The sequence below is a fragment of the Desulfosarcina variabilis str. Montpellier genome (assembly GCF_048565275.1).
Taxonomy (GTDB): domain Bacteria; phylum Desulfobacterota; class Desulfobacteria; order Desulfobacterales; family Desulfosarcinaceae; genus Desulfosarcina; species Desulfosarcina variabilis.
Map to the genome: position 1 here is coordinate 5,132,047 of NZ_CP159846.1, position 230,686 is coordinate 5,362,732.

The 230,686-nt window shown below is 50.9% G+C and carries 222 protein-coding genes, 3 tRNA genes, 2 pseudogenes and 3 riboswitches (2 of these 230 running past the window's edge); of the genes and pseudogenes, 102 read left to right on the plus strand and 125 right to left on the minus strand.

The genetic code is table 11. The features are described 5' to 3' along the window. The 4 genes from Dvar_RS23120 to Dvar_RS23135 form a co-directional block, all read left to right on the plus strand. Nucleotides 1-70 carry the 3' portion of a DUF2442 domain-containing protein gene (locus Dvar_RS23120; RefSeq protein ID WP_419655484.1) on the plus strand. It extends 164 nt beyond the left edge of the window, so the window shows 70 of its 234 coding nt (coding positions 165-234); its start codon lies off the left edge, out of view; the stop codon is at nt 68-70. Between the two features lie 127 nt (nt 71-197). Beyond that, nucleotides 198-602, plus strand: coding sequence for a DUF6011 domain-containing protein (locus Dvar_RS23125; RefSeq protein ID WP_419655485.1), 405 nt, complete (start codon nt 198-200; stop codon nt 600-602). Nucleotides 603-874: 272 nt separating this feature from the next. Next, nucleotides 875-1,366, plus strand: a complete 492-nt coding sequence (locus Dvar_RS23130) for a hypothetical protein (protein WP_419655486.1) — start codon at nt 875-877, stop codon at nt 1,364-1,366. Further along, complete coding sequence (locus tag Dvar_RS23135) at nt 1,363-1,545, plus strand: hypothetical protein (protein ID WP_419655487.1); 183 nt, start codon at nt 1,363-1,365, stop codon at nt 1,543-1,545. Before Dvar_RS23130 ends, Dvar_RS23135 begins: the two co-directional genes overlap by 4 nt. Before the next feature lie 293 nt (nt 1,546-1,838). Here the strand turns inward: Dvar_RS23135 and Dvar_RS23140 are convergent, their stop codons facing one another. From Dvar_RS23140 to Dvar_RS23165, 6 genes are all read right to left on the minus strand, one after another. Then, a complete protein-coding gene (locus Dvar_RS23140; RefSeq protein WP_419655488.1) occupies nt 1,839-2,309 on the minus strand; it encodes a hypothetical protein in 471 nt (156 codons plus the stop codon). 434 nt (nt 2,310-2,743) lie between these two features. Continuing rightward, nucleotides 2,744-3,175, minus strand: a complete 432-nt coding sequence (locus tag Dvar_RS23145) for a universal stress protein (protein WP_419655489.1) — start codon at nt 3,173-3,175, stop codon at nt 2,744-2,746. A 676-nt stretch (nt 3,176-3,851) separates the two neighbouring features. Further along, entirely contained in the window at nt 3,852-4,193 is a 342-nt protein-coding gene (locus Dvar_RS23150) for a hypothetical protein (RefSeq protein WP_419655490.1), read from the minus strand. A 290-nt stretch (nt 4,194-4,483) separates the two neighbouring features. Then, the gene (locus tag Dvar_RS23155) at nt 4,484-4,723 is read right to left on the minus strand and encodes a hypothetical protein (RefSeq protein ID WP_419655491.1); all 240 of its coding nucleotides are present in this window, start codon (nt 4,721-4,723) and stop codon (nt 4,484-4,486) included. A 156-nt stretch (nt 4,724-4,879) separates the two neighbouring features. Next, the gene (locus Dvar_RS23160) at nt 4,880-5,224 is read right to left on the minus strand and encodes a hypothetical protein (RefSeq protein ID WP_419655492.1); all 345 of its coding nucleotides are present in this window, start codon (nt 5,222-5,224) and stop codon (nt 4,880-4,882) included. 62 nt (nt 5,225-5,286) lie between these two features. Next, on the minus strand, nt 5,287-5,847 hold the full coding sequence (locus Dvar_RS23165; RefSeq protein ID WP_419655493.1) for a hypothetical protein: 561 nt from the start codon (nt 5,845-5,847) through the stop codon (nt 5,287-5,289). An 858-nt stretch (nt 5,848-6,705) separates the two neighbouring features. Between Dvar_RS23165 and Dvar_RS23170 the strand changes: the two genes are divergently transcribed. Continuing rightward, a complete protein-coding gene (locus tag Dvar_RS23170) occupies nt 6,706-7,020 on the plus strand; it encodes a tyrosine-type recombinase/integrase (RefSeq protein ID WP_419664149.1) in 315 nt (104 codons plus the stop codon). Nucleotides 7,021-7,256: 236 nt separating this feature from the next. On the opposite strand, the gene Dvar_RS23175 is transcribed toward Dvar_RS23170, so the two are convergent. The 6 genes from Dvar_RS23175 to Dvar_RS23200 form a co-directional block, all read right to left on the minus strand. Next, nucleotides 7,257-7,625 (minus strand): nuclear transport factor 2 family protein, encoded by a 369-nt coding sequence (locus Dvar_RS23175; RefSeq protein WP_419655494.1) that lies wholly within the window; start codon nt 7,623-7,625, stop codon nt 7,257-7,259. 1,349 nt (nt 7,626-8,974) lie between these two features. Further along, the gene (locus Dvar_RS23180; RefSeq protein WP_419655495.1) at nt 8,975-9,874 is read right to left on the minus strand and encodes an NAD(P)/FAD-dependent oxidoreductase; all 900 of its coding nucleotides are present in this window, start codon (nt 9,872-9,874) and stop codon (nt 8,975-8,977) included. Between the two features lie 347 nt (nt 9,875-10,221). Further along, entirely contained in the window at nt 10,222-10,608 is a 387-nt protein-coding gene (locus Dvar_RS23185; protein WP_419655496.1) for a VOC family protein, read from the minus strand. A gap of 3 nt (nt 10,609-10,611) precedes the next feature. Beyond that, nucleotides 10,612-10,947: a cupin domain-containing protein gene (locus Dvar_RS23190; protein WP_419655497.1), complete on the minus strand. Its 336-nt coding sequence runs from the start codon at nt 10,945-10,947 to the stop codon at nt 10,612-10,614. A gap of 129 nt (nt 10,948-11,076) precedes the next feature. After that, nucleotides 11,077-11,721, minus strand: coding sequence for a hemerythrin domain-containing protein (locus Dvar_RS23195; RefSeq protein ID WP_419655498.1), 645 nt, complete (start codon nt 11,719-11,721; stop codon nt 11,077-11,079). Continuing rightward, nucleotides 11,690-13,987, minus strand: a complete 2,298-nt coding sequence (locus Dvar_RS23200; protein ID WP_419655499.1) for a nitric-oxide reductase large subunit — start codon at nt 13,985-13,987, stop codon at nt 11,690-11,692. The genes Dvar_RS23195 and Dvar_RS23200 overlap by 32 nt, the downstream gene beginning before the upstream one ends. A 177-nt stretch (nt 13,988-14,164) precedes the next feature. Between Dvar_RS23200 and norR the strand changes: the two genes are divergently transcribed. Both norR and Dvar_RS23210 read left to right on the plus strand, forming a co-directional pair. Further along, nucleotides 14,165-15,718: a nitric oxide reductase transcriptional regulator NorR gene (norR, locus tag Dvar_RS23205; RefSeq protein ID WP_419655500.1), complete on the plus strand. Its 1,554-nt coding sequence runs from the start codon at nt 14,165-14,167 to the stop codon at nt 15,716-15,718. Between the two features lie 12 nt (nt 15,719-15,730). Continuing rightward, nucleotides 15,731-15,862 (plus strand): annotated as a pseudogene (locus Dvar_RS23210) (sulfur reduction protein DsrE); the annotation flags it as partial. 131 nt (nt 15,863-15,993) lie between these two features. Here the strand turns inward: Dvar_RS23210 and Dvar_RS23215 are convergent. The 4 genes from Dvar_RS23215 to Dvar_RS23230 form a co-directional block, all read right to left on the minus strand. Beyond that, nucleotides 15,994-16,791: a 4Fe-4S binding protein gene (locus tag Dvar_RS23215; RefSeq protein ID WP_419655501.1), complete on the minus strand. Its 798-nt coding sequence runs from the start codon at nt 16,789-16,791 to the stop codon at nt 15,994-15,996. Between the two features lie 77 nt (nt 16,792-16,868). Continuing rightward, nucleotides 16,869-18,266 (minus strand): multiheme c-type cytochrome, encoded by a 1,398-nt coding sequence (locus tag Dvar_RS23220; protein WP_419655502.1) that lies wholly within the window; start codon nt 18,264-18,266, stop codon nt 16,869-16,871. Nucleotides 18,267-18,320: 54 nt separating this feature from the next. After that, on the minus strand, nt 18,321-18,884 hold the full coding sequence (locus Dvar_RS23225; protein ID WP_419655503.1) for a NapC/NirT family cytochrome c: 564 nt from the start codon (nt 18,882-18,884) through the stop codon (nt 18,321-18,323). A 39-nt stretch (nt 18,885-18,923) separates the two neighbouring features. Continuing rightward, nucleotides 18,924-19,520 carry a TetR/AcrR family transcriptional regulator gene (locus Dvar_RS23230; RefSeq protein ID WP_419655504.1) on the minus strand — a complete coding sequence of 199 codons (597 nt, stop codon included), beginning with the start codon at nt 19,518-19,520 and terminating at the stop codon, nt 18,924-18,926. A 280-nt stretch (nt 19,521-19,800) separates the two neighbouring features. Between Dvar_RS23230 and Dvar_RS23235 the strand changes: the two genes are divergently transcribed. From Dvar_RS23235 to Dvar_RS23265, 7 genes are all read left to right on the plus strand, one after another. Continuing rightward, nucleotides 19,801-20,454: a Crp/Fnr family transcriptional regulator gene (locus Dvar_RS23235; RefSeq protein ID WP_419655505.1), complete on the plus strand. Its 654-nt coding sequence runs from the start codon at nt 19,801-19,803 to the stop codon at nt 20,452-20,454. Nucleotides 20,455-20,634: 180 nt separating this feature from the next. After that, the gene (locus Dvar_RS23240; RefSeq protein ID WP_419655506.1) at nt 20,635-20,862 is read left to right on the plus strand and encodes a DUF1858 domain-containing protein; all 228 of its coding nucleotides are present in this window, start codon (nt 20,635-20,637) and stop codon (nt 20,860-20,862) included. A 31-nt stretch (nt 20,863-20,893) separates the two neighbouring features. Continuing rightward, entirely contained in the window at nt 20,894-21,922 is a 1,029-nt protein-coding gene (locus Dvar_RS23245; RefSeq protein WP_419655507.1) for a hypothetical protein, read from the plus strand. Nucleotides 21,923-22,057: 135 nt separating this feature from the next. Next, nucleotides 22,058-23,236, plus strand: coding sequence for an FprA family A-type flavoprotein (locus tag Dvar_RS23250; protein ID WP_419655508.1), 1,179 nt, complete (start codon nt 22,058-22,060; stop codon nt 23,234-23,236). A 43-nt stretch (nt 23,237-23,279) separates the two neighbouring features. Next, nucleotides 23,280-24,926: a hydroxylamine reductase gene (gene hcp, locus Dvar_RS23255; protein WP_419655509.1), complete on the plus strand. Its 1,647-nt coding sequence runs from the start codon at nt 23,280-23,282 to the stop codon at nt 24,924-24,926. A gap of 122 nt (nt 24,927-25,048) precedes the next feature. Further along, complete coding sequence (locus tag Dvar_RS23260; RefSeq protein ID WP_419664150.1) at nt 25,049-25,276, plus strand: methylenetetrahydrofolate reductase C-terminal domain-containing protein; 228 nt, start codon at nt 25,049-25,051, stop codon at nt 25,274-25,276. An 852-nt stretch (nt 25,277-26,128) separates the two neighbouring features. Continuing rightward, nucleotides 26,129-26,320 (plus strand): ferredoxin, encoded by a 192-nt coding sequence (locus tag Dvar_RS23265; RefSeq protein ID WP_419655510.1) that lies wholly within the window; start codon nt 26,129-26,131, stop codon nt 26,318-26,320. Nucleotides 26,321-26,993: 673 nt separating this feature from the next. Here Dvar_RS23265 and Dvar_RS23270 read toward each other — a convergent pair. The 4 genes from Dvar_RS23270 to Dvar_RS23285 all read right to left on the minus strand — a co-directional run bounded on the left by Dvar_RS23270 (nt 26,994) and on the right by Dvar_RS23285 (nt 31,368). Beyond that, nucleotides 26,994-28,649 carry an HAL/PAL/TAL family ammonia-lyase gene (locus tag Dvar_RS23270; RefSeq protein ID WP_419655511.1) on the minus strand — a complete coding sequence of 552 codons (1,656 nt, stop codon included), beginning with the start codon at nt 28,647-28,649 and terminating at the stop codon, nt 26,994-26,996. Between the two features lie 57 nt (nt 28,650-28,706). After that, on the minus strand, nt 28,707-29,606 hold the full coding sequence (locus Dvar_RS23275; RefSeq protein WP_419655513.1) for an NAD(P)/FAD-dependent oxidoreductase: 900 nt from the start codon (nt 29,604-29,606) through the stop codon (nt 28,707-28,709). A gap of 171 nt (nt 29,607-29,777) precedes the next feature. Next, nucleotides 29,778-30,728: an L-lactate dehydrogenase gene (locus Dvar_RS23280; protein ID WP_419655514.1), complete on the minus strand. Its 951-nt coding sequence runs from the start codon at nt 30,726-30,728 to the stop codon at nt 29,778-29,780. A gap of 37 nt (nt 30,729-30,765) precedes the next feature. Further along, nucleotides 30,766-31,368: a superoxide dismutase gene (locus Dvar_RS23285; RefSeq protein WP_419655515.1), complete on the minus strand. Its 603-nt coding sequence runs from the start codon at nt 31,366-31,368 to the stop codon at nt 30,766-30,768. A 487-nt stretch (nt 31,369-31,855) separates the two neighbouring features. On the opposite strand from Dvar_RS23285, the gene Dvar_RS23290 reads away from it, so the two are divergent. Both Dvar_RS23290 and Dvar_RS23295 read left to right on the plus strand, forming a co-directional pair. Next, entirely contained in the window at nt 31,856-32,410 is a 555-nt protein-coding gene (locus Dvar_RS23290) for a PAS domain S-box protein (protein WP_419655516.1), read from the plus strand. Then, nucleotides 32,295-33,512, plus strand: a complete 1,218-nt coding sequence (locus tag Dvar_RS23295; RefSeq protein ID WP_419655517.1) for a sigma-54 interaction domain-containing protein — start codon at nt 32,295-32,297, stop codon at nt 33,510-33,512. The genes Dvar_RS23290 and Dvar_RS23295 overlap by 116 nt, the downstream gene beginning before the upstream one ends. Nucleotides 33,513-33,637: 125 nt before the next feature. Here Dvar_RS23295 and Dvar_RS23300 read toward each other — a convergent pair whose 3' ends face one another. The 4 genes from Dvar_RS23300 to Dvar_RS23315 all read right to left on the minus strand — a co-directional run bounded on the left by Dvar_RS23300 (nt 33,638) and on the right by Dvar_RS23315 (nt 37,425). Further along, nucleotides 33,638-33,925, minus strand: a complete 288-nt coding sequence (locus tag Dvar_RS23300; RefSeq protein ID WP_419655518.1) for a hypothetical protein — start codon at nt 33,923-33,925, stop codon at nt 33,638-33,640. Nucleotides 33,926-34,471: 546 nt separating this feature from the next. Then, nucleotides 34,472-36,406, minus strand: a complete 1,935-nt coding sequence (locus Dvar_RS23305) for an aconitate hydratase (RefSeq protein WP_419655519.1) — start codon at nt 36,404-36,406, stop codon at nt 34,472-34,474. Between the two features lie 143 nt (nt 36,407-36,549). After that, the gene (locus Dvar_RS23310; RefSeq protein ID WP_419655520.1) at nt 36,550-37,020 is read right to left on the minus strand and encodes a universal stress protein; all 471 of its coding nucleotides are present in this window, start codon (nt 37,018-37,020) and stop codon (nt 36,550-36,552) included. A 36-nt stretch (nt 37,021-37,056) separates the two neighbouring features. Next, entirely contained in the window at nt 37,057-37,425 is a 369-nt protein-coding gene (locus Dvar_RS23315) for a hypothetical protein (RefSeq protein WP_419655521.1), read from the minus strand. A 560-nt stretch (nt 37,426-37,985) separates the two neighbouring features. On the opposite strand from Dvar_RS23315, the gene Dvar_RS23320 reads away from it, so the two are divergent. The 9 genes from Dvar_RS23320 to Dvar_RS23360 all read left to right on the plus strand — a co-directional run bounded on the left by Dvar_RS23320 (nt 37,986) and on the right by Dvar_RS23360 (nt 43,585). Next, on the plus strand, nt 37,986-38,216 hold the full coding sequence (locus Dvar_RS23320) for a hypothetical protein (protein WP_419655522.1): 231 nt from the start codon (nt 37,986-37,988) through the stop codon (nt 38,214-38,216). 130 nt (nt 38,217-38,346) lie between these two features. Then, nucleotides 38,347-39,189, plus strand: a complete 843-nt coding sequence (locus Dvar_RS23325; protein WP_419655523.1) for an MBL fold metallo-hydrolase — start codon at nt 38,347-38,349, stop codon at nt 39,187-39,189. Nucleotides 39,190-39,436: 247 nt separating this feature from the next. After that, nucleotides 39,437-39,622: a hypothetical protein gene (locus Dvar_RS23330; protein ID WP_419655524.1), complete on the plus strand. Its 186-nt coding sequence runs from the start codon at nt 39,437-39,439 to the stop codon at nt 39,620-39,622. A 2-nt stretch (nt 39,623-39,624) separates the two neighbouring features. Continuing rightward, nucleotides 39,625-40,080 carry a VOC family protein gene (locus Dvar_RS23335; protein ID WP_419655525.1) on the plus strand — a complete coding sequence of 152 codons (456 nt, stop codon included), beginning with the start codon at nt 39,625-39,627 and terminating at the stop codon, nt 40,078-40,080. Then, entirely contained in the window at nt 40,067-40,246 is a 180-nt protein-coding gene (locus Dvar_RS23340; protein ID WP_419655526.1) for a hypothetical protein, read from the plus strand. The genes Dvar_RS23335 and Dvar_RS23340 overlap by 14 nt, the downstream gene beginning before the upstream one ends. A gap of 74 nt (nt 40,247-40,320) precedes the next feature. Further along, on the plus strand, nt 40,321-40,818 hold the full coding sequence (locus Dvar_RS23345) for a cupin domain-containing protein (RefSeq protein ID WP_419655527.1): 498 nt from the start codon (nt 40,321-40,323) through the stop codon (nt 40,816-40,818). A gap of 13 nt (nt 40,819-40,831) precedes the next feature. Beyond that, nucleotides 40,832-42,235 carry an FAD-binding oxidoreductase gene (locus Dvar_RS23350; RefSeq protein ID WP_419655528.1) on the plus strand — a complete coding sequence of 468 codons (1,404 nt, stop codon included), beginning with the start codon at nt 40,832-40,834 and terminating at the stop codon, nt 42,233-42,235. A gap of 44 nt (nt 42,236-42,279) precedes the next feature. Beyond that, nucleotides 42,280-42,648 carry a response regulator gene (locus Dvar_RS23355; RefSeq protein ID WP_419655529.1) on the plus strand — a complete coding sequence of 123 codons (369 nt, stop codon included), beginning with the start codon at nt 42,280-42,282 and terminating at the stop codon, nt 42,646-42,648. An 82-nt stretch (nt 42,649-42,730) separates the two neighbouring features. Next, nucleotides 42,731-43,585, plus strand: coding sequence for an SDR family oxidoreductase (locus Dvar_RS23360; protein WP_419655530.1), 855 nt, complete (start codon nt 42,731-42,733; stop codon nt 43,583-43,585). 105 nt (nt 43,586-43,690) lie between these two features. Here the strand turns inward: Dvar_RS23360 and Dvar_RS23365 are convergent, their stop codons facing one another. Continuing rightward, nucleotides 43,691-43,978, minus strand: a complete 288-nt coding sequence (locus tag Dvar_RS23365; protein WP_419655531.1) for a hypothetical protein — start codon at nt 43,976-43,978, stop codon at nt 43,691-43,693. A gap of 291 nt (nt 43,979-44,269) precedes the next feature. Here Dvar_RS23365 and Dvar_RS23370 point away from each other — a divergent pair, with 291 nt between their 5' ends. After that, on the plus strand, nt 44,270-45,133 hold the full coding sequence (locus Dvar_RS23370; RefSeq protein WP_419655532.1) for a GGDEF domain-containing protein: 864 nt from the start codon (nt 44,270-44,272) through the stop codon (nt 45,131-45,133). A 48-nt stretch (nt 45,134-45,181) separates the two neighbouring features. Further along, nucleotides 45,182-46,921 (plus strand): P-loop domain-containing protein, encoded by a 1,740-nt coding sequence (locus tag Dvar_RS23375; protein ID WP_419655533.1) that lies wholly within the window; start codon nt 45,182-45,184, stop codon nt 46,919-46,921. A gap of 87 nt (nt 46,922-47,008) precedes the next feature. On the opposite strand, the gene Dvar_RS23380 is transcribed toward Dvar_RS23375, so the two are convergent. Further along, nucleotides 47,009-47,614 carry a cation transporting ATPase C-terminal domain-containing protein gene (locus Dvar_RS23380; RefSeq protein WP_419655534.1) on the minus strand — a complete coding sequence of 202 codons (606 nt, stop codon included), beginning with the start codon at nt 47,612-47,614 and terminating at the stop codon, nt 47,009-47,011. Here Dvar_RS23380 and Dvar_RS23385 point away from each other — a divergent pair. The 4 genes from Dvar_RS23385 (at nt 47,595) to Dvar_RS23400 (ending at nt 50,567) form a co-directional block, all read left to right on the plus strand. After that, nucleotides 47,595-48,992: an NADH-quinone oxidoreductase subunit N gene (locus Dvar_RS23385; RefSeq protein ID WP_419655535.1), complete on the plus strand. Its 1,398-nt coding sequence runs from the start codon at nt 47,595-47,597 to the stop codon at nt 48,990-48,992. The two genes, Dvar_RS23380 and Dvar_RS23385, sit on opposite strands and share 20 nt — an antisense overlap. Nucleotides 48,993-49,252: 260 nt before the next feature. After that, nucleotides 49,253-49,423, plus strand: coding sequence for a hypothetical protein (locus Dvar_RS23390; RefSeq protein WP_419655536.1), 171 nt, complete (start codon nt 49,253-49,255; stop codon nt 49,421-49,423). 160 nt (nt 49,424-49,583) lie between these two features. After that, a complete protein-coding gene (locus Dvar_RS23395; RefSeq protein WP_419655537.1) occupies nt 49,584-49,778 on the plus strand; it encodes a hypothetical protein in 195 nt (64 codons plus the stop codon). 489 nt (nt 49,779-50,267) lie between these two features. After that, nucleotides 50,268-50,567: a hypothetical protein gene (locus tag Dvar_RS23400; RefSeq protein ID WP_419655538.1), complete on the plus strand. Its 300-nt coding sequence runs from the start codon at nt 50,268-50,270 to the stop codon at nt 50,565-50,567. A gap of 807 nt (nt 50,568-51,374) precedes the next feature. On the opposite strand, the gene Dvar_RS23405 is transcribed toward Dvar_RS23400, so the two are convergent. Beyond that, nucleotides 51,375-52,145, minus strand: a complete 771-nt coding sequence (locus Dvar_RS23405; protein ID WP_419655539.1) for a tyrosine-type recombinase/integrase — start codon at nt 52,143-52,145, stop codon at nt 51,375-51,377. A 428-nt stretch (nt 52,146-52,573) separates the two neighbouring features. Between Dvar_RS23405 and Dvar_RS23410 the strand changes: the two genes are divergently transcribed. The 9 genes from Dvar_RS23410 to Dvar_RS23450 all read left to right on the plus strand — a co-directional run bounded on the left by Dvar_RS23410 (nt 52,574) and on the right by Dvar_RS23450 (nt 59,136). Then, nucleotides 52,574-52,933, plus strand: a complete 360-nt coding sequence (locus tag Dvar_RS23410) for an ArsR/SmtB family transcription factor (RefSeq protein ID WP_419655540.1) — start codon at nt 52,574-52,576, stop codon at nt 52,931-52,933. A 44-nt stretch (nt 52,934-52,977) separates the two neighbouring features. Further along, nucleotides 52,978-53,433 carry an arsenate reductase ArsC gene (locus tag Dvar_RS23415; protein ID WP_419655541.1) on the plus strand — a complete coding sequence of 152 codons (456 nt, stop codon included), beginning with the start codon at nt 52,978-52,980 and terminating at the stop codon, nt 53,431-53,433. Between the two features lie 74 nt (nt 53,434-53,507). Then, nucleotides 53,508-54,620: an ACR3 family arsenite efflux transporter gene (gene arsB / locus Dvar_RS23420; protein WP_419655542.1), complete on the plus strand. Its 1,113-nt coding sequence runs from the start codon at nt 53,508-53,510 to the stop codon at nt 54,618-54,620. 44 nt (nt 54,621-54,664) lie between these two features. Next, nucleotides 54,665-55,261, plus strand: a complete 597-nt coding sequence (locus tag Dvar_RS23425; RefSeq protein ID WP_419655543.1) for a hypothetical protein — start codon at nt 54,665-54,667, stop codon at nt 55,259-55,261. A gap of 11 nt (nt 55,262-55,272) precedes the next feature. Then, complete coding sequence (locus tag Dvar_RS23430) at nt 55,273-56,076, plus strand: arsenite methyltransferase (RefSeq protein WP_419655544.1); 804 nt, start codon at nt 55,273-55,275, stop codon at nt 56,074-56,076. Between the two features lie 495 nt (nt 56,077-56,571). Continuing rightward, nucleotides 56,572-56,958 (plus strand): hypothetical protein, encoded by a 387-nt coding sequence (locus tag Dvar_RS23435; protein ID WP_419655545.1) that lies wholly within the window; start codon nt 56,572-56,574, stop codon nt 56,956-56,958. A gap of 70 nt (nt 56,959-57,028) precedes the next feature. After that, nucleotides 57,029-57,613 (plus strand): TetR family transcriptional regulator C-terminal domain-containing protein, encoded by a 585-nt coding sequence (locus Dvar_RS23440; RefSeq protein ID WP_419655546.1) that lies wholly within the window; start codon nt 57,029-57,031, stop codon nt 57,611-57,613. A 91-nt stretch (nt 57,614-57,704) separates the two neighbouring features. Further along, entirely contained in the window at nt 57,705-58,208 is a 504-nt protein-coding gene (locus Dvar_RS23445; RefSeq protein ID WP_419655547.1) for an SRPBCC family protein, read from the plus strand. Between the two features lie 232 nt (nt 58,209-58,440). Beyond that, nucleotides 58,441-59,136, plus strand: a complete 696-nt coding sequence (locus Dvar_RS23450; RefSeq protein WP_419655548.1) for a molybdopterin-dependent oxidoreductase — start codon at nt 58,441-58,443, stop codon at nt 59,134-59,136. Between the two features lie 375 nt (nt 59,137-59,511). On the opposite strand, the pseudogene Dvar_RS23455 reads toward Dvar_RS23450, so the two are convergent. From Dvar_RS23455 to Dvar_RS23465, 3 genes and pseudogenes are all read right to left on the minus strand, one after another. After that, nucleotides 59,512-60,276: pseudogene (locus Dvar_RS23455) on the minus strand (catalase); the annotation flags it as partial. Between the two features lie 581 nt (nt 60,277-60,857). After that, nucleotides 60,858-61,196, minus strand: coding sequence for a hypothetical protein (locus Dvar_RS23460; protein WP_419655549.1), 339 nt, complete (start codon nt 61,194-61,196; stop codon nt 60,858-60,860). 635 nt (nt 61,197-61,831) lie between these two features. Then, a complete protein-coding gene (locus tag Dvar_RS23465) occupies nt 61,832-62,203 on the minus strand; it encodes a response regulator (protein ID WP_419655550.1) in 372 nt (123 codons plus the stop codon). Between the two features lie 449 nt (nt 62,204-62,652). Between Dvar_RS23465 and Dvar_RS23470 the strand changes: the two genes are divergently transcribed. Next, nucleotides 62,653-63,432, plus strand: coding sequence for a substrate-binding periplasmic protein (locus Dvar_RS23470; protein ID WP_419655551.1), 780 nt, complete (start codon nt 62,653-62,655; stop codon nt 63,430-63,432). A 46-nt stretch (nt 63,433-63,478) separates the two neighbouring features. Here Dvar_RS23470 and Dvar_RS23475 read toward each other — a convergent pair whose 3' ends face one another. From Dvar_RS23475 to Dvar_RS23485, 3 genes are all read right to left on the minus strand, one after another. Beyond that, the gene (locus tag Dvar_RS23475; protein ID WP_419655552.1) at nt 63,479-64,573 is read right to left on the minus strand and encodes an EAL domain-containing protein; all 1,095 of its coding nucleotides are present in this window, start codon (nt 64,571-64,573) and stop codon (nt 63,479-63,481) included. Nucleotides 64,574-64,715: 142 nt separating this feature from the next. After that, nucleotides 64,716-65,282 carry a PAS domain-containing protein gene (locus Dvar_RS23480; RefSeq protein WP_419664151.1) on the minus strand — a complete coding sequence of 189 codons (567 nt, stop codon included), beginning with the start codon at nt 65,280-65,282 and terminating at the stop codon, nt 64,716-64,718. A gap of 38 nt (nt 65,283-65,320) precedes the next feature. Further along, nucleotides 65,321-65,626, minus strand: a complete 306-nt coding sequence (locus Dvar_RS23485; protein ID WP_419655553.1) for a ferritin family protein — start codon at nt 65,624-65,626, stop codon at nt 65,321-65,323. Between the two features lie 694 nt (nt 65,627-66,320). Between Dvar_RS23485 and Dvar_RS23490 the strand changes: the two genes are divergently transcribed. The 3 genes from Dvar_RS23490 to Dvar_RS23500 all read left to right on the plus strand — a co-directional run bounded on the left by Dvar_RS23490 (nt 66,321) and on the right by Dvar_RS23500 (nt 71,965). Next, the gene (locus Dvar_RS23490; RefSeq protein ID WP_419655554.1) at nt 66,321-67,319 is read left to right on the plus strand and encodes a sensor histidine kinase; all 999 of its coding nucleotides are present in this window, start codon (nt 66,321-66,323) and stop codon (nt 67,317-67,319) included. Between the two features lie 727 nt (nt 67,320-68,046). Next, the gene (locus Dvar_RS23495; RefSeq protein ID WP_419655555.1) at nt 68,047-70,530 is read left to right on the plus strand and encodes an ATP-binding protein; all 2,484 of its coding nucleotides are present in this window, start codon (nt 68,047-68,049) and stop codon (nt 70,528-70,530) included. Nucleotides 70,531-71,062: 532 nt separating this feature from the next. After that, complete coding sequence (locus Dvar_RS23500) at nt 71,063-71,965, plus strand: DNA/RNA non-specific endonuclease (protein ID WP_419655556.1); 903 nt, start codon at nt 71,063-71,065, stop codon at nt 71,963-71,965. A gap of 194 nt (nt 71,966-72,159) precedes the next feature. Here the strand turns inward: Dvar_RS23500 and Dvar_RS23505 are convergent, their stop codons facing one another. Continuing rightward, nucleotides 72,160-72,381 (minus strand): hypothetical protein, encoded by a 222-nt coding sequence (locus Dvar_RS23505; RefSeq protein ID WP_419655557.1) that lies wholly within the window; start codon nt 72,379-72,381, stop codon nt 72,160-72,162. A 487-nt stretch (nt 72,382-72,868) separates the two neighbouring features. Between Dvar_RS23505 and Dvar_RS23510 the strand changes: the two genes are divergently transcribed. Both Dvar_RS23510 and Dvar_RS23515 read left to right on the plus strand, forming a co-directional pair. Then, nucleotides 72,869-73,321 (plus strand): hypothetical protein, encoded by a 453-nt coding sequence (locus Dvar_RS23510; RefSeq protein ID WP_419655558.1) that lies wholly within the window; start codon nt 72,869-72,871, stop codon nt 73,319-73,321. A gap of 10 nt (nt 73,322-73,331) precedes the next feature. After that, nucleotides 73,332-73,529, plus strand: coding sequence for a hypothetical protein (locus tag Dvar_RS23515; protein ID WP_419655559.1), 198 nt, complete (start codon nt 73,332-73,334; stop codon nt 73,527-73,529). A gap of 201 nt (nt 73,530-73,730) precedes the next feature. Here the strand turns inward: Dvar_RS23515 and Dvar_RS23520 are convergent, their stop codons facing one another. The 3 genes from Dvar_RS23520 to Dvar_RS23530 are packed head-to-tail and all read right to left on the minus strand — an operon-like array spanning nt 73,731 to nt 76,057. Beyond that, nucleotides 73,731-74,315, minus strand: coding sequence for a CHC2 zinc finger domain-containing protein (locus Dvar_RS23520; RefSeq protein ID WP_419655560.1), 585 nt, complete (start codon nt 74,313-74,315; stop codon nt 73,731-73,733). 1 nt (nt 74,316) lies between these two features. Next, nucleotides 74,317-75,057, minus strand: a complete 741-nt coding sequence (gene istB / locus Dvar_RS23525) for an IS21-like element helper ATPase IstB (protein WP_419655561.1) — start codon at nt 75,055-75,057, stop codon at nt 74,317-74,319. After that, nucleotides 75,050-76,057, minus strand: a complete 1,008-nt coding sequence (locus tag Dvar_RS23530) for a hypothetical protein (RefSeq protein WP_419655562.1) — start codon at nt 76,055-76,057, stop codon at nt 75,050-75,052. Before Dvar_RS23530 ends, istB begins: the two co-directional genes overlap by 8 nt. Between Dvar_RS23530 and Dvar_RS23535 the strand changes: the two genes are divergently transcribed. Both Dvar_RS23535 and Dvar_RS23540 read left to right on the plus strand, forming a co-directional pair. Next, a complete protein-coding gene (locus tag Dvar_RS23535; protein WP_419655563.1) occupies nt 76,040-76,486 on the plus strand; it encodes a hypothetical protein in 447 nt (148 codons plus the stop codon). The genes Dvar_RS23530 and Dvar_RS23535 overlap by 18 nt on opposite strands. Nucleotides 76,487-76,588: 102 nt before the next feature. Next, on the plus strand, nt 76,589-77,845 hold the full coding sequence (locus Dvar_RS23540) for a hypothetical protein (protein ID WP_419655564.1): 1,257 nt from the start codon (nt 76,589-76,591) through the stop codon (nt 77,843-77,845). Between the two features lie 241 nt (nt 77,846-78,086). Here the strand turns inward: Dvar_RS23540 and Dvar_RS23545 are convergent. The 23 genes from Dvar_RS23545 to murJ all read right to left on the minus strand — a co-directional run bounded on the left by Dvar_RS23545 (nt 78,087) and on the right by murJ (nt 97,206). After that, nucleotides 78,087-78,161, minus strand: a tRNA-Cys gene (locus Dvar_RS23545). Nucleotides 78,162-78,175: 14 nt separating this feature from the next. Next, nucleotides 78,176-78,250, minus strand: a tRNA-Gly gene (locus Dvar_RS23550). Nucleotides 78,251-78,302: 52 nt separating this feature from the next. Beyond that, nucleotides 78,303-78,866: a CDP-diacylglycerol--glycerol-3-phosphate 3-phosphatidyltransferase gene (gene pgsA, locus Dvar_RS23555; protein WP_419655565.1), complete on the minus strand. Its 564-nt coding sequence runs from the start codon at nt 78,864-78,866 to the stop codon at nt 78,303-78,305. Between the two features lie 57 nt (nt 78,867-78,923). Beyond that, nucleotides 78,924-79,568 (minus strand): fructose-6-phosphate aldolase, encoded by a 645-nt coding sequence (gene fsa / locus Dvar_RS23560; RefSeq protein WP_419655566.1) that lies wholly within the window; start codon nt 79,566-79,568, stop codon nt 78,924-78,926. A 72-nt stretch (nt 79,569-79,640) separates the two neighbouring features. Continuing rightward, entirely contained in the window at nt 79,641-79,895 is a 255-nt protein-coding gene (locus Dvar_RS23565) for a YHS domain-containing protein (RefSeq protein WP_419655567.1), read from the minus strand. Further along, nucleotides 79,892-80,434 (minus strand): 2-amino-4-hydroxy-6-hydroxymethyldihydropteridine diphosphokinase, encoded by a 543-nt coding sequence (folK, locus tag Dvar_RS23570; protein WP_419655568.1) that lies wholly within the window; start codon nt 80,432-80,434, stop codon nt 79,892-79,894. Before folK ends, Dvar_RS23565 begins: the two co-directional genes overlap by 4 nt. Beyond that, nucleotides 80,422-81,249, minus strand: a complete 828-nt coding sequence (dapF, locus tag Dvar_RS23575; protein WP_419655569.1) for a diaminopimelate epimerase — start codon at nt 81,247-81,249, stop codon at nt 80,422-80,424. The genes folK and dapF overlap by 13 nt, the downstream gene beginning before the upstream one ends. Continuing rightward, a complete protein-coding gene (locus tag Dvar_RS23580; RefSeq protein ID WP_419655570.1) occupies nt 81,246-81,752 on the minus strand; it encodes a hypothetical protein in 507 nt (168 codons plus the stop codon). Before Dvar_RS23580 ends, dapF begins: the two co-directional genes overlap by 4 nt. 97 nt (nt 81,753-81,849) lie before the next feature. Continuing rightward, entirely contained in the window at nt 81,850-83,232 is a 1,383-nt protein-coding gene (argH, locus tag Dvar_RS23585; protein ID WP_419655571.1) for an argininosuccinate lyase, read from the minus strand. 8 nt (nt 83,233-83,240) lie between these two features. Then, complete coding sequence (locus tag Dvar_RS23590; protein WP_419655572.1) at nt 83,241-84,449, minus strand: argininosuccinate synthase; 1,209 nt, start codon at nt 84,447-84,449, stop codon at nt 83,241-83,243. A 75-nt stretch (nt 84,450-84,524) separates the two neighbouring features. After that, nucleotides 84,525-85,706 carry an acetylornithine transaminase gene (locus Dvar_RS23595; RefSeq protein WP_419655573.1) on the minus strand — a complete coding sequence of 394 codons (1,182 nt, stop codon included), beginning with the start codon at nt 85,704-85,706 and terminating at the stop codon, nt 84,525-84,527. After that, complete coding sequence (gene argB, locus Dvar_RS23600; protein WP_419655574.1) at nt 85,707-86,603, minus strand: acetylglutamate kinase; 897 nt, start codon at nt 86,601-86,603, stop codon at nt 85,707-85,709. It abuts the gene before it with no gap. Nucleotides 86,604-86,863: 260 nt separating this feature from the next. Next, entirely contained in the window at nt 86,864-88,228 is a 1,365-nt protein-coding gene (gene hslU / locus Dvar_RS23605; RefSeq protein WP_419655575.1) for an ATP-dependent protease ATPase subunit HslU, read from the minus strand. Nucleotides 88,229-88,231: 3 nt separating this feature from the next. Then, a complete protein-coding gene (gene hslV, locus Dvar_RS23610; RefSeq protein WP_419664152.1) occupies nt 88,232-88,789 on the minus strand; it encodes an ATP-dependent protease subunit HslV in 558 nt (185 codons plus the stop codon). 58 nt (nt 88,790-88,847) lie between these two features. Then, entirely contained in the window at nt 88,848-89,783 is a 936-nt protein-coding gene (locus tag Dvar_RS23615) for a tyrosine recombinase XerC (RefSeq protein WP_419655576.1), read from the minus strand. Then, a complete protein-coding gene (locus Dvar_RS23620; protein WP_419655577.1) occupies nt 89,780-90,352 on the minus strand; it encodes a 5' nucleotidase, NT5C type in 573 nt (190 codons plus the stop codon). Before Dvar_RS23620 ends, Dvar_RS23615 begins: the two co-directional genes overlap by 4 nt. Before the next feature lie 178 nt (nt 90,353-90,530). Next, on the minus strand, nt 90,531-91,292 hold the full coding sequence (locus Dvar_RS23625) for a slipin family protein (protein ID WP_419655578.1): 762 nt from the start codon (nt 91,290-91,292) through the stop codon (nt 90,531-90,533). Nucleotides 91,293-91,363: 71 nt separating this feature from the next. Beyond that, nucleotides 91,364-92,647, minus strand: coding sequence for an NfeD family protein (locus Dvar_RS23630; protein ID WP_419655579.1), 1,284 nt, complete (start codon nt 92,645-92,647; stop codon nt 91,364-91,366). Nucleotides 92,648-92,832: 185 nt separating this feature from the next. Continuing rightward, nucleotides 92,833-93,684 (minus strand): uracil-DNA glycosylase, encoded by an 852-nt coding sequence (locus tag Dvar_RS23635; RefSeq protein WP_419655580.1) that lies wholly within the window; start codon nt 93,682-93,684, stop codon nt 92,833-92,835. Continuing rightward, nucleotides 93,681-94,931, minus strand: coding sequence for a bifunctional phosphopantothenoylcysteine decarboxylase/phosphopantothenate--cysteine ligase CoaBC (coaBC, locus tag Dvar_RS23640; RefSeq protein WP_419655581.1), 1,251 nt, complete (start codon nt 94,929-94,931; stop codon nt 93,681-93,683). Before coaBC ends, Dvar_RS23635 begins: the two co-directional genes overlap by 4 nt. 10 nt (nt 94,932-94,941) lie before the next feature. Beyond that, entirely contained in the window at nt 94,942-95,244 is a 303-nt protein-coding gene (locus tag Dvar_RS23645; protein WP_419655582.1) for a hypothetical protein, read from the minus strand. Between the two features lie 55 nt (nt 95,245-95,299). Beyond that, the gene (locus Dvar_RS23650; protein WP_419655583.1) at nt 95,300-95,602 is read right to left on the minus strand and encodes an FtsB family cell division protein; all 303 of its coding nucleotides are present in this window, start codon (nt 95,600-95,602) and stop codon (nt 95,300-95,302) included. After that, nucleotides 95,599-97,206, minus strand: coding sequence for a murein biosynthesis integral membrane protein MurJ (gene murJ / locus Dvar_RS23655; RefSeq protein WP_419655584.1), 1,608 nt, complete (start codon nt 97,204-97,206; stop codon nt 95,599-95,601). The genes Dvar_RS23650 and murJ overlap by 4 nt, the downstream gene beginning before the upstream one ends. A 103-nt stretch (nt 97,207-97,309) precedes the next feature. On the opposite strand from murJ, the gene rpsT reads away from it, so the two are divergent. Further along, a complete protein-coding gene (gene rpsT, locus Dvar_RS23660; RefSeq protein ID WP_419655585.1) occupies nt 97,310-97,567 on the plus strand; it encodes a 30S ribosomal protein S20 in 258 nt (85 codons plus the stop codon). Nucleotides 97,568-97,657: 90 nt separating this feature from the next. Here rpsT and lptE read toward each other — a convergent pair whose 3' ends face one another. Both lptE and leuS read right to left on the minus strand, forming a co-directional pair. Beyond that, nucleotides 97,658-98,179 carry an LPS assembly lipoprotein LptE gene (gene lptE, locus Dvar_RS23665; RefSeq protein ID WP_419655586.1) on the minus strand — a complete coding sequence of 174 codons (522 nt, stop codon included), beginning with the start codon at nt 98,177-98,179 and terminating at the stop codon, nt 97,658-97,660. Between the two features lie 14 nt (nt 98,180-98,193). Beyond that, complete coding sequence (gene leuS / locus Dvar_RS23670; RefSeq protein ID WP_419655587.1) at nt 98,194-100,788, minus strand: leucine--tRNA ligase; 2,595 nt, start codon at nt 100,786-100,788, stop codon at nt 98,194-98,196. Nucleotides 100,789-101,117: 329 nt separating this feature from the next. Here leuS and Dvar_RS23675 point away from each other — a divergent pair, with 329 nt between their 5' ends. The 13 genes from Dvar_RS23675 (at nt 101,118) to Dvar_RS23735 (ending at nt 122,688) form a co-directional block, all read left to right on the plus strand. Then, a complete protein-coding gene (locus tag Dvar_RS23675; protein ID WP_419655588.1) occupies nt 101,118-102,611 on the plus strand; it encodes an Rne/Rng family ribonuclease in 1,494 nt (497 codons plus the stop codon). Nucleotides 102,612-102,790: 179 nt separating this feature from the next. After that, nucleotides 102,791-103,141, plus strand: coding sequence for a preprotein translocase subunit YajC (gene yajC, locus Dvar_RS23680; protein ID WP_419655589.1), 351 nt, complete (start codon nt 102,791-102,793; stop codon nt 103,139-103,141). Between the two features lie 160 nt (nt 103,142-103,301). Next, nucleotides 103,302-104,876, plus strand: a complete 1,575-nt coding sequence (gene secD, locus Dvar_RS23685; RefSeq protein WP_419655590.1) for a protein translocase subunit SecD — start codon at nt 103,302-103,304, stop codon at nt 104,874-104,876. A gap of 75 nt (nt 104,877-104,951) precedes the next feature. Then, on the plus strand, nt 104,952-105,986 hold the full coding sequence (gene secF, locus Dvar_RS23690; protein WP_419655591.1) for a protein translocase subunit SecF: 1,035 nt from the start codon (nt 104,952-104,954) through the stop codon (nt 105,984-105,986). Beyond that, nucleotides 105,987-107,093: a DNA-processing protein DprA gene (gene dprA, locus Dvar_RS23695; RefSeq protein ID WP_419655592.1), complete on the plus strand. Its 1,107-nt coding sequence runs from the start codon at nt 105,987-105,989 to the stop codon at nt 107,091-107,093. Between the two features lie 64 nt (nt 107,094-107,157). Beyond that, nucleotides 107,158-109,440, plus strand: coding sequence for a type I DNA topoisomerase (topA, locus tag Dvar_RS23700; protein WP_419655593.1), 2,283 nt, complete (start codon nt 107,158-107,160; stop codon nt 109,438-109,440). A 109-nt stretch (nt 109,441-109,549) separates the two neighbouring features. Next, complete coding sequence (locus tag Dvar_RS23705; RefSeq protein ID WP_419655594.1) at nt 109,550-111,856, plus strand: Tex family protein; 2,307 nt, start codon at nt 109,550-109,552, stop codon at nt 111,854-111,856. Continuing rightward, entirely contained in the window at nt 111,853-112,293 is a 441-nt protein-coding gene (dtd, locus tag Dvar_RS23710) for a D-aminoacyl-tRNA deacylase (protein WP_419655595.1), read from the plus strand. Before Dvar_RS23705 ends, dtd begins: the two co-directional genes overlap by 4 nt. 149 nt (nt 112,294-112,442) lie before the next feature. Further along, entirely contained in the window at nt 112,443-113,402 is a 960-nt protein-coding gene (locus Dvar_RS23715) for an AAA family ATPase (RefSeq protein WP_419655596.1), read from the plus strand. Between the two features lie 590 nt (nt 113,403-113,992). Further along, complete coding sequence (locus Dvar_RS23720; RefSeq protein ID WP_419655597.1) at nt 113,993-115,402, plus strand: DUF2914 domain-containing protein; 1,410 nt, start codon at nt 113,993-113,995, stop codon at nt 115,400-115,402. Nucleotides 115,403-115,764: 362 nt separating this feature from the next. Beyond that, nucleotides 115,765-117,675, plus strand: a complete 1,911-nt coding sequence (gene parE / locus Dvar_RS23725) for a DNA topoisomerase IV subunit B (protein WP_419655598.1) — start codon at nt 115,765-115,767, stop codon at nt 117,673-117,675. Nucleotides 117,676-117,706: 31 nt separating this feature from the next. Then, nucleotides 117,707-120,007 (plus strand): DNA topoisomerase IV subunit A, encoded by a 2,301-nt coding sequence (gene parC, locus Dvar_RS23730; protein WP_419655599.1) that lies wholly within the window; start codon nt 117,707-117,709, stop codon nt 120,005-120,007. A 65-nt stretch (nt 120,008-120,072) separates the two neighbouring features. Continuing rightward, entirely contained in the window at nt 120,073-122,688 is a 2,616-nt protein-coding gene (locus Dvar_RS23735) for a 1-acyl-sn-glycerol-3-phosphate acyltransferase (RefSeq protein ID WP_419655600.1), read from the plus strand. A 438-nt stretch (nt 122,689-123,126) separates the two neighbouring features. On the opposite strand, the gene Dvar_RS23740 is transcribed toward Dvar_RS23735, so the two are convergent. Continuing rightward, complete coding sequence (locus tag Dvar_RS23740) at nt 123,127-123,417, minus strand: hypothetical protein (protein WP_419655601.1); 291 nt, start codon at nt 123,415-123,417, stop codon at nt 123,127-123,129. Nucleotides 123,418-123,441: 24 nt separating this feature from the next. Here Dvar_RS23740 and Dvar_RS23745 point away from each other — a divergent pair, with 24 nt between their 5' ends. Then, on the plus strand, nt 123,442-124,464 hold the full coding sequence (locus Dvar_RS23745; RefSeq protein ID WP_419655602.1) for a DUF4388 domain-containing protein: 1,023 nt from the start codon (nt 123,442-123,444) through the stop codon (nt 124,462-124,464). Nucleotides 124,465-124,784: 320 nt separating this feature from the next. Here Dvar_RS23745 and Dvar_RS23750 read toward each other — a convergent pair whose 3' ends face one another. After that, nucleotides 124,785-125,477, minus strand: coding sequence for an HNH endonuclease (locus tag Dvar_RS23750; RefSeq protein WP_419655603.1), 693 nt, complete (start codon nt 125,475-125,477; stop codon nt 124,785-124,787). A 440-nt stretch (nt 125,478-125,917) separates the two neighbouring features. Here Dvar_RS23750 and Dvar_RS23755 point away from each other — a divergent pair, with 440 nt between their 5' ends. Both Dvar_RS23755 and Dvar_RS23760 read left to right on the plus strand, forming a co-directional pair. Then, complete coding sequence (locus Dvar_RS23755) at nt 125,918-127,411, plus strand: hypothetical protein (RefSeq protein WP_419655604.1); 1,494 nt, start codon at nt 125,918-125,920, stop codon at nt 127,409-127,411. After that, on the plus strand, nt 127,390-128,058 hold the full coding sequence (locus Dvar_RS23760; protein ID WP_419655605.1) for a hypothetical protein: 669 nt from the start codon (nt 127,390-127,392) through the stop codon (nt 128,056-128,058). Before Dvar_RS23755 ends, Dvar_RS23760 begins: the two co-directional genes overlap by 22 nt. On the opposite strand, the gene Dvar_RS23765 is transcribed toward Dvar_RS23760, so the two are convergent. Genes Dvar_RS23765 through Dvar_RS23780 form a run of 4 tightly spaced genes read right to left on the minus strand, consistent with a single transcriptional unit; the run spans nt 128,055 to nt 131,966 of the window. Further along, nucleotides 128,055-129,101 (minus strand): polyamine ABC transporter substrate-binding protein, encoded by a 1,047-nt coding sequence (locus tag Dvar_RS23765; protein ID WP_419655606.1) that lies wholly within the window; start codon nt 129,099-129,101, stop codon nt 128,055-128,057. The genes Dvar_RS23760 and Dvar_RS23765 overlap by 4 nt on opposite strands. 15 nt (nt 129,102-129,116) lie before the next feature. Further along, nucleotides 129,117-130,007 carry an ABC transporter permease gene (locus Dvar_RS23770; RefSeq protein WP_419655607.1) on the minus strand — a complete coding sequence of 297 codons (891 nt, stop codon included), beginning with the start codon at nt 130,005-130,007 and terminating at the stop codon, nt 129,117-129,119. After that, nucleotides 130,004-130,924 (minus strand): ABC transporter permease, encoded by a 921-nt coding sequence (locus Dvar_RS23775; RefSeq protein ID WP_419655608.1) that lies wholly within the window; start codon nt 130,922-130,924, stop codon nt 130,004-130,006. Before Dvar_RS23775 ends, Dvar_RS23770 begins: the two co-directional genes overlap by 4 nt. Next, nucleotides 130,905-131,966 (minus strand): ABC transporter ATP-binding protein, encoded by a 1,062-nt coding sequence (locus Dvar_RS23780; RefSeq protein ID WP_419655609.1) that lies wholly within the window; start codon nt 131,964-131,966, stop codon nt 130,905-130,907. Before Dvar_RS23780 ends, Dvar_RS23775 begins: the two co-directional genes overlap by 20 nt. Nucleotides 131,967-133,187: 1,221 nt before the next feature. On the opposite strand from Dvar_RS23780, the gene Dvar_RS23785 reads away from it, so the two are divergent. The 6 genes from Dvar_RS23785 to Dvar_RS23810 all read left to right on the plus strand — a co-directional run bounded on the left by Dvar_RS23785 (nt 133,188) and on the right by Dvar_RS23810 (nt 143,135). Next, a complete protein-coding gene (locus Dvar_RS23785; RefSeq protein ID WP_419655610.1) occupies nt 133,188-134,618 on the plus strand; it encodes a circularly permuted type 2 ATP-grasp protein in 1,431 nt (476 codons plus the stop codon). Nucleotides 134,619-134,845: 227 nt separating this feature from the next. Further along, a complete protein-coding gene (locus tag Dvar_RS23790) occupies nt 134,846-135,835 on the plus strand; it encodes an alpha-E domain-containing protein (protein WP_419655611.1) in 990 nt (329 codons plus the stop codon). A gap of 93 nt (nt 135,836-135,928) precedes the next feature. Next, nucleotides 135,929-139,240: a DUF2126 domain-containing protein gene (locus Dvar_RS23795; protein WP_419655612.1), complete on the plus strand. Its 3,312-nt coding sequence runs from the start codon at nt 135,929-135,931 to the stop codon at nt 139,238-139,240. Between the two features lie 19 nt (nt 139,241-139,259). Then, complete coding sequence (locus Dvar_RS23800) at nt 139,260-141,776, plus strand: circularly permuted type 2 ATP-grasp protein (RefSeq protein WP_419655613.1); 2,517 nt, start codon at nt 139,260-139,262, stop codon at nt 141,774-141,776. Beyond that, a complete protein-coding gene (locus Dvar_RS23805; RefSeq protein ID WP_419655614.1) occupies nt 141,773-142,648 on the plus strand; it encodes a transglutaminase family protein in 876 nt (291 codons plus the stop codon). The genes Dvar_RS23800 and Dvar_RS23805 overlap by 4 nt, the downstream gene beginning before the upstream one ends. Before the next feature lie 16 nt (nt 142,649-142,664). Beyond that, on the plus strand, nt 142,665-143,135 hold the full coding sequence (locus tag Dvar_RS23810; protein ID WP_419655615.1) for an EVE domain-containing protein: 471 nt from the start codon (nt 142,665-142,667) through the stop codon (nt 143,133-143,135). A 153-nt stretch (nt 143,136-143,288) separates the two neighbouring features. Here the strand turns inward: Dvar_RS23810 and Dvar_RS23815 are convergent, their stop codons facing one another. After that, nucleotides 143,289-144,275: a 2-dehydropantoate 2-reductase gene (locus Dvar_RS23815; RefSeq protein ID WP_419655616.1), complete on the minus strand. Its 987-nt coding sequence runs from the start codon at nt 144,273-144,275 to the stop codon at nt 143,289-143,291. A 464-nt stretch (nt 144,276-144,739) separates the two neighbouring features. On the opposite strand from Dvar_RS23815, the gene Dvar_RS23820 reads away from it, so the two are divergent. Together Dvar_RS23820 and Dvar_RS23825 are read left to right on the plus strand one after the other, a co-directional pair. Then, on the plus strand, nt 144,740-144,928 hold the full coding sequence (locus Dvar_RS23820; RefSeq protein ID WP_419655617.1) for a hypothetical protein: 189 nt from the start codon (nt 144,740-144,742) through the stop codon (nt 144,926-144,928). 358 nt (nt 144,929-145,286) lie between these two features. Further along, a complete protein-coding gene (locus tag Dvar_RS23825; protein WP_419655618.1) occupies nt 145,287-146,813 on the plus strand; it encodes an ankyrin repeat domain-containing protein in 1,527 nt (508 codons plus the stop codon). A gap of 259 nt (nt 146,814-147,072) precedes the next feature. Here Dvar_RS23825 and Dvar_RS23830 read toward each other — a convergent pair whose 3' ends face one another. Beyond that, nucleotides 147,073-147,294 carry a Nif11-like leader peptide family natural product precursor gene (locus Dvar_RS23830; RefSeq protein WP_419655619.1) on the minus strand — a complete coding sequence of 74 codons (222 nt, stop codon included), beginning with the start codon at nt 147,292-147,294 and terminating at the stop codon, nt 147,073-147,075. Between the two features lie 403 nt (nt 147,295-147,697). Between Dvar_RS23830 and Dvar_RS23835 the strand changes: the two genes are divergently transcribed. Beyond that, entirely contained in the window at nt 147,698-150,481 is a 2,784-nt protein-coding gene (locus tag Dvar_RS23835) for a hypothetical protein (protein ID WP_419655620.1), read from the plus strand. Nucleotides 150,482-150,763: 282 nt separating this feature from the next. On the opposite strand, the gene Dvar_RS23840 is transcribed toward Dvar_RS23835, so the two are convergent. From Dvar_RS23840 to Dvar_RS23850, 3 genes are read right to left on the minus strand one after another with little or no spacing between them, the layout of a single operon-like run. Then, the gene (locus Dvar_RS23840; protein ID WP_419655621.1) at nt 150,764-151,573 is read right to left on the minus strand and encodes a substrate-binding periplasmic protein; all 810 of its coding nucleotides are present in this window, start codon (nt 151,571-151,573) and stop codon (nt 150,764-150,766) included. A 22-nt stretch (nt 151,574-151,595) separates the two neighbouring features. Then, nucleotides 151,596-152,399, minus strand: coding sequence for a hypothetical protein (locus tag Dvar_RS23845; protein ID WP_419655622.1), 804 nt, complete (start codon nt 152,397-152,399; stop codon nt 151,596-151,598). 29 nt (nt 152,400-152,428) lie between these two features. Continuing rightward, a complete protein-coding gene (locus tag Dvar_RS23850) occupies nt 152,429-153,796 on the minus strand; it encodes a serine hydrolase domain-containing protein (RefSeq protein ID WP_419655623.1) in 1,368 nt (455 codons plus the stop codon). Between the two features lie 132 nt (nt 153,797-153,928). On the opposite strand from Dvar_RS23850, the gene Dvar_RS23855 reads away from it, so the two are divergent. Then, on the plus strand, nt 153,929-154,246 hold the full coding sequence (locus Dvar_RS23855; protein ID WP_419655624.1) for a nitroreductase family protein: 318 nt from the start codon (nt 153,929-153,931) through the stop codon (nt 154,244-154,246). Nucleotides 154,247-154,277: 31 nt separating this feature from the next. On the opposite strand, the gene Dvar_RS23860 is transcribed toward Dvar_RS23855, so the two are convergent. Continuing rightward, nucleotides 154,278-154,619, minus strand: coding sequence for an AzlD domain-containing protein (locus Dvar_RS23860; RefSeq protein ID WP_419655625.1), 342 nt, complete (start codon nt 154,617-154,619; stop codon nt 154,278-154,280). Continuing rightward, entirely contained in the window at nt 154,612-155,331 is a 720-nt protein-coding gene (locus Dvar_RS23865; protein ID WP_419655626.1) for an AzlC family ABC transporter permease, read from the minus strand. The genes Dvar_RS23860 and Dvar_RS23865 overlap by 8 nt, the downstream gene beginning before the upstream one ends. Before the next feature lie 161 nt (nt 155,332-155,492). Between Dvar_RS23865 and Dvar_RS23870 the strand changes: the two genes are divergently transcribed. The 4 genes from Dvar_RS23870 (at nt 155,493) to Dvar_RS23885 (ending at nt 157,086) form a co-directional block, all read left to right on the plus strand. Beyond that, nucleotides 155,493-155,936 carry an Lrp/AsnC family transcriptional regulator gene (locus Dvar_RS23870; RefSeq protein WP_419655627.1) on the plus strand — a complete coding sequence of 148 codons (444 nt, stop codon included), beginning with the start codon at nt 155,493-155,495 and terminating at the stop codon, nt 155,934-155,936. 141 nt (nt 155,937-156,077) lie between these two features. Then, nucleotides 156,078-156,515, plus strand: a complete 438-nt coding sequence (locus Dvar_RS23875) for a TIGR03915 family putative DNA repair protein (RefSeq protein WP_419655628.1) — start codon at nt 156,078-156,080, stop codon at nt 156,513-156,515. A gap of 59 nt (nt 156,516-156,574) precedes the next feature. Continuing rightward, the gene (locus tag Dvar_RS23880; RefSeq protein ID WP_419655629.1) at nt 156,575-156,814 is read left to right on the plus strand and encodes a hypothetical protein; all 240 of its coding nucleotides are present in this window, start codon (nt 156,575-156,577) and stop codon (nt 156,812-156,814) included. Nucleotides 156,815-156,825: 11 nt separating this feature from the next. Then, nucleotides 156,826-157,086 carry a hypothetical protein gene (locus Dvar_RS23885; protein WP_419655630.1) on the plus strand — a complete coding sequence of 87 codons (261 nt, stop codon included), beginning with the start codon at nt 156,826-156,828 and terminating at the stop codon, nt 157,084-157,086. Between the two features lie 88 nt (nt 157,087-157,174). On the opposite strand, the gene Dvar_RS23890 is transcribed toward Dvar_RS23885, so the two are convergent. The 18 genes from Dvar_RS23890 to Dvar_RS23975 all read right to left on the minus strand — a co-directional run bounded on the left by Dvar_RS23890 (nt 157,175) and on the right by Dvar_RS23975 (nt 174,099). Continuing rightward, nucleotides 157,175-157,984: a Rossmann-like domain-containing protein gene (locus Dvar_RS23890; protein WP_419655631.1), complete on the minus strand. Its 810-nt coding sequence runs from the start codon at nt 157,982-157,984 to the stop codon at nt 157,175-157,177. 86 nt (nt 157,985-158,070) lie between these two features. Beyond that, nucleotides 158,071-158,898, minus strand: a complete 828-nt coding sequence (locus Dvar_RS23895; RefSeq protein ID WP_419655632.1) for an ABC transporter ATP-binding protein — start codon at nt 158,896-158,898, stop codon at nt 158,071-158,073. Beyond that, entirely contained in the window at nt 158,895-159,947 is a 1,053-nt protein-coding gene (locus Dvar_RS23900; RefSeq protein ID WP_419655633.1) for a FecCD family ABC transporter permease, read from the minus strand. The genes Dvar_RS23895 and Dvar_RS23900 overlap by 4 nt, the downstream gene beginning before the upstream one ends. Nucleotides 159,948-160,120: 173 nt before the next feature. Beyond that, nucleotides 160,121-161,158 (minus strand): ABC transporter substrate-binding protein, encoded by a 1,038-nt coding sequence (locus Dvar_RS23905; RefSeq protein ID WP_419655634.1) that lies wholly within the window; start codon nt 161,156-161,158, stop codon nt 160,121-160,123. Then, nucleotides 161,155-161,814, minus strand: coding sequence for a nucleoside deaminase (locus tag Dvar_RS23910; protein WP_419655635.1), 660 nt, complete (start codon nt 161,812-161,814; stop codon nt 161,155-161,157). The genes Dvar_RS23905 and Dvar_RS23910 overlap by 4 nt, the downstream gene beginning before the upstream one ends. Before the next feature lie 77 nt (nt 161,815-161,891). Next, nucleotides 161,892-162,737, minus strand: a complete 846-nt coding sequence (locus Dvar_RS23915; protein ID WP_419655636.1) for a hypothetical protein — start codon at nt 162,735-162,737, stop codon at nt 161,892-161,894. A 3-nt stretch (nt 162,738-162,740) separates the two neighbouring features. Next, nucleotides 162,741-163,487 (minus strand): hypothetical protein, encoded by a 747-nt coding sequence (locus Dvar_RS23920; RefSeq protein WP_419655637.1) that lies wholly within the window; start codon nt 163,485-163,487, stop codon nt 162,741-162,743. Between the two features lie 38 nt (nt 163,488-163,525). Then, a complete protein-coding gene (locus Dvar_RS23925; RefSeq protein ID WP_419655638.1) occupies nt 163,526-164,605 on the minus strand; it encodes a hypothetical protein in 1,080 nt (359 codons plus the stop codon). Between the two features lie 30 nt (nt 164,606-164,635). After that, complete coding sequence (locus tag Dvar_RS23930) at nt 164,636-165,976, minus strand: fibronectin type III domain-containing protein (RefSeq protein ID WP_419655639.1); 1,341 nt, start codon at nt 165,974-165,976, stop codon at nt 164,636-164,638. A 166-nt stretch (nt 165,977-166,142) separates the two neighbouring features. Further along, entirely contained in the window at nt 166,143-168,230 is a 2,088-nt protein-coding gene (locus Dvar_RS23935) for a TonB-dependent receptor plug domain-containing protein (protein WP_419655640.1), read from the minus strand. A 100-nt stretch (nt 168,231-168,330) separates the two neighbouring features. Beyond that, nucleotides 168,331-169,023, minus strand: a complete 693-nt coding sequence (locus Dvar_RS23940; RefSeq protein WP_419655641.1) for an energy transducer TonB — start codon at nt 169,021-169,023, stop codon at nt 168,331-168,333. Nucleotides 169,024-169,028: 5 nt separating this feature from the next. Beyond that, the gene (locus Dvar_RS23945; protein WP_419655642.1) at nt 169,029-169,436 is read right to left on the minus strand and encodes an ExbD/TolR family protein; all 408 of its coding nucleotides are present in this window, start codon (nt 169,434-169,436) and stop codon (nt 169,029-169,031) included. A 3-nt stretch (nt 169,437-169,439) separates the two neighbouring features. Next, entirely contained in the window at nt 169,440-170,063 is a 624-nt protein-coding gene (locus Dvar_RS23950; RefSeq protein WP_419655643.1) for a MotA/TolQ/ExbB proton channel family protein, read from the minus strand. Then, nucleotides 170,056-170,538, minus strand: a complete 483-nt coding sequence (locus Dvar_RS23955; protein WP_419655644.1) for a hypothetical protein — start codon at nt 170,536-170,538, stop codon at nt 170,056-170,058. The genes Dvar_RS23950 and Dvar_RS23955 overlap by 8 nt, the downstream gene beginning before the upstream one ends. Nucleotides 170,539-170,876: 338 nt before the next feature. After that, complete coding sequence (locus Dvar_RS23960) at nt 170,877-171,734, minus strand: class I SAM-dependent methyltransferase (RefSeq protein WP_419655645.1); 858 nt, start codon at nt 171,732-171,734, stop codon at nt 170,877-170,879. 231 nt (nt 171,735-171,965) lie between these two features. Next, the gene (locus Dvar_RS23965) at nt 171,966-172,418 is read right to left on the minus strand and encodes a response regulator (protein WP_419655646.1); all 453 of its coding nucleotides are present in this window, start codon (nt 172,416-172,418) and stop codon (nt 171,966-171,968) included. Between the two features lie 363 nt (nt 172,419-172,781). Continuing rightward, nucleotides 172,782-173,948, minus strand: coding sequence for a M20 metallopeptidase family protein (locus tag Dvar_RS23970; RefSeq protein WP_419655647.1), 1,167 nt, complete (start codon nt 173,946-173,948; stop codon nt 172,782-172,784). A gap of 74 nt (nt 173,949-174,022) precedes the next feature. After that, nucleotides 174,023-174,099: transfer RNA gene (locus Dvar_RS23975), tRNA-Trp, on the minus strand. A gap of 282 nt (nt 174,100-174,381) precedes the next feature. Between Dvar_RS23975 and Dvar_RS23980 the strand changes: the two genes are divergently transcribed. Both Dvar_RS23980 and Dvar_RS23985 read left to right on the plus strand, forming a co-directional pair. Next, the gene (locus tag Dvar_RS23980) at nt 174,382-176,103 is read left to right on the plus strand and encodes a methyl-accepting chemotaxis protein (protein ID WP_419655648.1); all 1,722 of its coding nucleotides are present in this window, start codon (nt 174,382-174,384) and stop codon (nt 176,101-176,103) included. A gap of 254 nt (nt 176,104-176,357) precedes the next feature. After that, nucleotides 176,358-177,932, plus strand: coding sequence for an arylsulfatase (locus Dvar_RS23985; protein WP_419655649.1), 1,575 nt, complete (start codon nt 176,358-176,360; stop codon nt 177,930-177,932). A 93-nt stretch (nt 177,933-178,025) separates the two neighbouring features. Here the strand turns inward: Dvar_RS23985 and Dvar_RS23990 are convergent, their stop codons facing one another. Further along, nucleotides 178,026-178,280, minus strand: coding sequence for a hypothetical protein (locus tag Dvar_RS23990; protein WP_419664245.1), 255 nt, complete (start codon nt 178,278-178,280; stop codon nt 178,026-178,028). Between Dvar_RS23990 and Dvar_RS23995 the strand changes: the two genes are divergently transcribed. From Dvar_RS23995 to Dvar_RS24015, 5 genes are read left to right on the plus strand one after another with little or no spacing between them, the layout of a single operon-like run. After that, complete coding sequence (locus Dvar_RS23995) at nt 178,176-178,418, plus strand: hypothetical protein (protein ID WP_419664153.1); 243 nt, start codon at nt 178,176-178,178, stop codon at nt 178,416-178,418. The two genes, Dvar_RS23990 and Dvar_RS23995, sit on opposite strands and share 105 nt — an antisense overlap. Further along, a complete protein-coding gene (locus tag Dvar_RS24000; RefSeq protein WP_419655650.1) occupies nt 178,315-178,722 on the plus strand; it encodes a vWA domain-containing protein in 408 nt (135 codons plus the stop codon). The genes Dvar_RS23995 and Dvar_RS24000 overlap by 104 nt, the downstream gene beginning before the upstream one ends. Beyond that, the gene (locus Dvar_RS24005) at nt 178,712-179,626 is read left to right on the plus strand and encodes a VWA domain-containing protein (protein WP_419655651.1); all 915 of its coding nucleotides are present in this window, start codon (nt 178,712-178,714) and stop codon (nt 179,624-179,626) included. The genes Dvar_RS24000 and Dvar_RS24005 overlap by 11 nt, the downstream gene beginning before the upstream one ends. Beyond that, complete coding sequence (locus Dvar_RS24010) at nt 179,623-180,282, plus strand: hypothetical protein (RefSeq protein WP_419655652.1); 660 nt, start codon at nt 179,623-179,625, stop codon at nt 180,280-180,282. The genes Dvar_RS24005 and Dvar_RS24010 overlap by 4 nt, the downstream gene beginning before the upstream one ends. Further along, nucleotides 180,279-181,607: a hypothetical protein gene (locus Dvar_RS24015; protein WP_419655653.1), complete on the plus strand. Its 1,329-nt coding sequence runs from the start codon at nt 180,279-180,281 to the stop codon at nt 181,605-181,607. Before Dvar_RS24010 ends, Dvar_RS24015 begins: the two co-directional genes overlap by 4 nt. Before the next feature lie 299 nt (nt 181,608-181,906). Here Dvar_RS24015 and Dvar_RS24020 read toward each other — a convergent pair whose 3' ends face one another. Beyond that, the gene (locus tag Dvar_RS24020; RefSeq protein WP_419655654.1) at nt 181,907-182,188 is read right to left on the minus strand and encodes a hypothetical protein; all 282 of its coding nucleotides are present in this window, start codon (nt 182,186-182,188) and stop codon (nt 181,907-181,909) included. Between the two features lie 87 nt (nt 182,189-182,275). After that, nucleotides 182,276-182,476 carry a hypothetical protein gene (locus Dvar_RS24025; RefSeq protein WP_419655655.1) on the minus strand — a complete coding sequence of 67 codons (201 nt, stop codon included), beginning with the start codon at nt 182,474-182,476 and terminating at the stop codon, nt 182,276-182,278. Nucleotides 182,477-182,605: 129 nt separating this feature from the next. Here Dvar_RS24025 and Dvar_RS24030 point away from each other — a divergent pair, with 129 nt between their 5' ends. Beyond that, nucleotides 182,606-183,136 carry a class I SAM-dependent methyltransferase gene (locus Dvar_RS24030; protein ID WP_419655656.1) on the plus strand — a complete coding sequence of 177 codons (531 nt, stop codon included), beginning with the start codon at nt 182,606-182,608 and terminating at the stop codon, nt 183,134-183,136. Between the two features lie 25 nt (nt 183,137-183,161). On the opposite strand, the gene Dvar_RS24035 is transcribed toward Dvar_RS24030, so the two are convergent. After that, nucleotides 183,162-183,728: a cysteine hydrolase family protein gene (locus Dvar_RS24035; protein ID WP_419655657.1), complete on the minus strand. Its 567-nt coding sequence runs from the start codon at nt 183,726-183,728 to the stop codon at nt 183,162-183,164. A gap of 144 nt (nt 183,729-183,872) precedes the next feature. Here Dvar_RS24035 and Dvar_RS24040 point away from each other — a divergent pair, with 144 nt between their 5' ends. Then, on the plus strand, nt 183,873-186,695 hold the full coding sequence (locus Dvar_RS24040) for a DUF748 domain-containing protein (RefSeq protein ID WP_419655658.1): 2,823 nt from the start codon (nt 183,873-183,875) through the stop codon (nt 186,693-186,695). A gap of 3 nt (nt 186,696-186,698) precedes the next feature. Here the strand turns inward: Dvar_RS24040 and Dvar_RS24045 are convergent, their stop codons facing one another. Beyond that, complete coding sequence (locus Dvar_RS24045; RefSeq protein ID WP_419655659.1) at nt 186,699-186,956, minus strand: hypothetical protein; 258 nt, start codon at nt 186,954-186,956, stop codon at nt 186,699-186,701. 15 nt (nt 186,957-186,971) lie between these two features. Continuing rightward, nucleotides 186,972-187,652 (minus strand): DUF1847 domain-containing protein, encoded by a 681-nt coding sequence (locus Dvar_RS24050; RefSeq protein ID WP_419655660.1) that lies wholly within the window; start codon nt 187,650-187,652, stop codon nt 186,972-186,974. Between the two features lie 295 nt (nt 187,653-187,947). On the opposite strand from Dvar_RS24050, the gene Dvar_RS24055 reads away from it, so the two are divergent. From Dvar_RS24055 to Dvar_RS24065, 3 genes are all read left to right on the plus strand, one after another. Beyond that, nucleotides 187,948-188,514, plus strand: coding sequence for a YajG family lipoprotein (locus tag Dvar_RS24055; RefSeq protein WP_419655661.1), 567 nt, complete (start codon nt 187,948-187,950; stop codon nt 188,512-188,514). Next, entirely contained in the window at nt 188,514-188,654 is a 141-nt protein-coding gene (locus Dvar_RS24060) for a hypothetical protein (protein WP_419655662.1), read from the plus strand. The genes Dvar_RS24055 and Dvar_RS24060 overlap by 1 nt, the downstream gene beginning before the upstream one ends. 504 nt (nt 188,655-189,158) lie before the next feature. Further along, entirely contained in the window at nt 189,159-189,368 is a 210-nt protein-coding gene (locus Dvar_RS24065; protein ID WP_419655663.1) for a hypothetical protein, read from the plus strand. A gap of 507 nt (nt 189,369-189,875) precedes the next feature. Here the strand turns inward: Dvar_RS24065 and Dvar_RS24070 are convergent. Then, the gene (locus Dvar_RS24070) at nt 189,876-190,223 is read right to left on the minus strand and encodes a hypothetical protein (protein WP_419655664.1); all 348 of its coding nucleotides are present in this window, start codon (nt 190,221-190,223) and stop codon (nt 189,876-189,878) included. 208 nt (nt 190,224-190,431) lie between these two features. On the opposite strand from Dvar_RS24070, the gene Dvar_RS24075 reads away from it, so the two are divergent. Continuing rightward, nucleotides 190,432-192,390 (plus strand): penicillin-binding protein 1A, encoded by a 1,959-nt coding sequence (locus tag Dvar_RS24075; protein ID WP_419655665.1) that lies wholly within the window; start codon nt 190,432-190,434, stop codon nt 192,388-192,390. Nucleotides 192,391-192,396: 6 nt separating this feature from the next. Here Dvar_RS24075 and Dvar_RS24080 read toward each other — a convergent pair whose 3' ends face one another. The 11 genes from Dvar_RS24080 to Dvar_RS24130 form a co-directional block, all read right to left on the minus strand. Beyond that, nucleotides 192,397-192,717, minus strand: a complete 321-nt coding sequence (locus Dvar_RS24080; RefSeq protein WP_419655666.1) for a YhbY family RNA-binding protein — start codon at nt 192,715-192,717, stop codon at nt 192,397-192,399. Nucleotides 192,718-192,726: 9 nt separating this feature from the next. After that, nucleotides 192,727-192,993, minus strand: a complete 267-nt coding sequence (locus Dvar_RS24085; protein WP_419655667.1) for a hypothetical protein — start codon at nt 192,991-192,993, stop codon at nt 192,727-192,729. A gap of 46 nt (nt 192,994-193,039) precedes the next feature. After that, on the minus strand, nt 193,040-194,101 hold the full coding sequence (locus tag Dvar_RS24090) for a hypothetical protein (protein ID WP_419655668.1): 1,062 nt from the start codon (nt 194,099-194,101) through the stop codon (nt 193,040-193,042). 204 nt (nt 194,102-194,305) lie between these two features. Beyond that, a complete protein-coding gene (locus tag Dvar_RS24095) occupies nt 194,306-195,022 on the minus strand; it encodes a TVP38/TMEM64 family protein (protein WP_419655669.1) in 717 nt (238 codons plus the stop codon). 36 nt (nt 195,023-195,058) lie between these two features. Beyond that, nucleotides 195,059-196,255 (minus strand): phosphoglycerate kinase, encoded by a 1,197-nt coding sequence (locus tag Dvar_RS24100; protein ID WP_419655670.1) that lies wholly within the window; start codon nt 196,253-196,255, stop codon nt 195,059-195,061. 80 nt (nt 196,256-196,335) lie between these two features. Further along, entirely contained in the window at nt 196,336-196,605 is a 270-nt protein-coding gene (locus Dvar_RS24105; RefSeq protein WP_419655671.1) for a hypothetical protein, read from the minus strand. Nucleotides 196,606-196,632: 27 nt separating this feature from the next. Then, the gene (gene radC / locus Dvar_RS24110) at nt 196,633-197,355 is read right to left on the minus strand and encodes a RadC family protein (RefSeq protein ID WP_419655672.1); all 723 of its coding nucleotides are present in this window, start codon (nt 197,353-197,355) and stop codon (nt 196,633-196,635) included. Nucleotides 197,356-197,422: 67 nt separating this feature from the next. Continuing rightward, a complete protein-coding gene (locus tag Dvar_RS24115; protein WP_419655673.1) occupies nt 197,423-198,460 on the minus strand; it encodes an NAD(P)H-dependent glycerol-3-phosphate dehydrogenase in 1,038 nt (345 codons plus the stop codon). A 2-nt stretch (nt 198,461-198,462) separates the two neighbouring features. Continuing rightward, nucleotides 198,463-200,961: a DNA gyrase subunit A gene (gene gyrA, locus Dvar_RS24120; protein WP_419655674.1), complete on the minus strand. Its 2,499-nt coding sequence runs from the start codon at nt 200,959-200,961 to the stop codon at nt 198,463-198,465. A gap of 70 nt (nt 200,962-201,031) precedes the next feature. After that, on the minus strand, nt 201,032-202,114 hold the full coding sequence (locus Dvar_RS24125) for an AI-2E family transporter (protein ID WP_419655675.1): 1,083 nt from the start codon (nt 202,112-202,114) through the stop codon (nt 201,032-201,034). Nucleotides 202,115-202,563: 449 nt separating this feature from the next. Next, nucleotides 202,564-202,719: a hypothetical protein gene (locus Dvar_RS24130; RefSeq protein WP_419655676.1), complete on the minus strand. Its 156-nt coding sequence runs from the start codon at nt 202,717-202,719 to the stop codon at nt 202,564-202,566. Nucleotides 202,720-202,943: 224 nt separating this feature from the next. Between Dvar_RS24130 and Dvar_RS24135 the strand changes: the two genes are divergently transcribed. The 6 genes from Dvar_RS24135 (at nt 202,944) to Dvar_RS24160 (ending at nt 208,781) form a co-directional block, all read left to right on the plus strand. Next, on the plus strand, nt 202,944-204,446 hold the full coding sequence (locus Dvar_RS24135) for a HEAT repeat domain-containing protein (protein WP_419655677.1): 1,503 nt from the start codon (nt 202,944-202,946) through the stop codon (nt 204,444-204,446). After that, nucleotides 204,413-205,066, plus strand: a complete 654-nt coding sequence (locus tag Dvar_RS24140) for a CPBP family intramembrane glutamic endopeptidase (RefSeq protein ID WP_419655678.1) — start codon at nt 204,413-204,415, stop codon at nt 205,064-205,066. The genes Dvar_RS24135 and Dvar_RS24140 overlap by 34 nt, the downstream gene beginning before the upstream one ends. A 179-nt stretch (nt 205,067-205,245) precedes the next feature. Further along, nucleotides 205,246-205,995: a hypothetical protein gene (locus Dvar_RS24145; RefSeq protein WP_419655679.1), complete on the plus strand. Its 750-nt coding sequence runs from the start codon at nt 205,246-205,248 to the stop codon at nt 205,993-205,995. A gap of 30 nt (nt 205,996-206,025) precedes the next feature. After that, nucleotides 206,026-207,006 carry a hypothetical protein gene (locus Dvar_RS24150; RefSeq protein WP_419655680.1) on the plus strand — a complete coding sequence of 327 codons (981 nt, stop codon included), beginning with the start codon at nt 206,026-206,028 and terminating at the stop codon, nt 207,004-207,006. Between the two features lie 30 nt (nt 207,007-207,036). Next, nucleotides 207,037-207,903, plus strand: a complete 867-nt coding sequence (locus Dvar_RS24155; RefSeq protein WP_419655681.1) for an alpha/beta fold hydrolase — start codon at nt 207,037-207,039, stop codon at nt 207,901-207,903. Then, nucleotides 207,900-208,781 carry an SDR family oxidoreductase gene (locus tag Dvar_RS24160; protein WP_419655682.1) on the plus strand — a complete coding sequence of 294 codons (882 nt, stop codon included), beginning with the start codon at nt 207,900-207,902 and terminating at the stop codon, nt 208,779-208,781. The genes Dvar_RS24155 and Dvar_RS24160 overlap by 4 nt, the downstream gene beginning before the upstream one ends. Nucleotides 208,782-209,157: 376 nt before the next feature. On the opposite strand, the gene Dvar_RS24165 is transcribed toward Dvar_RS24160, so the two are convergent. Beyond that, nucleotides 209,158-209,541 carry an AbrB/MazE/SpoVT family DNA-binding domain-containing protein gene (locus tag Dvar_RS24165; RefSeq protein ID WP_419655683.1) on the minus strand — a complete coding sequence of 128 codons (384 nt, stop codon included), beginning with the start codon at nt 209,539-209,541 and terminating at the stop codon, nt 209,158-209,160. Between the two features lie 296 nt (nt 209,542-209,837). Continuing rightward, nucleotides 209,838-210,028: riboswitch (cobalamin riboswitch) on the plus strand. 123 nt (nt 210,029-210,151) lie between these two features. Here Dvar_RS24165 and Dvar_RS24170 point away from each other — a divergent pair. Further along, nucleotides 210,152-211,036, plus strand: coding sequence for a sirohydrochlorin cobaltochelatase (locus Dvar_RS24170; protein ID WP_419655684.1), 885 nt, complete (start codon nt 210,152-210,154; stop codon nt 211,034-211,036). A gap of 627 nt (nt 211,037-211,663) precedes the next feature. Here Dvar_RS24170 and Dvar_RS24175 read toward each other — a convergent pair. The 3 genes from Dvar_RS24175 to Dvar_RS24185 all read right to left on the minus strand — a co-directional run bounded on the left by Dvar_RS24175 (nt 211,664) and on the right by Dvar_RS24185 (nt 213,788). Next, complete coding sequence (locus Dvar_RS24175; RefSeq protein ID WP_419655685.1) at nt 211,664-212,191, minus strand: hypothetical protein; 528 nt, start codon at nt 212,189-212,191, stop codon at nt 211,664-211,666. Nucleotides 212,192-212,308: 117 nt separating this feature from the next. After that, nucleotides 212,309-212,611, minus strand: coding sequence for a hypothetical protein (locus Dvar_RS24180; RefSeq protein WP_419655686.1), 303 nt, complete (start codon nt 212,609-212,611; stop codon nt 212,309-212,311). Nucleotides 212,612-212,833: 222 nt separating this feature from the next. Then, nucleotides 212,834-213,020: riboswitch (cobalamin riboswitch) on the minus strand. 120 nt (nt 213,021-213,140) lie between these two features. After that, entirely contained in the window at nt 213,141-213,788 is a 648-nt protein-coding gene (locus Dvar_RS24185; RefSeq protein WP_419655687.1) for a DUF1007 family protein, read from the minus strand. A 58-nt stretch (nt 213,789-213,846) separates the two neighbouring features. On the opposite strand from Dvar_RS24185, the gene Dvar_RS24190 reads away from it, so the two are divergent. The 3 genes from Dvar_RS24190 (at nt 213,847) to Dvar_RS24200 (ending at nt 215,978) form a co-directional block, all read left to right on the plus strand. Continuing rightward, entirely contained in the window at nt 213,847-214,317 is a 471-nt protein-coding gene (locus Dvar_RS24190) for a metal-dependent transcriptional regulator (RefSeq protein WP_419655688.1), read from the plus strand. A 165-nt stretch (nt 214,318-214,482) separates the two neighbouring features. Next, nucleotides 214,483-214,665: riboswitch (cobalamin riboswitch) on the plus strand. Between the two features lie 728 nt (nt 214,666-215,393). Continuing rightward, complete coding sequence (locus tag Dvar_RS24195; protein ID WP_419655689.1) at nt 215,394-215,681, plus strand: Nif11-like leader peptide family natural product precursor; 288 nt, start codon at nt 215,394-215,396, stop codon at nt 215,679-215,681. Nucleotides 215,682-215,729: 48 nt separating this feature from the next. Next, complete coding sequence (locus tag Dvar_RS24200) at nt 215,730-215,978, plus strand: hypothetical protein (protein WP_419655690.1); 249 nt, start codon at nt 215,730-215,732, stop codon at nt 215,976-215,978. On the opposite strand, the gene Dvar_RS24205 is transcribed toward Dvar_RS24200, so the two are convergent. The 10 genes from Dvar_RS24205 to Dvar_RS24250 all read right to left on the minus strand — a co-directional run. Beyond that, on the minus strand, nt 215,975-219,142 hold the full coding sequence (locus Dvar_RS24205; protein ID WP_419655691.1) for a fused MFS/spermidine synthase: 3,168 nt from the start codon (nt 219,140-219,142) through the stop codon (nt 215,975-215,977). The genes Dvar_RS24200 and Dvar_RS24205 overlap by 4 nt on opposite strands. A gap of 180 nt (nt 219,143-219,322) precedes the next feature. Beyond that, nucleotides 219,323-220,456, minus strand: a complete 1,134-nt coding sequence (locus Dvar_RS24210) for an FmdE family protein (protein WP_419655692.1) — start codon at nt 220,454-220,456, stop codon at nt 219,323-219,325. Between the two features lie 264 nt (nt 220,457-220,720). After that, nucleotides 220,721-221,860, minus strand: coding sequence for an FmdE family protein (locus Dvar_RS24215; protein WP_419655693.1), 1,140 nt, complete (start codon nt 221,858-221,860; stop codon nt 220,721-220,723). A gap of 217 nt (nt 221,861-222,077) precedes the next feature. Further along, entirely contained in the window at nt 222,078-223,079 is a 1,002-nt protein-coding gene (locus Dvar_RS24220) for an FmdE family protein (RefSeq protein WP_419655694.1), read from the minus strand. A gap of 51 nt (nt 223,080-223,130) precedes the next feature. Beyond that, nucleotides 223,131-223,604 (minus strand): hypothetical protein, encoded by a 474-nt coding sequence (locus Dvar_RS24225; RefSeq protein ID WP_419655695.1) that lies wholly within the window; start codon nt 223,602-223,604, stop codon nt 223,131-223,133. An 80-nt stretch (nt 223,605-223,684) separates the two neighbouring features. Continuing rightward, entirely contained in the window at nt 223,685-225,109 is a 1,425-nt protein-coding gene (locus tag Dvar_RS24230; RefSeq protein ID WP_419655696.1) for an APC family permease, read from the minus strand. A 47-nt stretch (nt 225,110-225,156) separates the two neighbouring features. Next, nucleotides 225,157-225,993, minus strand: coding sequence for an SAM-dependent methyltransferase (locus Dvar_RS24235; RefSeq protein WP_419655697.1), 837 nt, complete (start codon nt 225,991-225,993; stop codon nt 225,157-225,159). A 65-nt stretch (nt 225,994-226,058) separates the two neighbouring features. After that, entirely contained in the window at nt 226,059-226,904 is an 846-nt protein-coding gene (locus Dvar_RS24240; protein WP_419655698.1) for a DUF4198 domain-containing protein, read from the minus strand. A 29-nt stretch (nt 226,905-226,933) separates the two neighbouring features. Then, the gene (locus Dvar_RS24245) at nt 226,934-228,610 is read right to left on the minus strand and encodes an SAM-dependent methyltransferase (RefSeq protein ID WP_419655699.1); all 1,677 of its coding nucleotides are present in this window, start codon (nt 228,608-228,610) and stop codon (nt 226,934-226,936) included. Nucleotides 228,611-228,671: 61 nt separating this feature from the next. Further along, on the minus strand, nt 228,672-230,686 hold the 3' portion of the coding sequence (locus tag Dvar_RS24250; RefSeq protein WP_419655700.1) for a TonB-dependent receptor. It continues 91 nt past the right edge of the window; only the last 2,015 of its 2,106 coding nucleotides appear in the window; its start codon lies beyond the right edge, outside the window — the gene reads right to left on this strand; its stop codon occupies nt 228,672-228,674.

A 230,686-nucleotide genomic window follows, 5' to 3' on the forward strand; every position in this document is an offset into this window, starting at 1 on the left:
TTTGGACGTTGATTTAGATGTCAAATCGATAATAGACCCAAATCAGTATCCGCTGAAATACAAACCTTAAAAAATAGCATGCCTCAAATGACCCCGGCTCCGGCCGGGGTTCTTTTTTGCGTTTCGTACTTTTTACAGAAAATTGAGTTTTATGTATCTGTAACAACACATAAAACCGTTTTCGCAAGGAGGACGAAATGCTTCAAAATCCCGCACAGTTTATCAAAGCCGGCAAAGCCATCTTCACCATCCAGAACGTCGAAACTGGCAATCGCTTCACCTATAAAGCCAAGAAAGCAGACAAGGACGACGTCTGGTTTATCTCAGTCCTCAACGGTCCCGACAATTACTCGAATTACCAGTACATTGGCTGCTTGTTCGGTGACGATTTCCGCCTCACCAAAAAGAGCAAGATAACCCGGGACGCCCCCTCATACAAAGCCTTCGCCTGGACCTGGACGCGGCTCCAGCAGAACAACCTGCCGTTTAACGTCGAAATTCATCATGAAGGCCGATGCGGTCGTTGCGGTCGACGGCTGACAGTGCCTTCCTCCATTGAAACTGGGTATGGAGAAGAATGTGCAAAAATAATTGGAGGTTAAACAATGTCGTCGAAAGGCATTGAAAATACCTATTTAATTGATAAATAATTTACAAAAAATCCCATTTCCAACAAAATACAGAAAACTGAGCGCTATAGAAAAACAGGTACGGAATTTTTTTACCAAACTCATGAAGCCCAGAAACTATCCGACCCCAAAACCTATGTAGCCCCTGGTATCGATGGCAACGATTGGGGGTGCAACAACGTCAGCGCCAATAGCGCCGACGCGGTTGGATATCATGTGGCAGACTCACCGAGTTGGAGAAACTAATGCCCTCAAATTACAAACGCATAATGGCCCGCGTGGACTGGATAAAAGACCAGCTCCGCACGGGCCGTCATTGGAACGTATCGACGCTGGCGACCAAGTTCGGCATTTCCGGAAAAACCGCCCAGCGGACCATCGATGATTTCAAAAGGACGTATCTGGATTGGGATATCAGATATGATCCCCACGAAAAAACGCTCTATCTTGATAACTCGCTTCCGATCCGGCCGGCAGACCGCAGGCCGGGCCGCTTGCAAATGTCCGGGAAAGAGTTTGCGGAAATCCGGAAAAGATTGACCCTCACCCACGATCAACTGGCCGATTGCACCTATCATTGCGCATCGCTTATTGCCAAATGGGAATCCGAGGAAAAACAGATCCCAACGGACATGGTCTTGCTGATGCGGGCATGGGAGCGAGCGCGGTGGTTTGGCCTTTGGCGCGGCCGGCAACGCAGAATTTATCGACGCCAGGGAAAGGAACGATCCGAATGAAATGGGTTGATCAATTCCGCCGCGACCGGGGGAAGGACCTGCCGAACTGGCCCGGGTGTTATACAATCTTCTGTGATGATGCCGGTGGCACGCAAACGGTTCCGCCGGACCGCGTTCCCGATATCGGCTGGCTTGGGGGATTTTTCAAAGAAACTTTGATGGTGGGTTGCCTTATCTAAATTGGGTCAGCCTGGAAATAATTTAACAAATAACCAGGTCAGGGTTCACTCCGCATGCAGCTTAATCCCAGTAACTAAGAGCGTTGAGATAGCCAAAAGAAATATGGTTGTATAACAAGCTTTGGACTAGGTTTTATAATCTACAACTTTTAGCATACACCAAAAAGCTACAGATATGTTATTCGCCAAATGAAGCGATAATCATACAGTCGCCGTTAAGCCTAAGCTGGATGCTATGGGTGTTATGGCTCCAACCCTCACTTTTTCAAATGAAGTGTCAGATCAAATCGAAACTAATCCAATCCAAAGGTTTTCAAGACATCCTTTCTCAGCATCCTCATGGTCACGCGGATTTCCCCTTTGGAAGTTTCAATGACCTTTGAACTTTCCGCTTGTTCAATCAATGCGTCAAACTTTTTGCCACGGTCCGGGTCAGTCTGGATTCTGTCATGGAGACAGGTACCGTTGCTTGTCTCCATTGCTTCAATACACCACAACATCTGCCTTTGGCACGAGACTGTGGCAAGACTCATTGCTTTGTAGCGGTTTTCTTGGTCCAAGGAACGTCGCCTCTCCACCACAATCCATTGGGAATCTCCTTCATCCTCACAGTCCCGGCACTTAAAGCAACCGCATTCTCCAAATGTCGCTTCCTTTTTTAGTTCCGCTTCAATTAGAGTCCAAGTGATTAGGCCAAAAACTATTATAACAATTCCGCCTATAAGAAGAGAGCCCCACATGAGCAATTTTTTCATGTTCATCATAGCATTTCGCATTAAGCTCTATTTTTGTTCCGGCGTCTTGAAGTTTGTTATGTAATTCTCACTAAATTTGCAAGAAAATAAGCCTTTTTGATAGACGAAAACACAATATCAGGCTGAGTTGCGATACGTACAGGGTATTTGCCGTCTCATCTTAGCAATAAAAATTGTATTTTCAGCTATCTACAAATATGTCAGTTTGTGGCGATAGATAGATCGTATCCAAAAGGAGGTGTTTGGGCGCAGGGATATTGAAATCTGCAGCGCCATTAGGTCTTCAACCGCTTGTGATATGCTCGATTATTCTTTAGCTTTCATAAAAATGGCCGACCACCATATAGTGTATTTGACCGTAACCTGACCCAGGTATCTCCTGACCTCAATATGCTGGTGGTCGGTGATTGGGATCTTAATAGTGAGAAACAATTTGATATCAGCTATTTAACCACGATTACCGGGCAAGCCGCCAAATGTAGCACGCGGTGGGCCACAGATCCCATAATCAATCCGTGGAGTTCTGAGCAGCCCCGGGATCCCATGACAATCATTTCGCACTTTTCGAGTTGGGCGACTTCACAGATTTTATCCCCTGCCGGACCTTCCATGATCCTTTCCTCAAAATTGATTCCCGCCTGGTCAATCAACTGCCGAAAGGGAGCTAACAATTCCTTGGATTGGGACAAAATTTGGTTCAGGGCCTGTTGATAATATGGTTCCCCTTTTAAGAAAGACGGGCCATAAAGCTGTTTATGCAAATGTATCAGCAGAATTTCTTTTTCCATGCAACGGGCCAATTTTATGGCGTATTCAACCGCGCGGCACGAATGAGACGAACCGTCAACCGGAACCAATATACGCTGGCCAATCATGGCTTTCTCCTCAAACTTTTTTTTAACTGTGTCGGGCTTGATCCTAAATTCGTCCATCTACTACACGGTGATATAATAAGTTGAGATAGTGCGGAATATTTTAAATTCGCCCCGATACAAGAAAACAAGGAATCTACAACTTGCTTATTATTTAACCCTGTTATCTATAAAGCTCAAGTGATATTGGCTGTGACCGTATCTTGTTTTGTGTTCTGAGTACAGATACATAAAACACCTTTCTTTCTCTATTTCGTTCCGCTCTGAATATTAAAGAATCGTATCTGTAATTGGCTCGGACGCCAGATACATGGCTGATAATCACACGTTTACCAGAAGTTGTTATACGTACAGGAAACATTCCGTCTCAGATTCGGTCAAAAACATGTATTTCCAACTATCTACAGAAATGTCGCATTGTGTGGATTGTTTGAGCTTATCATTATCAGCGGGTATCGGTTGATTTGGTATTGATATCAAACGTTTCGGCAAGACTGAAAAACCGGTGATACATCGACCTTATCTGTATTCTCACCGAACTTGTGAATAGTTGGAATAATCTGTAACGATGCGTTTCACATACCGGGAAGCAACAAGCCTTCAAAAGCGATATAATTTCGATGTAGAAAACATAATGAAAAAAGAGCTGGCTTTACCCGGTTCATTGTGCAAATGATGGTTATAATTTTTCAAATTCAATGGGTTCAGTTCCGGAATCAAACAAATAGTCACCAATCATAACTTCGAACCATTCAAGAAACAATTCATAGTCCATTTTTTGTGGCCATTCATTTTTTATATAATTCCAGCTTAGAAGCTCAGATTCAAATATTTTGTAAAAATATGGACCTAATGCCTCCTCCTGATTTTTGCCATATGACCAGTCAATAAGATACACATGAATTTCTTTTAACCTTTGTTCAAGATCTTCAATAGAAAGCTCATTATACTTCCTTGCCCATTCTCTAAATGGCTCTTTGGGCGCGATAATTAGCGGAGACCGATTAGATATTTCTTTCATTCATCCTCAAATTATACCTGATAGATGAGGGACACTTCGAATGGCACAAAAAAATGACAAGCCCCACAGAGTCCTTTAATTTTCCGGTTGGACAGTACATTCAAATTGGACAATCTGTCCGATATGAACAAAGCTGATTTGAAAAAGACAATCCGTCATTTAATCTTAAGTTTATTTGTGTATTTATATACTTTTTTCCAAGTTGCTTTATACGATTGAAGCGCGTATTTAGAATCACTCATTTTTCTTTTAAACTCATATTCATAATTAGCATGAGGGCTATAAAAAATCTATTTAGGAATAAATTTTTTTCTATAGCCATAGCCACATTCAAGTATTCCAATGTGCCAGCAATTATCAAGATGCTTATTTATTGTTTTTTCAGACAGTCCTTGCTTTTCTAACTCATCAATAAATCCAAATAAAAATTCACATAGTTCATATGCAAATTTGTGAGATATATTATCCCAATGCCAATCAATAATGAAATTTTCTATTTCCTGTTTAATTGTATCTATTTTTGGTTTCATAGCCTAAAAAACAAGTTAATGGATATATTTCATCGCCCAACAATTAGCTAAGCTTGCCGAGAGCAATTTGATGAACAAATGCCATAAGCATCGTAATATGAATGGATTAATAAGTTAATAAATCCACCGCTTCTACCGGTCCGCTTTAGTGATGGGTTATGCGGTTTTTTCTTTAATTGATATTTTTGGATGATATCTATCATCTTTTTGCAAACGTATATTACAAGTGAACTTGTAATGTGTCTTTTTCTGATACGGGTGAAATTCTTTTTTTAAAATTGCTACGATTTCTATAGATACCTTATCATCCGATGAAATAGGATGTTTTTCGTTTAATAAATACCATCTGAACATCCAAGCATCTCTTCCTTCTATAAAAAGCTTCGTTTCAACTGAGTCTGGTAGTAAGGGTAACTCCCTTGATATCAAATTTTTTACATTAAATTTGACAGTCTTAATTTCGTTTTTTGATAACCCGCATGTTGGATCGAATTTTTGCATTAATTTTACCCAAAGTTTTTATGAGCATAACGAAAAACTGGCTTGCGCCGCGCCTTTGGGCGTCAAGTTAAGTGACAGGTTCGACAATTTTTTCGATTATCCAAATAGTGCAATGCTCTTTGGAATATTCCATGAATCGAACGAATGCTCCTTGAAGTCCACTCACCATCAAGCTTTTCGTTTAAAATCCGGTTTAACTGTCCCCAACTGAATGGTAATCTTCTGTTTTGCTCGAACGTCTGCTGTTCGGATACGTGCTCCATTTGGATTGTAGCTATCCCTCTTTTAAAACAACTGACGATAACCAAATCAACTTGAAAATCATCGAAGTATTTTTGTACACCTTTAACCTGAAAAGATGCGCCTAAATTTAGGTTTAAGACTGGCACATATTGTCTGATTGGAACTAAAGAAATTTCATGAATCAAAAAGTAAAGTCCTGACAGTGAAAGGACTGCGCATTTTATTTTATTGGAATTTTCGAACGTAGTTTTAACTTCACTTAAATTTGATCCCCATGTACGCAATACAAAATTATCTGCATTTCCAAACCATTCAACAATGTGGTCACGAAATCCTTGCCGTGAAAGGTTTTGATTGAGTACGCCTACCCATTCATCCATCAAAGATGACATCCTCATGTCACTTCTAATACGATTGCATGGTTCAGTAAATAAAACTACCAGCTTTTCATTCATACGATTCTTAATGGATTCCGTTGCTTTTAGCAAGTTACCATATAACAGATACTTGAAATTATCACATGATATTTTTGCCAGTTAAATCTTATGATTACATACCAGTATCTTCAACCAAGACCTTTTCCAGATATATATCGCTGTTGATCTGGATCATAATAAATAAGTGTTATTGATGCTGTGACCTGCATCACGTTATCATGGTCTTACCTTGGGCATAGCCCGCTCCTTTAACCCCAACATTTTACAGGAGGTACGCCATGCAACTGTCAAAAGCAGCAGACATCTGGATCGATTACCACAAGAACCATTCGAAAAAAAAACACGCTACGATCCTATCAAGCCGTTATTGAGCCGTTTTGCCGGGAATTCGGTGAAAGGACGATCAGTCAGGTCACCCCGGATGAAATCCTATCATTTCTAAACCACCTCACCGATGGCAACAATCCATGTACCAAGCGGGTCCGTTATTCCCAGTTGTCCTGCTTCTTCAATTTTGTCCGAAATAACATTGAGCCAGAATCGGCAAATCCATGCGATACGACAATGATCCGGAAACTATACCGCAGAAAAGTAATAACGAGATGGGAAATCATCGAAAAAGAAAAAGTTGATGAAATCATATTTCGAACGGTCAAAAACCGCAACCGTTTATTGCTCGAATTGATGGCTCGTGGCGGGATGCGTGTCGGAGAGGTACTGAAGCTCAGGCGGAAAGACCTTCAGGATCAGAAGCTGATCCTCCAATCGCCAAAAAGTGGAAAGGACTAGGAAATCGTTTACATCCCCCAGAAAGTAGCCGAACGACTCCGTGATTATGCCCAACAGGTATGCAAAAATCCAGATGACCGGATATTTCCCATTTCCTATGAGGCCGCCCGAATGGTTGTATTGAAAGCGGGGAAGCTGGTAGGTATCCACCTTCGTCCCCATGACTTGCGCAGGCATTCCGCAACCTTTGCATCCCGATCTGGCGTGCCCATCGAAATTGTTAGCAAGGTGATTCTCCGCCATTCGAACCTGTCGACCACCCAAATGTATTTGGGAACAATAAATGATGTGGAGGCAATCAGGTGGATTGATAACATTTACGGTTAATAAACAACGGGGTGTATCTCTTCGATGGAGATTCACCCCCCCAATATACAGATATATGAAAATTTCTAACTTATCAGCATGTTAGACTTTTTTGCCAACTTATACCCTGTACAAACCTGGATTTTTACTTTTTCGGTCAGAAAGACAGATATTAAGAATAATCTGTATGAGGGGAACGCCTGCCTCAGGGGCCGACTGTAAGGAGGCCCCTTGCAGGCAAATGTTCGGTGTTCATTTTATAAAACGGCACTTGAGTGAGCAGCGATAACCTGCCAACTATCATTCTTACTTTTTTGCCAAATACGGGTAAAACGCAGATCTGTTTCAGATTGCTCACCACCGAATTCTCCTTGAATGCGCGATAGAACTGATACGATAGCCATATCATCATGTAGCTGAATATGTTGCTCCGCCTGTTCAATTGAATTGATTTTTACAAATCCTGATCTGTGTGCTTCAAGATCGTCTTGCTTCGACATGATTTGACCAAGATGGCTTGTAAATATAAGATCATCTGATAGAAGCTGATCGAGAACAAGTACATCAGAATCTATCATCGCTGTTTTGAGTTGATCTTCTATAACTATTATGCTGTTAATATCCATTTAATTTTCCCTATTTGCTTTATGCACCAAACGCCAAGCTTACCGGCTGGTGCGTAGCGGCAGCGGAGCACCAGTCGGAGTAAAGCGACAGGTTAGCGCCTCCATAAATCTTTTTCTTTTTCGTAGTCTTGATATTTTACAAGGGATAGCAACCCCATAAGGCCTATCACTATATATATCAGCAGCAACATCAGGAAACTACCTTTGCTCCAGTTTATGCTTTTATATGTAAAAAGGAAAAATACTATTTCGATAATTAAGCCTGATGTAAATCCTATAATTGTAGCTGAAAGGACATGACCTTCTTCATATTTATCAATGATTCGCACCCATCTATGATTGATGAGAGTCAGGAGCTTAAAACACCACAAAAATGTAAAGGCCAGCATATAAACCGATACTCTGAATGCTGGATTATAGAAAAAATCTTTTCTTTCGTTACTCATCATCATTCCAGAGCGCTAACATTGTTATTCTATAGACGTCTATTTTACGTCTCGATTTTTGCCGTTTAGTCGAGCCGTAAAAAACTCCACAACATTCAAATTTCACTCAATTCATGCAAAATACCACATAATTACTACACATTAAAGCGTATTCAGCCTTTTTGACAGGTTCTCATATTTCACGGAAAGTGTCTACTTTACATCCCATATTGGGTGGATATATTGACGTCTATTTTACGTCCTGGGTAAAGAGGGTCACACATTAATATGGACAACCAACTGATATTATTTTGAAATGAATGAACGATATTGGGCAGGAGCTGTTATCAACGGGTGGAATGAATCATGGGAAAATGAGGCGAATCTGTACTATTAATTTTAATTTCAGTCACATATCATAATAAAGGCCCCCCGATCATGGTAACGCCCTTTTTTCCACTGGAAGTACAAATAATTTGAGTAATCACAAAAGCCCTCAACTCCTATGCCGTTGAAGATATCAATACCAAATCCACCGTCAGCCGTTGATAATGATACGGTTTAATAATCCCCAAAATCTAACAATTTCGTAGATAGCTGAAAATACAGGTTTTTGAACTATACCGATGCGACAAATACCCTGTACGTATCTTGCGAATCCGATTATTGAAACGCAGGACAGCTTTCTTTTCATAATCTGAACTTCAAGGCAAATTAGCTGACCACAAGATATGGGGGTGAGCTATGTTCGCCTTGAAATCTTGAAATCAAGATACTGGCAAGATATCCAAACAATTTTGCCCCTTGAAAAATTGCAGATTACATCAAATCTGGCCATCTATTTCCAAAATGTTGAATGGTGACTCAGGCTTCATGGAATCGTTACTCATTTTGATTAAGTTTCAGGGGCAATTGCAGAGTCGGCTACAACTTTTTGGCATAGTCAGCCGCATTGATACCAGCGACACATCCTTCGCCAACAGCTTTGGCCACCTGCCAGGGTGGGCCACAAATGTCACCTGCGGCGAAAATGCCGGAAACATTTGTGCTCTGGGCCTTGTCGGCTTGGATGAATCGCATCGTATCGTCCAGTACCACACCCAGTGATGTGGCCAGTTCCATAAGCCCTTTTGCGCCCAATTCGATAAAAACACCTGATGTGGAAAGGATGGTGCCGTCATCGAGAACAATCGTATTAACCTCTTCTTTCCCGGAAATTTCCTTAACCTTGGCACCTTGGTGCACCACCACCTGGCTATTATCGAGTTTTGCCAGCAACGCCTCTGAGACCTTTAAATCATCGCAAATCAGATGCACTTTCCCAGCAATCTCGGCCAAGGTCAGTGCGCCGTCTGCAGCGGCACTTTCACTGCCCACCACTGTCACCTCCTCACCGCGGTAAAAATTACCGTCACAGTCGACACAGTAGCTGACGCCTTTGCCGACAAGCTCTTTTTCGCCTTTGACCCGCAGCTTGTTGCGTGCCGTTCCAGTGGCTAAAATCAGTGTCTTGCATGCGAGACGATTACCGCCTTCGGTTTCGAGCTCGAACCGACCGTCATCTGCAGTGATCTTAAGGATATCTTCATCCATGAACTCGCTGCCGAAGTTTTTCGCCTGGCGTCGGCCAGTTTCTAGCATCGCCTTGCCAGTGGTATTGAACAAACTCACCATGTTCTCCACGTGTGCTCGAAATAGGCTGCTCTTGTGCGCCTTTCCCAGCACCAGCACCGAAACCTTTTTTCGGGATGCATGGATGGCAGCCTGAAGGCCTGCCGGTCCGGCACCCACTACCACAACATCGTAAAAATCAGTTTTCTTCATTATTTTCTCCTCTAAACCACCAACCGGCCCTACGGAACATCAATGTTCATCCGGTTGCCGAGATGGCATCATCTTTTACCAATGCACGCATCGTCGGTGCAAACTCTCCTGCCTCTCACCGACATGCTTGTACTCTGCCGTTTTATTTCCGCAGATAGTTCACTATGCGGTCCTGCGACTTTCCCGATGCAGGCATCATCTTCGCAGACAATTTTGTCGGACACGGTAATGGAGGAATGTGGCGTTTGATTGTTTGGTTCTTTGTTTAGGCTTGTCTTGTTCATCAAAGGCCTCCTTATAGGTTTTTTGTGCCTTCAAAACAGGATGACAACCGACCGAGATTTCATTTAAAAAGGTTTTTCATAACCAACCGGACTCCAAAACTCGGTACGGTTGCCCTCCGGGTCGAACAGGTAGAACACATCGGCTCCCATCACCTGAGAACGAATCGCCGTCGGTTCTAATCCATCCTCGAGAAAGGCGCGATGCGCCATCTGCAGATCGTCGATTTGAAAGGACAAGGTAACGCCTTTTCCGTCACCGCTCACTATTGTTGTCCTGGATGAATCCGCGACGCTTAAAAAGGCGGTTGGGGTCAACCGAAACTCGACGAACCAATCTTTTTGAAATACAACCTCAAACCCGAGATGATCACGATAAAAGGCCACCGTCTCCTCCCATCGCCTGGCGTAAAGAATCGTGTTCGCTCTTTTTATATCTGTCGGCAATGTCATCGATTAGTCCCCTCGAATCATAACCAGCAGCATCTTGAATGGCTCCACGGCATGAAGCGCATGGGAAATATTTGCCGGCATGATCAGCATTTCGCCGGCGCTAACGTTTTGTGGTTCGCCGCCAATGGTAATTTCTGCTTTGCCGTCCAGGATATGAACCACGGCATCGAAGGGGGCGGTGTGTTCGCTGAGCCCCTGTCCCTGGTCAAAGGCAAACAGCGTGATATTGCCGATTTCCTTTTTGATCAGGGTTTTGCTCACAACAGAGCCTGCGGCGTATTCAATGTGGTTTTCCAGGTTGAACGCTGTACCTTTGGGTGCATTGGATTTTTCGCTCATAGTATCCTCCCTGTTTTTACCCGGTCGGGGCAACGAAACCGCAGCGTACCGGCCGCATCGTTGGCCATGGTTGGCGATCCTGAACCGGGATTGGTTCGCTATGTTTTGTCACTAATTTTAAAAAAATAATCACTGCAAATAGATATTGCCAAGCTCGGACAGCATTTGGTGAAAACGCTCATGCGTTCCAACGCCAATTTTTTCCGATTCGATTTGATCGAATCCGTGCTTCATTTCAGACAGGTCGCTTTCTGGTAGATGGTTTATTGCCAAGGGAAAGAGCACCTTGTTTTCTTTATCGATATAAAAATCCAGCAATGCAATGTAATCATCCGCATGACGTTTGAATTTTTCTGTGGCACCGCCATCCCCGTTTCGATATCGAGCAAATTCATTTTTCATTTTGGATACCAGATTGCGTCCACGTTGATGCTCTTCAAGCATGACACCCACCGGACCTCCTTCACGGCTGATGCCGACTTTTTCCAAGGCGGGAAAAAGCAGTTCTTCCTCCTTGCCATGGTGACACCTGTCGACAAAGGTAGTAAAAAACTCAAGCAGTTGTTCCACATGATCAGGATTGGAAATTTTCCCTGTTCTTTCGATATCCTGCCCAATCGTTTCTATAATTCTCAGCGTCGTCCTGACCGCTTCATGCTCTGTTAAGAGTTCGTTTATGGCGTTCATCGCATTCCTCCTTTTCGAATCGTTGCTATACATGCCAAATTTCAATCGTTCTTGACTATACAGGTTGCTTTTTAGGGATTGAATCAACCGGGACCTCACGGTCGATTTCGGTTTTTTGATACGACCATCCCGTGAGCAGTCCGATGACAAAATACGCCAATGCACCGACGCCGATCAGGAAAACCGTGTCACCGATCGTTCTAAGCCACCGTAACACCTCCATGACAGGCTGCTGCAGAAACTCGGCGCTGCGGGCAAACCACAATCCGTGTTCGATACTGGCCCATGTCTGCGCCAAACCGATCGGCAGCAAGCTTATCGCTATCATCAATACCAAGCCGCCATTCATGGACCAAAACGCCAGACGCAACGGGCCTTCTCGCCATACGCCGAGGGGATAGAGCCTTCTCAGGACAACCAGCGTCAAGCCCAACGCCAGCAAACCATATACGCCGAACAAAGCAGCATGGGCATGCACCGGAGTCGTGTTGAGCCCTTGCATGTAGTACAGGGCGATCGGTGGATTGATCAGGAATCCGAAAACACCGGCGCCGACAAGATTCCAGAAGGCCACCCCCATGAAGAACCAGATGGGCCATTTGTAATTTTTCATCCAAGAAACGACGTGGGCCTTCTGGTAGGTCTCCCATGCTTCGTATCCGATCAATGCCAGCGGCACGACTTCCAACGCACTGAAGGTCGCCCCCACCGCCATGATGGAAATCGGTGTTCCGCTGAAATAGAGATGATGAAAGGTACCCGGTATGCCTCCAAACAGGTAGATCGCGGAAGAAAAAAGCACTGCACGCGTGGCGCTCAAGGATTTAACCAACCCCAGTCGGGTGAAGATAAAAGCGATGGCTGCGGTGGCAAACACCTCGAAAAACCCTTCAACCCACAGGTGCACCACCCACCAACGCCAGTATTCCATAATGGTCAGGTGCGTCTTGGCACCGTAAAAAAAGCCGGCGCCATAGAACAAGCCGATGGCCGCCGACGATCCGGCGAACAGTAAAACCAATTGACGGCGATGCCCGTCTTGTTTCAGCGCCGGCCACAGTCCACGGAGCATGAGCACCAGCCAGAGCACCAATCCAACGAAGAGCAGGATTTGCCAAAATCGCCCTAAATCGAGATATTCATACCCCTGATGGCCGAACCAAAATCCGGCATCCAGGCTGAACGCCTGTTGAATCGACAACCATTCACCAGCCAATGAGCCTGCCACGACGAGAAGCAGGGCACCGAAAAGCACGTTGACCCCCAAGCGTTGAAATCTTGGTTCGCGCCCACCGACAGCAGGGGCAAGGTACAGGCCCGCTGCCAGAAATGCCGTCGCGATCCAGAAAACGGCCAGCTGGATGTGCCATGTTCGTGAGACTGCATAAGGAAGGATTTTGGCAAGGGGGACACCAAAGAAATGATCCCCTTCCACCGTATAGTGCGCCGTCAACCCACCCAAAAGTGTCTGAACCACGAAAAGTGCGATGACCGTCAAAGCGTACTTGCCTGCTGCCCGCATCGATGGGGTGGTTTCGATGCGATCCAAGGGATCGTTTCGATCCGGGGTTGGCGCCTCTTCCTCCCGGTCACGAAACAGCTTGTACCAAACCAGAGCACCCACACCGGCCAGCAGCAACGCAATACTGATCAGGGACCAGACCAGGCTCGCTGTGGTGGCATGGTTGCCAACCAAGGGCTCGTGCGGCCAGTTGTTGGTGTAAGTGACGGACATTCCCGGTCGTTCAGTTGTCGCTGCCCAGGCGGTCCAGAAGAAAAAAGCGGTGATCGCTTTTCTTCTGCTCACGTCAGGCAGTGCCGCTTCATGCAGCGCATAGGATTCGCGCAGTCCCGCCAGGGAAGGATCGCTGCCGAACAGCCCCATGTAATGGTCGGCCGTTGTGGCAATCGCTTCGGCACGCTCTTTGGACAGGATGACAACCCCGGTTTCCGGGTCGTAGGAATTGTGACGCATTTCCGACTGCACCCGCCGATCGATTTCCGCCTGTCGATATTCAGGCAAATCGCCATATTTGTTTGCGTAGTATTTGATGCTCAACAGGTCTCGAAGGGCCACCGCTTCCCGATGCAGCCAGTCGGCGGACCAATCCGGCGCCTGGTAAGCGCCATGGCCCCATACCGAGCCCACCTGCTGTCCGCCGATGCTTTGCCAGGATTGTTGACCTTTCAGGATATCCTCTTTTGTCATCACTCGCTCGCCTGTTTCCGTTCGGACTTCCTGTGGGATAGGCGGCACGTTGCGGTACAACTCGCGTCCGAACCAACCCAGGACGAACAAGGTGGAAAAAATCACTGCACCCAAGATAATCCATAGTCGTTTGGTCTCGTTCATGGCTCCTCCTTCCATTCTTGGTATATTCAGGAAGTTTAGTTCGTTTGCACCTTTACTCAGCAACGGGCGTGCCATGAATTTATCAATTGATATATCAACAAGTTGATATTGGATGTTGTAATAATGAAAACAACTTATCTGTTGTGTTTATGATAACATCGTTGTATAAATTATAACATGGATATGATCGAACCATTGGTTTCCATTGCTGTCGATCTCACGGCAGCGATGAGCGCAAAGGACCGGTACGAGAGGTTGCTCAGTGCTATGGAAAAGTTCCTTCCCTATGACGCTGCGGCACTGATGCGGGTGGATGGGGACTTGTTGATTCCGGTCGCCGCCCGTGGACTTATGCCGGACGCCATGGGCAGGCAATTTGCACGGAGCACACACCCAAGACTGGACATCATCTGCAATTCTGATGAACCGGTGCGATTTCCGGCAGACAACGCGCTTCCCGACCCATTCGATGGTCTGCTGTCTGCGGATGCCGGTGCATTGAGCCATATCCACGCGTGCCTGGGCTGCCCGCTACGTGTGGACAATGCACTCATTGGTGTGCTCACAGCTGATGCATTAGATCCCAAGGCATTCGACGACATGGACCCCCGCTTTTTGAAAGCCATGGGCGCGTTGGCCGGGGCACAAATGCAAACGGCCAAGCTAATTGATGCTTTGGAGAAAAGTGCCGAACGACAGGGTCAGATTACCAGTGATTTGATGCAGGACATTCATTTGCGCCAGGGGACGCAAATTCTCGGCGGCAGCTCCGTAATGGAACATTTGCGTCGGGAAATCGATCTGGTGGCCCGTTCCGATTTTACCGTTTTGGTCTTGGGTGAAACGGGTGTAGGCAAAGAATTGGTCGTCAGGGCCATTCATGCGGCCTCGAATCGGAAAGAGGCCCCGCTGCTTTATCTGAATTGTGCCGCCTTGCCGGAGACGCTTGCCGAGAGCGAAATGTTCGGCCATACCAGAGGTTCTTTTACCGGTGCGAGTAGAGATCGTGCAGGAAAATTCGAACTGGCCAACGAGGGCACGCTTTTTCTCGATGAGATTGGAGAGTTGCCGCTATCGGTTCAACCCAAACTGTTGCGGGCCATCCAGGAAGGTGAAATTCAGCGCGTTGGATCGGATACGACATCGAGGGTCGATGTGCGACTGCTTGCCGCCACGAATCGAAATCTTGAACAGGAGGTCGAAAGCAAACGCTTCAGGGCGGATCTTTTTCACCGATTGAACGTTTACCCCCTAAACGTCCCGGCACTAAGGATGCGTAAAGAGGATATCCCCCTGCTGGCCGGGCATTTCTGCGAACGCATCCAGCGTCGTTTGGGATTGGGGCCTGTCAGGATAAGTCCTGATTCATATGAAACGATGACGCAATATGATTGGCCGGGAAACGTAAGAGAACTTGAAAATGTTATTTCTCGGGCCGTGTTGAAAGCTTCCTTCGATGTTACCAGAGGGGATCCGGTGGTCATCTATCCATCCCATTTGGGCGGCGATTTTGTCCCGGCGCATCTTTCGGAAAGACCGCAACCACCTGAAGAGAAAACCGTTTTTACGAAGGATTTTGCATTCAACAATGCGGTTAGGGCGTTTAAAATAAGGATGATTCAAAAAGCCATCGATAAAAACAATGGCAACTGGGCCGCAGCGGCAAGAGATTTGAACATGCATCGCAGTAATCTTCACAATCTTGCCAAAAGGCTTGGATTGAAAAGGTAGAGACAAAATCCATTCGAAGGCGATTTTTATGTCTGAGGTGTCTGAATGAAATCCCACGGTCTGGTGGGATCCAGAACATGCCCGATCGGCTGGATGGACGACTTATATGAATTGGCAAAGGAAGTTGACAAGGTATTACTTTTTGATTCGGCGCATGCCATATCAAACAGAACGCCTTTGTTTGTTTGCCAATATATCGAAAAGCGCGCTCCACTTTTAAACATCGAACAACGATGAAATATCGCCGCATTACAGCGGTCTAATGAAAAACCAGATCAGCTTTGTTGACAAAATTGCTCGGCCAGTTGGTCGAAATCGGCGTCGGTCAGAACTGCCGCAAAGCGTTTGCCGCCACGACTCTTCTTTTTGTAGAGCACCAGACAGGCATCAACGATGTCAAGCACCTCCTGCTCATTGAAAATACCGGGCAGTTCCCGGGCCAACCGCGGGTGCCTTCCCAGCTTGCCGCCCAGAAGCACCCGATACCCTTTTTCCTTCTCCCCAATCGTTCCGGTAGGACAATCAAGGATACATTTTCCACAGGCCATGCAGCGATCACGGTCGATGGCAACCGTCTCATTGATGGTGATCGCATCGTCCGGACAAACCTCGACACATGCAGCACACTGGCTGCAGGTTTCCTCAGTAATGGCCGGCATCACTGCTCCGATGATGCCGATATCCTTGATCTGAGGCTGAGAGCAGGCATTGGGGCAGTCGGCCACGGTCACCCGAAATTCGTGGTGGAACTTGAGATTGTCGCCCACCTGATCTTTCAAAAAGGAGAGCAGGTCCGCCGCCTGCAGAACCCCCTCCAGGCGTTTGAGCAAATCATCGGAAATCCCAATGCGGTTCGGACATCCATTGGAACCGAAGCAAGTGTCAAGCTGATAACCCTTGACCTCGGCGGTCATACCGCTCAGGTATCGTTTCTGGGTGGTCTTGACGGCCTTGATGTCAACCATCGTCTTGCCTTCCGCGGTGGTTTCTTTTTCCACCCGGGATTTCACTTTTTTACGGACAAAAAACGGAACTTTCTTCAATGCCGCTTCAGCTTCAGTCGTCCATCGCATCGCGGACCCCCTCGTTTCAAAAAAAACTCCGTCCCCAGCAGCAGGAACGGAGTCTTTCGGTTTGTCCGGCGGTTGGACTATTTGCCGAATATCTTCGGCGGTCGGGTCGTGTCTCCGGTGGCATTGGGGTACTTCGGATATACATAAGCTTTCTTGTCGGTGGCGACCAGATGATCGGCCTCTTCCATGAATTCGTTGAAGCGGGCCTTGCATTCATAAAAGCCGTGCCACCAAGCGTAGTCCGGGGCCATCATCATGACGCCCATACGCGCCCGGCGTCCCTCGTGGTGCCACAGCTCGTAGAACTGAAGCTCCAGGTGCTCATCGAAGAACTTGGTCTTGTCCAGCAGATTCTTGGTATACAGGTCGTCCAGCATGGCCTTGGCCGGCTTGAAGTAGACATTGTTGTATTCTTCCACGGCCTTGTCGAATCCATGGTAGAAGTCGTCGATCCACGAATCACCATGGCAGGCGCGGCAGACGTCCTTCATCTTCTCCCGCTCCACCTGCCAGTCGTTGCCCGCGGGAAAGGGTTTGAAGTCGGCCGGACGCACGGTCAGCGGGGCCTGGGTCTCCCAGGAAATCCGCTCGGTGACGTCGTGGGTGCCCATGACCTTGCCCGATCCGCTCATGTGGCAAGCGGCGCAGGTGGGCGCCCGGTAGTCCGTGCCCGGCGACCAGGTCCCGGCGGCGGCCTTGAAATTAAACTCGTCGCCGAAGGCATGATAGATGGTACCGTGCTTGGACTCCTCGTAAATCTCGATCTGGGGATGGTCCGGGCCCAAGTGGCAGGAATCGCAGGCTTCGGGCCGCCGGGCCTCGGATACGGCGAAGCGGTGCCGGCTGTGGCAGGAGGTACACGAGCCCTTGCTGCCGTCCATATTCAGCCGCCCCACGCCTACGTTGGGCCAGGTGGTCGGGTCCAGTTTGCCCTTGTCGTCGATGGCCAGCACCGTACCGTGACAGTGGTAGCAGCCGGTTTTGCGTTCGTTGTCCGAGTTCATGCCCTTGTTCAGCCAGGGGTCCAGCTTCCACATGATCTCAATGGTATTGGCGTGCTTGCTTTTGCTGTACTGGGTCACCTCGTCCGGATGACAGCGGGAGCAGTCCTTGGGGGTGACCACGGTGGCGATGGGCATCTTGTATTTCTGTTCGCCGTAGGGAAGATCGCTGCGGCCGTAGTATTTTTCATGATCCTTGGCTACGTCCTGATCGCCGGGCTGGGCCAGGTGGCAGTCCAGGCAGGTGATGTTGGCGTTGGCGTGCCGGCTGTTGGCCCAGTCGCCGAACAAGCCGGGGTTGGTCTGTTTGTGACACTCGATGCAGGCCACCGCTTCGGGCGGAACGCTGCGTTCGATGCGGTACTCCTTGACCTTGGCATAGTTGGGCTGGGCCAAAGCGGGCAATTGCACCGTAACCAGCACCAGCAGAACAATTACGGCGCCTGGCAGGGCAGCTCGTTTTCCTCGCCTCATGGTAACCCTCCTCTCGGTTTAAAGATCGGACATACGGTTATTGACAGCAAGTGATTACAGGTTTCTCAGCCCTTTGGCCTGATAGGGCACCTCCCGGTACTGCTTGTACATGACGGTCACCTGGTCGTTGTGGACCAGGTCATAGTGGCAATCGACACATTTTTTCTCATACCCAGGCCGCGGATATAGGACGGTGCGGTGGGCCAGCATGGCCCCGCGTTTATGGGGCATGCCCAGCAGATTGCGGTGGCATTTCTGGCACTGGGCATTGTCGAAGGAGGCGTAGGCCGCCTCCCGGTTCTTCTGGCGGTCATATTCATCGATGGTGAAGTGCTTGATCACGTCCTTGGCACCGTGCAGGGTTTTGGCGAAGAAAAAATCAAAGGTTTTATGAGGGGCGGGCAGGTGGCAGTCCATGCAGTCGGCAACGAACCCCTGAGGGTTGTTGACGTGGGTGGACGAACGCCAGGCTACCACCGCCGGCTTGATCTCATGGCAAGTGGCGCAAAAGTCCGGGGTCGATGTTCTCACCATGGTATAGTAGGTCATGCTGAACAAAGGGAAGGCAATGACGATACCGACACCGATCAGGACCGCTGCGATTATATATTTGTTCATGATGCCCTCATTTATTGCATTTGACGAAATTGTCCGGACCTATTCTCGGATGGCATCCAGAAACAACATCCAGGCGTTTTTGCTGTGCCGAACCAGATCGAATTCGCCATCGCTCAGATTCCAGATAATCGCTGCAGGCTGAATCATCCCCAAAAAAGAAACAGCAATATTTTCAGCAGGCACATCCTTTCGGATGGATCCTTTTTCTTGGCCTTCCGCTACGATTAAAGTAACATTGCTGATCACATCACGAATAATGCCATACAACTGCTGCTGCTTTTCCGGCATCCCACCGACAACTTCCTCTGAGAAAATAATTCGAGGAATCGCATTGTTGCCGGCGATCAACTCAACATGCTTGCTTAAAACGATGTTCAGCTTTTCGACCGGTTCCAGATTCTGTTGAATCACATCACGGTAATTCTGATTGAGGCGTGTCTGGATGAGCTTCAATACCGCGGTGACAATTTCACTTTTATTTTTGAAATGCCGGTAGACCGCTGAAGGGACAATACCCACCTTTTTTGCTACAGCGGCAACATTCAGCCCTTTGATGCCGTCCGACCGGACAATATCCAGCGCCGCTTCAGCAATTTGTTCATGGCGAATAGCAGTATCGAAACGTTTTTTTACCATTACGAGAAAATAAGTGAATATAGATTCACTTAATAAAAAATTGGTGTGCTTGTCAAATTAATTTATTCGAGATCTTGCTTCAATGCCCACTATTTTTGTAAGATTCCTTGAATCCAGCCCCATGAATGAAGTCCGTTTTGAACACTGTACCACAACATTGAAAAAATTATTTCGTTTCTACGTGGCCAGAATCTGATTTCACCCCGATTTTGCAAAAACACAACGATTGAACGCTATGGAAAAAGTCTTATCAAGCGTTGATAGTTTAAAAAAAGCGGATATGTTCGATGGATTAACCGAAGATCAGCACAATCGGGCAATCCATAGCGGCATCAAAAAACAATTACGCCCCAACGAATTTCTTTTTCATCAGGGATCTCCGGCCTCCAGCTGTTTCCTGGTCATGCAGGGCCAGCTAAAGCTGACAAAGCTCAACGAGCACGGCAAGGAGGTAATCATTCGTTATGTAGGCCCTGGAGAATTGACTGCGGCTGTAGTGGCTCTTAGAAACGGGGTCTATCCGGTTACCGCAGAATCCGTTGGTGCAACTGAAGTCATTGGCTGGGATCACTCCAAGATGATGAAGCTGATGCGCCAATTCCCGGACATTGCGATCAATTTTCTGGGTATCGTATTGGCGCGCATCGAAGATGTCCAGCAGCGCTACCTGGAAATTTGCACGGAACAGGTTGATCGAAGGATAGCACGCTCCCTGCTTCGGTTGATGCGTTGGAAGGGTGTTAAAAAAGAAGGTGGCATTCTGATCGAGATTCCATTGAGCCGACAGAATATTGCCGACTATTCCGGCACCACCCTTTATACGGTCAGCCGCACGCTTAGTGGCTGGGAAAAAAAGAATTGGATCAAATCGGGACGGGAAAAGATTATCGTCACAGACCCTCATGCACTGGTTGCCTTTGCTGAAGCAGGCTAAGATTTACCGCTTACCATCCCCCTTTGCACATACTTTCCGTCATCAAAAGATATTGTCGAAAAAAACTTGTTGTTTGCGCCAGCGCAAAGACGCGGCCTCCCCTTCCTGATAAATTCGCTCCAGAATAGGCCACGAGCCGAATATCGGAAACCGTTTTGACACGCAAAGGAAATATCGATCATGGGAAGCAATATATCGGAATCCAATACCATCAAGGAACTGCTGGATCAACACCCATATCTGCTGCATACATTCGTTGATTTGGGTCTGATGTGTGTGGGTTGCCCTGCAGACGCGTTTCACAACCTTTCCGACGTTGCCAGAGAGTATAACCTCGATAAAAGTAAATTAATGGCCCACTTGGAAAAGGTGATCGACGACGTAACGGTCGGAAAGACTATCCGTTGACCCGAACATCTGACGAACGAAAGGAAATCCAATGGCACCCAACATACCCGGAGGCCTGCTGACCACTGCCATGGCCGTGATGCCTCACACGGACGTTGAACGGGCACTTGAAATAGCCCTGTCCCTGGACGTCCCTTTCTGGCCCCAGCTACCCAACTACAGTTATTACGAAGACATGTATGTGCAGGCTGCCGAGCATTTTCCGGGAATTGTCCTGGACATCGAAAAACGGACTTTGCGTTTTTCGATAGACAAGTTCGCCGAGGAACTGGAAGAGACCTTGCTTCGATTCGACGACCCGACCCTTTTCGATGTCAGCAAGACTTATTCGGCGGTCTATCATCGTTTTCTGGCGTTGGATCATTCGGATCGACCCGCCATTCGGGGACAGTTGGAAGGCCCCATCAGTTTTGGGTTCAATGTTATCGATCAAGATGAGCGACCCATTATTTTTGATGATACCGTCAGGCCGTTCATGCTCGAATTCATGGCCAAGCGGATAAACGTTCAATTGGCCCGGCTCAAACAGCTGAATGCCAATGCCTTTATGTTCGTTGATGAACCGGGATTGCAATTTCTGTTTTCTGCAATGGCCGGGTACGGGGATCTTAAGGCCAAGGGTGATCTGGATCAATTTTTCTCCCAGGTTGATCGACCCCGGGGCATCCACCTTTGTGGCAACCCCGATTGGGATTTTCTTCTGAACCTGGATTTGGATGTGCTTTCTTTAGATGTCTATACCAACGCAGAAGTCTTCGCGTCCTATGCCACGGCTATCAAAAAGTTCCTGGAAAAGGATGGTGTCATTGTTTGGGGAATCGTACCTACAGGATTCGAGACCTTCCAAAAAGAGGACATGCATTCCATGATAGAGCGCCTGGAAAATGTCTGGCGCGTGTTGTGGAGCAAAGGAATAGATAAAGAACAAATGATTGCCAAAAGTTTGATTTCTCCAGCAACGTGCTGTCTGGTCAATCCGGATAAGGAACGCACCGTGGAACGCGCTTTTGGCGCCGTCAATGAAATGGCCGCGAGGCTGAGAGATCGATATATCGCTTAATAAACATAGACTATCCAGCGCACCCACCCCGACTTAGTAACGAGTGATGAAGGCTTTTAAGGCCTCAGATGTCATGAATGCCCCGGTGCACGTGGTGAGCACCGATACAGAAACTAAACAGGAAGGAAATCGGCCATGCAAAAAAGAAAGATCGCTGAAAAAATTCATTGGCTTGGCGCCGTGGATTGGGATCGTCGACTTTTCGACTCCCTCATCCCGCTTCCGGATGGGACGACCTACAATGCCTATTTGATAGAAGGCAGTGAGAAAACCGTGCTCCTGGACACGGTCGACCCACCCATGGCCGAGGTCTTGACGGCACAGCTCGACAATGTACCCAAGATCGACTTTGTCGTCTCCCACCATGCCGAGCAGGACCATTCCGGCACGATACCGCAGGTGCTGGAGCGTTTTCCGCAAGCCAAGGTGGTGGCAACGCCCAAGGCCAAGGGCATGCTCATGGATATTTTGAAAATTCCCGAGAACGCCTTCGTTACCGTGCAAGACGGTGAAACGCTGTCACTCGGAGATAAGACATTGGAATTCATCCACACCCCATGGGTCCACTGGCCCGAAACCATGGTGACCTACCTGCGGGAAGACAAGATTCTCTTCAGCTGCGATTTTTTCGGCTCCCACATCGCCACCAGCGATCTTTTCGTTATCGACCAGGGGCGGGTGCATGAGGCGGCCAAACGCTATTTTGCCGAAATCATGATGCCTTTCCGCAGCATCATCGCTAAAAACATGAAAAAACTCAACGGGTATGACATTCAGATGATCGCTCCGAGCCACGGCCAGATCTACGACCGGCCGACCTGGATCATGGAAGCCTATCAAGATTGGGTGGCCGGCGATCCGCACAATCTGGTCGTCCTACCCTTTGTCTCCATGCACGGCAGCACGCGAAAAATGGTGGACCATCTCACCGCCGCCCTCGTCGGGCGGGAAATTCGCGTGGAACTGTTCAACCTCGCGGTAACCGACATCGGCAAGCTCGCCATGGCGCTTGTCGACGCGGCTACGATGGTCGTGGGGGTGCCGACGGTGCTGGCCGGGCCTCATCCCCTGGCTGCGTATGCGACCTTGCTGGCCAATGCGCTGAAACCAAAAGTCAGGTTTCTCTCCATTATCGGCTCCTATGGATGGGGAGGAAAGACCGTGGAAACACTTGCCGGAATGATTCCCAATCTGAAAGTCGAGGTGATCGACCCGGTACTTTGCAAAGGGCTTCCGGCCGAAGCGGATTTCGCTTCATTGGACCGGTTGGCAGACAGCATTGCGCAAAAGCATAAAGAAAACGGGTTTCGATAATATCAACCATTTCCACCCACCATTCAAATCAAGGAGGAAGTCTATGTTTTGTTTTCAATGTCAAGAAACGGCAAAAAATCAAGGTTGTACGGTGAAAGGCGTGTGCGGCAAGCCCGAAGAAACTGCGGATCTACAGGATCTGCTCATTTACGTTTGCAAGGGCATTGCGGTTTACGGGGAAAAGCTGAAGGAGAAGGGCACGGTGGAAAAAGAGGCCGGCCACTTCATCTGTGAAGCGCTTTTCACCACCATTACCAACGTGGCCTGGGATGATGACGTAATCGTCGACCGAATCCGGCAGGCCCTCGATGTCAGAGACGCGGTCAAAGAAAAACTTGGCGGCGACCTTCCGGACGCGCTTCCGGATTGCGCGGTCTGGGCGGCGACCGACAAACAGGCCATTATGGACAAGGCATTATCCGACGAAGTTCGCATTACAGCCATGCAAAACGAGGATGTGCGGTCCCTCAGAGAGCTGTTGATCATCGGCAGCAAGGGAATCGCCGCTTATGCAGATCATGTCGCGATTCTTGGCCATGAAAAGGACGACATCTATGGATTCCTCATGGAGGCCCTGGCTTCCACCACCAAGGAACTGTCAACGGACGAGATGGTCGGTTTGGTCATGAAGGCTGGAGAGTGCGCCGTCAACACCATGGCCCTGCTGGACGAGGCCAATACCAAGGCCTACGGCAATCCTGAAATCACCGAGGTGAGCATCGGCGTGGGCAAAAACCCCGGCATCCTGATTTCCGGCCATGACCTGAAAGACATGGAAGAGTTGCTCAAACAGACCGAGGGGACCGGCGTAGACGTATACACCCACGGCGAGATGCTGCCGGCCAACTGCTACCCGGCCTTCAAAAAGTACGACCATTTTATCGGCAACTACGGCGGATCGTGGTGGCACCAAAACAAGGACTTCGAATCTTTCAATGGGGCCATTGTATTGACCACCAATTGTTTGATCCCGATCAAAAAGACTAACACCTATCTGGATAGGCTGTTTACCACCGGCGTGGTGGGCTATCCGGGAGCCAAACACATTGCCAAAAGGCCGCAAGGCGGTGCCAAGGATTTTTCCGCTGTCGTGGAACGAGCCAAGCAATGCGCACCGCCAGAGGAGATCGAGTCCGGCAAGATCGTGGGCGGTTTCGCGCACAACCAGGTGCTGGCCCTGGCCGACAAGGTTATCGATGCGGTGAAATCCGGTGCCATCAAACGGTTTGTCGTCATGGCCGGATGCGACGGACGCCAGAAATCCCGCAGCTACTTTACCGAGGTGGCCGAAAACCTGCCCAAGGACACCGTGATTCTCACAGCAGGTTGTGCCAAGTACCGCTACAACAAGTTGAACCTGGGCGACATCGGCGGCATTCCACGCGTGCTGGATGCCGGTCAATGCAACGACTCCTATTCGCTGGCCGTGATCGCCCTCAAGCTCAAGGAAGCGTTCGGGCTGGACGACATCAACGACCTTCCCGTTTCCTATGACATCGCCTGGTACGAGCAAAAAGCCGTTGCCGTGTTGCTGGCCCTGCTGTCTCTCGGTGTCAAAGGAATCAGATTGGGTCCGACCTTGCCTGGCTTCCTGTCGCCCAACGTAGCCAATGTTCTGGTGGAGAAATTCGATATCAAACCCATCGGGACCGTCGAGGAGGATATCGCTGCCATGATGGCCGGCAAATAGCAATAAGAGACCTGCGTGTTCGCTTCCCGGGGAACAGACACGCAGGTCTAATTTCACCAGGCAATCTTCCACTAATCAATCCTACACTTGGCATTGGTACCATCCGCCCAGAGAGAATCCCGATTCCGGCGCAGGCATGTAGCGGCAATGGTCCCTGTGGTGGTAGTACTGAGGGGCGCTGTGCAGTATACCCGGATCAATTGTGTATCTGGGTCCGAGCCTACCAGCGTCTTGCACGCGTCAACAGGCTTGCAACCTTTTTGCAAGCCAGGGTCCCCCCGCGTAGATGGGAGTTGAATAAAACCTCATCGTGGGTCAATTTCCATCTCGATAAAAACAAACAATCATGAATGGCCGGCACTCGAGATCAGGCGGCCAGTGAGATAGGTTCCCAGGGTGAATAGTTCGCGAATGCCGGACAGGTTTTGAGCAGAGCGATGGAATAAGAGACCCGCCTGGGCAGGAAAGAGGCCGTCCGCTCTCCCTTATGGCATACCAACGACATTGATGAAATTCTTCATTATTAGAAGCGAAACAATAACAGCTTCTTATTTCTTCCATGAGACGTTTTCTTTCCAATGAACAGCACTGGTTTGATTGGTTGTCAATCGTGTTCATTTCCATTTCGTTTTACCTACGTTCCGGTGTGAACCGATCGATACGTTCAATGACGAGGGCCTTTTTCACACCGTGGTAAGCCACACCGTCTGCAAAGTATTGATGCCTCAGGTAGGCTATGAATAGAGGATGCAAGCGACATGCCGCTTTAAAGAAAAGGTAATAACTCTTTGAGTGTCTACGTTCTTTTATCAGTAAAAATTTGAACACAGCTTCAACATTTTGATTAAATCAATATCCTGAGGTGTGAGATCAAAAAACTGATAGATCTGAATGGTCATTTTGGGACTATACGCCAACACTACTTTATTGAAATGAAAGCCACATCATTTAAATCATTTTGCTATGAGCTGTCCACTGTGTATAGTATTTTTACTCAGCAAGTCTATTTGCATATCGATCTGATAGGGCTTATATTATTCTTGGTACCCAGCTGGACAATCGGGTTCAGCATGGTGCCATAGGGAACAATGAAAACCTTTCATTCTCCCTCCTCCTTGGGCAGGTCTATAAATGGACCTGCCCTTCAGAATTACATCAAGCAACTCGTCCCATCGCAGGGTACAATGAACGGGGGTGTTATTATGGCAAAACATGTTGTGATCGATACCGACGAATGTATAGGGTGTGAAACATGTGTTGAATTATGTTCGGAGGTATTCGCTTTTAACGAAGATGAAGAGAAGGCTGAGGTCATCAAGCCAGAGGGAGGCCCCGAGGATTGTATCGAAGAAGCAATAGAATCCTGTCCGGCTGAATGCATTCGATGGGAATGAGGACTAACTAATCTCACTCTAACAGCCTACCCTACATCCCACATATCTATAGATTGATTTTTAATATTTTTCGGCCAGCTCCATTACATGGATTCAGTGTCACCTGCAAATACAGGCAACACCTCATTTGCCAGTTCGAAAACAATGCTTATTATATATACAAGAAAAAATGAACGTTCTTCGCGCACCGACCAAGACAGACGCATTTCAGGTGAACAGCCTCTGCGGATATACCGGCCAATACCCCGGAAAGGATATGCCGGCAATCTTTGAAATAGCCCCCGGAAAGGACTGTTTCAGAGCGTCTACAGAGTGAGAAAGTTGGAAGCTTTACACCGGAGTTTCCCCTTTCGATGACAGGGGGTGGTGGCCCCATTGCAGCGATGCCTGAATAAATGCGATCGAGAATGATCCAGTATGTGATAGAACCGGTCAGGGTCACCTGACCGGTTACTTTTTTTCGACCTCCGTGCAACCCCCACCGATCCGCTTTTTTCATGTTATGCTCTTTGAAATACCCTTTAGCAGGCTCATAGATTGCCGAGTCTTTTTTTTATTCCCGAGAATCGATAGTGACATTGCAGCAAAAGGACCAGCTATATCCGATTGAAGGAGATCAAAAGGAAATGCGATCTGGCCAATATTCCACTATTAATTCACATCAAATAGAATATCAAAGCCTTAAACGGATTTCCCGCACTGCTTCCGGGATTCTGCCGCTGTGGGCGATGTCATTGGCAATGCTTTGAATATGATCGCTCAATGCCTGTTCATTATCGTTCCAGATGTAAGGCCGATCCTCGGAAGGCGGGCGTCCAACCGTTTCTCGAACCGCTGAATACAACTTTTCAGTCGCTGGCGATAAGCAGCGTCGGGCGTCAAAGTTGCCGGCAACGAGTTTGCTGCGTAAGTCTGCGGCCTGAACACCGAACATCAGTGCTACCGCCATGTACTGCTGAAAAGCCTCCACGGACTGCCGAGCCAGATTGGCAGACCCCATCCCCTGGCTGTTGATGTTTTGATTGAACTGTTCGGCATGCGTAGGAAAGCGGTCGACCAACGAATTCCCCAAAAAGGTGAGGATCGGCATGATCGAGTTGCCGTTGATTTGCAGTCCTTTCAAACCCATGTTGACCTTGCGCTGGGGGTTACCGATCAGGGAGGCTGGCAGCCCATTGCTGAATTCAGCGGTAGTCAACTGAGATATCTGGGCATCCAGATGCTTGGCCAACAGGCCGATGTAGTAGCGCAGTTGATCCATGGCTACCCCGATGTACTGACCGAGGAAATTACCTCCATGAAAATCCTGTGCATTATCGGCGTCGATCAAGGGATTGTCGGTGGCCGAATTCATCTCGATGGCGACCTGCCGCGATATCTGGGCCAGCCCCTCCACTATCGGTCCCATATACTGCGGAAGACAGCGCAGGGAGTAGCGATCCTGGACCAATTGTCCCTGGCGGGGATGCTGCCGGCCTTCCAATTCGTCTCGGATCAGAGTGGAACCGCTAAGCATTTCAAGCATTTGAGCGGCAATCCATTGTTGACCCGGGTGGGGCTTGTGAGCGTGAATAAATGGATGAAAGGACTGGTTGGTCCCTCCCAACGCCTGAATGGCAAGGGCATGCGCGGCAACCGCCAGGGCCAGCAGAATCTGTGCATCATAAATGCAGTTGGCGGCAATACCACTCATCACCGACGTGCCGTTGATCATGGCCAGCCCTTCCTTTGGCCGCAGCCGCAGTTGCGGCAGCCCAAGTTTCTTGAGAGCGGTCAGCGAATCCATGGAAACGCCGTCAAAATCAACCGTAAAACATTTATCCAGGCCGATAAGGGCACCGGTGATGCAAGCCAAGGGCGTCAAATCGCCGCTTGCCCCGATGGAACCGAATTCGCAAACGTGGGGCGTCACCTTTTCGTTTAAGAAGATCTGCATGCGACGGATCAGCTCCATCCGCAACCCCGAGAAACCAAGCATGTGTGTGTTGGCTCGGATAACCATGGCAGCGCGCATATCCTTAGTGGGAAGCTTTTTGCCAGAGTCGGTCTTCATGAACCAGATCAGATTTTCCTGAAGTTCGGCGGCATCCTCCGGAGAAATCAGCGTGTGCGCCATTCCACCGAAACCGGTGGTCACGCCATAAATCGTCTTGCCCAGCTTGGCCGCCTCGACAATGTAACGATGGGCGGCTTCGATTTTCATTAGGATCCGATCCTCAGTGGTAAGCTCGACCCTGGCTCCACAACGAGCAACATTGATGACCTGGTCAATGGTAAGATCTCGACCATTGATTACTATGCTTTTGTTGTCACTTTTCAACGTATTCATTAAACCGCTTTCTTCATTGTGTTTCTTTCATTTCTGTTTCTCAATTGAAAATTTCAATTACAACTTTTTGGCATAATCGGCAGCATTCAAACCGGCGACACACCCTTCACCAACAGCTTTGGCGACTTGCCATGGAGGACCGCAAATGTCTCCGGCAGCAAAGATTCCCGGAACATTTGTTCGCTGCCCTTTGTCGGTATTGATGAAACGCATTTGATCATCCAATGCTACCCCTAAATTGGTGGCCATTTCAATCAGACCTTTGGCTCCAAGTTCAATAAAGACACCCGTTGCCGATATTGTGGTGCCGTCATCGAGGATTAGCGAATTGACCTGGTTATCGCCAATGATTTGTTTAACCGTTGCCCCCTTGTGCACGAGCACGTTGCTGTTTTCAAGCTTATCGAGTAGTGTGTCAGTGATTCTTAAATCGTTGCAGATCAGATGCACTGTCCCGGCGATTTCAACCAACGTTAAGGCACCATCAGCCGCGGCACTTTCATCACCAACAACGGCGACATCTTCGCCACGATAAAAGTTCCCATCACAGTCCACGCAATAACTGACTCCCCGTCCCTCTAGTTCCTTCTCCCCTTTTACCTTCAATTTGTTTCGGGCAGTACCGGTAGCAAGGATTAGCGCTTTGCATAATAACTGACTACCATTTTCAGTGTTAATGACAAAACGATCCCTATTCTTACTGATTTTTAAAATATCCTCATTCATAAACCGGGCACCAAAATTTTCGGCTTGACGGCGACCTGTTTCTATCATCGACTTGCCTGATGTATTAAACAAACTACACAGATTTTCTACGTGTGCTTTGAACAAGCTACTTTTATGCGCTTTGCCCAATACCAGGACAGAAATTTTCTTACGCGATGCATGGATGGCGGCCTGGAGACCGGCGGGTCCGGCACCAACAACAATAACCTCATAAGAATTGTTATCACTCATTGTTACCTCTTTTCTGCCTACTGACATATGAAACGAAGGTTTGGCGCTGGAGCATACCCAATGCAGGCATAATCAAAAAGTTACCTTTTCATGCCATCCCAATTCACTGCTGCCTATTAATCTTTATTTGGATCAGGCGCCTACTGTATTTGACGGACGGTTGATGAACCCTTATTCAAAAAAACTCGCCAAACGATCGGTGTTGTGACGAAGAAAATCGGCAGATTCTTTCAACCCCTTCATCTCAACGGCATTGAGTTTAGGCAATATTTTTGCTTCAACACCATTCAGACCAACAACACAGGGAAGGCTCAAACACACATCCCCTTGCCCATATTCTCCATTAAGCCTTGAACTGACGGTGAGTACGCGTTTCTGGTCTTCAATAATCGCACCAACGAGATCAGATATTACAATTCCAATAGCCGTATTGGTATATCCCTTACGGTCAATAATATCGTATGCTGCATCGCGAACTCTTTCAAACAGTCGATCCATTTTTACATTGTCAAATGCCTTGCCTAACACAATATTGTCATAAATCGGAAGGCTGCCGATTAGAGCGCTGCTCCATAGTGGCACCTCGGTGTCTCCATGCTCACCGATAATATAGGCATGCACAGAGCGGGGATCGACACCATAGTGTTTTCCCAGGAGAGATCGAAAACGAGCGGTGTCAAGCATCGTTCCGGTTCCTATGACTTTCTGGATTGGCCTATCAGTCAACTCTTGAACCGCATAACTGAGAATATCGACTGGATTGCTGGCCACAATGATGATCGCATTGGGCGCATATTTGTCCAGCTGATTGGCAATTTCCCGAAAAATTTTAACATTGCGGATGATCAAATCCGTACGTTTTTCACCTGATCGCTGAGCAATCCCCGCTGCTATTACAATAACCTGAGCCTTCTCAAGGTCCGGGTAATCGCCTGCTCGAACGGAAATATTGCCAATATAGGGCTGGCCATGCATTAGATCCATGGCCTCACCCTCTGCACGGTAGCTATCCTTGTCAACCAGGATTAGTTCTCCAGCAGTCTGCCTTATAAATGTGGCATAGGCTGCAGCCATTCCGACATTGCCGGTACCGATGATTCCAACTGTACGCTTTTGAATCACGTGGTTTCCTTAAACATTGGCTCGGGGTTAATTGGCTTTAGTACTTCCCTAAAAAAACCTCGTTGACTTTCTCCCAATCTATGACATGGAAAAAAGCATCGATATATTCGGGACGACGATTTTGGTATTTCAGGTAATATGCATGTTCCCAAACATCCAATCCGAGAATGGGCTCTATATTCATTGTCAGCGGGCTGTCTTGGTTCGGAGTCGTCATGATCTCTAATTTTCCATCAACCAGAACGAGCCATGTCCAACCGCTGCCGAACAGCAATGCCGCCTTAGTTGAAAATTCATTTTTGAAGTTGTCATAACTGCCGTATTTGTTGGTAATCGAGCTGGCCACCTCGCCACTGATAGGGACATCTTTTTTTAACATTGACCAGAAAAAAGAATGATTGGCATGGCCTCCACCATGATTCCTGACGGCTGTCCGTATGTCTTCAGGAATGGTGCTCAACTTTTTCAATAGATCTTCGGCAGTATCGTTTTGAAGTTCTGGATAATCACTGATTGCCGCGTTTAATTTATCGATGTATGTCTGATGATGTCTGGTATGATGAATCCTCATGGTGGTTTCATCGATATAGGGTTCCAGCGCATTATATTCATAAGGAAGTGGTTGAAGTTTATGAATCATGTTTTGTCTCCTTGTATAGAAAGAACATTGCCATCATTGGTCTGGACCAGCAGCGATCGCTGAACGATTCCGAATATTGGCTCCGTTCCGATCCCGATCAAATTCGGTTCGATTTCCCGTATAATATTCCGATAGTCAGCCTTCCACATCTCTTCTAAAGTGGTCCATTGCTGCCCATTCCAGTTGACGTACTGTCTTTCGTCCTCGCATATTATGCATCGATCAGGCGGAAGATCCGCCTCTGAGTATTGCGTGCCACATGTCAGACAGATGTAATTCTTCATGATTGAACCCTTCTGAATCGATACCCAGGTTAATTTCTCGAGTAAAGATCTTCACATTCCATGCCAGCGCTGACCGACGTTCAAGCGGTTGAAATCTGGAAAATTACGCACGCTTTAGAAATAATTGGACCTCAATTTGTTGAGTTATACGAAAAGCTGATTATTTTTTCCTCAATGAATTGAGTTTTTCTGAAGAGGTAAAAATGGCTGTAAACCAATCCGATCCGACCCTGAAAGCGTTGGAAGAAAAATGCCAACTATTAGAAAACCAATGCTCGGATTACGTCCGTGCTCTCGAGCGAACCAATCAGCGACTCGAAAAAGAGATCCGCAAGCAGAAGCGGACCGAGTCGAGGTTGAAGATCAGCGAAATGCGATTTCGCAAGATCTTCGAACACGCGCCTTTCGGTGCAGCCATCGCCGACCGGGAAGGAAGCATTGTGTTGGCCAATCATGCGCTTTGCCGTATGCTCGGCTATTCGCAGCATGAACTGCAGCGCATGCATTTTGCCGATATCACGCATAAGGAAGATGTCGATTCCGATATGGAACGGTTTCGTCAATTGATCGATGGTGCGATCGACCACTACAACCTGGAAAAAAGATATCATACCAAACAAAACAAGGTAATCTGGGGGAAGCATGGCGGCCACGCTGATACATGGCAGAAATTCCCAGGAGCGGTCTATCCTCGGCATGGTGGAGGATATTTCAGAACGCAAACGTGCAGAGCAGAAAATTATCCAGTCCAAGAATGATCTGGAGGCTGTGGTTGCCGAGCGCACCCGGGAAATTCAATCCCTTAAGGACCGATTGCAGGCGGAGAATCTGATCCTAAAGCAGGAACTCGCCGAATCTCAGTCATACGGTACGATAATCGGCGAGAGCCACCCCATCAAGACCGTTATTTCACAGATCGAACTCGTTGCGCCCACCGATGCCAATGTTCTTATTCATGGAGAGTCCGGCACCGGTAAGGAACTGGTGGCGCGCGAAATCCATCGCCATAGTCAGCGCCAAGACAACCCCTTGATCAAGGTCAACTGTGCCACCATCCCCAAAGATCTATATGAAAGTGAGTTCTTCGGCCATGTCAAGGGCGCCTTTACCGGTGCGGTCAAGGATCGTATCGGCCGGTTCGAAACCGCCAACGGCGGTACCATCTTTCTGGACGAGGTCGGTGAAATCCCACTGGATCTGCAGAGCAAACTGTTGCGCATCCTTCAGGAAGGCGAATATGAACGGCTGGGGGAAGATAAGACTCGGAAGGTGAATGTCCGCATCATTGCCGCCACCAACAAGCCCCTGCTCAGCGAGGTCCGGGCCAAACGGTTCCGTGACGACCTGTTTTACCGGCTGAACGTGTTTCCCATTCAGATTGCCCCTTTAAGGGACCGCAAGGAGGATATCCAGCTGCTGGCCACCCATTTCGTCGAAAAGCTCTCCCGCAAGCTCAATGTGCCGCCTCCCCAGTTGACCCAGGCAAATATTTTGGATCTGCAGTCCTATGATTGGCCGGGAAATGTGCGCGAACTGGAGAATACGGTAGAGCGGGCAATAATCCTCTCCCGGTCAACATCACTGAACTTTTCTGCCATGCAGGACTTTGCCCTCACCGACACGGAGCCGCAAGTGGATATAGCAGCCAATCCTCAGATTCGGGATTCGGTTCTTTCCGCCGAAGCCATGCAGCAATTTGAGCGCCAAAACACCGTCAATGCCTTGAGGCAGTGTAAATGGAAAATATATGGGAATGATGGTGCAGCCCACCTGCTGGGCATCAAGCCAACGACCTTGATTGAACGGATGAAGCGCATGCGCATTCGCAAGCCCCCGAAGCAGGCGTCACAGGTGCAATAGATATTCCCTCCGGTTGGTTCGAGGTAGTGAGCATAAAAATCCATCCTGGTGCCAACATGCTGGATCGTCCCACGGCCTTGGAACCAGATGACGGGAGTAATTCTTGCATTAGCAAGCGGAAATAATTATGGAGCATCGGTGCCCTGGTAAAAGTGGCACTGGTTTTCAGGACAAAACAAACTCAGCCAAAGCCCCTTGGTTTCGTTTTCGATAACGCCGCCCGCCGGTAAGGTTATCTTGTTTTTTTCAACGGCACAGGCTCCTTTGGGACAGGCCACCTCAATCCAGACACCGGCTTTGTCATTTACAAGCTCACGCTTTTTTTGCGGTATGGCAGACAGTTCAGCCTCCGGTACAACTTTAGCGTCTTCCAGAAATACCGTTAGCCGATCGTTTTGTATCTCTTTTTTCATGGTGTTTTCTCCTATTTGTTATTGACATCATGTGGCTCTTGCAGATCTTGTTCGTTGGTATATATGAATTCAGGACATGCAGGCACGAATCCGCCGACGGCTTTCCCTGGCGGCATACCAGAAGCATTGATATCGTTCTTCATCGCTGGAAGCGCAGCAGTAACATTTTCTGAGTTCTGCCATGAGACGTTTTTCTTCCACGAAAGAGCACTGGCCTGATTACTCGGTATTAATAACGCCCACCCCCTTATCTGACGGCGCAACAGGGCTGTTAGTCATGGGCAGCATGTATCCGCAGGGTGATAACAAGGATCCTGAAACTTGCCGTCAGCGTCCATAATATAGCAGCAGCAAAGGTTGATATGCCCCTCTTGGTGGTCTGTTTCACGCATCTTGCAAGTTGGTTCCGGTGCGGCCATTGTGTTCGTTTTTGAATCTTCTATCGGTGGCATGGATTGCATATATCCCATCCTCCTATTCGTTCGATTCGGCGGCAGCGCTCACCTTGGATCGAAAGCGACGCAAATTATCCCACGCTGCAACCCATCAATGGTTATTCCGGATCACATTGATCAGTCCCCCGGATACAACCATTTGCAGTTGCCTGCGGCTGAGATGATGTACCAACCGATAGGTCCGGTCGCGATTAAGGTTGTGCACTTCCAAATGCCGGATTGACGACAAAACCGATCGCAGGCGGTCAAATCGCAGCACGTCATCCTGGTGGATGTCCGACCAATCTTCCGGATCTTCAAAAACCAACGGCAAGATCCCGTAATTCACCAAGTTTTGAGCATGAATGCGGGCAAAACTCTTGGCGATGACTGCGCGCAAGCCCAAATAGCGGGGAGCCAGAGCAGCATGTTCGCGGCTGGATCCTTGGCCATAGTTGCTGCCGCCCACCACAAAGGATCCCTTGTCCCGGTAAGCCATGGCTCGCTCATAGTAAGAATCGTCGATTCGACTGAACACATAGCGGCTGATTTCGGGGATGTTGCTGCGCAAAGGCAGTACTGCCGCACCGGCTGGCATGATTTCGTCGGTAGAGACGTTATCTTCCACCTTGAGCAATACGGGACCCTCGATTCGGTCTGGAAGGTCGCCAAATACTGGCATGGGTTTGATATTGGGCCCTTTTTCAAGTTCAATGCTTTTTTCCTTTGCCTCTGGAGGGATTAGCAGCGCCGTGTTGATTTTCAAACTGGCGGGATGCGCGAACCGTGGATAGGGAATGTCCAGCGTGCGCGGATCGGTAATGATACCGGTGAGCGCCGAGGCCGTTGCCGTTTCAGGACTGCACAGGTACACCTGATCCTCCACGGTTCCCGACCGGCCCGGGAAATTGCGCGGAACCGTGCGCAGGCTGATCTTTCCGGTGGCCGGGGCCTGCCCCATGCCGATACACCCGTTGCAGCCGGCCTGGTGGAACCGTGCTCCAGTCTTGATCAGGAACTCCATCAGCCCCATCTCGATCATGTTCTCGATGAGTTGCCGTGAGGTTGGGTTAACGTCGAAAGAAATATGATCCGGCACCTGGCGGCCATCCACCATCAGGGCCGGAACGGCAAAGTCGCGCAGCCCCGGATTGGCCGGGGAACCGATATAGGCCTGATAAATCGGCCGGCCGGCCACATCCCGCACCGGCACCACATTGCCCGGGCTGCTGGGCAGCGCGATCAACGGCTCCAGCGCCGATAGGTCGATTTCATCGGTTTCGTCATAATCCGCGCCCGGGTCGGCCAGGATCTCCTGCCAGGCATCGCCTCTTCCCTGGGACCTGAGAAATTCCCGCACGGCACCATCCGATGGGAAGACTGTGCTGGTAGCTCCCAGTTCCGTGCCCATGTTGGCGATCACATGACGATCCATGGCCGTCAAATTAGCCAATCCGGGACCGAAATATTCGATAATTTTTCCTCTGCCGCCATCGACCCCATGACGGCGCAGCATTTCCAGAATTACGTCCTTGGCACTGACCCAATCGGGAAGTTGACCGACCAGACGCACCCCCATCACCTTGGGCACATTGATGTAAAGTGGGTTGCCTGCCATGGCCGTTGCCACTTCCAGCCCTCCGGCTCCGAACGATAGCATACCCAATCCGCCTGCAGCAGGCGTATGGCTGTCTGAGCCGACAAGCGTCTTACCGGGCACGCCGAATCGCTGCATGTGCACCGGATGGCTCACCCCGTTGCCCGGCCTGCTGTACCAAACACCGAACTTCCTGCAGGCGCTGCGCAAAAACAGATGGTCGTCGGCATTGCGATAATCAGTCTGCAGGAGGTTGTGACCAACGTACTGGGCGGAAAGCTCTGTACGTACCCGCCCGATGCCCATAGCCTCGAACGCCAGCATGACCATGGTGCCGGTGGCATCCTGAGCCAGCGTCTGATCCATGCGTAAACCGATCTCTTCACCGGCGATCTTTTTTCCCTCAATCAAATGGGCGTCGATTAATTTTTGCGTGAGGTTCCTAGCCATTTTGCCTGCCTTTCATTTACAACCATGAGCAATCCCAACACTATGTCTTCGTTGATCACAGGATTGGTCCAATAACGACTGGATACCAAATAGGCGGGATCAGTTTCCTCGGCCGGGTTTATCGCTGCGGTCTATATAATTGCTCAAGATGCCATCTTCATCTCCACGGCTTCTCCGCTGTTTGGCACCATCACCACCGGCACGGGTGAATGTTTGATGACTTTATCGGCCACAGCGCCGACCTGAAAATATCCGCCTGCACCTCGGGTAGCCAGAACCACCATGTCGATCTTTTCATTCTGAGTAGTTTTGATGATCTCTTGGGCTGGATCCCCAACGGCAATATGCTTGACATACAGCGGGCAACCGTCCAGTTCCTGTGAACAAATCTTGTCCAATCGTTCAGTGGCCTTTTCCTTTTCCCAGGCATAAATTCGATCGATATGCGACTGTTCGAAATTGCCGTAAAGGCCGCGATGATGAGCGATGTCGTGGATGACATAAAGCACATGGATTTCGGCGCCGTACTTTTCAGTTAACGAACGGACATGGGCCAATGCATGTTTGGCTCTCCCAGAGAGGTCTGTCGGCCATAAAATTCGTTTTACTTCCATGATAAGACTCCTTCCCCCGCGGTTGTGGGATCCCTGTCAGTCAGTCAACATCTGGATTTCAGCGGCAACGCCATAGCTCGGAGAATCGCCATGATCAGCAAGGCGCTCACATCGCCGTACCTGGGCTACCGTGTGCGACCGGAATAAAGAACAGGCGTCGGGATCATTGGCGTCCAGTGTATACGGTGGTGCATTGGCGCCCATGGTGGCACCCCCGGTGTCATTTGCATTTGTGGTCCTGAGCACGATATAAAATCCAGGTAAGATTTGCACTGCTGTTTCGAAAAAGAGCCCACTACCGCTAAAATTTCGCAGTGTAACCGGTCGGTATACGTTGCCGTTAAGCAAGGCGCAATGCATGCCGACGGTCTTAACGCAGCGTTGTTGAACTCGTCTGTTTTTCATCCTATTAAATTTCTCTATTTTTTCGGGTCCCAGATTGACGTCTTCGAAATCGAAGACTCGATGTAAAAGATTGATGGCAATTGCCATGCCTACTCAGGAATTGGTTATAACCCATTGAAGCTTTATGTTATTTAATCTTTGCTGGATGAGGCCTATCCCTCAAACGGTTGAGACAGTCAATTATTTGAGCCCCACCCTCAACCCTCTGATAAACTCTGCTGGCTATTTTATGCATTCAGCATTGCTATGGGACATCATGAAAACACCACCAAGCTTAGTGCTAACTGCCTTGAAGATTGGAAATCCCACCGAAATAATTACTTTTTATACTGCTTTTCACAAAGCGGTGTTTCTGTAAATAAATGGCCACGAAAGGAACGGATCATTCAAAAACGGATTGGATTTAATGGAATGTAGATTGCACTTTGTGACATATGCAGATGTCGCAGCACCATGAAACGCTGCTAACCGACGGCACATAAACGATGGTTTTTTGTTGTGTCGAGAGCATTCACCTAAGATATTTTGATAACCGTTTTATGACTAAAGGAGGTAATCCGATGATAGCAGATAAAGACGTATGCAACCAAATCCGCTCCTTATATCCTGATTTCGGGCAATGCGGTGAAAATTTGGATGTGAGATGGGATGAGAACAATCACGCTTGGGCGGTCGATTTCGAGTATAGAGGCAATAAAATCCGTCACTACCTTGATAACGAAGATGCTGCTTCCTGTGTGAACGGCAATCAATGCCTGGGCTTAGGCATTGAATTTGGGCAGTTTCGATGATCCCATTAAATTTGAAAGTGGCTGTCCGCTCCTGCGATACAGCCTCCATCGTTACCCGGACGTTCCACAGGCCTGCGTTTAGGGCCACCACAGAACCTGTGCGAACGTCGAAGGGCGACGCTGTGCGATCATGACCGCTCAAGTCAAATTTTACGGCACAAGAGGTTCCATTCCCGTATGTGGCCCGGGATTCCTGAAATTTGGGGGCAATACCACCTGCCTCCAGGTAACGGTCCCCAACACCGATAGGATAATCATCATCGATGCTGGAACCGGTATTCGGGAATTGGGTAAAGATCTCATGTCAATGGATCTGAGCCGCAAAACCATCGATATCTTTTTTACCCACTTTCATTGGGATCATATTCAGGGCCTTCCATTTTTCACGCCTGCCTATCTATCTGGCCAGCCGATCAACATCACTGTTTTAGGCAAAGGTCGGGAGATTACCAACCTGAAAGATATCTTCGACACTCAAATGCAGCAAGTGTACTTTCCGGTCCCATTGGACAAGATGGGGGCCAGGTTTGGATTCCAGAATTATGACGAGGAAAACAAGCGTCTTAGAAATGAGAAAGGCGTCAACATCATCGTCAAGGCGATCCGTCACCATCATCCCGGTGGTGCCTACTCTTATCGGTTCGAGGTGGACGGCAAGAGCCTTGTGTTCAGCACTGACATTGAGCATGTTGATGGCATTGATCAGAATATCGTGGCATTCTGCGACAGCGCCGATGTGTTGATCCACGATGCTCAGTACACGGATGATGAGCTCAAAGACAAACAAGGCTGGGGACATAGCAGCTTCAGCCAAGCTATACAGGTCGCCCGATCGGCTCACATCGACCGCTTAGTCGTCACCCACCATGACCCGGATCACGACGACTCTTTTTTGTCCGAAATGGAAGGCATCTGGCGGAAGCGGTTCGACGGCATGGTGTTCGCGCGGGAGGGAATGGTAATCGACTGGTAGAGAATCAATTTTTTGATTTACCCACTCAATTTCTTGATGATGACAACGGTTTGGACTAGTGGCAATTGTGCCGAATACCGATTTTTCACTTAAATTCAGTTAATTATGTTTTTCCATGCAATTGGTATGATCCTTGTTGTGTTTGATTTGATAAACAAGCGGCGGGTCGTATCGATTGTGATCAAATCGTCGTCCCTTTACCCAGAAACAACAACAATCAAGGTTTTTCAAAATAAGGAGGCTAACCATGATGAACGCATTTACTACCAAGGCCAAACGATGTTGCTCCCAGGCGCATGAACAGCTGGTCCGCCAACTCGGCTCATGCGAGATGGAATCCAATACCGCCGGAGAGCGGCATGATTGCTATCGACAGGCAGCCAAGATGAGCGGCGCCAGAGCCAAGAAATGCATTGCTAAAGGCAACCATTGATTGTGCTCCATCCAATCACGGTCAATACGATTCTGTACTGCCGGCAATGGGACGACATGGTTCGCTTTTACAGGGACCGACTCCAATTGCCAGTCAACTTTTTCAACGATTGGTTCATGGAATTCCACCTGACGGAAAAGACCCGTTTGAGCATTGCCGATGAAAGGCGATCGTCCGTTAAGAGCGCTGCTGGAAATGGCATTACCATCACGTTGGAAGTTGAAGAAATAGCGACGGTTCACAAAAGGCTAATGGCGATGGGATTGAAGGTCAATGGCATCACAAAGCATCCGTGGGATGCCCTCGTGTTCCATCTGTTCGACCCTGATAGCAATCGCATAGAAATCTGGCAGTCCATGGAAAGGGGTGAGGATCATGATCCAAATGGCAAAAATGGACTTTTGTCTCCTACACGACAGCGCAAAATAACAAATGAGGGACAAAATGAAGGAAAATAAAAAGCGTTTTTTTACCAGAGAAAATGATCGCCGTATCCAGGTATGTCTTCACGCACCTGATTGGGCGGAACATGCCAGATTCGAAGAGGACGACGAGCCCTGCGACGATGGCCGGGCCGCCATCAGCTGCGGAAACAGACGGGGCGAAAAACCCTGTACGGTATGATCCATCGATCAAACAAAAGGGTCGTTTCCCATACACTCGATGGGTTTTCCTGTTCTTCCTAACAAGGGGGTATCATGCAAACTAACATGGCTACAGCCTATTCAACCAACACTATCTCGGAAGAAAGCTTCGATTTCGGCGGCCTGGGAGTCGACTGGAAGATTGACGGTCCAATCACGCAGTCCCGTTTTGCCGTCGTCCATCATCCCATGGCTTCCCGTGCACTGGCGGCGCCATTGCACCGACATACACACGAAGATGAATACTCATTTGTTCTCCGCGGAACGCTCGGCGCGCTGCTGGGAGATGAAGTGGTCACCGCAAATCCCGGTAAATGGGTTATCAAACCGCGCGGGCAGTGGCATACGTTCTGGAACGCCGGAGATATTCCCTGTGAAATCATCGAGATCATTTCACCGGCTGGGTTCGAAAACTATTTCCGCGAAGTCGCCGCTGCCTGGGGGGATATGGAACAATTCGCCCGGATCAACGACAAATATGCCCTGGATATGGATTTTGACAGCGTCCAGGGGCTTTGTGACCGGTTTGGGCTGACATTCCCCTCTCTGTAAAAAGGAGCATATCATGGACCCAAGGATAATAAATACAGATAAGTTAACAACATTTCAGCAAACCTTCAAAGGCACGGTGATCAGCCCTTCGGATCCGAAATACGACCAGGCCCGTAAAGTCTGGAACCATATGATCGACAGACGACCGGCGATCATCGCCCAATGTTCAGGCACACAGGATGTAGTGCGAGCAGTACAGTTTGCCAGAGAAAATGATCTGCCTGTTGCCGTGCGGGGCGGCGGCCATAATGTTGCCGGCTACGCCGTCTGCGATGAGGGCATGGTCATTGACATGTCATACCTGCGTGACATAGCGGTCAATCCTGAAAAGCAAACCGTACGAGCCGGAGCCGGTGCCCGCTGGGCGGACGTGGATCGGGCCACCCAGCCCCACGGCCTGGCCACACCCGGTGGGGAGGTGTCCGAAACCGGTATCGCCGGCCTTACTCTCGGTGGAGGCGTCGGCTACCTGCGGCGTAAATATGGACTGAGTTGCGACAATCTGTTGTCCGTCGATATGGTCACCGAAGACGGCCTGGAAATTAAAGCAAATGAGAACGAGAATGCCGACCTGTTCTGGGCCTTGCGAGGGGGTGGAGGCAATTTCGGTGTGGTGACGGCGTTTGAATATCGCCTGCACCCGGTTGGACCGGACGTGATGACGCTGAACACCTTTTACCCCATCGAAGAGGCCGGACGAGTACTTTCCGCATGGCGGACATTCACCCGTTCGGCACCCGACGAGGCAACGAGCGCTTTTGCCATCTGGCAGATTCCCGAAGATCCGGAACTGCCTGCAGCGCTTCATGGAAAGTCGGTTTGCCTTTTTGACGGTATGTATGCGGGGCCAACCAAGGCGGGAGAAGAGGTTTTCAGACCACTGAGAGAACTCGGCGGCGCCATTCTGGATTTAAGTGGACAGGTCCCTTACCTGGATGCGCAACGGGCCTTTGATGGCTTTTTCCCCGACGGTGGTTTGTACTATTGGAAATCCCTGTTTATGGATACGATCAGTGACTCCGCCATTGAGACGTTGGTAGACGGTGCATCCGGGCGTCCCAATCCCGCCATTCTGGTCATTATCCGGCACCTGGGCGGGGCGATCAGTCGAACCAGCAGTGAGGCAACCGCCTTTAGCAACCGCCAGGCAGAGTTCATGCTCAGCATCGATGGGGGGTGGACCGACCCCAATGAATCCGAGCGTAACATTGAATGGATTCGACAATTCTGGAGAACCATGCGCCCCTTTTCCAACGGGGGCGTGTATCTCAATTTCCCGGGATTCGACGACCTGCAGGATAATCGTTGGCAAACCAGCCATGGTACAAATTACGACCGTTTGGCGAGAATCAAATTTAAATACGATCCCTCGAACCGTTTTCGATTCAATCAAAATATTATGCCGGCTTCGCTTTAGAACCTTCCCGCTAAACGCTTCAAACAGCATGGAACATATCTAAAATGAAATCGATACTTATCGTCGATGACGAAGACATCATCCGAAAATATCTACGTCGACTTCTTGAACCGCTGGGCTATCGGGTGATAGAGGCTTCAGATGGAAACGCGGCGATCAAACAGTACAATGAGTATAAACCCGATCTGGTTATCATGGACATTATAATGCCCGGCAAAGAAGGGATCGAGACCATGTTCGAGCTCAAACAATTAAACAAAAATATCAAATTAATCGTGATGTCTGGGGGCGGACGAGTAAAGCCGGACAACTATCTTCGCATTGCTGAAGCGTTAGGCGTCTGCGCCGTAATGAAAAAACCCTTTGAAAAAAAGGTATTGCTATCCACCGTTTGCAAAGCACTGTCGAATTAAACCAAGCCATTTGCGGCTCAAAGCGACCTCTCACGAACCCGGTTCGTCCGGACGAATCGTAAAGCAAGAGGAAAAAAAAACGATGCCCGCGACATCCAATCGTCAAAAACGATTCCTGGTGACTGGTTCCACCGACGGTATCGGCCGGTTGACAGCCCGGCGCCTGGCGAAAATGGGCCATGCCGTGCTGGTGCACGGCCGCCGTCCGGACACCGTTCAGGCTGTCGCGGACGACATTCGCCGGGAAAGCGGCAATCCGGAGGTGTCCGGTATCGTCGCCGATTTTTCGTCCCTGTTCCAGGTCCGGCATATGGGCAACGAACTTGGCGGCCGGATCGACCGTCTGGACGTCCTGATCAACAACGCCGGGGTCCTGCCCGCCGAAGCGGAGAACGGCAGTCGCCCCTTTAGCGAGGACGGTCACGAACTGTGCATGGCGGTCAACTATCTGGCCCCGTTTCTGCTCACAGGCCTGCTGATGCCGATCTTGCGCGCATCACCGGGCGCAAGGGTTCTCAATGTCAGCTCGACGGCCCAGGCGACAGTCGACCTGGATGATCTGATGCTGGAAAAAGGTGCCTATGCGCCCATGGAGGCCTATGCCCGCAGCAAACTGGCCCTGGCAATGTTCACCATGGAGCTGAGTGTGCAGCTGGAAAAGGATGATGTGACCGTCAACTGCCTTCATCCGGGCAGTCTGCTGGACACCAAAATGGTTCGCCGGGCGTTCGGCCGCCCCCAGGGTAGCGCGGCCTCGGGCGCCGATGTACAGGTGTACCTGGCCACGGCCCCGGAACTGGCCGGGGTTTCCGGTGTCTACTTTGACCGCAAAACCCGGTCACGGGCCCATGAACAGGCCTACGATCGTGGCTCCCGCGAACGCCTCTGGCGGCAAAGCCTGTCGCTGACCGGTCTGGTGACTGATCTAACATCCTGACTTGCAGATCCCACCGGCTGTTGTCTGCCATGATCGTTTATCTTCATGGGTGTGGTAGGATTAACTGCCATTCACCGTAAAAGAGGGCCTCAACCAAAGACGATGTTACGCAGGTCCACCGCCATCTTTCAGCGCCAGTTCCCAGCCGTTGAGCGTATGGGTGCAGGCCGTCGGCTGCTGCCCCACGGATGCGGCGAAAGCCTGAATCTGCTGGAGCGCCTGCCGGCGCCACCTCTCCCGGCCGGTTAACCGTCCGAGGTGCAAAAGAAAGACTCCCTTTCCATTCCACGGGGTTGTGGGCATGTTGCAGCAGATAAGGACTTTTTTCGTGAATGAAACGGTTTGGCATGAGATGGCATCCTCCTTGGACGTACGCACTGAGCGGCACTGCATACAATCTGCCAGTGAACCGCCTGACCTGAAATGGGGTGCAGCCCGTATTTTCCATGTTCGTCCGCTGTATGTTGCGGAATCTTGACAATTGGGTGTATTGTATCCTAATCATATGTAAAGCTGTTCTTCCATACCGTTACTGACGCATCCCCGTTGCACCCGTCTGATTCCGTAATTTGTACTGGCAGATTATCTGCTCATCCGTCATCTCGAAAAGTATCTCACGTTGGTGGTGGCCGTTATGCATGGGGGGGGTCGTGAACGGATCGAACTGTTCAACAATCATTGGAAATGAAAAAAAAACAGCAACGAATTGTAAGAAAACAGCTCTATGAGACCTTACATCCTGACAGGCTGCCCCTTGACTTCATCGCCGCGATCGCTGGCGATCGGGAGTTGACCGCCGAAGAGCGGAAATCTTTCGAGCACTTGCTAACCCGGCATGGAGATAAGATCTATGTGGATATGCTGTTTGTCTTGACGCACCAGTATTTCCCTGAGGAAACGGCCCGACAGCTTTGGGATAATATTATTTGCCACAAAAATACCATGGAAACGCGGCTGGGAAGAGCGTTGGGCATCTCCGTGGCCGCCATGGATTACTTGACCAATGTGGATAAGGTCTTAGAAGCGCCCTGCGTGATCAGTAAGAGAAAAATTGTTGAAATCGCCGAAATCGCTTTAAAAGACGGGCTCACCCAACTTTTTGATGTGTCCACCTTTCGCACTAAATTGGGAACCGAAATCAAACGTTATAAAAGATACGGATCCGAAGTTTCCTTGATCATGATGGACATCGACGATTTCAAACAAGTCAATGATTCTTATGGTCATCCGGAAGGTGACCGGGTGTTGTCGGAGATTTCGACGCTTATTTTGAAAACCGCACGGGATCTTGATATCTGTTCGCGCTACGGCGGCGAGGAGTTCGCCGTCATTCTTCCCCAGACAGGCCAGCAGGAGGCATTACGGCTGGCGGAAAGGATCCGGAAGCGCGTTGAAAATCGATTTAAAAAGGATTTAAACGTGACTATCAGTCTGGGTGTGGCCACATGCCCGCGGGTTGCCAAGTCGGCCGAGGCGCTTGTATCCAAGGCGGATAAAGCGCTGTTCCAATCCAAAAAAAGGGGTAAAAATCGAGTTACATTATCCTGAATGAGAATTACGTCAGTCGCGCCAAGGACATCACCAAAGGAAAAAACGATGCCGTCGGAACCGCACCCCATGCGTGAGTTGCTTGCTTTGTTCAAAACGCTCGATGGGCAATCCTTCAACAGCTATCAGCGACTACTGAACAAGGCCTTTGACCATCCCCTTTACCACCTGCGTTTCATCCACATTCAAGGCAGTCCCGGCGCTTTCCCCGCATCGGTGTGCCACCTCGGATTGACAATCGCCGGGCTTGGCTTGCCTGACCGCTGTCTATCCACCAAGCCGCGAAAAATGGCGACGGCCGACTACCTCTTGCGCGCCTTGCGGGCGGGGGTGGCCACCCATGCCCGCCAGAACCGCGGGCACCAGGGAAGCGGCTCTTTTCAGCCCCTGTCTCTTCCCCCCCAGGTGCTGGAACGTAACATTGTGAGTTTTGAAAAAGAGACGGTTCAAATCGCTTTTCACATCAGCCTGCCGGGATCAGCCGATAACCGAGTTCTCGGCCGGCAGGCGACGCAAATGTTCGCCCAGGAGCTGACCGGGATCGTTGATACCCTCAACGCATGGATCGCGAACACCGCTCAACTTAAAAGACACTGTGATGTCATTGAAGATATGGTGGTCCTTCAAAACGAATTGGCCCAATACGGCCTGATGGCCTTTGTCGGCGACGGTGCCATTTTGCCAAGGCAGTCCGGTGTTTCCCAAGTCCCGTTGAAAGAAAACGCCGTGGCTTTTTATGCACCGGATCAAATGGCCGTGGAAGTTGAGTTCAAAAATACCGGCCGTAAAAGGGGGCTGGGCATCCGTCCGGGTGTCAACGTGCTTATCGGAGGCGGTTTTCATGGTAAATCCACCCTACTCGATGCATTGGTCAAAGGGATCTACCCTCATATTCCAGGAGATGGCCGCGAGCAAGTGGTCACCCATCCCGATGCGGCATTTATTTGTGCCGAAGACGGGCGGGCGATCACGGGACTGGATATCTCCGGTTTTATCGACAACCTACCTGGTAAGGTGGACGCTAAACGGTTTTGGACGACAAATGCCAGCGGCAGCACTTCCGAGGCCGCCGCCATCATCGAGGCCGTGCTTGCCAACGCCAAATTGCTTTTGATCGACGAGGATTCGTCCGCCACCAATTTTCTGATCAAAGACCGTCATATGCGCAGGCTGATACCGATAGATACCATCACCCCCCTTTTTGACCGTGTCCAGGAGCTTTATCAACGCTTTGAGGTCAGCACGCTGATTGTGGTCGGTGGCAGCTCGGAATATCTCGGTGTCGCTGAACATGTGATTGCCATGAAAGATTATCTGCCCGTATACATGACAGAAAAGGTTCGCCATTTGTCGCTGCCCGAACCGAAGCGGCCAGCCAATCCATTGAGACTGTCAGACAATCGCCGGTTGGGGGCTGACAATTTTAATCCCTCATACCGCGCCCGGCGCTTGGGCAAAACCCTACCAGTACGAATTAAACCACTGCGGCTTCAAGAAATGGTTTTAGAGTACGGCAATGAACAATTGGACCTGACCAAACTGACGGCGCTGGTCGACCCGCATCAGGTGATTGCCGTTGGATACGCGTTGTTGCTGGCCAGGAAGACAATTAAGGATCAGCTGGTGTCGCCATCCGATCTGGCTGGTGTGTTGGACAACCTGATTGAAAATGAGGGGTTGTCAATTCTTTCCTGGCGTAAAGGTGCTCCTGTCTTTTTTGCCCGCCCGCGAAAATTGGAGTTAGCCGGAGCGATCAATCGTCTCAGGAACCTGAAGGTTGAAAATTAATGGCACCATCGCTTTCTCTTTGATGTTGCAGATGGTGGCCCTGGAAAACAGCGCCGCCGGTCTGAAGACCGGCCACCGTTTTCCAGTCTAATATTTAGCGGTTTCGGTGTGCACCGGCCGTGCCGCCGCATCCTTTCGCCCGGCTCCCATGCGCCGCCATATCTGCCCGCAGACAAAGGGAACCAGGCTCATGGCCATGATCAGCAGCCACCCCCCGGGTCCGGGCGGCACCGTCCGCAGCAAATCCGACAAACCGGGCAGATAGACCGCGGCGACCAGCAGGCCGGCGCATAGTCCGATCGACCCGGCGATGTACGGATTGCGGACAATCTCGTTGTCCAGCAGCCTGCTTTGCGGGTGGCGCAGGTTGAAAACGAACCAGAGCTTGCCGAAAGCCAGAGTCAAAAAGGAAATCGTCACCGCGCGGTGACTCTCGGCACCCATCGGATAGAATGCGATCGAAAGGGCCGTCAGGACACAGATCGCGATCAGCACAGCCCACCCGGCCACCGCCTTCCAGTGGTCGCGGGTCAGGACCGATTCGGCACGGGGCCGGGGCGGCTGTTTCATGATTCCCTGGCTGCCCGGCCCGATGGCCAGGGCCAGGGCGGGAAAGACATCGGTAATCACGTTCAGGTAGAGGATCTGCAACGGATACAGCGGAAGCGGCAGATTGGAGAGGCTTCCGGCCACCGAGGCGGCGGCCGTATTTTTAACGTTGGCCTGCCTGAAACCCGATCCGGCGCGTGGCTACGTGCTGGCCATGACTCTGGCGGCCGTCACCCTGGTGACCGCCATCACCTGTGCGACCATGCATGGCGACCTGTTCGGCGGTGTGTATCGCGTGGATCTGTTCTCCCAAACTTTCAAAGCCCTGTTGGCCATGGGATTTTTTCTGGTGGTGGTCCTGTGCGACGATTTTGGCGGTATTGCTCCCACACACCATGCCGAAGCCACCTTCCTGCTCAGTGTGTGTACCCTGTCGATGATGGTGCTGGCCTCGGCCGTGCATCTTCTGGCCATCATCCTGGCCCTTGAATTGTCCAGCTATTCGCTTTATCTGCTGGTTTTCATGCGCAGTGACCGACGATTGGAAATGACTGCCGGACTACGTTATTTTCTGGTGGGCGCCAGTGCCTCGGCCATTATGCTTTTTGGCCTGGCGTTGATATATGGAGCCACGGGCGCCATGCATGTCGACCAGCTGATCGTGATGCTGGCCGGCCGCTTGGACCAGCCCATGGTGGCCGGCGGACTGCTGCTCACCCTGGCGGGTTTCTTTTTCAAACTGGCGGTGTTTCCCTTCCATTTCTGGGCCCCCGACGCCTATGAAGGTGCGCCCAACCCCGTGGCGGCGTTCATTGCCGCCGTATCCAAGGTGGCTGCCATCGCCATTTTGCTGCGTCTCGTCTCCCTTGCCGGCGGGGGCGGCGATATGCTGGCCAGGGGCATGATGGCCATGGCCGTGGTGTCCATGACCGTGGGTAATCTTGCAGCCATCGCCCAGAAGGACTTCAAACGCCTGATAGCTTTTTCCAGCGTGGCGCATGCCGGCTACCTGCTATTGGCCATGCTGTGCATGACCCCGGCGGGATATGCGGCGGCCATGTTTTATGGTGCGGCGGTACTGGTCATGAAATTCACCTGTTTCATGGTCATGATCCGGGTGGCCGCCGATGGCCGCAACCTTCAGATCAGTGAACTGGCCGGCCTGCATCGTCGCGAGCCGCTGCTGGCCCTGGCGTTGATGCTGGCCCTGTTCGTCCTGGGGGGCATTCCACCCACGATCGGTTTTTCCGGCAAACTCTTCATTTTTGTCGCCGCCATGCAAAAAGGCTATCTGCTGCTGGTGATCATCGCCATGGCCAATGTGGTCATCTCCCTCTACTACTACCTGATGGTGCTGAAGGCTGCCTACCTCGACGAGCCAGTTGATCCGGTGCCGGCCATCGACCTGAGTCTCACCCACCGCTTGCTGGCCACGTCCATGATTGTCCTGATTATCGGCATAGGATTCTACCCGGCCCCTTTGCTGGACTGGGTGCAGGCCGCCGTGCAGGGACTCCCCTGATCGTTCCAATGAATGGGATCGGATAAACTCAAAAATTTGATTATTTTGATTAATATATTGATATCATCAAAATATTGGGATTTATAAATACGGTGGGTTCACGTCGATTCAATTTATTTTCAGGCAGATAACCATCTACATACCATCGGCACACTCTTTGATTCTCCATATTAAAATGAAAGATGACCCGAAAACACGCGACTGTTTTTAAGGGTAATTACATCAACGATCACAAAAACGCATATCAATAGGGGTGTACCATGATCGAGAATAGCAATACCAAAGAAATCCAGAAAGACGAACATGCATCGGCAATGGAGGAAAACGACGACCAATCCTGCTGTGTCTACATTGACGCCTGTGGTTGTTATGTCGACCCGTGCTGCTGCTCATCCGCATATGTCGCCCCAGCCAGCGCATGCTGCTGTTAAGGAGTACGAATAGAGTAAAACATGCGATATAGAAACAGCGTTGGCTTCAGGGTGCAATTAAAAAGCAAAAAGGATCATAAGAAGTTACCATCTATGTCTCAACCAAGCGACGTAACCGTTAGGCAGATTATGGTCCGAAACCAAACGAAAGGATAATCCAATGACAAATATACCAACCAGAGACATAACCGGTAAATGCGAAGGTGAATGCCGGGATCGCGTTTTCGAAGGTGAACAGGAACGCCAGGATTTCATCAATGCGTCCTCAAAAGGGTATGACACGCCGGCTGAGCATTCACCGTCCTGGACTGCAAACCGAAACGATCCACCGGGTACGATGGGTGGCCGTATTTAGCGAAGCTGTAAATTAAAGTTTCTCAATCCATCCATTATTTATTGGGTTGATGCTCAGGTCAGGCTTACCAGTCGGGAAAAAATAATAGTATGTAGAATCACCACACCGGCAGCGTTCGTTGATCAAATCGGAATGGCTGTTCAATTAAGCGAAAGCGTCGTTTATTTGAGCGGCCTTTTTGATTCACTCCGTTTTGCCTTTGATCTGCTTCATTCGCCATTGTTTTGATGCGGTATTGATGCTAAGTTCACAAAGAGTGCTTATACAGTTGGTATTTAACAATTGGGAGCGGATCCAAACCGTTTTTTGATAATAGAATGGAAAACAAATTAAATTAACTAAATTTTTTCAATAAATTAGCGGCGGTTACATGCGTTACCACGGTGTCATCGAATTTCACTGACATAACATTCGACGCAAGCTCAGCCGAAGCGCTGACTTGGAATCCCACTTTGATTTTAGGGTTAGCATCCAAGGATCATGATAGGAATGGAGACTGTATTCTTAAAAGTTACATCAAACGTTCTTTCCTATGTTGGTGAAGCCGACACACAAAAGCAAATATCAATCAAAGCATCTTCATCATTATTAACAGAAAAAATAATATTAGCGAATAAAACCAATAAATTGTTGATTAGAATTGCGAACTCAATTGACCTCGTACTTGGGGATACTGGTGCAATATGGCGTTCACACAATCAAAAATATGAAAAAGAATTTGATACTCTGTTTCATTTTTTACGTAATTATCCTGATCAAGAATTTGAGTTTATATGTTCAATAAAATAATGCGAGTTGCAGTATTCATAAATTACTAACTGCACAGGGCTAAGTTGCCTAAGAGCTATAATCGACAGGCCTGATTATACAGGTATCTTTCCAACTAACCTTGAAATCACAAAGACTTGTGTTTTTTTCTATTAACAACCGCGCCGGGTTCTAAATAAATCACTAACATTACAATAAGATACCACAGGTCTCGCCCGCCCTTCCTGCGTTGTTGTTTCTCACCCTGCAGCCAACCGGTCCGTGCCTCATCTTCAAATATCGCACGGCAGCTCGACGGTACCAGGTGATGGCCGAAATCGAAAAATAGAGAACGAACCATAGCACTACCGAGCATCTTTTTTCAATCTTCATATCCGGAGCTATCTTCGTATTTAAGTACGGACCTATAAATTGTCGAGAATTGGTTTTTTAGGTCTATGCATGAAAATTACCGTCTGTATGGCCGATTTGTCAATTTCCCTTGTTGTCGCCGCCTTCAAGATCTCCTAAATCGTCATGCGATGGGAAAGTTAAAGGGCCGGACGGTGCAACCAAGTTGCTTATACTCTCCCCGGCACCTTTAGAAACCCAATACGCAACTTGCGGATAGAAATTTCTTTATGTTTGATAGAAAGAACATACCACATAATGTTCTTAGCTTTTGTTTACTGCTATGTAGGAAATAAAATTAAATTTCAGTATGATAGGCCACTTCATACAAGATCTTGTGGCCTGCTTTTCCCGGAAAAATAAACGCTTTGGTCTGCATATCTTTACTGATCAAGTTGGAAGGGGTGAAACCGGAAACCGGCATCACCCCTTTTTACATCAGCCATAAATATTCTCAATCCATCGGATCGCTTCCACATCGCTGATCGTTCCCAGATACCTTTGTGTGGTCGAAAGATTCGCGTGCCGGAGGATGACTTTTGAAATAATTTCAATAGGTACGCCAGATCGACTTGCATAGGTGGCAGAATGCCGACGCAGGTCATGAGGTCTGAGTTTAACACCGACCAGTTTGCCGGATTTGATCACCATCATTCTGGCAGCCTCATAAGTAATCGGGAATATCCGATCACTGGATGCATTGCACACCTGCAGCGCGTATTCACGCAGCCGATCCCCCACTTTCTGTGGGATGAATACAAATTCGTATTCCTTGCCGCTTTTGGGCTCACGCAGAACCAGTTTGCGGCCCTGCAGATCTCCCAATCGTAGTTTCAGTACTTCACCAATGCGCATGCCGCCTCGGGCCATTAATTCTAGGATCAATCGATTTCGAACCTTGGTGGTGCGGAAGATGATTTCGTCAATGGTTTCCTTTTCGATGATTTTCCACCTCAAAGGCACCCTCTCCCGATACAATTTTCGGATCATGGGTCTATCGCATGGATTAAGAAGTTCGGGATCGATATTATTGCGGACGAAGTTGAAGAAAGAAGAGAGCTGGGAATAACGGATTCGCTTGGTGTAGGGTTTGTTTCCTTCGGTAAGACGGTTCAGGTAGGTCAGAATTTGTTCCGGAGTGACTTGGTCAACGGGCCCGTCACCGAATTCCTGGATAAACCGTTCGATGATGGCCCGGTAGGCTCGCACCGTATTTTTTTTTCGAATGGGTCTTGTGGTAATCGATCCAGATTTTGGCTGCTTTGGAAAGTTTCATAGCCTTCCTCCTTGGGTTAAAGGGTTCACGATACGGGTAGTACCCAAGATAATCGTATGATATCCAGTTGCTAAATGCAAATTCTGCGTGATCCCTGATATTTAAATGCGATGGCAAGTAAACCCAAGTTCGAGCTGGGTCCGTTTTTGTGGGATAGCCAGAGCGTACGTATGTGGCCCGACGAATGACGTGGTGATGGTGACGTTTTTAGAATTTCCAAACCAGGATCCCAATATGAAGCCATTGATTCAGGGGGCGATCGACTGCATTGAATCAGATCTTTTGAAATTATTCTTGACAAAGATTCATGGAGAATTAATTTTTACTACGTTTCGTTAATTGGCGAATTAAAGGATATAATATGCTTTCCTTCATGAATATCACCAAAGCCCTGTCTGACGAAAACAGAATCAGAATCCTGATGGCACTGCATGCCAATGACGAGTTGTGCGTTTGCAACATCAACGAACTGCTTGAACTGGCCCCTTCGACGGTATCCAAGCACTTGTTTCTGCTGAAAAATGCACGATTACTAAAGGCACGCAAAGATGGGCGTTGGATGTATTACCGATTGAACCGCGATCAGGATGCGTCAGAAATAGTAACTCAAGCACTGAACTGGATTGTTAACTCGGTTTCGAATGAACCGGTGATCAAGGCGGATCGTGAAAAGCTTGAGCGTATGCTGTCTGTAGCTTTGGAAACAGCTTGCGCACGTTAATTGATGCAAGCCAACATTCCCTCAAAAATTACGCGGAGGGTACTATGAGCGGACAACACAAAATTTTGTTCATCTGCCAGCACAACAGCGGGCGAAGTCAGATCGCCGAGGCCTACCTAAAGAAATTTGCCGGTGAAGCCATTGCAGTTGAAAGTGCGGGTCTTGTGCCCGCTGAAAAGGTTAATCCACTGGTGGTCGAGGTGATGCAAGAGGAAGGCATCGACCTTTCAGGGAAACAACCGCAGAGTGTTTTTGACCTTTTCAAAGCAGGAAATCTCTATGATCACGTGATCACGGTTTGCCATGATTCCGAATCCCAATGCCCCATATTTCCCGGCATCACCAAGCGCTGGCATCTGCCATTTCCTGATCCCGCCAAGGTGGAGGGTACCATAGAGGAAAAACTCGTCAAAGTTAGAGAAATCAGAGATGCGATTAAAAATTGGCTGTCAGATCCCCAGGAGGGGACATTTTCGTACAAAACCCTCAAACGACGCTGATACGATAGTTGTATTGGTGGGAACCTCATGAAAACTGCTAACAATGTTATTCAGGGCAGATAGAGGATTTAGCGATGGATGAATCACAAACCCCAAAACTCTCATTTTTGGACCGGTTTCTAACCCTGTGGATTTTTCTGGCGATGTTTGTCGGCGTGATCGGCGGGTATCTCTTCCCTGACGTTCGCAACGTGATTGACTATTTCCAGGTGGGAACCACCAACATTCCCATCGCCGTTGGTTTGATTCTGATGATGTACCCACCTCTGGCCAAGGTAAGGTACGAACAACTGCCGCAGGTATTCCGTAACGTCAAGGTGTTGGTCCTTTCCCTGATCCAAAACTGGGTCATCGGTCCGATATTGATGTTCCTGCTGGCCATCGCCTTTCTCTCCGGTCACCATGAGTACATGGTCGGTCTGATCCTCATTGGTCTGGCCCGCTGCATCGCCATGGTGATCGTATGGAATGACCTGGCGGCCGGAGACCGTGAATACTGCGCCGGCCTGGTGGCATTCAATTCCATTTTTCAGGTGCTGTTTTTTTCGGTCTACGCCTATGTGTTCATCACGGTGCTTCCGCAATGGTTTGGCATGGAGGGCATGGTGGTGAAAATTTCCATCGGCCAGATTGCCGAGAGTGTCTTCATTTATTTGGGCATCCCGTTCCTCGGTGGGATGGCTTCCCGCTTCATCGGTTTGAAGCTCAAAGGTGCCCAATGGTATGAACAAACCTTCATTCCCAAAATCAGTCCGATAACCTTGATTGCGCTGCTGTTCACCATCCTGGTCATGTTTTCCCTCAAAGGGGAGCATATCGTGCAGCTTCCCCTGGACGTGTTTCGTATCGCCATCCCGCTTTGCATTTATTTCGTGGCGATGTTTTTTGTGTCATTCTACCTGTCCATGAAGGTTGGGGCCACTTACGAACAGTCCACCACGCTGAGTTTTACCGCTGCCTCAAATAACTTCGAACTCGCCATCGCCGTGGCCGTGGCCGTGTTCGGCATCGATTCCGGACAGGCGTTTGCCGCCGTGATCGGTCCGCTGGTCGAAGTGCCAGTATTGATCGCCCTGGTGAATGTCGCGTTCTGGTTCAAGCGTAGGTATTTTCCCCATGCCGTCAATACGGTCACCGGCGTCTGCCATGTCCGCCACCGGCCTACTGGATTGGAGGAATGCAACTGATTCAGTTTGAAGATGGAGCAACCGAAACGAACGGACAAATCAATATGCAACCCTATACAGTATTTCCCAACCCACCTATCGAGGACAACGGCCCTGTTTGCAGGTCCTTTTTGAGCATGGGTATCCACGATTTCCATCAGGCCTGCGGATACGTGCATGAACTGCCCTACGGCTATAATTCCGACCGTGACGATCTGATGATTCTGTTTAAGGAAAAGATGGGCAGCTGTACTACCAAGCATGCGGTCATTGCCGCGCTGGCGGCCGAAATGGAAATCGCTGTCGAAAAACACATCGGCGTCTATCCAATGACTGAAGCGCTCGTGACCGGAGCGAATGCAATCCTGGATCGATTTAAGCTGCCCTATCTGCCCATGGTGCACTGTTTCCTTGTTTTCGAAGAGCACTGGATTGATCTTTCCGAAGGCAACCAAAATGGAAAGAACGGTCCGATTGATGATTTTCTTTACACGGAAAAGGTCATAGCAAACATACCCGGCAAGGATGAATATCTGCTTTATCGAAGGGCGCTCAACGAGCATGTCCTTACACGTCCGGAATTTTATGACATAAACATAAAAACCATTCTCAAGGCTCGGGAGGAAGGACTCTCCCTTTTGAGAGCAAATATCCAGCAATGAGGAGATCCACCATGAAAAATGAAAATGCCGACATTCTTCGCCAATTGGTAAGAAGTCGATATGCCCAGACAGTAACCGGAAAGGGCTGCGGATGCACACCCAATGCTGTTGGCGGGTGTTGCGGTTCCAGTTCAGACAGCATTGAACAAGTCAACCGGTTAATGGGTTACTCCGCTGATGAATTAAAGAGCGTCATAAAAGGTGCCAACCTTGGCTTGGGCTGCGGCAACCCGACGGCCATCGGTGAACTCAAGCCCGGTGATGTTGTGCTGGATTTGGGCAGCGGGGCGGGATTCGACTGCTTTCTTGCAGCTCAACAGGTCGGGAAAAACGGCCGCGTCATTGGTGTAGACATGACGCCTGAGATGGTCTCCAAGGCCAGGGAGAACGCGGTGAAAATGGGCGTGAACAATGTGGCGTTTCGATTGGGGGAGATCGAACACCTTCCTGTGGCCGACAACAGCGTGGATATCATCATTTCCAACTGTGTGATCAACCTTTCGCCCGAAAAGCGACAGGTTTTCCGGGATGCTTACCGCGTGTTGAAACCGGGAGGACGCCTGTTCGTTTCCGATGTCGTCGCGACAGCCGAAATGCCTGATTCCCTGCGCGAACAGGCGGCGATGATGACCGGATGCATCGCTGGCGCTGAACATATTGATCAGATCCAATATTATTTGGAGGAAGTGGGATTCAAGAATGTTAAAATCGAACTCAAAGGCCGCAGCAAGGAGTTGGTCAGCGGATGGTTTCCTGGAAGCGGGGCCGAAAATTTTGTGGCGTCGGCCGATATTCGTGCCGTAAAGCCAAAGTAGATTGATGGCAAGAACCTACTCTGAATTCTTATACTATTTTTTGAATTGCCTACGATTGGTATTAATCGAAAATCATGCGATCATTTTCAGATTGCGACAGTATTAACAAGGGTGAACCACTAACCGGATCCACTCTTCTTGGATTAGACCTATATCAGACCAGGATATCCAGATGCTAAATGCAAATTCAGCTGATCCCTGATACTTAAACTCGATGGCAGAAAGCACAAGGAAAGCTATGGTACGTTTTTTGTGGGATAGCCAGAACGTACTGGTGGCCATGAAGATTCTTGCCACTGATCCGAGGCACATCTATCCTAACATTTGGCAATGATGCGATTCGAAAGCTTATCTCAAAATTTGGAATCAAGCCAAACCTAATAGCAGATACCAGATCGCCCGATTCCCGGACTTGACATATCCAGGCTTATTACTATTGTGATGAATAGACCGACCGGTCTATTCATAGTCACCAACTCAAACAGGAGACGAAAAATGAAGATATCCAAAGACGCAGTGACAGTTCAGTTGGAGATTCCGGGCGCCGTAATCCGTCAGCAAAAGGGCTTCGGCGAGGCCGGCGAATTCGGTACCATCAGCAGCGAGTACTTCACACTCGCGGCAGGGGTCGATACCACTCCTCTGTTCCAGGGGTTGGACGGTGATAGCTGCCAGTGCCCCCACTGGGGCTTCGTGCTGAGTGGCCGCCTTACCACCACCGACACGGACGGCCAGCAGGAGTCGGTCGCCGCGAACGATTTGTTCTACTGGCCACCCGGGCACAATGTGAGGGTCGACGCCGACGCGGAAATCATCATGTTCAGCCCCCAGCGAGAGCACAGCCACGTCATTGAGCACATGGCCGAAAAGCTGAACGGATAGCCGGGGCCCAGGGGGTGGCGTGGACGGCCGACGCCACTCCCTTCTCCCTTTCACGGCCGAAGGAGGCGTAATGAGTATAGAGTCGTCAACGCGCGAGCGCCTGATCGCCACAGGCCTGCCCATGATCTTGGAACGAGGATACAACGGCCTCGGCCTGCAGTCCCTGCTGTCGGCGGCGGGCGTCCCGAAAGGGTCCTTCTACCACCATTTCCGTGACAAGGAGGACTTCGCGCTCCAGGTCGTCGATGCCTATATGCGGGAGGTGCACGCAGGCCTCGACGCCTGCCTCGGAGACCCTTCAGTCAATCCGCTCGACCGGGTACGCCGTTTTTTCGCATCGACACAGCAAATCTACCGCCATCAGGGGTACATGGGCTGCCTGCTTGGAGGGCTCGGCCAGGAGCTTTCGGGGGTAAGCGATGCCTTCCGGCTGAAGATCGAAGAGTGCTTCACAGAGATCGCCACCCGCCTGGCCGTCTGCCTTAACGAGGCACGGGAGTGTGGCGACCTCCCGGCCACCTCCGATCCGCAGCAGCTGGCCACCCTACTGGTCGACTGCTGGGAGGGCGCGGCGCTACGAAGCCGGCTGCAGCGTGATCATGCCCCCCTGGAGGCGATGCTCGAATTCTATTTCCGGTCAGCGGGCAAATCCTGACACAGGAAGGAGAGTCCGAGTTCTCGCACAGGACCGAAGTTGGCGAAGTGGGCAATCCGCCGTGCCTAGTAGACATCTATGGGATATCAATGTGAGCTTAAAGAAATATGGAAATATCATGGTGAAATTGGTTAAGTATACACCAACGTTCGCCTTGCTCGTATTCGTTACTTTTACAACAGCCTGTTCCAGCATTGCGATAAGAACGGCAATTGAAATCAATGCGCCAACTGAAGAGGTGTATGCTGTTCTTTCAGACTTGGACTCGTATCCAAAATGGAATCCGTATCATCGGAAAGTGGAAGGAAAGTTTGAGGAAGGCGCTCAGCTAAAAATATATGTCTTGCGTCCTGACGGAAAGAAAGCTGAAGTGCCTCCCCACATGTTGCGTATCGTTGAAAACGAAGAAATTACCTGGGGAGGTGGCATCCGTGGAATATTCCATGCCTATCCGGATGTTGCCCATACAAGGTTAAAAATGCTGTTATCATACATGAATTTTATAGTATACCATTTGGACATCAATCCTATTAATGCCTGTATTTACAGTAAATTATTACCTATTCAAGAATCGCTTTGTGCGTTAAGCGGATAGGCATGGAATATTCTATGGTGTACATAGCTTTTTATTGAAGTCGGAAGCCCCAGGTAAAACACTGTTAAAACACAATGAAGATTTCTCCGGCATAGCCATTGGATTCGCGGATTTGCCTCCAGATGTAATCGCCGAAGGTTACCACCAAATGAATAAAGCGTTGAAAGTGCTGTTAGAGGCTAAAAAGTAATGTAGGTGGGTTTGACAATCCAGCGCTGACAAAGGAGGAATTATGCCAAAAGACCACAAGATTTCCAGGCGCACCTTCCTCGCCGCAGCAGGCGGTACAATAGTAAGCATAGGTTTGCCGGGAGCTTTCATTAAACTCCCTGATGTGGAGCAGCGTGCTCTGGCAGCCAGCATCAGACCGGACGGCAGGCCGCGACTTCCTCCTGGGCAGGAGGCAGTCGCAAAGCTTCCAGATATGGGCGGCACACCTGGAAGTGCTACTGTTTCGAAATGGAGCCTGCGTGTCCATGGTGAGGTGGAAAGACCGGTCGTCCTTTCCTACGAAGAGCTGCTCAACCTGGACCAGGAGGATGTTATCTGTGATATTCATTGTGTCACTGGTTGGACGCTTCTGGATTCTAAATGGAGTGGTGTTCGCCTGGCAACCATCATAGACAAAGTTAGGCCTCGCAAAAGCGGAGGCTTTATCATTTTTGAGGCTGCCGGTGGATACACTAGCAACGTTCCCATAAGTGAAGCCCGAAAGGAGAACGTGATCCTTGCGCACAGTTTCTTTGGTGAGAAACTGCCGCAGGCACACGGCGCCCCTGTACGTGTTGTGATCCCTGATCGCTACTTCTACAAAAGTGCCAAGTGGATAGAGGCTGTCAAGGTCACCGTTCGCGATGAGCCCGGATTTTGGGAAAGCCAAAGTTACAGCAACTCAGCTGATCCATGGAAGGAAGAACGTTTCCAATAGAGGTATCGAAGCGAGTGTCCATATAGGATTGAGTTCCTTCTTGGGGTCAAGGGTTTATGATTGGGGCAGCACCCAAGGAAAGCCTATGATATCCAGATGCTAAATACAAATTCAGCTGATCCCTGATACTTAAACTCGATGGCAGAAAGCACAAGGAAAGCTATGGTACGTTTTTTGTGGGATAGCCAGAACATAATTGGTTGGCAGTGAAAATTTTTGCCATTGATCTGAGAAAGATCTCTACCAACATCTGACAATGGTGCGATTTGTAAGCGATCGTGTTTGAAACTCAGGAATAGGATAATTATTTTTAAACTTTCCGGTCCAGCGGCAGCACTTTTCGCCGTCCGCTGGAACCGGTTAGCTAAAAATTCTTTACTTTGGAACTTTGTCCAGCGGAATACCCAGTGCGTCGGCCCCACCTTCGCCGTAGGCCGGGTCCGCCTTCAGGCAGTTGCTGATGTGGCGAATCTTGATCATCTCAGGCACATCGTCCATAGCCCGGGCGGTACTTCCGAACAGTGCCTCTTGTTGCTCTTTGTTCATCAGGCTAAATAGCTTGCCCGGCTGGGTATAGTAATCGCTGTCGTCTTCACGGGCGTTCCAGTGGGCCGCGGCTCCGCTCAGTTCCAGAGGCGGTTCAGAGAAATCAGGCTGTTCCTGCCACTCACCATAACTGTTGGGCTCATAGCCAAGCATTGATCCGTAGTTGCCGTCCACCCGCATCTGGCCATCACGGTGATAACTATGGAAAGGACAACGAGCCTTATTCACCGGGATAAGGTGATGGTTGACGCCTAACCGGTAGCGCTGAGTGTCGCCGTAGGAAAAAAGCCTTCCTTGGAGCATCTTGTCGGGGGAGAAGCCGATGCCCGGCACCACATTGGCCGGATTAAACGCCGACTGCTCCACCTCGGCAAAATAGTTTTCCGGGTTCTTGTTAAGCTCCATAACCCCCACCTCGATAAGGGGAAAATCCTTTTTATACCAGACTTTGGTCAGGTCAAAAGGATTGTATGGGTGTTTGGCGGCCTGTTGCTCGGTCATAATCTGGACGGACAGGGTCCAGCGCGGAAACTCGCCTTTCTCGATGGAGTAGTATAGGTCGCGTTGATTGCTCTCACGGCATTTGCCGATCACCGCCTCGCGGCAATGAGGCTCATTCATAAGAGGGGGATAAAGGCGGGAAAGGTATTGCGGGGTTGCAATATTTTGGTTTAGGATTTTCAGGTGCTCGGAATTTGTCGCCAGGTCTTTCAGGCAGTCAGGACAATAAAACTCATTCCAGACGTAGCCGGAATTCTGATAGTCTTTCAGGATGACGTGATACAGGTCGGCCAATGAGGATCCCCTCCTTTCTGTGAGTTGTTGATTGGTTGTTTTATAAGAAGAAAACTGAGGGCACTTGTGTCGGATACGTTAAACATGAGCTATTTTGTCATGGTCAATACGCAAGACAGGTGCTCAAACGCCTATTTTATGATCCCAGTAACGAGCTGGTCGAGAGCTTAAGCTGTATGTGTCGTAGTGTGCAAAATGACTTGAGGAATTTTTCTGAGAATTATACCATAGGAAGGAATTTTGGACGTAAAAAAGGCGACCTGTCAGTGTGACGGGGTCGCCTTGGTAGATATCTTATTGTAAAAGAATTGATTTCGCACTTAAACGATTATAATGAAAATTGAATAATATCAGCTTATACGAAATCTAATGTGTTAATACTATTTATACTTTGCTACTTCAACGGTGTACTTACATTTTGCCCATCCACGTCCAGAAGAATGCCCTTTAGGGCTCCTTGCATGAGCTTGTAAGGTTATCGTTCTCGGTTGCTTTATTTCAGTATTCGGAATCACTTCGACATAATCATCCCAGCCAAGACGGCAATCATGTTCACTTCCACTCCCACTTGTTTCGCCGCCCTTAAGTGTCTTTTCGGCAAAAACGTGGCCATCTGCTGCTGTTATCCTTGTTATAGCTGAATCACAGCCATGTCTTACGCCATCAATACCAGTTTCTTTAGTTGTGCATTCTGCTACTATTTCTTGTGTTGTATTCATAATTTCACCTATAATTTATAGAATTTGCAAACAAATATACGAAAAATGAAAAATGCCCATCCACAAGAAGAGATCAATAAATACAGTAGACGTTCAGTTCGAAAGGAAAGCGTAATTTTGATTTTCACAATAGCTTATAATGCAAAGAAAATAGATCAATTTTTCTTGATGTCAATGTTGCAATAGGGTGGGTCAGTGAAAGCCAAAGGGTGCATTGGCTGTATCAGTGCACATGTTCATGCCCCTCACCGTTCCGTCATTAATACCTTCCCAATTATTTGACCACTGAAAAAGAAAGAGAGCCTTCATGGCCGTATAATATGAATAGCGGCCAGTGGTCTTAGGATTGCGAATGAACATGATATCAAAGGAGATATGAGCGATGGGAAGACGAAAAAAGAAGTGGCCGAAGGGAATGAAACCCAAGCTTCACCAAGGCGGGGTGCTGAACGACAGAGGCATCAATATTGATAACGTGATTCCAAAGATTGTGCGGGAGGGAAGGACCTTTACCACTAGGCTGATGGATAAGAACGATCCGTATAATTTGCGTGGGAGGTATTAAAGGAATGAATAATTACGGGTCTTTTCTATCCGGCGGGCAAAAACTTCAAAAGCATTTTCCTTACCGGCGTTTAGACCATTGCCAGTGTTTGATTGATAACCATCAAGAACTCTTCTAAAGTAAACGGTTTTTCAATAGCTGCGGTCGCTCCCAGTTTCATTGCGTAATTTAAATAGCTTTCCGAACAGATCCTTCCTCCACCAGAAAGGGCAATGACTTTAGCATTGCAATTCATTTGCCTGAGTTCGAACAGGGTTTCAATTCCATCTTTACCTGGCATTAGCAGATCCGTAACCACCAAATCAGGACCATATTCCCCATATTGCTTAATTGCCTCGTCTCCACCGGAGGCCTCTATCACCGAATAACCTTCATTCTCAAGGATTGCTCGCATTACTTTTCTTATAGAAGCTTCATCATCTACAATCAGTATTGATTTCATCCTTTTAAGCCTCGACCGGTTATTATCAGGAAAAAAGTGAGCTGACGCAATCTATTATATCTATCGCAAAAGTAAAAACTAAAGATATTTTTAATAGCACGATGCATTACCCATGGCAAGGTATTGTATTCACGTGATTATCTACATGTTTCGTTAACTATCACAGTATGGATATTTTTGAGTTAAACATTCCACCCCCTCACAAATCATTACCATGCATTTTCCAAAACTGACAAAGAGCCAATCACTTCTTTTCTATCAGGATTTTATTAATTATTTTAATAAAGAACTATTAATATGAACAATTGACAATGAGAGGCAGCTATACGTATTTTGACTATTATGGTATAGTTCAAAGTGGTCGTATAAGGGCTTCATCGAATCTGGCTTTTCATCTGGTTTAAAACTGCAGCACTCAACCTGATTTACATATTGATATAATGCCCAAAATGCCTACAAAACCTTTTACAGCACTTCTGTTCGTTATTTTTAGCTTACTATCACGTCCTGCTCCGTTGCAGGCAATGGACGAAATTTTATTCGTCTATTTTGATAAGTTCGAACCCTTTAGTTGGGCCATAGATGGGGAAATGAAGGGTATTTTTGTTGATGCGGTTAATGAAATATTCCAAAACCGATTAAAAATGAGAGTGAATCACAGTGGCTTCCCGTGGATCAGAGCACAGCGAATGGTTAAAACAGGTGCGGCAGACGGAATGTGCACGATAAGTACATGTGAACGCTCAAATTACACCTTCCCTACCGAATTTTCTATCATAGAAACCGAATTTAAAATCTACACTGGATCAGATAATATCAGATTGAAAGAATTAAAAAAAATTAGTTTAATACCAGAGCTGAAAGGATTTCGAATAATTGATATGCTCGGGAGTGGTTGGGCCGAATCTTATTTAACTGAATACGATGTGCAATATGAAAAGACATATAATCGTTTGTTTATACTTCTTGAAAATAACAGATACGATGTTTCAATCCGAAATAACATTCAGACAAATTATCTGATAAATAAACTTGGATACGAGGACAAGATAGTTGAACTTCCGCAATCAATCGTTCCAGAGAAAGAGTCGTATCGTATCTTGATTAGTCATAATTCTGAACTCGCAAAACATTTAAAAGAGATAAACGATGTGCTAAGGGAAATGCATGCAGACGGGACTCTTTCTCGTATTAAAGACAAATATTTGGTAAAATCCGAATTACAATAATTGATTTAACACCTATGTTTATTAAGGGTCAAGAATAGCTCAAGTGTTATCTCGATAATTCGTGGATAGCTGCGGGCCTCCCAAAAAAATATCCCTGTCCGATATCAAAGCCGAGCTGTTGACAAATCTGTGCTTCATCAGAGCATTCGACACCTTCAGCAAGGGTAAGGATTCCAAGATCATGAGAGGCTTTAATAAAAGTTGAAATCATCTGATGTAATCGCTTTGGAGCAAGGTGAATTTTGCGAACTAAAGAGATATCAAACTTTAGGTAATCTGGTGGTGTATTAGAAAGCTCCACCAAACGAGTTTGCCCGACACCAAAATCATCAAAAGCCAATCCTATTTCTATTTTCTCCAATGAATCACGTAAGATGTTAAGATCATTTGCTCCAGCGGCAGCTTTTTCATTTATTTCCAATACAACCTTGTTTGAAGGGGAAATGTCACTAATCTTTTTCATAGATACCAGTAATTTATCTATTTCATGAAGTTCGAACTTGGTTGAATTGACAAATAATAATGGAGAGCCAGGTAAATTTTTTCCAATTTTGACCCCGACCTCACGGAAGAGAGCACTCAATTCAGAGCCGTATCCCAAGCACTGTGCTATGTCTAACAATTCAGCAGGGTTTGATGGTAATCTTTCATCGGTGACGCGTCCAAGAATTTCGTATCCCAATTTAGTCATATCTGAAAATCTTAATAACGGTTGGAAATGAGGAATTACATTACGCCCGCTAAGTAGCTCCTGAATGGTTGGCTCAAAAGATGACAAATCCAAATCCGTCAGTTGTTCCGAAAGGGTCTCGCAGATAGTCTCGCTATCTGTATCAGGAGAGGATGACGAAATGGATTGAATCCTGAATTTGTATTTACCAATTGAAAGAATATCATTTGGTTCGAGAAGTTGGGCCTGTTCGATCTTATTTTGGTTGACAAATGTGCCATTAGTACTTTTAAGGTCACGAATCCACAAAAAATCACCACTTATACGAATTTCGCTGTGATATCTGGAGATACGCTGATCGGCTAATTTAAGATTGGAGTCATCAGCACGACCAATAATAAAGGGAACCGACGCGATATTGATCATCCATTCCCTATCTGAGTTAGACAAAGACTCTAAATACCATTGCATCTGCTATCCTTAAAATGTTTTTGAAAAACATGTTATTAAGTTTCCTAATAAGCTTTGATTCTTCAATTTTTATCAAGATTTGAGTATTATATGGTTTTATTACAATGGTAGACGATATTGCTTCTAAAAGAAGCAAATAATATTACTCATCATCTGCATCTTTTACATTATAAATTTCAGGATAAAGTTTTTTCGCACAGTCAGGGCAAAGACTATGACTGAACACTGCTTCTGAGTGTTCTGAAATATATGATTCTATCCTTTGCCAGTAACCCTTATCATCACGTATCTTCTTACATGATGCACAAATCGGCAGCATACCACTCAAGACTTTAACTTTATTAAGTGCTTCCTTCAGCTTCTTTTCTGCGAGTCTACGATCGGTGATATTGCGGTGCACACCTCTATATCCGATAGTAGCACCAGATTCATCAAAGATGGGGACCGCGTTAGTTTCCAAAGTAACACGGGAACCGTCTTTATGGATATTTACGTTTTCGACCGCTTTTAGCAAACGGCCTTCTTCCAAGGCATTCTGGAAAACCATTTCAAGCCTTTTAGCTTCATCCTCTGGCATGAAATCAAACGGCCTTCTGCCGATCACGTCTTCAGGCCAATAACCTAAAAATTCATATACAATCGGAGAATAAATTTCGTCCTTTGGGTTAGAAAAATAAAAAAGGCGACCTGGCGACCTATTTTTGAAAATGGGGTCGCCTTGTGTTGTGAGCTAAGATCTTAAACACTTTATTTTTGGAGTTTTTTAATCATTTCTTCAACTTCCTCATAACCCTCTTTGTAAAATTTTTCTTCATCTGGGTCCAGTTCTCGCAACAAGCGAAGAAATTCACCAGCATGTTCCTTCTCTTCGTCTGCAATATCCATGAGCACTTCCTTTGCGAGCTGATCATCAGTGCTCTCTGCGGTTTGTTGATATAGCTGTATCGCTTCGTATTCAGCAGAGATCATAAACCGGATCGCACGAATCAACTCTTCTTTCGTAAGCTTTCTGTCACCTTTCATAACGCTAAATGGGCTGCAAAATTCCGGCATTTCTTATCTCCTTTCGTTTTTGGATACTCGAAGATCCTATGCAATGGGGGATATCGATTTTTAATTTGTTGAGCCAAATAAGCGGAAATAAAATCAACCAACAATATTTTGGGCATAAGATCAAGTAAAATTATCATTAAAAACAAAGGAATCTAATGCTGGCAATCATAAAGTGTTTGTGTCTACTCCTCGGATTTTGTTTAATCATCCAAATGAAATGAACTTTTGCATTTCCCGCTAATTCTCATTAAAAAACGCCTTAACCAACTGGTATCCTATATTATATTGCTTCATTTCAGTGTGCTCTTATCCTTTAAATAATCGCCGCTATCTATGATCGACTCCAGGAAGGTCGCGGACTTAATGTAGTTATGGGATGGTATGACGGAATAATCAAAAAAATGGAAGTGTGTATTAAGATGGGTTTTGCCGGATCAAAAATGTGGGTTTGCTTATATTTGTGTTGAATTCAGAATTGTTTCAATATTGACATGCTGAAATTATAAGAATATCAGTCTATTTACTGGGGATTGTTACAATTATCTTCTTTATTGGCTGTTCTTATTGTATTTCATCTAAATTGCTTCTATGTTGATGTCCGTTCCTGATTTTGATCCTCTTGTTCGTTTTATAGGAGAGTAATATCTATTATACATGTTTAACTGGATGAATAAATAAATTATAAATCCGAATCATGGAAAATATCAAAAAGAGCGGTTCCAGTTTAATGTCAAATCCATCTCCACCCGTAATGCAAGATCATTCTGTGTATGCTGGGATTTTTAAGCCATTCAGAATATCTGTTTTAATCGCCATCTTGTATTTGATTTTCGGAGTCTTCTACATTTACGTATCTTCCCATATAGCGGCACTGGCGGTTGTATCCAAAGAGCAGCTGGAATCTATTGAGTTAATTAAAGGATATATATTCATTTTGGTTACAGCGACTTTTCTTTTTTTAACCCTCTTTTGGTTATTGCAGCGTCTACATCGAAAAGAGAGAGAGCTTGTGAAACAAAGAGAAGCTATTGCAGCTGCTGGAAAGCAAGCCATCGCAGGACTTTTTGCTTCATCAATTGCCCATGATTTAAACAATATTTTATCAGTAAGTTATTTCAATTTAGACATTCTTAGTGAAAGCACGGATATTGACTCTTCAAATAAGCACCATGTTGATAATCTTCGTCGTGTAACTAATGAAATCCAACAATATACCAATAGGCTAACTGATATTAGTGGCAAACATATTCTAAGTGGCATACGGAAAACGAATATATCGGCCACAGTAAGTTCCACTGTAAAATTATCCTCGAATCATTCAAAGGTAAAAAGATGTTCGATAAATACTGACATTCCATCTTCTATTACAGGGGAAATTGATGAATCTTTGGTTACCAGAGCTCTGATAAACGCAATAGTGAACGCGGCAGAAGCTACTAATGAGAAAAGCCAAATTTTAGTACGGTTAAATCAAGATAAAAACGGTATCCGAATCGAAATACATGACAACGGTCCCGGCATATCACCTAAAGACCGTGCTCGTGTTCTTGAGCCATTTTATTCAACCAAAACAGATGGCACAGGATTAGGTTTGTTAAGTATTAGATATTGCACTGAAGTTCATAAAGGTTCCTTCGGGATAGAGAAATCATACTTGGGAGGTGCTTGTATATTTATGGTCTTCCCTCAATGAAGAACCACATATTAATAGGGACAATGTGAAAATTTAGGGCCATATTGAAAACAAACAACGAATGATAATTATGTAAAAAATTAAATATTATTCTGAAGTGGAATCTCAGTTGAATTGGTTAAGTACCTTTTGAGTCTGTGTGGAAAATGGAAAAATTTAATGATTTAAATTACTTCAAACGCTGTTCGAACTGTGGCTTTCAGTGGAAAACGCGAGATGAGTTCCTGTCTGACCCAAAGCTTGAAATTATCGGGTACCAAACCAATTTCAAAAATTTAACTTTGGGGCTGTTCTATTTTAATCACGAATGCCGGGGAACGTTTACAGTTCAGGCTGGAGTCTTTGAGGACCTATATGACGGTCCGATTTTTAAGAAGCGGGCGACAGGCTCAGAAGAATGCCCAGCTGACTGTTTGTATAAGGATAAGCTGAAGCCCTGTCCGGTCCAATGTGAATGTTCATGTGTTAGAGAGATTGTACAAATAATTAAGTATTTTAATAAGTTTTAGATTTTGTATCCCGACACCTAATTCAGTCCCCTTTCAACCGCTAAAATCTTTGCATTGTTGTTTAGCCGATTAAACACTTTTTTAGAATTATTTTTTTTAACTAACAATTCATCATTTTATCCTTTTCAGTATGAGTCACTGGCTAAAGAAGGCACAGCCAACTACCGATAGGTCATGCGATAGTCAAGTACCATAGTAAATGATCGGCAGACCAATTTATGTCATATGCTCAATTATTTAGATCGTTAACCTCATCCGTACCAAAAATTTTTTTTATTTTTGCTACCTTTCTAATTTTTAACTCACTTTCAATTCCCGATACCGAAGCTGCCAAAACGATAAAGGTCGGAATCTACAATAATAAACCCCTGGTCTTTGTGGATGCCAAAGGCGAGCCTAAGGGTATATTCGTTGATTTGCTTAACCATATCGCTGCTAAGGAGCAATGGAATTTAGAATATGTCTTTGGCTCTTGGCCAGAATGCCTTGATCGATTGGAATCAGGCAAAATTGATTTATTGACAGGAATTGCTTCTTCAACGAAGCGTGCAAAAAAATATAATTTCACATACGAGTCGGTGATAACGAATTGGGGTCAAATATACGTTTCAAAAGATTCTGGAATCAAATCGATATTGGATTTAGATGGCAAAAAGATATCCGTAAAGATGAAGGACATCCATCATTACGGGATTCGTGAACTGGTGTCTAAATTCAACATGAACTGTCGGTTCGTAGAGGCCGACGGATATGATGTGGTCTTTGAATTGATAAAATTTAATCGCGTTCACGCCGGAGTAGTAAACAGGCTTTTTGGCATGCAGAATAAAGCCGGTTATGCAGTACAAGAAACACCAATAATGTTCAATCCAATTGAAGTAAAATTTGCGTCCCCGAAACACTACCCTAAAGATCTGATTTCTAAAATTGACAGTCATCTACGAAAAATGCATTCTGGCGAAGACCCGATCTATTCAAAGACCTTGAACAATTGGCTGATTGCTAAACCAGAATGGGTGCTACCCGATACTATAAAATATACGTTGATCGGAGTGGTTTTGATATCCTTTTTATTGGCTTTAATGAGCTTTACACTAAGAATTAAAGTTAAAAAAAGGACGAAAGAATTATCCGCCACAAACAACAAGTTGGAGATGGAAATCAAGACTCGTAAATTAGTTGAAGAGGAGTTGCGTAAATATGAAAAAATAGTAGCTTCTTCTAATGACCATATGGCAATGATAGACTTATCCTATATATATCAAGCAATGAATTTAGCCTATCTAAATGCAATCAATAAAACTTGGCAAGAAGTCATTGGTAAAAAATCATGGGAAGTATTAGGAGTTTCTTTTCCTAAAAATGGTCACAAAAAACTTCTTGATAGGGCATTTTCAGGCGAAATCGTAAATTACAGAACATGGATGCACTTTCCTATTCTTGGAAAGAGATATATGGATATTGTGTATACGCCCTACACACAATGTGACAATCAAATAGCTGGTTGTGTTATCAATTCACGTGATATTACAGATCGCTATGAGCTTGAGAAAAAGCTTGAAAATGCAAAGAAAATGGAATTCATGGGAACTATTGCAGGAGGTGTTGCCCATGATTTAAACAATATTCTGTCTGGCATTGTTAGCTATCCAGAACTGCTGTTGATGCAGCTGCCTAAAGATAGCAAAATGAGAAAGCCTATTGAAACAATAAAGGATTCAGGTGAGAAGGCAGCGGTTATTGTCCAAGATCTTTTAACGCTAGCCAGACGGGGAGTAGCCAATAGAAAACAATTAGATCTCAATGAAATTATAACCGTATTGCTGAACAGTCCTGAGTGTGAAAAAATAAAGTTATTCCACCCTAATGTCCATATAAAAACAGATTTATCAAAAACACTAAATCCGCTTTCTGGATCTTCGGTCCATCTATCCAAGACTGTGATGAACCTGATATCAAATGCAGCCGAAGCGATGCCAGACGGTGGTGAAATATTTATAAAAACCCGAAGGCAATATTTAGATGCATCCATCATTTGCAATACTGAGGCATTGCCCGGTGAATACATATTACTGGAAATCAAGGACAATGGTACAGGTATCTCCCAGGAAGACATAAACAATATTTTTGAACCGTTTTATACTAAAAAAGCCATGGGTAGAAGTGGAACAGGCCTTGGCTTGGCTGTTGTTTGGGGAACTGTTATGGATCACTACGGTCATATTGAGGTAGTAAGCGATGGACACAGCGGCACGGTTTTCAAACTCTACTTTCCCGTGTCATACGAAGAGGCTCAATCCCCTGAACGAATCAAGGACATCCAGGCCTATAAAGGAAATGGAGAAAAAATATTAGTTGTCGACGACATTGAAGCACAAAGGGAGATTGCCTCGGATATCTTATTGACTTTAGGATACAAAGCAACATCCATGTCAAGTGGAGAAGATGCGATTGACTATTTGAAAGTAAATAGCGTTGACATGGTTATCTTGGATATGCTCATGCCTCCTGGAATGGATGGCTTAACTACTTATGAAGAAATACTAAAAATCCGACCAAGCCAAAAAGCGATTATTGCAAGTGGATTCGCTGAAACAAATCGTGTAAAAAAAGCTTTGGATTTGGGAGTTGGTCAATTCATAAAAAAACCATACACTTTAATGGATATTGGATTTTCAATTGCGAAGGGATTGATGGAATAATTAAAAACCACTATTTTCTTTACGCAGCTAAAAAATGTGTGAGTTTTCATGCTGTTCTATTCAAAGAATGTTTGCCAAGAGTAAGCTTAGAATACATATATTTAAAATTTGCCTTTTTCCTTGCCTCTTTTGTACCAGTCTTGGTTACCATATATCTCCTCCATGCAGTCGGGACACATTCCATGACTGAAGCCAACATCCGTGTGGTGCTCAATATAGGATTCAATCTGGTTCCGGATGGACTGTTTATTTCCGTCGTTCAAAATTGTGATGATGTCGCCGTCATAGACTCGAAGGACCTGGTAGGATTCCGCATAGTCAATTGCAAATGAAAGGAAGAACAGGAGCAGAAATAGGAATGCCGGCCGGCATAGACACCGAGCGAATATCGAAGGACACAATGATGTTGCTGAATTCATCTTGTCCGACCGTTTCAGGATCAATGATTGCTAAAGCCATTATAGCTTTGATTTGACACGGGAAATCAATGTTTTGAATAATCGCTCAAATCTGGTGGGGAGTCAAGGGATTGTTGAGCAAGGCGGATCTGGCTGGCGGCTGCATAAATTTCAGATGCAAATGTAACCGTTATGATGGGCTGGGATCTATATTTTTGGTGGAAACACCAATACCTAAGCCAATGGACATCGTCCGCGAGTTCAGGGCCTTCACAATCAGCTACGATTCCAAGGATAACGATGACAATTTCAAAAATGGGGAAGCCTTCGGTATCCCGGAATGGGTCGCCTATGAAATTAAAAAGTACGATGGCGATTGCATCCCCACCAAGAAACGGCCGAAATGGTTTGCCGAAGAGGATTTGATTGAAATTGGAATCGCTCCTAAAGATTCCTCTTACGTGTATTCCAGAGCCTGGCGAAAAAACCATCCAGATTGGTATATCCGTGGGCACCTGTGCATGAAGCTGATTGCGGAACGTCTGGGTAACGATGCCGGCCACAACACCCACACCTTTTTGAATGCAGTCCCACAGCGTAACAGGTTCAACGGAGGAATTTGGTTAGATCTCGAATATCTGACCGCTGCTTGGGCACAAAAATATGGATCTGTATGGGTGATTACTGGTCCTATTGTCATTGATGAAATGCCATCAGGTTATATCGGTGAAACAGAAAAAAATGAAATGCCTGTGGCCATACCCGACGCATTGTTTAAAATTGTGGTAAAAAACTCTGATAATGAAGGCGTCCCGGACGTCTTAGCCTTTATTTATCCCCAAATCGGGCCGGGATACACACTGAAGCCTTACAGGCATGAACGTTATCTCACTTCAGTGGATGAGATAGAAACACTAACTGGTCTGGATTTTCTGACAAGCCTTTCCGATGATATCGAAAGCTGCATCGAAAAACAAATTGCTGAAAAACTGTGGTCCGTCGAATCAGATGATTTTATTAAGGCGTGCAGAGATTGATCAGAATGGTTGAAGGATAATCCTGAGGGCGTATGCAACAATTATCTGGTAATGCTGAAACATGTGGAACAATTTGATCAAGACCTCGGTCCGTTCATGCCCAACTCAAATAATCCTGGTAGTCTGCTGGTGGTGTTTTCCATGAAAGAACTTATCAATCAAATTCGATTCAGAACCAAGCTAAATGAAATTGCTTAGAATCTTCCCAGTCTTCCCAACCGATGTAGTTCATCAATCTGTTCTAACAGCCTATCTTTATGGCGTTTAGCATTAGAATAAGCAGCATCTGGCCCCATTATATCGATCCTTGTTTCGATCAGCTTTCGGGCTATCTTGTATTTTAGGCTTCCCCTTTTTAGTTGACCATCGGCGGTAAGGATCGCCATTATCTGTGCCATGGCCTGGAATTTGTTCATTAGGGGCCTCATGGCTTTGTTTTTCTGGATACTTATTCAGATCATAGATCTGGTGATGATGTCAATTGCATTCCAACGGGTAGCTGTTTAGTGACTAAACAGTTTTCCAGGGGCATACCCTACAACCGAAATGACAATTTTCGATAAATGGGAGTATTGTAACTGTGACTCTGGCGGATCGCTGCTTTGGCAAATATTGTTTAGCTCTCTGATATGAATATTGTAACTGAAATTTTTCTCCGGCCGGATTAAAACTACGCTATGAATAAACTGCTAAGGGACCAATACCGCATGAGCTAACACTGATCTGAGTTGATACTGTGCTGACCACTGCGGAAACCAGACAGTCAACAGAATATCAAAGCCTTTGGCTCCTCACACTCTCTCACAGACAGGCTTTCACGCCAGGGGCTTGTCTTTTTTTATTGATTCGTTGTATGAGTTGCTCAACTAATTGATAATAAATCAACAATTGGAATCCTAACGCATGAAAAAGAGCAAGAAGTCAAAGCAGTTAAAAAAATGGCAAGCTAAAATCAAAAAGAAAAGAGCTGCATTCTCTGATAAAGTAAAGATGTCAGAAGTTATATTGAAACTTGCAGAACCGTTATTAGCAAAATACATTGAAAATGATAACCGGGTAAAAACTATTATTTCTTTGACCGTTATTGAATGGAACAAGATCATGCTTCCTGATTCTATGCATGATGAAACTCAAGAAAGAGTGATTAATCATCTTGTTCCGCCAAATGGAGATGCCGAACAAATTGGTGCTATTCTGTATATCAGTGATTTGATAAGAGAAAGAAAAGAAAGATATTATCCGAATCTTAAATGTGTTATTACCAAATACGACTTAAGCGTATCAAATGGAAATATTACATTAAGCGTAGACTATGTTCCGATCAAAAAGCAGAATAAAAATGGCACTGCTGAATAAATAAACCTGCATGCCGCAACTGGGAGAGCTACCGCCATGGTTTTTAATGAATTTTATCATCGCAATGGCTTGGCTGTTCGATCCTTTTCTTTGGCATAAATTAAAAGGAGAAACAATGGCACAAGAACTCAACCCAAATGATATTGTTGATTTTCGTGAACTCGTAATGGCTAACACTATTCAAGTCTACAGCGCTCAGATAAATTGATACACATTCTTTCAGATAAACCGAGACGTTGGCTCACGCTACAGCCAACAGAGATTGTTAATCCAACCCCGCTACCCCGCCTTGCAAGATAAAAAAGTACCCCGCCTGCCGCTTATCCCGCTGCAAGAAGGAGGCACATCGAGGGCTCAACGAAGGTAGTAGAAGAGTAGATTGTCGGCAGTGAAAGCCAAAAAGAATGGATTATTTGGAAGGAAGTATGGCGGTAATCATTTGGGTCAGTTTTTGGATTTGGCGGCCCAACTGGTCCAATTGCATTTCCAGCTTTGCGATTCGACCTTCATTGGCTTTTTCCAAAGCTGCGATTGGTTTTTCTGGCAGGCCATCGTCTGAAGGAAGGACGTCGCCAAGAATATTTCCAATGTGACTCGGACCATTATCAGATCTTTTTGAAAAAAATCTGTGGTTTGGCCGACAATCAACTTGAGGGGGACTGCCGCGGATTATCCGGTGATTTTCCGGTTTAGGGCTTACGCCATCCTTTTGCAGAATCGACTGCAAAAACTTCACGCTATGAACAAAATCGGTTTGTCGGACCAGCATCACCAGATCGATGGTGTTAAAATTCTTTTCACAGGCAAAACATCTGCCCAAATTGGTCTTTGGATTCACGGCGGTGTTAAACCCTTGGCACAAAGGACACATAAAACGAAAGCAGCCTTGGGTTACCCGACATGGGATACACAAGGTTTTCTCGATCAGCATCCGAACATCGGTCTCATTGCGCAGGGTATAAAGCTCGCTTTTAGAAAAACAGTGACCTGCCATGTTACGTGACCGGATCGAGTTTGGGGCGTAAACTGACGCAGTTTTTCATGTTGACGACATGGCTGTTTTCCGTCAACCGATCAATCAGGGCGGCGGTCAGGTGGTCGTTTTTCAAAAAAGACGACCATTGAGAAAACCCGAGATTTGAGGTGATCAGTGTGGTCTTTTTTTTGTGCCGTTTGTTCATCAGGGTAAAAAACAGCCCGACCTGCACCGGCTCGACCTCTACATATCCCAGTTCGTCGATTACAAGGCAATCGGTGGCGGCAAAGGACCTGATGACACGGGCTTCGGTGTGATCGGCGACCGATTGGTAAAGCTGTTCGACCAATTCGGCAAATGGGACAAACCGGCCGTTGTACCCCCGATCGATGGCATGGGTGAGAAAGGCGGTGGCAAGCCCGGTCTTTCCGGTGCCGGTCGGCCCCATGAAGATCAGGTTGCGGCATTTTTCCATGTAATCAAACCGATCGTACATGTTCACGATTTTCTTTTTGTTCAGCTTCGGCTGCCGGTCAAAAGGAAAGGTTTCGATCACGTACTTTTCCGGTATCCTGGCACGGGTAAGCCGCATCTTTCTGGCGTTTTCCTTTTTGAGTTGATACTCCTGCTCGACGACATGTTCGAGCAGCCGCGCATGGGAGTAATTGCCCTTTTGTGCGATGGAAAGATACCGGTCCCAGTTGCCCAAAAGGCCGCCAAGCCGGAGATACTTGAGCATTTGGGTAAGTTTTTCATCCATCGTTATCCTCTGTGTCATACACGCTCAGATCGACGTCATCGGCAAAGCACCCTTCGATATAGGCGGTTCTGTTTTCCAACTGCCGGTCGATCTGCGGCAGCGGCATTTGGAAATTGGTGGCCGTCAACTGCAGCGTGGCAATACGTTCGACGGTTTTAATATCCGTGATCCGGTACTTTAGCGCCCGGCCGACGGTTTTGATGAATACCTCAAGGGCCATTTTGCGGTATAGGCCATACAGTGCGCGGATGAACCGGTGTTTCTGTTTGACGCCGTTTTTGATGGCAAAGGTAAGATATTCGTCGATCGGTTTGGCAGTTTCACGTAGAATTTTCTCTTGTTTTATGGCGGGTTTTTTCCGGTTTCTGGGCATGTGCGGCGGTATTTGCTGCCCTTCGGGGGGGATACGCTTATTTTTAACACCTTCCGGCGGTAACGGGTAGCGACCGAGCAGTTTGCGGCTTTTGTAGACCATCAGATGCTCGGCATATTGCAGCACCTTCACATCGTGGCGTTTGACGCCGGGTATCCAATAATAATTGCCCCCAACGGCTGTATATCCGTACTGGTCGGTGCCTCGTTCCAGTACACGGTAGGGGGCCGGGACATAAACAGGCAGCTTTTTCAGATACGGTTTTTCATACTCAAACACCAGGGCGGGGATCAGCCGCGTTTTCGTTGTCGGTCTGTTGGCCATTCGCACCGTTGCCCACTCGAAAGCCTGACGGTTCATATCTTCGAGACTAGCAAACTCACGACCTGGAAAAAAATTGGTTTCAACCGTAAAAAATCCGCGTTCATTGCCGGCTTTTCGATTCGCATGCCCCTTTTCATGGCAGACAAAGGAAAAGCCGTACTGCTTGGCAAATTGTGCCATTTCAGGGTGTATGACCGCGTTTTTTCCGGTACCGTAAAGACGGGCCAAATTCGTGTTGTCAATGATGCAATCGTCTGCCACATATTGCCAAAAGGTGAGCGCTTCATGAAAAAAACATTTCATCTTGAACCGATCAAATGCCCGGTAGAATTTCAAATATTTCAGCTTGCAGTAACGAAAATACAAAAGGCTGGCCTGAACCAAAGCCGGGATGTTTACAAATTTGACCCGATACGGGGAGGTGTCGTGCTGCATCTCGGCGCCAGGTTGGTCAGGTACTTGACCACAGCGTTTTTTTCGTCTTTTCCCAAAGCCAAGCTCACGGATGATCCGGCTCAATGTCGAATAGCCGATATCGATGCCGTGCGCTTCACTGAGGATCTCGTGTGTGCGTTGAACCCGGCCGTCGCACTTCAGATAAACCCGACTGACCAGCTGTGTGTCGATGTCGATTTTATCGCTTCGGGTGGTCTGCGGCAGCTCGCCGCCCTGACCGATAATGGTGCGGACCGTCTGATTATAACGGATTTAGGGGAGCTGGATGAACATTAGTGTAACATGTTGATTTTTCGTAATATTTAAACAACTAGACTTTTTATTAATGATTTTGTATAGTTAGAGACCATACCCTGGCAAGGAGGTCTCTAACTATACATGGGAAAAGCAGATGCAGCAACATCCACCACCCGACTCAATAGAACCATATGTTTACCATTTTCTCAAGAACCCTATGACAACAAAATCAATTCGGCCGTCGATTTCAGAAAATTTCTGGATGCGCAATATGAGCTTTTCCCAGAACTGTTTCCGCCTTCATTTTCCAAAGGCTATCGGATGAAAGATAAGTATCGTTCGAAAAAGCTGTCGATTTGGATCCGCCGTATTAAAGTTGATGGCATCGCCTATACGATACGTCCAGCCTTTGCTATGCCCTATATGACTGGGTTTACAAAGGATGTTGAAAAACCTCTCATGTTGCGCAAGGCTGCTGTTCCCTTCTGGATGTTAGCCTACGGCTTCGGAAAAAACCCGATGTATTGGTACCGAATGGAGACGTCTCTTGGCAAAAACAGCCTCATCGGCACCTCCATTAAAAACCCTGAATACCTGCCCCAGCATATCAGCGCGGATGAAAAACACAGCCGAATCAAGGGCGAAAAGGTCTATGTGCCCTGCACGGTCGGCAACGATTGCATTTTAGGCGTGGCCGTGAAGAAAAGTGCCGGCCAACAGGACCTTGAGGCCGGCTATGGTGTTTTTAAAAAGGAAGCGCAGGACTTGAACCCGACTTACTCTCCGCAAACCTGCAACACGGATGGCTGGATGCCAACCATGAACGCATTCAAGTCATTATTCCCGGCTATGGTGCTCATCTCCTGCTTTTTACACCTTTACATTTCCATCCGAGATCGATCACGGAAAAAGTTCAAAGATATCTTCCGGTTGGTTTCAGATAAGCTGTGGAGCTGCTATCAGGCTAAAAGCAAAGCCTCTTTTGCTCAACGGGTGAGGCGTCTTCACGAATGGGCTTCCTGCCGTGAGATGCCATCTGTCATCATGACCAAGCTTGAAAAGCTGCGCAATAATCTTCCCTCATTTTCAATTGCTTATAACCATCCCGGCGCGCATCGGACAAGCAACATGGTCGATAGGCTCATGCAACGATTGGATCGTTACCTATTCTGCACCCAATATTTCCATGGAAGTCTTGAGGCAGCCGAGCAGGGTATTCGCGGATGGGCACTCATCCAGAATTTTGCGCCTTCAAATCCGAGGACGGTCGCCAAGTATCATGGCTTGCAAAGTCCGGCCGAAAGACTGAATGGCTTCCGATATCATGAGAATTGGTTGCAAAATCTTCTTATTTCGGCGTCACTCGGGGGGTTTAGAGGACCTCCCCAAAATCCGTGATAATCAGCAGATTTATCTATCTACATATCACTGAATTTATTCTTTTAATACGAAACCCAAAAATAAATAATAAAATGATGACCATCGTATGGATTGTGCATAGAGAAAATCCAAAGCCGTCAATGAGAATTAGAAGTAAAATATAAACGGCCCGCTGCAAAACAGGAAGACATTCAGACACGGTCAGGCGGGGTAAAAAGAAAAGGGCTAATTCAATCAGCCCTTTGATACATTCACTAATTGGAGGCGGCAACCAGATTCGAACTGGTGAATGGAGGTTTTGCAGACCTCTGCCTTACCACTTGGCTATGCCGCCTTAAGAAAAAAAAATGGAGCGGGAAACGGGATTTGAACCCGCGACTTCGACCTTGGCAAGGTCGCACTCTACCACTGAGTTATTCCCGCTCAGTTGGAAACGCATACTTAGAAAATATCGGCTCAGATGTCAATAGAAAATTTACCCTTGGAGCAATTTTCTGAATCTCAGGAAGTAATCGGCACCAGACCACAGGGTAAACGCCAACGCCCCCCAGAGAAATACCATGCCAATGGCATAAAAATCGAGCCCCCATACCGGGTAATGCAAGGTAAGCGGAATAATGGCCGCGATTTGAAACCCGGTCTTGTACTTTCCCAGGCTTGAAGCCGATACATCCTGCCGATTCTGGGCAATGATGTTTCGCAATCCGGTTACCGCCAGTTCACGACCGATAATAATGCAGGCGATCCACGCCGGCATCCATCCCAAAGAGCTAAGCATGATCAGCGCGCTGGAAACCAGGAGCTTGTCCGCCACCGGGTCCATCACCTTTCCCAGATTGGAGACCAATCCATAGCGACGCGCCAGATACCCGTCAAAATAGTCGGTAATGGCGGCGGCACTGAAAATCAAGGCCGCCAAAAACGCTGTCAAACGATTCGGCAGCAACAGCAGGATAACGATCACCGGTGCCGAAATGATACGAAACAGCGTCAGTGTATTGGGATGGGTGAGAAATGAGTTGATACGCGCATTATTCATAATGGTTACCTACCAGATCGATCACTGCGCCTGCCCTTGCCAATCCCGTGCGAACAGCTATTTTTGGGCTTTTTCCCAGTCAGCCAAAAAGGCTTTGAGGCCTTTGTCCGTCAGCGGATGGGCGGCCAGCTTGCTAAGCACATTAAAAGGAATCGTGGCGATGTCCGCGCCGGCCAGGGCGGAATCAAGGACGTGCAGCGGATTGCGCACGGACGCCACGATGATTTCCGTATCATAGGCATAGTTGGCAAAAATCTCAACAATCTGTTCGACCAGCTGCATGCCATCATGAGAAATGTCGTCCAGGCGTCCGACAAACGGGCTCACGTATGCCGCACCGGCCTTGGCAGCCATGAGGGCTTGAAGCGGTGAAAAAACCAGGGTGACATTGGTTTTGATTTTCTCATCGGTAAGCTGTCGGGTTGCCTTGAGGCCTTCAACGGTCATGGGCACTTTGATAACGATATTCTTGTGAATCTTGGCCAGTTCCCGGGCCTCCTTGACCATGCCCTCGGCATCCAGGCTGATCACCTCGGCGCTGATCGGACCATCCACGATCTCGCTGATCTCCTTGATCACCTCTTCAAAAACACGCCCCTCTTTGGCAATCAGCGATGGGTTCGTGGTGACGCCATCGACCATGCCCATGGCATGCGCTTCCTTGATTTCATCTATATTAGCCGTATCGATAAAAAATTTCATGGTACTGTCCTTTTAGAGTTGGCGAATTTCAACTTCGTTTCAAAATGAATCCAATACAATAGGCTCGATCGCTTATTTTTGCTCATCCAGAAAACGATCGCGGCACGCTGTTGAACAGAAAAGGTAAACCTGCCCTTTATGCTGCAATTCCACGCCTTCGCGCCGGGGAAAATAAATTCCGCAGACCGGGTCCTTAACCATCACATCATCGATGGAATGTTGCCGACCGTGGTCCTGGCCCATCATGGCACCGAGATTGCGCTTGATCCACGATTTAGCGGCGCGATAGGCAAGATAACCGATAATAATAATCAGCAGTAGTTTCACGACAACCTGCCTTGGTCCAGTGTGGGCGGGTCCGCCAACGGGTACACCTTTTGGTCCTCGTCATCCAGGGCGCTGAGCAACGCCCCCATGGTGGTTCCCAGCACAGGATGCATAATCGTTGGGTCTATATCACAGATGGGTTGCAAGACAAAGGCTCTTTTGTGCATGCGCGGATGGGGCAGGATCAGGTGCTTTGATTGGATCACCCGATCATCATAAAGCAGTATATCCAGATCCAGCACCCGCGGTCCAAACCGGATGGCATCGGCTTTGCGCCCCATGCGTTTCTGAATGGCGAGAAGTTCGGCAAGCAGTGCCTCGGGTGACAATCCGGTATCGATTTCCACTGCCGCGTTGACGAACCAGTCCTGGTCCGTGTAATCCACCGGGGATGTCCGGTAAAACCGTGACACCCGACGCAGCATCGTCTCGCCGGAATCGGTCAAGGCCGCGAGCCCTTTCAGACAATTGTCCAGTTTATCGCCCAGGTTGGACCCAACGGAAAGATAGACCCGGTGATCAAGGCTCATGTGCGCCATGCATCCTCCCACAACTCAGCGCTGTAAATCACCCGCGCATCGCCTTCCAGATAGACATCCTGATATCGATTTGCCTGCCGGCTGAAATGGACGGTCAGGGTTGACCCGCTGCGCGTGGTCAGGCAAACCGGCGACGATAGTCCTTGGGTGTGTGACAGGATCAACGCCGCGGCCACATTGCCCGTGCCGCAGGCCAGGGTTTCGTCTTCCACCCCGCGCTCATAGGTGCGGATCGATATCTTATTACTGCTATCGATGGAGACAAAATTGGCGTTGGTGCCTGCCGGTGCAAATTCCTGATGATAGCGGATGCGGCGTCCCATGCTCACCACATCCGTCTGCTCGACGTCAGGGACCACCATCACCACATGGGGCACGCCGGTATTGATGCTGCTCACCCGCACCGGATTGTCATCCAGGTATAGATCAAAGTCAGCGCGAAGGTCCACCGGATCGGTCATACGGATCTTGACCGCATCCTCGCCCACTTCGGCGTGGATGATCCCCGCCAGCGTTTCAAAGGCCATCCGCCGACCGGCAATGCCATGCAAAAATGCAAAGCGTGCCGCACACCGCGCCCCGTTGCCGCACATTTCCGCCACACTGCCATCAGCGTTGAAGAACCGCCATTTGAAATCCACCACGCACGACGGTTCAATCAGAATCAGTCCGTCGGCACCGACCGACAGTTTGCGGCGGCAGGCCCCTTTGATCAAATCGGGCAGCTGCGCATCAGGCACCCATAGCTCCCGGTTGTCGATAATGATGAAATCATTGCCGCTACCGCTCATCTTATAAAAAGGGATCGATTTCATGGCACCGCCTCCGGTTGGACACGTTTATCCGACGGATAGTCAAATTGCACCGGGTCGCCGTCCGGTCCGACAACACGCCCCATCTGAAGATGAACCGTAAATACATATCGAAATCCCGCGTCCAGGCCCAGCGTCAGTGTGTAAGAACCGTCATCGGTTTCCACATAAGGGATATTTCCCACGGTTTCAAACACCCGAGGACAATTCTCACATGCCGGTTGGTCAAATGCGGTTCGGGAGCGCCGAACGATAAAACTGGCCTGCCTGGCCGCTCGAGAATCAAGGGGAGATTGAAGTCGCCACGTCAACGCCACTTGACCATCCGCCACACGATGGGCAAGGTCTGTTACGGAAGGCAGGGCGGGCGGCTCCCGCAAGGGTACCGGCGGGCCTTTCACGCCGCAGCCCCCTATCAGTGCAAACCAGCCCAGAACCAGGGCCAGCACAAGCGTTAGCGGAATGTGGCTATCCCTGCGCGCTGTCAACCGTTGCGGGTTTCGCAAAATCCTGGGATTGCCCCCAATAGGCCCCTTCGATTCAATCCCCATCGTGATATGCAATGGCTTTCAATTCTTAAGCGTTACGCCGACGTCATGCGTTTTACGAATCCGCCAACATTTTTTTTGCTTCGGCAATGGCTTGCACCACATTGGCGGTGGCCGTGCCGCCCTGGCTTTGACGGCGATCAATCATATGGCTCAAGGTCAAATGGGCGAAAATATCTTCCTTGATCTGGCTGGCAAACCGTTTCAGTTCCGCCAGGCTCAACTGGTCCAGTTCCTTGCCCTGATCCAGGGCATAGGCCACGGCGTTGCCGACGCATTCATGGGCCTGCCGAAACGGGATGCCCTGTCCCACCAGGTAATCGGCCATGTCCGTGGCATTGAGAAAACCGACCGAGGCGGCTTTTTGCATGGTTTCCCGGTTGACCGTAATGCGTGGAATCATCTGCACATTGATGGACAAACAGGCCTTCAGGGTATCCACCGCGTCAAACAGCGGTTCCTTATCCTCCTGCATGTCCCGGTTGTAGGCCAAAGGCAGGCTCTTCATCAAGGTCAACAAGGCCACCAGGTCCCCCACCACCCGCCCGGTTTTGCCACGCACGATCTCGGCCACGTCCGGGTTTTTCTTCTGAGGCATGATGCTGCTGCCCGTGGCAAAAGCATCGGAAATGGAGATAAACCCGAACTCGGATGTGGACCACAGCACCAGTTCTTCGGATAAACGGCTCAGATGAATCATGCACATGCTGGCATCCGAGAGAAACTCCATGGCAAAATCACGATCCGCTACGGCATCCATGCTATTGGCGCTAACACGCGGGAAGTCAAGCAGTTGGGCTGTATAGGCACGGTCAATGGGATAGGTGGTTCCGGCCAGGGCCGCCGAGCCTAACGGCATGACGTTGATCCGCTCAAGGCACTGGCTCAAACGGGCCTGGTCGCGGGTGAACATCTCGTAATAGGCCAGCAGGTGATGGGCAAACAGAACCGGCTGGGCCCGCTGGGTATGGGTATAGCCGGGCATGACCACATCCTGGTGCTTTTCGGCCATATCCACAAGCACCGTTCGCAATTGGTGGAGCAGATCAATGGTCTGGCGGGTCTGGTCACGCAGATACATGCGCACGTCCAGGGCGATCTGGTCGTTGCGGCTGCGGGCGGTGTGCAGCTTCTGGGCAACCCTGCCCGACACCTGGAGCAATCGTGCTTCGATGTGCATGTGAATATCTTCCAGGCTGTCATCAAAGACAAATTCCCCGTGATCCAGTTCGCGCTTGATGATTCCAAGCCCTTCGATCAACTGGGAGGCATCCTCGTCGGTAATGACACCGACCTTGGCCAGCATTTTACAATGGGCGATGCTGCCATCAATATCATAGGGGTAAAGCCGCCGGTCATAGGCGATGGAAGCGGTAAACGCCTCCACGCTTTTGGCCGTCTTTTCGGAAAATCGACCATCCCAGGGTTTCTCGGCCATGGTCTGCTCTATCCTTTCCGTTGCATGAGTTTACGGATGCGCAGTCTGAGGGCATTGAGCCGGATAAACCCTTCTGCATCCTTCTGGCTGTAAACCGTATCATCCTCAAAGGTGGCGTGAGCCTCACTGTACAATGAATGATCGGATTTGCGGCCGCGGACGATGCAGTTGCCCTTGTAAAGTTCAAGACGCACCACACCGGATACGTTTGTCTGCGTACTGTCGATCATTCCCTGCAGTATTTCCATTTCCGGAGAGAACCAGAATCCATTGTAGATCAGCTCTGCATAACGGGGAATCATTCCGTCGCGCAGATGCATAACTTCGCGATCCATGGTGATGGATTCCATGGCCATGTGCGCCTGGCGCAGGATCGTGCCCCCCGGCGTTTCATAGACACCACGGGATTTCATGCCCACAAACCGGTTTTCAACGATATCCACACGTCCGATTCCGTGTTTGCCACCCAACCGGTTCAACTCGGCCATGACGGCGGCTGGGGAAAGGGCGGTGCCGTTGATGGCCACCGGGTCACCGGCCTCAAAGGTGATCTCGATGGTCTCGGGCGTGTCCGGGGCATCCTTGGGGGAAACGGTCAAGGTAAAAATATCGTCCGGGGCACCGGCCCAGGGATCTTCCAGAATGCCTCCCTCATAGCTGATATGCAGCAGATTGCCATCCGTACTGTAGGGTTTGTCATGCGTCGTGGGCACCTGAATGCCATGTTTTTCGGCAAAGGCCATCAGAGCCGTCCGCGAATTGAGATCCCATTCGCGCCAGGGGGCAATGATCTTGATGTCCGGATTGATGGCATAATAGCCCAGCTCAAAGCGGACCTGATCGTTGCCTTTACCGGTGGCGCCGTGGCTGACCGCATCCGCGCCTTCAATGGCGGCAATCTCCATCTGCCGTTTGGCGATCAGCGGCCTGGCGATGGAGGTGCCCAGAAGGTACTGGCCCTCGTAAATCGCGTTGGCGCGAAACGCCGGGAATACGTAGTTCTTAGCAAAGTCCTCTTTCAGGTCATCCACGTAGGCTTTGACTGCGCCGGTTTTCATGGCGTTGGCTTCCACGTTTTCAAGGGAATCGGTCTGTCCGATGTCCGCCGAAAAGGTCACGACCTCACAGTCATAGGTTTCAATGAGCCATCGTAAAATGACAGACGTATCCAAACCACCCGAATAGGCCAGCACGACCTTGTTAATCTTCTGTGTCACCGTTGTTCTCCTTCATCAATCGTCCATAGGGTGCCGTTTTCAACATGTCCGCCTTGAAACGGTCACCGGTATCTACTATTTCAGCAGCTCATCCAGACACCGAATCAGCGCATCGATTTCATTCTTCTCAACGATCAGGGGGGGAACAAAACGTAAGGTATCCCCCTGAACACAATTGACCAGAAATCCTTTTTCCATCAAAACCGGCACCAGTTCGTCAGCCAGCCTGTCCAGTTGGATGCCCAACAAAAGCCCTTTGCCCCGCACTTCAAGAATACAGTGATGCTTGAGTTTAAGCTGTTTGAGCGCATCTTTGAAATAATCTCCGGTCGTTCGGGCACGATCGACAATCCCCTCGCCCGCGATCATTTTCAGTGTCTCCAGCGCTGCCGCCGTGACCAGGGGCGTGCCACCGAAAGTGGAGGCATGGGCTCCGGGTCCAAAGGCCGCCGCCACGGTTTCAGTGGCCAGCATGGCACCAATGGGCAGCCCGTTGGCAAGCGCCTTGGCCAAGGTCATGATATCCGGGGTAACGCCATCGTGCTCATGGGCAAACAGCTTGCCGGTGCGTCCCATGCCGGTCTGGATTTCATCCAAAATCATCAGTACCCCACACCGGTCGCAAAGCTCACGAACCTTTTTGAGAAAATCGGGCGCCGGACAGCGAATCCCCCCCTCCCCCTGGATCGGCTCCAGCATGACGGCACAGGTACGATCATCAATAGCCGCCTTGAGCGCCTCGATATCGCCAAAAGGAACAAAGGAGAACCCGTCCAACACCGGATCAAAGCCTTTTTTTATTTTCTCCTGGCCGGTGGCCGACAAGGTGGCCATGGTACGCCCGTGAAAAGACTTTTCCATTGAAACGATGCCACTTCGCTGCGGCTGGCCCTTATCGTTGAAATATTTTCGTGCCAGCTTGATGGCCGCCTCATTGGCTTCGGCGCCGGAGTTACCGAAAAACACGCGATCGGCAAAACTGTTTTTCACCAAAAGCTGCGCCAGTTCGGTCTGTGGAATGGTGTAATAAAGATTGGACACATGCACCAGTTCCTTGGCCTGCCGGGCAACGGCGTCGGCAATTCGCGGGTGGGCATGCCCCAGGTTGCACACGGCGATCCCGGCCACAAAATCGGTATATTTACGCCCCTGGGTATCCCAAACCGTGCATCCCTGCCCGCGTTTGAGAACAATCGGAAACCGTTTGTAGGTTGCCGCAATCACCCGATCCGCCGTTTGCATGATCGATTTTGTCATTTATTCCGTTACCTCCGTTCCGATGCCCCGGTCCGTAAATAATTCCAGCAGTATGGCATGGCGACGCTTGCCGTTGATGATCGGCACCTTTTCCACACCGTTTCGAATGGCCTTGAGGGCATATTCGATTTTGGGAATCATGCCTCCGCTGATGCTGCCGTCCTTGATCATGCGGCTGATGGTTTCCGAATCAATGGAGGAAATCAGCGCGCCTGTCGCATCCATCACCCCGTCCACATCGGTCAAAAGGATCAGTCGCCCGGCCGACAGGGCGACGGCAATGTGACTGGCCACCAGATCGGCATTGATGTTGTATGTTTCTCCCTCACTGCCGGCCCCCACCGGAGCGATGATGGGGATAAAGCCTTTGGCGGACAGGGTGTTGATGATGGCCGGATTGATACGCGTCACCTCCCCCACCATTCCCGGATCGATAATTTCCGGCGGACTGTTTTCGTCCTCCTGGTGTACGATGCGCATTTTCTTGGCCTCGATAAGTCCCCCATCCTTGCCGCTGAGCCCCACGGCCCGCCCGCCCTGATGGTTGATCTGGGCCACGATGCCTTTATTGACTTTGCCGCCCAGCACCATCTCCACCACGTCCATGGTAGGGCCGTCGGTGAGCCGCATGCCACGCACGAACTGGGGGCGAATGCCCATCTGGTCCAAAACCTTATTGATCTGGGGGCCGCCGCCGTGAACGACCACCGGATTGAGCCCGATAAACTTGAGCAGGGTGATGTCCCGCGCAAAATCGGTTTTAAGTTGCTCGTCCACCATGGCGTGCCCGCCGTATTTGACCACCACGGTCATGCCGGAAAATTTTCTGATGTAGGGCAGCGCCTCGATGAGAATATCGGCGACGGTCGAGTTGGGGGGAACGTTTTGTGTTGACATAAAGATCCTTTATCTCAGCTGGCAGCTTACAGGTAACCCGGTAATATTATCCAAAGTCCCTTCAGCCTTCAGCCTAAACTTCTTATGTAGTGCCCATCCAGAAATAGGCAAATTTGGTCGAGATCAAGGCGCCCGAAAAATTTAACCACAGGCGCCCCGCAGGAAGTGCCCTTGGGGTGCATATGATTGATATTCCGAGGATTAAATTTTTCGCGCAACGCCGATATCGGGCAAATTGGTCATTCCTGGATGGGTACTATCTACAATATATACCGACTCAGGTCCTCATCATCTTTAATCGCCTTGAGTTTGTCCGCTACATAAGCAGCATCCACGGTCAGCCGCTTTTCCGGCACATCCGGCGCGTCAAAAAGGATATCTTCCAATAGCCGTTCCATCAGGGTATGCAGTCGACGGGCACCGATGTTTTCGGTTCGCAGATTGACCTCCTCGGCGATTTCGGCAATTTTCTCAACCGCATCGTCAGAAAAAATCAGTTCCACCCCTTCGGTACGCAGCAAAGCGATATACTGTAATAACAATGCATTTTGCGGTTCCGTAAGGATCCGAAAAAAATCATGACGGTTCAACGCATCCAGGGTCACCCGGATGGGAAAACGTCCCTGAAGCTCGGGAATCAGGTCGGACGGTTTGATGGTATGAAACGCACCCGAGGCAATGAACAGGATGTGGTCGGTCTTTACCGGTCCGTATTTGGTGTTGACGGTTGAACCTTCCACAATGGGCAAAAGGTCCCGCTGGACCCCCTCGCGGGAGACATCCGGGCCCTGCCCCTTGCCATTGCCGGCGATCTTATCGATTTCATCCAGAAAAATGATGCCGGCCTGTTCGACCCGGGTAACCGCATCCTGGATGACACGTTCCATGTCCACCAGATTCTGGGCCTCTTCGGCGGCCATGGTCTTCAGGGCCTCGGGAACCTTGATCTTGCGCCGACGGGTGTTTTTAGGCATCAAGGGACCCAACATATCTTTGAAGTTGATGCCCATCTCCTCCATGCCGACATTGGAAAAGATCTCCACCATGGGCATGTTGCGATCGGCAACATCCAGATCCACATAGCGGTTGTCCAATTTCCCGGCCTTGAGCATCTTACGCAGTTTCTCACGAGTGGATGATGCCGTCTCGACCGATGGCGATACCACTTCCAGGCCGCTATCCGCACTTGCCTCTGCCCGTCCCGCTTCAGCCTTGGGCAGCAATAAATCCAGCATGCGCTCCTCGGCGATACGGGAGGCTTTTTCTTTGACCGATTCCTGGGCCGTGGCCCTGACATTGTTGACCGTCAGTTCCACCAGATCTCGCACCATGGATTCAACGTCCCGACCTACGTACCCCACCTCGGTGAATTTTGAGGCTTCCACCTTATAAAAAGGCGAGTCACTCAGACGCGACAGGCGACGGGCGATTTCCGTTTTGCCCACGCCGGTCGGCCCGATCAAAATGATGTTCTTGGGGGCAATCTCATCTTTTAAATCATTGGGCACCTGGCGCCGTCGCCAGCGGTTTCTGAGGGCGATGGCCACAGACCGCTTGCCGTCCTTCTGGCCGATAATATATTTATCCAATTCAGCGACGATTTCGCTTGGTTTCAAATCCTTCATGGTTTAACGCTCTTCGATGGTAATGTGATCGTTGGTATAAACGCAAAGGGATGCGGCAATTTTCATGGATTCTTCGATGATCCGGCGCGGATCCAAATCCGTCTGCCGCAATAGTGCCGTTGCCGCGGCCTGGGCCGCGACACCGCCGGAACCGATGGCCACCACCCCCTCGTCCGGTTCGATCACATCTCCGTTACCGGAAATCAGCAGCATGGTGTTATCATCCGCGGCGATCATCAGTGCCTCCAGGCGGCGCAGATATTTATCGGCCCGCCAGTCCCGTGCCAGTTCAACGGCCGAACGGGTCAGATTGCCATTATAGCGTTCCAGTTTCTGTTCCAGTTTTTCAGTCAGGGTCAGCGCATCGGCCGTGGCACCGGCAAACCCCACCAGAATGGTGTCTTTATAAATGCGCCGGACCTTACGGGCATGGTGTTTGATGACCGTGTTGTTCAGCGTCACCTGCCCATCACCGGCCATGACCACCCGGCCATCCATCTTGATGGCCAAAATGGTGGTGCCGTGGAATCTTAGCGTTGGGTCACGTTGATCGTGGGGCATGGGGTATTTGCTCACTTTCTAGTATGCCTCCAGCAATGGGGATCTGGATGGTTACTTTCTATTTCCGGGGATGGGCGTTGTCATACACCGCCATCAACCGGTCAATGCTTACGTGCGTGTATTTCTGGGTTGTTGAAAGGCTCTTGTGGCCGAGCAGCTCTTGAACCGTACGAAGATCCGCCCCCGCATCCAGCATATGGGTGGCGAAACTGTGCCGGATACCATGGGGCGAAATCGGAATTACCAGGCTGCATCGTTCAATCAAAGTTTTCAAGATGCGACCCACGGAACGCGATGTCAACCGTCCTTTGTTTTTATTTAGAAATAAGGGCCCATCGGTATTGCTCCCGATGCCTGTTTTTTCATAAAGTCGCTCGCGATAAGCCTGAATCCGCTGCACGGCTTTCTGACCGACCGGCACAATCCGTTCCCGCCCCCCTTTGCCCACCACCCGCAGACAACCGGATGAAAAGTCCACGTCAAAAACGTTCAGACCGGTCAGTTCGGACACCCGGATCCCCGCACCGTAAAGGGTTTCGAACAAGGCCCGGTTGCGTAGTCCCAATACCGTATCCTCGAGGGTCTGATCCAAAAGCCGGAACATATCGTCCACGGACAGATAGGACGGCAACTGACGGCTGTATTTAGGCGTCAGGATCGCCGCCGACGGATCCTCCTCGATGACCCCCTGTTTGACCAGAAAACGGAAAAACGAGCGCAGGGCCGATAGCTTGCGGACAATGGTCGACTTCTCGTTTCGGCGGTGCAGATAGCCCAGGTAGCCCCGTACCGTCGTATTATTGATGGCATCAATGGCCAGGGCCAGGGGCGGTGGACCGTCGGTCGTATCCGGTGTTTCTTCCCCGCTGGCATACCGGACAAACTCCGTCAAATCATGGGCATAGGCGCGGACCGTATGCACGGAATACCCTTTTTCAGCCTCCAGGATCTGCAGAAAACGGTCAATCTGATCACTGATCGCACAGGCGGTCATAGGAATTTAATCTGCGTTTCGAGTTCCGGCCATGATCCCACGCTCATGTATTCATGGGGATCCTGATTCCAAGGCTGCCGGAACACCACGGGAGCAATGCCGGCCGCTTTCAACAGATGGCAGGTTTCCAGCCGATCTTCGACAAACCATTGGATGCCGTTTTCCAGCAGCACCTCGGTTTTCGCCTCAAAAGAACCGGTGGCGACGATGGTTGCCCGGTCGTGCTGTCCATCGAGCAGAGCATTCATCCAACCGGCAATGGGACCGGGATCGGGACGCGCCGTAACCATAAAAAGACGCCCGGTGGCTTCCGCGATACGTCGCAGTACTTTTCCTGCGCCGGGAAGCGGCTTCAACGTGGCCTGGTAATTCCCGTCCAGAATGCGGGTCACGGCACTTTCCAGAACCGCCAGGTCCACATCCAGGCATTCGTCCAGCCGGTAACAGGTAATGTCATCGTATTTCACCGTATGGACATCGTAATGGTCTTTGAGAATATCCAAAAACAAATGCATGGTGTCGGCAATCACCCCATCGATATCAAATGCCAGGGCCGCCGGATCAATCATTGTATGTTCCTGTTTGTCATTGCGATGCATGAGTACCTTATGTCTTTCCCATCATCAATAAAAACTGTTTTTGTAATCCCATTGTGCCAAGCGTGTCAATATGGATATTGGAAAAAATCGGGAATCATTATGAATCACCTCCGTTATGGCACCCGCTTCCATATTCATCATTACGATCTTACGGATGATCCTTTTTGCTTTCCATCAGTTGCAGAAACGGCCGGAACAAATCAATGGGCAGGGGAAACACCGTGGTGGTGTTGTTTTCAGCCGACATCTCCCGCATGGTCTGTAAATAACGCAGCTGGATGGCGGTCGGATAGGCGTCGATAATTTTGGCCGCCGCGGCCAGACGATCAGCGGCCTGGAATTCCCCTTCGGCGTTGATCACCTTGGCCCGCCGCTCCCGTTCGGCCTCAGCCTGTTTGGCCATGGCCCGCTGCATTTCCTGGGGCAGATCAATGTGCTTGAGTTCCACGGTGGCCACTTTGATCCCCCAGGGATCGGTGTGGGTGTCCAGAATTTCCTGCAGCTGAGCGTTGATCTTATCTCTGGCCGACAAAAGCTCGTCCAGTTCAGCCCCCCCACAGACGCTTCGCAAGGTGGTTTGGGCCAACTGCGAGATGGCATAGTTGTAGTTTTCCACTTCCACGATGGCCTTGATCGGATCGATCACCCGAAAATAGATCACGGCATTGACTTTCACGGATACATTGTCCAGGGTAATCACATCCTGGGGATCCACATCCATGGCCACCAGGCGCATGCTGACCTTGACCATTTTATCAACAATGGGAATCAGAATGATCAGTCCGGGTCCCTTGGCATTGATGACCCGACCTAACCGAAAAATGACGGCGCGCTCGTATTCGTTGAGAATCTTGAGGGCGGTGAAAAGAAAAAAAACGATCAGAACGATGACACCGATAATAGGGTACATGAATGCCTCCTTGTCTGGCCAGGACGGCCGGTAGAGTTGCAATAGGCAAATGGGTCATTTCTGGTTGGGCACTATTTTAGGGGTTCCACGTCAAGGGTCAAACCATCCACGGCGGTTACCCGCACCAGTGCACCGGCGTCCACAGGATGCTTGCAACGTGCAAACCACAACTCACCGTGAATCTGAACGCGCCCCTTGGGGGTCAGCGGTATCTTGACCATACCGATTTCGCCGATCAACCCGGACTGGCCGGTCATGGGCCGCCGAAACTGGGCACGAAAAACCAAACCGGCGACCACCACAAAAAAGCCACCCACCATGGCCAGCGTAGGCATGATGACACGCCAGGAAATCCCCGGCAGACCGCTATTCCGGTCAATCAACATCACCGATCCGATAAACAGACAAATAACTCCAGCCAGGCTGAGCAGCCCGTAGCTGGTAATTTTCATTTCCAGGATGAAAAAAATCAGCGCAAGAACGATCAACAACATGCCGGCAAAGTTGACCGGCAAAGTCTGAAACGAATAGAAGGCCAAGATCAGGGCAATGCTGCCGATCACTCCCGGCAGGATCACGCCGGGATGGGCAAGCTCGAAATACAGACCGGCCAGGCCGATCATCATCAATATATAGGCGATGTTGGGATCACTCAGGGCCTTTAACACCCGCGTACGCAAGGACTCTTTGATCCACACCCGCTGGTCGAGGTCAATGTCGACGGCATCCTTCTCCCCCACCTTGCGGCCGTTGATGGCCTCGAGCAACTGGTCCAGGTCCCGTGCCACCAAATCGATAATCTTCAGCTCAAGCGCCTCGGTTTCCGTGACCGATACGCTCTCGCGCACCGCCTTTTCAGCCCACTCTTGGTTGCGCCCCCGTCGGTTGGCGATGCTTTTTACAAAAGCCACCATATCGTTGGTCACCTTCTCGGACATGGTCTTGCCAATGTCCTTGCCGCCGGCTTGCACCGGATGCGCCGCGCCGATGTGGGTCCCGGGAGCCATGGCAGCGATATCGGCAGCCATGGTGATCATCACACCGGCCGAGGCGGCCCGGGCACCCGCAGGCGCGACATAGACCACCACCGGGATCCGGCTGGCGTAAATGGCCATGACCATCTTGCGCATGGATTCGGCCAGGCCGCCGGGGGTGTCCAGCACAACAATCAGGCAACTCGCCCCTTCCGCGTTGGCGCGCTGGATGGCGCTGTCAAAAAAATCTGCATTGCCAGGGGAAATGGCACCGGTGATCTCGACCAGATATACCGGCGCCCCATGGGCAGCCACCGGTGTGATCATGGCCAGACCGGCCAAAAGGACCAACATCAACAATGGGTTGAATCGAATTTGCATGAACACCCCCTCTATTGAATGAAACGGGGAGGTACGGTTAAAAATGCCGAATCACGATGATTCGGATGTGAGGCCTCAGGCCTCTTTTTTTTGAAAGCGGTGGTATGGTGCTTTGAACTGATGGTGCTTTGAACATATGGCTTTTTGAAAATAGCTGCATCAACAAAACTGATAAAATGCGCGGGTCATGCCAGTCGCCTCATAATCTGCTGGACATCGTTCCACACGTCCCGTTTGCGCTGCGGGTTGCGCAATAAATATGCCGGATGGAAAGTCGGCATCAGCGGAATGTCCATGAACGCGTGGAACCGACCCCTGAGCCGTGAAATGGATGTTTGTGTATCCAAAAGGGTACGCGCCGGCACGCTGCCCAGGGCGCAGATCACCGTGGGGTTGATTGCCGCCAATTGCCGTTTCAAAAACGGCAGGCATTGATGGATTTCCCCGGGCTCGGGGTTACGGTTGTCGGGCGGCCGGCATTTGACGATATTGGCGATGTAAACCGTCTCCCGGGACAATTTCATGGCCGCAATGATTTTGGTCAGCAGCTGTCCGGCGGCACCGACAAACGGTCGACCACATTGGTCCTCCTCAAAGCCAGGGCCTTCACCGACAAAAACCAGCCTGGCATCGGCGGCACCCTCACCAAATACAATGTGGGTTCTTGTTTTGCACAGTGGACAACGGGTGCAGTCCCCTAATTCGGCACGGATATCATCAAGGGTTTCCGGTGCAGCAGGCGGTTCAACGGCCGGATGCTTGGCTGCGGGGCGATCCGATTCCGGACGCGCAACCACCTGACGATCAGCGTTGCGTGGTTCAGACACAGAAGGGGCAATCGCGGAACGGTCTGGCGCATGACGCTCGGCTATGGGACGTTTATCAGCAAGATGCTTCGCCATCGGCGGGCCCACCCGCGTCAGGGTCTCGAACGCGGCGTCGGAGCAGTCAAACCCGGTACACCCGCTTTCCTTAAGGTAGTGCAAGGTATTGCGAATATCGTTAAAAATCTGCGCCAGAGGGGCTTGAGAGGTCATGGCCGGTCTCCGGATTCAGGATCGATCTGTCGATTTGCCGTCAGCAGGGTGGTCACCTGATCCAGAATCAGATGGGCGACGGCGTCTTTTTCCATTACATCCAATACCATTTTGCGCCCGTCGGCAAAAAACAGGGTCATGCGGTTGGTATCGGCGGCGAAGCCGGAATCCGGCGGGCCGATCAAATTGGCGGCGATCATGTCCAGATTTTTTTGGGCGACTTTTTTACGGGCATAGGCTTCCATATCCTGGGTTTCGGCGGCAAACCCCACCACAATCTGACCGGGACGCTTGCGCTGCCCGACGGTTTTAAGGATATCCGTGGTACGTTCCAACGCCAGGGTAATGCCTTGATCGCCCTTTTTCATTTTTTGGGTTGCGGCGTTCACTGGACGATAGTCGGATACGGCGGCCACCTTGATGACCACGTGGGCCTGGTCCAGTCGTTCGAATACGGCTTGGGCCATTTCATCCACGGTCACCACCGATATGGTCTCTACATTAAGCGGCGCTTCAAGAGCCACCGGCCCGCTGATCAAGGTCACCCGGGCCCCGCGATTTTCAGCGGCCCGGGCAATGGCGTAACCCATTTTGCCTGATGATGGATTACTGATAAAGCGCACCGGATCAATGGCCTCACGGGTCGGGCCAGCGGTAATCAGGATATTCTTGCCGGCCAGATCGTCGGGTGTAAGGTAGCTGACCAATCGGTCGACAATTTCTTCAGGTTCAGGTAGACGCCCCGGTCCAACGGCTTTGCAGGCCAGCGTCCCCTCTCCAGGAGCCAGAATCTGGCACCCGTCGGCAGCCAGACGCTCAAGGTTACGCTGGGTGGCCGGGTGTTCGAACATATTGGAATTCATCGACGGACAGATCATCACCGGACAGGTAACGGCCAGCATGAAGGTACTCAAGGCATCGTCGGCCATGCCGTGGGCCATTTTGGCCACCAGGTTGGCCGTGGCCGGGGCAACCACCACCGCCTGGGCGGCTTCAGCCCAGGCAATATGCCGAATGGCGGCATCATCGTTTTCTTCGAACAGATCCACAAAAACCGGATTTTCCGACAACATTTCGAATGTCATGGGCGCCACGAAACGCGTGGCGCTGCGGGTCATGATCACCCGCACGCGGGCCCCCAGTTTCACCAGTCGCCTGAGCACTTCCACACTTTTATAGGCGGCAATGCCACCACTGACGCCTAAAACGATCTGTTTATTTTTCAGCACTGCGTTTTTTATGTCCATCGGATTGTTTCTACTCGCTTGGCCGTTTGTCTGTAGCCTTGAAAATTGAAAGTTGTTGAAGTTGTCGAAGCGCCTTGTATCTGAGCAGCTGAGTCACCCAGCGTTCGATCAGATTTTGGATGCGCTCCCGGTGCACACTCGATTTTGGCCTTGCGCAAAGCGCCGTGTCCAGAGCCTTTGCAAGGTCCTTGCGATGCGGAGATTGCGTCAACAGATAACGATACACCTCGGCAGCGCTTTCATATCGTCCCTGCTGATACAACAGCCGGGCCATGGTTTCCGTATAAAACGTTTTATCATTATCAAAATCCACGTTTCATCCTCGACGTATTGGTTAGGGTACGCTGGATAGGATATCGTATCGTGAATTATCCGTTTTTTTTGGAAGCGCCTCCGGGAAGGATGAGGATGAGGTCGTTTTTACCCACCATCCCCAGCTCATTGCGGGCCACATTTTCGATATAGATCAGATCATGCCTCAACCGGCTGATATTGCGATATAGATTGGCGTTTTCCTGGGCCAGGGTTTCGTTTTGTTTGACAATCGTCTGCTGACGATCCCTCAGCCGCGACAGTTCTATCAGCCCATTATCACCCATCGCAATCAACAGCAACAGATTGAGTAGCACGACCGCCGTAATGCCGATGATGGTTTTGAGTCCACGACTCATGATCTACTCAAACTCCTTTTCACCAGGCCCATGACCTGATCCCACTGGGAAATGGCAAGGTATTTGGCGGCAACGGAAAAAACCGCCACACCGCTGCCGATGGCGATGACGATCATGATCGGAAGGCGCACCCCGCCGGGTAATGATTGTCGAAAAACAGGCAGCCGGCAGATCAACAGGACAACCACAGCCATGATTATCGACGCAGCGATTGTTTTCAGACAACTCACAAGAACTGGCCGCCATCGAATCAATCCCATTTTTTTTCTCAACAGGTAAACCATCAACGTCAGGTTTACCATGGATGCCAATGATGTGGCCAGGGCCAGCCCACCATGCTTCAGGGGCGCCATCAGGACCATGCCCAGCACAAGGTTGGTGGCAATGGAAACCGTCGCCGTCATTACCGGGGTTCGGGTATCCTTAAGGGCGTAAAACACTGAAACAACAATCCGCACCGATGAAAATGCCCATAATCCTAGTACATAGTACAAAAGCGCCATTGAGGTCAATCGCGTGGCCTGTTCATCAAATGCGCCGCGCTGAAATAAAAGCGCAACGATGGGATCGCGCAATACAATCAGCCCCACCATGGCCGGGATGGTAATGAACAGGACCAGACTCATGGCATGGCTAAAGGTGTCTGCCAGGCCAGCATAATCGCCCCCGGCAGCCTGCCGCGATAGGCTGGGTAAAACCGCGGTGGCCACGGCCTGACCGAAAATACCCAGGGGGAATTGGACAAGGCGGTCAGCATAATAAAGGTAGGCCACGCTGCCCTCGGCCAACAGTGAGGCGAGCAATGTTCCCACCAGAATGTTAATCTGATAGACCGCCGCTCCGAAAATGGTCGGCAGGAGCAGCACACCGACTTTTTTCATGGCCGGATGCCAGAGTCCGGATCGTTTCCAGAACCGGATGCCGTGTCTGGCCAGAAACGGCAGTTGCAATGCCAGTTGGAGCACGCCGCCGATCAAGACGCCGCCGGCCAGTCCCAGGCCCCGAACCGTTTGTGAATCCGAAAAAAGGGACGCGCCGAAAACGGCGCTGATCATGGACAGGTTCAGCAGCACCGGCGCAATCGCCGGTGCGGCAAAATGGCCGAGTACATTAAGAATGCCCATGCATAACGCTACGGTGCCGATCATGATCAGATAGGGAAACATCAGCCGTGTCAGGGTAATCGTCAGGGCCATTTTTTGGGGATCCTTGGCAAACCCCGGCGCAATCGTATGAACGATCAGCGGCGATGCGATGATGCCGATCATCGTGATCAAGGACAGCACCACCAAGAGCAGTTTTAAGGCACCAACGGCCAGGCGATGGCCTTCGGCCTTGTCTCCCTTGATCATGACTTGAGTGAAAACGGGAATGAAAGCGATGCTAAGCGATCCCTCACCGAACAACCGGCGCAATAAATTGGGAATCCGGAAGGCGGCGATAAATGCGTCCGCCACCATCCCCGCACCAAAAAATGATGCCAACACCATATCCCGGACATATCCTAAAAACCGGCTGATCAGGGTTGCGATTCCGATAATGCCGGCGGCCCGGGTCACCTGACGGTTCTCGCTGCCCGGCAGATGGACGTCGCGATTATTCATATGGACTCCACGATCAATAAAATCCCTTGACTTTTTCAAATGTTTTGTTTATTTGGAAATTTTATGTTTTTTCCAATTTATTTCCGAAAGGAGTACTAGCACGGTGGCTAATCATAAGTCAGCACTAAAACGCGCCATTCAAAGCGAACAGCGGCGCCAACGCAACAAAGCTGTTCAGACACGGGTTAAAAATGTCGTTAAAGATGTGAATCTATCCGTAGCGGAAAATGCCGATGATGCCGGTCAGCGCTTCAATGTCGCCAAATCCGTCATCGATAAAGCATCTAAAAAAGGGGTTCTCCATAAACGCACGGCCGCCCGCAAAATTTCCCGTTTGGCCAAAAAGGTCAACGCCCTGTAGTTTATATCCACCATCTGCAGCATCACAACGAATGATCGGCAGTGGAAGCGCCACTGCCGATCTTGAAAAAATACAGCTAATGCGGATAGATCAGAAGTCATCCGTCAGCTGCGTGAAGGCCGATTCGGCTATCTTTTTGGAAATTTCGGCAATCGCATCCGACTTGTACTGATCCGTTTTCGTTTTATTTTCGGCCACCACGTTAAAGGCTTCGTGCTCAACAATATTTGCCGATCGCCAGAGTACACGTCCATCCGGTGATTCGAGCCGCAGGCTCAAGGTGCCGGTCACTCGCCGCTCAATGGCGGTTGAGACACTGGACCGGGAAATGTTTTCCACGGAAAAACTAACGATGGTTCCAAGAAGGATCCCATCTGCCGCAGATCGGTCTTTGGCCAAGCCCTCCTTGCGACTTCGCGTGAATTCATAAATCAGGTCATTGGTAAACACTCTTTCCGCGCCGGTTTCCGTGGTTCGGTTTTCCATCATGGGGATAAATATGCGTGTCACCCCCGCCGGAAATCTTCCGCCACCGGCAAAATGGTAGCCGCAGGCGGTCACCATTGCCGCTATGAGCCATCCTATAAACATCCAATTAAATTGGATTTTCATCGTATCACCGTGTTTCAAACAACAATATTAACAAGCTTGTTCTTGACCGTAATCACTTTTTTAATCGGCTTTTCACCGACAAAGGCAATAATGCGCTCATCGGCCAGCGCCCGTTCCTTAAGCGATTCCGGGTCAGCATCCAGGGCCGCATTAAAACGGCTGCGCAATTTGCCATTGACCTGCACCACCACTTCCACTTCATCTTTTATCGTGGCGGCCTCGTCAAAAACCGGCCAGGCGCTGAGCAAGACGCTTTGGTTATATCCCAGGGCCTCCCACAGCTCTTCGCAGAAATGAGGCACAATGGGGGACAGCAGCAGTACGGCGGTTTCAAGTCCGAAGCGAACCGTCTGTTTGCTTGCATCGTCCGCTTTGAGATCCTCGATGGCCTGCATGGTGTTGACCAATTCCATGACTGCACTGATAACCGTGTTGAAATGAAACCGTTCCTCGATGTCCTGAGTCACCCGTTTGATGGTCTCATGGGTTTTGCGATACACCTCTTTAAATGATCCCGTCAGGGTGGCGGGATCAACCGGAGCATTTTTACAGTCCGCCACAACGGGCAGCCAACGCTCGGCCAGGCGCCAGACCCGCTGCAAAAACCGGTAACTGCCTTCAACGCCCTGGTCGCTCCACTCCAGATCCCTTTCCGGCGGGGCGGCAAACAAACAAAACAACCGCGTGGTGTCCGCACCGTATTGATCGAGCAGCACATTGGGATCAATGACGTTCTTCTTGGATTTGGACATTTTCTCAACCCGGCCGACGGTCACCGGTTTGCCGCACTCGATGCAGGTACGCGTGTCATCGTCTCCGTCAACGACCTGTTCGGGGAAGAGGAACCCGTGTTCGGGACAGGCGGTGGTTTCCTTGCAGACCATGCCTTGCGTGAGCAGCCGGGTAAAGGGTTCCTTGAATTTGACCAGCCCCATGGCTTCCAGCACGCGGGTGTAATAGCGCGAGTACAACAGGTGCAAGATGGCATGCTCCACCCCGCCAATGTACTGATCTACAGGCATCCAATAATCGACCGCAGCCGTATCAAACATGGCCGTGTCGCAGCGGGGACTGCAATACCGGTCAAAATACCAGGAGGATTCCACAAAGGTATCCATCGTATCGGTTTCACGCCGGGCGTCCTCCCGGCCGCATTGGGGGCAGCGGGTTCGGACGAATTCGTCCAGCGTGGGCAGTGGACTGCGCCCCCCCTCCAAAAGGTCCGCATCTTCGGGCAGCACGATGGGCAAATCGGATTCCGGAACCGGTACGATCCCACAGTCGGGACAGTGGATCATGGGAATGGGCGCCCCCCAATACCGTTGCCTGGAGATCCCCCAGTCCCGCAGTCGGAAACTGACCGTCTTTTTACCCAGATCGTTTTTGTCCATATAGTCGGTGATAGCCTCCATGGCCTTTCGATTGGGCATGCCGTTGAAATCACCGGAGTTGACCATGGTGCCGTCATCGGTGTAAGCGGCGGCCATGGTATCCCCGTCAAGGGCTTCATCGGGCGGACTGACCACCACAACCACGGGCAGATCGTATTTGCGGGCAAAATCAAAATCGCGCTGATCATGGGCCGGAACCGACATCACGGCGCCGGTGCCGTACTCCATCAGGGCAAAATTGGCCGTATAAATGGGCATCTGTCTGCCGTTCATCGGGTTGATGCAATAGGCACCGGTAAAAACCCCTTCTTTTTCATAATTTTCGATAGCTTTGCTGGAGCGGTCCTGCAGGGCAATGCGATCGACAAAGGCGGTCACGGCCGCTTCCTGCTCAGTCCCGGCCGCCAGTTCGGGAACCAACGGGTGTTCGGGGGCCAGACACATAAACGTCGCACCGAAAATCGTATCCGGCCGGGTGGTAAAAACGCTGATCAAAGCATCGCTGTCCTTAACGGCAAAACGGATTTCCGCCCCCATACTTTTGCCGATCCAGTTGCGCTGCATGGTGGTGACCTTGTCCGGCCAACCGGGCAGCATATCGCAATGCACCAACAGATCTTCGGCAAAGTCGGTGATTTTGAAAAACCATTGCCACAGCTTTTTTTGCCGTACCGGCTTACCACAGCGCCAGCACATGCCCGCTTCCACCTGCTCGTTGGCCAAAACGGTCTGGCAGGGCTCACACCAGTTGACATAGGATTCTTTGCGATAGGCCATGCCTTTTTCGACCATTTTCAAAAACAGCCACTGTTCCCAGCGATAATATTCGGGACGGCAGGTGGCCAGTTCCCGATCCCAGTCATAGGAAAAGCCAATACGCTTGAGCTGGGCCCGCATGGCATTGATATTTTCGTAGGTCCACTTTGCCGGATGGGTGTTGTTGGCGATGGCCGCATTTTCGGCGGGCATACCGAAAGCGTCCCAGCCCATGGGATGCAACACGTTGAACCCGCGCATGCGTTTGTAGCGAGCCACCACATCACCGATGGTATAATTCCTCACATGTCCCATATGGATTTTACCGGATGGATACGGGAACATTTCGAGCAGATAATATTTTTTTTGATCGGGTGCCTCGACAACCTTGAACAGATTGTCGGCCTGCCACCGTTTCTGCCATTTGGCTTCAATTTTTTGAGGATGATAGCGTGAATCCATAAATCTTCCTATCTTCTTGCGAATATTGTTTATTTTACCTGTATTGGAGAGGTTCTCTCATGCCACAAAGCCCGCTAAATAGCAAGCGTCGAAGTCCCTAGCAGCCTCACTCAGGCCAGTGCGCATCGACGGCATCCGCATGCAATTGAATCGTTTGCCCCTTCCCATCAACCAATCATATTGGTATAATAAATCAATTCATTATTATTATTTCAGGCATCCCATCTTTTTCCTGCAGTATACCAAAATACCGTTGACTTAGGCCTAACAATCGATTATTTAAGGAAATTTAATGTACGTAAAATTGAAAGGAAAACCGCTTCCGACGAATGACCAGTAAAATTCTCATTAATGCGGTGGACCCCGAAGAAGTGCGCCTTGCTATTGTCAAGGACTGTCGACTCGAAGAGTTTCATATCGAGAGCGCGGCCCGGGAGATTCTCCACAGCAGCATTTTCAAGGGGGTTATCACCCGAATTGAACCCAGTCTCCAAGCCGTATTTGTTGATTTCGGCGCTGAACGTCACGGATTTTTGCAACGCCAGGAGATCCACAGTGACTATTTTCAGGACCCGCCGACCAACGGTCACAGCATTCAAAACTTAGTTAAGCGCGGCCAGGAACTCGTGGTCCAGGTGACCAAAGATCCGATCATGAAAAAAGGGGCCATGCTCACCACATTTGTTTCCCTGCCGGGCCGCCATGCGGTTCTGATGCCGGGCAGCAGTAATCGCGGCATCTCCCGCAAGATTGATGATGAGACGGAACGCAATCGGCTCAAGGAGATTATCGACAAACTCGATCTGCCGGATGGATTCGGCCTGATCATCCGCACGGCCGGCCAGGGATGCACGAAAACCATGCTGTCCAAGGACGTCCGCTACCTGCTGCGTTTGTGGAAGGATATTACCGAGCGGGCCGTCAATGCCCAGGCGCCGTGCGCTCTGTACAAGGACCGAAACCTGGCCGTGCGGTCCATCCGTGATCACTTTTCAGCGGACATCAAAGAAATATTGATTGACGATGAATCCGTGCACCATGAGGTGAAAGATTTCCTGCGCATCATTTCTCCCAAGCAGACCGGTATTGTCAAACTCCATAAGTCGGACAAACCCATCTTCACCCGTTTTCAACTGGAAGATCAAATCGCGACAATCTTTAACAATCGGGTGGGGCTCAAATCCGGAGGATCGGTTGTTTTGGAACGGACCGAGGCGCTGGTGGCCATTGATGTCAATTCAGGCAAGGGAACCCAGAAAAAAAATATCGAGGAAACCGCGCTGATGACCAATCTGGAGGCGGCGGTAGAAATCGCCCGCCAGCTCCGGATTCGGGATCTGGGTGGGTTGATCGTGATTGATTTCATTGATATGCGGGAACAAAAACACCGCAATCAGGTGGAAAAGACACTCCGGGCCAGCATGAAACAGGACCGGGCTAGAGTGAAACTCGGCAAAATTTCAAAATTCGGTCTGTTGGAACTGTCCCGTCAGCGCCTGCGTCCTTCCATTGATTTTGGCAGCATGCAAACCTGTTCGCATTGCAATGGCAAGGGACAGGTACCGTCCACGGAATCGCTGGGACTCAGTGTACTGCGCAAGCTCAAACTCGACTCCCTGAAAGACGGACTGCGTCAGATTTCCGCGCAATTGCCAGTCCAGGTGGCGACCTACCTGCTCAACCGCAAGCGCAGGGAACTGAGCGATCTGGAATATAAGCGGGGCATCACCATCAATATCACTGCCCGTGACGATTTGATCCCCGGCCAGATGGAATTCAACTATGACCGGAAAACCAAAACCGAGGAGAATCCAGCCTCTTAAAGACATTTTTGGCACGTCTTTAGATGCGCATGATCACCAAGAATGATTTGACGAGGGGGGTGATTTGCAGTATACCTGCGCCACTTTCACATGTCGCCTACCCAGCATGATGACGGACAATACGGTTGACAACCAGATCAGCAACCGCTTGAATTTTTCTATAGGAGGTTTTTTTACTGATGAGTATCGCTTATGCAATGGGACAGGCAGGAGGAGCCGCACCTGGCGGTGCAGGAGGATTCGCGTCGTTTATACCGCTGATCCTCATGTTCGTGATTTTTTATTTCCTCTTGATCCGTCCGCAGCAAAAAAAGACAAAAGAACATCGCCAAATGATCGAAAATCTGAAAACCGGAGACCGCATTATCACCGCTGGTGGGTTGCATGGTCGGATCACCGGTGTATCGGAAGCCTTTCTGACCGTGGAAATCGCCGAAAAGGTTCGCGTGCGCGTAAATCGGAGCAGCGTCTCCGGCCTGATGCAGACTACTTCCCCGCCGGCCAGCCCAAAAAAAGATAAGAAAGACTAATCCGACAACGGTAAAGCCTAAGTTCGCATTGTTTTGTCCCCAACGCCTCATTTGATGCCAGCCTATTGACTTGCGTCAGGCGCGGTCCTGTTGCTGCAGGTTAATGGCAGGCATCTTGACGCGTCGGGTATTGGCGAACAGATCATGAAAGGAAACAACGTTGAAAAATCTTTCTTGGAGGCTCATCATCATCGCAGCGGTCATTTTGATCGCTGCGGTTTATGTGATTCCGACATTCCGTCCCGGTATTTGGCCCCATAAAAAAATCAATCTGGGGTTAGACCTTCAAGGTGGCATGCACCTGGTTTTGGAAGTCGACGCAGATAAAGCCGTTGACAACACCATCGAACGGATGGGTCAGGAACTGCGCGAGATGCTTCGCAAAGAGCAAATTCGCACCGTGGGTCTGGATCGCATTGAGGCTGCCAAATTATCGGTCAAGGTGGCCGATACCGAGGCCGACCGTCTGGAGGAACTGCTTGATCAGGAGTTTCGCGATCTTAGAATCGTAAAACGATCAGACAGTGAAGGGGTTCGCGAGGTGGTCTTGGATCTTCCGGACAAGGAAGCCGATCATATCCGCAAGATGGCCGTGGATCAGGCGTTGGAAACCATTCGCAACCGTATCGACCAGTTCGGCGTCAGTGAACCGGATATCCGCATTCAAGGCGAACGGCGGGTTCTGGTCCAACTGCCCGGCATCAAGGATACCAAGCGCGCCAAGGGCCTGATCGGTAAAACCGCCCTTTTGGAATTCAAACTGCTCGACGAAGACCACGATATTGAATCCGCCTTGAAAGGCAACGTTCCCGCCAGCAGCGAAATTCTTTACGAAACCAAAGAAGATCCAACGACCCATCACATCAGCAAGATTCCCTATCTGGTAAAAAAACGAACCTCACTTACCGGCGCCTATCTGACCGATGCCAAGGTACAAATCGACAGCCAGTACAATGAGCCTTATGTATCGATTACCTTTGATAAAAAAGGCGCCCGTCTGTTTGCCCGCATCACCGAGGAAAACGTGAAAAAACGGTTGGCCATCGTGTTGGATGACAATATCTACTCGGCCCCGGTCATCCAGGAAAAAATCGCCGGCGGAGAGGCCCGCATCACCGGCAATTTCACCACCGAGGAGGCGCGCGATCTGGCTATCGTATTGCGTGCCGGTGCACTGCCGGCACCGGTGCAGATACTGGAAGAACGAACCGTCGGCCCATCCCTGGGAACCGACTCCATTCGCATGGGGCTGCTTTCCATGTGCGTGGGAGGGCTTCTCGTCGTCCTGTTTATGGCGATCTACTACAAGGGGTCCGGAATCGTGGCCGACTTCGCGCTGATTCTGAACATCCTTCTCATTGCCGGCGGACTGGCCGGTTTCGGCGCTACCCTGACCCTGCCGGGCATTGCCGGAATTATTTTGACGATTGGGATGGCCGTGGATGCCAATGTGCTGATTTTCGAACGTATCCGAGAGGAAATGCGACTGGGCAAAACGCCTCGCGCCGCGGTTGACGCCGGTTATGATCGCGCCACGCTGACCATTCTGGACGCCAATGTCACCACCCTGATCGCCGCCTTGGTCCTGTTTCAATTCGGGACCGGTCCGGTAAAAGGGTTTGCCGTCACATTGAGCCTCGGCGTGGTGGCCAGTTTGTTTACGGCATTGGTGGCGACCCGCGCCATTTTTGATTATTTTTTAATCAACCGAAAAATACGTACGATCAGTATTTAGGGGCAAACGCGATTTGCCAAGCTCCACCGTCAGCATCGGTCGGCAACAGAAACCCCACCATCGAGGAATTGTTACATGCAGTTAGTCAAACCGGGTATTAACATCGACTTTATCGGCAAACGGAAGATCGCCTTCATCCTTTCGGTACTGATGATCATGATCAGCATCGGCTCGCTACTGATCCATAAAGGTCCCCGTTATGGCATCGACTTTGCCGGCGGCACCCTGGTTCAGGTTAAATTCTCGGCGCCTGTTGCCATCGATCGCATCAAGGACGGACTGGCCAAAATGGATATGAAGGCATCGACGATTCAACAGTTCGGTCATGTTGGCGATAACGAATACCTGATCCGCACCGATATAACCACATCGGCCATGGAAGGGCTTTCTGAAACCATTGAAAACCAGTTGGGCGAGGCTACCGGTGTATCGGTGGAACTCCGGCGCATGGAAATGGTGGGGCCCCAGGTGGGTCAGGATTTACGCGAAAAAGCGTTGTTTGCCATGTTTTATGCCCTGCTTTTCATCACCGTGTATATTTCCGGCCGGTTTGAATTGAAATGGGCCAAAAGTGGGATTGTCGCCGCTGCCCTCATGGGAGCGGTCTATGTGCTTTCATTGTTCAATGTGTCAGTTCCTTTTTTAATGCTGGCGGCCCTGATAGTCAGTTTGGTGATTTTCTGGTTTTTTGAATTCAAATATGCCATGGGCGCCATCGTGGCTCTGATTCACGATGTGACCATCACAGTCGGCCTGTTTTCCATATTCGACATAGAATTCACCTTGCCCATCATCGCGGCACTGCTCACCATCATCGGCTATTCCCTTAACGATACGATTATTGTTTTCGATCGTATCCGGGAGAATCTGCGCAAATATCATCGGGAATCCATGGCCACGATTCTAAATAAAAGCGTCAATGAAACCCTGAGCCGGACACTGCTCACCTCCCTGACCACCCTGGTTGTGGTGATCGCCTTGTTTGTGCTCGGTGGCGGTATTATTCACGACTTTTCCTTTGCCCTGCTGATTGGCGTATTGGTTGGAACCTATTCGTCAGTCTATGTGGCCAGTCCTATTTTGTTGGCATGGCAGACACGGAGCAAGTAAATGGCTGACCCGCGGCCCTGGCTTGCCCTGAAAAGCGTGCCAGGTGTGGGCAATCTGCTGTTCACGCGGCTGGTCAACCATCTTGGATCACCGGATGCGGTGCTTGCCGCCGACGAACCGGCCCTTCTAGCGGTTCAGGGTGTCACTGCCCGCCTGTCAGCCGCCATCCTGGGCCATCGGGGAGGGACAGCAGCCAATCAGGAGTGGGAGGCAGCGCAAAAAAAAGGATATCAGATCATCACCCAGGCCGACCCGCAGTATCCAGCGCTTTTAACCCAGATTCCGGACCCCCCACCGGTGCTTTATGTTTACGGTACCCTGCCAGCGACCGATGACCTGACCATTGCGGTCGTGGGGTCCCGCCATGCCACGGACTATGGCATCAGTGCCACCCGGCAGTTGAGCATGGATCTGGTCAGACAAGGCGTAACCATCGTCAGCGGCCTGGCCCGAGGCATCGACAGCGCCGCTCATGCTGGTGCCATTGCCGCTGGAGGAAAAACAGTATCCGTTATCGGAACCGGCTTGGACCGCATTTATCCTCGGGAGAATGAACGGCTGTATCATCAAATTGCCGAAAACGGGGCGGTGATCACTGAATTTGCCCTTGGCACCGGGCCGGATGCGCATCACTTTCCGGTCCGCAACCGCATTATCAGCGGCATGAGCCATGGAACCGTGGTGGTGGAGGCCACGGCCCGCAGCGGGTCCCTGATCACCGCCCGTCTGGCCGCCGAACAGGGCCGGGACGTATTTGCCGTACCAGGCAATATTCATTCATTCAAAAGTGTGGGCACTCACAAGTTGATCAAAGAAGGCGCCAAGCTGGTGGCCCATGCCTGGGATGTGCTGGATGAGTTTGCCCACATCAATTCTCGGCCTCCGGCAGATCCAACGCCGCCTGAATCTGTCCGGCCCCATTTGACGGAATCCGAAGCCATGGTTATGGATAGTCTCGAGGCGGATCCTGTGCATATCGACGATCTGGCTCGTAAATTGGGGTTGCCATCGGGCAAATTGTCCGGGATACTGCTTCAATTGGAACTAAAGGGACTGGCATCCCAATCACCGGGAAAACGGTTTGCGCTGAAGGCCGGCATTAAATGATATCATGAACCATAAAACCGTTTGTTTACGGTAAACGATAGAAAACAACAAAAAGAGGTATCTGGTGAGTAAACCCCTGGTAATCGTGGAATCACCGACAAAGGTCAGAACCATTAAAAAATATCTGGGCAACGACTACAATGTCGCCGCAACGGTCGGCCATATCAAGGATCTGCCCAGCAAGGATTTGGGAATTGATATAGAAAACGATTTTTCCCCCCACTATCGCACCATTCCAGGCAAATCCAAAGTGCTGAGTCAATTGAAATCGGCTGCCGGCGATACGGCCGACATCTATCTGGCCCCTGACCCGGATCGCGAAGGTGAAGCCATTGCCTGGCACACCGCCGATGTGCTGAAAAAAAAGGGCCGCCGCTTTCATCGGGTCCTGTTTCACGAACTGACCAAAAACGCCATCCTGGAGGCCATGCAAAAGGCCCAGGATTTGGATCGCGACAAATATGAGGCCCAGCAGGCCCGCCGCATCCTTGATCGCCTGGTGGGTTACCAGATTTCGCCCTTGCTGTGGCGCAAGGTCAAGGGTGGTCTTTCCGCCGGTCGGGTCCAATCTGTGGCCGTGCGCATTATCTGCGATCGGGAACGGGCCATCCAGGCCTTCACGCCGGTCGAATACTGGTCCATCACCGCCAATTTAAAGGGCAACCAGCCACCGCCATTTTCCGCCAAACTGGCGCGCAAAAACGGGAAAAAAATCGAAATTCCCGATGAAGCCACGGCCAGTGCCATTGTCAAGGATCTGGAAGCCGCCGGTTTCGTGCTCGATAAAATCGTCAAGCGCACCACCCGGCGCAATCCCCTGCCGCCATTTATCACCAGCAAATTACAACAAGAGTCCATTCGCAAACTGCGCTTCTCGGCCAAGAAAACCATGATGGTTGCCCAGCAACTTTATGAGGGCATCGATTTGGGACCCGGCGAGCCGGTCGGTTTGATCACTTACATGCGAACCGATTCAACCCGCATTGCTGACGAAGCGGCGCAGGAAGCCTTGGCACTGATCCAGGAGCGATTCGGCAAGGATTACGCCATTGCCAAACCGCGGGTGTTCAAAAACAAAAACAAGGCCCAGGACGCCCATGAGGCCATCCGCCCCACGTCGGTCTATCATACACCCGAAAAAGTCAAACCCCATCTTTCCAAGGATCAACTGGCCCTGTACACGATGATCTGGCAACGCTTTATGGCCTCCCAGATGGCCCAGGCGCTGATCGATCAGAAAACCCTGTCCATCGCTGCCGCTGAATACACCCTCACCGCCAGTGGATCATCGGTGAAGTTTCCCGGCTTTCTGGCCGTGTATCAAAGCGCCGATGACGAGGCGGAGAGCAATAAAAAAAGCCAGCCCCTGCCGGAGCTTGACGAAAAATCCGTGCTCGACCTCTTATCCATCGATCCCAAACAGCATTTTACCCAGCCGCCGCCACGCTTTTCCGAAGCGTCGCTGGTCAAGGAACTGGAAGAAAACGGGATCGGCCGGCCCAGCACCTATGCCGCGATCTTGTCCACGATCCGGGACAAGGGCTACGTGGAACTGCTCAAAGGCTATTTTCGGCCCACCGAACTGGGCTTCATCGTCAATGACCTGCTGATCGCCAATTTCCCCGACATTCTGGATGTGGAGTTCACCGCCCGCCTTGAATCCGATCTGGACCGGGTGGAACAGGCGGATGTGGAGGCCCTGACCATTCTCAAACATTTTTACGGCCCGTTCAGCAAAAAGTTGGAGGAAGCCGCAGAAGGCATGCTTAGCGTCAAAGGCGTGGGCATGCCCACGGAGCTGACCTGTCCTTTGTGCAAAAAAAATCCGCTGCGCATTAAAATGGGCAAGAACGGCCATTTTCTGGCCTGTTCAGGGTACCCCGAGTGTACCTATTCCAGTGACTATGAACGGGATGAGAAAGGTGCGATTTCACCGGTGGCGCCGGTGCAGAGCGAAGCCACCGACAAAACATGCGATAAATGCGGCAAACCAATGGTCATCAAACGCGGTCGCTACGGTGATTTCCTGGCCTGCTCAGGATACCCGGAATGCAAACATACCCAGTCGCTGAACAGCGGCCCCAATGCCAAACCGATTGGCATGGCCTGCCCCGAAGCGGGCTGCGATGGTGAAATCGTTGAAAAAAGGTCCAAGCGGGGCAAGGTCTTTTACGGTTGCAACCGCTATCCAGATTGCAGTTTTGCCAGTTGGGACCGACCCATCGCCAAAGCCTGCCCGGCTTGCGGCAACGCCTATATGGTAGAAAAAACCACCAAGCGCGAGGGAACCGTCTGGGTCTGCCCCAACCGTGAATGCCGCCATCGCATGCCGCCTGACACCGAATAGCCCGATCGGGGCGACCGCTGGGTCGCCCCTTACAACCACAACCCCGACAAATTCAACAAACTCAATAAACGCAACCAACACCATAACCTAAAAAAACACGAAAACGCCCATGAATACAGCCCACATTCGCCTGATTGGCGCTGAAATGAATCTGGACGCGTCACGGATCGAGTCCGTGGCCAAACTTTTGGATGAAGGGGCCACGGTGCCCTTTATCGCCCGGTATCGCAAGGAAGCCACCGGTAGCCTGGACGAAGTCGCCGTATCCACCATCCGCGATCGCCTGGCGCAATTGCAGGAATTGGACGATCGCCGGGAAACGATCCTGGCATCTTTGGAACAACATGGTCATCTGACCGACGCGCTCAAAGATCAGGTGCTGGCCGCCCAGACCATGACCGAGTTGGAAGACATTTACCTGCCCTACCGGCCCAAGCGCCGCACGCGGGCAACCATTGCCCGTGAAAAGGGACTGGAGCCGCTGGCCGAAATGCTGCTGGGCCAGGAGCAAGGCGACCCCGTGGAATGGGCCGCCGATTATATGGATGCGGAAAAAGGCGTTGAATCTGCCGAGGATGCCCTGGCCGGGGCAAGGGATATTGTCGCCGAAATCATCAACGAAGATCAACAGGCCCGCTCCCGCATCCGGGAACTGTTTGCCCAAACGGCCATCATCAAAAGCCAGGTGATCACCGGCAAAGAAACCGAGGGCGCCAAATACAAGGATTATTTTGACTGGAGCGAACCGGTCACGTCCGCGCCGTCCCATCGCATCCTGGCCATGCGGCGCGGTGAAAAGGAGGACATTCTGAGCCTGTCCATCGCCCCGGATGCCGAACCGGCCCTGGCCATCCTCGAAGATCTTTTCGTCAAAAGCGATCGCCCGGCATCGGAGCAGGTGCGGCTGGCCGCTCACGATGCTTACAAACGGCTGTTGTCGCGTTCCATGGAAACCGAGGTGCGCGTGGCCCTCAAGGAACGGGCCGATGATGAGGCCATTCGCGTTTTTGCCGACAACCTACGCCAGTTGCTGCTGGCATCTCCTTTGGGGGCCAAACGCGTCATGGGCATTGACCCGGGCTATCGCACCGGATGCAAGGTGGTATGCCTGGATCGCCAGGGAAAATTGCTGCACAATGACACCATCTATCCCCACGGCTCTGATCGTCAGGCCGAGGCGGCCGCGCAAACCGTCCAGACCCTGTGCAGTCAATTCGCCATCGAGGCCGTTGCCGTGGGCAATGGTACGGCCGGCCGGGAGACCCAGGCGTTCGTTGAAAAATCCATCGATGCCAAGGTATTGCCGGTGATCATGGTCAACGAAAGCGGGGCCTCGATCTATTCGGCATCGGAAATCGCCCGCCAGGAGTTCCCCGACCAGGACATCACGGTGCGCGGGGCGGTCTCCATTGGCCGGCGGCTGATGGACCCGCTGTCCGAACTGGTTAAGATCGACCCCAAATCCATCGGTGTCGGCCAGTACCAGCACGATGTGGATCAGTTTTCCCTGAAGCGGTCCCTGGACGACGTTGTGATCAGCTGCGTCAATGGAGTCGGGGTTGAGATAAACCGCGCCAGTGTCCAGTTGCTCACCTATGTGTCGGGGCTGGGTCCCCAGCTGGCCAAAAACATCGTCGCTTACCGGGATGAACACGGCGCATTCACAAGCCGTAAAGATCTAAAGCAGGTGCGACGCCTGGGGCCCAAGGCGTTTGAGCAGTGCGCCGGCTTTCTGCGCATTAAAGGCGGTGAAAATCCGCTGGATGCCAGTGCGGTGCATCCGGAAAGCTACCCGGTGGTCCAGGCCATGGCCCAGGATTTGGGGTGCGGCGTATCCGATCTGATCAACGATGAAGCGCTGCGCAAAAAGATCGATCTGAACCACTATGTGAGTGACGCCGTGGGGCTGCCGACGCTTACGGACATTGTCGCCGAACTGGCCAAACCAGGCCGGGATCCCCGCGAGCCATTCGAACAGTTTTCCTTTGACGAGCATGTCTCGACGATTCAGGATCTTAAGCCGGGCATGCGCCTGCCCGGTATCGTGACCAATGTCACCAACTTCGGTGCCTTCGTGGACATCGGTGTTCATCAGGACGGCCTGGTGCATATCAGCGAATTGTGCGACCGCTTTGTCAAAACCCCCTCAGAGGTGGTCAGCGTGCAACAAAAAGTCAAGGTGACGGTCCTGGAAGTGGATCTGGACAGACGCCGCATCGGCCTGTCCATGCGCAGTCAACCGGGCAAAAAACCGCAAGCTGCCTCAGCCAACCCGCCCAAACGAAAAAGCGGGGGCCGCCCGCCTGCCAAACCTGCCAAACGGGGTAAACCCGCGCCATCAGGCCCCCAGCCATTTAACAACCCTTTTGCCGAGGCCTTTAAAAAAGCGTCCCGACAATCGCAAGGCAAACGATGATCGCCGTCGTTCAGCGCGTGACAGAAAGCCGCGTCACAGTCGATGAAAAGGTCGTGGGCGCCATCGGGCCGGGTCTCAATGTACTGCTGGGCGTGGCGGTTGGTGACAGTGATGCCGATGCAGACTACCTGGCGGCCAAAGTGGCCAACCTGCGTATTTTCGAGGACACGCAAGGCAAGATGAATAGGTCGCTTTGTGATAAGGGAGGCCAGATGCTGGTGGTCTCCCAGTTCACCCTTTTGGGAGATTGTCGTAAAGGGCGGCGTCCCTCTTTTGCCCATGCCGCTCCACCGGAGCCGGCCCAAAGGCTCTACCAGCGCTTCATCGATCAGGTCAGGCAACTGGGCGTAGCGGTTCAGACCGGCCGGTTCGGTGCCATGATGCAGGTCACCATCGTCAACGACGGGCCTGTCACGCTGATGGTTCATAGCCGGTAATCCGGCCTTCATCTTTTTGTGATCTTTTTTGCCGTTGATACTGCTGTAAAGTTTCACGGCATTTGTCCGATATTCATAGCAATGCGATCGAATAAAAAAAATTTTCGCATTGGCGACTTAAAACCGGCACTGACGGATTTCGGACAATCATGCCCCAACACCAACATGAAAACCATCGGTCCACCAAGGGACCGGGCAAAATCATTGCCGTGGGCGGCGCCAAGGGCGGAATTGGAAAAAGCCTGTTCGTCGCCAATCTGGGGGTGCTGCTCTCCCAATTAGGCAAAAAAACAGTGCTGGTGGACCTTGATCTGGGCGCGTCGAATCTTCACCTTTATATGGGCCTCTGGAGTCTGCCTCACTGCATTGATGATTTTCTGAACAAGACCGTTTCCTGTATTGACGACATCATGGTTCCCACCAAGTACGGCCCTCGGCTTATCGGCGGAAGCGGTTGCAAGCTGGGTGATGCCAACATTCATTTTTCCCGAAAAGTAAAACTGCTGCGCGCCATTAAAGATCTTGACGCCGATTATGTGATTATCGACTTGGGGGGCGACACAACCTACAACATCCTCGATTTTTACCTTGCTGCGGACCAGGGACTGATTCTGACGACCTGTGAACCCGCTTCATATATGGACGCCTATGGGTTTATCAAACTATCCCTACAGCGAAAATTGACACGCCTTTTCGGTGCTGAATCCGTGCATTACAAAAACAGTGACCGCCATTTGGAACAGCTGATCAGGGATTTTTTTTTCTCAAAGGACACGGCCCACGCCCGTCATATCAGTAATTTGCTGAGCCATCTGGAAAACGAATATCCATCCCAAGTCCCGTTTGTCAAAAAAGTCATCGATGATTTTCGGCCGGCCACCATCGTCACCATGATCCAGGCCCAAGCGCAGGTTGACGAGCTGGTTACGCGGCTTAAAAATGTATCCCGTAAAATCCTGTCCATTGATTTGGATTATTTCGGGTGTTTGCCTTTTGAATCACAGGTTCAGCAAAGTGCCGTGGACCTGGTGCCATATGTATCCAGAACATCAAACGGCAATTTTACCAAGGCACTGCGCCGAATCACGTTAAGGATGGAGATGGTCTAACCCAGCTTCGATCCAATTCGTATTGTCGCTCTTTTACAATTTTGCCGGTCGTAAAAGCAGACACCATTCAAAGCTTGTCCAATCCTGTCGGATTTGCTATTCATTCAGAAGAATGAGGTAATTTTTCCATTTTGTACCCCATTGTCGTTGCTTGTCACACAAGCAACAAAGACAGTTATTGGATCATGGCTCGATTCGATCAATGATAAACGCATCCGCTTTTTTCTCCGTGCTGACGATCAATCGAACGGTCACCGACCGGCAACCATCCAGCCGAGCACACAATTAAATTTAGTCTAATCGTTGTTGTCCGTCCATATTCAGGCAAATTGAGTCTTTGATCAAGCCGCTCGAATGCGCTTACCAAAAGGCGATCGCTGATATTTCGAGGATAGAATTTTTCAGGCCATGCCGATATCGGAAAAAATGGTCGTTTATGGATGGGCAGCCAGTGTTTACGAATACGATTTACGATTCGTTGACACGAATTAACCCTTGAACAAAGGTTGAATCCCATGGATTCCTCGATCCAAACGTTAGATGACCCTCATGAAAGCAAAATGAAGGCCGACGCGACTGGAGCCCCTCCCATGGAAACCGTTGGCGTTTACCTTAAAAAAGAGCGAGAGTCTAAAAATCTCAGTTTGCGTGAGGTTGCCCGATTAACCAAAATATCTGAGCTGTATCTCGACTGCATTGAAAAAGATGATTACGAAAAAATACCCAAAGGTCCCTATGTAAAAGGGTATATATCGTCTTATTCGCGTGTGATCGGGGTGGACACGCAACAGGCTTTGGCGCTTTATGATTCCGCCAATGAAAAGAAAGAGCAATCCGATGCCCCTCAGGTCGACATCGCACCGGCCACGGGGTGGAAAGTAGCTTTAGCCAATGCGCTCACATCCTTGGTGGAATGGGTCAATCAAAGGAAAGAACGGTTCCAGCTCACCACAGCAAAAGCCATTGATGCAACCGCGCCGCCCAATGCCACACCATCTTTGTCGGGAAAGAAAAATGTATCGACTGACGACGCTCGTTCTGATGAACCCACCCCCGACGCGGCCGACACGATTGATGAAAACCGGGAATCGTCTGTTTTAATTCATTTTTCTAAGTTTGCTCCGCCGTCCCAGGTCAGCCATGGGATAGACCACGCGCCCGGGCCTGCCCCCAAAACAGACAGGATTTCTTCTAAATCCGAAATTATACCAATCCATCACAAAGTCATTGATTTTTTTAAAGCTGTCGGCATTGGGTTTCTGTCAACTTTTTCAGACGGTGCCCTCAAGGGCTGGCCGCGACCGTCCCGTGACTTTCTGGTCTCCCTGGTTGTCCTGCTGCTGGGGGCAACGATTTTGGTTTTCAGCGGCATCGGCGTGTACCATGTTTTTTTCTTTGATAAACAGATATCGGTCACCACCGGAACAGCGCCATCGCCCCCCCCTTCCACCTCATCCCAATGGGCAATACCGCATAAGACATCACGCTTTGAAAAGCCTGATACCGTGCCCCTATTGCCCCCCATCGCCCCCGAACCGCCGGCGAATCCGCCGGCACAGCCGGTGCGGCAGAGCGAGCCAACGCCGCCCGTTGTGGATCAAAACAGCCAGAAGCCTGTTAAATCCAAAGAGACTGCAGCCGTGCCAGACGAAAAGGTCACCCAACCGGCCGAAGCCAACATCAAAGTATTGAAAGCGGCCATCTGTACGTCGATCAAGGACCGGATGCCAGACGGGGTGGCCAGCGTATTCCCGTTTTCCGTAGGGCGCGTCTATGTATGGTCCCATGTTCAGGCTGAACACTATCCAACAACCATCCGGCACATCTATTATCATGAAGGTCAGATTGTGAACCGAGTCAAGTTGAGCGTCCGCGCCCCTTTCTGGCGGACATGGAGTCTTAAAAGTATCGACAAGGATCGTTATCGCGGGCATTGGCGCGTTGATATCACCGACGATAACGACCAGTTGCTAAGGCGTCTTTATTTCGAAATCGACTGATTTGAGGACTTGCCGCAATCAAGCGCTCGACGCCCACGCTTGGGATTGCATCAAAACAATCGCATGTGATTCAGGTTTATCGGATTCGGATTAAGAGATCGACCCTAATCCGATTGACCTTTTGGATTGCATCACAACTATTGCATTTCATCGCCAAATTCATCATAATCCCTCTGAACCACAAGATACAGTATTGATTTTTTTTCAGACAACTATCATAACAGGGCCAACCTGATTCGCCCCCCCACACCAACACGCCTTCAAACTATTTATTAACGGGGACTTTCCCCCGGCAACAGGCGGGTGGTCCGGGTCAGGCAACCCTATTTTGTTGCGGAGGTTTTGCCATTAAAAGCAATCAATTGTTCAACACCAACGGCGCCAGCAAAAATGATTACAATGCCTCCTCTTTGGAAGTGCTCAAAGGGCTCGATCCGGTGCGGCGGCGACCGGGAATGTACACAGACACCCAGCGCCCCAACCATCTGGCCCAGGAAGTCATTGACAACAGCGTGGATGAGGCCATCGCCGGGTTCGCCAAACGCATTGATGTGATCCTGCACGGTGATGGATCATTGAGCGTTACTGATGACGGCCGGGGAATGCCAACAGATATCCACCCTGAAGAAGGCATTAGCGGGGTCGAGGTAATTCTGCTCAAATTGCATGCCGGCGCCAAATTTTCCAACAAGGACTACCAGTTTTCCGGCGGATTGCACGGCGTCGGTGTGTCGGTGGTCAACGCCCTGTCCACCCGCCTTGATGTCGAAGTCCGTCGCGACGGCAAAAAATATTTCATTTGCTTTGCCGGTGGGAATAAACAGCAGGACCTGACCGAGGTCGGCACGGTAGGCCAGCGCAACACGGGTACCTTCATCCGCTTTTGGCCCGATGCCACCTATTTCGATACCATCCGTTTTTCAGTCCCGCGTCTGTGTCACACCCTGCGCGCCAAGGCGGTGCTGTGTCCGGGGCTGACGGTAACCTTCACCAACGAAGACAGCGGCGAGAAAGAAACCTGGTACTACGAGGACGGTCTCAAGGAGTATCTGGAGGGAGGCTTGACCGGCGATGAACGCATTCCCGATGAGCCGTTTGTCGGCAAAGTGGATGGTGACGGTGAGGCCGTGGCCTGGGCGGTTGCATGGCAACCGGAAGGTGGCGATAACCTGACCGAAAGCTACGTCAATCTGATTCCCACACCCCAGGGCGGCACGCACGTCAATGGTTTCCGATCCGGATTACTGGCCGCCATTCGTGAATTCTGCGAATTCCGCAAATTGATCCCCCGGGGGGTGAAACTGGCCCCCGATGACATCTGGGATCGGTGCGCCTATGTGCTTTCGGCCAAGATGATCGACCCTCAGTTTTCCGGTCAGACCAAAGAGCGTCTATCGTCCCGGCAGTGCGCTTCTTTTGTCAACGGGGTGGTCAAGGATGCCTTCAGCCTCTGGCTCAACCATCACACTGAAGCCGGTGAACGCCTGGCGGAAATGGCCATTGAAAACGCCCGTAACCGCCTCAAGGCAGGCAAAAAAATAGAGCGCAAAAAAGTCACCGCCGGCCCTGCCCTGCCTGGTAAGTTGGCCGACTGCATCAGTCAGGATCCGGCTCGCAGTGAGCTGTTTCTGGTGGAAGGCGATTCAGCCGGCGGCTCGGCCAAACAGGCCAGGGACAGGCAGACCCAGGCGGTAATGCCCCTGCGGGGGAAAATCCTCAACACCTGGGAAGTGGAATCCACCCAGATCTTAGGATCCAAGGAGGTGCATGATATCGCTGTGGCCATCGGCGTGGATCCGGGGTCGCAGAATCTGTCAGGGCTGCGTTATTGGCGAATCTGTATCCTGGCCGATGCGGACTCCGACGGTCTGCATATCGCCACCTTACTTTGCGCGCTCTTTTTACAGCATTTCACCCCCCTGGTCAAAGCTGGCCATGTATTCGTGGCCATGCCGCCTTTGTACCGCATCGACATGGGCAAAGAGGTGCGCTACGCACTGGACGAAGCCGAAAAAACCGCCATTGTCCGGCGCCTGGAATCCAAAAAACCCAACGCCAAAATCAATGTCCAGCGATTCAAGGGGCTTGGAGAAATGAACCCGGTGCAACTACGCGAAACCACCATGGCCCCGGACACCCGCCGCCTGGTGCAGCTGACCGTGGATGAGGATCAGGAGACCTTTTCCACCCTGGATATGCTGCTGGCCAAGAAACGGGCTGCTGACCGCCGCGTATGGATCGAGGAAAGCGGCGATCTGGCGGCTGTGGATTGAATAAAAACAAAGGAAAGACAACATAACAACTATGGAAGAGTCAACCCCCCTGCGCATCGAGGGCGCCGAAAAGATGCCCTTGCAGCAGTTTACCCGGCAGGCCTACCTGGATTACGCCATGTACGTGATCATGGATCGCGCCCTGCCGCATATCGGCGACGGCCTCAAGCCGGTACAGCGCCGCATCGTCTACGCCATGAGCGAACTGGGCCTCAAGGCCGCTGCCAAATACAAAAAATCGGCCCGCACCGTGGGCGATGTCCTGGGCAAATTTCATCCCCACGGGGATACGGCCTGCTATGAAGCCATGGTGCTCATGGCCCAGCCCTTTTCCTACCGTTATCCACTGGTCGACGGCCAGGGCAACTGGGGGGCACCGGACGATCCCAAATCCTTTGCCGCCATGCGTTACACCGAGGCCCGGTTATCGGCCTATGCGGACATTCTGCTGTCGGAAATCGCCATGGGAACGGTCAATTGGGTCCCCAATTTCGACGGTACCCTCAAGGAACCTCAGATGCTTCCGGCCAGGCTGCCCAATATCCTGCTCAACGGCACCACCGGCATCGCCGTGGGCATGGCCACGGATATCCCCCCCCACAACCTGGGCGAGGTCGTGGCCGCCTGCATCCACCTGATCGACCATCCCAACGCCGATGTCGAGGCGCTTTGCGAGCATATCCAGGGGCCGGATTATCCGTCCGGCGCCGAGATTATCACCCCCAAAGCTGAAATTGCCGATATTTATCGAAAAGGTAAGGGGATTATCCGCATGCGGGCCACCTTTGAGCTGGAAAACGGCGATATCGTCATCAATGCCCTGCCCCATCAGGTCTCGCCGGCCAAGGTCATGGAGCAGATCGCAGCCCAGATGAACAAGAAAAAACTGCCCATGGTGGCTGACCTGCGCGATGAATCCGATCATGAAGAACCGATTCGAATAGTCATCGTCCCACGTTCCAACCGGGTCGACAAGGATGCGCTCATGGCGCACCTGTTTGCCACGACCGAGCTCGAAAAGACTTTCCGCATTAACCTGAACGTCATTGGCCTGGATCGCAAGCCCGGGGTAAAAGGCCTTGTCGAACTGTTAAATGAATGGATTAGCTTTCGAACCACAACCGTCAGAAATCGCTTACAATACCGACTTGACAAAGTCAAAGAACGCCTGCACATCCTGGAAGGGCTGCTGGTGGCGTATTTAAACATTGACGAGGTAATCCGCATCATCCGCACCGAAGACGCACCCAAGCCGGTTCTCATGTCGACCTTTAATCTCACCGATATCCAGGCCGAAGCCATCCTGCAACTGCGATTGCGCCACCTGGCCAAACTGGAGGAAATGAAAATCCGTGGTGAGCAACAGGACCTGGACAAGGAACGCGACGTTCTGGAAAAGACCCTGAATTCCCCGGCACGCCTCAAGACCCTTATAAAGAAGGAACTTCGCGCGGATGCCAAAGCCTATGGCGACGAACGGCGTACCGCCATTGTCAAGCGCGAGGAGGCTCAGGCCATTTCCGAAGAACAGTTGGCACCGGTCGAGCCGGTGACCGTCATCCTGTCGGCCAATGGGTGGGTACGGGCCGCCAAAGGTCATGAGATCGCCCCCGAGGAAGCCGCTTACCGGCCCGGCGACCACTATCTGGATGCCGCCCGGGGTAAAACCAACCAGCCCGTGGTTTTTCTGGATTCCAGCGGCCGTACTTACAGTCTCTCGGCCCACACCCTGCCGTCGGCCAGAGGCTATGGTGAACCGCTGACCGGCCGTTTTGTATTGCCGGCCGGCGCCACCGTCAGCACGGTGATCATGGCCCCACCGGACCAACGGTTGCTCATGGCCTCGGATGCCGGTTACGGATTCATTGCCACGTTTGACGATTTGGTCACCCGGAATACCAAAGGCAAGGCGGTTTTAAGCCTGCCCAAAGGCGCTCAGCCACTCAGCCCGATCCTTTTTGAGCGCGTCGACGAACAACTTTTGGCGGCCGTTACCAGTGAAGGGCGCATGCTGGTCTTTCCATTGGGCATTCTGCCGGCCCTGGCCAAGGGAAAAGGCAATAAAATCATCCAAATCCCAGCCAAACGGGCCAGGGAACGCCAGGAACTGTTGACCCATCTGTGTCTGATACCAGCCGAAGGTTCATTGACGATCTTTGCCGGCAAACGCTTTTTCAAGCTCACGGCGGGCAACCTCTCCCAATATGCAGGTGAACGTGGCCGACGCGGAAAAAAACTTCCCCGGGGATTTCAGAACGTCGATCGCCTGGAAAGTGAAGCGCCCGCCCAGGCACCATTGGCGTTGACGCCCGATGACGGTGACCCAAGCTGAAACACACCGCTTAGCGATAATGTCAGGCATTTTTGTTAAGCGAAGCGCATAGGACCGAAACGTATATGAAAACAAACACTCCGGTCGCGTCGTCGGCTAGCGACCCGACCGTAAAGCCGGAAGCGGGGTTCACCTGCTTTGTGCCCGATAAGATCGGCATGGCCACCCTTTTCTTTCTGCGACGCCTGTTCGCGGGCATCCGCATCAATCCCGAACTCAAGTCGACCCTTGCCGATCTTCCCGACAGGGCAACGATTGTTTACGTATCCAAAAACAAAAGCTATTTTGAATTCTTATGCTATTACACCCGTTATATGCAGGAAGGTCTGCCCTTCCCGCAACTGTGCTTTGACTGTGCCATCCGCATGTGGCAGCCCGTGGATCGCCTGGCCCGCGTCTTTATTGCCCAGATTCAGTCAATCATGCGTCGGTTTCGGTTCCGGAACCCTTACCGCAGCGGGTACATCCGTAAAAAAATCGAAAGCGGCACCACCGCCTTTCTGCCGCTTATCGAGAAACGTGATTTTTACCGCAGTTTCATTAAATCCAAAACCGATCCCATTCGCCACCTGATCGAAATCCAGCGCAGTGTGGACCGGCCCATTTGCCTGATTCCCCAGCTTCTTCTCTTCAGCAAAAAACCGGTGGCGACATGGCCCACGCTGGTTGATATTTTTTTTGGGTCGCCACAAAAGCCGGGCAAATGGCGACGCTTGGCCACGCTTTTTAACAAACCCGGAGATATTTTCATCGAAATCGGCGACCCAGTGAATTTAAAAAATTTTCTAGCCTTGCCGCAGCATCAACATCGAAGCGATGCCTACCTTTCCATGAAGCTGCGCCGGGACTTGTTAAAACAAATCAACATCACTCGCAAAAGCATCACCGGTCCCACCGTCAAAACGCCGGAAGAGATTCGCCAGGACATCCTGACCAGTGAGCAGCTGCGCCAATTCATGGTCACTTATGCCAAACGCCGGGATATCACCATTTATGATGCCCATCGTGAAGCCATGGATTATGTGGATGAAATTGCGGCCAATTACAGCCCGTCTTTCATCAATCTGGTCCATCGGTTGCTCACGCCTTTTTGGGGCATGGTTTTCGAATCGGTGACATTCAACCAGGAGATGCTGACCCGCATCAAACGCGTGGCGCGCAAAGGACCGGTCGTTTTTGTTCCGGCCCATAAAAGCCATATGGACTCGCTGCTGCTTTTATATACCCTATACGATAACCACATGCCCTGCCCGCATACCTTTGCCGGAATCAACCTCGCCTTTTGGCCCATGGGATCACTGTTTCGCCGGGGCGGCGCCTTTTTTGTGCGCCGCAGTTTCAAGGGCGCCGTGTTTTATGCCAAGGTGTTTTCGGCCTATATTTTTCAACTCCTCAAAGAGGGGTTCAACATTGCCGTGTATATTGAAGGCACGCGCAGCCGCAGCGGGAAGCTGCTCCAGCCGCAGTTGGGCATGCTTAACATTTTGCTGCACGCATTTTTCGAAAAAGCCTGTCCGAATTTGATTTTTGTCCCAGTTTTTATTTCTTATGATCGGATTCCTGACGAAAAATCCTATCTTCATGAAATCAGTGGCGGTAAAAAATCACCGGAAAATTTCAGACAAATGCTCAAGGCCAAAGCCCTGCTGAAAAACCGCTATGGTAGTGTGCACATCAATTTCGGGGAGCCATTGGATATGAACGGCGCTCTGAGCGATCAGGGACTATCCGCCGGCGCCCTCACCGCAAAAGAACAAAACCGCCTTTGCCGTGAAATCGGTACCCAGCTGATGCATTGCATCGACTCTCAGAGTGTGTTGACCCCTCAAAGCTTGATTGCCGGTGCACTGTTGTCGGGCGGTAAGGAAATCGTCACTCGCAAAGAATTGATGTTCCGGATTGATGCCTGCATGCGTCTTTTGGTGGCCCAGGACGCCCAATTGGCCGACAGCCTGGCCCAGGGGCACCAGGCGGCGGTGGAAGGCGCGATCAAGCATTATCGCGGACGAAAATTTATCCAAGCGGTCGACAGCCAGTCCAAAAAGGGACAAGCCCAACTGGACGCTTGGCGCATCGTTGAACATCGTCGCAATGCACTGGATTACTACAAAAATATCAGCATCTATCATTTTATCCCGATGGCCCTGACGGCCATGGCAGTGCTGGAAAAAGACGCTTTCCAGTTCTCGGCCGCCGACTTGCACAACACCTACCAGCATCTCCGGGACCTGTTATCCGAGGAATTCAATCCGGACCCGGTGCATCCACCGGCATTTATTGTCCGCAAAACCGTCAAAGCCTTTATCGACGATGCGATCATTGTTCCCCATCCGATGATGCCCGACACCTACAACCTAAGTTCGGAAGGGTTTCGCAAACTGGTGTTTTTTGCGGGTTATATCGAACCTTTTCTGGAGTCCTACCGCACCGCGCTGGTGTATTTTTCGAAAAACCGCCGTAACCATCACGACCGATCAAAAATACTGAAAAAGATGCTGAATATAGGAAACCGCATGCTTCGTCAGCGCGAGATCCGGCTGAAAGAATCGATCTCCAAGGCCTATTACGACAATGCCATCAATTTTTTCGCCAAGCACGGTATCCGAGGCTCCGAGGATGAGGAGAAGATCAGGCCGTGGAATGATACATTGCAGCGCTATCAAAATTTGATCATGCGTTAGTCGTAGCGGCCAGGCGACATAAATGGCCGGGTTTTAGTCGGTAATCAGCCGCTGTCACGCGGCATAAGGATTGCTGAACGCTGCCTTGATCATTTGTTTTGACGCCTTGCTAAATGACGCTAAAGCCGTTCTGTTGAGCAAGGAAATTTATATTGACTTCAACTCAGTAAATAGAATAGGTTCATTTTTTGAAATTTATATTACAAAATTGAATAGACCAACAATAAGGTCATCCCTTGTTCCAATCCCAAGATGCATCGCGGGAAATCGAACAGCGTCCATTGAAATAGGATCATTATCAATGGCCGCTGGTTTCCCCACAGCCCTGTACTTGAATTCAACTTGCGTTTCGAACTGGATTGTGCGGCTTCTTTTGATTTGATTATGGAATTCAGCAAGATGGGTGCGAACATAGAATCAGCGGAAACCATCCTAACGTCAGTTACCCATCCTTTTCTTATTATCGACACCGGCGATTACAGCATCACCATCGATAGCTCGTTTTTTCCTTTTCAGAAGGCCGTTCAGATAGAGTACGGTCATAAATGCCACAACGTGATCCACGGTTTGGATACAACGTGCCACCTGAACGGTATCGACTGTTCGGTCCGCCGGGTTAAGATAACCGGCCAGCCATTGATGGTGGAGCATGAGCATGTTCATCAAGACAGCCAACACAGGGACATCAAGGTACATGGATTCCCGCTTTTCAACGAGATATACGACCATACGACTGTGACACCGGAGTAATTCATGGAAAGCGTTCTTATCGTCGATGATGAAAAATCACTATCCAGCTTCTTACAGCTGATTGCAATGGAGCAGCAGACTTGCTTGTTAAGAGTATACTCCAGAAAGAAAGACAGCAAAGGATTGCTCTATTTCAAAGACGGCGTTCTTTATGATGCAGTTTGCAGAAATAAGCAAGGCGAGCAGGCCGGCGTTGAAATGATCGGTTGGGAGGATATCGAAATCACGTTTTTGCCTATCCCGAAAAATAAAATAAGAAGAAGGGTTAAGGGCGATTTAATGTCCATCATTCTGGATGCTGTTCGCGTATCTGACGAGAGTGCCGACAAAGGCAATCAAGTATGGGAGCCTCTCGATAACCAGGAAACCAAGACGTTGGAAGATGATGACGAACCGGTACTTGAATTATGCGATGATGGGCTGACCGATTATACGGATTATCAATCGCTCGATAAAAGCGAACAACAAGTTGATGTTACAAAGGATATGAGGATTTTTTGGCAAAAGAAAAAAACCATGGATAAGGTAACGGTGAATGCTCCGGCAGCCCCCTCGACGAATGGACCGGAGAATGATAGAACCGTTGATGGTGGTGAAGACGTAAAAGATCATCCAGTGCTAAAGGAAGTTCAGACAGTAAAAGGAGATAAAAAAGAGATGAGTAAACTTCAAGAGATACAAGATTATTTGATGGGCGAGATCGATGGATTCATTTCATGCGATGTGGTTGACGTGGAATCCGCGCTTTCTCTGGCAGGCGCATGTCACGACCCGAATCTTGACCAGTCCATCCCGGCGGCCATGTTCACCGACACCTTTCGATCAGCCATGAAGGGTTTCGATATGGTTGGCTGGGGGGTTCCCACCGAGATTCTGATTCCCGGAAAAACCGCCATTGCGCTTATGATTGCCCTGGATGGGGGCAGGTACTATCAAGGTATCGCCACAAGTTCCAAAACGCCACTGGGCATGATCCGAGCGATTTTTGCGAAGGTTAAGCCCGAGGTCGAAGCAGCCCTTCCATAGTCCCAAAGGATCTAAAAAACCGTAAGGTTTCAGCGTTGGTAAACCAAGGGCAACGCCATCATGAGCCGTGTCAATCCGCTGATAACGTTGACTCGGAAATCCTCCGGTTTTCCTGATTTTTTTACGATATTGCCAATAGATGCCTTACCGAGGCAGCCCAGTTGTAGTTTTGGGGTGGGCATCACCCACCATCGTGTGCAACCAAAACCATACGAATCAAAAATCATGAGACCATGAAGGGATATTTGGGTATGTGAATAGAATCATGCGTTAGTACAATGAATGAAAAAGCTTGTCTTCTTGGCGGGGTAATGGTGTTATTAATCTGACGCCGGGCGACGACGCCTTGTATTTTTCTTTTTGCGAACCACTTGCAAAGAATCATACAATCGGCTGCGGGTCTTGCGTTTCAGTTCCTTGAGTTCCTTGGCGGACGGATCCTGGTCCATGGCTTCAAGACAAGAAGGACACAGGGCAACTACATTTTTAATGGAATGTTCCCCGCCTTCAGAAAGCGGCTGGATGTGATAGGGTTGGAGTTCAAATGCCTGGGACCCACTGGCGGACTTTTGACCACAACGTTCACAGCAATGTTTGGCGCGTCTTAAAACAGAATTAAAAACGTTTTTTGTGCGGTTAAAAGGCTCAGTTCCATCGGCGGCCGATTTCCAGTGCTGGCCGGGTGCGGGTTTGTCGACTGGACGGGGACGATTGGCGAACTTTTGCTTGCGATCTCCATCGCCCAACCGTTCAGGGTACCTTGGTTTGGTTACCCTTTGTTCTGTTGCCGGGGCACCATTCTCATCCGCTGGTGGTCTGGTTTCTTTTCGTTTCCTGACCACAACGCGTGTTTTGCCACCCTTGGCGGTTTGGCTTCCAGATACCGATTTCAGCCACAAACTGTGGTTTTTCTGCTGTAATCGATGCTTGAGTTCCTCATAGGTTTCATCCGCACTGAATTTTACATTCATTTCACGGAGCATCTGCTGAAGTTCCAGTTTGCTGAGTGCCATAGGTATCCTTCGACGGGTTGTAAAATAGCATTACCGAAATAAAACCGGATCCTCACCCTGATCCGGTGATTCAACTGTGTGCTCGTGTCGTCTTCAAAAAAGGATCGATTCTTACAACAAAACGAACCTTGACGCAATCTGATTTTTGAAAAAAAGTGGGCTGGGTAAAAAAATCTGATTTTTGAACTGGACAAACTGTATCTAAAAAGACACACCCGATCTCCCAGAATAAACCTGGGCAGATGTCAGCCCGCACATTGAACAGTGTTCGATAATTTTTCCAAAATTATTATTTCCAAGACGTTAGCCCCATTATTGCGCGGCGTGCAACAATCATTTTTTGTTATTTTTAGACAAAAAAATAAAGGCATACTTTTTGCTTAAATAACGGGAAATTGTTTCCGACCAACCGCTCCGACAAAAAGGAATGGGAGGATGCCATGCCAGATGCAACCATCATTTTAAAGATCACCCCGATTCCCTGGCTTTCGTTATTGCTGTGGGTGTTGATCGGGTTGACGGTCTTGTACCTTGCCCGTCGCCCGTTTCAGCAAGTCATCGATACCCTATCACGGCTGATCTACAATTCCATGCGACTGGCCGCGACGGCGCTCAAAATAGCCGCTGATCACTTGCAAACACTGAATCGAGAAGTGCTTTTCGCCCATGGCATCGAACAGGCCCAAAGACAATCAGAACGAGAACTGGATCGTATCAGCGACGCGGTTCAACGCAAACTGGCCACCTATCCCCAGCTCGAACGTCAGATCAAGGAACGCCTGTTGACCATGGAGGCCGATCACCGCAACAGTGCTGAAGTTCCCCAAGACCTGCCCAATTGGGTCAACGTCCTCAATGCCATTGCCGCCATCCCATCGGCAGGCGATCCCATGGTTGAAAGAGCGCTTCAAGATATTCACCACACGCTTAAAACACAGTATAAAGCGGCACTGGAGAATCATCGCAAGGCCATGTCCACCCGGCACCGCATTCTCTCACGCATGCTCCCTCAATGGAACTCAACGGAAAAGCGTCTTAACCAGCTGCAAAACGCGATTGCTAAGCTATCGGACGATTGCGTTTCCGTAGACCGTTCAGTGGCGACCCTCGAGTCTGTTCGCTTACGCGCAGACGTAACGAAACGTCGGTTGCTGTTCTCCTCATCGTCGCAATTTGTCACGTCCAGCCTGCTGCTTGGCGTATTCACCGTCGGCGCCATCATCAATTTCAATCTGATCGCCCTGCCCATGTCCGAAATGCTTGGCGGGCACAGCTACATGGCTGGATTTCACACATCCGATGTTGCAGGGGTGTTGATGGTTTGTCTGCAGGTCGTCCTGGGCATTTTTCTCATGGATGCGGCCCAGGTGACACGACTGTTCAGTTCTATAGGCAGCATGAATGACAAAAAGCGCGCCTGGTTCTTTTGGAGCGTGTTGGCCATGCTCACGATTCTGGCCGGCGTTGAATCGTCAATGGCGTTTATTCGCGATCGTATCGCCAGCGACATGCAGGCCTTGGAACAAAGTCTGGCCGGCATGAATTCACCGTCTGCGGCGGCATCCCACATCACCGTCATCAGTCAAATGATATTGGGTTTCCTGTTGCCATGCATACTTACCACAGCGGCCATACCCATTGAAAGCGTCATTCGATCGTCACGCATCCTATTGGGCATGGTTTGTGTCTGGGCCTTGCGCTTGGTTATCTTTTTATTGCGGTTGTCGGGCAGCCTGGTCTGTCGGACGGGGCGAGGAATCGTACGTATTTACGATTTGATCATTTTCCCGGCCATCTGGCTGGAAGATCTCATTGGACGAAGGTTCAAGTCGGCAAAGCCCCGTTCGAACACAGCCACGAATCGTTTGGTGGATCATGAATCCACCGCAAGCATGGTTAAGGAAACGGTGGGGTGCAAAAAAAATTCCGATTAACGGTTTTGCGCTGGGTTGCTATCGCCCAGGTGGCCATGGCGCTGTTCATCTTTGGATGCAAGGGACACGACGCCCACACCAAAGGGGTCTACGTGCTTGTGGACGCCTCAACAGCCAATGCCGATTGGTTGAGGCGGGCAAGACTTGCCATCAATACCCTGCTCGGCAATCTGGGCGCGGAAGACACCCTGGCCGTAGCCAGAGTCGATAGTCCCGTCCTGGGTAAAAAGCATGTCCCGACCGCGGTTCAATTCGCTCAACGGCCGTCGGTGATGACCGCCCAAAAACGGATGTTTCAGAAACAAATCAGTAAAATCGCCCCATCACCAACCGACGATCGTCAGGTTGACCTCACCGCTGGCCTGCTCCAGGCGGCCCAATTCTTAAATCAACTACAAAGTACCCAGAAAATTGTATTGATTGCCTCCAGCCTAAACCATGTCGGGCACGAAGAAGACCAGAAAGCGATGTTCTTCCGCCTGGACGGGATAACGATTTTTGCACCGGACCTGACCAGACAGGCCGCCAGCCTGCTCGAAGCCAATGAATACCGACAACAGCTCGACCATTTTCAGGCCCTCATCGAATCCAGCGGTGGAAACTTTCGGATCATCGATGATCTTGCGCGATTCGATATAGCTGATTAATGAGACTTGGCTCGGGTCCAGGCCTCATCCATAATCCGGTTGCCCTTCCCCAGATCCTTGGTGAAATGCAGTTTTTCCATGATCGCCGGGGTGGGATAGATGCCTGGATTGTTCAGGTCTTCCTTGTTGATAAATGCCTCGGCGGCAGCGTTGGGTGTGGCGTACTGGTTGTAATTGGACAGCTCGGCCCCCACTTTGGCGGACAGAATCCAGTTGATCCATTTATGGGCCGCATCCGGGTGCGGCGCACGGCTGGGAATGGCCATTAAATCCAGCCAGATTTCACTACCCTCGGCCGGAATGACAAACCCCAGATGCGTAGGATCCTCGCTGATCGACTGAATGGCATCCCCGTTGTACACAATGGCAGCCACGGCCGTCCCGGCCACCACGTCGTTCTTTCCACCGACCCCGCCCTTGAACCCCAGACAGTTTTTGCTTTGCTTGGTGGCCACCAACAGATCGGCGGCAGCCTTGAGGTCCGCGGGACGGGTGCTGTTGAAATCCTTGCCCAGGTAAACCAGGGCAATGCCCATCATCTCCCGCATGCCATCGACCAGCCAGAAGGGCCCGGGTTGCTTGTTGGGGTCAAAAAGCAGCGACCAGCTGCCCACCGCTGCAGCATCGACCCGGTCCTTGCGGTACATGAGCCCCACCGTGCCCCACTGGTAGGCCACCGCATAACGGTTGCCCGGATCGTATCCGATCTGACGAAAGCGGAGCTTGAGATTTTTCAGATTGGGCAGCTTGTCATGATCCAGGGGCTGGATGAGCTTCTGATTGATCAACACCGGCATGATATAGTCGGACGGCACGATAATATCGTACTGGCCTGCACCGCCGGCCTGTAATTTCGCTACCATTTCCTCGTTATTTTCATAGATGTCAAGCCGGACTTTGATGCCATAGGCGGCCTCGAAGTCGGCCGTCATCTTTTCCTCATCCATATATTCCGACCAGGTGTAGACTCTGAGTTCCTCTGCACTGGCAGTTATGGGGCCAAGTACCAGCAAAACCAACACAAACAGTCCTATTTTTCGCATTTCAACTCCTTACGTTTACAACTCCTTACAGGGATTGGGGGTCATTGGCCACGGCTGGCCAGAAATGCCATGGGTATCGATCTGAGCGGACGGAACGTCCGGTTCTTCTTTTTTTTCCTGACGGCGGGTCATCCGTTCCATCATGATCACCAGGCCCACCGTGGCCAGCATCACCAGGGTGGACAGGGCGTGGATTTGCGGGGTGACCCCCCGCCGCACCGCCGCAAAGATATATAGCGGCAGCGTCTGCGACTGAGGCCCGGCCGTAAAAAAGCTGATCACAAAATCATCCAGCGAAAGGGTAAAGGCCAGCATGGCACCGGCGACGATACCAGGCATCAACAGCGGCAGCATGATGCGTCTGAAAAGATACCAGTTGCTGGCAAACAGATCCCGGGCCGCCTCTTCCACGTCCCGGCCGATGGCCACCAGCCGGCTACGGACCACCAGGGTGACAAAGGCGATCTGAAACGTGATATGGCCGATGATCATGTTGAGAAGGCCAGGCTCGAAGATCGTGGATATCATCCGCAGCAGCCCGAACATCACCACCAGGGCGGCGGCCAGGATGATATCCGGTATGACCACGGGAATGTGCAGGATCAGATCCAGGACACTGCTGGCTTCAGGGCGCCAGGGGAAACGGTCCATGGCAATGGCCAATAAGGTGCCGATGACCGTGGCGATCAAAGTGGAAACCAGCGCAAGCACCAGGGTATTTACGGCAGCCTCCAGAATCCATTCGTTCTGGAAGAGCTTGACGTACCATTTCAGGGTAAACCCCTTCCACACCAGTCCGCGGCGGGCATCGTTGACCGAGAATACGGCCACACCGAAAAGCGGTAGATACAAAAACAGCAGCGTCAGGTAGGATACCACAATGGTGAGGGGATGCTGGCGTCTCATACGGTTTCCAAATCCTTTCCCCTGCGCCGGTAGACCATAATACCCACGAGCGTAAGAACCATCAGCCCCATGCTGATGGCCGCACCAAACGGCCAGTCCCGGCTGGGACCGAACTGCTGCTGGATCAGGTTGCCCACCAGCATGTATTTGGCTCCGCCCAAAAGGTCGGGAACGACAAACACGCCCATGGCCGGCACGAAGGTCAGAATAATGCCCACCGACAGGCCCGGCATGGTCTGGGGCAAGATGGCCTGGGTAAACACGCTTACCGGCGAGGCATAAAGGTCCTGGGCTGCCTCGACCAAAGACCAGTCCAGTCGTTCGACACTGGCGTACAGCGGCAGGGTCACAAAGGGTAAAAAAATGGACACCATGCCAAGGTACACCGCAAAGGCATTGGGATACAGGGGGGCACCCTGGGCGATGATGCCCAAATAAGCCGCCAGCCGGGCAATGGGCATCTGTGGCGAAAGAATCAGAAACCAGGCATAGGTGCGAATCACCATATTGGTCCAAAACGGTATAATCACCAGGGTCAGCCACAGGTAGCGGGTGCGTTGGGGACGCCCGGCAATGAAAAAACATAACGGGTAGGAAAGCAGAACGGACACCAGTGTGGTCACAAAAGCCACCACAGCCGAGCGCCAGAGGATCATCAGGTAGTCGGCGGTCCAGCCAAAAAGGGAAAAACCGGCCAACCGCCGATAGTTTTCCAGGGTCAACACCCACTCCAGCTGTCCGTAGGCACCACGGGTGATGACACTGACCAGCACCAGCACCAGTCCAGGCAGCACCAAAAACAGCATCAGCCAGAGCATGCCCGGCATCAGCAGCAGCATGCCCCGGTTTAACAGGTGCCGGCGGGTGGTCAGCTCGCCAAACCAGATCAAAATTGAATCAGGCGGTTTCGTTTTCAAGAACCACAAGCTCCTCGGGTGAAAGTTCCAGCCACACGTCCCGGCCCGGATCGATGCGCCTGTAAGAACTGGTACGCACCCGCAAGGGGCCAGGCTCCACCCACAAATCATAATTGGTTCCCCGGTAAACAATCTCCTTCACCCGAGCTCTGATCCCATTGACCGCCGGCTGCTTGTCACCGATACCGATCCATTCGGGACGAATGGCCACCGCACCGGTTTGCCATGGCGGCTCTTTTTCAAGGGCCAGAAAGCCAAACGCGGTGTCCACCCCGCCCGGCACCCGGGTTGCGGGAATCAGGTTGGCAGCTCCTAAAAATTGGGCCACAAAACTGTCCCGGGGATTGTCGTAGACCTCTTCCGGTGTGCCGCACTGGACCACCCGCCCTTCCTGCATCACTGCCACCCGATGGCTGCAGACCATGGCTTCGGCCTGGTCATGGGTCACCAGGATAAAGGTTCGTCCCAGTTCCCGCTGCAGCCGCCGCAGGTCATCTTGGACCTGGGCTCGCAACCTTGCATCCAGGGCACTCATGGGTTCATCCAGAAGCAGCACGTCCGGTTCATTGACCAGAGCCCGGGCCAGGGCCACGCGCTGTTTCTGGCCACCGGACAGCTGGTGCGGACGGCGCCGGGCCATGCGGCTTAAATCCAGCATTTCCAGCCGCTGCTCGACCCGTTTTTTAATCTCCGCTGCGGGGAACTTGCGCGCCCGCAATCCAAAAGCGACATTTTCGTAAATGGTCAAATGGGGAAACAGGGCATAGCTTTGAAACACCGTGTTGACATGGCGCTTGATGGCCGGCAGGTGGGTGATTTCCGTCCCACCCAGAAACACCTGGCCCGCATCGGCCATTTCAAGGCCGGCGATGATTCTCAGCAGTGTTGTTTTCCCGCAGCCCGACGGCCCCAGCAGCGTGAAAAATTCGCCAGGCATCACATTCAGGCTGACATCGTCAAGTACCTTGACGGCTTCAAACGTCTTGGACACATGGTGAAGACCAAGACCTTGATCTGCAGGTCGATTTGGATTCCGGTTCATATCTCCAACCATCTATCTTAAAAACTATATTGCGATCCAGCGCGGCAACTACAATTAGTTCAATCGTTTGTCAAGCCACACATAGAACCAGGACCAGAATTACCGTGTTCGGGCGGATTGCTTTAACCGATAGCGATCGATGCCCTTCTGAAGACAAAGAAAAATATCAAAGGCTGATTTCCAGAATCAGGACGATGCATAATTTGCCTTGAAAAAACTGGAACCGAACTTCATTTTTGTCTTTTTTAAATCCGAGAATCACTAATTTGTAATTAAGCAGTCTTTAAATTTTTAGATTAAACGGACTTTAGCCGTTATCCAAACACATCCAATAAAATAATTTATTAAATTGTTTATAGATAGTTATAAAATAGCATGAATATTCATAATGCCTTTGGCACACTAAATGCTGTATAAACCATGTATCTGCGCAAGATAATCAGTAAGCGCAAATTGAAAGGTTAACGCTGACACCGGTTAACAGTATTTTTTCAAAACGGAAAAGTGATTTTTTTATCCATTTGAATCGATGGCGCATCCTCCTCCCTGATCCTCCTCAGGGTGTAAATGGCAAAACCAAACAGTCGATCCCTGCCAACCGGCTGTTTGGTATGCCAAATATGATTTGGCGGAAAAAGCAATTAACCCGTTTGTAAAGATTGATACCTAATTGTTGTGGAAGAAAAGAATACATGCAATTCATTCCCTCGTTGCCGAAAAAGCTGTTTCTTACCTTCGGCAGGCTTAACACATTTTGTTGGGTATGCTTAACGTTCAGCGCACTCAATATCTACGGAACTGTCATTCTACATCCTGCCATTGCCATGAGCTTAAACAGCGATTTTACCGTCACGGGAATCGAGACTGTTCCTAAAATAACATTATCTGCTCCAAACACCACAACGCTTTCACTTTTACAAATTTGGCGATCTTATTTCATAGAATAACTTTAAAAGCTATATTTCACAAAGGGGCATTTCAGGTTAAAATAAAAAGTTATGATTGCCACTACAGAGGATCCAATCGTCCCTTAAAATGAATATCGGCAAAGGTTGACTATTTTCCACTATACGAGAATCATTACGACCTACAAGATTGACGAATAAAAATGCAGGAGAATACGTATAAAAGCTCAACAACCAGGAGGTAAAAAGGGCTTAAAATTCGTTTTTTTTATATTTGGCAGATAATGGAGAATTGAAACAGGGAGGAAACGGTCTGATGGAAACATTTTCAACATACGACCCGGAGGATTTCTACGATGAATTGATCGATGCGCAGGGCCAGCCCAGGCCCGGCGCCCAGCTTCTGGTAGACAAAATTGAATCCTTGCCCAATGGCGATTTAGCCCTGCGCCAGAAGGCGGCCGAGGCGTTGCTGCTCAAAATGGGCATCACGTTCAATGTCTATGGCCGTGAAGAAGGCACCGAGAAAATCTGGCCCTTTGACATCATCCCACGCATCGTATCGGCCGATGACTGGCAGCAGATCGAAAACGGGCTCAAGCAGCGCATCTTCGCCCTCAACGAATTTCTTCAGGACATCTACAATACAAAGAAGATCATCAAGGATAAAATCATTCCTGAAGATTTGATCTTCTCCAGCCGCACCTACCGCAAGGCCTGCGAGGGATTCACCCCGCCCCGGGGAATCTGGTGCCATGTGACCGGCACCGATCTGGTACGCGACAGCGATGGTTGCGTTTACGTGCTGGAAGACAACCTGCGTTGCCCGTCGGGCGTATCCTACGTACTCGAGAACCGTCAGGTGCTCAAGCGCACATTCCCGCAAGTGTTTGAAGCCAGCCACGTCCGTCCCGTGGACGACTACCCCTCCAAGCTGCTTGAAATGCTGGAACACCTCGCGCCGGATCATGTCGTATCACCGACCATCGGCGTGCTGACCCCCGGCATCTACAACAGCGCCTACTTCGAACACTCGTTTCTCTCCCAGCAGATGGGGGTTGAACTGGTCGAAGGCCAGGACCTTGTTGTGGACAACGGCTGCGTACACATGCTCACCACCAAGGGGCTCAAACGGGTGGATGTGCTCTACCGGCGCATCGACGACGACTTCATCGACCCGGAGGTTTTCAGGCCGGACTCCCTTTTGGGCGTCAAAGGACTGATTGGGGCCTATAAAAAAGGCTGTCTGGCATTGGCCAACGCCCCGGGCACCGGCATTGCCGACGACAAGGTGATTTACGCCTATGTCCCGGCGATCATCAAATACTACACCGGCGAGGAGCCGATTCTGCCCAACGTGCCCACTTACATCTGCCGTAATGACGACGACAGGAAGTATGTACTCGAGCATCTCGACGAGCTGGTGGTCAAGGCAGCCAATGAATCCGGCGGTTACGGCATGCTGGTGGGCCCCCACGCCACGGCCAAGGAACGCGCCGATTTTGCCGAAAAGATCAAGGCCGAGCCGCGCAACTACATGGCCCAGCCCACCATTTCGCTTTCCCGGGTGCCGACCATCGTGGGCGACCGCATCGAGGGCCGCCACGTGGATCTTCGGCCTTACGTGCTCTACGGCAAGGACATCTACGTGCAGCCCGGCGGGTTGACCCGCGTGGCCCTGCCCAAGGGGTCACTGGTGGTCAACTCTAGCCAGGGTGGGGGAAGCAAGGACACGTGGGTGCTGTAAGGGACAATGTCAATTGAAGGAATGCTAACATTGGAGCTGTTTAGGCTGAAGGCCGAAGGGGTTTAGGTAGTAGGCATACGATCCATTATAATTGATGCTATCCTTCATTTGTCATTTGAATTTTGACCTTTGGCATTCTCCCGGTCAATGAGCGCCAGGAGATCATCCCAAATCAGCTACGCATTTTCCCTTCAAATTCAGGGAAGACAAAATAAGGAGGGAGCATTATGCTCAGCCGAGTTGCCAATTCAATCTACTGGATGTGTCGATATATCGAGCGGGCCGAAAATGTGGCCCGCTTCATCAGTGTCAACCTCAACCTTTTTCTGGACATCCCATCGGAAAAGGGCAAGCACTGGGAACCGGTTGTCATGACAACCGGCGACCAAGCGCTGTTTGAAAAGAACTACCCGGATTACGATAAGGAACAGGTAATTCGTTTTCTCACATTCGACCGCAGTTATCCCAATGCCATCCTCACCTGCCTGGCAGCGGCTCGTGAAAACGCACGCACCATCCGGGAAATCATCTCATCTGAAATGTGGGAGCACTTGAACAACTTCTATCTGGAACTGGCCGACAAGGGCAGCCCCGACTTTGCCCTTACCGACCCCCACCGCTTTTTCAAAATCATCCAGATGCGCAGCCATCTGTTCACCGGCCTGATGGACTGCACCATGAGCCACGGCGAGGCCTGGAATTTCGCCCGCATCGGCATGATGCTCGAACGGGCTGATAAAACATCGCGTATCCTGGATGTGAAGTACTTCATGCTGTTGCCCAATGCCGACATGGTCAACACCCCGTTCGACAACATCCAATGGAGCGCCGTGCTTAAATCCGCCAGCGCTTTGGAGATGTTTCGCAAACAGTACCATCAGGTTACCCCGCGCAACGTGGCCGAATTTCTGATCTTCGATGATGCGTTTCCGCGATCGATCAGCCACTGTGTCAGCAAAGCCAAAATCTGCCTTGGGCGTATCAACGGATCATCTTCCAGCCTGCCGCACAATGCCGCCGAAAAACAGTTGGGCCGCCTCGAGGCAGACCTGACGTATACCGACATCGACGAGGTCATCGATCAGGGCATGCACGAATACCTGGACAGCCTGCAGACCTACCTGAACCGGGTGGATTTGGCCATCGGCACCACTTTTTTCAATATCCAGCATACAGCTGAAGCGTTGGATAGCCAGCAACAGCAGAGCAATGGTTGACGGGAGGGCTGCTGAATGGATAATTGAGAATAACAGAACACCGGTGGCCGCATTGGCGCCACCGCTTTTATAACGCACAGAAAGGAATGACACTTGGGAATCCATGTCGCCCTGAATCATAAGACCACTTACCGTTATGACCGTCGGGTCACCCTCAGTCCCCAGATCGTACGCCTTAAACCGGCGCCCCATTGCCGGACACCGATTTTAAGCTATTCCATGACGGTAACGCCCAAGGACCACTTCATCAACTGGCAGCAGGACCCGTTCAGTAATTACCTGGGCCGCCTGGTATTCCAGAAGCCGACCACCGAGTTCATCGTCGACATCGACCTGGTGGCCGAAATGATCATCATCAATCCCTTTGACTTTTTCCTCGAGCCCAAGTCCGAAGAATTTCCTTTCTCGTACGAAAGTAACCTCAAGGTGGATCTGGCCCCCTATTTAAAACCATCTCCGGCCGGCAAAAAGCTCTCCGCCTATATGGACAGCATCGATCGCAAGCCACAGCACATCATCGACTTTCTGGTGGCCCTGAACCAGCGTCTGAACCAGGATGTCAGCTATCTGATCCGCATGGAACCCAATGTGCAAAGCCCCGAGGAAACCCTCACCCTGGGCAGCGGGTCCTGCCGCGACTCGGCCTGGCTGCTGGTCAACATTCTTCGCAATTTAGGATTGGCCTCACGCTTCGTGTCCGGCTACCTGATCCAGCTGGCGCCGGACGTCAAATCCCTGGACGGTCCGTCCGGTCCGGAAGCCGACTTCACCGACCTGCACGCCTGGACCGAGGTGTATCTGCCCGGCGCCGGCTGGGTGGGCATGGACCCCACCTCGGGACTGTTTGCCGGTGAGGGGCATATTCCCCTGGCCTGCTCCCCCGAACCCCAGAGCGCGGCGCCCATCACCGGCGCGGTGGACAAATGCGAAGTGGCGTTCAGTCACACCATGAGCGTGACGCGCATTCGTGAGGAACCACGCTCCACCCGCCCCTACCCCGAGCCCGTGTGGGATGCCATCCAGGCCATGGGCGATCGCGTTGACGCGGCCCTTACAGCGGCGGACGTGCGCCTGACCATGGGCGGGGAACCCACCTTTGTCTCCATCGATGACATGGACGGTGAGCAGTGGAATACGGGAGCATTGGGCGAAGACAAGCGCATCCTCTCCGAGCGGCTGATCAAGGCCCTGCGCGACAAATGGGCGCCGGGCGGCCTGCTGCACTATGGTCAGGGAAAATGGTACCCGGGCGAATCCCTGCCGCGCTGGGCCCTGGGCTGCTACTGGCGTACGGACGGCAAGCTGGTCTGGCAGGATGATCGCTGGATCGCCGATACGTCCACGGACTATGGTCACGGGCCGGCCGAGGCCAAACAATTTATCGATGCACTGGCCGACCGTCTGGGGGTCAGCCGGCAATACGTCCGCGAAGGCTATGAGGACATTTTTTATTACCTGTACAAGGAACAGCGCCTGCCGGCCAACGTCAGCCCCACGGATTCACGGCTCGAAGACGCCGAAGAACGCGCGCGCCTGGCCGCCACCTTCCAACGCGGACTGGGTGAAGTGGTGGGTTATGTGCTGCCCCTGCAGTATGGATCGTGGAAAAGCGGGCCCTGGCCGTTGCGCGGCGAGCACATGTTTCTGCTGCCGGGCGATTCTCCGGCCGGGTTGCGCCTGCCGCTCGAGTCTTTACCCTGGGTCGCCGAAAAAGACCTGCCCCTGGACCCGCCCCTGGATCCCATGGCCGACCGCGGCCCCTTGCCGGAGTTGCATGACGGCCAGCAGTTCCTCAAAGGCGCCGACATGGAAAGCGCCGGGCAAGGCGTCCGCACCCAACCCAAACCTTTTGACGACCCTCAACTCGTAGAAGGAGAATCCGCGGCCTGGGTGGTGCGCACGGCCCTGTGCGTTCAGCCCCGGGACGGGCGGCTGTATATATTCATGCCGCCCATCACCAAACTGGAAGGCTACCTGGAGCTCATCACCGCCATCGAGGCCACGGCAGCCGAAACCGGTCTGCCGGTGGTCATCGAAGGCTACACCCCGCCATCCGATCCGCGCCTTAAATGCCTTAAAATCACCCCCGATCCCGGCGTGATCGAGGTCAATATCCAGCCCATGCACAATTGGCGCGAGCTCGTGGAAGGCACCACAACCTTGTATGAAACCGCCCGCACCTGCCGCCTGGCCACCGAAAAATTCATGCTCGACGGCCGCCACACCGGCACCGGCGGCGGCAACCATATCGTCATCGGCGGTGCCACACCGGCCGACAGCCCCTTTTTGAGGCGGCCGGACCTGTTGCGCAGCCTGATCACCTTCTGGAACAACCATCCCTCGCTGTCGTTTCTTTTCTCAGGACTGTTCATCGGCCCCACCAGCCAGCAACCACGCATGGACGAGGCCCGTCATGACAGTCTCTACGAACTCGAAATCGCCTTTGCCGAAATGGACCGCCAGACCGCCGGCGATCAGCCCTGCCCGCCCTGGCTGGTGGACCGCCTGCTGCGCCATCTGCTGGTGGACGTGTCCGGCAACACCCACCGGGCCGAGTTCTGCATCGACAAACTCTATTCGCCGGACAGCAGCGCCGGCCGGTTGGGCCTTTTGGAATTCCGCGCCTTCGAGATGCCGCCCCATGCCCGGATGAGCCTGGCTCAGCAGCTGCTCCTGCGCGCTGCCGTGGCCTGGTTCTGGAAAACGCCTTTTCGCCAGCGCCTGATGCGCTGGGGCACGCGGTTGCACGATCGCTTCATGCTGCCGGAAATGGTACGCCAGGATTTCATGGACGTGCTCGAATCCTTCAAGCAGGCCGATTTTCCGCTGAGCATGGATTTTTTCCATCCCCATTTTGAATTCCGCTTCCCCATTTACGGCCGCGTGGTCTACCAGGGCATGGAAATGGAACTGCGCCAGGCCCTGGAACCCTGGCACGTGCTCGGCGAAGAAGCCGGCGGGGGCGGCACCGCCCGTTATGTGGATTCGTCCGTGGAACGGCTGCAGGTCATGGTTTCGGGCATGACCGAGGACCGCCACATTGTGGTCTGCAATGGCCGTCGGGTGCCCCTGCAGCCCACCGGTGCGGATGGGGTATTTGCCGCCGGCATTCGCTACCGGGCCTGGCAGCCACCCTCCTGCCTGCACCCCACCATCGGCGTGCACACGCCCCTGACCATTGACCTGTTCGACACCTGGTCGGGCCGCGCCGTGGGAGGCTGCGCCTATCATGTGGGTCATCCAGGTGGACGCCACCACGAGACCTTTCCGGTCAACAGCTGGGAAGCCGAGGGCAGGCGCCATGCCCGATTCGTTCCCGGCGGGCATACACCGGGCGCTCAGGTGACGATTCCTGCACCGGAATCCAACCCTGACTTTCCCTATACGCTTGATTTGCGCCGTTAGAAAGGGTACATCAAATGCCATGACTGAACCCGATAATACCGGTCCGGCATCCCTGTTCGACCCCCTGTGTTTTCCCGGTGACACCCTTTGTGAAGCGTTCACGCCGGATGGCATGCCCCGCCAGCACTGGCAGCCGCTCATGCAGGCCTTTGATGCCATTGCACCATCCGTGCTGGCCCAGCGCCAGGATCGGGTCCGGCGGATGCGCCATGAGGACGGCGCCACCTTCAACCCCTTTGATTCGTCCGGCGGGCGGGGAACACCCTGGGCGCTGGACATGATCCCCCTGCCCATCAATGCCGATGAATGGGCCGGAATAGAAACCGGGTTGATTCAGCGGGCCGGGTTGATGGAGCGGATTCTGGCTGATGTGTACGGCCCTCAGAATCTTCTCCACCAGGGCGGGCTGCCTGCCGAACTGATTTATGCCAATCCCCATTTCCTGCGTCCCTGCCAGGGGGTGGTGCCGGTCGGAGGCCGCTACCTGACCGTCTACGCCGTCGACCTCTACCGCGGCATTGACGGACGCTTCCGGGTGCTTCGCGACTGGGCCGGCAATCCAGCCGGATTAGGGTACGCACTGGAAAACCGCATCGTTATTTCTCGCGTCTTTTCAGAGCTTTATCATCAAACCCAAATCCGCCGTCTGGCGCCTTTTTTCCACACCCTGCACACCAGCATGGCCCAGCGCGTGGCCGTACGAGGCCAGGACCCGGGACTCGTGTTGCTTTCTCCCGGTCCGGACAGCCGGATCTACTTCGAACACGCCCTGCTTTCCCGCTATCTTGGGTATCCCCTGGTGGAGGGGCAGGATCTGACCGTGCGCAACGGCGAGGTGTTTCTCAAAAAACTGGCCGGGCTGGAACCGGTCGACACCATTTTTCGCCACATTTCCGATGAAAGCAGCGACCCTTTTGCCCTGCGCCTGAATAACGGCAACGGTGTGGCCGGACTGATCCAGGCCTGCCGCGAAAAACACGTCGATGTGGTCAACCCCATCGGCAGCGGTTTCGTGGACACGCCGGTGTTGCCGGTATTTCTGCCGGGCCTGTGCCGCCAGCTGATGGGTGCCGATCTGCTACTGGAATGCCACCCGATCTGGTGGTGCGGCGATGCGGATACCCGTGGTCACGTACTGGCCAATCTCAAGCAGCTCGATGTGAAATGGGCCTTGGAACGTAGTGGGGCCACAGCGCCAGACGGTTCCCAGGACATGGACCTGGCGGCCCGGATCAACGCCGCCCCGCACATGATGATGGCCAGCGACCCCGTACAGACGGCAACCGTGCCGGCCTGGAATCCAGACAGCGTCGGGCCACGCTATACGCTTTTAAGGGTGTTTGCCTGCGCCACTGCGGATGGCTTTGCGGTCATGCCCGGCGGCTTGGCCATCTGCGCCGCGGACCTGCCCACGCTGCTTGGCGATGCACCCGAAAATCAGCACAGCAAGGACATCTGGGTTTATTCCGACCGGCCGGTAAACCCCTTCAGCCTGATCAGCAGCCTGAAGACCGTATCGGAGTTCACCCGCGGCAGCGACCTGCCCAGCCGCGTGGCCGATCACCTGCTGTGGCTGGGACGCTACCTGGAACGGGCCGAGGGATTGACCCGCCTTTTACGGTCGGTCTTCCGCCGGCTTTCCGGTGAAACGCGTCTGGTCGATATCCCTGAGTTTCCTTTTCTGATCAGCCTGTTGCGCTCGGAAAACACCATCCCCAAAATGCCCGACAACAGCGATGCCATCCCGCGTTATCGAGAATTAAAGCGTCAATTGAACACTGCCCTTTACGACCTGGATCGCCCCCAAAGCGTGGTGACCATCCTCAAACGGGTGCAGGATGCGGCCCGTAATGTACGGGATCGGCTCTCCCTGGATTCGTGGCGGGTGATCAATCGACTGGACGATTTCGGGGATGCGGCCGCAGCCGATCCATTGGATTTTCTGGAAGACACCCTGTTCACCTTGAGCGCCTTTTCCGGTCTGGCCATGGAAAGTATGACCCGCGGTCTAGGCTGGCGCTTCATGGACATGGGCCGGCGTGTGGAACGGGCCATCAACCAGGCCCAGCTGATCCGTCTGGGCCTGCCGCGGGTGTGTGCGGATTCACGCAGCGCCCTGGAAGCCTTATTGGAAATCTCCGACAGTATCATGACCTATCGGGCGCGTTACCGGACGGCGTTTCAACTGGCACCGGTTATGGATCTTCTCGTCCTTGACGAAACCAATCCCAAATCCCTGGCCTTTCAGTGCAGCCAGATCGCCGCGCATGTGGAAGAACTGCCACGCCAGGACCAGCGCCGCTTTAGTGCCGCAGAGGAGCGCCTGGCCCTGGAAATGCTCACTGCCGTACGCCTGTTGGACCTGTCCGGACTGGACTGCCAAAAATACGGCGATCTTCATGCCGCCCTGGAGGAATTTCTCACCACCATGGAAGATCGCCTGACCGAATTCGCCCAGCAGGTCAGCGCCCATTACCTGACACGGGTACCGACAACTCCCCATTTCTCAGCGCTGCATGGTGAACCAAGCCCATGAAATACCGAATCGTCCACAAGACCGCCTACCAGTATTCCGAACCGGCCTCCCTGTCGCAGAATGAGCTGATTCTTGAGCCCCGGAGTACCGCTTTCCAGCGGGTGGATCAAACCCATCTGTCGATCCTGCCCGAGCCTCAGTATGCAAGCAGCCGGATTGATTTTTTTGGCAACCGGGTCCAGGTATTCATGGTCCAGCATCCCCACACCGAACTGTCCATGACCGCCACCAGCCAGGTGGAGACGCTGCCGCCAGCCGACCCCGTGCCCCAACAGACCTTGCCCTGGGAAGATGTGGTTCAGGAACTTTGCGTCCATTCCCAGGCTGAAGCGCTCGATGCGTTTCAGTTCGTGTTCGCCAGCCCGATGATCACCATCGGATCCAAAATGCGCGATTACGCCCTGTTGTCCTTTCCGCCAGAACGTCCGGTGCTCGAAGGCGCCGTGGATCTGATGGGACGTATTTTCAATGAGTTCACCTACGACAAGTCCGCCACCACGGTGGACACCGCAGTGGAACAGGTGCTGGAAGAACGTAAAGGGGTGTGCCAGGATTTCGCCCATCTGGCCATCAGTTGCCTGCGCAGCCTGGGACTTGCCGCACGCTATGTGAGCGGCTATTTAGAAACCCTGCCGCCACCGGGAAAACCCAAGCTGGTGGGCGCCGATGCCTCCCACGCCTGGTTATCCATTTATGTCCCCGGCCTCGGCTGGGTGGACCTGGATCCCACCAACAACCAGATCCCCGGCCAGCGCCACATCACCCTGGCCTGGGGGCGCGATTACGGGGATGTGACCCCGGTCAAGGGCGTGGTCATGGGCGGCGGTGTGCACACGCTTTCTGTGATGGTGGATGTGGCGGCCCAGGAATAGGAAAAAGGAGCAAGTAATGAACTACTGGCTGATGAAATCCGAACCTGCGGCATTCAGCATTGATGATTTGAAAAATGCACCGGATCAGACCGATCACTGGGACGGTGTACGCAACTATCAGGCACGCAACATGATGCGCGATGCAATGAGAAAAGGCGACCAGATTTTCTTCTACCATTCCAACTGTAAGGTACCGGGCATCGTGGGGCTGATGAAGGTCGTGCACGAGGGCTATCCGGACCACACCGCCTTTGATCCCAAAGCCAAATATTTCGATGAGAAGAGTGATCCTGCCAACCCACGCTGGTATATGGTCGATGTGAAATACATCCGCCACACCAAACGCGTTATCTCCCTTTCCGAGCTCAAGGAATATGCGGTACTTAAAAACATGCCCCTGGTGCGCAAAGGCAATCGTCTTTCGATCATGCCCGTCAGTGCGGATGAATGGCGATTTATTCTGTCATTGGAGAAAAAAACAGGATAAATAGCAATTTCTCGTCGTCGTTTTCGTAATCGTTGTCGTTGTCACTCTCGTAATCGTTGTCGATATAAAATACGCGTCGCTTTCAGACCAGATGTTTTTCTTTCTCGATTACGACAACGACAACGATTACGATTACGATTGATATACGGTTTCTCAACCCACCGGATAAAGCCCCCGAACCTGGGCATGCAACCGCGCCAGGCCAAGCAGAATATCGATGTTGGGTGTATCGATCCCCGCATGTCGCCCGATTTCCTGAACCGAGGTAACCAGCGCATCCAGTTCAACAGACCGGCCGGCCTCCACATCCTGGAGCATGGAGGTTTTAAAGGCACCTAGTTTGCGGGTCACGGCATTGCGTTCCTCTCCGCTCTGCTCAATCGGACAGCCGAACACAGCACCGATCTGTGCGGCTTCAGCCATGATGTTCAGGCAAAAGCGATTGACCAGCGGATCATCCAGAATTTTGTCGCAAGTCGCACCGGTAATCGCCGACACCGGGTTCATGGTCATGTTACCCCACAGCTTGAACCAGATTTCGCGTTGAATATTATCGCTGATATCAATCTCCATGCCGGCATCGCCAAGCAGTTTGGCCAGTTCCGTTAACGGATCAGCAGTCGTGCCGTCCGGCTTGCCGATGATGATCTTTTTCCCGAATCCGTGGCGGGCAAACCCGGGCGCATTGAGAGAAAAACTTCCATGCACCACCCCGCCGACCACCTGGCTGGCAGGGATGGCGCTGGCCACACTGCCGGTGGGATCAACGGATTTGAGTTGGAGCCCCTCACAGCTTTTTCCAAATCCATCGAAAAACCACCACGGCACGCCGTTCATGGCTGTTAAAACCGTTGTTTGAGGACCGATCAGGGCCGGAATGCCCTCGGCCACGGCTGGCAGGGACTGGGCCTTGACGGCAACGATCACCAGATCCTGGACGCCCAGATCCGCTGGATTATCGCTGGCCGTGATGGACTGGGTGATGGTCTCTCCGTCCATTTCCAGCCGCAATCCGTTATCTTTTATTGCTTCGAGCGTGGCCCCACGTGCCACGGCACACACGTCAGCCCCCTTTCGCGCGAGCAATGCGCCCATAAATCCGCCGACCGCGCCAACACCGTAGATACAAATCTTTTTCATGGTCAATCCTCTCCAACTGATGAATTCTTTATAGAAATGAAAACAGAGAATGCCCCTGTAAAATGGGAAAGGCGATAATATACAAGGTCGTTTAAAAAAAGGTCAACACAATAATAACAGCTTGATTCTTATATAAAGATACACTAGCGTGTCGGTATTTCTCGATGAAAAGAGTCATTGGATACTGATTTTCTGAGATCTACCGCGCTTTTGGATTATAAATCGATATGCAAATTTCCAGATCAACCATATTTCTCATAAGCGTTGTTCTTGTATTTTTGCAAGTGCCAATATTCATGCAAATGAATTTCCCAAATATTCAATTTTGCAAGCGCCATTTATCAAGCGGATTCAGCAGACAGCCGTCCACGCAAGATAGCTTTCGCCCACGTGTGCCGCTTCTCCGCAGCCCGATGTGGTAATCGGAAGATCTGAGATTATAACTGAAATTCAGGAGAAATAATATGACAGGTATGATCATCATTTCAATAATATGCATAGCATGTGCATTTCTTCTTTGGAATATTGCTGATAAAAGAGGGGGAAATACTAAATTTTGGGCAATTATGGGTGCTATTTTTGGCCCGTTAGCCATACCATTTATATTTTTAACAAAAAATAAAGCCCCAAAGGCTATTCGGCCAGACAAATGAAAGTGAAATAAAAACTAGATATCGGGATAGGGAGTTCCCTCACGCCCCCCCTCCCCTCACCAGCCGGCATACGGATCGCTTACCAAGGCGGTTCAGTCTTCGCTTTCATTTACGCCTGGCCAAGTCGGCTGATCAGGGGAAGGCTTTTGAGCCGGCAGGAATAATCCTCGTTCAAAGAAGTAACGGTTTGGCAGAGCAAAAATCACCCACTTGACTTTACACATGCGCCAATGCTTTTATTTAACCTACGATCCTTAGCTCATTTTTAATATGTGTGCCGTGCCCGGCACACAACCATTCGGATAGATAACGGTGGTATGGATGGAATGAGGTAGCTTATACATTAATGGGTGAATAAATGAAAGCAAAACACATTACAGGGAATGGGTTTTTATTTATCATATGCTTTTTTTTAATATCATGCACTACATCCGGTCCAGATCTGCACCTTAAATCATCCAAAACTATTTCAAGGTTTCATACGGCTGCAACAAGAAACGATCTTGAAACTGTAAAAAAATTAGTTTCCGATGGACAATATATTAATGAGAGATCCATAAAAAATGGAAATACGGCACTTGAAAATGCAGCAATTAAAGATTCTTTTGATGTTGCTGAGTATTTACTTAATAATGGGGCTGATACTGAACTGGGAGATCATAATGGTCTAAAACCAATGCATGCAGCAGCCTTCTCGAACGCAATAGATACCATAAATTTACTGATAAAATCTGGGGCAAAAGTTAATTCTCAGACAAATAGAGGCGAATCAACTTTGCATTATGCGGCTCTTTATAATAATGTTAAAGTTGCAAAAATTCTAATAAAAAATGGAGCGATAGTAAATGCGAGACAAGAAAGCTCATATACGCCATTACACTATGCTGCGCTTAAAGGCCATACTGAAATGGCAACGCTTTTAGTTGAGAACGGAGCAGATAAAGCGCTAACAAGCAACGACAATAAGCTTGCATCTACTTTGGCCAAAGATAACGGATTTAACAAGTTGTCAATATATTTATTAGACTCAAACAGCACAAAAAAGGCTGCTCTAACAGCTTCAAATACGGGAAACCTTCATAAAAAAAATCCATCCCATAAATGGGCTGTAATAATCGGCATTTCCAAATATAAGTATTCCGGCCCAAATGGCCTCCCAAACCTTATCTTCGCAGATGATGATGCCAAAGATTTTGCTCACGCCCTTTACTCTCTTGGATGGTCTGAAAGCCATATCAAGCTTCTATTAAATGAAGACGCCACCCAGAGAAAAGTCATAATTGCCCTTAAATCATGGCTCACTAAATCAGGACCTGATGATCAGGTTTTATTATTCTGGGCAGGACACGGTTACCCAGATCCTGAAGATCCAGAAAAAGTTTATTTTGCAGTTTATGACACAGATATTTCAGTCCCTGCGACAGGCTATAGGATGGATGAAGTGAGGATGGCATTGGAAGAAATCGACTCAAAAAATGTCATTCTTCTGGCTGACACTTGTCATGCGGGGAAACTTATCACTCGAGGTAAGCGTGGCATATCTATTGTTCCGAAAATCGCCAAAATGAAACGTGATCAAAAAGTTCCAAAGGGTTGGGTGTTTTTAGTGGGAGCCGATACTGATCGTCAAGCAATTGAACATACATCATGGACAAATGGAGCATTCACTCATTTCCTACTGAAAGGTTTAAGCGGTGCCGCAGATGGTTTTCAAAGTGCAGGCAGAAAGGATGGTATTGTTACTATGGGTGAGCTAAAAGATTACATGAATGTTTCCATGCCAGATGAAACCCAAAAAATACTTGGCGTTGCAAAACGCCCTGTTATTACAACTAGCACAGGGGATCCAGATATATGGAATTTGACCCTGCAAGTGACACAATAATCAGCGATTGATGAACCCCAAAAAAACACAACGGAAGCAATAAATTCCGCCGCTGATTTATTCTTTGATCAGGCTTGCGTCGGATAACCATGGTGTCTACCGGCAACGTTGCCCCCTCATTGCGGTCTATTGAATTATATCGATTTGAATAATGAATTGGTTAAGACCGAATTGGCCAATTTGAACTGAACAAAAACTGTTAGCACCTGAAAAATCCAAATACGGACGGGGAATTCCGCCAGGGAATTCCCCTCTTCTATCAGAACCACCAGATATCGCGTTTGCGGGGGTTCCCGTAAGAGTCGAAGCAATCGCCTGACTCACGCAATACCACCTTCAGATCGTCTTCGGTAAAGTCAAAACCATCTCCAACAGCAGCAACGACAAAGTCAGACATGGTTTCGATCTGATCGTATTTAAGGCGTAGGACTTTATCTTCTCCACCAGCAATTAAAAATCTTTCAACTTCTTGTTTGGACATGATCGTCTCCTTTCAGACAATAAAATTAATGCTTTTTTTATTTTTTTTTCAATCCTCTCTCAAGGATGAGCGACATCAGTTATGTGCCCTATCATAGCATGAAGCGCGCCATATTGTTTTTTACAACCATTTTAATGTCAGGCAATGTCATAAATCCATTACTTATCAATGGATTTATGACATTGCCGATTTTTTCAAGAACGCATATAGATGTAAAACCATGGACCTACAAAATTGAAAAAAAATCAAAAAAATCATACAAAATTGTATTGTAAAAATAATGGAAATTCGATTAGATAAGGGTAAATGGGTAATGCCCGTTCACAGGCCAAAACCTTTCCGTGAATCCTCCCCGGCAGAAATTGCGATACATCTGATTAAGGAACACATCTGGAGGCAAACCATGAAAAAACTTATGCAATATCTTGCCCAATTCCCTTTCTGGATAGACCGCAAATTTAGATGGCTCGATCTCCGTTTTTTCCGGGCCGACCTGGAGGGGCTCCGAAAAAAAATGAAGCTGGCAGAAGGCTATTCTTGCATTCCGGTATGGATGCCGGTTCCGTTACTCGCTTTCCTGTTTTACGGACCGTTGATTTTCGATCGCTGGCGGGGCGTGTGGCTGGCGATCGGGCTCGGCGCGGCCATCATTATCCACCTGTTTTCCTGCCGCGTATTCAAAGGGCTGTGGTTGGCATTTGCCCAGTGGGTGATTCTTGCAGGCACCGCTTTAATCTTGTATTTTATCGCCAGCGATTCAGCACGCCAGGTCGATCCAACCCTATACGCGCATATACTGTTGCCGTTTGTGTTGCTGGTATCGACATTAGGGCTTCCATTTAATCGTTTGTTGGGCGATGTATTGTTTCACAATAAGCGTGAAGCATACAGGGACAGCTTCCTAAAAAACCTTGGAAACGTCCAACTGTTCGTCAAGCCCTTCAATTCACCACCTGAAATGTCTCGTTTCCTGCGCGCCATTTTCCTGGCACCGCTGCTGACGCCGTTGATGCTGGTTTATCCACCCGCCTTTACCACATTGTTTTTAGACCCTAGCCGATACTGGTACTGGCTTTTAATTATTTTGGCATTTTCCTGGAGTATCTTGGCCGCAGTGCATTATCACAAGCGCCTCACAGCACTCCTATACCTTTTAAAAAAGGGATTTTTCACGGGTGGAACAAGAATTTTATCCTTGTTGGTCATCGTGCTGGCCGTCACGCGTCTTTTAGGGGTGAGCTACGTTACAACGGTGCTGGACGGTGCTTCCCGCTGGACTATTATTGCTCTGCTGGTATGCTTGTATTTAACCATGTGGCTCTATGACTATTGGACTCAGCGGGCACTCAGCGAGGTTCTTCTCGGTCTGTTGGATCCGGAAAAAAAACACCCCGGCAAAGTGAAGTACGACTACCTGAAAGGGGATACTACCGTTTCGGGAGCGATCCAGGTCCATGGTGGCGGGCGGTTTCTGGCAGTGGTTCCATACGACCCGCCCAAGCAACCGAAGAAGTTTCAAGCTTATCAACCCATTGATCTGTTCCGTACGATCAGCAAGCAGCTCTTCGGACGGGCACGTGCGGCACATACGGATGGGAATGAGGATCGGTGGGAAACGGCCAACATTGCGGACCACCATCTGGAAACGCTGGAGCAACGAGTGGTTTTGTATCACACGATTCCTGCATTTCTGCTCGTGGTGGCTCTGTCCGTTATGACTTATTCTGTATTCAATATGGAGCAGCAAGCGGGATTGACAATCCATCAGGAGCCTTTGAAAAACAGTCGCCAGGTCGTCGATCTCTATCAAGAGATTAAACGCCTGGCAAACGGCGGACCGGTATTGGCGATTGCCGCCTCGGGCGGTGGAACACGGGCGGCATTGTATACTTACAGCTTGCTGCGCGAGATCCAACAGCGGGGTATGCTGGATCGTGTCGTGATGCTTAGTGGCGTTTCCGGCGGCAGTGCCAGTATCGCCTATTTCTCAGCGCACCGTGGATCTCTATCCGACGACGGTATCCCATGGCAGCAATACCGAAGCGCCATGGCCGAGCCATATATCAGAGACGTTTTAGCAGGCGCCGGAGAAAAGCGTTTTCTCTATGGAACACGTCTGGGGCAACTGCTGACTGAATCGTTTGAACGCCGGTTCATCAATGGGATGCGTACCGATACGGCGGGTGTAACCGGGAAAACGATTGGAAATGATCAGGCGAGACTTGGATATGTGGCCGAAAAATGGGGCATGGGATTGATCTTTAACACTGCGGTTGTGGGTAGTTATAACGGGGATGATCCGATTCAGTCAAAATGCTTTGAAATACACGGCGAGATGCGAAAATGTGCGACCAGCTCGACCGCCGGCAGCCGCCTTGCGTTGACCAACATAGCGGCCATGACTGAAATGTCCGTTTCGAGTATCACGGACGGCTGGAATATCGATATGCCCTATTCGATCCACCACGATCCGATGATCCTGCTGCCGGCCGCTGCCTCGCTTAGCGCCAACTTCCCGCCCGTGTTCTCAAATGCAGCCGTCGATTTTGAGCGTAATGGTAAGAATAACCGATATTATGTGACCGACGGCGGTGCGGTGGAGAATCGTGCGCTGATATCGCTATTGCTGACTTTACGTGCCTCGATCATCAATCAGCCAACGCCTGACAGCCCGCTGCCGCCTGTCAAGGTGCTAGTGGCCGACGCCTCGGCTTTCTCCGAAGGGTACAAGGAGGACCGCGGAGTCGGTGCCTTAGGCGGTGCAAAAGCCAGCATTGCTTCAAAACTGATCGGGGAACTGACGCGGGAAATTGACTGGGCTTACCGTAAGCTCTCCGGAAAGCGTCCGGCCAAAGGGCCGGATACACGGCCTGGAGTCGAGATTGTTTACCTTCCAATGCCCAAGGTATTGCGTATTTCCAGTGCATTCGGAACACATTGGATGATGCCGGAAAATATCGAAATCCGCGACCCCAAAACCTTTTACTTAAAGCCAAGGCGATGGTACCGACCGAAGGGTTGTCCGGTTGATAATCTCAGCAAACAGGAAATCCTCAAAGTCATCGACCTGTTGTTCTCTAACAATGAGGAACGTAATGCCGGCGCTAACAGTGATGCAATGCGCAAGTTGTTCGAGTGGTTCGCGAAGGATGATCCAAGAAATGTTCTCGACCAGGCACTCAGATAAGGAGGAATCCCGCTGGGTAAGAACCTGTTTGATAAATCCGTCTAAGGTCCGCTAACAGCGCCTACAACTGTCTCAAAATGCTCACATTTTATGCTGTGCGTCACGATGGTAGAGTAATATTAGGGCGCAGGTAAAAAATAATTACCCCATCCTGCTTGTCCTTACAACCGTCTACAGCGTTCCATCCGCCGGCACAGATTCCAAATATGCACCGGCGGATGCGCCTTGTAGACGAGGCGCAAATCCGGCGCAATCTGGGGTAATTATTTTTTACCTGCACCCCTAATGGCGGGCTTGACTGACCTTAAATTTTTCCAACTGCATAAACCAGTCTCTGGGTATTTTTCCCCGGCCGTAGTATTTTTCTAAAATTGCTGTATATGCCCCGCTTTCAATTATACGTTCCAATCCATTGCTGTATTTTTCCCCGAGATCTCTTCCGTCCGGATAGGTCTTGTCGATCATGATGGTAATCGGGCGCACTGACCCTTTAATATCAAAGTACGCAAAATTCTCGGCATCTTCTGGAAAAATGCTGTTGATTTTATAAAATCCGGTTAGCTTGACCATACTGCACAAATCGATTCGTCCGTATCTTAATTTTTTAATCAAAGAAATTTCCGAATTGCTGGGCTCGACCTCAATGCCTTTTTCATGCAGAAAAGATACATCTCCCAGTGTTCCCCTGATAATGCCAAGCTTAAAGCCTTTAATATCATCCAACCCTGTATAATGGATTTCTTTTTTGTGGTTGGGCCGATAGTAGAAAAAAGCGACCCGAAAAACAGCAATCGTGACAATCGCGCTAAACTCCTGGCCGGAAAAGATTTCCGGGTTGCCCACATGGTTGCTGGTCAAATTTTTTCTGATTCTTTCCATGGGAATATATTTGATAACGCTTTTCACGCCGATTTCTTTTGATATGGCATGAAGTATCTCACCGGCCATTCCATCTTCAGGCAAATTGGCAGACCAGAAGGGCGGTGTTTCCGTAGAACTGAATTCAACGATTCGTTTATCCGCAAAAGCCGGAATTGCGAATATCAAGACCTGCACCAGAAGAATAATCCACACCACTTTTGCACGCTTCAATATCCTTTCCTCCTTGTCAGCTTTATTGACGCTTTTCGATTATTTCTTCATATCTGCCGTTTTGTTTGATTATTTTAAACCCCTTGGAAAAAGCAGTGGAAAGTTCTTTGAAGCGCAGGTGCTTTTTGTTGAATATAATTGAAAAAGGCGCCTCCCATGACAACGCCTGCATTTTACCAAAGTCTTCTTTCTCATCTGGGAAATACTTCTGGAGAAACCATTCACCACGAATGTCGGCCATACTTAAAAAATCGATTTTTCCATCCTTCAGGTTGCTAAACAAGGCGGGTAAATCACCTGTTACCGTAAGGGTTTTGATCCCCGCTTTTTTATAGATTGTGAGATCCTCACCAACCAAGGCACCATATGTGTACCCTTTCAAATTTTCCAATTTCCCATACCAGTCCAATTCCTTTTTATGATTGGGTTTGTAATAGAAGAATCTTCCCCGCATGGTGTAGCATGGCATTAAAACAAGCTGTTTCAGCTCATCGTCCGAGAAGTCGTTTTGCATGCCAATCATCGCGGCTGCGTTCTCCTGAATCAAGGAGTAAACGGCCAGCGGTTTAACGACCTGATTTTCCAACGTCACCGTTACCCATGCCGCTGTGAAGGCCTCCTGAATAATTTCTGAACAAATCCCCATGTTGGTCATTTCAAAGGTCGTCAACGGCGGATATTCATAGAAGAATATTTTGATCGTTGCTTCGGGCTCAAACAACTGGGGCGTCAGCCGCGGCCCGGTTGCCCATGTGACCCATGGCGCACCAAGGACCACGATCAGGATACCCATTATCACATCGAGAAAATTGAATTTCCGTTTCATTGCAGCATGTTCCTTTCCAGGTGGGATCTCTATGGGTTCGGTATATCCTTGGCGGCAAACGAATCAATCACGGCGGAACTGGATAGGGTTGTCAGCCTGTCCCAAACATCAATATGATAATTGAACGGATGCGTTTGCGTCAGCATGATGGTAATTTTCTCTTCCCTTGGATCAATACTGAATCGCGTAGAATAGATGCCGGCCCACTCATAGGCCCCAACGCTTCCGCTGTCTACATCCTGGCCGCGATCCATCTCAATGGCAAAGCCAAGCCCGAATTTCCATCCTTTACTGTGAATGAACGTTGCTTCAAGCTCATTGATGTGATTCGTTGCGGTCATCAGTTCGACTGTCTTCGGGCTCAACAAGCGAACACCGTCAAATTCACCGTTATTCAATAGCATCTGGCAAAATCTGAAATAATCATAAGCGGTTGAAACTAATCCAGCACCGCCCGAATAGAAGGTTTGAGGCCCTTTGTAGGGATAGCTCGGCGAGTGGACAAACGTCCCATCGATTTTGGGGTCATCGGTCATTTTTTGCAGGTGGCCCTTCCAGTCGGTGATCCATAATGCTGATAATCTGGATCGTTTATCTTCGGGCAGATAAAAATAGGTATCGTTCATTTTCAGTGGCTCAAAAATGTACTGATGAAAATAATCGTCCAAAGTCATTCCCGAAACGATTTCAACCACGCGGCCGAGAACATCCGTTGACAGACCGTATTCGAAAACTTCGCCGGGGTGGTCATAAAGCGGCAACCGGCCCAATTTTCGCGCCATTTCGCCGATCGTGCCCTCGATTTCGCTGACACCGTCGAAAATACCGGCGTCCTCATAAAACCGGGCCAATTGTTTGTGCCTGGAATCCGTCAGCCAGGTCGCCAAAAACCGGTAGGAAATACCCGATGTATTGGTCAGCAGGTGTCTTATGGTAATCTCCCGTTTGGCAGGAATCAGCTTATACGGTGGACCGGCCCCTTCCGGCAGCATCATCAGCACTTTGGGTCTGGCAAATTCCGGGATGTATTTTGCGACCGGATCGGAGAGCAAAATGCGCCCTTGTTCATATAGCTGCATGACCGCCACACAAGTAATTGGTTTGGTCATGGAAGCAATTCTGAATATGGTGTTTTTTTGCATGGGCGTGTCGATATCGGCCCTGCCGAATACCCTGAAATAGGCCAGCTTGCCTTTGCGCGCGATCAAAACAATTGAACCGCCGATCTTTTTTTCATCGACAAAGTTGGTCATCAACCGGTCAATATGTTTTAGCCGTTGGGAGGACAAGCCAACGCTTTCCGGTTCAACGGTTTGAAAGAAATCTTTTCCGAAAACCGGTGCTATAAATAATAGGATTGAAATCAGCACCGAAATAATTTGATGCATGGCTTTCATATTATGCTCTCCTAAACATAGTTCCTCATAAAATCAATCATAAAAAATGATTGATCTTCAGACAATAGATAATTATACACCTATTTCATACCCAACGGATTTGATTCGAAGTCTGAACTCAATGCAAAAGTGATGGGAACCCATGCAGATCCGTTTTATGGCGCACCCGTTGTAATTGTCGTTCTGGCCGACAGAAGCAGGCCGACATATTTGAATGACGGCAGTCTGGTGATGAGTAATCTGCTGCTTGCCGCCCATGATCTGGGCCTTGGAAGCTGCTGGATACACCGCGCCAGACAAGTGTTCGACAGCCCGGAAGGCAAGGCGCTGTTAAAAACTTGGGGCATCGATGGGGATTACGAGGGAATCGGTCATTGCATTGTGGGATATATTGATGGAGAGCGACCCGAGGCCGCCCCACGAAAAAGCAATTATGTCTATTATGTTTGAAAGGCCCATCTTTTTTATGCAACCTGAGGGGTTACACCAACCCGGCAAACCACGTCACATCGACATTTTTGGCCAGCCAGAACAGCAGCATACCCACAACCACCGTGCCCCCCAATGATCGCGTCCACCAGGCAAAGGCAAAGGTCGGCAGGGCCACCCAGAACTCTGGCCGCAGATAATCGATCTGCCTCGGATCTCCCCCTAAAATGAGGGCCGGCAACAGCAGGGCGCTGAGGATGGCGGCCGGAATCAGTTCCAGCCACTGAACGAACCATTCCGGCAGCGAGCGCCGCGAAAGAAAGTGCAGGGGAAGCCAGCGTGGCAGGTAGGTCACCAGTCCCATGCCCAAAAGGAGTATCAGGTAATCAGCCATTTCTCTTATGCCCCTTTAACACGTTGCGCTGAATGACCACTCCCACACTGGCGGCCGCAATGGAAGCGATCACGATATAGCTATTGCCCGGGACCAACAGGGCGATCCCTACGGCCGTCAGGCCGGCAATTACAGCGGTCAACAGGTGAATCAGTTTTCTGATCTGATAAATCAGCAGGCAGATGAACATGGCGATAAGCGCATAATCGATACCCAACGCCCCTTCCGGGATAAAGCGACCACCGATACCGCCGGCCACCGTGCTGAATAGCCAGGTCAGGTTGGCGGCATGGTTGACCACCAGGGCCCTGGAAAGACTCCACCCACCGGCATTGAAACGCGGCAGGTTGACGGCAAAACTTTCGTCGGTCACACCATAGGCATACAGCGCAAGCAATTTCCGGCGGGCGGCCCGTAAATAAACGGACAGGGCCGAGCTCATCAAGACATGGCGCAGATTGACCACAAATGTCGTGGTGATGATGGTCAGGGCCGAGGCACCGGCATCGAGCATGGAGACGGCAATAAACTGCGCACTGCCCGCAAAAACCAGGATCGACATCAGACCGATCTTTACAGGGCCAAGGCCCGCCTTCTGGGCCAGAACCCCAAAGGCCATCCCGATCGGCAGGTACCCCAAACAAATGGGCCAACCGGCACTTAGCCCCGCTTTGAAAACAGCCGGCCGGCTTTGAAAGGAAACGTTTGTCATCTTAATCAACCTTTTTGTTGTTTGTAAAATCATTTAATTCTATATGCAAATTATTTTCTTATTCTTATTAAATTATCAAATATTTTGCACAACAATTAACCATATGCTATTTTTTTTCATATTGATCGCCTATTTCCCCTGCTCGTGCAAAGGTTTTGCAAATGGCAAAATTGGACGAATTCGATCGGAAAATCGTTGATATCCTGCGAGCCAACGCCCGACTTTCCAACATCGATGTTGCCAAACAGGTTGGTTTGTCTCACTCAAGCTGTTCACGGCGCATTGCGCGGCTTGAGCGAGAAGGCATCATTGTCGGATACCGCGCGCTGACAAACCGCCAAAAGCTCGGATTCTCCGTGCGCGCCTTCTGTGGGGTGCTGCGCGATTCAGGTGTCGGGTGGGAGGAACTGGCAAACCATTTGGCCTGCATCGAAGGCGTCGTCAGTGTCGTTGCGGTATCCGGTGAAGCGGACCTGATGCTTGAAATCGTTGCCAGAGACATGGAGCATTATTCGCAGGTTGTGCTTCGGGATGTGTTGGATACAAAAGGCGTCAATGCCACGCGCAGTTCCTTTATACTGGCGGAAATAAAATCTATTTTTTAAAAGCCCGCCGGTGAAGGATTTGTTCTGGAAAATTTGATTGTTTTTTTGTCGTTCTGTGACCGGATCTGTCACATCCCTGTGCGATATAATTCTTAACAGGCTTTTTTCATTTACGGTAGCCAAAAAAAGGCGCACCTCGATTTGAAAATCCGGATTGATCAACTGGCCCGCAAAGTCCGCCAGGAGGCTCACCGGTTGAAGGGATTTATCCGCTTTGAACAGACCGGTGACGATCAGTATTTTGCACGAATCGCTCCCCGTCATGATGTCCTGCCGCTGATCCGGCACCATTTCGAATCCCGATTTGCCGTTCAGCACTGGATCATCTATGATATTTCCCGGCGGTATGGTCTTTTTTTCGATGGAAAAACCGCTCGTGCATTACCCATGGGTACGGTCGTGCAGGCGGCAGCCATCAGTGGCAAGCCCGATGAAATACTTTGTCAGCAGCTATGGCAGTGCTATTATCAAACGGTCAACATTTCAGCACGAGATAATCCCCGATTACACCTTAGTTTGTTACCGCGGCGGTACTGGACGTTTTTAACTGAAAAGAAATTGGGCCCTCATTACGCTTGATCAATCCCACCCGATACATTACAGTAATTTTTTTAATCACTCCTACAAGATGACTTGCTATGAACAGATTTCAGGCCATGGCTCGGATCATGGCAATTTTAAGCGAAGATGGTCAGCTGAAACCCGGGTCCCGAGAATACAAGATCGCCAGAAAAATGGTATCCACCAAAATCGATCGACTTGGGCCGGAAGCGGCGCTGGCACAGGCTGAAAAATGGAGAGGCCATATTTTGGACCAAATCAAAATGATGGACCGACTCAAAGATCTGGAAGACCATTTTCCCTGCCTTCCTTTTTAGTGTATTTTTCGATGACGATTTCAGGCGATTTCTACTATCCGGATTATGGGTACGTCAGCTTATCCACAGAGCAGACACTGATCATTGATGCTTCTACCGGGACACCGAGCTCAGGTGTTTTGATTGTCACCGGCGAAAACGGTTCTTCCGGGGGACCGACCGAGGCAAGACTGACCTGTTATTCAGAAGGACAATTCCAGGTTGAAGCGGACACCGACGGCGATGGGGTGTATGACTGGACGTCTGATATGTTGTCCTGGGATTCGTATTAAGCATTTTTTGATTGCCAGAACGCCCGGCTGCCACGTGTCGCCGGGCGTTCTTATTTTCTATTAGACCCAAGATGAGCAATTATCAAAATCAAATCGTGTCTTTCGACCAGGCCACAAACTGAATTCCCAGCTTCTTGAACTCGCGGAACGACATGCCTTGACGAATCCCATCGAATACGGGTCCCGGTGAAACCACCTGGCTGCCGGCAAGCACATCCGCACCATGGGAAAACAGTACCGGTGAGAGCGGCGTCGTAGGACCGATGATGACCGTATAGGCCTGGGGCGCCTTTTCAAGATACGTCGCCATGGCGCGGGTGAGCAGGGTCGTGCCGGTCAGGCCGAGAACGCTGCAGCGGCCCAAAATATCATCCCATTGATCCGGCGGGGTGCGCCCGGCCACCCGTTGCAGTTCGAAAAGATGCAGGGTCTTAACCTGCTGGCGCAACCGATCCGTAAACGGGAAATCCCCCACCAGAACGGTTTCTCCATCTTTGCCCTTTTCGGCCATGATCTTTGAAGCTTCAAAATCAGGCTGGTGTTGGGGGGCGGCAATGCTCGTATTCAGGGCGGCGACGCCCAGGCTGATGGAAAATCCACGGCTGGATTTTAGTAGGTCGGCAGCCTCGCCCAGGGTCTTGCCGACCATGGCGTCGACCATTTGGCGTTCCTCGCCTGTGGGCACGGCACCCAAGGTGGATGACAAGCCAGCTAAAACCTTGCCATTATCATCGGCCCGGATGCCCAGAAAATGGGACCCCACGGCAATTTCGGCAATCACTGCCGAAGGGTGGTCCATGGATTGGATCAAATCATCGATCAACTGGCGTTCGCTTCCCTCGGCCGGTCGATCGACCGCTAAAGGGGATTGCTGCGCATGACTGCAAGTTTTTGTCATAAATAGAGATTCCTTATATTCTTTTGTTCATAAAACGATTTCATCCACCACTTAACACTTAAAACTTGTCACTTAAAACTTTTTTTTCATGTCCATCGACCGGTCTCCATCTCATCCGCAGCCGGCCCATGGCATTCAATATCCGCAGAGCAAGGCACAAACACCACCTCACCGTCATCGGTTTCAATACGCCGGATTGTCGTCTCATACAGGCGGCTGACCATGGAGGCCGTCATGACCTGGTCCACGGCCCCGCTGGCCAGCACCCGGCCGCCGTTTAGCATCACCACGCGATCGGCAAATCGTGCCGCCAGATTCGGATCATGCAGGGACGCCACCACACTGGTGCCTTTTTCGCGGCATAGCGTCTTTATTTTCTCCAGCAGCCGGTACTGGTTGTTAAAATCCAGGTGGTTGGTCGGTTCATCCAACAATAAGGTGCCTTCAGCCTGAAGCAGAGCCCGGGCCAACAGGGCAATGCGTCGTTCCCCCCCGGAAATCCGGTTGAAATTACGCTCGGCCAGGTTTTGGGCCTCCAGTTGGGACAATACCTGATAAGCTGCCTGGTAGTCCTCGGGTCCCGGTCGCTGGGCAAAACGGAAGGTGGCTGTGCGGCCCATTACCACCACATCCAGCACCCGAAAGGGGAACATGTCGGCATGTTCCTGGGGCACCAGGCTGACCCGCATTGCGATATCGCCGCGGGCGGCCCCGGCCAGTTGCATGCCATCGATGGCCACCGTGCCCTGCCGGAGACCAAGCAAGCCGGCCAGGCAGTAAATCAGGGTGGTTTTTCCCGAGCCATTGCGCCCCAATAGCGCGCAGAACTCACCTTCCTCGACCGCAAGATTCACGTCTGTGAGGATGGGATTGCCGTTATAGGCAAAATGAAGATCCCGGCAAACAATGCTCATGACCACCCGCTTCCCCGGTTGCGGTACAACAGATAGGCAAACAGCGGTGCGCCGATAAAGGCGGTGACCACACTGATGGGCAGCTCGGCCATGGTCAATGCGCGTGCGGCCGTATCCGCCAGAAGCAGGAAAATACCCCCGGAAAGAACCGCCACCGGCAGCATTTCCTCATGGTTGGGACCGACCAGGGTCCGCGCGATATGAGGCATGACCAGCCCCACCCACAACACCTGCCCGCAAATGGCAACGGATACGGATACCATCACGGAACTCAAAAAAATGAACAGCAGACGGTAAACGCCGGGATTGAGGCCCAGGCTGCTGGCCTGCAAATCGCCTAAAGACAGGACGTTCAGCTTATAGCGCGCGACATGGATTAAAATCAGGCTGCCGCCGATGATCGGCATGGCCACGCGCAGATCCGACCATTGTGCCCGGCTCATGCTGCCCATCATCCAGAACACGATGGCCGGCAATTCATTGTACGGATCCGAGAGGTATTTCAGCAAGGTGATGGATGCATTGAAGATCGATAACACCACCAGCCCGGCCAGCACCAACACCAGCATGGGCCGGACCGCCACCACACGGGCAATGACAAGGGCCATGCCCACGGCCGTCAATCCGAAAAAAAAGGCCAGAGACTGGATGGTCAACCAGCTGCTGCCGGCCATGAGAAGTCCCAGGGCTGCGCCAAAGGTGGCACCGGCAGACACGCCCAGAATGTCCGGGGACACCAGGGGATTGCGAAAAAGTCCCTGGTATACGGCACCGGCCGCGGACAGCCCCATGCCCACCAAGACGGTGATCAGGGCCCGGGGAATTCGCACCATCCCGAAAACCAGGGCTTTACCGGCAATGTCCTGCCCGGCCTCCATGCCCAACCACACGCGCACGATGCCGCCCAGTTCAGTCGGCGCAATGGGCACCCAACCGATCCACAGGGAAAGCACCAGCACCAGAATCAGCCCCAGAGCCAGGCCTGTCTTCAAACGGGTGTTTGCTTTGGCTGCGCCAGGCATCATCTGGCTAAAAGCAATATCATTCATCCAGTGTTCCCGTTGATCCTAATAACAGTCATTTGATCCTCCCAACAAACAGGCCGGTGGCTTAGTATTAAGTGTTAAAGTTCAAAGTGTTAAGGAAATGTATCCTATCGATCTTAAGGTTAATCGAGAACCGCATAATATTTCTCATGTAACGTAGATATCATCTTCACGGGTCAGTTATTATGCAGCCGTCCGCCCAGTTCGGCAAACCCCTTGCCGAACAACTGCCGGTGGAACTGCTCGATCTCAGCGTTCAGGTCCACATCGGCAAACTGCTGTGGGTAGCAGGTTTTCGCCAGCCACAACACCCCCAGTGCCGACAGCGGAGAAGGGAAATCCCAAGGGGCGATGTTCGACGGAAAATCATAAATCCGATCACCGGCCACGGCCTTCACACGGGCAAACTGCGGCTGCTTTAATATTTCCCGGCCGCGCCGCACATTGGGTCCCGACATGACCACCACATCCGGATTCCAGGTAATGAATTGCTCGGGCGAAATCTCACGAAAATAGCCGCTCAGCGCATGCCCGACATTGCTCCCGCCGGCCATGCGAATGATCTCATCCTGCAGCATATCGCCTGAGGCCGTGGTAAAAACGCCCAGCGGTGAGGCGAAATAGACCTGTATACGATCCTTGTCCTCGATCGACGCCACGCGCTGGCGGGCCAATCCCACGATTTTCTCACAAACGGCAATGGTACGCTCAGCCGATTCCGGGACGCCTGCCGCACCGGCAATCAAACGCAAGGTATCATAAAGGCTGGACAATGTCTCGGGCAGGATCACAATGGCCGCCACCCCGTGGTCGACCAACCGGTCGGCAATGGCGATACCGTCCTTCTGAGCAAACAGGATCACCAGATCTGGACTGGCGGACAGGATCGCCTCGAAATTCAGGCCGATGGATTTCCGCCCCACGGCCGGCAGACGGGCAATGGATGGATCCACGGCCAACTGCAACCGATCACGCTGGCTATCCGAATCGATGGCCACCAGCTTGCCGTTGAGTCCCAGGGCGGTCACGCAAAGTGCTGCCGGCTTGAAAGTCGTCACCAGCCGTTGGGCCTTGTCCGGAACCTTTACCTGTCGTCCGACCATATCCGTTATCGTGCGGCCCCATGCATGGCTGACAGTGATAGAGGATACCGTCCCAACACTAAAAAAACATACTACCCATAACCAGACGCCCAAGGTAATCCGTCGTTTCATTTTCTCCCCTCTTTCTTCATTCCCCAGGTCCGTGCGGTAAAGTTGAACAGATCCAGGGCAATCTGCTTGACCTCGGGTGAACACACGGCCTGGCGGTATTCGCATTGCTCGGTACGCGCTTTCCAAAACGGGGGCAACTGATCCATACGGCTGACCATGCCGCCGGTTTCATCAGGCGTCACATACACCATTTTTTTGATGCCGGCGTTGATGATGCGTGTCAGGCACATGGGGCAAGGTTCCACCGAACTGACCAGCACCAGACCGCTACAGTCACGCGGATCCGCATCGGAATCTTTACCGCCTTTTTTTCTCAACCAATTCTCATAGCGAGTCAGCAGATCCATCTCCGCATGCATGTCGCTTCGAAAATAAGGTTTGAACTGGCGATTGCGGCCCGTGGCGACAACCGTCCGGCTGGCTTCATCGACCAGACAGGCACCGATACCGCCCGAGCCTTCCTTGAGCGAAATAAAGGCCTGCCTGACAACGATGATCCCAAATTCATCGTCTTTATAATCGGGATGGGGGCGCAATTGCGACACGCGCGCCTCAATGGCCTCCATCGCCTGAATCGTGTCGGCTGCCCATGAAACACCGCCCATAATAATGGCCACGATGATAGCAACAATCCATTGTCGAAATTTAAGATTCATATAAAACGCACCTCAGATAAGCTTCCACCTTCCACCTTCTACCTTCAACCTTCAACCTTCGAGCTTCAACCTTCGAGCTAACGCCCCACTTTGGGTTTCAACGACAGATAGCCGATCATCAACACCATAATCAGGGTCAGCCCGGTAATGATGACGGGCAGTCCGGGATCATTTACGACTAACAGCAACTGGCGCTTTCCCTTACGGGATTGACCGGTTTCCACATAATCCAGCGCCTTGTTGCAGGTCTCCTCGGTGGCCGACGGCATGATCCGCTGGGTTTGGGTCCGCTTTTGCTTTTTGCCGGCCTTGTCGAGCAAGAAAAAATGTCCGTTCAGACAAGCCGGCCGGGTGTATTGCAACCGGGCTATTTCCCGGTTGGCATCGACGAGGGTGACGGTGGTCTGAGCGATGCGATCGCGCATGGCCGATGTGTCGGGGAAAAACCGATCCGCCACATCCTGTACCTGATAGGCTGCTCCCATGGAATCGATGGAAACCGACTTACCGGCCACCAACGGCAGGGTCTGCCACTCCCCGGTGGTAAACGTGGTCAGATGCCCGATCATGATCATGATGAAAAGCAGATGGACCATGGACGGCATCAGCAAATGCATGAACCGGCCGGCCGCCATGCTGTGGCGCTGGCGGATCAACCGTGCCATGCGAGTGGTGGCACAGGCAAAGGTATTGAGGCCCAACAGGCCCATGATGAAAAACAGCAACGGAATCCACCAGACCAGGTCGGGCTGGCTTGATAACTGGCCGGGAAGCCAGTCCTGAATTCGATGGCGGTTCAGCTCATGGAACAACGAAAAATTGCCTCCGGCGTATAAGGCGCCGGTAAAAAGCGTCGCCGATGCAGCTATCAACAATACAAAAGCGACCCGGATATCGCCGATTGCATTCCAAATGCTTTTCATCCCCTACCCTCCCACGCGCGAAAATTGCATTTCGTGAAGATATCCGCTGTAGCTGATATAAAATACCAGCAGCCCGCCGACAATGGCCATCACAGCGCTTTTGGCCCGCCAGCGGGCGATCAAGGGCAAATGGAGCGACGCGGCAAAAAATGTCCAGATGGCCGCCGACCCCAGGTGCCGCGCCCCCCAACTGAAGGTATTGCCCCAGCCCACGAAACACCAGATGGCACCGGTCACCTGGGCCACCGTATAAGCGACAAATCCCCAGGCCAGCCAGGAGAAATAGCGGTTTTCCGGTTCCCTGCCCATCAGACACAGCAAGGCCACCCAGGCGCTGATGTAGAACAAGGCATGGGCCATGGATTCGGACAGGAAAAACAACATGGCCCAGACCGTTAATTTTTTAGGGGTGGGCGGGATCATGCCCTTGGTATAGAACATCGAGAATAGAGAAAAAACCACGACCAGCGCCATCAACCCACCCAGCCGGCTATCCGGCCTCAGCATGGACCTGGCCAGGACGATCAGCGCCAAACACCAGGGCAGCACAAACGGGCCTTCCATTATGGGGTTGGGTAAAAAAACATCCCCCAGCCATCCACGGCCGATCAGGTAAAGGCTTTGCAGGAGGAAACCAACGGCCAGGGCAATTCGGCCCCAGCCTTGCCGTCGCCAGCCCAACAGTCCCCATGCGATTGTATAACAGCCAACGGCCGCGTACAGCCAGCCATGTACACCAGTAGTAAACATGATCCACTCCTCAGCGACTATTTACGAGTTCATCAACATTAACGGCTTGCGTCTTTTGTATCGATTCGATCCTTTGGAATACGCACCACCTGGGCCAGTCCCCACATGGCGCGGTCCGAAAAATAGTCCGCGGTCGGGGCCAGCATCAATCCTTCGGGCGGCGCATTCCCATTCAGGCGATCGACAATCAACATCGCCTCACCCTCTGGCGTGGTAAAGATTTCTCGTCCTGAAAAAAGCGCCCGGTACCCGTCGCAGGCCACGAACAAAAAGAAATCGTCGGGTCCGGCACCGTCAAAGTTCTCGGTTAAAAACCCTCGCAAATCAACGCCTTCGGCGCTGGTGATCTCATCATAGCCGTGACCATGACCAATACGGATCCAGTGGTCGTTGCCGGACCGCTGCAGGCCATCAAGTCGTCCCGGGGCCTGTCGCTCACTATCGAAACAGACAACGGACGTGCTCTGACAAACAAATTTTTTCTTGCGTGGCGGCAACCTGTTCTCATCAAAAGGGATGGGCTCGTAGGAAATCCGCACCACGTTGTCCAGGTAGCGCGCGGTATCCGGCTCTTTGGGACAGATCAAGCGCAGCCCGGTCAATTCGTCCATAAATGGGTTGCCGGTGTATGTGTCACGGACTTTTTCATTGGTGGGCATCACCGGCTGTCGGCTATAAGCCAGGGTCACCGGCTGGCAATCGCCGGTCATGATCAGTTCGTTAAAACTAAAGCGGGCCTTTTTACCGCTATCGGAATAAAAGGTCACCAGGATGTCCAGCGGTTGGTCAAAGCGGGCATCCTTAGGTTTTTGCGGGGCGATGCCTTCCAGGATATTGAATACCGGAATCCCCACATGGATGTATGCGCCCATAAAATCGCCCGCCGGAGATATCTCCCGGGTTCGGATGCGCGTGGTGGCCAGGGCATTGAGGGCGTCACCGGTGAAATGGTATTCTTTTTTCACCAGCCCGTCGATGGTCAGCCGGACGTTTGCGGGGACCCGCTGGGCAACGGCCATTGGGGTGGCGCCGGACATGGTCAGGTAGTTATAGTAATCCTTGTGAGTCTGGCGGTAATAAATAAAAACCGAGCCGATCACGACTAGCAGAATCAACATTTTTTTTATCATCGGAAAGTTCTTCCAAGGCTATGGCTTTTTTAAGGTAAACACATCACAACACGTTCCCGCAGCGTCATAGGATTCATAGTCCAATCGATCGGGAGTCACATGGATCACCTGAAACAACTGACTGCCGGTGCCTGATGCCTCCATCAGGTCCTCGTAGCGCGGGTTGACCGGATAGGACTTGGGACCGCTCACGGATACCACGTAAACAGTTCCGGTCTCATCCCTGGCCCCGTTTTTAAGCCTGGCACTGCGGCTGTAGGTGTGATCATGTCCCTGGAGCACCAGGTCGACCTGGTATTTGTCGAAAATCGGTACAAACAGGTTCTGCCGTTTTTGACTGTCCCGGTATTTCCCGGTTGAATAGATGGGTTGATGAATGGCGACAATGGTCCAGTGCTGTGGATTATCGGCGAGCACACGGTCCAGCCAAAGGGCCTGGTCATTAAGCCGTTCATTGCCATTTAACATGACCAACCGGGCACCCTGATAATCAATAAAATAAACGGTTTCCTCGAGCCCAGCCGGGCCGTTTTCCGGCAGGGTGAAGTGCGGCCGCCATAAAGGGAACAGATGGTAATTCTCGCCGTTGACCTTGCGCCGGTTGGGATACTCGTGGTTGCCGGGCAGCATGATCATCGGCGTGTTACGCGCAATCCATCCCATGGCGTCAAACAGCTCACCCCACTCGCCATCCCGGTCGCCGTTGTCTACCAGGTCACCGACAAAATGCCAGAAATCAGCATGCGGCGCTTTTCTATACGCGGCGCGGAAAATCCGCGAACACTTGGATTTTATCTCTTCCTGGGGATCGCCAAAATAGATGAATGAAAACGCCTCTGCCTCACGGCTGGCGGTTTGAAACTGGTTCCACTCGCTCCAGGCCCCACCTGCCCCCACCCGATAGGCATACATCGTATCCGGCGTCAGGCCTTCAAATACGACCGTATGGTGAACCACCGCGTGTCCCTTGCCCATGGCAACGGTTTGGGATTGTGCGTCAACGCTTCGGGCGTTCTTGTCAAAATCGGCCATTCCGCTGGCCGGTGCAATCTGGGCCTTGGGATGGTCCACCGGATATCGCGTTCGCCAGGTAACCGCCTGACTGGTGGCCGGCGCGGCGGTCAGGTTCAAGATGATGCGCTCGGGCATGGCCGATTGTTGGCCACATGAAGTGGCGCAGGCTTGTTTAGGACCGGCAGCACAGGATCGATCCGGCACATTGGACGTGGCCGCACAGCCGGCCACGATTGCAATCATCAACACAAGCACCACACAAACCTTACCGAAATGCTGATGCCGGCGATTGCAATAGCCAATCATCTTACTGTTCTGACAACGGTTAACCAAAACGCGCGCCATGATCATCTCCTGCATGGTTGATGGAAATGTTTGGTTGTTTCTTGACGAAATAACACGACCCATGGTCGATGCAAACACAAACTGTCCCCCGCCAAAAGCGGGAGACAGTTGATTTGCCAATGGAATCACGCCATATGAATCGGCCGGACCGATCGTCAAAGCGAAATTACATCCTAAATGTCAGCCCGAGCCAGGCACGCATTCCCGGTGCGGGATAACCGCTTGTCGGTTCGTAGTCTTCGTCAAAAATGTTGTCCACGGCAACAAAGGTCTCCAGACGATCGGACAGGAAGGGCTGGGTGATCTTGGCGTTGAACAACGTGTAATCATCATTTTCGATGGTCTCGAGATCCGGATCATCGGGATTGGGCAGCTGATAGTAGGACTCACCCACATACAGCATATTCACATTCAACCGGGTGCGGATCACGGGTAGGGTATATTGGATACCGACATTAAGGGTGTGTTCCGGCACCTTGGCCACTTCATCGGTCACCCGTCCGTCGCTTTTGTTGGTGGCGTTGTTGTTCATGTAACCGATTTTGAAGGAAAGGTCCGTAAACGGCCTGACCTCGGCGCTGACCTCAAATCCCAACATCTCTACTTCGTCGTAGTTCTTGTACTGAGAATAAGGGTTTTCCGTGGGCGGTACGTCCCGGGTAATGTAGTCTGAAATATCATGGAAAAACGGCGCCACTTGCAGTTTGAACAGGCTCTCGTAGGCATATGCAACGCCGGCGGTGTAGTTGATGGCGGTTTCAGGGTCGAGCTCAAGGTTGGGTTCGTCGCCACTGTAGATCTGGCTCAAGGTGGGGAAACGGGTTTTCTTGGCCACCGAGGCGAACAATTGGACGCTGTCCACAAGCTGGTAGGTTGCACCGATCATGGGATTGAATGCATCCGTCATATCCGGGGTGTCGTTTTCGATGATATTGCCATCGGTCTCAGGATCATCTTCGGCCTTTGAGATATCGAACCAATCATAGCTGATGCCGGCAACCAGGGACAACTTGTCATCGACCAGCCGCGTTTCATTTTCAAGGCTTGCCGATCCCGTGTAGGCCTGGCTTTCGGCAAACGGCAGATCTTCGATATCGCGCTGCTCGTGCGAATCCTTCTTGTAGTGCAACGCGGCCCGCAGGGTATTCCAATCCACCATCTGGTATTCACCGAGCAGCATTCCACCAAGGATATAGTCTTTGTAAGTACTCAGAGCAATTTGTTCTGTATAGGTCTGATCGGAATAAGAAGCGTAATCGTCATTGTGATCATGATAGAACAGCTTGGCCTGCAGGTTGAAACGATCGGTAAACGCATGGTCGGCGCTCAGATCCAGGCCCCAGTCATCATAAGCGGTTATCCGGTCAAAATGCGAAAAGTCGGAAAACACGCGAATGCTGTCCAGGTTCGCGGGGTCGCCTTTTTCGGTGGTGATGTAGTGGAAGTTCAGATAAACTTCCGTATCTTCGGACGGCTCGACACCGACCTTGGCCCAGAAATTATCGGTTTTGTAATCAGAATTGAGGCGCTCGTCGCCGTCTTCGATGATCGTTTCTTCGGTACCACCGGGACGACGGACGATTTCTCCGACCCTGGGCTCAAAATCATCGGACAGATCCCATGAATCCCATTCCCGGTGGGCGTAACTGAGCCAATAGTTGAAATTGCCTACCTTCATGCCATGGGCCAGGGACGCCTTGTAGGCATCGTCCATACCGGCAATACCGTATTCTCCCGTGGCCGAAAGATAAGGCGTCTCGGTGGGCTTTTTGGTGATGATGTTGACCACGCCGCCCAGGGCATTGGCACCGTAAAGTACCGACGGGGCACCCTTGACCACATCAATCCGCGCCACGCTCTCCAGCCCGATCTGATTGAGGTCCATGCCACCGTATTTGGTCTCGTAGTACGGCACACCGTCGATCAGGGTCAAAATACGGTTCTGGTCGAATCCATGCAGACTGATACTCGGGAACGCTTTACGGCCATAGGTGACCTGCACGCCCGGCACATAGGTAAGGGCATCGGCAACGCTTTCCGCATTCACGGCCTCGAAATCCTCGACGGTCACCTCGTCGCTGATGGCGATATCGCGAACCGAGGCACCTTTTCCGCTGACCACGATCTCGCCCAGTGAATACTCCTCGTACCCTTTGTCATCCTCGGCATACACCTGTGGTGTCAGCGGTGACAATGCCATTAACAACGCCAACGCAAAACCAAACCTGCATGTAACTCCAAGTTTCGATTTCATTTTTTCTCTTCCTCCTTGTGTAATTCAATTACGATGCTCTTCCTCATTTATATTAAAGGCTTTACAAAACGCCTGATTTTGCTTGTGGTCACATTTGTTTTCAGGTCAATTCGAAAACGATAATCAGATCCAGGGATAAATCGCCCTTGAACAGGTTTGACGGCGGCCGGGGAAAAGGCGCTGCATCGCGCACTGCATTCAGGGCCGCCATATTCAATTCATTGTCGTGAGCGCCCTTGGAAATGGTAACGTCCCGCACACTGCCATCGGAAGCCAAGATAAAACTGACTTTCACCCGGCCCTCGATACGCCTGGCCTTGGCCGAATGCGGATAACGCTTGCGGCTTTCGATCTTCAATTTCACCATGTCCAGATAGCTGGCGGCGGTCATGAACTCACCGACCGCTTCCTGGGCCTGGGGACCGGGCAGCCAATCCGCCGCATCCACGCCCGGCGCCTGGGGAATGTCAGGCTCGCTGAGGCCTTCCACAATCGTATCGGGCAGATCCTTTTCCATGGACGCCATGGCCAAAGGCTTGAATCGCGGCATGGGACGCGGCACGACGTTGATCTTTTTTACCGGTTCGTCTGGATCAGGTGCCTTGGGTCGTGGGCGCGGCCGGGGGATATCCCTTACCGGGGATGGGTCGGTATTTAGCAAGGACATTTCAATATAGGCTAGCGTGCGGGACCGATAAACGCCGGAAAGGTGCAACAGCAGCAGGATATGAACACCCACGGAGATGATGATCAGGCCTCTGAGCAGCCAGTTGGGGCCCGGCGTTCGATGCATGGCGGCTACAAGTCCTTTTCCGTAGCCAGGCACAGCCGCCCGGCACCGGCAGCCTTGGCGATATCCATCACCTTGACGGCCTTGTTGAGAATCACCGTCCGATCAGCACGCACCACGACCAGTTCGTCTGTTTTGGATCCGATTCTGGCCTTGAGACGATTGAAGAGTCGATCCAGAGCGACTTCTTCCTCGCCTAAAAACGCGCGTCCCTGGGCATCCACGAAAACCGTGATCGTCTCCTCGGTCTGGGGCGCCGCCGCCTTGGCCTGGGGCAGTTTGATCTTGATGCCTTCATCGACCATAAAGTTGGTGGTCAGCAGAAAATAAATCAGCAGCATGAACACAATGTCGATGAGTGATGTGATGGGCATCTGCACGCTGTAGCGCTTTTTTCGCTTGCCATACATGGGCATGGCTTACCTCCTGCCTGCGTGATCCCGACCGGACACGGATTTAAGAAAGGCCACGGTTCCATCCTGAAGCTGGGCTTCATAGCGATCCACCCGGGCGGACAGGTAGCTGTGCGCCACCATGGTGGGCAGCGCCACGGCCAATCCCAAGGCGGTGGTCAGCATGGCTTCCCAGATGCCGCCGGCCAGCACCGCCGCGTTGACCTTGCCGCCCATCTGCTGAATGACCATGAAGGCCTTGATCATCCCCAGCACGGTACCCAGCAGTCCAAGCAGCGGCGTGATATTGCCAATGGTGGCCAGGGCCTGCAGATACCGGGACAGCTCACGGGTTTCGGACTCGGTGGCGTGCACGAGCACCGCTTCCAGGGTCTCGCGGTCCTGGTCCTTGACCTCCATGGCCTGGGTAAGAATACGCCCCATGGGTGATGGATCATGGCTGGCCACATCAAAAGCCTGTCGATCCTCTCCGTTTTTCACATGCGTGGAAACGCTGGCAACCAAACCGTTGCCTCTTATTTTGATCCGGCCGAGCCGGATCAGTCGTTCCAGAAAAAGGGCCAGGGCAATCACTGAACAAAGCAGAATCGGCCCGACCAGAACGCCGCCTTTGGCAAGAAAATCAAACACGCGTTGACTCCTCTTTTAGTAGGTACTTAGTCGGTATAATCCGGCTCAGGTGAGGCTGGCCTTTTTCATCGAACAGCACCACCCGCTCGTTACGGCCGTCACCATCACCGTCCGTCTTTTGCTCCACGGGAAGATCATTGCGGTAGGTCTGCCAGACGTTGACCTTTTCGTCAGCGTCCGTGTCGCGGGTGGAACGGGCCACGTGGCCGTCCACGAATTCATAACGGGTATCGAATTTACCGTCCTGGTAAAACTGGGTCTTGTCGAAAATCCCGTCGGCGTTGCTGTCGATGGTCAGGCGGATGGGGTTGCCACGCTTGTCTACATAGGCGATCTGATCGATCTTGCCGTCTTTGAAGGTATCGCGTTCCACTGGTTTGGCTTGGGCGGCGACTGGAAGGGGGGGAATAAAAAAGGTGCCAACCCAAAAAAGGAAGATCGCCATCAGATGATAGGTGGAACGTCTATTTCGCATAACTTGGAACCGGGCTAGGAGCTAGCGTCTAAGCATGACCTGCATGCCTTCTTGGCAATGGGTGTTGGCTTCAGCACAACGGTAATCGAATTAACAGGTCGGGAATTCTTGTATTTTTTAGCCGATGGGTTTGTCAATGGTATTTGTTGATATGGATTGATAATACCTATTACTTACCAATAATTACCGCCCAAAATATAGTTATCGGCAAATACTCATAATAAAGATGCAATTGACGGTATGTGGGATCTGTCTCTGCGAAATTCAAACTGAGGTAAAATGATCCGGGACAATCAGCGCATAAAGAGTTGACTGTTAAAAGGCGGGATTGGTCGCTTTCAGGTCTCCTGTCGACCCACCGGCAGCCAATGAAGAATCCCCGAACGATTTCCCACGGGCCAGCTATAACACCCTTCTTTTTCAATCAGACTGTTTTCGAGCAGGGATCGCAAAAACCGATCATGGGTGCTGTCGTTTTCAAGGTTCAACCGATTTTTAACTTCGCTCAGGGCCATATCCAGGGTTTCATGGGTCCAGGGGTCCCAGCCTTTTTCGGTTTCCATGACCACATCCGGATAGATGTCCATTTGCATCAGGGCGTTATGGGCCACTTGAAAATTGGGGCTGTCATAGGGCTGCCCCCACACGCGCATGGCGGCCCTGGCCATGGGCGCGTCGGCCAACAGCACCCGCATCAGCAACAAACATCGTTTGCGGGTCACCTGATTCATCTTTTCCACAAAGGCCCTGAAATCGGCCACCCCATACATGGAATGGGAGGCGAACGAAAAGTCGTGCACGTCCACATCCACGTCCGGCCACTTGTCCTGAATGATGCTCACGTTGGTGATGTTTTCCGCGGCAATCCGCTCCCGCATGACATTACACATGCTGTCTGATGGTTCGATGGCGGTCACGTGCAAGGCGTGCCGGGCCATGAAAACGGCCCAGGCCCCGGTACCGGCGCCGATATCAAGCACTGTTGCCCCGGGGTTTGCCACCAGCATCGATTGGAGCAATTGGCGTGATGTGTCTGGTTTGGACCATCGCTTTTGTACCATTTTGTCGAAGTGACGGGCCCGATCTTTCCAGGCGTCTACATTCTTTTTTTTCTGTTTTTTCTTAATGTCCCAATACCGGTCATGGGCCTGTACCAGTTGTGTCCACAACACAAACCAATCGGTTACTTTTTCCAAAATGATCTCCTGTTAATCTTTTAGCGTTATTTTAGAAATGAACCGGCGCAGATAGTGGCAGGAACGAACACACAGACCTGTCATGTTCGCAAATCGATCAAGGCCAATCTTCAAGGATTGGATACTGATGGCAAAAGGAATGACTTATACGCCTGTAGCGTATGTCAATGGATCACCCACCTTTTTTTATCCACGGGACGATGGTTTCAGTCCAGTGGATGGCAGAGATTGTCATGCATCCTCGGGCGCTTCACCGGTGCTTTGGATGGAACCCAGTATCGACTTGATGATCTCAAACCGAACCGGCTTTTGATAAATTCCGTCAAAACCTGCTTCATCCAATACGTCCTGATCATATGCCTGCAGGTTACCCGACAGGGCATAAACCTTTATACCTGGATATTTTCTTTTTGTATTTTTACAAAAAACAACGCCGTCCAACCATGGCATCTTCAAATCGGTTATCAAGGCCTGAATGTCGGAATACCACTCCAGAATCAGTTCCGCTTCCTCAGCACTATCAACGGTAACTGCTCGTTTCCCACACATTTCTACCATTTCTTTCATCAATCGAAGATGTACGCGTTGATCATCAACAATCATTATCTTTTCATCGCTCATTTGCTTATACTTTTCTTTTAATCCGCTCAGGTTCCAATTAAGATCGTATTCGTCATCTCTCAATTAGATCTACCGATGGATACTTTCGTGAAATGACAATCAATTCAAATGTCTCACATTGATTGTCTCACATTAATTAATTCTCTCCTTATATAAAAATGTGGCTTTATTATTCAAAGCCGCATGAATTAACCGTTGACAGCAATCCGATAAATTGTCCATCGCATTGATGATCAGAAAAAAATTGTGTAAAACGCAGCACCTATTTTGTATGCGGGGAGAGAGAAATTGTCAATCAAAAGTCTAATTCATTGGATAACCTGCCACCCCGATTAAAGGCAAATCACCTGAAGATTATTAAAAAAATGTTCTCATATTTTTTTTTCATAAGTTTACAAAAAAAAATAATTATCCGCCCGTTGTCTTTTATGCCTGCGTCAACAAATCAAGGGCCGCCTGGCAGAAGGTCGCAACACCATTTTTCATCACCTGTTCATTGAAATCGAATCGCGGATTGTGAATGCCGGCAAAAGCGCTGTTGCCCGCGCCTACGCAAAAAAAGCAGCCGGGCACCTTTTCCAAAAAGAAAGCCATGTCTTCGCCGCCCATGGACGGCGGTGGTTCCAGAACCCGATCGGGTCCCACAAGGTTAGCCGCCGCCTTGGCCACGATCTTGCTCATGTTACCGTCGTTGATCGTGGGCGGATATCCCTGTTCAAAAGTAATATCGTACCCTGCCCCCATGGATTCACACACCCCCTTGACCACGGTCTCGATCCGATTGGGCCAGCTTTTCCACACTGTACGATCAAATGTACGCGCCGTACCAGACAGCGTAGCCGTTTCAGGAATGACGTTAAACGCCCTGCCGGCCCGGAACTGGCCGACGGTCACCACGCTCGGGTTCAACGGATCCATGTGGCGGCTGACGATGCGTTGCAACGCCCCCACCACCTGACACCCCACCTCGAGGGCATCCACACACTGGTGAGGCATAGCACCGTGCCCGCCTTTGCCTTTGATAGTAATGTCAAAGCGAAACATGGCTGCCATCATCGCACCGGAACGTACGCCAATGGACCCTTCGGGGATGGTGGGCCAGATATGGCAGGCCAGTGCGTAATCTACGCCCGGGTTTTCCAGCACACCGGCTTGAATCATGGGCGCGGCGCCGCCCGGCCCCTCTTCCGCCGGCTGAAACACGAACTTGATGTTACCGCAAAACCGGTCCTTTATTTTGTTCATTACCGTGGCGGTGACCAATGCCATGGCCATATGAGCGTCATGCCCACAGGCATGCATCACGCCGGAATGGGTCGAAGCGAAATCGTGGCCCGTCTCCTCCTGGATGGGCAGGGCGTCCATATCGGCACGGATCAGCAGTGTCGGCCCCGGCCGCCCACTTTTTAGCAGCCCCACAACACCGTATCGGGCAATGCCGGTAGTCACCAAAAGCCCTTCCTTTTCAAGATATGCCGCCACGTAAGCCGAGGTTTTCTCCTCCGTATAGCCCACCTCGGGAATACGGTGCAGATCCCGTCTGATTTGCACCAACAGGTCATGGTACCCGGCAACCATTGAATTCACATCCATGGCTCTCCTTATTTGATCTTTACGGAAAAAAAAGGGGGATTTCCCGATTCGGTGAAATCCCCCTTTTAAATAATTGGCAGGCCAGGAGGGGCTCGAACCCCCAACACCCGGATTTGGAGTCCGGTGCTCTACCAATTCGAGCTACTGGCCTGCAAAACGTTTTGGTTATGGCAAACTGACCGGGCAGCGACTGTTCCAGATGAAAAGCCAAGCCTGTCCAGTTTGGAAAAAATTTTTATACAACATTTAAATGAAAATGTCTGCTGAAAAATAAAAAAAATCTGCCTGCTACACTGCCCGGCCAGTCGCAGTGCGGTCTCGCCCATGGGATCCACAGACTCAAGTTTTTCAGTTCATTGACAATATTAGTACTACATCTGTTTTCTGCTGTGCGATCACTGCCGGCATTGACCACTTTTTCAGGAGGACTACTGTGCTGAAACGGTTGAGCGTAAAAGGTCGTATGTACATTATCAATATCGCCATTCTGTTGCTGTTCGTCACCCTGGTTGTTTTTGCGGTACGCAACACCAATGGGGTAAAAACACTTTCCATCCAAAAAACCCGCGAGGTAATGCTGGAAGATCAAAAGGCCAAGGTTAAAGATGCCAGCCATACCGTCGCAGTAACAGTTGGTCACGCCATCGAAGGCATCAGCAATCAATCGGAAAAAATTGCAACGATTAAGCGGCTGATCGATGATATTCGGTTCGAGACAGATAAATCAGGTTATTATTTTGTATATCGTGGCACCACTGTAGTCGCACTGCCGCCGAAGAAATCTCTTGAAGGGAAAGACCTTGCGGATGCGAAAGATAAAAACGGCAATTATTTCATTCGTGAACTCAATAAGCTGGCCAATGCCGGTGGTGGATTTTACCAGTGGACCTTCCCAAAACCGGGAGCCGGAGACCAACCCAAGTTAGGCTATGCAGAAATGATTCCGGGTACCGACATGTGGATCGGCACCGGTGTCTATCTGGACAACATCACTGCTTACCAGCAGCACATGACCGATGAAATCGGCAACATGGTTTCCAAGCGCACCACATCCATGCTCATCGTTTCCGGTATCATCTTTGCTGCGATCATCGCCCTGTGCCTCGTTATCGCCTTCGGTATCATCCGTGCGCTCAAGGAAATGGTCGCCAGCTTCCAGGACATCGCTGAAGGTGAAGGGGACCTGACCAAACGCATCCAGATTCAATCCAATGATGAAATCGCCGAACTGGCCGGCTGGTTCAACACCTTTCTGGAAAAACTGCAGGCGATGATCAAAAAAATCGCAGCCAATTCGAAACATGTCGACCGGTCCTCGACGGATCTGGCCGAAATCGCCGATATGATGTCGGGCAGCGCCGGCAACACCTCCAGCCGGGCTGACAACGTGGCCGCGGCGGCCGAGGAGATGAGCGCCAACCTCAACAACGTGGCCGCGGCCATGGAAGAGTCGTCCACCAATACCTCCATGGTGGCAACAGCCGCCGAAGAGATGACCGCCACGATCAACGAAATCGCCCAGAACGCCGAAAAAGCCAGGGGTATCGCCGATCAGGCTGTACATAAGGCCGGCAACGCATCCGGGCAGATGGATGAGTTGGGTCAGGCTGCCCAGGGCATCGGCAAGGTCGTCGAGACCATCACCGAAATCTCCGAGCAGGTCAACCTGTTGGCCCTTAACGCCACGATCGAAGCAGCTAGGGCCGGTGAGGCGGGCAAGGGCTTTGCCGTTGTGGCCAACGAGATCAAGGAACTGGCCAAGCAGACCTCGACCGCCACCCTGGAAATCAAGGAAAAAATCGCCCACATCCAGGGCAGCACCGACGTCACCGTCAAGGGTATCGAGGAGATCTCAACAGTCATCAACAGCATCAACGAGATCGTGGGGACCATGGCCACGGCCGTGGAAGAGCAATCCGCGGCCACCCGGGAGATCGCCACCAACATCGGTCAGGCCTCCCAGGGCATCCAGGAGGTCAACGAAAACGTCAACCAGAGCTCTGCAGTGGCAGCCCAGATCACCCAGGATATCGCCATGGTCAACCAGAGTTCCGCAGAGATGGCCAGCAGCAGTGATCAGGTCAAGGAGAGTGCCGAAGACCTCAAGCGCATGGCCACGGAACTGAGCACCATCGTGGGCAGTTTCAAGGCATAGATTTATCTTTCCAACACGGCGGGAACATGCTCATAGCGTTTCCCGCCGTGTTTCATCCCATGGCTCCAGCTCAATGATAACCATTGACGCATTCCTTTCTCACCGTTATTATTTTTTTTATCTATCTCTAACCGTCTGTTCGACACAGCATTAATCTTCTATTCCACTTATTTCCACTTTTGACGCGATACTCACGCAGTTTTCATCGGTTCCACCAACGATCGACGATTATTAATTGAATCAAGGAGGTTGTGATGAAAAGGAAGCGTTTCTGTTTTATTATGGTCATGTTAGCGGCGATGCCAACCATTGCCATCTCATCGCCAGTCGATGCAGCGCAAAAGCCCAACATCCTGGTCATCTGGGGCGATGACGTCGGCCAGTCCAACATCAGCGCCTACACCAAGGGGATGATGGGGTACCGGACCCCCAACATCGACCGGATCGCCAGCGAGGGCATCCTCTTCACCGACTACTACGGTGAACAGTCCTGCACCGCCGGCCGCTCATCCTTTATCATGGGCCAGAGCGTGTTCCGCACCGGGCTGTCCAAGGTCGGCCTGCCCGGGGCCAAGGAGGGCATGAACGAGGCCGATCCGACCATCGCCGGACTGCTCAAGGACCAGGGATATGCCACGGGTCAGTTCGGCAAGAATCATCTGGGCGACCGTGACGAGCACCTGCCCACCAACCACGGTTTCGACGAGTTCTTCGGCAACCTCTACCATCTGAACGCGGAAGAGGAGCCCGAAAACGAAGACTACCCCAAAGATCCCGAGTTTCGTAAAAAGTTCGGCCCGCGCGGGGTGATCAAGTCCAGCGCCGACGGCAAAATCGAAGACACCGGTCCCCTGACCAAAAAACGCATGGAGACCGTGGATGACGAGACCGTGGCGGCGGCCATCGACTTCATCGAGCGTCAGACCAAGGCGGGCAAACCCTGGTTCGTCTGGTGGAGCGGCACGCGCATGCATTTCAGAACCCATGTGAGCGCGAAAAAGATAGCCGAAATCAAGAAAAAATACCCCCACGCCGACGAGTATACCGCTGGCATGATCGAACACGACATGCACATCGGCCAGTTCCTGGAAGTTCTGGACCGGCTGAACATTGCCGACAACACCATCGTCCATTACAGCACCGACAACGGCCCGCACTACAACACCTGGCCGGATGCGGCATCGACGCCTTTCCGCGGCGAGAAGAACACCAACTGGGAGGGCGGCTGGCGAGTGCCCTGCGCCGTACGCTGGCCCGGCGTGGTCAAGGCCGGCTCGGTCAGCAACGCGATTGTCCACCATATGGACTGGCTGCCCACGTTTCTCGCCGCTGCCGGCAAAACGGACATTAAAGAAGATCTTCTGGACGGCTACACCTCCAAAGCGCTCAAGCGCAAATACAAGATTCATCTGGACGGCTACGACCTGACCGACCACCTCAAGGATCCGGCGGACACCCCCTGCCCGCGCAAGGAGATCTTCTATTTCTCCGACGACGGCGACCTGACGGCCCTGCGCTACCAGGACTGGAAGCTGATCTTCATGGAACAGAAATATGCGGGCACCTTCCGGGTCTGGATGGAGCCCTTTGTTCCGCTGCGCGTGCCGCTGATCTTCAACCTGCGCCGCGACCCCTACGAGCGGGCCTCCATCACCTCCAACACCTATTTCGACTGGCTGCTCGACCGTGCTTATCTGCTGGTACCGGCCCAGGCCTATGTGGGCAAATTTATCAACACCTTTAAGGAATATCCGCCGCGTCAGAAGCCGGCCAGCTTCAGCCTGGACAAGGTCATGGAACAGTTGACCTCATCCAGCGGGCCCCATTAAAACGCCGTTTTCCACCGCCGCCCGGATCGACCAGGAATCGTTCCGGGCGGCGATATAACTTAAAAAACGCAAGGCAGACGCATGAACACCCTCTCACAGCTCAACGATCTCAAGGTGCGGATCGAAGCGTCCGTTATCGGCCAGCAGGCCATTGTCGAGCGCCTGCTGATCGGGCTTTTGTGCAACGGCAACCTGCTCATGGAAGGGCTGCCCGGACTGGCCAAAACCCGCAGCATCAAGACCCTGTCCGGGCACCTGGCGGCCGACTTCAGCCTCATCCAGTTCACGCCGGACCTGCTGCCTTCGGATATCTTTCGAGCGCAGCAAAGTGAAACAGCGGGTCATCATTGCACTCACCGACGGCAACGACACCGGCAGCCGGGTGCCGCCCGCCAACGCCGCACGGATCGCCGCGGACCAGGGCATCGTCCTGCACACCGTGGCCGTGGGCAACCCATCCAGCGCCGGCGAGGAAAAGTTGGATGAAGCGACACTTAAGGAAATGGCCGCCGCAACCAGCGGCAAATACTTCTTTGCCGGCGACCGGCAGCAGCTCGAAGACATCTACGATACGCTCGATCGTCTGGAAACAGGCAAAATAGAGACCATCAGCCACCGGCCGCGGGTGGATCTTTTTCACTGGCCACTGGCAGGCGCGCTTATAATTAGTCTGGTCTATCACCTGGTGATCGTTTGGACAGGATTCAGGGGATTTACTGCCAACCGCGAAAGCGTCCTGAAATACCAGATCCGGTGTTTCAAACCGGGAGCCATACCACATGATCCATAACTTTCATTTTTTAAGGCCCTACTGGCTGCTGTGCTTGATTCCAGCCGTCCTGATCTGGTGGACGCTGTTCCGGCGGCATGATGCGCACAGTGCCTGGCAATCGCTCATCGCGCCGCACCTGTTGGATCATCTGCTGGTGGGCCGCCACCAGCATGCCCACCCGTGGCCAATCCACCTTTTGCTTGCCGTCTGGCTGCTCATGATCATCGCCCTTTCCGGTCCTAGCTGGAAAAAGATGCCCTCCCCTTTTGCAGCGGACCGAGCCGGCATGATGGTGGTCCTCAAAGTAACCCCGTCCATGATGGCCGAGGACGTGCCGCCATCGCGCCTGGCACGGGCCAAGCACAAGCTGCACGATCTGATCAATCGGCGCCAGGGCGCGGCCACCGGATTGATCGCCTACGCCGGCAGCGCTCATCTGGTGATGCCGCTGACCCGTGATGGGGATATCATCGATGCCATGGCCCAGGGACTGGCCACGGACACCATGCCCGTGGAGGGGGATGCCCTGGCAGCGGCCCTTAAGATGGCCGCGGCATCTATCCAGAATTCCGGCACAGAAGGCACCATCGTGGTCATGGCCGACACGGTCGCGCCCTCCCAGGCAAAGGGTATGCCCCTAAAAGGCGGGGTCCAGTTCCTGGCGGTCAAGGCCTTAGGCACAGCCACGGATTCGGGGATGACTGCCGCCGCAAAACGCCTGGACGCCTCGGTCGTTGATCTGTCGGTGGACAGCGCGGACGTGGACGATCTTGTCCGGCGGGCCGCCAGTCGGCCGGTTCAGGTGACATCGGCCCGGTATGGTGAGCATTGGAAAGATTCTGGATACGTCCTATTGCCCGTCATTTTCCTGATGTCCCTGTTGTGGGCGCGGCGGGGCTGGACGGTAAGGACGGACCGATGAACAGGTTGCGCCGATATGAACGAATCGGTTGGCTCACCCTGGCCCTTGGGGCCCTGCTTCTTTTGGTCTATGGCGGATGGGTGGTGCGCACGGGTGGCTGGTCAGCCCTACTGCTCACATCCGATCAGCAGGGCCGAGTCCGGTTCCAGAAGAAAGATTACAAAGGGGCGGCCGAGCGCTTTCAGGACCCGCTGTGGCAGGCCACGGCCCTTTACCAGGCCGGCGATTTCAAGAAGGCGGCGGGCATTTTGATGGGGTTCGACACGGCCCAAGCCGCTTACAACCACGGCAACGCGCTGGCCATGCAAGGACTCTACACCGATGCCATTGCCCGCTACGAACGAGCCCTGACGCTCAAGCCGGACTGGGCGGATGCCCGGGTCAATCTGGATATTGCCCGCGGGCTGGCTGAAAAGCTAAAGCGCCATGGGGGCGAAGGCACCGGGGGGAAGCTGGGGGCGGACGACATTCAGATTTCAGAAGGCAAATCGACCCCGCGCCCCGGCGAGGCGGAAACCGCCCAGACCGAGGGCAGTTTCAGCGATGCCGAAATGCGCACCCTCTGGCTGCGCCGCGTGCAGACCCGGCCAGCCGATTTTATCAAGGCAAAATTCGCCTATCAGCAAAGCCGGCAGAAGCAGAAAGGAAACCCGTGACCCTACACGCACGTCTTCATTGGCTGCTGCTTGTGCATGTCGCGCTGGTTCTGTCCGCCACGATAGTTTCCGCGGCCGATACAACATCGGTCGTGGTGCGGTCCGCCATCCAACCGGAAAGCGGCATCTGGGTGGGACAACGGGTGATCTTCCAACTCGATACACTGGTTAAAGACGGCTGGGCCAAGGTCCAGCACATGCCCGATTTTCATGTGTCTGGCGCCATCGTTGTGCGCATGGAGACCCAGGGGGAGCGCCTCAATGAGACGATCGATGGCGCCGCCTACACGGGGCAGCGCTATGAACTGCTGCTTTTTCCCCAGCGGGGAGGCGAGATTAGCGTACCGGCAACAACGGTGGACATCGAGATCAGCCAATGGGGCGGCAATACCCAAGAACAAGCGGTGCAAAAAACCGCACCGGCCCTCACCTTCACCGCCCGCACGCCCACTGGCGCGGAAAAGATCCGCGGGCTGATCAGCACACAGCGGCTCTCGGCCGATCAGACGTGGCAGCCCGACACCAGCGACTTGTCGGTGGGAGGCACGCTCGAGCGCCGCATCACCTTCAGCGCCGACAACGTATCGGCCATGGCTTTCACTCCGCTTATGTTCGAGAGCGCCGAGGCCTTCGATGTCTACCCCAAACCGCCTGAAGTCGTGGACCGCTACGACCGCGGCGACCTGACCGCCCGGCGTGTCGAATCAGTGACCTACGTGTTCAAGCGCGCGGGACAGGTGGAAATTCCGGCCGTGACCATCACCTGGTGGGATTTAAGCCGGGAGGCCCTTCAGGAAACGGTGCTGCCGTCCCACACCCTGAATGTTGCCCCCTCGGCAGCCGCCCAGGGGACCCGATCAACGGCAATCGGTGATGTCACGCCCAGCTCGCGCATGTGGATCTATGGGGTAGCAATCATTCTGCTTGCAGCGGTTCTGGCAATTCTCTTTGGAAAGCCGCTGCAACGGCGCTGGCGCACCTGGCGCAGCCAACGGCAGCAATCTGAGAAAGCGTTTTTTGGCTGCTTTGTCAACGCGGCCCGCAAAGGTAATCCTGCCGAGGCCCTGGGTGCCCTGATGCGCTGGCTGGACCGCATCCATGATGGCGAGCAGGCTGCGCGCCTGGATCGGTTTGTGCAATCTTTCTCCAATGACCAGGGGAAAAACGCCGCCGATGCCCTGATCAGGGCCGCTGATTTAAGGACGCCCGTCACATGGCAAGGTGGGGATCTGGTGAATCGTATGACCCACGCACGCCGCCGGTGGCTGGACCGCCGTCAATCTTTAGAAAAAGGATCGCATCTACCGCTGTTGAATCCACAATGATTAAGAGCCTGTCTGATAAATCCGTCTAAGGCCCGCTAACGGCGTTGGAAAGTTCCTCAAAATGCTCACATATTACATATATGCTCCGCTTTTGAGCCACTTTCCGCCTTGTTATCGGGCCTGATCCAGACTTCTCAAACAGGCTCTTAGACAATAAAAAATAACGGCCGGACCGTGGTCGATATGAAAACGGACTGGAAGCGGGTGTTCAGTTTCAAAAAGAATCAAGCTGTGCCATTAGCATTTAGCTTTTAGCCTAAAAAAACCGCGGAAATATCACATTTTTTCAAAACAATGACCTAATAGTAGATTCCAAAATCCCCCTGCCGTCCGTACCGATCAACTCTGCCTTCTTTGATGATAACAAAATACGAATCTTTGAAAAGGCCGCCGGTGGTCAACTTATAACACAGGATTTCGGTATCTTTTTTGGCACTGGTATAGTCAGGGGCGCCTAAAACATTGATGACGTCGGCTTTGGTCATGCCCACGTTCAGGTTGTTCATCATACTCGCAGAACCGGCACATCCACCAACAAATAGTAATAGCATGGCCAGTACAACCATTTGTTTGAGCCGCATTGCGCACCTCCCTTGTATGTATTTTTGGTAATGCTTATTGTATCATTTGATAGAAAATTAGCAATTTCTATCACTAAAAAATCCAGATTATGAACAAACCATTCGAATTTGGGATAGCAAATGGGCCTTATTGCCGATGATCTGCATGACGGCCGCTTCGGGCCCCAACCGGTCTATTTTGCAGGCGATCATTTTCCTGGCGATCTGATACGCATAGCTTCCGGGTGCCAATATGCCATCTTCATTGAGCACCACCATTGCACTCACCATCGCCTGAAAATTGTTCATCAATAGTCCTAAAAGAATCGCCCAGTTTAGTTAAAACAAATTGACATTGACCCAACGAAACGATACCAGAATCAGCACTGGACAGATACCGGACAAAATACGTTTTTCGTTTAAATCAGGCATTGATTGATGACAGATCAAGATCGCAAAAAATGGGACACCCGCTACAAAAATGACCTGGGAGATTTCGCGCCCTCGTCAATCCTAACCCAATACTGGCAACTGGCATCCTGCGGCAGCGCCTTGGATATTGCCTGCGGCAATGGACGCAACAGTTTTTTTTTGGCTGAAAAAGGATTTACCGTGGAAGCGGTGGATATATCCACGGTAGCAACAGGCCATCTGAATGACAAACATCCCGGTATCCATGTGATCTGCCAGGATCTCGACACATGGAAAATTTCTCCCAACCGGTATGATTTGATCGTCAATGTCCATTTCTTGGACAGACGCTTGTTCCCCATGATCGAGCGCGCCCTCAAACCGGATGGCGTCTTGATTTTTGAGTCCTTTATCAGTCAGAACGCGCATCCTTTTGGTTTGCGCAACAATGAACTGCTGCATGCCTTTCAAACACTTCGAATCATCTACTACGAAGAGAAGCCCAATGACCATGAAGAGTTCAACCAAATGGCCTCGTTGGTAGCGGTAAAACAGTAGCCCACACGACCATTTTATCAGAATTTTACAGTGTCTCGATCAATTCTTTTGACGTCATCACGCGAAGCAACGGATAAATAACGTTCCGGCGATATATGGCAAGGGTTTGCTCGTGAGCCATTTGAGTGGCCGCTGCGCTGCAATCTTCGAGTAGCACACCTTTGAAATTATGATTGAGGGCATCCAGTACGGTTGTCAGCACGCAAAACGGCGTGGCCAGTCCGCCCACAGCACAGAGCGTGACGCCTCTCTCCCGCAACCACTGCTCAAGTCCCGTTTTGAAAAAAGCTGACATGCGAGGCTTGGGAAGCCAGTAATCGCCCTCTTGTTTATCCAGCGCAGCAATCAATTCAGCCCCTTTGGAGCCAGCGATTGCATGGGGTTTCATTTTACCGCTAAAGAAAAAATCATCAACCTGAAACGCATCCGTTGAAAATACAACTGGCCACTGGTTTTCATGAAAGTGGTGGATCATCTGGTTGAGCAAAGGAATGATGGCCTTGCCGAATCCCGTGATCGGCATATTCTCCGACTCATCAAAATAATCATTGACCATGTCTATAATCAGCAGGGCCGGTTTTTCTTTTTCCATGAAAGTCACTCTCTCCTCATACAACGAAAGTGGATTTTATCAATGCTCATTTTTCTGGCTGCATATAACATGAGTGTTGTCCGTTGTCCAAAAAGAATCAATTGACAGCATCACCTGGCAAAATTAATGTAAGAGGCAATCAATATGACAAAAAATCCTGAAAATCCAACCGTAAATTTTTGCCGATGGAAAAAAATTGCGCTGATCCTTTCCGGCCTGTTTCTGCTGTATGTTATGGTCGGTTTTTGGGCTGTCCCGCCCTTTCTTAAACCCCAATTGGAGAAACAGCTGACCAACATATCAGGTCGCAAGGTCACCATCGGTGCGATAAAACTCAATCCCCTGGTACTTTCCGCCACGATATCGAATCTGACTGTTCATGAAACCGATGGTACCCCGTTCATTGGATTTGACAGTCTGTATGTCAATCTTCAGCTATCGTCGATTTTCAGATGGGCCGGTACGGTCAAGGAAATTCGGTTGTCCGCGCCATTTGCAGTATTGCAGCTGATGCCCGGTGGAAAAATGAACATCGACGACCTGATCGCCAGATTCAGCCGAACCGCCCCCCCATCCGAAAAAGAGCGTGGCCTGCCCCGTGCCATCATTGCCAGGTTCGAGGTAATCGATGGCAAGTTCACCTTCACGGATTTGTCATTCTCCGAGCCCGTACACGATGTCATCACCCCGATAACCTTCACGCTGGAAAATCTCAGCACACTGGAAGGACGCCAGGGCCAATTTCGCTTTACCGGTGATGGCCCCATTGGCGGGCAGTTCGATCTTTCTGGCAATCTTGAACTCAACCCGCTTAACCTTCAGGGTCGCTTCTTTACAAAAGGAGCGCAGCTCATTCACCATTGGGAACACATTAAAAATCTGGTTTCATTTCAGATTTTAAACGGTACGATCAGTATGTCCGCAGATTTTTTCGCGGCCATCGACGATAACGGTCTCAGTGCGCGGTTGGAAAACGGCACCGTTCAACTAAACAATTTTGAACTGACTGACAAAGGCAGTGATACGGTACTGATTGATTTGCCCGTTTTTTCCGTCGAAGGGATTCATAGCGATCTAAAAACGCATGAAGTCATCATTGAAAAGGTTCAAACGACAACCCCCCGCATCGAATCGTGGTTAGCGTCCGACGGCACCTTCGCCCTCCAAAAAATGTTAATGACGGATCTGGAAAAATTGATGGAGATAAAGGACGCCAAGCCCCCTGCCCCCGACGACGCCCCTGCCCCAGCATGGCAGGTCACCCTTGAAAAAATAGAGGCCACCAACTGGGAGCTGGCCTTCGAGGATCGAATCCTGACCCGGCCGGCCAAAATCGCGGTCAATGGAACCCATGCCCTGGTTAAAGATCTCTCGACCCAAAAAGGCGCCCAAGCCAATGTCCGTGTCAGTATGCAGATCAACAAGCAAGGCCAGGTCAACGTGGACGGTACAGCTGGAATTAACCCATTGCAGGCGGATATGAAGGTTGTCGCAAAAAAGATTGCTTTAAAACCGTTTCAACCCTATGTCGACGATGCGGTCAACGCCCGAATCACCAGCGGCGTTGCCAGCGGTACAGGCCGCATCCGATACCATGGCAAGGATGCCAAGCCGCAGATCAACGTCGATGGTGAATTCAGCGTCGATGAAATAGAAGTCCAGGATCAGCTGCAGACCGATGACTTTATGACCCTCAAGCAGCTAAAAACCAGCGGAATCGCATTGGAACTCTTACCCAACAGGCTTCGCGTTTCAGAGGTTCTCATCGACCGGCCGCATGCCAGTGTGACCATCGACGAAGCCGGAGTGATTAATGTGATCAACGCCTTTGCGTCGGTTGAAAAGCAAAATGACTCGAACAAAGAAAACTTGCTGAAACGCATCGTCAACTTTTTAATAATGGAGTTCAAAGGCCCCATGCCGATCCATGTGGATCGAATTTTGCTCGACCGCTTCACAGGGAATTTCATGGATGCATCCATCTTCCCCCTTTTTCGCACGCGCATGGAAATCACCGAGGGCGCAATCAATGGATTATCGTCCAAATCATCGGAAAGGGCCGATTTTAAAATAACCGGCAACATCGACCAGACGGCCACGATCGAGGCCTCCGGCCAGATGAATCCCATGAATGCTCTGAAATACAGCAAAGTGAATCTATCTTTAAAAAATTTTGCGTTACCATCCATTTCTCCTTACTCGGGGAAATATATCGGCTACAAAATCGACAATGGGAATCTGCATACAAACCTGAAATACAAGGTTAGCGATGATCAGGTGGATGGCGACAACATCATCACCATCGACGAACTGGCGTTGGGTAAAGCGGTTGACAGTCCAGATGCGCTGAACCTGCCGATCAAGCTTGGCGTAGCCCTTCTAAAGGATCGAAACGGCCGCATCGCATTGCAGGTACCGGTGGTTGGAAATGTAAAAGATCCTCAGTTTGATTATGCAAAGACCATCAAAAGTGCACTCACAGGCACCATTGAAAAGGCTGGCAGTCAGCCCTTTGCCGCCATCAAGAAAATCGACGGATTCACCGGTGAGCAGCTAAAGATAGTTGCATTTGACGTTGGATTATCCGCCCTGCGAGAAACGGAAACCAGAAAACTCGATGCGCTGGCAAGTTATCTAAAGGAAAAAGAAGCATTGATCCTTGGCATTGTGGGCATGGCCGACCGCATCATGGACGGTGCCGCCGTGATGGGAAAGTCCCCCCTAAAAAATGCCGCCGGCAGCAAATCGCAGGATAAGGAGAAAACGCCGATAGAAGCAGTCAGCGTTGATTCCGTCGACAACAAGCGTCTTGAAGCGCTCGCCCAAAGACGGGCCGCAAAGGTGCACACCTATTTGGTCGAGAAAGCCGGTATGGATTCGTCACGGATCAACATAGAACCGGTTCAGATCAAATCCAACCCACCCGATAAAGATGGATTTGTGGTATTTAATCTATCCGCTAAATAGTACCTATCCAACAAAATGGCATTCATGGCCGCCGGTCTGGTGGCCTTGGTCACCTACGGTGTAATTTTCTTCATGTGACCATAAACAGCAATTTGCTGGTATTTTTCCTCGATCTTTTCCGGATTTTTGGCCGATGGTCGGACGTGCAACCGAACCGGAATAGATCGGCTGCCGCCCCCACAGTATGATCAGATCGCTTTGGTCATAATGCGGCCGTAGCCAGTCGCCATTGGCATACATAAAGGCAAAGGCCAGTTGCATGGCGCATTTACCGTTTTACTTCAAACTGCGATAATAACTATCAGCATTGTAGACAGCTGCAAGCGGATTATGACCGAGCAACCGGTCCTTGACGGCAAGCACGGTGCATGGGGCTTCAGCATACTTGAGAAACAGCGTGTCATGGCCCACGCACAGGCCCAACAGCACATTGAAATCGGTTTGCGCCTTGTTCAAAATCATGGCTTGCAGCACCGGGTTGCACATGGCCTCTTCGTCCTTGTCCCATGAAAGCTGGTGCGCCTTGCCAATGCCGATTTTTTCTTTAGGGATTCGGCCCACTTTACAGACTGCAGAAACAACCTCAAACGCTCTGGATGAAAATATCTTTTCCACAATCTTGGCCTCATTTCTCAAGCCGATGCAAAAAGCGATACCCAAACGGTTGTAATGCATCTTCCCGGCAAATTCCATGATTTCTTCGATCCGGGTTTTTACGGGTCTAAGATGTGCATACCCCAGTTCCTTGTTTGAATACCCTTCCGATTCCTGGATGGATGCCTGCCTGGCAAACTCAAAGAGGCCCGGCGTGTTATTGTATTCTTCAAGGCTTTGTTCGGCGAGTTCCATCATGTTGCGGGTTGGGCAAAAATCAGGGGCTTTGCCGCCTTCTTTTTGGCATAATCGGTCTGGGGCGTTAAAGGGGCAGCGTGCGCAATTCGGCAGGTCGGTAGGCATGTCAGATTCCTTTCAATCGTTGAGAATTAATGGTCTTGTGAGCGTCAAGTCACAGCTTCACTAAATTAGACATAGTTTCCATGGCCTGATCATATATATTTCAGATATAAATAAGTGCTGCAAGAAAATGTTCATTTCATCGGCAAGCCTTTTACGATGAAGGCGTTGTTTTTAAAAGTGTGCCATGTCGACCTTTCCAATTCCGATTACGAGCACCGCATAGCTTAAACACGAGCATGACGGGCATTGGCGTTTTTCGTGCTCGTAATCAATCATCATTTTTTACTATCGATCGATGAAATTCCCGCTGAACACCTCTATCATTACAATTGAAGGAGAATACTCTCCTCAATCAAATATTTTGAACAACACAAAAGCCTTTTCAATATCTACGAATGTAAACTACACACCCGTATTTGATTCTGATCCTAAAGCTGTGGGAGTCAAAAAAGGCGGCAATAATAATGAAACTGCGAAAATATATTTGAATAAAGAATGCGCTGATTGGATTCTAAACGCTTTCGAAAAAGAATTATCAAATGCGGGCTATTCAATTAATGATAACAATGCTGAGAAACAGGTTGATGTAACGCTTAATGTAAAACAATTCTTTGTTGAACCATGGGTTGGTATGTGGTCTGCCACTATATACAGCATATTATCAGTCGATGCAAAAGTTGCAGTCCGTGGAGATAAAGTATATTACACCAGAAAATTTGTTTCATATGATGAAAAGATTACATTCGCGTGGCCAGATAGAATGTTTGAGGAAAGGATACTTAACGTAGCCCAAAAATCGCTCCCAAGTATAGTCAAAGAAACAAATATGCTATTAACCAATAAAGTAGGAGATTTCAAATAATGAAAAAAATAACAACAATACTGTTTCTAATTATTTTCATTACTGGCTGCGGCGGGCTCAAATATATCAAACTTGATGAAAAATCAGATACAGAATGGAAAACAGAAGAAAATACTACGATTCAAAAAATTAAAGGTTAAAGCCCCAAATAAATACTTTCTGGGATTGATCCGGGCTGGGTGCACCGGAGTCAAAGAGCAGATTGGAAAGCAGACGTGTAACAGCAGTGATCCGAGGGATCATTGCTGACCGGTTTTTGTTTTAGGAAGCTATCTCCACTTTCAAAGATAAGTATCTTTGGGCAAACCATCTGCTACTGAAAACATAATCAACCATTAACGGGAAATATGAAAACCTTCGAAATGCACTTGAAAGTGGAATGATCATTCCACCAACTGCGTTCAGGATTGTCAAACAGTCGAAAGGCAGGATCATGTTCAACATATAAAATATATTAAACAAGCACTCGATAGTAAACCTTAATTTTATGAGTTGGCTTCAACCGTGGAGTAAAGTGTGGCCTGCCCCCCCCAGCGATGACCCGTTCTTCTTATTCGAATCTGTGAAGAAAAAATGACATTGCATTATTAAAGTGTTATTTATTAATCATATCTTTAAAGATATTTCTTCGATAGGAGAACGGTATGGAATCCAACATATTGGAAAACAGCCTAATCCATCTGTTAGATGCAGTAAATCGACTCAGTGAACCGGCACCCGACAACAACGCCATCAAATACGCCCTGGTCCATTTATGGCGAGGGCTGAATCTTTTGTTGAAAAAAAGGCTCTTTGACGAGCACTGGTCTCTTATTTATAAAAATACGGACCATACAAAAACCGCTGATAGTTAAGGCGGTTTTACACCGATCGACTTTGCCGATATAGAAGACCGATTGGCTGCATGCTGCGGGATCAGCATTGTTGAATACAATGAGATTATCCAAAAAATACGCAAATCAGGTGTGCGTTTTGCGGTCATGTCCTTCACTGGAAAGAACTTGCCGCCGAATGTGGTTCGAATCTGGATTATATAGGCCCCTTTGATTGCCTTCAATGCAACCTTGCCGGTATGATCCGCACAGACGATCGATGGATTTGTCTGTCCTGTTGTCAGGGGTGGGAATTGAAGCAAATCAATATTTGCAACTTATGTGGGACAAGACTTGTTCGGGCCTCGCCGGACAGGCCACATTGCAGCCATTGCAGTGTATAGTGTGCCTATCCATCATTCGTTTTTGGTTCATGGCCTCCTGTGTGATAGGCAGTCCGATGTCTAAAAAATCGCACGTCACGCAAAGTAACGTGCGATTGAATGGTTCGGGGGGTAGCCAGGCAGATTGGGCCCGCCAGGATAGCTGCTATTCCGATTTCACGCAATCCGCCGCCTTACGAAATCGGTCGGTGATGGTCTCGGTAAGCTCGGCTGCAGCGTCCAGTTGCTCGGCTATTGCCGCCTGATTATTCTGGCGAGCATCCTGAGCCCATTTTCGGTAATCCTCGGCATGATGGTCATTGTGCTGAATCCAATGATCGAGCAGTTTGGTCAACTTTTCAGCAAATGAGAGGGGGGCTGTCGCAGGGCTATGGCCATGATGATGGTCGTGATCGTGGTGGTCGTGGTGATGGCCATGGTCGTGATGATGATGGTCATGGTCATGATCGTGATGGTGATGGTCATGATGGTCGTGGTCATGATCGTGAGACATGGATTCACTCCTGAATTAAAGGGTATTTGAAACAACCTTATCGCTGCCCATGAAGGCTCGCTAATTGAGTTTTTTGAATTTAATCTCACTACCGGTTGAAGTCAACCATTCTTCACTAAATTCAGCTATTGCCTGTCAGCCGTAAGCCCGCTAAAACCAGTTATAAAAAACAATTGATATCAACCAATCAACGCACACAGATACCATCATGGATAGCCATCGACCCAATCGAATCCGGTTCATCGTCATTATCACCATTTGTCTGGGATTGTTTTCAGGCGCCACCGTGGGTGCCTTTTTGGCCCTTACCCGTGATCTGCCTCAAATCAGGGAATTGGAAAATTTCGAACCCTCCGCGATCACCCATATCTATTCGGCCGACCAGGTGCTGCTGGGCGAATTATTTATGGAAAAGCGGTCTATTGTTCCCATCGGCCAGTTTCCCGCCGACCTCATTACCGCCTTGGTCACCATCGAAGATCGCAATTTTTATTCCCACAGCGGCATTGATTTGAAAGGTATTTTACGGGCCATCGTCAAAGATATTCTGGCAGGCCATTTTGCAGAAGGGGCCAGCACCATCACTCAGCAATTGGCCAAGACGCTTTTTCTGACCAAGGAAAAAACGCTTACCCGGAAGGCAAAAGAGGCCATCCTGGCGTTTCAGTTGGAACGCCGCTACACCAAAGATGAAATTCTCGCTTTGTATCTGAACCAAATCTATTTTGGCAGCGGTGCCTATGGTGTGGAATCGGCTGCCCAACGGTATTTTGGCAAACCCGCATCCCAGATGGATTTGTCCCAATGCGCGCTGATTGCCGGACTGCCCCAAGCCCCCTCCACGTACAGTCCGCTCAACCATCCGGATCTGGCCGCCAAGCGGCGTAACCTGGTGCTGCGCGTCATGCGCCGTCAGGGGTTGATCGATGACAATCAGTACCAGGCGGCGATCACTCAACCGGTACGGGTTAGCGCTCAGGAGAAGGCCGCCGGCGCCGCGCCGTACTTTGTTCAATATATCAAACCCGGCCTGGAAGCGGTGGTCGGTCCGGATTTACTCTATAAAGGCGGCCTGACCGTGCACACATCACTGTCCTACCGCCTGCAGCAACAGGCTTGCCAGGCATTGGGCAAAGGCCTGCAGCAAATCCAGGAGAGAAGAAAACAACAAGGCCAAACCTCATCAGCGCCCCAGGGGGCCCTGGTGGCCATTGACGTGAAGACAGGCGGGATTCTGGCCATGGTGGGGGGGCGTGATTTTTCCGAAAGTGCCTTTAATCGCGCGGTCAGCGCCCATCGCCAGCCAGGTTCGGCGTTCAAGCCGATTGTCTATGCACTGGCCATCGCCCATGGGTTCAGTCAAGCCAGCCTGGTCCTGGACGCACCGGTGGTTTTCAAGGCCGGCAGCGACAATAAAGACTGGCAGCCGGAAAATTTCTCAAAAAGTTACCAGGGAGAAATGACCCTGCGTTATGCCCTGGCTCACTCAAAAAACATTCCGGTCGTCAGACTGGTTGAACGATTGGGCCCGTCGGCGGTGGTGCAGTTTGCCCATCAATTGGGCATCGGCTCTTCTCTTTCTCCCAACCTGTCCATTGGCCTGGGAACCAGTAGCACCACACTGCTTGAAATCACGGCGGCGTATGCTGTTTTTCCAAATGGCGGCATCAGCATTCCCCCTTTTGGGGTGAGTGAAATGCTGGATCGTAACAATGCCCTCATCTGGCGCGTCAAACCATCCATCCGACCGGCCTTGACCGAACCCCAGGCCGCGATCATGGTGGACATGCTGCAAGGGGTAATCAAGGAGGGGACAGGTCAGGCGGCTCAACAACTAAACCTTCCGCTTGCCGGCAAAACCGGAACCACCAACAAATACCGGGACGCGCTGTTTGTGGGTTTTTCACCGTCGGTGGCCACCGGCGTATGGGTCGGAATGGACGATTTTTCGCCACTGGGGGATCTGGAAACCGGTGCCCGGGCAGCACTTCCCATCTGGATCGAGTTCATGGACGCAGCCAGCGCTGATGGTGCAGCGCTTGATTTTACCATTCCGGACAATATGAAAAAAACCAGGATCAATCCCTTAACCGGCAGAAAAGCAGACGAAAACGATCAACACGCCGTAACGGCGTTGTTTGTGAAAGGCACCGAACCTTTTGATTGACTTCTTTCACTTCTTGTTCGGCTGAGGCAGATTGATTTTTCTCTTCTTGGCGTCGCTTTGACGACGATAAAAAGTGGCCACATGCCCGATTATGCCAACCATTTCACAGGATGCGTCTTTTTCGATATGTTGGGTCAGGGCCAGTTTTTTGATTTTTTCCTTAAAATCGATGAATTTAACCTTGACCAACTCATGCTGATCCAGAGCGTCGTTCATCGCCTCGGTGAACGCGGCGGTGATCCCTTTTTGTCCGACAAACACGACCGGCTTAAGCGGATGAGCAAGGCTGCGCAAAAATCGTTTTTGAAATCCAGTTAGCTGTCCCATAATATACGTTTACCGCCTCCGCATGACGCGTTTATGAACATTTTCTATCTTCCCCACCATATCGTCCACCTGCTTTTTTACCTCAGCCACATTACCATCCGTACTAATGAGAATGCTCTCGATTGAATCCACATCAGAACTCAATTTGATGGCGGCCTGATTAATCCTTTGTACCTGTCCATTCAAATAGTACAAAAACCCGCTCACACTGATCATCCAGGCGCCCATCAGGTATACCTTCCATGTTCTTTTGAGGTGGGCGATCACTTTGTCCATGGCGATTCCTTTTGAATGAATTAAAGTTCTCACCCTTGAAAGTAATTCAGGTGTAGATCAAATTTAAATTAATCGGGGGGTATTTGCTGACACCGGGCTTTGGCAGAACATGTTCTTCCCCGACAGTAAGCCAGTTGACGTCCGGGTTGATTTCCCGAAGTTTTCCGTCTTCCGGCGGCCTTGAATGGACCGTATAGGCATACGTTACCTGAAAAAGACAAACATTATACTTACCCTTTCTGGCAATCACATAATTTTTTAGAAATGAGCGCGGAGATAAGTTCTGGGATTCGGCAATGTGCCGGATCTCATCATTGGTAAACCGAACCAGTGCAGCCTTGGATACCCCGCGCTCTGAGATACGATAAAGGGCACGGGATTCACTACTACCGGCATAAACCGTGGCAATACATGGAATCCGCTTCAGATACTGAGCGGCCACCATCGCTGCCGTTCGCCGGCCGCCTACCATCACGGGCATGCCATAGTATTCGAAAAGCTTGCGCTGGACCAATTCGGCATACTTGTCGCCTTTTTCATAAAGGTCTTTGGAAATGTAGCGCAGACTCTGCGCCAAATCTTCTGCCGCATCGGCGATGGGCCAGTCGACTCTTACATGAAAATGGGTCAGGCTGTACCGATCCGTGGCCCGGGTGCTGGGATCGCGCTGAATCAAAAGGGCGTAATCCACCGGAAGCAGGACGTCTAAAAAATTGTAGAAATGAACAGAATCCAGATATTTATGGGTCCGGTCGAACTTCTCTGGAAGCGGCAGCGCCTTGGACGCCAGCAGATTGGTCTTGGTCGGCTTGTTGACATCAAAAAAGCGGATATACTTCTTGTGGTTTGCGGGGATAATATCCTCCACAAAAATCACCAAAAAGGTTTTCTGGCACTCATATTCGATGCCTGGAATTCTTGCACGGGGTTTTAGCTCCCGTTTTTCGATAAATGGATAAGACTGCTTGCGCTCATCAAACTGCTGATAGGACTGGATCAATGCATAGTCCAGCATAAACTGATCGAGCTCGTCTCTGAGCAACTCGTAATATGAACGACGCAGTCGATTGAATTGGCTGAGTTCTTCTCTGACACTCCAAAAGGCCACCGCGGCCCCCTTAGGGTGGATTACTGGTTCACTGCACTACGGAAGATGATATGGATATAGCATTCAAGATAATGTTTTTGGGCTGCGTTATCGGTCGTCGCAGTATGACAACAAATACGGCTTCCTCCCTTAAGGCCTTGCCAAAAACATTATCTTAAACACTATAGTACTGTTTTTTTTACATAACACGATTACTGACAACGGTCAACGGTCTGCTTCTGTTTTTCCGTTGAGTTTTTCCATCCATCCGTAAATCTTTTTTCGGTATCGGATGCATAAGAAAGCAGCCAACGCGGTAACGCCAAGCACCACGGCGAAAACAGTATAATTTCTTTTAAACAGAAATTCCCCTTGCAGACTCAGCATCAGTGTCCCCGGCATTCGCCCGATCGATGCAATCAACAGGAAGGCTTTGAGAGGAATGGCGGTGATTCCCAAAAACAGGCACAGGTAATCTTTGGGAAACCCGGGAAAGATAAAAAGGATGAGCAATACAATGATGCCCTGACGCTTTAAAAGATGATCAAACCGTTGCCATTTATCAGCCGGTATCCAGCGTCTGACGAACCGCTTTCCCAGATACCGGCCAATGGCAAAATTGATCCATGATCCAATGGCCAGGGCCAGGCTGGAATAAATAAAGCCTTTAATGCTACCGAACAGATAACCGCCGATGAATCCGGTGGCCTCACCGGGTATGGGTGCCAATACCACCTGCAGAATCTGCATGCCCATAAAAACCAGGGGGGCGCCATGACCGAAACCGGTAACGAATTGTTCTACCTTTTCACGGTCCGACACCCACCGGAAACCGGTCATCAATCCGGATGCAATCTGGTGCCGGAAGACAAGTAGTCCCAGCAGCAGACAAACCATGCAACCGACAATCCACCAGCGCCTCTTGTTCTGGTCTGGTTTCAACCCCTCACCTTTGAACATGTTAATGCCGTGCAGCGATCAGCGATCGGTCAATGCTGCCACACCCGGCAGCACTTTGCCTTCCAAAAACTCCAGGGATGCGCCACCACCGGTAGAAATATGCGACATCCGATCGGCCAAGCCTGCTTTTTCCACGGCTGCCGCGGAATCGCCGCCCCCGATCACCGTAACCGCGCCATTTTGCGTGGCGTCGGCCAGGGCGCGGGCCACGGCATAGGTCCCTTTAGCGGTGGCATCGATTTCAAAAACGCCCATGGGGCCATTCCATACAACGGTGCCGGCACCTGCCAGAATACTTTCAAATGTCGATATGGATGCCGGGCCAATGTCCAGCCCAATGCTGTCGGCAGCAATGGCATCAACGGCCGTGGGTGTCAATGACCCGACGGTTCTTGCATTAAAATCAAACTGGTCGCTGCACAAACAATCAACCGGCAGAACCAGTTTGTCGCCCCCTTTCTCCATCAGGGCGCGGGCCAGGTCAAGCTTGTCGGCTTCAACCAGAGACCCACCGATCTCAAGCCCCTTGGCCTTGAAAAACGTGTAGGCCATGCCCCCACCGATAATCAATCGGTCGACCTTGGGGAGCAGGGCGTCGATGACGTCGATCTTTCCGGATATTTTGGCGCCCCCGAGAATGGCCACAAAGGGACGTTTGGGCTGTTGCAGGGCGTCGCCAAGATAGGCAATTTCCTTTTCGATCAGAAACCCCATCGCGCTGGGTTGCAAAAACCGGGTCACCCCGGCCGTGGATGCATGCGCCCGGTGAGCGGTGCCAAAGGCATCGTTGACATACACCTCCGCCAGGTCCGCCAAACTGCGCGCAAAGGTCTCATCATTATCCGTTTCCGCCTTGTAGAAACGAAGATTCTCCAATAGCAGCACCTGCCCGTCCGACAGGGTTTGAACCGCTGCCTCGGCCTTTTCACCGATGCAATCATCGACAAAGGCCACCGATTGTCCCAACAGGGTTTGCAGCGCCGCGGCACACGGCTTGAGTGAGAGTTCAGGCACACGTTTTCCCTTGGGGCGTCCCAAATGAGACATCAAAATCAGCCGTCCGTCATGCGCTAGGATGTGACGGATGGTGGGCAGCGCCGCACGCAGGCGTTTATCATTGGCAACCTTGCCGTTTTCTAAGGGGACATTGAAATCCACCCGCATGAGCACACGGCGGCCTTTGACATCGATATCGGAAACGTTAAGCTTGGCCATGGGGTCCTCCTGAGCATTGGCGGTTTCGCGAGGGAAACCCTGATGATGAATTCATAGAATAAAATAATCGCTCAATCCGTTTATTTGCTTTTTTGTTTCTTGGCCTGTAATGCCTTTTTGTGCGACCAGCGATCGAGAAATCCCATCACCCCTGAAGCATAGGCCCGATCGATCATCTCCTCCCGGACCTTGATACCGTCCTTTTGAGCCATGGCTTGTCTTAGGCATTGTGTCTTGTAACAGCAGGGCATGCACGATTCCGGACTATGCCGCAACCCATCCTCTCCTAAGGGAAAAACGGTTTCCAGGTCTCCAAAACAGGGCGGGTATTTACTTTGATTGACGGTCATTGGGTGTCTCGTCGTGTTGATCGGTTTTTAGGTTTGCGCGTCTGCTTTCATTCTGGCAATGTGGCCTTGATCGGCAAAACTGAAATATCCATCGGCGCCGATAATGAGGTGTTCGTGAACGGTAACCCCAATCAGGGCGCAGGCTTGAATCAGCTTCCGTGTAATGGCCATGTCATCGGGCGACGGCGTCGGGTCACCGGAAGGGTGATTATGGGCGAAGATGACCGCCGCAGCCGTATTGGCCAAGGCCGCCTTAACCACTTCTCGGGGATAAACGGCACTGGCGGTCACCGTTCCGGAAAAAAGAATTTCATCGGCAATCACCCGATTTTTGGCATCCAGGTAAATGGCGATAAAACATTCCTTTTTTTTATCACGGATGCTGTGGTTGAGATAGTCGAAAAGCGCCCGCGAATGGGTCAGGGTCTGTTTGCCTTCAATCTGCTGTTTCAGGTATCGCTGGCCCACGGCAGGCACCAGCTTCAACCCAAACAGGTTGATCGGTCCAACGCCGGGCACCTGGCAAAGGTCCGCCGGCGAAGCACCCAGGACCCCCGACAGGGTCTTGAATCGCTTCATCAACGCTTTGGCGGTCCCTTTGCAGTCTTTCCGCGGTGTTCCCAGCGTCAGCAATAGTTCGACGACCTCATAATCGTGAAATCCGTCAAGCCCCGACTTTAAAAATCGATCCCTGAGTCGCTGTCGGTGCCCGGCCCCCTTATGCGGTTGGTTTTTCTGATCCTGATCCACAAGCCTCTCCTTTCAATGCCGGCCACAAAAAAACATGGATCGCATCTCTAGGGTAAGGACGAATTGTTTAGATCTCGTCCAATTCCTGCTTTAGATCCCGGGTCATCAACTGATGCAGGGCAATTTTCGGATCCAGATCCTCATAGAGCAGATGGTAGATGGCATGCGAAATGGGCATCTCAACGCCCAGTTTCCGCGATAGATTATACACCGATTTTGCAGTTTTGACACCTTCGGCAACCATGTGCATCTCGGCCAGCAGATCGTTTAATTTTTTCCCCTCACCGATCTGTTTGCCAATGGTATGATTGCGGCTCAGATCACCGGTGCAGGTTAAAATCAAATCCCCCACGCCGGCCAGGCCGGTAAAGGTTCTTGGCTGGGCCCCCATGGCCAGTCCCAAACGACGGATCTCCACCAGCCCCCGCGTAATCAGGGCCGCCCGCGTATTCAGCCCCAGGCCCAATCCGTCAATCACCCCGGCGGCAATGGCAATCACATTTTTCACGGAAGCGCCCAGTTCGGCACCGATCATGTCCTCAATGGTGTAAACACGGAAATAATTGGTGACAAAGACCTGCTGCACAAAAACCGCCGTATCCGCATCACTGGATGCCACGGTAACCACGGTGGGCACCTTTCGGGCTACCTCTCGGGCAAAGCTGGGACCGGTGAGAACGGCCAGCCGGTCAGGACTCAGCCCTGGAATCACCTCGCTCAGCACCCCTGACATGGTCAAATGAGTCTTATTTTCAATGCCTTTAGATGCGCTCACCACGATCGTCCGGTCTCCGATGGCCGAGCCGCAGCGCGACATGGTCTCCCGGGTCACATGGGACGGTGTGACGACAAGCACCAGGTCCTTGTCCGCCACGACAGCCTCAAGGTCACCCGAAGGATGCAGATTTTCAGACAGGGTCACACCAGGCAAAAAGCGCCGGTTTTCCCTATCCTTTTGCATTTGTTCTTTCACATCGGTTTCATAAACCCAATGCGCAACCGAAAATCCCTTATGCGCCAACAAATTGGCCAGGGCTGTGCCCCAACTACCGGCGCCGACCACGCCGATACGCGTCGTTTTCACATCAATATTGGTTTGGATCATATTTATTCCTCAGGCGCCAGGGGCAAGGATTCATCCCCGTCCGCCTCGTCGCTGGTTTGCTCTTCTGCTTCGGCCAGACGGGCGGCACTGACCACCCGCTCGCCGGCTTCAATGACAATCAAACGCACCCCCTGGGTGTTGCGGCTGATCACCGAAATGCCTGAAACCGGCATACGGATCAACTTTCCCCGATCGGTCACGAGCATCAGGTCATCCTTGTCGTTGACCAGAATAATGCCCACTACCTGTCCATTGCGTTCGTTGGTTTTAATGGTAATCACGCCCTTGCCGCCGCGCTTGTGAATCGGATACTCATCAATGGAGGTGCGCTTGCCATACCCGTTCTCGGTTACGGCAAACAGGGTCTGTCCGTGCTGCATGACCTCCATGCCCACCACGCGGTCTTCCGGGGCGAGGTTCATCCCCCTTACCCCACGCGCCGTGCGGCCACTGGCCCGAATGTCCGATTCATGGAAACGGATCGATTTGCCCGTGGCGCTGCCCAGAAAGACATTCTGGGTGCCATCGGAGAGTTTCACTGCAATCAGTTCATCGCCCTCGGCCAGGCTGATGGCGATGATGCCACCGCTGCGCGGCCGGCTGAAGGCCATCAAATCTGTCTTTTTGACCGTTGCCTTGCGGGTGGCCATGAGCACATTGAGGCCCGGTTCAAAGGCCGGCACCGCCAGCACAGCGGTCATGCGTTCGCCACTGGAAAATTCCAGCAGGTTGACAATGGCCTTGCCGCGGCTCTGGCGGCCGGCCTGGGGGATATCATAGACTTTGCACCAATACACCTTGCCCCAGTTGGTAAAAAAGAGGAAATAGTGGTGGGTCGACGCCACAAACAGATGCGTCACGTAATCCTCTTCTTTGGTGCCCATGGCGGTCTTGCCTTTTCCGCCCCGCCGCTGACTCTGGTACAAGGTGATGGGATTGCGTTTGATATATCCGGTGTTGGTGATAGTGACCACCATATCCTCTTCGGCAATCATATCCTCGATGGTCAGCTCACGGGTGTCGGCCATGATCTGAGTTCGGCGCACGTCACCGTATTCACCCTTGAGGATGTCCAGCTCGTTTTTGATAATTCCCAGCACCAGTTGTTCACTGCCCAAAATTTCTTTATACCGGGCGATATCCTTGAGCACCGCCTCGTACTCTTCCACAATTTTGTCGCGTTCCAGGCCGGTGAGCCGCTGCAGACGCATATCCAAAATGGCCTGGGCCTGAATGGCCGTCAGACCAAAGGTCTGCATCAGCCGGTCCTTGGCTTCCGGGGGAGTTTTGGACTCCCGGATCAGCTTGACCACGGCATCCAGATTGTCCAAAGCGACTTTGAGTCCTTCCAGGATATGGGCCCGGGCTTCGGCCTTGTTCAGGTCATAGCGGGTGCGCCGGATGACAATCTCTTTGCGGTGCAGGACGAAATTCTCCAGGATCTGTTTCAGATTGAGTACCTGCGGCCGATTCTTGACCACGGCCAGCAGGATAATCCCGAAGCTGGTTTCCATCTGGGTGTGTTTGTACAGCTGGTTGACAATCACGCCGGCCATATGGTCCTTTTTGACCCCCATGGCGATGCGCATGCCGCGCCGGTCGGACTCATCCCGGACATAGCGAAGCCCCTCGATCACTTTATGCTTCATCAACTCGGCGATTTTCTCGCACAATCGGGCCTTGTTCACCTGATAGGGAATCTCGGTTACCGCAATGGTTTCCTGTCCCGTTTTTTGGTCCTCCTCAATGTTCACCACCGCGCGGGTGCGCACAATTCCGCGCCCCGTCGCATAGGCATCGCGAATTCCATGAATGCCGTGGATAATACCCCCGGTGGGAAAATCCGGGCCGGGGATGTGCGCCATGAGCTCAGTCCAGGTAATGTCCGGGTTGTCGATCAGGGCCTTGATGCCTTCGATCACCTCGGACAGATTATGAGGCGGAATATTGGTGGCCATGCCCACGGCGATCCCGGACGAACCGTTGACCAGAAGGGCCGGAAACTTGGCCGGCAGCACCGATGGCTCGTCCAAACTCTCATCGTAGTTGGGGACCATGTTAACGGTTTCTTTGTCCAGGTCCTCGAGCATTTCCTGGGCCAGCTTCGTCATGCGCACTTCGGTATATCGCATGGCCGCGGCCGAGTCACCGTCGATGGAACCAAAGTTCCCCTGGCCGTCCACAAGTGGATAGCGCATGGAAAAATCCTGGGCCATACGGACAATCGTATCGTAGACCGCGGTATCACCATGGGGGTGGTATTTACCGATCACGTCCCCCACGATGCGGGCTGATTTCTTGTAGGGCTTATTGTAATCGTTTTTCAGCTCCCGCATGGCAAAGAGGACACGACGGTGAACCGGTTTGAGTCCATCACGCACATCGGGAAGCGCCCGTCCGATGATCACGCTCATGGCATAATCGAGATATGAGCGTTTCATCTCAGTCTCAATACTGATTTCAGGGCCGGACGGGGTTTCTTCGGTTGAAATGTCTGTCATTCGTGCACTATCCTTGTCTATTTGTTATGACGCCTGAATTGATCTGGGTCCACAAAAGCGTTGATTTCGTTCAGTGCTGAGAGTTCTCAACGATGTTCTGGTAACTGGTATGGTATATATCGGTCAATGTCAGAAAAGCCGTGGCAATCAGCGGGCCATAGATAATCCCGAGGATACCGAAAATTTTTAGCCCGCCGATAATGGCCAAAAAAACGACCAATGTATGCATCTGAACCTTTTTACCAACCACCCGGGGCTTTAACAGGTATTCGACCCCACCTGACAGCAGCAGGTAAAAAACCAAAAAAAAGATGCTGACCGCAACCCGCCCTTTCAAAAAAAGAAACACCACGGTGGGCAAAAACACGACCCCAATACCAATGATCGGCAAAAATGCCAAAAGGGCCATGATCACCCCCCACAAAAAAGCGGATTGCAATCCGAAAATCCAAAACAGGACGCCACCGGCAATGCCCTGAATGGCACCACACAGTCCATTGCCAATCAGAATGGCGCTGGCCATATCGTAGAATTTTCCAATCAATTTGCTGTCCTGATCCTCGGGCAGCGGTGACAAATCGATGAGAAACTGAACCAGTTTGTGTCCGTCAATGAGCAAATAGAAAATGACCAATAACATGAGAAAAAAACTGACGATAAAAGCCAGTGTATTGGAAGCGATGGCCATGGCTTGATCGTACAGAAACCGGCCGACCTCCCTGCCGATCTCGGAAAGGGTCCGATTGAGTTCCTCGCCGGTGATGGTAAAATCAAACATCGCCAAAAGCGGATTGATGCGCTCCAATAGGGCGCTGTTGGTAAAATGGGTGGTAATAAAGTTGGACAGGGCCGGACTTTTGGCCAGCTGAATCAGTTCGGATGCTTCCTGGGCCAGCACGCCCACAAAAAAGACAATGGGAATGAAAAGCACGAAAAAAATCAACAAGCAGGTTAACAATGAGGCAAAGCCCGGGCGGATTTTTTCATGGATGGATAGTCCCCGGAAAACCGGAAAAAACGCACCGGCGACCACAGCACCCAAAACGAGGATGGAAAAGAAGGGTGACAAAAGCCATCCCATAAACGAAATGGAGATTAAAAAACAGGCCAGAAAGAACCACAGAATCATATTTTGTGAAGTACGATCGACCATGGTTTCTCCAAAAACCGGCCTGGCCCACTGAATAAATCGGCAACACCCTACCGGTCCCGGAATCAGGCCCTTATGCCAAGCCGAGCAGTGATTCATTTTTAGTCCTTAGAGCCTGTTTGATAAATTCGTCTAAGACCCGCTAACGGCGTTGGAAAGTGGCTCAAAATGCTCACATATTACATATATGCTCCGCTTTCGAGCCACTTTCCGCCTTGTTATCGGGCCTGATCCAGAGTTCTAAAACAGGCTCTTAGATCCGTCCTCTTCCACTTCCTGGACGGACCAAACGCTGGCAAACAATGTTGTCTTAAGAGGCCTTAAGGTCATAACGCAATCTGCGCAAACGCCTTGGGAACAAATAAAGAGGCATTTGCGCAGAAGAGATGCTAAAAGGTCAGGCTCGATTGGTCAGTTGTCCGCCGGAATCGGTAGCCGAGCGGTGATGTGGCTCACTTGCTTATAATGGCTCCAGCGATAATATACAAAATGATCTCGTAAACCGCTACCGCGATATAGTTACCGGCTGCACCATAAACAATCCCGCCGCCAATAATGGCCGGCACACCAAAAAATACCAAGATTCCCAACTTTCGGCTGATATCCATACTTTCGCGTCTCCTGTCGCCATTGGTATGGCGGTTTGGCGAGGTTTATTTTAACATCGATAAACGTTCTTTTCCTAACAGTAAATGCTGAAAAAGTAAACAAAAAAATCACATCGGGCCGCATCCCTCTTATTGATTAATGACGGCACTATTGATATGGTTTTTTGTGTCCGGCAAGGCAATCATCAATCACCGTCATTTTACGCTGGAGTGTTCAAAAGCAAATGAAACGCCAACTTTATGCCGTAGCCGTTATCGGTATCGGTCTGTTGAGCACTCAAATCGTCGCCACCACCCATGTATATATGTCCAATCTGAACCTGTTGCAGACGATTGAAGCGGTGGTGCGCAGCGGATACATGCCCGTTCCCAATGCGCCGGTCAGCGCCCGCCTCGGCATGCTGACCACAGCCATGGCCGGTGGGCTTTTCTTTACCTTAAGCATCGGCGCCGGCCTCTCACTGGTGACCCTGGGTCTTGTCTGGCTATGGGACCGTGTATTTAAACGCCGCCGACAGGAAGCCCTGCTGGTTCTCTTGGCGTGGATGGGCGCCTTATACTTGGTTAACGATGATGGACTCAACATCGTTGCGTCGATCTATCTGATCGTGGTTCCGCTGGTCACGGCCATTGCAGCAATCTTGCTGCTTCCGGCACAAACCACGCTTATTTCTCCTAAAGGTGTGCTGTGGCCCGTCTCTGCGGCCCTTGTGCTAACGCTGATGTGGGGACTTTTTTTGGACAAACAGCTTTTCACCAACATCCGCGATCACCTGCTGCTCTCCAACCGGATCGGATCGGCCATAACCAATGCCTACTACAACTATACCCTGTTTCCCGCTGAGGCTCTTAAATCTCTGGCACAAAAACAGATCCGAACCTGTGTACTAAAAGCGGACCTGGCCCCCACCACCTATAAACGGTTGGAGCGGATCATGCGTTCCCATGACTATCTGCCCGTTCCGGAGGGGTATCCGGCCGACCTGACCATCGAAAAGGACAAACAGGCCGCCCATTTTTCCATCAGAGATGCCAAACAGCGCATATTGACGGTTTCCGCCGAGGAACTGTTCGACCACCCGCAACAGGTCCTAGAGCGGTATTCCGACCAAAAGGATCGAAACCGCATGTTCAGAAAGCTGACCCTCATGTGTCTTTTAATCGGTTTTCCCCTGGTCCTTTACAGTGTGATATTCAGCTTTCTGGTCGCCCTTCCCAGTTTACTGTTTCCTGTACGGCTATCGCTTGTGATTGCCGTTTGTCTTTGTGTTGTCATCGGCCTGTTCCTGCTTTCTCCGGTTTATCTTGGCCATGTGGCGGCCCAATCGTCCCAAAATCCACTACTGGAACTGGCATCCCCCGCTTATGCCTCCCGCATCGCGGCGTTGCGACGCGTCTGCCGGAACAAACAGGACATCTCGGCTGAAGCGGTCAGTCATGCGCTGGCAACCAGCCCCTTTATTGCCGAGCGGTATTGGCTGGCCCGTAGCCTGGCAAATGCCAAGCGTCCCGAGGCAACGGCCATGTTGCAGCATCTGGCGAGTGACCCGGTGCCCATCGTTGCCTGCCAGGCGCTGCTGGCCATGGGCAAACGCAAAGATCAACGCATGATTCCACAAATTATTAATTGTATCAATACAACACCGGCCTGGTATATACAAATGTATGCTTACCGCGCTTTGAGGACACTTGGATGGGTTCAGCCACGATCTCCCTTGGTTTTCTGATCGCCTCGCTGGCAACAGTTGTTTTGGTTGAGGTGAGCATGGCACAGTTGGCCCAATGGTTCCAGCTGTCTCGATTGTGGATGCTTTGCATCACCCGGGCGATTCAGCTGGCAGCGGTGCTGTCCCTGTTTGCATTGATGGTAAGCGATTGGCAGGCGCTGGGGCTGGGACGCGATACATGGCGCAAGGGATTGGAAAAAGGGCTGATCTGGTCTGCCGGCTTCGCCGTTATGGCCGGCTTGCTGTTTTTGGGTATTTTCATGGCCGGCCAGAATCCATTTTTAATCATTCGTACCCCCCTGCCGTCAGGGCCTGCACAGCAGGTATTGTTTTTTGGGGTGGGCGGTATCATCGCCCCCATCACCGAAGAGGTCATTTTTCGGGGGCTGATTTTCGGCTATCTGCGGCGCTGGGGATTCATGGCCGCCCTTTTCATCTCTACCGCTTTTTTCGCTGTGCTGCATTTGCCGACCCTGCCCGTGACCCAGATTGTTGGCGGAATGGTTTTTGCCATCGCCTACCATATCGAAGGCTCTCTGATTGTTCCCATCGTCATTCACATGTTGGGCAATTTGGCCATCTTCTCGCTATCATTGCCCTTTTTCAACATTTTTTGGTAACCCCGGAACTAAAACCACAAACGACCAATGATCGCACCTTGACAGCATCCACCGGTTTTAATAAACTTTAGATTTGCAATACGGACGGTATGCATTAACATTTATAATTACTTTAAACCTTAAAAAAAGGAATACAGACTCCTGGCGTGCATGGGAGGCACCATATTGTGAGTTTAAAAATGAGTTCGGATAAAAAAGAAAAACATACGGGCCTGGCGACCTTGTTCGATGGGGTGGAGCTGAAAAGTTTTTTTGTCAATTTTCTCTGGTTCATCGTCGCCGTTGAGATTTTAATTTTTCTGGTGAGTTTTTTGGGGAACCTGGGACCGAACAAAGGACCGTTTCCTTGGAAATTCTATTTTTATGTATCCTTCATCACGCCGGTAGCGATCACCTTCTTGCTGGGGGTATTTATTCTGGCCTTCAACCAGTTCATCTTTGGTAATTTGCCCCCAGCCGGCGAAGATGGGAGCACCGCTGCGGAAGATGACGACCGGCGATCCAAACTTTTTCAGTTTAACCTGTTCCTGCATCACATGAAGAAAGTCCCTTTCCTGCCGGTGCTTTTTGTTCTGGTCGCCTGCACGGTGCTTTTCTACAAACTGGATGCAATCTTTCTGTTTATTTTCAACGCCGGTGAAAAAATGGTCACCTACAGCCTGATTGCCTGTGGGGTGCTGTTGGTCGCCGGCATGATCTTTGGTATCGCCTGGATTGTAAGCAACTACAAGCTCAGCAAGAAACATATGGAACATGAGTATCGCTACCGCAATGACGTTATGGAAAAGCTCGGTTTTCTCATCATGGAAGATGATACGGTGATCGACAAAAACGGCAAACTGATCAGCCAGAAGCATTTGCTTCCGTCGTCGCACCAGGAACTCACCCAGGAGCGGGAAAACCTCAAGATTCTTCCCCCATCCAAATAAATCATCACAACCGTGGATTCAAACGATAGCATGCCTCAAACGGTAGATCGAACAGTCAGACGCGGGCTTGTCTTTTGGATACGCAATACCTGCCATCACAACGGGTTGTTGTCCAGTCAAGCCGGGTTTATTCCCAATCCGGTGGCAGCCACCATTTTCTTGGGATTGATTCTGATTATCATCGTTTACTCGGCGATCGAGCAAAGTGGTACCTTGAACCACCTGGGACGCTTTGGACCGGTTTTGCCGCTTTTGATCATCCTTTGGCTGATGTACGGCATTTACAGGGGCTTGAATTTAATGAAACGGCATATGGCCCGTGTGCGTCCCAAAGGCCCTTTGTTCATGCGTTCACTGATGGACGAATGCCTTGATCAAACCTGCGGCAGGATAGAGATGCGACTCAACACACCAGAGATCTCCTCATCAATGATCCTCGATGAAATCCTGCAAGACAAGGTCCTGCATATCTGCGCCACGGACTGCCTGCGTTTTTCGGATGTCAGGCGCCAGATTGAAAGCAGCCGGCTCAAGGGAACCGACAATCTGCAGCTGGCCTATCTGTTCATGACGCCGGTGGAATACCATAAACACCCGCAACCAGATGGTATTCAGCAAGTTGCCGACATGGTCGTACGCAGCCGCAGAGATCTTAAAAAGCTGTTGGAACGGCTAAGAGATGCGCACCAGAAGCTGTGCACCGGTGCCGGTGATATCCTGTCCCTGCTGCCACCTGATCCCAAAAAGGTGGAACATCTCAGAACCACTTACCGCTACCGCCCCCCCACACCGGAACGGGCCAGGCGCATGGCGTTTGCACTGGAGACCCTGGCTTATTTAAAAGCCATCCGTTACGAAAACGTCAACCCAATGGATCGCAATCGATACGACAGCGTGGCATCCCGTGCCATTCCAAAATTAGCCGAGGGGGTGCGCGTTTACAGGCAGGCCTGGCAGGATTTGGTGGATGCCTATGAGCGTCCGCCGAGCGAACGGTCGCAAGCGGCATGATGATGTCTCTTCTTGAAGGGTTGGAAATTGATGATGCCCCTCCAAAAGCCCAAAATTTTCTCAGAAAATATCGGTGATACAAATCTGCAATACCTACGTTATGAAGGCTCCCAACCGACGCTCATGATGCTCCATGCCACCGGTTTTCTGCCTTGGCTATGGCACCCGATTGCGGGCGCACTGGCAGACAGGCATCGGGTAATTGCGCCCTATTTTTGCGACCATCGAATCGCGGACATTGATAGTGGTGGCCTGGACTGGATGCTGCTTGCCGAAGACCTGTCCAAGCTTTGCTATCAACTGAAGGTCGACCGGCCGGTCTTAATCGGGCATTCCATGGGAGGAACCGTGATGACCTATGCCCAGGCTGTGTTTGGCCTCAATGCATCGGGAATGATCCTGATCGAGCCAATCTTTTTCCCTGAGGATTATTATCGAATGGATTTGGGTCCCGAAGATCACCCGCTGGCGTCCAAGTCTTTGAAGCGTCGAAATCACTGGGACAGCGCGGCGGATGTCAAGGCCTATCTGAAGACCAAACCGCTGTTTGCCAACTGGGAAGATGAATTTCTCGATCTTTACATAGAACACGGCACCATGGCAGATAAAGATGGAGGCCTTGAACTGACCTGTCCACCGCCCCGCGAGGCAGCGATTTACATGGGTGACAAATCCCATGATCCCTGGCCCTTGATGTCCAAAATCAAGTGCCCGGTTCTGGTCATCGAAGGTGGTCAAAGCACCAACCGGCAACATATCGACCTTGCCGCGGCCGCCTCCCAGTTTCCCAATGGGCGATTCCAGCGCATTGCCGGCGCCGGCCACTTGGTTCCCATGGAGAAATCAAAGCAAATATTGGAAATTATTTTTGATTTTGTTCGATCCATCCAACAATGAAAAAACTACTCGTTACTGGTGCAAGTGGATTTCTGGGTTGGCATGTCATTCACCATGCAATGCGCCATTGGGATGTTTACGGTATCTGCCTGAGCCATCCCGTGGCCATTTCTGGCGCAAGCATCCTTCGAACGGACATTTCCCGTTACCCGGACCTAAAAAAGTGTTTCCTTGACATCATGCCCGATGCCGTTATCCACACCGCGGCGATATCTGATCCCAATGTTTGTGAACAAACCCCCGCACAAACCAGTGCGATCAATACGCAGGCGTCCATCCATTTGGCCGGGCTATGCGCCGAGGCAGACATTCCATGCGTCTTCACATCAACCGACCTGGTATTCGATGGAACCGACGCCCCCTATACCGAGGATGACACACCGTGTCCGGTAAACCATTATGGCGAGCAGAAAGTCCTGGCGGAAAATGGGATGAAAAACGTATATCCGAGTACCGTTATCTGCCGTCTGCCGTTGATGTTCGGAGATCCGGGACCGGTCGCAAAAAACTATCTCCAGTCCCTGATCCGCGCCTTATCAGAAGGACCGCAGCCAAAACTGTTCATTGACGAATATCGGACCCCCATAAGCGGAAGGTCGGCTGCACATGGATTGATGATCGCGTTGCAGGCACAGCCGCCAATTATCCATCTGGGTGGCCCGACGTGTATCAGTCGATATGAATTCGGATGCCTGGTGGCGGATGTGCTGGGCGTTCCTCGGTCCACTATCATTTCTTGCAGGCAAAAGGACATCGAAATGCCGGCCAAACGTCCCCCCGATGTTTGTCTTGACAGCCATCGGGCCAATGCCATGGGCTTTTGTCCCAGACCGATTCGAGAGGAATTGGAATGCTTACTCGAAGTATGTAGACATTGATGCAACACCGAAGACGGGCGCAAGAACAAGCAATTTTGGTCAATTTATAAAATTTCCGATCCTTAACCATTTTTAATCAACAGGAAGGCATCGGCCAGACGTTTTTCCTGACGCGGCCCACAAACTCAATCCTCTGAGGCCTGAATTTTTCATTTCAGTTGGTGGCTTGATCGAAGGATACACAAAAAACGAAGCAGAACGATTTACGCAGTGGAACGAACTCAAATCATTTATCAGCTATTTTGAAATGCCTTTTTATATCTTCCGGGGAACCATGATATTTTCCACAAACAAATGGCCGTCTTGTGAGACGAATTGGTTGGAAAAAGTTACTATTATTTTGTCTATAGAACGGAGATAGACCTACATTTAAGTTCTATTTCAAGGATACAATTGCGGAATGACCCGCTGCTTTTCTGAGAATCGTTTTCGCCCTTTTTTTTACCTTTTTCAGCAATATTCCATTACCATCTTTCAGGACTTCAAAAGTATCCGAATTGCCCAATTCAAGCGTCTCAACCAATTTTTTGGGGATGACGATACTGCCCCGGCTATTGATGCGTATTTTATTATCAACCTTTTCCGACTTGCGTCCCTTCTTTATATTCTTAATTTTATCTAAAGCAACCAAAGCATCAAAATACGCAATCTTTAGAGCCCCCGGGCTTTTAATACCAAACTTTTCCATAATCTCAAATTTCGGCAATCCCATTTCAACAGCCTGAACCAGAGCATTATGCTCTACCAGTTTCTTTTGCACGTCAAACACCTCGTTTATTTTATTTACTGATTGAAATTTGCACTATGCGATAGGTATGAAACAATTGAAGTAATAATAATTCATTTCGATCATTGTTTCAAGCGCGATAGTGTTAGCGAAACATAAAATAAAGGATCGCATCGATTAAAAGTAGACAGCATACCACTATTTGGCATTTTTCATTGGACATTTGACATTCATCATAATCGCATTCAAAAAAAAATTAGAAAAGAGATTCCACATGCGGGCACCCTGCAGCCGGATCCAAAAGCCATTGACTTTGCGCTTTGGTCTGCTAAAAAAGACGAAGGCAAAGCGCATGTAAGACATACGCAACAGGAAACCCCGTTAGAATCGGGGACGGTCCCGCCGCTGTGTTCGGGGACGAAATCCGCAATCAGCCACTGCCGAATTGGACGAGGCGGGAAGGCGCGGAAAGTAGATTGATCCGTAAGTCAGAATACCTGGTTTTGCCGTCAGCCACGCCCACGATATTTTGGGCCGGTGGCTATTGATACAGGGGTCAAGCAAAGCTGGGTGCAGCCCTTCCCGCGATGATGAAACGCGTGAAGGGTTTTTTATTGATACACAATTCAAAGGAGGTAACGTTGTGAAAACAGTGAAGTGGTTTTTGATGATGACGGCGTTGATGTTGTTCGTGTTTTCCGTAACGGGATATGCTTCGGCTGACCATGGAGGAAATGCTCAGAAAAAGGTAGGCATCCTTCTTGTGGCGTTCGGATCCAGCGAAGCATCCGCCCAGATATCATTCGACAACATCGACAAGAAGGTCAAGGCGGCTTATCCTGGCATTCCCGTCTATTGGGCCTATACATCGCATATTATCCGTGAGAAACTGGCCAAACAAGGCAAGCATTTGGACTCCCCGGCAGTCGCCCTGGCCAAAATGAAGGATGAGAAATTCACCCATGTGGCGGTTCAATCCCTGCACACCATCGCGGGAGAAGAATATCACGATTTACGCCGCACCGTGGGTGCATTCAAGCAAATGGGTGCTTTCCAGCGAGTCATCCTTGGTTATCCGCTAATGGCCACCCAGGAAGACATGCAACGCACCGTGGATGCCATTTTTAAAAGCATTCCCAAAAACCGCAAAGCCAAAGAAGCAGTAGTACTGATGGGACATGGCACCCATCACCCGTCCAACGCTTTTTACGCGGCCTTGATGTTCCAGCTGCAACTCAAGGACCCAAACATTTTCGTCGGTACCGTGGAAGGCTATCCCGGCATTGATTTGATCTCCGATTTATTGAAGCAAAATAAGATAAAAAAAGTGTACCTCATGCCATTGATGTCCGTTGCCGGTGATCATGCCAAAAACGACATGGCCGGTGCTGAGGATGATTCCTGGAAATCAGTTTTAACCAAAGCCGGTTTCAAATGTGAGACCATCCTCAAGGGAACGGCAGAGTATGATGACTTCATCGATATCTGGGTGGATCATGTTGGCGGGCCATTAAATCATTTCAAGTAATTTCCTGAAAAGTCTTTCCAGTCCGATTTTTTGTTGTCTGTTTCCTATTGACACAGTAGTTGAAAAAGAGCGTTCCGTCTCTATCTGGAAAAGAAGCAATTTTCCCTGCCATCCTTCAGTCACTGGACACCATTCAATCAATGGTGGCCGGTGACTGAGGGCGCAGAAAAAAAATAATTGCTCCATTTTGCTTGTCCTTGCGCCCGTCTACGGCGTTCCATCCACCGGCACAGATTCTAAATATGCACCGGCAGATGCGCCTTGTAGACGGACGCAAATCCGGCGCAATCTGGTGTAATTATTTTTTTCCTGCACCCTGAAATCCCAGGACAGTTCTCCTATCGTTTTATCATTTGTTTGCGTCTTAATCGTCTTGGAACTGATTCCCTTTTCTCCTGATGTGGATTGAATCCCGGCCTCCAACTTCATATAACGATGCTTCATCGTAAAGCCCGACCAGTGGTTTACAAGTCGGGCAATACTTTCGCGGAGTCCCCCGTCCGGTCCACAGCATATGCACGAGATGGTATTGACCGCATCGCGGGCAAATGCATCGAATCGTTTTTTTACTCAACTTAAGGTTAAACACAATAGATAGGATCCGCTTTTTTTCTCGTTGATCCAATTTCAATGGGCGTTGTTTATCGTGTTAGTATTTCTAATATCCGCAATCAAATCCAGCCAACTGCGGATGCTTTTCAAATTATTGACGTCATTATTTACAATTGGGCTGGTAACACCGACATAGGGATCAGTTCGTTGTCCGCTGGCGTGAAAGTCAAAATTCTTCAGCTTCGCGTAAAATGTTTTAAAAACCTCTCGCTTGGCCGTAAGGTAGATGGTGGCATCCAAAGCAATACCACTGAATTGGATAAAATGCTGAATTAAAATGTAAAAACAAGTAGCTGAAAGGTATTTTGATCGATCATGTTTGTATATTTCCGGGTAAAACCGGGATACCAATAGACAATGCTCAAGCGGGTCCATAAAGAAGAGGATTTCCTTGGATATATGCGCCCCTGTTTCAATATCGGTAATATAGTAATCCGCACAGTTGAAAGCATACTGAAATGATAATCCGAAACGACTGAAAAAAACGGGTGTATACCGCTGTATGAATGTTTGCTTTTTGTTCGCTATGCAAAAAAGGTCCATGAAATCACCTGTCATTCCACGACCAACGCATGATTGGTGATTTACCCGCGGATATACGTCCAAATCACCAATCCACCATCTCCAAAAATAAAAAAAAACCGTTACCCGCTAAACGCGTCAGTCCCTCAACTCGTATACCGGAAACATGGATGCGCCTTTCGGATGATTTTCCGTACGATACAGGGCGCCTTTTTCCAGTATCCGAAAGTCAGGGGTATCGCTGCTTCCCAATGCGTGATGGTGGGTCCGAAAAACCTGACCATCCGTTCGCAGCTCGTAGTCAGGAGATTCTGACCACCCCAGTTCATGATCAACTGTACGATAGAGTTTTCCATCCTGAATGACATAGACCGGGGCATCCGATTTTCCGCCAGGGTGGGATTCCGTCCGATAAATTTTTACCGGGCATTGCATGGACATAGGTATTCTCCTTTGCCGTGTTGGTTTCAACCAATTGTTGTTTGGTGTGGAGAAATTACCGAAAAGCAGAATAAATGGTGGCCTTGGATGGGATGATAAAAAGGGAAGGTTCTGGCAGGTTTTTCATTGCTAAAGACTCATCCTTGCAAATATAGACGTCGCCTACTGGCACCTGCGTACGTTTACAACCCGCTCAATCCGCCCCATCACTGTGCACCGCAGCTGGTCGGTAATCGGCAAGGCAGGTCTTCTGGCTTTCGGATCAACCTACTCTCTGCTCCTTCCCGTCCGATTTTTTCTGGACAGTGGCTGTAGCAGATTTCGTCCCCGATCACAGCGGCGGGACCACTCCCGATTTACACGGGATTCCCTATTAAGCCATTGTGGCACCTTACGTGAATTATTAACTGCTCCAATTCACGATAATTGTCAAGAACAAGTTTTAATAAAAAGTACCCGGGATTCAATAGCCATGGTAATTTACTGTTTTTCTCATTTTTTGCGCGGAATAAGGGGATGATATTGTTTTTCACTGTACCGCCCGAAACTCCAGGAAAAGCACCCATGGATGAATCATGTCAAAATAGATCAACGTATCGGGATCTTCCCGGATGGCGGTTTGCAAATCGAAGGAATCCCCCTTGATAATGGTCACGGGATTGTTTTTGGCGAAAAAAATCGCCGCATAATAGGTGGGATCGTAACAACCGACGCTAATTTTCTTTGGCTGCGCCGCTGCGGCGACATGGCAAGGAACCGTGAATTCATAAACCAGGCGCTGGTTCTTGAGCACCGCTTTGAAATCCCTGATGAATTGAACATTAAACAAGCTGCCGTCAATCTTGATAAAAGTAAAATAGTTGTGCTGCGCTATTTGCTCAAAGGCGCTGTCCTTTATGGATTGAATTTCTCCAGGCTCGAATTTGCCGTTTCGATTTTTATCGTGTTCCTCTATGATCATGCTGGCAAACATGTCATCGAATTTCCACCATACGCGAACCCCGGCCATGCCCTTCTCGTCGAAAAGAATCGTCAGACGCTGCAAAATAAACGCATGGGGATGGGCATGGCTTTGCCGCGGCAAGAGTATTTCACCGCCCATAACGCTTAGAAGGACAACAACCAAGATAATGGGCGCAGTGAGTGTAACCAATGATGATCTTTTGTCTTTTTGCATCGCTGTCTCATCCATAGATATGATCATATCGATAACAAATTCAAAATAAAGCGTCAAAATGAATATCTCTATCAGCGCTGATCCACGCTATGGCGTCATCGGTCGCGCCGCCAACCAATTCCGGCTGGGCATGGGAATCATCGGCGATGATATCCTAGTCTTTCTTTACCGCTATGATGAACTGGCGCCTGCGGATGCAGCGCCGGTCCCGATCGCAAAAATAAAAGACGCGCTCAAGGCAGGCAGCACGGCGCAATGGATGGCCTGGAAGCTTGCACGCCAGCAATTGATTGAGACAAGCAAGGCAGGCTTAACCTTGACAGACAAAGGCAAATCCGCCGGCCGGGGATTGATACGCTCCCATCGACTATGGGAGACCTACCTTTGTGATGTCATGGGGTGCTGTGAAGCGGACGTCCATCGTCATGCCCATCATTTCGAGCATGTTACCGACCCTCGGCTTCAGCAAGCGCTAATGGACGTCACGGGCAATCCTGATCAGGACCCCCACCACCGGGAAATCCCTTGAGCAAAACCGATCACCGACTACCGATTACTGATAACCGATAACCGATAACCGATAACCGATTACCGATCACCTCCGTCACCATCCGTTCTCAACCTTATAATCTCTGATCAAGTCCACTTATTTTGCATTAGTTTGAAAAACTCATTGACAATGTTTTTGGGTTTGCTAAAAAGGGACGCATAAGGTGCTACGAAAGCTTAATAGGGAATCCCGTGAAAATCGGGAACGGTCCCGCCGCTGTGTTCGGGAACGAAATCCGTGAATCACCACTGTCTTTTTAAGGCGGGAAGGTACGGAGAGTAGAATGATCCGAAAGTCAGAAGACCTGCCTTAGGAAAACAGCCACGCCCACGGTGATATTGGGTGGATGGCAACCGTTAAGGGCCAAGAAAGCAGGGTGCAGCCCTTCATGCGAGCAGAGGCATGAAGGGCTTTTTTTATTGCTACCGGTTAATGCCGCACCCCGCATCCGAGAGCGGAGAGGGTTTCGGGCAGGAAATCCTCTCCTGCTTTCGGATCTAAAACAATCACCGAGCAGGGGCAAAAAGATTTTCTCCCCTACTCCTTAAACATAAAAACATACGTTCCCCTTCATCATTAACTGATGCGGGAAACCATTTTTTTACAACAAAGTCCTCTTTCAATCAACCTACGCAACGGCCCCCCAATGCGTAAGGCGCTGGGTGCCCAAAGGCATGGTGGACGGTCTTTAAGGCACCCAGCGCTCCAATTCATCCTCCCATGGCCGGAGATTTACAATTTCGAAGATACTGTCGACTGCGATCTACATAATTGTAAACAAATTCCCATTTTATCAAACGCTACCAACGGATCAGGTACGCGCCGTTATTGTTTCCTGCCGACATAGAACGATAACATCTATTCTTTATCATTATCTTTATTAAGGCTTATTGACTTTTTCACCCGAGTCACCAAGCGCATTTTTAACACCATCCAACCATCCACCAAATAATTGGTACACACCTTGCTATAGGTGATAATTGTCAAATCACAAGCCATCGTGCATCTGTTGTTACAACGATGGATGAAAACCTGCCGTAGCGGAAAGGAGTCCCATGACCATCAAGAATGCATTGACCTTTATCAAGCGAGGACAAGAAGATCGTGCCTTGCGGTCACGGCTGAACTCGGCCAACAGCGCTGATGAATTAAATGAGATTTTAATTACGGAAAAGCTTGATTTTTCCGCCCATGATTTTGATGAAGCCTATCATCACCGGCTCACGCAATGCCAGGAAGAGGAGGAAGCCGATCAACTCAAGGAGTTCAGAATGTGGTGGGATTTTCTATGTCAGATTTTAGGGTACAGCACCTGCGGCGGCATGTGCAGCAGTTGTGGATAGACCTTACATCTCCCTATTTTCACTATCTTTACAAACAAGGAGGCACTCATGCAAAAGACAACCCTTGAAAAAATCTTTGAATATGCATCCATGCCGCTTCACGGCACCCTCTCCCGCAAATTGCGCAAAGACATCAGTTGTCAGATCAATGAAGAAAAAATTTATACCAATGCCACCCTCTTCCTGGGCGAGGAATTCGTTCGTATCACCGAAACCGAAAACGGCAAAACCATTAACACGTATTACGATTGGGAGCGTATCAGCTCGGTTCGAACGATTGCCAAGGTTGCCGATTAAGGGCTTTTTTGTTTGCGTCTGGCCAGTTCCAGGTAATACCGGCTTTGCCGATCAAGGGGATTATTGGCAAGGGCCTTGTTCAGACACGCAAGGGCCTTGTCCATATTGCCCTTTAAATAGTAGGCGGTTCCCAGTTCGCTGAGAATCACGTGATCATCCGGTGCCAGGGCCAGGGCCGTGGACAGGTTGATCACGGCGTGTTCGGTTTCGCTACGCCGCAACTGGACCATTCCTAAGTATTTGTAGGGAGCGGGTTTTCGCGGCGCCAGGCCGATGGCATCGGTCAACAGGTTCGCGGCTTCATCAAGTGATCCGGCTTCGGCCAAAATAAGGCCTAGCGCGGTCAGGGCCGGCTCGTTTTTCGAATCCAGCCGGATTGCCGTGCGCAGATGATCGACTCCCCGTTTTTGCTCACCCTGGGCGATATACGCCAGGGCCAGGTTATAATGATCAACGGTGGTGCCACCATCATCGGAGATGATCTTTTTTTGAATCGCGGCAGATTGAATTCCGGCACAGGCCGTTTTAAGATCAGCGCTATTGAAAATCCCATACGACGGCACCATCACCCGCTGGCAATAGCCGTCGACAATTTTTCGGTAACGCAACTGATCGCTGTTTTCAAGTTGTTCGTACGGCAGCACACTGAACATGGGCACATTGGCCGACGCGGCAAATTCCACCAGATCCAACAGGGTTGAAAAATCATTGTGACGTTCCAGAAAGCCCTGTGTCGCAGCGGACAACCAGCGCTGGTCGCCGATCATGCGCTCGATATCCCAATGGCCATGATAAAGGGTTCGGGGGGCGGAAAATTCCAGAAAGGGATGATCGTCCGTGTGCAGCCGGCCTTTGCCGAAAAGCAGTTTCAAATCCTCGGTCATGATCAGATGAACGAGAAAATCAATGTCCGGGAAAGTGACCAGTGTAGACGATTTGGCATAAACGGCATTTGTATGAGCCACATTCCAGTCCAGTCGCCCGTTATCGTTGTTGAATCCCAGCATGAGATAATCCACCGGCCCCACCTTGATCATGGTGCTATTGGGGAAAACAGCGGCAAAGGTTCTTCCCAGCAGAGAAAATGTCTCCCTGTCCATTTCATAGGCCTGTATCCATTGGGCGAAAAATCCGTCAGCGGTCAGGTGCCTTTTGGCCAGTTGAAAAAATTCCAGGGCGTATAAATTGGCCAGCCCGGCCATCCAGGGATTGGACGGCTCGGAGATGATCACATCGTAAGCCTGCCGGGTCAGGGCCAGATGGTTGCGGCCGTCCTGGACAATCAGACAGGTGCGTGGATCATCCAGGCAGCCGTTGTTCCAGGGATGAAAATAGTTCCGGCACGCAGTGGCGACCGATCGATTGATCTCCAGCACATCCAGTCGGTCGACCGGGTAAAGCAGGATTTCACCAGCCGTCATACCGCTGGCCAGCCCTAGCAGCATGACCTTTTTAGCACCCGTATGGAACAGCATGGGGATATGGGCCGACAGCGTTTGCGTGGAACGATCCCCATGGGAAGAGGCATCGGCCTTGCCGCTGTTGAACAGGGCATATTCCACGGTTCCCAAACTGGTGGTTTCTTTTTCGACCGTGGTAAAGCCGCAGGTGCCTTCGCCTTGAAAAATGACATCCAGCCCCTGGCGGTGGTCGGCAATCTGCCGGGTGCCGTTGATCAATGCCTCTGCCCACCCGATGCGGTCGAGGTCAGACTGCAACGCATCAACGTCCCGGTACCATCCACGAGAAAGCAAGTCGGTGCGCCAGTTGGGAAAAATGGCAATGACCATGCATCCCATGGCAACCAGCCCGGCCATGGACAACCGCAAGCGGCGGCTGCCCGGCTTGGTCCAGGTCAGTGCCAGGAGCACTCCGCCTGACAGGCAAAACTGCAGCAAAATGACCAGACGCAGTCCGTTCATCTTACCCACCCACGGCACCAGCACAAACCCGGCAAAAAGGGAACCGGCCAGGGCACCGACGGTATTCAGGGCATAGGCCGTTCCCAGACGACGCCCCATGTCTTCTATCGATTGCACGTAAAGCCGATTGACCAGCGGGAATGCCGCCCCCAACAACAGGGTCGGTGCCAGCAGTACAGCGAACAGCACCAGGGATTGCATGAGCACAAGCTGAGAAAACGTCTCGTTGTAGGTATGAATCAACTTGGCAAAAAAGAATTGTCCGTTGCCCAGCAGCTGACTCACAGCCAGCGCCAGCATGGCGGCCGCCATTTGCGTACCGGTCAGCCAGCCCAGTGGATTGCGGGCCTTGTCGGCCAGGCGGCCGAACATGATACTTCCCAATGCCAGGCCAATGATAAAGGTGGCCACGACAAGGCTGAAACAATACGTCGTCGGTCCGGCAATCAGTCCCAACAAACGCGTCCACAACACTTCGTAGGCCATGGCGCAGAACCCGGAAACGGCAAAAATCAACACACCCCAGCAGATGGTGCCGGCATGGGGATTGTCGGGTATCGGTGTCATGGTTGTCGCTGGAGCGTGCCGGCGCAAAGGCCCCGATGGCGCCTTCTCGACCTTTAGAAAACGCGAAAACAGGATGCAGGACAGGCCGATCACGCCGTTGATACAGGCAAACAGCACCATACTCATGAAAACGCCCAGGCTTTTGATCAGCACGAACCCGCACAATATCACGCCCAGTGCCGCCCCGATGGTGTTCAGGCCGTAAAGCCATCCGGTGCGGGCGCCGATATGGGTAAGACGCAGAACATAAAACCGGCACAGCACAGGCAGGGTCGCCCCCATGAGCGCGGTGGGCACGATCAGGATGAAAACACAGCCGATAAATGCGGCCACTGGATAACACCAGAAGTGATTCAGAAGCCGGTCATAAATGGACTGGTAGATCGGCTGAACCGCATGGATCAAAAGCGGCACCAGCATGGCGCACAAACCGATGCTGATTTCCATGCCACCGTACAGGGCCAAAAGCGCGTCACGCCTGGTAAACCGGTCGACGATTCGGCCGGACAGATAACTGCCCAACGCCAGTCCGGCCATGAACACGGAAAGCACCGTGGCAACGGCAAAAGGTGCGCTACCGATGATCTTGTCGATCAGGCGCACCCAAATGACCTCATAGACCAGACCGGCGGCACCGGAGAGAAAAAAGCAGCCGGCCACAAAACCAGAGAGCATTTTCCCCTCACCCCAAACAGCAGAACGATTTGATGGAACGGATTTCAATTTATTAACAGATCACTCGGCTAGCGTTGTTGTTGGATGATATCGGGCCATGGCGGCGCGTTCCCCCCATGGCCCGGTTGATATCGTTCAATGACCGATGGTTTATCGCTTGTTATTTCACCGGTTCCTTTACTATTTCACCAGTTCGTTCAACAAAAGAATCGGATCGACACCGGGTCGGGCGTAGTCTTTTGGCTCTGCGCCCTCGGGAAGCTCGATTTCCTTTAGCACCGTGATGAATTCTTCCGGTTGATCCAACCGATCCAGATACCACAAATCTGAGCACAGTTTCGTCAAAACGCTGTTGCCATAATCCGGACAGCCTGTGTCTGCGCTTAGTTTTTCAAGTACAAGAGCGATCCAGGGACTCGAGCTCGTTTCTTTCCAGTAAATCACATTGCGTGCGGTTTGGGCCCATTCCGGCCAAGCAGCGATATCCTCATCGGTCGGGAAAGTGACGCTATAGCCCTTTTTACCCGGCGTTGTATTTAACATCACCATTAGTGCATCCTCTTTGCAGGATGGACTAACGCCCTGTACAAAATAGCTCCCACCGTTATCTATCGGATAAAAGCCTTTTATATACTGCGCCATGAGAATCCCCCCGGTGACGCCGGGACAATAGTGATCGTGGAATTCAAAGGACCGCACGGCATAGGCCGGTGCGTCCTTGGCCACGGCATTACAGATGGTCACGATCCTGAACTCATTGCCCCCGAAAATGCTGTTGCTGAACTTTTCAGCATACAACTCGGCGTTCTCAAAAAGATGCGCGGCGTTGATCTGCTCTATCACGGCAATGGAAAAAATCGACTGCCTGTCGCCTTGACCATAGCCCAGGCCGCTGTTCAGTGCATCCGGGTCCACCTGCAGATACACACAATAGCCTGAACGTTGATGATAGATCGCAAACCAGAGGTCCTTCCCAGCTGCGCTGTGAATCTCCACCAGGCTGTTGTTGCCCCGGCTGACCCCAAGGGTTCGGCTCAGTCCGTCCAGTGCGCCCATGGTGACTTCGCTGTAGACTTCCGCATAGCCCGCGTTGCTAAGGGCGATCAGATCTTTCGAATTGATCCAGGACACCTGTTCCTTTAGCATCTGGACCGCTTTGAGCGACGCTTTGCGCCCCACGGATTTCCAATAGGCATAGTCGCTGTCCGCGTAAGACGCATCAACCGTCTGGGAAAAAACCAGGCCGACCATCAGCGTGAGCATCATTGTGAGCAATATCGTCGTTGACGTTAGAGCATTCTTCTTTCGAAACATGGAAATCTCCTTTGCTTGAATTCGCGCTTGGGTAAAATACCGCGCCAGGGTGCATTCGGCGCACCGTGGGAGAAACCTTCCTTGTTTCGTTATAACGGCCTGCGGCGTTAGCCATGTTCATGTGCGATCGATGGTGGATCGATACCCATTCGTGGATATCCGCTTCCTTGATACCCTTTTTTATCGGATGATATTGGGCCATGGTGGTACGTTCCCCCCAATGGCCCGGTTGATATCGTTCAATGCACGATGGTTTATCGCTTGTTATTTCACCAGTTCGTTCAATAAAAGGATCGGATCGACACCGGGTCGGGCGTAGTCTTTTGGTACTGCACCCTCGGGAAGCGTTATCTGCTTGAGCTCGGTGACGAATTCTTCCGGTTGATCCAACCGATCCAGATACCACAAATCCGTGCACAGCTTGGTTAATACACTGTTTCCATAATCCGGGCAGCCGGTATCATCGGCCCACGTAAATCCAAGCACGATAGCGACCCAGTTGCCGGTATCCGGATCTTGGCGATAGATAATGGTGGCGGCATCGCTGGCCCATTCTGGCCAGGCGGCGATATCTTCATCGGTTGGATAGGTGACGGCGTAACCCTTTTTTCCCGGTGTTGCGTTCAACATGCTGAGCAGGGCATCCTCTTTGCACCAGGGTTGAACCGACTGCACAAAATAACTGCCGCCACTACTCAGAGGATAGAAATCCCGCATATAAAGGGCCATAAAAATACCGGATGTGACGCCAGGACAATAGTGGTCGTGGAATTCAAAGGACCGCACGGCATAGGCCGGTGCGTCCTTGGCCACGGCATTACAGATGGTCACGATCCTGAACTCATTGCCCCCGAAAATGCTGTTGCTGAACTTTTCAGCATACACCTCGGCGTTCTCAAAAAGATGTGCGGCGATGATCTGCTCCATCACGGCAATGGAAAAAATCGACTGCCTGTCGCCTTGACCATAGCCCAGCCCGCTGTTCAGTGCATCCGGGTCGACCTGCAGATACACACAATAGCCTGAACGTTGATGATAGATCGCAAACCAGAGGTCCTTCCCAGCGGCGCTGTGAATCTCCACCAGGCTGTTGTTGCCCCGGCTGACCCCAAGGGTTCGGCTCAGTCCGTCCAGTGCGCCCATGGTGACTTCGCTGTAGACTTCCGCATAGCCCGCGTTGCTAAGGGCGATCAGATCTTTCGAATTGATCCAGGACACCTGTTCCTTTAGCATCTGGACCGCTTTGAGCGACGCTTTGCGCCCCACGGTTTTCCAATAGGCATAGTCGCTGTCCGCGTAAGACGCATCAACCGGCTGGGAAAAAACCAGGCCGACCATCAGCGTGAGCATCAATGTGAACAATATCCTCGTTGACTTTAGAGCATCTTTCTTCTCTCGAAACATGGAAATCTCCTTTACTTGAATTCGCGCTTGGGTAAAATGCCGCGCCAGGGTGCATTCGGCGCACCGTGGGAGAAACCTTCCTTGTTTCGTTATGACGGCCTGCGGCGTTAGCCATGTTCATGTGCAATCGATGGTGGATCGATACCCATTCATGGATATCCGCTTCTTAAAAAAACCTGCCTGGTTTTACCTCCTTTCTCGTGCAGGGAAAAAAAGGTTATTGAGTCTTCATAAGACCAACGACCGCCCAGGGATTACTGCCCGCCCGGGTAATCGCATTGTAGCGCTTTTCATCCAGATTGAATTCGGCAGACGTGGAGACAAACCGGTCCGGCTGGTCCAGATGGTCAAGGGCGGCCAATACCATGGCCGCCTTGGGCGTGTCTTTGGCAGATAAGGCACGCAATGGATCAAAGCTAAAACTCAAGGCAGCACCTCGGCCGCGCTTCTGCTCGGCATCCCAGACCAGCACCATGCCTGCCGGATTGGCAACACTGATCTGCTTTTTCTGGTCATCGGAAAGCGGTTTGACCACCAATCCTTTTTTACCGGGCGTGCAATCCATGACCACCTGAAACGCATCTTCCTTGCACCACACCGGGCAGGCGACCACGGTGTAGCGTTCACCGTCTTTCAACGGAAAATGGTCGAGAATATAATGGGCCATCAGATAGCCCGAGGTAAGCCCCGGGCAGATATGGTTGTGCAACTCGGCGCTTTTGAGAAAGTCGTACGGTCCCCCCTTAGCCCAGACATTGGCCAGGGAGGCCAGGGTGAACATGTCCCGTCCTGCATGGTAGGTATCGATTTTCTCCCAGAAAGCCGCCTTGGAGATGGTGTCCGGGCCGATATTGACCGTGTCGGTCACCCAGTTGCTTTTCTCCCGGCTGATGATAACGGCCTGGCCATCGGTCTTGCGAAACAGCATCAGGCGAAACGGATGGGATTGAGCCCGCTGGAAAAACAGCAGGTTGCCCTTGCCAACAGTGCAACCGGTTTTCTCCTGGGCCTGATTCAGCCAGGGTAGCGCATTGGCACCATCCACTTTAATGTAAGGGGCGTTGGTGAGGACCAAAAGGCCGACATCTCCTTTTGACAAGTTCAGATTTTGCAGGGCCTGGGAAACATTCTCCTCGAAAGTATCGGCAAATACTTGGCCACTAAAGCCGACGCTCAGCAAAAGGACAAGCGTAAAAAATAGACGGGTAAGTCGTTGCATGGTTTTCTCCTTTTTTTCTCACACGCAAATTTTGCTTTTAGCCATTAGCCGTTAGCCGTTATCAGTGCGTCTGGCCTTCCAACCATAGAAAAATCCGCACAAGCCGAGAATCACTGACAACCCGGCGATAATTCCAGGTAAACGGCCCATTTTACTCGATGCCGTTGGCCGGGCTGTTTTTTCGACTGTTTCGGATTGTTTTCCGTCTGCTTCAACGGTGAACTCCAACGCCAAACGATGGCCCATACCGTCGCTGACCACGGCCGTCCAGAGACCGGGCGTTTCTGCTTTGACGATGAAGCACCCATTGCGATCGGTGCGGCCGGTCTGAAAGGCAATCTCTGATTGGGGTTCTTTGATTTCGACCTCAGCGTAGCTCATGGGTTCACCGTCATCATACATGGCGGTGATGCAATGGGCGTTGCTTTGTTCTACGTATCCCTCGACCCCATGGCACCACCCCGTGGATACGGTCAAAATGGAGGCCACCACCATACTGCTCACTATCAGAAAAAGAGTTTTCATTGCGTTATCCTTTCAAACACAAAATCATCCGGTTAATTGCCAATCTCTCAGAGCCTGTTTGAGATTTCTTAACCAGGCTCTCAGGGTTGGCATTTTGCATTGACACTCCCTTCATCGGCAACCAAGCTGTCTTTTGGCTGTTGCCGACGATTAAAATAAAGATATGCGCCAATCCCCAAACCAATGGTCCCAAGTCCGAACAGGGCCGTCATCGGCCGACTTTTGATGGAGAAAAAAATGATCCAAAGATTGCCTAAAATGAACAACAGCGGCGTCAACGGATATCCAAAGGTCCGGTAGGCCCCGGCAGGAAGATTGGATCGACGCCGGATGCACATCAATCCGATGACTGTCAGCATGGCAAAAAGCGACAGGGTAAAACCAATGTACAGTAAAAGACTGTCAAAAGAGGCAGAGACCACCATCACGATGGCAATGGCGGCCTGCAGGCAGATGGAAGCCGTCGGGGTGCGTCTATGCGTGTCCAGGCGACCGAACACAGGAAAAAACAACCGGTCCTGGGCCATGGCATAATAAATTCTCGGCCCGGTCAGAATCATGGCGCTCAGCACCGACAAAAGCCCTATGGCCACAGCGCCACTGAAAAGTCGACTGGTACCCGCACTGAAAAGAGCCGCCGCTGATTTGGCGCCGATTTCCAGCACCCCCTGCATGGCCGCCGGTGGCAGTGCATACACATAAACCAGGTTCAGCAATACATACAAAATCACCACGACACTGGTGCCGGCAAGCAGGGACAAGGGAATATTTCTCTGTGGATTGACGATCTCGGCCCCTAGATAGGCAGCGGCGTTCCAGCCGCTGTAGGCAAAGGAAACAAAAATCAGGGCCACGGCAAATTTCTCCGACGACCAGGGATTGGCTGCAGTAACCGAAAAATGGTCGGTGGACCCCTTGCCCAGCAATAAACCGGCGCCGATAAACAGAACCACCAGAATAATCTTGAACAGGGTCAATCCGTTCTGCACGCGACTGCCGATGCGCAGGCTGTGGTAGTGGATCAGGGAGAAAACGATAATCACGCCAATGGCGGTCAGGGTCAAGGGTGACAGGGTCACCAATTGGACGCCGGCCAGCGTGAGAACAGCGCCACCCCCCTTTATGGGAATGGAACAGGTCTTGAAAAAATAGGTGGCAAAAGCCATGGACGCCGCTGCAATAGGAGCCGAAAAACCGACGATCAGGGAAATCCAGCCGGAAAGAAAGCCCACCGGCCGGCCCAGACTCTCCTTTAAAAAAACATACTCACCGCCGGCCTGTGGGAACCGGGCCCCCAGTTCGCCGTAACAAAGGGCGCCGCACAGGGCGAACAGACCACCGCACAGCCAGCACCAGAGCAATGCCCGCGGGTCACCCAGCTCGGCCATAATAAAGCCGGAAGTCGTAAAAATACCCGTGCCGACCATGTTGGCAACGACTAGGGCTGTTGCTGAAAACAGCCCTAGTTCTCTTGTTAATCCATTTTTATTTTCTGAAACGTTCATGTTCTGGTGTCCTGTCGGGGATCTACATCGACGGATTGCGAAAAGCCTTATTTCATGAAATCACCGACATAGACCAGGTGCTCAAAGGGGAATGGTTTATCCTTCGTCTGCTCGACAATCGTATCCAACCGTCCCCTGACAATATTCTCTTTTTGCTTGTAGCCGGCATGGAACACAATGGCGATGGGCGTATCGGCAGGATAGTGGTTTTTCAACCGTTCCACCAATTGATCGAATTTGGTATGCATGGTGAAAATAACCATGGTGGGATGGGAAGCGGCCAGCTTGTCGATTTCGCGGTACGTGGTCAGCACCGTCGAATGGCTGGATTTGCCCATCATGATATCCTTGCCCATGGCGGCGTTGGCGGCATTGAAACAGCTCACGCCGGGAATGACTTTCGGTTGCAGATCCTTGAACTCCTCAAGGTACCAACGGTATGGGCCGCCATAGATCATCATATCGCCGCTGCCCAAAATCGATACCGTTTTACCTGCTTCAACTGCGGCACGAATTGTTTTAATCAGTTGTGCACGGGATTCTGCACTTATTTGGCATTCGGCCCGCTGTTTGGGATCCTTGATGGATGCGCAATCTTTACGATACTTGCGCCATCCGGCCATGGACTGGTCTACTATCGTTTTGCCCTGCAAATACTCGGCAAATTCCGATTGGGTCTGGTTTCGGCAAACAATAACATCGGACGCTTTGATCGTATTAATGGCCCGCAAGGTGATCAGGTCCGGGTCGCCGACACCGAGGCTGACCAGATAGAAGTGGCTTTCGGCATGTTGGTGGGCCAGGACGATTTGGGGTCCGGCCGTCAGAGCAATCACCATGCTGAAAAAAACAACCCAGATTATATTTAGTTTGTTGGTTCTCATTTCTTCCTCCATCAGCAATGCGTTAAACCGATTAACTGTTAATTTTTTTGTTTGGTTTGCCAGCGTTAATTGGGAACTTCCAACGTAAAGGCCATGTTGTACATATACTCATCACAGGTTCCCGCATCAGCAAAGGGACAGTGATGTGAAAGCATGACCATCCAATAGCCTGATTTTTTCATAGGCAGAACGGCCTTGCCTTGAGCGTCGGTATGGGTCTCCACCGGGAAATGTTTACCGTGTCCTTTCTTATCCATCTTTTTCTCTTTGTTTTTGGCGGCCGCTTGATGGGGAGCGATATCATCGGCCTCGAATCCGGCATAGGTGGCTCTGACTTTGGCATCGGGAAGCGGTTTGCCGTCAAACAGCAACTGAATGGATAGGGCCTCACCCGCTTTAATTTGATCGAGATTGGTTAGTGGAACGATCTCCAGGCGCTGGCCGGCCTTATTACTGAAATTTTTATCGCTGTCACCGGCGATGAGCACAGCCTTGGCCTGAATGAAAAAATTGGTGCACTTGATGGGGTTGGCGATCTCTTTTTTATTTCCCCATTTGCGACCTTCCGGGGTGGTCGTGAAAAACCCCGGTTTGATCTGGGCCGTGATCAGCCAGGCCCCCGGCTCGTCGATCTTAAGCTGATAAAGGGCTGCCGACACCTTGGACAAATCAATGGTTTTACCATCAGGGGCCACGGCCGTGATGGTTTCCACCCGACCGTCCTTCACCTCTTGGTCAACCCGGTTGGCCGAATATTTGTGCCCCCATCCGATACCGATATCGACGGTTGTGCCCACCTTGGGAAAATAATCGCTTGGATTAAGCCACAAGTTATGGGCATGGGCCGCGCCACCTACGATAACCGAACAAAATACAGTGACCATTAGTACGATGTAAGTCTTTCGCAACATTTCAATCCTCCAACACAGATAATCAATAGTTAGTGGGCGACACGCCCCCCATCAGCCAAAAAATCACCCACATAAAGCAGATACTCGAACGGTAGCCGGCCGGTTCCCACCTGATCCTGAATCGTTCCTAAAGTGCCCTGCAGTACCCGCTCCTTTTCAGCATAACCTGCGCTGAACACAATGGCCACGGGGGTGTCCGCAGGGTAATGGGCGGACAGGCCATCGATAAACGTCTTGAACTGCGTGCGCATGGTAAACAGCACCATGGTACTCTGATGGGCGGCCATTTCCTCAACCGACCATCCGGAAGCCAGAATCACTGAATGGGACTTTTCGCCTTCGGTAACGCCGGCTTTGAGGGCCGCATTGGCGGCGTTGAAACAGCTCAGGCCCGGGACCACTTCGGTATCAAGATCGCTAAGTTCGGTCAGCGACCATGAGCAAGGCCCGTAGACCATAGGATCACCGCTGTCGAGCATGGCCACGGTCTTGCCATCGGCAACTGCGGCACGCACCATGGCGGCGAATTCTGCCTGCTTTTGGTGATATTCATCGCAACTCATGCGCCCCCGGGTTTTTTCGGTTTTTGGAACATCGCTGCATTTTTTACCATAAAAAGGAAAAAGGTGGTTATAACCGGTATGAATTTCCTTGCCGGACAGGACGTCTTTGAATTTTTCCTTGAGTCGCTCATGGACGAAAATCAGATCCGCCGCTTCGATGATTTTCTTTCCCCGCAGGGTGATCAGATCCGCATCGCCGGGTCCCACCCCCACCAGATAAAACTTGCTCTTGCCAGAGGCGCTGTTTGGCGTCGCCTTGCATTGCGCATGGTCAAGGGTTTGTCCCACATATATAATGGAGCGCATTTGATCGATGCCGGACAGGTTTTTGGTAAAGCCCTTTACCGTACCGATCGTTATCTTTTCCTGGCCGACCATTCCCGCATTGCCAACGATGGCCACGGGTGTATCGGATGGATAGGAACGTGATAGACGTGCAAACAAATCCTGCATGTCCCGAGGCATGAAAATAACCATGGTGGCCCTATCGTGGCCGGCCAATTGCTCGATGGTGTCCCGGCTTCCCTCCTTGGTAAATGGCGCCGTAAGCATCACTTCTCCCAGGCTGACCTTAAGGGCCGCATTGGCGGCGTTAAAGGCGCTGAGGCCGGGAATGACCGTTGGGTGGAGGTTTTTCAGTTCCTTCACGCTCCACAGATCCGGCCCGTAAATAGTGGGATCACCGCTGCTGAGCAACACCACATGCTTGCCTGCCGATACGGCGGCCCTTACCAACTGGGCGAATTCGGCTTGCTTATCATGATATTCCTCACAGCTCATGCGTTGACGGGATTGATTCCGTTCCTTCACCTGGCTGCAATCCCGGCCGTAAAAGCGAAACAGCACGCCGTACCCGTCCAGGACCTGTTTGCCGCTCAAATCAACATATGGAGACAGCTTTTCACGGGTTTTCGAACTGCAGAAAACCACATCCGCATGGCTGATCGCCGTAACGGCCCTGACGGTCATGAGATCTCCGTCCCCAGGCCCGATACCCACAATTTTAAAGCTTCCCATAGCGCTTGCGGTAGGGCTCTGGGGCGCTGTAGAACTTGGGCCCGCGCAGGCCGACAGAAGGACCCCCAAAAGGGCCAGCCCCATCCATGCCATGACGATTCTTCTCTTCGTATGTGTGCTTTGCATATCGATCTTCTCCATAATTAAACGGTCCTGTTCCAGCGGTTTGTGCGATAACGGGATAGGATCAGAACTTTACCCTGAAAGAAGCGCCGAAAGTCCGGTCAATGGCCGGCCAGCCTTTGGCGTTTGAGTATTCTTCGTCAAACAGATTCTTGACATAAAGGCTCAACACGCCGTCATGAAACCAGCCGGCATTTTGGAAAAGGGTTTGCTGTACGCCGAAGTCGAACAGATTATAGGCCGGGATATCGGTGTATCCGTTGAATGTGGAAGTACCATCAGGATTATCCGTCCAATCTTCAGTAACCTCGTCGTCCTGGTAAGAATAGTCGAGCAGCAGCATGGTGTTCTCAAACAGGTTATAGCGCAGCCCGGCCCCGATCCGGTTTTCGGCCCGCTGGTCCACAACTTCATGGCCACCGGCATCGTCACCGTCATATCCGAAATCCTGCCAGGCCCAGGAGGCATAGAAAGAGAGGTCGTCGGTCAGATGGCCGCCAATCTGCAGCCCCACGCCATTACGTTCCACCGTGCCTTCCAGATTGTCGCCGCCGGACATATAATCATCGATCATATAAAGGGAGTAGTCGATCTGGAGCGCGATATCCCGCCACAATCGCCGCTGAAGAATCAGGTCATAGCCCATGCCGTGCTCGGGTTCCATCTCACGTCCAATGGGTCGTCCCCGGGCGTTGTAGGTGCCGTGGGCGTCGGGGGCGTGCCAGATCTTGCTGACGCCGGCGGACAGCGAGGTGTCCCGCAGCCAGGGTGTCAACTGGTCCATTTTCCAGGTGAGGAAGGATTTGGGCATCAGGTCGGAAAAATGGCGGGGCGGATCCAAGGTGTCGGTTACATTGTCACGTATCCAGATCTTCAAATCCTCATAGCGTGCCCCCACCGTGACCTCCAGCGACGGCACAATGGCCCACCGGTGCTGAAGGAAGAAACCCTGCTTGTTGATGCGCTTGGAACGGTCCTCTGGCTGGTCGTCGAACATCTGGACGAGGTCATAACCCACGGTGGTGGTCTGACTGGGAGTCCAGTCGATGGCATCCGTGATTTTGCCTCCCTGGGTCCACCAGTCGGTGTCCATTTCGGTTTTTTGCGTTTCGAGCGTGGTTCTAGTATCATCAGTATATTCATAATAGCTACGCAGGCGGTTATCCTCACTATAGAAACCGGTGATGTCGAGCCGGCCTGTGGGCAGGGATTGCTCGTAGTTGAGGCGGTAACTATCGGAAGTGCTGTCCCATGTGGATTGTTGCCTGGCGTCGAACACACTGCTGGTGCTGTCATTGATCACGGTGGGGTAGTCCGGGTCGTAATCACTGCCGTCGTAGGCGGGGTTACGCACGGGCTTTTCTCGATCGACATCCGAATGGGAAACACTCAGGGTGATGAAACCATCGTAGGGCAAAACGAAGCCAAGGCGGCCGTAGAAGATATCCTTATTCATGGCGCTGTTACGCAAATACCCATCGGTTTCGTAATGCTGGTAGGCAAAATCATAGGTAAACGCAGATATCGCCCCCTCCAGGGAAGCGGTGCTGTTCCATGTGTCATAGGAGCTGTAGCTGCTGCTCAAGCCGACATCGGGCTTCAGGCTGTCCCGACGCTCGGGGGCCCGGCTTATGAAATTCAGCACGCCGCCGATGGCCTTGCCGTCATACATGGCCGAGTGGGGCCCCGGAAGGATCTCTATTTTTTCGATCAAAAAGGCCGGCAGCATCGAATAATCCACAATATTACTGGATTTGCGCCCGCCGGTTTTCTGAATGGTGGCACCGTCCAGCGCCGTCACGAAGCGTGTGCTATCGAAGCCATTCAGGTAGACGCTGTCGACGCCCGGATCAAGGTCGTTTTCACCCCGGAAATCGACGGCTGCCTGGGTTTTGAGCACATCCAGGACACTGTCGGACGGCGCCACGGGAATGAAATCGTCCATCTCGATAACGGTTTTGAGAGGCTTCGTTTCAAGGCCCGGTGCCCCACTTTTTCCCGTAACCACAATATCTTTCAATTTCTTCACGTCAGAATCCGTTGCCTGTTCCGATTGCTTGGCTGGTCCGGATTCTGGTT

Bases quoted from the DNA above. Each gene is read 5' to 3' on its own strand.
- Dvar_RS23135 (WP_419655487.1), top strand. From the start codon at position 1,363: ATGAAATGGGTTGATCAATTCCGCCGCGACCGGGGGAAGGACCTGCCG.
- Dvar_RS23245 (WP_419655507.1), top strand. From the start codon at position 20,894: ATGGCACCCAACATACCCGGAGGCCTGCTGACCACTGCCATGGCCGTG.
- Dvar_RS23180 (WP_419655495.1), bottom strand. From the start codon at position 9,874: ATGAAGAAAACTGATTTTTACGATGTTGTGGTAGTGGGTGCCGGACCG.
- Dvar_RS24035 (WP_419655657.1), bottom strand. From the start codon at position 183,728: ATGGAAAAAGAAAAACCGGCCCTGCTGATTATAGACATGGTCAATGAT.
- Dvar_RS23295 (WP_419655517.1), top strand. From the start codon at position 32,295: ATGGCGGCCACGCTGATACATGGCAGAAATTCCCAGGAGCGGTCTATC.
- Dvar_RS23940 (WP_419655641.1), bottom strand. From the start codon at position 169,023: ATGCATCGAACGCCGGGCCCCAACTGGCTGCTCAGAGGCCTGATCATC.
- Dvar_RS23340 (WP_419655526.1), top strand. From the start codon at position 40,067: ATGAAGGAAAATAAAAAGCGTTTTTTTACCAGAGAAAATGATCGCCGT.
- Dvar_RS23355 (WP_419655529.1), top strand. From the start codon at position 42,280: ATGAAATCGATACTTATCGTCGATGACGAAGACATCATCCGAAAATAT.
- Dvar_RS23435 (WP_419655545.1), top strand. From the start codon at position 56,572: ATGAAGATATCCAAAGACGCAGTGACAGTTCAGTTGGAGATTCCGGGC.
- Dvar_RS23250 (WP_419655508.1), top strand. From the start codon at position 22,058: ATGCAAAAAAGAAAGATCGCTGAAAAAATTCATTGGCTTGGCGCCGTG.
- Dvar_RS23130 (WP_419655486.1), top strand. From the start codon at position 875: ATGCCCTCAAATTACAAACGCATAATGGCCCGCGTGGACTGGATAAAA.
- Dvar_RS24130 (WP_419655676.1), bottom strand. From the start codon at position 202,719: ATGGATATCAGCCGAAAGTTGGGAATCTTGGTATTTTTTGGTGTGCCG.
- Dvar_RS23215 (WP_419655501.1), bottom strand. From the start codon at position 16,791: ATGCGATGGACGACTGAAGCTGAAGCGGCATTGAAGAAAGTTCCGTTT.
- Dvar_RS23485 (WP_419655553.1), bottom strand. From the start codon at position 65,626: ATGCCGGAATTTTGCAGCCCATTTAGCGTTATGAAAGGTGACAGAAAG.
- Dvar_RS24245 (WP_419655699.1), bottom strand. From the start codon at position 228,610: ATGCAAAGCACACATACGAAGAGAAGAATCGTCATGGCATGGATGGGG.
- Dvar_RS23755 (WP_419655604.1), top strand. From the start codon at position 125,918: ATGCCAGATGCAACCATCATTTTAAAGATCACCCCGATTCCCTGGCTT.
- Dvar_RS23395 (WP_419655537.1), top strand. From the start codon at position 49,584: ATGACAAATATACCAACCAGAGACATAACCGGTAAATGCGAAGGTGAA.
- coaBC (WP_419655581.1), bottom strand. From the start codon at position 94,931: ATGGACATAAAAAACGCAGTGCTGAAAAATAAACAGATCGTTTTAGGC.
- Dvar_RS24010 (WP_419655652.1), top strand. From the start codon at position 179,623: ATGAACAGGTTGCGCCGATATGAACGAATCGGTTGGCTCACCCTGGCC.
- Dvar_RS23850 (WP_419655623.1), bottom strand. From the start codon at position 153,796: ATGAAAGCCATGCATCAAATTATTTCGGTGCTGATTTCAATCCTATTA.
- Dvar_RS23830 (WP_419655619.1), bottom strand. From the start codon at position 147,294: ATGTCCAAACAAGAAGTTGAAAGATTTTTAATTGCTGGTGGAGAAGAT.
- Dvar_RS24175 (WP_419655685.1), bottom strand. From the start codon at position 212,191: ATGGACCTTTTTTGCATAGCGAACAAAAAGCAAACATTCATACAGCGG.
- Dvar_RS23740 (WP_419655601.1), bottom strand. From the start codon at position 123,417: ATGGTCGTATATCTCGTTGAAAAGCGGGAATCCATGTACCTTGATGTC.
- Dvar_RS24215 (WP_419655693.1), bottom strand. From the start codon at position 221,860: ATGTTTCGAGAGAAGAAAGATGCTCTAAAGTCAACGAGGATATTGTTC.
- folK (WP_419655568.1), bottom strand. From the start codon at position 80,434: ATGGCGCACATGAGCCTTGATCACCGGGTCTATCTTTCCGTTGGGTCC.
- Dvar_RS23310 (WP_419655520.1), bottom strand. From the start codon at position 37,020: ATGGAAGTAAAACGAATTTTATGGCCGACAGACCTCTCTGGGAGAGCC.
- Dvar_RS23635 (WP_419655580.1), bottom strand. From the start codon at position 93,684: ATGACCTCTCAAGCCCCTCTGGCGCAGATTTTTAACGATATTCGCAAT.
- Dvar_RS23140 (WP_419655488.1), bottom strand. From the start codon at position 2,309: ATGATGAACATGAAAAAATTGCTCATGTGGGGCTCTCTTCTTATAGGC.
- Dvar_RS23630 (WP_419655579.1), bottom strand. From the start codon at position 92,647: ATGCAAATTCGATTCAACCCATTGTTGATGTTGGTCCTTTTGGCCGGT.
- lptE (WP_419655586.1), bottom strand. From the start codon at position 98,179: ATGAAAATCCAATTTAATTGGATGTTTATAGGATGGCTCATAGCGGCA.
- Dvar_RS23675 (WP_419655588.1), top strand. From the start codon at position 101,118: ATGACCAGTAAAATTCTCATTAATGCGGTGGACCCCGAAGAAGTGCGC.
- Dvar_RS23290 (WP_419655516.1), top strand. From the start codon at position 31,856: ATGGCTGTAAACCAATCCGATCCGACCCTGAAAGCGTTGGAAGAAAAA.
- Dvar_RS24125 (WP_419655675.1), bottom strand. From the start codon at position 202,114: ATGGTCGATCGTACTTCACAAAATATGATTCTGTGGTTCTTTCTGGCC.
- Dvar_RS24115 (WP_419655673.1), bottom strand. From the start codon at position 198,460: ATGATCCAAACCAATATTGATGTGAAAACGACGCGTATCGGCGTGGTC.
- Dvar_RS24230 (WP_419655696.1), bottom strand. From the start codon at position 225,109: ATGAACGTTTCAGAAAATAAAAATGGATTAACAAGAGAACTAGGGCTG.
- pgsA (WP_419655565.1), bottom strand. From the start codon at position 78,866: ATGAATAATGCGCGTATCAACTCATTTCTCACCCATCCCAATACACTG.
- Dvar_RS23390 (WP_419655536.1), top strand. From the start codon at position 49,253: ATGATCGAGAATAGCAATACCAAAGAAATCCAGAAAGACGAACATGCA.
- Dvar_RS23350 (WP_419655528.1), top strand. From the start codon at position 40,832: ATGGACCCAAGGATAATAAATACAGATAAGTTAACAACATTTCAGCAA.
- Dvar_RS23450 (WP_419655548.1), top strand. From the start codon at position 58,441: ATGCCAAAAGACCACAAGATTTCCAGGCGCACCTTCCTCGCCGCAGCA.
- Dvar_RS23835 (WP_419655620.1), top strand. From the start codon at position 147,698: ATGAAAAAACTTATGCAATATCTTGCCCAATTCCCTTTCTGGATAGAC.
- Dvar_RS24145 (WP_419655679.1), top strand. From the start codon at position 205,246: ATGAGTTCGGATAAAAAAGAAAAACATACGGGCCTGGCGACCTTGTTC.
- Dvar_RS24190 (WP_419655688.1), top strand. From the start codon at position 213,847: ATGAATATCTCTATCAGCGCTGATCCACGCTATGGCGTCATCGGTCGC.
- Dvar_RS23785 (WP_419655610.1), top strand. From the start codon at position 133,188: ATGGAAACATTTTCAACATACGACCCGGAGGATTTCTACGATGAATTG.
- Dvar_RS24205 (WP_419655691.1), bottom strand. From the start codon at position 219,142: ATGCTCTCTGGTTTTGTGGCCGGCTGCTTTTTTCTCTCCGGTGCCGCC.
- Dvar_RS23870 (WP_419655627.1), top strand. From the start codon at position 155,493: ATGGCAAAATTGGACGAATTCGATCGGAAAATCGTTGATATCCTGCGA.
- fsa (WP_419655566.1), bottom strand. From the start codon at position 79,568: ATGAAATTTTTTATCGATACGGCTAATATAGATGAAATCAAGGAAGCG.
- norR (WP_419655500.1), top strand. From the start codon at position 14,165: ATGGATATGATCGAACCATTGGTTTCCATTGCTGTCGATCTCACGGCA.
- Dvar_RS23895 (WP_419655632.1), bottom strand. From the start codon at position 158,898: ATGAGCATTGTTTGCCGGGATCTTCATTTTGCCTATAACGGCAATCCC.
- Dvar_RS23320 (WP_419655522.1), top strand. From the start codon at position 37,986: ATGATAGCAGATAAAGACGTATGCAACCAAATCCGCTCCTTATATCCT.
- Dvar_RS23820 (WP_419655617.1), top strand. From the start codon at position 144,740: ATGACAGGTATGATCATCATTTCAATAATATGCATAGCATGTGCATTT.
- Dvar_RS23425 (WP_419655543.1), top strand. From the start codon at position 54,665: ATGCAACCCTATACAGTATTTCCCAACCCACCTATCGAGGACAACGGC.
- Dvar_RS23230 (WP_419655504.1), bottom strand. From the start codon at position 19,520: ATGGTAAAAAAACGTTTCGATACTGCTATTCGCCATGAACAAATTGCT.
- Dvar_RS23825 (WP_419655618.1), top strand. From the start codon at position 145,287: ATGAAAGCAAAACACATTACAGGGAATGGGTTTTTATTTATCATATGC.
- Dvar_RS23275 (WP_419655513.1), bottom strand. From the start codon at position 29,606: ATGAGTGATAACAATTCTTATGAGGTTATTGTTGTTGGTGCCGGACCC.
- parC (WP_419655599.1), top strand. From the start codon at position 117,707: ATGGAAGAGTCAACCCCCCTGCGCATCGAGGGCGCCGAAAAGATGCCC.
- Dvar_RS24020 (WP_419655654.1), bottom strand. From the start codon at position 182,188: ATGCGGCTCAAACAAATGGTTGTACTGGCCATGCTATTACTATTTGTT.
- Dvar_RS24150 (WP_419655680.1), top strand. From the start codon at position 206,026: ATGCCTCAAACGGTAGATCGAACAGTCAGACGCGGGCTTGTCTTTTGG.
- Dvar_RS23535 (WP_419655563.1), top strand. From the start codon at position 76,040: ATGAAAAAAACATTTCATCTTGAACCGATCAAATGCCCGGTAGAATTT.
- Dvar_RS24195 (WP_419655689.1), top strand. From the start codon at position 215,394: ATGACCATCAAGAATGCATTGACCTTTATCAAGCGAGGACAAGAAGAT.
- Dvar_RS23400 (WP_419655538.1), top strand. From the start codon at position 50,268: ATGGAGACTGTATTCTTAAAAGTTACATCAAACGTTCTTTCCTATGTT.
- Dvar_RS23285 (WP_419655515.1), bottom strand. From the start codon at position 31,368: ATGATTCATAAACTTCAACCACTTCCTTATGAATATAATGCGCTGGAA.
- Dvar_RS24185 (WP_419655687.1), bottom strand. From the start codon at position 213,788: ATGCAAAAAGACAAAAGATCATCATTGGTTACACTCACTGCGCCCATT.
- secF (WP_419655591.1), top strand. From the start codon at position 104,952: ATGCAGTTAGTCAAACCGGGTATTAACATCGACTTTATCGGCAAACGG.
- Dvar_RS23885 (WP_419655630.1), top strand. From the start codon at position 156,826: ATGACGATTTCAGGCGATTTCTACTATCCGGATTATGGGTACGTCAGC.
- murJ (WP_419655584.1), bottom strand. From the start codon at position 97,206: ATGAATAATCGCGACGTCCATCTGCCGGGCAGCGAGAACCGTCAGGTG.
- Dvar_RS23440 (WP_419655546.1), top strand. From the start codon at position 57,029: ATGAGTATAGAGTCGTCAACGCGCGAGCGCCTGATCGCCACAGGCCTG.
- Dvar_RS23985 (WP_419655649.1), top strand. From the start codon at position 176,358: ATGAAAAGGAAGCGTTTCTGTTTTATTATGGTCATGTTAGCGGCGATG.
- Dvar_RS24225 (WP_419655695.1), bottom strand. From the start codon at position 223,604: ATGAAAACTCTTTTTCTGATAGTGAGCAGTATGGTGGTGGCCTCCATT.
- Dvar_RS23505 (WP_419655557.1), bottom strand. From the start codon at position 72,381: ATGAACAAATTCCAGGCCATGGCACAGATAATGGCGATCCTTACCGCC.
- Dvar_RS23905 (WP_419655634.1), bottom strand. From the start codon at position 161,158: ATGAAACGACGGATTACCTTGGGCGTCTGGTTATGGGTAGTATGTTTT.
- Dvar_RS24085 (WP_419655667.1), bottom strand. From the start codon at position 192,993: ATGGACAAAGTGATCGCCCACCTCAAAAGAACATGGAAGGTATACCTG.
- Dvar_RS23595 (WP_419655573.1), bottom strand. From the start codon at position 85,706: ATGACAAAATCGATCATGCAAACGGCGGATCGGGTGATTGCGGCAACC.
- Dvar_RS23415 (WP_419655541.1), top strand. From the start codon at position 52,978: ATGAGCGGACAACACAAAATTTTGTTCATCTGCCAGCACAACAGCGGG.
- Dvar_RS24050 (WP_419655660.1), bottom strand. From the start codon at position 187,652: ATGCCTACCGACCTGCCGAATTGCGCACGCTGCCCCTTTAACGCCCCA.
- Dvar_RS24210 (WP_419655692.1), bottom strand. From the start codon at position 220,456: ATGTTTCGAAAGAAGAATGCTCTAACGTCAACGACGATATTGCTCACA.
- Dvar_RS23360 (WP_419655530.1), top strand. From the start codon at position 42,731: ATGCCCGCGACATCCAATCGTCAAAAACGATTCCTGGTGACTGGTTCC.
- Dvar_RS23705 (WP_419655594.1), top strand. From the start codon at position 109,550: ATGAATACAGCCCACATTCGCCTGATTGGCGCTGAAATGAATCTGGAC.
- Dvar_RS23780 (WP_419655609.1), bottom strand. From the start codon at position 131,966: ATGAACCGGAATCCAAATCGACCTGCAGATCAAGGTCTTGGTCTTCAC.
- Dvar_RS24100 (WP_419655670.1), bottom strand. From the start codon at position 196,255: ATGGCCAAGCTTAACGTTTCCGATATCGATGTCAAAGGCCGCCGTGTG.
- Dvar_RS23490 (WP_419655554.1), top strand. From the start codon at position 66,321: ATGGAAAATATCAAAAAGAGCGGTTCCAGTTTAATGTCAAATCCATCT.
- Dvar_RS23300 (WP_419655518.1), bottom strand. From the start codon at position 33,925: ATGAAAAAAGAGATACAAAACGATCGGCTAACGGTATTTCTGGAAGAC.
- istB (WP_419655561.1), bottom strand. From the start codon at position 75,057: ATGGATGAAAAACTTACCCAAATGCTCAAGTATCTCCGGCTTGGCGGC.
- Dvar_RS23625 (WP_419655578.1), bottom strand. From the start codon at position 91,292: ATGTACCCTATTATCGGTGTCATCGTTCTGATCGTTTTTTTTCTTTTC.
- Dvar_RS24040 (WP_419655658.1), top strand. From the start codon at position 183,873: ATGACAAAAAATCCTGAAAATCCAACCGTAAATTTTTGCCGATGGAAA.
- Dvar_RS23235 (WP_419655505.1), top strand. From the start codon at position 19,801: ATGTTCGATGGATTAACCGAAGATCAGCACAATCGGGCAATCCATAGC.
- Dvar_RS24045 (WP_419655659.1), bottom strand. From the start codon at position 186,956: ATGCAACTGGCCTTTGCCTTTATGTATGCCAATGGCGACTGGCTACGG.
- Dvar_RS24075 (WP_419655665.1), top strand. From the start codon at position 190,432: ATGGATAGCCATCGACCCAATCGAATCCGGTTCATCGTCATTATCACC.
- Dvar_RS23745 (WP_419655602.1), top strand. From the start codon at position 123,442: ATGGAAAGCGTTCTTATCGTCGATGATGAAAAATCACTATCCAGCTTC.
- Dvar_RS23800 (WP_419655613.1), top strand. From the start codon at position 139,260: ATGACTGAACCCGATAATACCGGTCCGGCATCCCTGTTCGACCCCCTG.
- argB (WP_419655574.1), bottom strand. From the start codon at position 86,603: ATGTCAACACAAAACGTTCCCCCCAACTCGACCGTCGCCGATATTCTC.
- Dvar_RS23715 (WP_419655596.1), top strand. From the start codon at position 112,443: ATGCCCCAACACCAACATGAAAACCATCGGTCCACCAAGGGACCGGGC.
- Dvar_RS24080 (WP_419655666.1), bottom strand. From the start codon at position 192,717: ATGGGACAGCTAACTGGATTTCAAAAACGATTTTTGCGCAGCCTTGCT.
- Dvar_RS23315 (WP_419655521.1), bottom strand. From the start codon at position 37,425: ATGAAAAACAGACGAGTTCAACAACGCTGCGTTAAGACCGTCGGCATG.
- Dvar_RS23460 (WP_419655549.1), bottom strand. From the start codon at position 61,196: ATGAATACAACACAAGAAATAGTAGCAGAATGCACAACTAAAGAAACT.
- Dvar_RS23365 (WP_419655531.1), bottom strand. From the start codon at position 43,978: ATGCAGTGCCGCTCAGTGCGTACGTCCAAGGAGGATGCCATCTCATGC.
- Dvar_RS23920 (WP_419655637.1), bottom strand. From the start codon at position 163,487: ATGTTTACTACTGGTGTACATGGCTGGCTGTACGCGGCCGTTGGCTGT.
- hcp (WP_419655509.1), top strand. From the start codon at position 23,280: ATGTTTTGTTTTCAATGTCAAGAAACGGCAAAAAATCAAGGTTGTACG.
- Dvar_RS23935 (WP_419655640.1), bottom strand. From the start codon at position 168,230: ATGAAATCGAAACTTGGAGTTACATGCAGGTTTGGTTTTGCGTTGGCG.
- Dvar_RS23465 (WP_419655550.1), bottom strand. From the start codon at position 62,203: ATGAAATCAATACTGATTGTAGATGATGAAGCTTCTATAAGAAAAGTA.
- Dvar_RS23970 (WP_419655647.1), bottom strand. From the start codon at position 173,948: ATGGATGTGAATTCAATGGTTGCCGGGTACCATGACCTGTTGGTGCAA.
- Dvar_RS23410 (WP_419655540.1), top strand. From the start codon at position 52,574: ATGCTTTCCTTCATGAATATCACCAAAGCCCTGTCTGACGAAAACAGA.
- Dvar_RS24135 (WP_419655677.1), top strand. From the start codon at position 202,944: ATGAAACGCCAACTTTATGCCGTAGCCGTTATCGGTATCGGTCTGTTG.
- Dvar_RS23345 (WP_419655527.1), top strand. From the start codon at position 40,321: ATGCAAACTAACATGGCTACAGCCTATTCAACCAACACTATCTCGGAA.
- Dvar_RS23735 (WP_419655600.1), top strand. From the start codon at position 120,073: ATGAAAACAAACACTCCGGTCGCGTCGTCGGCTAGCGACCCGACCGTA.
- Dvar_RS23925 (WP_419655638.1), bottom strand. From the start codon at position 164,605: ATGTTGATTCTGCTAGTCGTGATCGGCTCGGTTTTTATTTATTACCGC.
- arsB (WP_419655542.1), top strand. From the start codon at position 53,508: ATGGATGAATCACAAACCCCAAAACTCTCATTTTTGGACCGGTTTCTA.
- Dvar_RS23910 (WP_419655635.1), bottom strand. From the start codon at position 161,814: ATGAATCTTAAATTTCGACAATGGATTGTTGCTATCATCGTGGCCATT.
- Dvar_RS24140 (WP_419655678.1), top strand. From the start codon at position 204,413: ATGGGTTCAGCCACGATCTCCCTTGGTTTTCTGATCGCCTCGCTGGCA.
- Dvar_RS23200 (WP_419655499.1), bottom strand. From the start codon at position 13,987: ATGAACGAGACCAAACGACTATGGATTATCTTGGGTGCAGTGATTTTT.
- Dvar_RS23770 (WP_419655607.1), bottom strand. From the start codon at position 130,007: ATGAGACGCCAGCATCCCCTCACCATTGTGGTATCCTACCTGACGCTG.
- Dvar_RS23540 (WP_419655564.1), top strand. From the start codon at position 76,589: ATGGGAAAAGCAGATGCAGCAACATCCACCACCCGACTCAATAGAACC.
- Dvar_RS23240 (WP_419655506.1), top strand. From the start codon at position 20,635: ATGGGAAGCAATATATCGGAATCCAATACCATCAAGGAACTGCTGGAT.
- Dvar_RS23330 (WP_419655524.1), top strand. From the start codon at position 39,437: ATGATGAACGCATTTACTACCAAGGCCAAACGATGTTGCTCCCAGGCG.
- Dvar_RS23765 (WP_419655606.1), bottom strand. From the start codon at position 129,101: ATGCGAAAAATAGGACTGTTTGTGTTGGTTTTGCTGGTACTTGGCCCC.
- Dvar_RS23810 (WP_419655615.1), top strand. From the start codon at position 142,665: ATGAACTACTGGCTGATGAAATCCGAACCTGCGGCATTCAGCATTGAT.
- Dvar_RS24235 (WP_419655697.1), bottom strand. From the start codon at position 225,993: ATGAGAACCAACAAACTAAATATAATCTGGGTTGTTTTTTTCAGCATG.
- Dvar_RS24005 (WP_419655651.1), top strand. From the start codon at position 178,712: ATGATCCATAACTTTCATTTTTTAAGGCCCTACTGGCTGCTGTGCTTG.
- Dvar_RS23865 (WP_419655626.1), bottom strand. From the start codon at position 155,331: ATGACAAACGTTTCCTTTCAAAGCCGGCCGGCTGTTTTCAAAGCGGGG.
- Dvar_RS24200 (WP_419655690.1), top strand. From the start codon at position 215,730: ATGCAAAAGACAACCCTTGAAAAAATCTTTGAATATGCATCCATGCCG.
- Dvar_RS23220 (WP_419655502.1), bottom strand. From the start codon at position 18,266: ATGAGGCGAGGAAAACGAGCTGCCCTGCCAGGCGCCGTAATTGTTCTG.
- Dvar_RS23520 (WP_419655560.1), bottom strand. From the start codon at position 74,315: ATGGCAGGTCACTGTTTTTCTAAAAGCGAGCTTTATACCCTGCGCAAT.
- Dvar_RS23125 (WP_419655485.1), top strand. From the start codon at position 198: ATGCTTCAAAATCCCGCACAGTTTATCAAAGCCGGCAAAGCCATCTTC.
- Dvar_RS23475 (WP_419655552.1), bottom strand. From the start codon at position 64,573: ATGCAATGGTATTTAGAGTCTTTGTCTAACTCAGATAGGGAATGGATG.
- dapF (WP_419655569.1), bottom strand. From the start codon at position 81,249: ATGAAATCGATCCCTTTTTATAAGATGAGCGGTAGCGGCAATGATTTC.
- Dvar_RS23470 (WP_419655551.1), top strand. From the start codon at position 62,653: ATGCCTACAAAACCTTTTACAGCACTTCTGTTCGTTATTTTTAGCTTA.
- Dvar_RS23175 (WP_419655494.1), bottom strand. From the start codon at position 7,625: ATGGATATTAACAGCATAATAGTTATAGAAGATCAACTCAAAACAGCG.
- Dvar_RS23805 (WP_419655614.1), top strand. From the start codon at position 141,773: ATGAAATACCGAATCGTCCACAAGACCGCCTACCAGTATTCCGAACCG.
- Dvar_RS23150 (WP_419655490.1), bottom strand. From the start codon at position 4,193: ATGAAAGAAATATCTAATCGGTCTCCGCTAATTATCGCGCCCAAAGAG.
- Dvar_RS24155 (WP_419655681.1), top strand. From the start codon at position 207,037: ATGATGCCCCTCCAAAAGCCCAAAATTTTCTCAGAAAATATCGGTGAT.
- Dvar_RS23930 (WP_419655639.1), bottom strand. From the start codon at position 165,976: ATGGCGCGCGTTTTGGTTAACCGTTGTCAGAACAGTAAGATGATTGGC.
- Dvar_RS24065 (WP_419655663.1), top strand. From the start codon at position 189,159: ATGGAATCCAACATATTGGAAAACAGCCTAATCCATCTGTTAGATGCA.
- Dvar_RS24055 (WP_419655661.1), top strand. From the start codon at position 187,948: ATGAAATTCCCGCTGAACACCTCTATCATTACAATTGAAGGAGAATAC.
- Dvar_RS23185 (WP_419655496.1), bottom strand. From the start codon at position 10,608: ATGACATTGCCGACAGATATAAAAAGAGCGAACACGATTCTTTACGCC.
- hslV (WP_419664152.1), bottom strand. From the start codon at position 88,789: ATGCCCCACGATCAACGTGACCCAACGCTAAGATTCCACGGCACCACC.
- Dvar_RS23190 (WP_419655497.1), bottom strand. From the start codon at position 10,947: ATGAGCGAAAAATCCAATGCACCCAAAGGTACAGCGTTCAACCTGGAA.
- Dvar_RS23265 (WP_419655510.1), top strand. From the start codon at position 26,129: ATGGCAAAACATGTTGTGATCGATACCGACGAATGTATAGGGTGTGAA.
- Dvar_RS23325 (WP_419655523.1), top strand. From the start codon at position 38,347: ATGACCGCTCAAGTCAAATTTTACGGCACAAGAGGTTCCATTCCCGTA.
- Dvar_RS23155 (WP_419655491.1), bottom strand. From the start codon at position 4,723: ATGAAACCAAAAATAGATACAATTAAACAGGAAATAGAAAATTTCATT.
- Dvar_RS23515 (WP_419655559.1), top strand. From the start codon at position 73,332: ATGCCGCAACTGGGAGAGCTACCGCCATGGTTTTTAATGAATTTTATC.
- Dvar_RS24025 (WP_419655655.1), bottom strand. From the start codon at position 182,476: ATGAACAATTTTCAGGCGATGGTGAGTGCAATGGTGGTGCTCAATGAA.
- Dvar_RS24180 (WP_419655686.1), bottom strand. From the start codon at position 212,611: ATGTCCATGCAATGCCCGGTAAAAATTTATCGGACGGAATCCCACCCT.
- Dvar_RS23530 (WP_419655562.1), bottom strand. From the start codon at position 76,057: ATGAAATGTTTTTTTCATGAAGCGCTCACCTTTTGGCAATATGTGGCA.
- Dvar_RS23915 (WP_419655636.1), bottom strand. From the start codon at position 162,737: ATGAAAAGCATTTGGAATGCAATCGGCGATATCCGGGTCGCTTTTGTA.
- Dvar_RS24105 (WP_419655671.1), bottom strand. From the start codon at position 196,605: ATGACCGTCAATCAAAGTAAATACCCGCCCTGTTTTGGAGACCTGGAA.
- Dvar_RS23945 (WP_419655642.1), bottom strand. From the start codon at position 169,436: ATGCCCATGTATGGCAAGCGAAAAAAGCGCTACAGCGTGCAGATGCCC.
- Dvar_RS23160 (WP_419655492.1), bottom strand. From the start codon at position 5,224: ATGCAAAAATTCGATCCAACATGCGGGTTATCAAAAAACGAAATTAAG.
- Dvar_RS24030 (WP_419655656.1), top strand. From the start codon at position 182,606: ATGACAGATCAAGATCGCAAAAAATGGGACACCCGCTACAAAAATGAC.
- Dvar_RS23375 (WP_419655533.1), top strand. From the start codon at position 45,182: ATGCCGTCGGAACCGCACCCCATGCGTGAGTTGCTTGCTTTGTTCAAA.
- Dvar_RS23955 (WP_419655644.1), bottom strand. From the start codon at position 170,538: ATGCGAAATAGACGTTCCACCTATCATCTGATGGCGATCTTCCTTTTT.
- Dvar_RS23845 (WP_419655622.1), bottom strand. From the start codon at position 152,399: ATGAAACGGAAATTCAATTTTCTCGATGTGATAATGGGTATCCTGATC.
- Dvar_RS23305 (WP_419655519.1), bottom strand. From the start codon at position 36,406: ATGGCTAGGAACCTCACGCAAAAATTAATCGACGCCCATTTGATTGAG.
- Dvar_RS24060 (WP_419655662.1), top strand. From the start codon at position 188,514: ATGAAAAAAATAACAACAATACTGTTTCTAATTATTTTCATTACTGGC.
- Dvar_RS24160 (WP_419655682.1), top strand. From the start codon at position 207,900: ATGAAAAAACTACTCGTTACTGGTGCAAGTGGATTTCTGGGTTGGCAT.
- Dvar_RS23860 (WP_419655625.1), bottom strand. From the start codon at position 154,619: ATGGCTGATTACCTGATACTCCTTTTGGGCATGGGACTGGTGACCTAC.
- Dvar_RS23510 (WP_419655558.1), top strand. From the start codon at position 72,869: ATGAAAAAGAGCAAGAAGTCAAAGCAGTTAAAAAAATGGCAAGCTAAA.
- Dvar_RS23750 (WP_419655603.1), bottom strand. From the start codon at position 125,477: ATGGCACTCAGCAAACTGGAACTTCAGCAGATGCTCCGTGAAATGAAT.
- Dvar_RS23890 (WP_419655631.1), bottom strand. From the start codon at position 157,984: ATGACAAAAACTTGCAGTCATGCGCAGCAATCCCCTTTAGCGGTCGAT.
- Dvar_RS23270 (WP_419655511.1), bottom strand. From the start codon at position 28,649: ATGAATACGTTGAAAAGTGACAACAAAAGCATAGTAATCAATGGTCGA.
- leuS (WP_419655587.1), bottom strand. From the start codon at position 100,788: ATGGATTCACGCTATCATCCTCAAAAAATTGAAGCCAAATGGCAGAAA.
- Dvar_RS23145 (WP_419655489.1), bottom strand. From the start codon at position 3,175: ATGATTGGCCAGCGTATATTGGTTCCGGTTGACGGTTCGTCTCATTCG.
- Dvar_RS23165 (WP_419655493.1), bottom strand. From the start codon at position 5,847: ATGGATGAATGGGTAGGCGTACTCAATCAAAACCTTTCACGGCAAGGA.
- Dvar_RS23495 (WP_419655555.1), top strand. From the start codon at position 68,047: ATGTCATATGCTCAATTATTTAGATCGTTAACCTCATCCGTACCAAAA.
- Dvar_RS23815 (WP_419655616.1), bottom strand. From the start codon at position 144,275: ATGAAAAAGATTTGTATCTACGGTGTTGGCGCGGTCGGCGGATTTATG.
- Dvar_RS23620 (WP_419655577.1), bottom strand. From the start codon at position 90,352: ATGATTGATCCGGCGGCCCTGGCATTTGATATCGATGGGGTGATTGCC.
- Dvar_RS23990 (WP_419664245.1), bottom strand. From the start codon at position 178,280: ATGATGACCCGCTGTTTCACTTTGCTGCGCTCGAAAGATATCCGAAGG.
- Dvar_RS23900 (WP_419655633.1), bottom strand. From the start codon at position 159,947: ATGAATGATATTGCTTTTAGCCAGATGATGCCTGGCGCAGCCAAAGCA.
- argH (WP_419655571.1), bottom strand. From the start codon at position 83,232: ATGGCCGAGAAACCCTGGGATGGTCGATTTTCCGAAAAGACGGCCAAA.
- Dvar_RS23615 (WP_419655576.1), bottom strand. From the start codon at position 89,783: ATGACCGCCTGTGCGATCAGTGATCAGATTGACCGTTTTCTGCAGATC.
- Dvar_RS24240 (WP_419655698.1), bottom strand. From the start codon at position 226,904: ATGTTGCGAAAGACTTACATCGTACTAATGGTCACTGTATTTTGTTCG.
- Dvar_RS23720 (WP_419655597.1), top strand. From the start codon at position 113,993: ATGGAAACCGTTGGCGTTTACCTTAAAAAAGAGCGAGAGTCTAAAAAT.
- Dvar_RS23650 (WP_419655583.1), bottom strand. From the start codon at position 95,602: ATGAGTCGTGGACTCAAAACCATCATCGGCATTACGGCGGTCGTGCTA.
- Dvar_RS23225 (WP_419655503.1), bottom strand. From the start codon at position 18,884: ATGAACAAATATATAATCGCAGCGGTCCTGATCGGTGTCGGTATCGTC.
- Dvar_RS23855 (WP_419655624.1), top strand. From the start codon at position 153,929: ATGGGAACCCATGCAGATCCGTTTTATGGCGCACCCGTTGTAATTGTC.
- gyrA (WP_419655674.1), bottom strand. From the start codon at position 200,961: ATGACAGACATTTCAACCGAAGAAACCCCGTCCGGCCCTGAAATCAGT.
- yajC (WP_419655589.1), top strand. From the start codon at position 102,791: ATGAGTATCGCTTATGCAATGGGACAGGCAGGAGGAGCCGCACCTGGC.
- Dvar_RS24070 (WP_419655664.1), bottom strand. From the start codon at position 190,223: ATGTCTCACGATCATGACCACGACCATCATGACCATCACCATCACGAT.
- Dvar_RS23790 (WP_419655611.1), top strand. From the start codon at position 134,846: ATGCTCAGCCGAGTTGCCAATTCAATCTACTGGATGTGTCGATATATC.
- dprA (WP_419655592.1), top strand. From the start codon at position 105,987: ATGGCTGACCCGCGGCCCTGGCTTGCCCTGAAAAGCGTGCCAGGTGTG.
- hslU (WP_419655575.1), bottom strand. From the start codon at position 88,228: ATGAAGGATTTGAAACCAAGCGAAATCGTCGCTGAATTGGATAAATAT.
- Dvar_RS24220 (WP_419655694.1), bottom strand. From the start codon at position 223,079: ATGCAACGACTTACCCGTCTATTTTTTACGCTTGTCCTTTTGCTGAGC.
- Dvar_RS23370 (WP_419655532.1), top strand. From the start codon at position 44,270: ATGAAAAAAAAACAGCAACGAATTGTAAGAAAACAGCTCTATGAGACC.
- dtd (WP_419655595.1), top strand. From the start codon at position 111,853: ATGATCGCCGTCGTTCAGCGCGTGACAGAAAGCCGCGTCACAGTCGAT.
- Dvar_RS23430 (WP_419655544.1), top strand. From the start codon at position 55,273: ATGAAAAATGAAAATGCCGACATTCTTCGCCAATTGGTAAGAAGTCGA.
- Dvar_RS23880 (WP_419655629.1), top strand. From the start codon at position 156,575: ATGAACAGATTTCAGGCCATGGCTCGGATCATGGCAATTTTAAGCGAA.